201 protein-coding genes, 10 tRNA genes, 5 rRNA genes and 1 riboswitch (2 of these 217 cut by a window edge) are annotated in these 230,686 nt (G+C 55.9%); of the genes, 83 read left to right on the top strand and 133 right to left on the bottom strand.

The genetic code is table 11. The features are described from left to right. The 3 genes from L384_RS13400 to L384_RS13410 all read right to left on the bottom strand — a co-directional run. Positions 1-2,388 (bottom strand): 23S ribosomal RNA (locus L384_RS13400); it reaches 517 nt to the left of the window's first position. Positions 2,389-2,570: 182 nt separating this feature from the next. Then, positions 2,571-2,646, bottom strand: a tRNA-Glu gene (locus tag L384_RS13405). Positions 2,647-2,730: 84 nt separating this feature from the next. After that, a 16S ribosomal RNA gene (locus L384_RS13410) occupies positions 2,731-4,272 on the bottom strand. The 16S and 23S rRNA genes sit together here with 1 tRNA gene alongside, the layout of an rRNA operon. A 485-nt stretch (positions 4,273-4,757) precedes the next feature. Between L384_RS13410 and L384_RS13415 the strand changes: the two genes are divergently transcribed. Beyond that, positions 4,758-5,711 carry a nickel/cobalt transporter gene (locus L384_RS13415; RefSeq protein WP_023324028.1) on the top strand — a complete coding sequence of 318 codons (954 nt, stop codon included), beginning with the start codon at positions 4,758-4,760 and terminating at the stop codon, positions 5,709-5,711. Positions 5,712-5,744: 33 nt separating this feature from the next. On the opposite strand, the gene proP is transcribed toward L384_RS13415, so the two are convergent. Further along, positions 5,745-7,247 carry a glycine betaine/L-proline transporter ProP gene (gene proP, locus L384_RS13420; protein WP_003860199.1) on the bottom strand — a complete coding sequence of 501 codons (1,503 nt, stop codon included), beginning with the start codon at positions 7,245-7,247 and terminating at the stop codon, positions 5,745-5,747. 645 nt (positions 7,248-7,892) lie between these two features. On the opposite strand from proP, the gene kdgT reads away from it, so the two are divergent. Beyond that, the gene (gene kdgT / locus L384_RS13425; RefSeq protein WP_003860201.1) at positions 7,893-8,885 is read left to right on the top strand and encodes a 2-keto-3-deoxygluconate transporter; all 993 of its coding nucleotides are present in this window, start codon (positions 7,893-7,895) and stop codon (positions 8,883-8,885) included. A 36-nt stretch (positions 8,886-8,921) separates the two neighbouring features. On the opposite strand, the gene L384_RS13430 is transcribed toward kdgT, so the two are convergent. Together L384_RS13430 and crfC are read right to left on the bottom strand one after the other, a co-directional pair. Then, positions 8,922-9,800 carry a diguanylate cyclase regulator RdcB family protein gene (locus tag L384_RS13430; RefSeq protein WP_003860203.1) on the bottom strand — a complete coding sequence of 293 codons (879 nt, stop codon included), beginning with the start codon at positions 9,798-9,800 and terminating at the stop codon, positions 8,922-8,924. Further along, complete coding sequence (gene crfC / locus L384_RS13435; protein ID WP_023324027.1) at positions 9,797-12,151, bottom strand: clamp-binding protein CrfC; 2,355 nt, start codon at positions 12,149-12,151, stop codon at positions 9,797-9,799. Before crfC ends, L384_RS13430 begins: the two co-directional genes overlap by 4 nt. A gap of 591 nt (positions 12,152-12,742) precedes the next feature. Here crfC and L384_RS13440 point away from each other — a divergent pair. The 16 genes from L384_RS13440 to phnP all read left to right on the top strand — a co-directional run bounded on the left by L384_RS13440 (position 12,743) and on the right by phnP (position 24,424). Next, positions 12,743-13,078 (top strand): zinc ribbon domain-containing protein YjdM, encoded by a 336-nt coding sequence (locus L384_RS13440; RefSeq protein ID WP_003860206.1) that lies wholly within the window; start codon positions 12,743-12,745, stop codon positions 13,076-13,078. An 80-nt stretch (positions 13,079-13,158) separates the two neighbouring features. Then, positions 13,159-13,590: a VOC family metalloprotein YjdN gene (gene yjdN, locus L384_RS13445; protein WP_003860208.1), complete on the top strand. Its 432-nt coding sequence runs from the start codon at positions 13,159-13,161 to the stop codon at positions 13,588-13,590. Positions 13,591-13,763: 173 nt separating this feature from the next. Further along, on the top strand, positions 13,764-14,552 hold the full coding sequence (gene phnC, locus L384_RS13450; protein WP_003860210.1) for a phosphonate ABC transporter ATP-binding protein: 789 nt from the start codon (positions 13,764-13,766) through the stop codon (positions 14,550-14,552). A gap of 22 nt (positions 14,553-14,574) precedes the next feature. Continuing rightward, on the top strand, positions 14,575-15,591 hold the full coding sequence (phnD, locus tag L384_RS13455; RefSeq protein WP_023324026.1) for a phosphonate ABC transporter substrate-binding protein: 1,017 nt from the start codon (positions 14,575-14,577) through the stop codon (positions 15,589-15,591). A gap of 53 nt (positions 15,592-15,644) precedes the next feature. Beyond that, positions 15,645-16,424: a phosphonate ABC transporter, permease protein PhnE gene (gene phnE, locus L384_RS13460; RefSeq protein WP_023302942.1), complete on the top strand. Its 780-nt coding sequence runs from the start codon at positions 15,645-15,647 to the stop codon at positions 16,422-16,424. Between the two features lie 20 nt (positions 16,425-16,444). Next, the gene (gene phnF, locus L384_RS13465; protein ID WP_003860215.1) at positions 16,445-17,170 is read left to right on the top strand and encodes a phosphonate metabolism transcriptional regulator PhnF; all 726 of its coding nucleotides are present in this window, start codon (positions 16,445-16,447) and stop codon (positions 17,168-17,170) included. Further along, on the top strand, positions 17,171-17,623 hold the full coding sequence (gene phnG / locus L384_RS13470) for a phosphonate C-P lyase system protein PhnG (RefSeq protein ID WP_003860217.1): 453 nt from the start codon (positions 17,171-17,173) through the stop codon (positions 17,621-17,623). Then, entirely contained in the window at positions 17,620-18,204 is a 585-nt protein-coding gene (phnH, locus tag L384_RS13475) for a phosphonate C-P lyase system protein PhnH (RefSeq protein ID WP_003860219.1), read from the top strand. The genes phnG and phnH overlap by 4 nt, the downstream gene beginning before the upstream one ends. Beyond that, a complete protein-coding gene (locus L384_RS13480) occupies positions 18,204-19,268 on the top strand; it encodes a carbon-phosphorus lyase complex subunit (protein ID WP_023324025.1) in 1,065 nt (354 codons plus the stop codon). Before phnH ends, L384_RS13480 begins: the two co-directional genes overlap by 1 nt. Further along, positions 19,261-20,106 (top strand): alpha-D-ribose 1-methylphosphonate 5-phosphate C-P-lyase PhnJ, encoded by an 846-nt coding sequence (gene phnJ / locus L384_RS13485; RefSeq protein ID WP_023324024.1) that lies wholly within the window; start codon positions 19,261-19,263, stop codon positions 20,104-20,106. Before L384_RS13480 ends, phnJ begins: the two co-directional genes overlap by 8 nt. Beyond that, positions 20,103-20,858: a phosphonate C-P lyase system protein PhnK gene (gene phnK / locus L384_RS13490; protein ID WP_003860225.1), complete on the top strand. Its 756-nt coding sequence runs from the start codon at positions 20,103-20,105 to the stop codon at positions 20,856-20,858. The genes phnJ and phnK overlap by 4 nt, the downstream gene beginning before the upstream one ends. Before the next feature lie 9 nt (positions 20,859-20,867). After that, on the top strand, positions 20,868-21,548 hold the full coding sequence (phnL, locus tag L384_RS13495; protein ID WP_003860227.1) for a phosphonate C-P lyase system protein PhnL: 681 nt from the start codon (positions 20,868-20,870) through the stop codon (positions 21,546-21,548). Next, a complete protein-coding gene (gene phnM / locus L384_RS13500; protein WP_023324023.1) occupies positions 21,545-22,681 on the top strand; it encodes an alpha-D-ribose 1-methylphosphonate 5-triphosphate diphosphatase in 1,137 nt (378 codons plus the stop codon). The genes phnL and phnM overlap by 4 nt, the downstream gene beginning before the upstream one ends. Next, complete coding sequence (phnN, locus tag L384_RS13505) at positions 22,678-23,229, top strand: ribose 1,5-bisphosphokinase (protein ID WP_086531977.1); 552 nt, start codon at positions 22,678-22,680, stop codon at positions 23,227-23,229. The genes phnM and phnN overlap by 4 nt, the downstream gene beginning before the upstream one ends. After that, positions 23,222-23,656 (top strand): aminoalkylphosphonate N-acetyltransferase, encoded by a 435-nt coding sequence (phnO, locus tag L384_RS13510; protein WP_015570217.1) that lies wholly within the window; start codon positions 23,222-23,224, stop codon positions 23,654-23,656. The genes phnN and phnO overlap by 8 nt, the downstream gene beginning before the upstream one ends. 9 nt (positions 23,657-23,665) lie before the next feature. Continuing rightward, entirely contained in the window at positions 23,666-24,424 is a 759-nt protein-coding gene (gene phnP, locus L384_RS13515) for a phosphonate metabolism protein PhnP (protein ID WP_023324021.1), read from the top strand. Positions 24,425-24,476: 52 nt separating this feature from the next. Here the strand turns inward: phnP and yjdP are convergent, their stop codons facing one another. Next, positions 24,477-24,800, bottom strand: a complete 324-nt coding sequence (yjdP, locus tag L384_RS13520) for a DDRRRQL repeat protein YjdP (RefSeq protein ID WP_023324020.1) — start codon at positions 24,798-24,800, stop codon at positions 24,477-24,479. Between the two features lie 69 nt (positions 24,801-24,869). After that, a complete protein-coding gene (locus tag L384_RS13525; RefSeq protein ID WP_023315235.1) occupies positions 24,870-27,149 on the bottom strand; it encodes a hybrid sensor histidine kinase/response regulator in 2,280 nt (759 codons plus the stop codon). A gap of 180 nt (positions 27,150-27,329) precedes the next feature. Between L384_RS13525 and L384_RS13530 the strand changes: the two genes are divergently transcribed. Genes L384_RS13530 through L384_RS13555 form a run of 6 tightly spaced genes read left to right on the top strand, consistent with a single transcriptional unit; the run spans position 27,330 to position 33,438 of the window. Next, the gene (locus tag L384_RS13530; RefSeq protein WP_003860238.1) at positions 27,330-28,844 is read left to right on the top strand and encodes a sugar ABC transporter ATP-binding protein; all 1,515 of its coding nucleotides are present in this window, start codon (positions 27,330-27,332) and stop codon (positions 28,842-28,844) included. A 2-nt stretch (positions 28,845-28,846) separates the two neighbouring features. Further along, positions 28,847-29,842 carry an ABC transporter permease subunit gene (locus L384_RS13535; protein WP_003860239.1) on the top strand — a complete coding sequence of 332 codons (996 nt, stop codon included), beginning with the start codon at positions 28,847-28,849 and terminating at the stop codon, positions 29,840-29,842. 28 nt (positions 29,843-29,870) lie between these two features. Beyond that, positions 29,871-30,812: an ABC transporter substrate-binding protein gene (locus tag L384_RS13540; RefSeq protein ID WP_003860240.1), complete on the top strand. Its 942-nt coding sequence runs from the start codon at positions 29,871-29,873 to the stop codon at positions 30,810-30,812. A 49-nt stretch (positions 30,813-30,861) separates the two neighbouring features. Then, the gene (locus L384_RS13545) at positions 30,862-31,548 is read left to right on the top strand and encodes a D-lyxose/D-mannose isomerase (RefSeq protein ID WP_023324019.1); all 687 of its coding nucleotides are present in this window, start codon (positions 30,862-30,864) and stop codon (positions 31,546-31,548) included. Between the two features lie 10 nt (positions 31,549-31,558). After that, positions 31,559-32,419 (top strand): ketose 1,6-bisphosphate aldolase, encoded by an 861-nt coding sequence (locus L384_RS13550; protein ID WP_003860242.1) that lies wholly within the window; start codon positions 31,559-31,561, stop codon positions 32,417-32,419. Continuing rightward, positions 32,419-33,438, top strand: coding sequence for a carbohydrate kinase family protein (locus L384_RS13555; protein ID WP_003860244.1), 1,020 nt, complete (start codon positions 32,419-32,421; stop codon positions 33,436-33,438). Before L384_RS13550 ends, L384_RS13555 begins: the two co-directional genes overlap by 1 nt. Here the strand turns inward: L384_RS13555 and L384_RS13560 are convergent. Continuing rightward, positions 33,420-34,151, bottom strand: coding sequence for a response regulator (locus tag L384_RS13560; RefSeq protein ID WP_003860246.1), 732 nt, complete (start codon positions 34,149-34,151; stop codon positions 33,420-33,422). The two genes, L384_RS13555 and L384_RS13560, sit on opposite strands and share 19 nt — an antisense overlap. Positions 34,152-34,407: 256 nt before the next feature. On the opposite strand from L384_RS13560, the gene fdhF reads away from it, so the two are divergent. The 3 genes from fdhF to L384_RS13580 all read left to right on the top strand — a co-directional run bounded on the left by fdhF (position 34,408) and on the right by L384_RS13580 (position 37,825). Beyond that, positions 34,408-36,555: a formate dehydrogenase subunit alpha gene (gene fdhF / locus L384_RS13570; RefSeq protein WP_080338189.1), complete on the top strand. Its 2,148-nt coding sequence runs from the start codon at positions 34,408-34,410 to the stop codon at positions 36,553-36,555. Between the two features lie 321 nt (positions 36,556-36,876). Next, positions 36,877-37,029 carry a Hok/Gef family protein gene (locus L384_RS13575; protein WP_003860252.1) on the top strand — a complete coding sequence of 51 codons (153 nt, stop codon included), beginning with the start codon at positions 36,877-36,879 and terminating at the stop codon, positions 37,027-37,029. Between the two features lie 121 nt (positions 37,030-37,150). After that, positions 37,151-37,825, top strand: coding sequence for a tetratricopeptide repeat protein (locus tag L384_RS13580; protein ID WP_003860254.1), 675 nt, complete (start codon positions 37,151-37,153; stop codon positions 37,823-37,825). 83 nt (positions 37,826-37,908) lie between these two features. On the opposite strand, the gene gltP is transcribed toward L384_RS13580, so the two are convergent. Further along, positions 37,909-39,222, bottom strand: coding sequence for a glutamate/aspartate:proton symporter GltP (gltP, locus tag L384_RS13585; protein ID WP_003860256.1), 1,314 nt, complete (start codon positions 39,220-39,222; stop codon positions 37,909-37,911). 423 nt (positions 39,223-39,645) lie between these two features. Between gltP and acs the strand changes: the two genes are divergently transcribed. From acs to actP, 3 genes are all read left to right on the top strand, one after another. Beyond that, a complete protein-coding gene (gene acs / locus L384_RS13590) occupies positions 39,646-41,604 on the top strand; it encodes an acetate--CoA ligase (protein ID WP_022650235.1) in 1,959 nt (652 codons plus the stop codon). An 89-nt stretch (positions 41,605-41,693) separates the two neighbouring features. Then, positions 41,694-42,008 (top strand): DUF485 domain-containing protein, encoded by a 315-nt coding sequence (locus L384_RS13595; protein WP_017382635.1) that lies wholly within the window; start codon positions 41,694-41,696, stop codon positions 42,006-42,008. Next, positions 42,005-43,654: a cation/acetate symporter ActP gene (gene actP, locus L384_RS13600; RefSeq protein ID WP_023324016.1), complete on the top strand. Its 1,650-nt coding sequence runs from the start codon at positions 42,005-42,007 to the stop codon at positions 43,652-43,654. The genes L384_RS13595 and actP overlap by 4 nt, the downstream gene beginning before the upstream one ends. Positions 43,655-43,686: 32 nt before the next feature. Here the strand turns inward: actP and L384_RS13605 are convergent, their stop codons facing one another. Both L384_RS13605 and L384_RS13610 read right to left on the bottom strand, forming a co-directional pair. Then, positions 43,687-44,376: an LrgB family protein gene (locus L384_RS13605; protein ID WP_022650232.1), complete on the bottom strand. Its 690-nt coding sequence runs from the start codon at positions 44,374-44,376 to the stop codon at positions 43,687-43,689. Continuing rightward, entirely contained in the window at positions 44,369-44,779 is a 411-nt protein-coding gene (locus tag L384_RS13610; protein WP_022650231.1) for a CidA/LrgA family protein, read from the bottom strand. Before L384_RS13610 ends, L384_RS13605 begins: the two co-directional genes overlap by 8 nt. Positions 44,780-44,881: 102 nt before the next feature. On the opposite strand from L384_RS13610, the gene L384_RS13615 reads away from it, so the two are divergent. Beyond that, a complete protein-coding gene (locus L384_RS13615) occupies positions 44,882-45,763 on the top strand; it encodes a LysR family transcriptional regulator (RefSeq protein ID WP_023324015.1) in 882 nt (293 codons plus the stop codon). Between the two features lie 59 nt (positions 45,764-45,822). Here L384_RS13615 and L384_RS13620 read toward each other — a convergent pair whose 3' ends face one another. The 4 genes from L384_RS13620 to soxR form a co-directional block, all read right to left on the bottom strand. Beyond that, positions 45,823-47,469 carry a Na+/H+ antiporter gene (locus L384_RS13620; protein ID WP_003860270.1) on the bottom strand — a complete coding sequence of 549 codons (1,647 nt, stop codon included), beginning with the start codon at positions 47,467-47,469 and terminating at the stop codon, positions 45,823-45,825. 152 nt (positions 47,470-47,621) lie between these two features. After that, entirely contained in the window at positions 47,622-48,971 is a 1,350-nt protein-coding gene (gene ghxP / locus L384_RS13625; RefSeq protein WP_023315228.1) for a guanine/hypoxanthine transporter GhxP, read from the bottom strand. Positions 48,972-49,265: 294 nt separating this feature from the next. Next, positions 49,266-49,937, bottom strand: coding sequence for a glutathione S-transferase family protein (locus tag L384_RS13630; protein WP_023324014.1), 672 nt, complete (start codon positions 49,935-49,937; stop codon positions 49,266-49,268). A 310-nt stretch (positions 49,938-50,247) separates the two neighbouring features. Beyond that, on the bottom strand, positions 50,248-50,706 hold the full coding sequence (soxR, locus tag L384_RS13635; RefSeq protein WP_003860275.1) for a redox-sensitive transcriptional activator SoxR: 459 nt from the start codon (positions 50,704-50,706) through the stop codon (positions 50,248-50,250). A 98-nt stretch (positions 50,707-50,804) separates the two neighbouring features. Here soxR and soxS point away from each other — a divergent pair, with 98 nt between their 5' ends. Then, positions 50,805-51,131 carry a superoxide response transcriptional regulator SoxS gene (gene soxS / locus L384_RS13640; RefSeq protein WP_003860277.1) on the top strand — a complete coding sequence of 109 codons (327 nt, stop codon included), beginning with the start codon at positions 50,805-50,807 and terminating at the stop codon, positions 51,129-51,131. 6 nt (positions 51,132-51,137) lie between these two features. On the opposite strand, the gene L384_RS13645 is transcribed toward soxS, so the two are convergent. Next, on the bottom strand, positions 51,138-52,703 hold the full coding sequence (locus L384_RS13645; RefSeq protein ID WP_003860279.1) for an EAL domain-containing protein: 1,566 nt from the start codon (positions 52,701-52,703) through the stop codon (positions 51,138-51,140). Between the two features lie 265 nt (positions 52,704-52,968). Further along, positions 52,969-54,369: a sensor domain-containing diguanylate cyclase gene (locus tag L384_RS13650; RefSeq protein WP_032628008.1), complete on the bottom strand. Its 1,401-nt coding sequence runs from the start codon at positions 54,367-54,369 to the stop codon at positions 52,969-52,971. A gap of 443 nt (positions 54,370-54,812) precedes the next feature. Between L384_RS13650 and L384_RS13655 the strand changes: the two genes are divergently transcribed. After that, complete coding sequence (locus L384_RS13655) at positions 54,813-55,094, top strand: YjcB family protein (protein ID WP_003860282.1); 282 nt, start codon at positions 54,813-54,815, stop codon at positions 55,092-55,094. 61 nt (positions 55,095-55,155) lie between these two features. Here L384_RS13655 and ssb1 read toward each other — a convergent pair whose 3' ends face one another. Beyond that, a complete protein-coding gene (ssb1, locus tag L384_RS13660; RefSeq protein WP_003860284.1) occupies positions 55,156-55,680 on the bottom strand; it encodes a single-stranded DNA-binding protein SSB1 in 525 nt (174 codons plus the stop codon). A 251-nt stretch (positions 55,681-55,931) separates the two neighbouring features. Here ssb1 and uvrA point away from each other — a divergent pair, with 251 nt between their 5' ends. Further along, on the top strand, positions 55,932-58,754 hold the full coding sequence (uvrA, locus tag L384_RS13665; protein WP_023324012.1) for an excinuclease ABC subunit UvrA: 2,823 nt from the start codon (positions 55,932-55,934) through the stop codon (positions 58,752-58,754). A 3-nt stretch (positions 58,755-58,757) separates the two neighbouring features. Here uvrA and L384_RS13670 read toward each other — a convergent pair whose 3' ends face one another. From L384_RS13670 to dnaB, 6 genes are all read right to left on the bottom strand, one after another. After that, entirely contained in the window at positions 58,758-59,111 is a 354-nt protein-coding gene (locus tag L384_RS13670) for an MmcQ/YjbR family DNA-binding protein (RefSeq protein WP_017382628.1), read from the bottom strand. 2 nt (positions 59,112-59,113) lie between these two features. Continuing rightward, positions 59,114-59,530 carry a secondary thiamine-phosphate synthase enzyme YjbQ gene (locus L384_RS13675; RefSeq protein WP_003860290.1) on the bottom strand — a complete coding sequence of 139 codons (417 nt, stop codon included), beginning with the start codon at positions 59,528-59,530 and terminating at the stop codon, positions 59,114-59,116. 112 nt (positions 59,531-59,642) lie between these two features. Beyond that, positions 59,643-60,356 carry an acid phosphatase AphA gene (gene aphA, locus L384_RS13680; RefSeq protein ID WP_022650226.1) on the bottom strand — a complete coding sequence of 238 codons (714 nt, stop codon included), beginning with the start codon at positions 60,354-60,356 and terminating at the stop codon, positions 59,643-59,645. 259 nt (positions 60,357-60,615) lie between these two features. Then, entirely contained in the window at positions 60,616-61,809 is a 1,194-nt protein-coding gene (gene tyrB, locus L384_RS13685) for an aromatic amino acid transaminase (protein ID WP_022650225.1), read from the bottom strand. A gap of 109 nt (positions 61,810-61,918) precedes the next feature. Beyond that, complete coding sequence (alr, locus tag L384_RS13690; protein WP_023324011.1) at positions 61,919-62,998, bottom strand: alanine racemase; 1,080 nt, start codon at positions 62,996-62,998, stop codon at positions 61,919-61,921. Between the two features lie 16 nt (positions 62,999-63,014). Continuing rightward, entirely contained in the window at positions 63,015-64,427 is a 1,413-nt protein-coding gene (gene dnaB, locus L384_RS13695) for a replicative DNA helicase (RefSeq protein ID WP_003860298.1), read from the bottom strand. Positions 64,428-64,487: 60 nt separating this feature from the next. On the opposite strand from dnaB, the gene L384_RS13700 reads away from it, so the two are divergent. Further along, positions 64,488-65,471, top strand: a complete 984-nt coding sequence (locus tag L384_RS13700; protein ID WP_003860300.1) for a quinone oxidoreductase — start codon at positions 64,488-64,490, stop codon at positions 65,469-65,471. Positions 65,472-65,655: 184 nt separating this feature from the next. On the opposite strand, the gene pspG is transcribed toward L384_RS13700, so the two are convergent. From pspG to L384_RS13720, 4 genes are all read right to left on the bottom strand, one after another. Continuing rightward, on the bottom strand, positions 65,656-65,898 hold the full coding sequence (gene pspG, locus L384_RS13705; protein ID WP_003860302.1) for an envelope stress response protein PspG: 243 nt from the start codon (positions 65,896-65,898) through the stop codon (positions 65,656-65,658). Positions 65,899-66,033: 135 nt separating this feature from the next. Beyond that, entirely contained in the window at positions 66,034-67,029 is a 996-nt protein-coding gene (gene dusA / locus L384_RS13710; protein WP_003860304.1) for a tRNA dihydrouridine(20/20a) synthase DusA, read from the bottom strand. Between the two features lie 82 nt (positions 67,030-67,111). Continuing rightward, positions 67,112-68,398, bottom strand: coding sequence for a conjugal transfer protein TraF (traF, locus tag L384_RS13715; protein WP_153647855.1), 1,287 nt, complete (start codon positions 68,396-68,398; stop codon positions 67,112-67,114). Positions 68,399-68,590: 192 nt separating this feature from the next. Continuing rightward, positions 68,591-69,079 carry a cupin domain-containing protein gene (locus L384_RS13720; RefSeq protein WP_003860307.1) on the bottom strand — a complete coding sequence of 163 codons (489 nt, stop codon included), beginning with the start codon at positions 69,077-69,079 and terminating at the stop codon, positions 68,591-68,593. 117 nt (positions 69,080-69,196) lie between these two features. Here L384_RS13720 and zur point away from each other — a divergent pair, with 117 nt between their 5' ends. After that, positions 69,197-69,709, top strand: a complete 513-nt coding sequence (zur, locus tag L384_RS13725; protein WP_003860309.1) for a zinc uptake transcriptional repressor Zur — start codon at positions 69,197-69,199, stop codon at positions 69,707-69,709. 47 nt (positions 69,710-69,756) lie between these two features. Here zur and L384_RS13730 read toward each other — a convergent pair whose 3' ends face one another. The 4 genes from L384_RS13730 to L384_RS0121025 form a co-directional block, all read right to left on the bottom strand. Next, positions 69,757-69,966 carry a CsbD family protein gene (locus L384_RS13730; protein ID WP_003860314.1) on the bottom strand — a complete coding sequence of 70 codons (210 nt, stop codon included), beginning with the start codon at positions 69,964-69,966 and terminating at the stop codon, positions 69,757-69,759. A 119-nt stretch (positions 69,967-70,085) separates the two neighbouring features. Beyond that, on the bottom strand, positions 70,086-71,423 hold the full coding sequence (dinF, locus tag L384_RS13735) for an MATE family efflux transporter DinF (RefSeq protein WP_023324010.1): 1,338 nt from the start codon (positions 71,421-71,423) through the stop codon (positions 70,086-70,088). Between the two features lie 63 nt (positions 71,424-71,486). Continuing rightward, entirely contained in the window at positions 71,487-72,095 is a 609-nt protein-coding gene (gene lexA / locus L384_RS13740; protein WP_003860318.1) for a transcriptional repressor LexA, read from the bottom strand. 108 nt (positions 72,096-72,203) lie between these two features. Next, positions 72,204-72,572 carry a diacylglycerol kinase gene (locus tag L384_RS0121025; protein ID WP_003860321.1) on the bottom strand — a complete coding sequence of 123 codons (369 nt, stop codon included), beginning with the start codon at positions 72,570-72,572 and terminating at the stop codon, positions 72,204-72,206. 154 nt (positions 72,573-72,726) lie between these two features. Here L384_RS0121025 and plsB point away from each other — a divergent pair, with 154 nt between their 5' ends. Then, positions 72,727-75,147 carry a glycerol-3-phosphate 1-O-acyltransferase PlsB gene (gene plsB, locus L384_RS13745; protein WP_023324009.1) on the top strand — a complete coding sequence of 807 codons (2,421 nt, stop codon included), beginning with the start codon at positions 72,727-72,729 and terminating at the stop codon, positions 75,145-75,147. An 89-nt stretch (positions 75,148-75,236) separates the two neighbouring features. Here the strand turns inward: plsB and ubiA are convergent, their stop codons facing one another. The 5 genes from ubiA to malK form a co-directional block, all read right to left on the bottom strand. Beyond that, complete coding sequence (gene ubiA / locus L384_RS13750) at positions 75,237-76,106, bottom strand: 4-hydroxybenzoate octaprenyltransferase (protein WP_023315219.1); 870 nt, start codon at positions 76,104-76,106, stop codon at positions 75,237-75,239. A gap of 12 nt (positions 76,107-76,118) precedes the next feature. Beyond that, the gene (ubiC, locus tag L384_RS13755) at positions 76,119-76,616 is read right to left on the bottom strand and encodes a chorismate lyase (protein ID WP_022646736.1); all 498 of its coding nucleotides are present in this window, start codon (positions 76,614-76,616) and stop codon (positions 76,119-76,121) included. A gap of 172 nt (positions 76,617-76,788) precedes the next feature. Next, entirely contained in the window at positions 76,789-77,727 is a 939-nt protein-coding gene (gene malM / locus L384_RS13760; RefSeq protein ID WP_023324008.1) for a maltose operon protein MalM, read from the bottom strand. A gap of 114 nt (positions 77,728-77,841) precedes the next feature. Further along, positions 77,842-79,152: a maltoporin gene (locus L384_RS13765; protein WP_026080558.1), complete on the bottom strand. Its 1,311-nt coding sequence runs from the start codon at positions 79,150-79,152 to the stop codon at positions 77,842-77,844. Between the two features lie 42 nt (positions 79,153-79,194). Then, positions 79,195-80,304 carry a maltose/maltodextrin ABC transporter ATP-binding protein MalK gene (malK, locus tag L384_RS13770; protein ID WP_023324007.1) on the bottom strand — a complete coding sequence of 370 codons (1,110 nt, stop codon included), beginning with the start codon at positions 80,302-80,304 and terminating at the stop codon, positions 79,195-79,197. Positions 80,305-80,675: 371 nt separating this feature from the next. Between malK and malE the strand changes: the two genes are divergently transcribed. From malE to malG, 3 genes are all read left to right on the top strand, one after another. Then, positions 80,676-81,866, top strand: a complete 1,191-nt coding sequence (gene malE / locus L384_RS13775) for a maltose/maltodextrin ABC transporter substrate-binding protein MalE (protein ID WP_003860330.1) — start codon at positions 80,676-80,678, stop codon at positions 81,864-81,866. Between the two features lie 121 nt (positions 81,867-81,987). After that, positions 81,988-83,532 (top strand): maltose ABC transporter permease MalF, encoded by a 1,545-nt coding sequence (malF, locus tag L384_RS13780; protein WP_003860331.1) that lies wholly within the window; start codon positions 81,988-81,990, stop codon positions 83,530-83,532. Between the two features lie 14 nt (positions 83,533-83,546). Then, positions 83,547-84,437 carry a maltose ABC transporter permease MalG gene (gene malG, locus L384_RS13785; RefSeq protein WP_023324006.1) on the top strand — a complete coding sequence of 297 codons (891 nt, stop codon included), beginning with the start codon at positions 83,547-83,549 and terminating at the stop codon, positions 84,435-84,437. A 96-nt stretch (positions 84,438-84,533) separates the two neighbouring features. Here malG and psiE read toward each other — a convergent pair whose 3' ends face one another. From psiE to pgi, 6 genes are all read right to left on the bottom strand, one after another. After that, positions 84,534-84,944: a phosphate-starvation-inducible protein PsiE gene (gene psiE, locus L384_RS13790; protein ID WP_000202963.1), complete on the bottom strand. Its 411-nt coding sequence runs from the start codon at positions 84,942-84,944 to the stop codon at positions 84,534-84,536. Positions 84,945-85,106: 162 nt separating this feature from the next. Further along, entirely contained in the window at positions 85,107-87,203 is a 2,097-nt protein-coding gene (locus L384_RS13795; RefSeq protein WP_003860333.1) for a YjbH domain-containing protein, read from the bottom strand. Beyond that, positions 87,203-87,940 carry a capsule biosynthesis GfcC family protein gene (locus L384_RS13800; protein ID WP_023315215.1) on the bottom strand — a complete coding sequence of 246 codons (738 nt, stop codon included), beginning with the start codon at positions 87,938-87,940 and terminating at the stop codon, positions 87,203-87,205. The genes L384_RS13795 and L384_RS13800 overlap by 1 nt, the downstream gene beginning before the upstream one ends. Beyond that, positions 87,937-88,575: a YjbF family lipoprotein gene (locus L384_RS13805; RefSeq protein WP_003860339.1), complete on the bottom strand. Its 639-nt coding sequence runs from the start codon at positions 88,573-88,575 to the stop codon at positions 87,937-87,939. The genes L384_RS13800 and L384_RS13805 overlap by 4 nt, the downstream gene beginning before the upstream one ends. 63 nt (positions 88,576-88,638) lie before the next feature. Then, positions 88,639-88,881 (bottom strand): exopolysaccharide production protein YjbE, encoded by a 243-nt coding sequence (gene yjbE, locus L384_RS13810; protein WP_003860341.1) that lies wholly within the window; start codon positions 88,879-88,881, stop codon positions 88,639-88,641. Positions 88,882-89,247: 366 nt separating this feature from the next. Further along, positions 89,248-90,897 carry a glucose-6-phosphate isomerase gene (gene pgi / locus L384_RS13815; RefSeq protein WP_003860343.1) on the bottom strand — a complete coding sequence of 550 codons (1,650 nt, stop codon included), beginning with the start codon at positions 90,895-90,897 and terminating at the stop codon, positions 89,248-89,250. Positions 90,898-91,271: 374 nt separating this feature from the next. Here pgi and lysC point away from each other — a divergent pair, with 374 nt between their 5' ends. The 3 genes from lysC (at position 91,272) to L384_RS13830 (ending at position 93,982) form a co-directional block, all read left to right on the top strand. Further along, entirely contained in the window at positions 91,272-92,621 is a 1,350-nt protein-coding gene (lysC, locus tag L384_RS13820) for a lysine-sensitive aspartokinase 3 (protein WP_003860344.1), read from the top strand. Positions 92,622-92,714: 93 nt separating this feature from the next. After that, positions 92,715-93,659: a ketopantoate/pantoate/pantothenate transporter PanS gene (gene panS, locus L384_RS13825; protein ID WP_022650218.1), complete on the top strand. Its 945-nt coding sequence runs from the start codon at positions 92,715-92,717 to the stop codon at positions 93,657-93,659. A gap of 50 nt (positions 93,660-93,709) precedes the next feature. Then, positions 93,710-93,982, top strand: coding sequence for a YjbD family protein (locus tag L384_RS13830; RefSeq protein WP_003860346.1), 273 nt, complete (start codon positions 93,710-93,712; stop codon positions 93,980-93,982). Here L384_RS13830 and rluF read toward each other — a convergent pair whose 3' ends face one another. Further along, positions 93,983-94,855 carry a 23S rRNA pseudouridine(2604) synthase RluF gene (gene rluF / locus L384_RS13835; protein WP_022646725.1) on the bottom strand — a complete coding sequence of 291 codons (873 nt, stop codon included), beginning with the start codon at positions 94,853-94,855 and terminating at the stop codon, positions 93,983-93,985. It abuts the gene before it with no gap. 197 nt (positions 94,856-95,052) lie between these two features. On the opposite strand from rluF, the gene L384_RS13840 reads away from it, so the two are divergent. Both L384_RS13840 and L384_RS13845 read left to right on the top strand, forming a co-directional pair. Further along, positions 95,053-95,355, top strand: a complete 303-nt coding sequence (locus tag L384_RS13840; RefSeq protein ID WP_023315213.1) for a type II toxin-antitoxin system RelE/ParE family toxin — start codon at positions 95,053-95,055, stop codon at positions 95,353-95,355. Positions 95,356-95,361: 6 nt separating this feature from the next. Continuing rightward, positions 95,362-95,649 (top strand): addiction module antidote protein, encoded by a 288-nt coding sequence (locus L384_RS13845; RefSeq protein ID WP_022650216.1) that lies wholly within the window; start codon positions 95,362-95,364, stop codon positions 95,647-95,649. On the opposite strand, the gene L384_RS13850 is transcribed toward L384_RS13845, so the two are convergent. Continuing rightward, on the bottom strand, positions 95,646-97,277 hold the full coding sequence (locus tag L384_RS13850; RefSeq protein ID WP_003860350.1) for a Na/Pi cotransporter family protein: 1,632 nt from the start codon (positions 97,275-97,277) through the stop codon (positions 95,646-95,648). The genes L384_RS13845 and L384_RS13850 overlap by 4 nt on opposite strands. Positions 97,278-97,393: 116 nt before the next feature. After that, positions 97,394-101,077 (bottom strand): methionine synthase, encoded by a 3,684-nt coding sequence (gene metH, locus L384_RS13855; protein ID WP_023324005.1) that lies wholly within the window; start codon positions 101,075-101,077, stop codon positions 97,394-97,396. Between the two features lie 193 nt (positions 101,078-101,270). Between metH and iclR the strand changes: the two genes are divergently transcribed. Continuing rightward, positions 101,271-102,098: a glyoxylate bypass operon transcriptional repressor IclR gene (gene iclR / locus L384_RS13860; RefSeq protein ID WP_003860353.1), complete on the top strand. Its 828-nt coding sequence runs from the start codon at positions 101,271-101,273 to the stop codon at positions 102,096-102,098. Positions 102,099-102,121: 23 nt separating this feature from the next. Here iclR and aceK read toward each other — a convergent pair whose 3' ends face one another. From aceK to L384_RS13895, 7 genes are all read right to left on the bottom strand, one after another. Beyond that, the gene (aceK, locus tag L384_RS13865; RefSeq protein ID WP_003860354.1) at positions 102,122-103,873 is read right to left on the bottom strand and encodes a bifunctional isocitrate dehydrogenase kinase/phosphatase; all 1,752 of its coding nucleotides are present in this window, start codon (positions 103,871-103,873) and stop codon (positions 102,122-102,124) included. A 51-nt stretch (positions 103,874-103,924) separates the two neighbouring features. Next, positions 103,925-105,229 carry an isocitrate lyase gene (aceA, locus tag L384_RS13870; RefSeq protein WP_003860356.1) on the bottom strand — a complete coding sequence of 435 codons (1,305 nt, stop codon included), beginning with the start codon at positions 105,227-105,229 and terminating at the stop codon, positions 103,925-103,927. A 31-nt stretch (positions 105,230-105,260) separates the two neighbouring features. Next, positions 105,261-106,862, bottom strand: coding sequence for a malate synthase A (aceB, locus tag L384_RS13875; protein ID WP_003860359.1), 1,602 nt, complete (start codon positions 106,860-106,862; stop codon positions 105,261-105,263). 269 nt (positions 106,863-107,131) lie between these two features. Next, positions 107,132-108,061 carry a homoserine O-acetyltransferase MetA gene (metA, locus tag L384_RS13880; protein WP_003860360.1) on the bottom strand — a complete coding sequence of 310 codons (930 nt, stop codon included), beginning with the start codon at positions 108,059-108,061 and terminating at the stop codon, positions 107,132-107,134. A gap of 224 nt (positions 108,062-108,285) precedes the next feature. After that, positions 108,286-108,401 (bottom strand): 5S ribosomal RNA (gene rrf / locus L384_RS13885). Positions 108,402-108,470: 69 nt separating this feature from the next. Then, positions 108,471-111,375 (bottom strand): 23S ribosomal RNA (locus L384_RS13890). 199 nt (positions 111,376-111,574) lie between these two features. Beyond that, positions 111,575-113,116: ribosomal RNA gene (locus L384_RS13895) — 16S ribosomal RNA — on the bottom strand. A gap of 563 nt (positions 113,117-113,679) precedes the next feature. On the opposite strand from L384_RS13895, the gene purH reads away from it, so the two are divergent. Continuing rightward, on the top strand, positions 113,680-115,269 hold the full coding sequence (gene purH / locus L384_RS13900; protein ID WP_023324004.1) for a bifunctional phosphoribosylaminoimidazolecarboxamide formyltransferase/IMP cyclohydrolase: 1,590 nt from the start codon (positions 113,680-113,682) through the stop codon (positions 115,267-115,269). 15 nt (positions 115,270-115,284) lie between these two features. Further along, the gene (gene purD / locus L384_RS13905; protein ID WP_023324003.1) at positions 115,285-116,577 is read left to right on the top strand and encodes a phosphoribosylamine--glycine ligase; all 1,293 of its coding nucleotides are present in this window, start codon (positions 115,285-115,287) and stop codon (positions 116,575-116,577) included. Positions 116,578-116,624: 47 nt separating this feature from the next. Here the strand turns inward: purD and L384_RS13910 are convergent, their stop codons facing one another. From L384_RS13910 to nudC, 6 genes are all read right to left on the bottom strand, one after another. After that, entirely contained in the window at positions 116,625-117,317 is a 693-nt protein-coding gene (locus tag L384_RS13910) for a DUF1481 domain-containing protein (protein WP_017384076.1), read from the bottom strand. 11 nt (positions 117,318-117,328) lie between these two features. After that, on the bottom strand, positions 117,329-117,601 hold the full coding sequence (gene hupA / locus L384_RS13915) for a nucleoid-associated protein HU-alpha (RefSeq protein WP_002445246.1): 273 nt from the start codon (positions 117,599-117,601) through the stop codon (positions 117,329-117,331). A 186-nt stretch (positions 117,602-117,787) separates the two neighbouring features. Beyond that, the gene (locus L384_RS13920) at positions 117,788-118,378 is read right to left on the bottom strand and encodes a YjaG family protein (protein ID WP_003862310.1); all 591 of its coding nucleotides are present in this window, start codon (positions 118,376-118,378) and stop codon (positions 117,788-117,790) included. Between the two features lie 41 nt (positions 118,379-118,419). After that, positions 118,420-119,091: a deoxyribonuclease V gene (gene nfi, locus L384_RS13925; RefSeq protein WP_023324002.1), complete on the bottom strand. Its 672-nt coding sequence runs from the start codon at positions 119,089-119,091 to the stop codon at positions 118,420-118,422. Between the two features lie 9 nt (positions 119,092-119,100). After that, a complete protein-coding gene (gene hemE / locus L384_RS13930) occupies positions 119,101-120,165 on the bottom strand; it encodes a uroporphyrinogen decarboxylase (RefSeq protein ID WP_022650209.1) in 1,065 nt (354 codons plus the stop codon). 38 nt (positions 120,166-120,203) lie between these two features. Next, positions 120,204-120,977, bottom strand: a complete 774-nt coding sequence (nudC, locus tag L384_RS13935) for an NAD(+) diphosphatase (RefSeq protein WP_023324001.1) — start codon at positions 120,975-120,977, stop codon at positions 120,204-120,206. A gap of 95 nt (positions 120,978-121,072) precedes the next feature. Here nudC and L384_RS13940 point away from each other — a divergent pair, with 95 nt between their 5' ends. From L384_RS13940 to L384_RS13985, 10 genes are all read left to right on the top strand, one after another. Further along, on the top strand, positions 121,073-121,570 hold the full coding sequence (locus L384_RS13940; RefSeq protein ID WP_022650207.1) for an Rsd/AlgQ family anti-sigma factor: 498 nt from the start codon (positions 121,073-121,075) through the stop codon (positions 121,568-121,570). Between the two features lie 54 nt (positions 121,571-121,624). Continuing rightward, positions 121,625-121,734, top strand: a riboswitch (TPP riboswitch). 79 nt (positions 121,735-121,813) lie between these two features. After that, on the top strand, positions 121,814-123,709 hold the full coding sequence (gene thiC, locus L384_RS13945; RefSeq protein ID WP_023324000.1) for a phosphomethylpyrimidine synthase ThiC: 1,896 nt from the start codon (positions 121,814-121,816) through the stop codon (positions 123,707-123,709). Further along, positions 123,709-124,350 (top strand): thiamine phosphate synthase, encoded by a 642-nt coding sequence (thiE, locus tag L384_RS13950; protein ID WP_003862319.1) that lies wholly within the window; start codon positions 123,709-123,711, stop codon positions 124,348-124,350. Before thiC ends, thiE begins: the two co-directional genes overlap by 1 nt. Then, entirely contained in the window at positions 124,337-125,092 is a 756-nt protein-coding gene (thiF, locus tag L384_RS13955; protein WP_022650204.1) for a thiazole biosynthesis adenylyltransferase ThiF, read from the top strand. The genes thiE and thiF overlap by 14 nt, the downstream gene beginning before the upstream one ends. After that, on the top strand, positions 125,076-125,276 hold the full coding sequence (thiS, locus tag L384_RS13960) for a sulfur carrier protein ThiS (protein ID WP_003862324.1): 201 nt from the start codon (positions 125,076-125,078) through the stop codon (positions 125,274-125,276). The genes thiF and thiS overlap by 17 nt, the downstream gene beginning before the upstream one ends. Before the next feature lies 1 nt (position 125,277). After that, positions 125,278-126,045 carry a thiazole synthase gene (gene thiG, locus L384_RS13965; RefSeq protein WP_022650203.1) on the top strand — a complete coding sequence of 256 codons (768 nt, stop codon included), beginning with the start codon at positions 125,278-125,280 and terminating at the stop codon, positions 126,043-126,045. Further along, positions 126,045-127,172 carry a 2-iminoacetate synthase ThiH gene (gene thiH / locus L384_RS13970; RefSeq protein ID WP_022650202.1) on the top strand — a complete coding sequence of 376 codons (1,128 nt, stop codon included), beginning with the start codon at positions 126,045-126,047 and terminating at the stop codon, positions 127,170-127,172. The genes thiG and thiH overlap by 1 nt, the downstream gene beginning before the upstream one ends. Before the next feature lie 339 nt (positions 127,173-127,511). Beyond that, positions 127,512-129,053, top strand: coding sequence for a sensor domain-containing diguanylate cyclase (locus L384_RS13975; protein ID WP_023315203.1), 1,542 nt, complete (start codon positions 127,512-127,514; stop codon positions 129,051-129,053). 180 nt (positions 129,054-129,233) lie between these two features. After that, entirely contained in the window at positions 129,234-129,542 is a 309-nt protein-coding gene (locus L384_RS13980; protein ID WP_010425948.1) for a PTS sugar transporter subunit IIB, read from the top strand. Further along, positions 129,542-129,859: a PTS lactose/cellobiose transporter subunit IIA gene (locus L384_RS13985; RefSeq protein WP_003862327.1), complete on the top strand. Its 318-nt coding sequence runs from the start codon at positions 129,542-129,544 to the stop codon at positions 129,857-129,859. Before L384_RS13980 ends, L384_RS13985 begins: the two co-directional genes overlap by 1 nt. Positions 129,860-129,915: 56 nt before the next feature. Here L384_RS13985 and rpoC read toward each other — a convergent pair whose 3' ends face one another. The 13 genes from rpoC to L384_RS14050 all read right to left on the bottom strand — a co-directional run bounded on the left by rpoC (position 129,916) and on the right by L384_RS14050 (position 143,978). Then, the gene (rpoC, locus tag L384_RS13990; RefSeq protein WP_022650200.1) at positions 129,916-134,139 is read right to left on the bottom strand and encodes a DNA-directed RNA polymerase subunit beta'; all 4,224 of its coding nucleotides are present in this window, start codon (positions 134,137-134,139) and stop codon (positions 129,916-129,918) included. A gap of 76 nt (positions 134,140-134,215) precedes the next feature. Then, positions 134,216-138,244: a DNA-directed RNA polymerase subunit beta gene (gene rpoB, locus L384_RS13995; RefSeq protein ID WP_015569976.1), complete on the bottom strand. Its 4,029-nt coding sequence runs from the start codon at positions 138,242-138,244 to the stop codon at positions 134,216-134,218. 319 nt (positions 138,245-138,563) lie between these two features. Beyond that, complete coding sequence (gene rplL / locus L384_RS14000; protein ID WP_002445276.1) at positions 138,564-138,929, bottom strand: 50S ribosomal protein L7/L12; 366 nt, start codon at positions 138,927-138,929, stop codon at positions 138,564-138,566. A gap of 66 nt (positions 138,930-138,995) precedes the next feature. Then, positions 138,996-139,493: a 50S ribosomal protein L10 gene (gene rplJ, locus L384_RS14005; protein WP_003862338.1), complete on the bottom strand. Its 498-nt coding sequence runs from the start codon at positions 139,491-139,493 to the stop codon at positions 138,996-138,998. 289 nt (positions 139,494-139,782) lie between these two features. Then, the gene (rplA, locus tag L384_RS14010; RefSeq protein ID WP_006810530.1) at positions 139,783-140,487 is read right to left on the bottom strand and encodes a 50S ribosomal protein L1; all 705 of its coding nucleotides are present in this window, start codon (positions 140,485-140,487) and stop codon (positions 139,783-139,785) included. A 3-nt stretch (positions 140,488-140,490) separates the two neighbouring features. After that, positions 140,491-140,919: a 50S ribosomal protein L11 gene (rplK, locus tag L384_RS14015; protein ID WP_003862340.1), complete on the bottom strand. Its 429-nt coding sequence runs from the start codon at positions 140,917-140,919 to the stop codon at positions 140,491-140,493. Between the two features lie 156 nt (positions 140,920-141,075). Continuing rightward, positions 141,076-141,621 (bottom strand): transcription termination/antitermination protein NusG, encoded by a 546-nt coding sequence (gene nusG / locus L384_RS14020; protein WP_003862341.1) that lies wholly within the window; start codon positions 141,619-141,621, stop codon positions 141,076-141,078. A 1-nt stretch (position 141,622) separates the two neighbouring features. Then, complete coding sequence (secE, locus tag L384_RS14025) at positions 141,623-142,006, bottom strand: preprotein translocase subunit SecE (RefSeq protein WP_003862342.1); 384 nt, start codon at positions 142,004-142,006, stop codon at positions 141,623-141,625. Positions 142,007-142,233: 227 nt separating this feature from the next. Then, complete coding sequence (tuf, locus tag L384_RS14030) at positions 142,234-143,418, bottom strand: elongation factor Tu (RefSeq protein WP_023323999.1); 1,185 nt, start codon at positions 143,416-143,418, stop codon at positions 142,234-142,236. A gap of 118 nt (positions 143,419-143,536) precedes the next feature. After that, positions 143,537-143,612 (bottom strand) — tRNA-Thr (locus tag L384_RS14035). A gap of 6 nt (positions 143,613-143,618) precedes the next feature. Continuing rightward, positions 143,619-143,693: transfer RNA gene (locus L384_RS14040), tRNA-Gly, on the bottom strand. A 116-nt stretch (positions 143,694-143,809) separates the two neighbouring features. After that, a tRNA-Tyr gene (locus L384_RS14045) sits at positions 143,810-143,894 on the bottom strand. A gap of 8 nt (positions 143,895-143,902) precedes the next feature. Further along, positions 143,903-143,978: transfer RNA gene (locus tag L384_RS14050), tRNA-Thr, on the bottom strand. 317 nt (positions 143,979-144,295) lie between these two features. Here L384_RS14050 and coaA point away from each other — a divergent pair. Continuing rightward, positions 144,296-145,246, top strand: a complete 951-nt coding sequence (coaA, locus tag L384_RS14055; protein WP_015569977.1) for a type I pantothenate kinase — start codon at positions 144,296-144,298, stop codon at positions 145,244-145,246. Between the two features lie 42 nt (positions 145,247-145,288). Here coaA and dppF read toward each other — a convergent pair whose 3' ends face one another. From dppF to L384_RS14100, 9 genes are all read right to left on the bottom strand, one after another. Further along, entirely contained in the window at positions 145,289-146,302 is a 1,014-nt protein-coding gene (gene dppF, locus L384_RS14060; protein WP_022650198.1) for a dipeptide ABC transporter ATP-binding subunit DppF, read from the bottom strand. Further along, positions 146,299-147,282, bottom strand: a complete 984-nt coding sequence (dppD, locus tag L384_RS14065) for a dipeptide ABC transporter ATP-binding protein (RefSeq protein ID WP_022650197.1) — start codon at positions 147,280-147,282, stop codon at positions 146,299-146,301. The genes dppF and dppD overlap by 4 nt, the downstream gene beginning before the upstream one ends. A 10-nt stretch (positions 147,283-147,292) precedes the next feature. Then, positions 147,293-148,195, bottom strand: coding sequence for a dipeptide ABC transporter permease DppC (dppC, locus tag L384_RS14070; RefSeq protein ID WP_003862349.1), 903 nt, complete (start codon positions 148,193-148,195; stop codon positions 147,293-147,295). A 9-nt stretch (positions 148,196-148,204) separates the two neighbouring features. Continuing rightward, complete coding sequence (gene dppB / locus L384_RS14075; protein ID WP_006810536.1) at positions 148,205-149,224, bottom strand: dipeptide ABC transporter permease DppB; 1,020 nt, start codon at positions 149,222-149,224, stop codon at positions 148,205-148,207. 161 nt (positions 149,225-149,385) lie between these two features. Then, positions 149,386-150,993: a dipeptide ABC transporter periplasmic-binding protein DppA gene (gene dppA / locus L384_RS14080; protein WP_003860756.1), complete on the bottom strand. Its 1,608-nt coding sequence runs from the start codon at positions 150,991-150,993 to the stop codon at positions 149,386-149,388. Positions 150,994-151,614: 621 nt separating this feature from the next. Then, positions 151,615-151,691: transfer RNA gene (locus L384_RS14085), tRNA-Pro, on the bottom strand. A gap of 91 nt (positions 151,692-151,782) precedes the next feature. Continuing rightward, positions 151,783-153,477: a kdo(2)-lipid A phosphoethanolamine 7''-transferase gene (gene eptB / locus L384_RS14090; RefSeq protein WP_023323998.1), complete on the bottom strand. Its 1,695-nt coding sequence runs from the start codon at positions 153,475-153,477 to the stop codon at positions 151,783-151,785. Positions 153,478-153,716: 239 nt separating this feature from the next. After that, a complete protein-coding gene (locus L384_RS14095; RefSeq protein WP_022650195.1) occupies positions 153,717-154,919 on the bottom strand; it encodes an L-lactate MFS transporter in 1,203 nt (400 codons plus the stop codon). Between the two features lie 238 nt (positions 154,920-155,157). Continuing rightward, entirely contained in the window at positions 155,158-155,700 is a 543-nt protein-coding gene (locus L384_RS14100) for a lipase (RefSeq protein ID WP_023323997.1), read from the bottom strand. Between the two features lie 160 nt (positions 155,701-155,860). On the opposite strand from L384_RS14100, the gene tag reads away from it, so the two are divergent. Beyond that, the gene (gene tag, locus L384_RS14105; protein ID WP_022650193.1) at positions 155,861-156,442 is read left to right on the top strand and encodes a DNA-3-methyladenine glycosylase I; all 582 of its coding nucleotides are present in this window, start codon (positions 155,861-155,863) and stop codon (positions 156,440-156,442) included. Beyond that, positions 156,420-156,860 carry an N-acetyltransferase gene (locus L384_RS14110; RefSeq protein ID WP_022650192.1) on the top strand — a complete coding sequence of 147 codons (441 nt, stop codon included), beginning with the start codon at positions 156,420-156,422 and terminating at the stop codon, positions 156,858-156,860. The genes tag and L384_RS14110 overlap by 23 nt, the downstream gene beginning before the upstream one ends. Here L384_RS14110 and L384_RS14115 read toward each other — a convergent pair. Continuing rightward, positions 156,829-159,198, bottom strand: a complete 2,370-nt coding sequence (locus L384_RS14115; RefSeq protein ID WP_044704522.1) for a molybdopterin guanine dinucleotide-containing S/N-oxide reductase — start codon at positions 159,196-159,198, stop codon at positions 156,829-156,831. The two genes, L384_RS14110 and L384_RS14115, sit on opposite strands and share 32 nt — an antisense overlap. A 122-nt stretch (positions 159,199-159,320) precedes the next feature. Between L384_RS14115 and L384_RS14120 the strand changes: the two genes are divergently transcribed. From L384_RS14120 to ghrB, 6 genes are all read left to right on the top strand, one after another. Next, a complete protein-coding gene (locus tag L384_RS14120) occupies positions 159,321-159,983 on the top strand; it encodes an OmpA family lipoprotein (protein WP_022650190.1) in 663 nt (220 codons plus the stop codon). A 157-nt stretch (positions 159,984-160,140) separates the two neighbouring features. Further along, entirely contained in the window at positions 160,141-161,157 is a 1,017-nt protein-coding gene (locus L384_RS14125) for a LacI family DNA-binding transcriptional regulator (protein WP_023323995.1), read from the top strand. A gap of 102 nt (positions 161,158-161,259) precedes the next feature. Further along, a complete protein-coding gene (locus L384_RS14130) occupies positions 161,260-162,009 on the top strand; it encodes a sugar phosphate isomerase/epimerase family protein (protein ID WP_032608229.1) in 750 nt (249 codons plus the stop codon). A gap of 3 nt (positions 162,010-162,012) precedes the next feature. Beyond that, positions 162,013-162,951 carry a sugar kinase gene (locus L384_RS14135; RefSeq protein WP_023323994.1) on the top strand — a complete coding sequence of 313 codons (939 nt, stop codon included), beginning with the start codon at positions 162,013-162,015 and terminating at the stop codon, positions 162,949-162,951. Between the two features lie 116 nt (positions 162,952-163,067). Next, positions 163,068-164,348 (top strand): MFS transporter, encoded by a 1,281-nt coding sequence (locus tag L384_RS14140; RefSeq protein ID WP_017694735.1) that lies wholly within the window; start codon positions 163,068-163,070, stop codon positions 164,346-164,348. A 27-nt stretch (positions 164,349-164,375) separates the two neighbouring features. Further along, positions 164,376-165,350, top strand: a complete 975-nt coding sequence (gene ghrB, locus L384_RS14145) for a glyoxylate/hydroxypyruvate reductase GhrB (protein WP_023315194.1) — start codon at positions 164,376-164,378, stop codon at positions 165,348-165,350. Between the two features lie 58 nt (positions 165,351-165,408). Here the strand turns inward: ghrB and cspA are convergent, their stop codons facing one another. Then, the gene (gene cspA, locus L384_RS14150) at positions 165,409-165,621 is read right to left on the bottom strand and encodes a transcription antiterminator/RNA stability regulator CspE (RefSeq protein WP_003860775.1); all 213 of its coding nucleotides are present in this window, start codon (positions 165,619-165,621) and stop codon (positions 165,409-165,411) included. Positions 165,622-165,865: 244 nt separating this feature from the next. Continuing rightward, positions 165,866-166,576 (bottom strand): DUF3053 domain-containing protein, encoded by a 711-nt coding sequence (locus L384_RS14155; RefSeq protein ID WP_023323993.1) that lies wholly within the window; start codon positions 166,574-166,576, stop codon positions 165,866-165,868. A gap of 330 nt (positions 166,577-166,906) precedes the next feature. Between L384_RS14155 and L384_RS14160 the strand changes: the two genes are divergently transcribed. Then, positions 166,907-167,194 (top strand): HTH-type transcriptional regulator, encoded by a 288-nt coding sequence (locus L384_RS14160; protein WP_003860776.1) that lies wholly within the window; start codon positions 166,907-166,909, stop codon positions 167,192-167,194. Positions 167,195-167,232: 38 nt separating this feature from the next. On the opposite strand, the gene L384_RS14165 is transcribed toward L384_RS14160, so the two are convergent. From L384_RS14165 to ubiD, 3 genes are all read right to left on the bottom strand, one after another. Beyond that, the gene (locus L384_RS14165; protein ID WP_023323992.1) at positions 167,233-168,852 is read right to left on the bottom strand and encodes an ABC-F family ATP-binding cassette domain-containing protein; all 1,620 of its coding nucleotides are present in this window, start codon (positions 168,850-168,852) and stop codon (positions 167,233-167,235) included. Positions 168,853-169,068: 216 nt separating this feature from the next. Beyond that, complete coding sequence (gene fre, locus L384_RS14170; protein ID WP_003860778.1) at positions 169,069-169,770, bottom strand: NAD(P)H-flavin reductase; 702 nt, start codon at positions 169,768-169,770, stop codon at positions 169,069-169,071. Between the two features lie 39 nt (positions 169,771-169,809). Continuing rightward, positions 169,810-171,306 carry a 4-hydroxy-3-polyprenylbenzoate decarboxylase gene (gene ubiD / locus L384_RS14175; protein ID WP_023323991.1) on the bottom strand — a complete coding sequence of 499 codons (1,497 nt, stop codon included), beginning with the start codon at positions 171,304-171,306 and terminating at the stop codon, positions 169,810-169,812. Positions 171,307-171,475: 169 nt separating this feature from the next. Here ubiD and rfaH point away from each other — a divergent pair, with 169 nt between their 5' ends. Further along, a complete protein-coding gene (gene rfaH, locus L384_RS14180; protein WP_003860779.1) occupies positions 171,476-171,967 on the top strand; it encodes a transcription/translation regulatory transformer protein RfaH in 492 nt (163 codons plus the stop codon). On the opposite strand, the gene tatD is transcribed toward rfaH, so the two are convergent. The 9 genes from tatD to udp form a co-directional block, all read right to left on the bottom strand. Then, the gene (tatD, locus tag L384_RS14185; RefSeq protein ID WP_023323990.1) at positions 171,964-172,746 is read right to left on the bottom strand and encodes a 3'-5' ssDNA/RNA exonuclease TatD; all 783 of its coding nucleotides are present in this window, start codon (positions 172,744-172,746) and stop codon (positions 171,964-171,966) included. The two genes, rfaH and tatD, sit on opposite strands and share 4 nt — an antisense overlap. A 41-nt stretch (positions 172,747-172,787) precedes the next feature. Further along, positions 172,788-173,558, bottom strand: a complete 771-nt coding sequence (gene tatC, locus L384_RS14190) for a Sec-independent protein translocase subunit TatC (protein WP_023315191.1) — start codon at positions 173,556-173,558, stop codon at positions 172,788-172,790. A 2-nt stretch (positions 173,559-173,560) separates the two neighbouring features. Continuing rightward, complete coding sequence (gene tatB, locus L384_RS14195; protein ID WP_003860783.1) at positions 173,561-174,103, bottom strand: Sec-independent protein translocase protein TatB; 543 nt, start codon at positions 174,101-174,103, stop codon at positions 173,561-173,563. A 3-nt stretch (positions 174,104-174,106) separates the two neighbouring features. Further along, a complete protein-coding gene (tatA, locus tag L384_RS14200; protein WP_003860787.1) occupies positions 174,107-174,361 on the bottom strand; it encodes a Sec-independent protein translocase subunit TatA in 255 nt (84 codons plus the stop codon). Positions 174,362-174,437: 76 nt separating this feature from the next. Next, a complete protein-coding gene (ubiB, locus tag L384_RS14205) occupies positions 174,438-176,078 on the bottom strand; it encodes a ubiquinone biosynthesis regulatory protein kinase UbiB (RefSeq protein WP_022650180.1) in 1,641 nt (546 codons plus the stop codon). Further along, a complete protein-coding gene (ubiJ, locus tag L384_RS14210) occupies positions 176,075-176,680 on the bottom strand; it encodes a ubiquinone biosynthesis protein UbiJ (protein WP_003860788.1) in 606 nt (201 codons plus the stop codon). Before ubiJ ends, ubiB begins: the two co-directional genes overlap by 4 nt. A 13-nt stretch (positions 176,681-176,693) precedes the next feature. Continuing rightward, positions 176,694-177,449 carry a bifunctional demethylmenaquinone methyltransferase/2-methoxy-6-polyprenyl-1,4-benzoquinol methylase UbiE gene (ubiE, locus tag L384_RS14215; protein ID WP_003860790.1) on the bottom strand — a complete coding sequence of 252 codons (756 nt, stop codon included), beginning with the start codon at positions 177,447-177,449 and terminating at the stop codon, positions 176,694-176,696. A 66-nt stretch (positions 177,450-177,515) separates the two neighbouring features. Beyond that, positions 177,516-178,973: a DNA recombination protein RmuC gene (rmuC, locus tag L384_RS14220; protein ID WP_023323989.1), complete on the bottom strand. Its 1,458-nt coding sequence runs from the start codon at positions 178,971-178,973 to the stop codon at positions 177,516-177,518. 139 nt (positions 178,974-179,112) lie between these two features. Next, positions 179,113-179,874, bottom strand: coding sequence for a uridine phosphorylase (gene udp, locus L384_RS14225; RefSeq protein ID WP_003860792.1), 762 nt, complete (start codon positions 179,872-179,874; stop codon positions 179,113-179,115). 259 nt (positions 179,875-180,133) lie between these two features. Here udp and L384_RS14230 point away from each other — a divergent pair, with 259 nt between their 5' ends. Continuing rightward, positions 180,134-180,940 carry a dienelactone hydrolase family protein gene (locus L384_RS14230; RefSeq protein ID WP_003860793.1) on the top strand — a complete coding sequence of 269 codons (807 nt, stop codon included), beginning with the start codon at positions 180,134-180,136 and terminating at the stop codon, positions 180,938-180,940. Positions 180,941-180,987: 47 nt separating this feature from the next. Here the strand turns inward: L384_RS14230 and metE are convergent, their stop codons facing one another. After that, positions 180,988-183,249 (bottom strand): 5-methyltetrahydropteroyltriglutamate--homocysteine S-methyltransferase, encoded by a 2,262-nt coding sequence (metE, locus tag L384_RS14235; protein WP_023315188.1) that lies wholly within the window; start codon positions 183,247-183,249, stop codon positions 180,988-180,990. A 117-nt stretch (positions 183,250-183,366) separates the two neighbouring features. On the opposite strand from metE, the gene metR reads away from it, so the two are divergent. After that, a complete protein-coding gene (gene metR, locus L384_RS14240; protein ID WP_015570000.1) occupies positions 183,367-184,320 on the top strand; it encodes an HTH-type transcriptional regulator MetR in 954 nt (317 codons plus the stop codon). Here the strand turns inward: metR and L384_RS14245 are convergent. The 3 genes from L384_RS14245 to pldB all read right to left on the bottom strand — a co-directional run bounded on the left by L384_RS14245 (position 184,208) and on the right by pldB (position 187,014). Then, the gene (locus tag L384_RS14245) at positions 184,208-185,107 is read right to left on the bottom strand and encodes a carboxylate/amino acid/amine transporter (RefSeq protein ID WP_003860795.1); all 900 of its coding nucleotides are present in this window, start codon (positions 185,105-185,107) and stop codon (positions 184,208-184,210) included. The two genes, metR and L384_RS14245, sit on opposite strands and share 113 nt — an antisense overlap. Before the next feature lie 82 nt (positions 185,108-185,189). After that, a complete protein-coding gene (yigL, locus tag L384_RS14250) occupies positions 185,190-185,990 on the bottom strand; it encodes a sugar/pyridoxal phosphate phosphatase YigL (RefSeq protein ID WP_023299050.1) in 801 nt (266 codons plus the stop codon). A 31-nt stretch (positions 185,991-186,021) separates the two neighbouring features. After that, complete coding sequence (gene pldB / locus L384_RS14255; protein WP_015570002.1) at positions 186,022-187,014, bottom strand: lysophospholipase L2; 993 nt, start codon at positions 187,012-187,014, stop codon at positions 186,022-186,024. A gap of 111 nt (positions 187,015-187,125) precedes the next feature. Here pldB and rhtB point away from each other — a divergent pair, with 111 nt between their 5' ends. Beyond that, positions 187,126-187,746 carry a homoserine/homoserine lactone efflux protein gene (gene rhtB / locus L384_RS14260; RefSeq protein WP_003860798.1) on the top strand — a complete coding sequence of 207 codons (621 nt, stop codon included), beginning with the start codon at positions 187,126-187,128 and terminating at the stop codon, positions 187,744-187,746. Here rhtB and rhtC read toward each other — a convergent pair. The 3 genes from rhtC to pldA form a co-directional block, all read right to left on the bottom strand. Next, complete coding sequence (gene rhtC / locus L384_RS14265; RefSeq protein WP_023323988.1) at positions 187,743-188,363, bottom strand: threonine export protein RhtC; 621 nt, start codon at positions 188,361-188,363, stop codon at positions 187,743-187,745. The two genes, rhtB and rhtC, sit on opposite strands and share 4 nt — an antisense overlap. A gap of 61 nt (positions 188,364-188,424) precedes the next feature. After that, positions 188,425-190,254, bottom strand: coding sequence for an ATP-dependent DNA helicase RecQ (recQ, locus tag L384_RS14270; protein ID WP_003860800.1), 1,830 nt, complete (start codon positions 190,252-190,254; stop codon positions 188,425-188,427). 90 nt (positions 190,255-190,344) lie between these two features. Continuing rightward, positions 190,345-191,214, bottom strand: a complete 870-nt coding sequence (gene pldA / locus L384_RS14275) for a phospholipase A (RefSeq protein WP_003860803.1) — start codon at positions 191,212-191,214, stop codon at positions 190,345-190,347. A 160-nt stretch (positions 191,215-191,374) separates the two neighbouring features. Here pldA and yigI point away from each other — a divergent pair, with 160 nt between their 5' ends. Further along, positions 191,375-191,842 carry an acyl-CoA thioesterase YigI gene (gene yigI, locus L384_RS14280; RefSeq protein ID WP_006812366.1) on the top strand — a complete coding sequence of 156 codons (468 nt, stop codon included), beginning with the start codon at positions 191,375-191,377 and terminating at the stop codon, positions 191,840-191,842. A 51-nt stretch (positions 191,843-191,893) separates the two neighbouring features. Next, entirely contained in the window at positions 191,894-192,790 is an 897-nt protein-coding gene (rarD, locus tag L384_RS14285) for an EamA family transporter RarD (RefSeq protein WP_023323987.1), read from the top strand. Between the two features lie 83 nt (positions 192,791-192,873). On the opposite strand, the gene corA is transcribed toward rarD, so the two are convergent. The 8 genes from corA to L384_RS14320 form a co-directional block, all read right to left on the bottom strand. Beyond that, on the bottom strand, positions 192,874-193,824 hold the full coding sequence (corA, locus tag L384_RS14290; protein WP_003860807.1) for a magnesium/cobalt transporter CorA: 951 nt from the start codon (positions 193,822-193,824) through the stop codon (positions 192,874-192,876). A 150-nt stretch (positions 193,825-193,974) separates the two neighbouring features. Beyond that, positions 193,975-194,031: a YsgD/CorL family protein gene (gene ysgD / locus L384_RS22700; RefSeq protein WP_212743980.1), complete on the bottom strand. Its 57-nt coding sequence runs from the start codon at positions 194,029-194,031 to the stop codon at positions 193,975-193,977. Between the two features lie 149 nt (positions 194,032-194,180). Next, on the bottom strand, positions 194,181-196,343 hold the full coding sequence (gene uvrD, locus L384_RS14295; RefSeq protein ID WP_017383586.1) for a DNA helicase II: 2,163 nt from the start codon (positions 196,341-196,343) through the stop codon (positions 194,181-194,183). Between the two features lie 79 nt (positions 196,344-196,422). Further along, complete coding sequence (gene yigB / locus L384_RS14300; protein WP_003860811.1) at positions 196,423-197,139, bottom strand: 5-amino-6-(5-phospho-D-ribitylamino)uracil phosphatase YigB; 717 nt, start codon at positions 197,137-197,139, stop codon at positions 196,423-196,425. Further along, a complete protein-coding gene (xerC, locus tag L384_RS14305; RefSeq protein WP_015570006.1) occupies positions 197,139-198,041 on the bottom strand; it encodes a tyrosine recombinase XerC in 903 nt (300 codons plus the stop codon). Before xerC ends, yigB begins: the two co-directional genes overlap by 1 nt. Further along, positions 198,038-198,745, bottom strand: coding sequence for a DUF484 domain-containing protein (locus L384_RS14310; RefSeq protein WP_003860814.1), 708 nt, complete (start codon positions 198,743-198,745; stop codon positions 198,038-198,040). Before L384_RS14310 ends, xerC begins: the two co-directional genes overlap by 4 nt. Next, positions 198,742-199,566 carry a diaminopimelate epimerase gene (gene dapF / locus L384_RS14315; protein ID WP_022646661.1) on the bottom strand — a complete coding sequence of 275 codons (825 nt, stop codon included), beginning with the start codon at positions 199,564-199,566 and terminating at the stop codon, positions 198,742-198,744. The genes L384_RS14310 and dapF overlap by 4 nt, the downstream gene beginning before the upstream one ends. Before the next feature lie 35 nt (positions 199,567-199,601). Further along, complete coding sequence (locus L384_RS14320) at positions 199,602-199,805, bottom strand: LPS translocon maturation chaperone LptM (RefSeq protein ID WP_003860815.1); 204 nt, start codon at positions 199,803-199,805, stop codon at positions 199,602-199,604. A 135-nt stretch (positions 199,806-199,940) separates the two neighbouring features. Between L384_RS14320 and cyaY the strand changes: the two genes are divergently transcribed. Then, entirely contained in the window at positions 199,941-200,261 is a 321-nt protein-coding gene (cyaY, locus tag L384_RS14325; RefSeq protein ID WP_003860816.1) for an iron donor protein CyaY, read from the top strand. A 91-nt stretch (positions 200,262-200,352) separates the two neighbouring features. Here cyaY and cyaA read toward each other — a convergent pair whose 3' ends face one another. Then, complete coding sequence (gene cyaA, locus L384_RS14330) at positions 200,353-202,896, bottom strand: class I adenylate cyclase (RefSeq protein ID WP_022650172.1); 2,544 nt, start codon at positions 202,894-202,896, stop codon at positions 200,353-200,355. A gap of 350 nt (positions 202,897-203,246) precedes the next feature. On the opposite strand from cyaA, the gene hemC reads away from it, so the two are divergent. The 5 genes from hemC to L384_RS14355 all read left to right on the top strand — a co-directional run bounded on the left by hemC (position 203,247) and on the right by L384_RS14355 (position 208,720). After that, positions 203,247-204,188, top strand: a complete 942-nt coding sequence (gene hemC, locus L384_RS14335; protein ID WP_032628002.1) for a hydroxymethylbilane synthase — start codon at positions 203,247-203,249, stop codon at positions 204,186-204,188. Continuing rightward, a complete protein-coding gene (gene hemD / locus L384_RS14340; protein ID WP_023323985.1) occupies positions 204,185-204,925 on the top strand; it encodes a uroporphyrinogen-III synthase in 741 nt (246 codons plus the stop codon). The genes hemC and hemD overlap by 4 nt, the downstream gene beginning before the upstream one ends. Before the next feature lie 20 nt (positions 204,926-204,945). Then, positions 204,946-206,139: a uroporphyrinogen-III C-methyltransferase gene (gene hemX, locus L384_RS14345; protein WP_006812379.1), complete on the top strand. Its 1,194-nt coding sequence runs from the start codon at positions 204,946-204,948 to the stop codon at positions 206,137-206,139. Between the two features lie 2 nt (positions 206,140-206,141). Next, positions 206,142-207,341 (top strand): protoheme IX biogenesis protein HemY, encoded by a 1,200-nt coding sequence (gene hemY / locus L384_RS14350; protein WP_026080629.1) that lies wholly within the window; start codon positions 206,142-206,144, stop codon positions 207,339-207,341. Positions 207,342-207,508: 167 nt separating this feature from the next. Next, entirely contained in the window at positions 207,509-208,720 is a 1,212-nt protein-coding gene (locus L384_RS14355; protein WP_023323984.1) for an MFS transporter, read from the top strand. A 505-nt stretch (positions 208,721-209,225) separates the two neighbouring features. On the opposite strand, the gene L384_RS14360 is transcribed toward L384_RS14355, so the two are convergent. The 17 genes from L384_RS14360 to trxA all read right to left on the bottom strand — a co-directional run bounded on the left by L384_RS14360 (position 209,226) and on the right by trxA (position 224,382). Beyond that, positions 209,226-209,302: transfer RNA gene (locus L384_RS14360), tRNA-Pro, on the bottom strand. Positions 209,303-209,346: 44 nt separating this feature from the next. Beyond that, positions 209,347-209,433 (bottom strand) — tRNA-Leu (locus L384_RS14365). A 21-nt stretch (positions 209,434-209,454) separates the two neighbouring features. Continuing rightward, positions 209,455-209,530: transfer RNA gene (locus L384_RS14370), tRNA-His, on the bottom strand. Positions 209,531-209,597: 67 nt separating this feature from the next. Then, a tRNA-Arg gene (locus tag L384_RS14375) sits at positions 209,598-209,674 on the bottom strand. Positions 209,675-209,776: 102 nt separating this feature from the next. Beyond that, on the bottom strand, positions 209,777-211,162 hold the full coding sequence (locus L384_RS14380) for a bifunctional threonine/serine APC transporter ThrP (RefSeq protein WP_017693946.1): 1,386 nt from the start codon (positions 211,160-211,162) through the stop codon (positions 209,777-209,779). A 198-nt stretch (positions 211,163-211,360) separates the two neighbouring features. Then, positions 211,361-212,101 carry a lipopolysaccharide N-acetylmannosaminouronosyltransferase gene (gene wecG, locus L384_RS14385; RefSeq protein WP_022646653.1) on the bottom strand — a complete coding sequence of 247 codons (741 nt, stop codon included), beginning with the start codon at positions 212,099-212,101 and terminating at the stop codon, positions 211,361-211,363. A 12-nt stretch (positions 212,102-212,113) separates the two neighbouring features. Then, a complete protein-coding gene (gene wzyE / locus L384_RS14390; RefSeq protein ID WP_023323983.1) occupies positions 212,114-213,466 on the bottom strand; it encodes an ECA oligosaccharide polymerase in 1,353 nt (450 codons plus the stop codon). Beyond that, the gene (locus tag L384_RS14395; protein WP_022650167.1) at positions 213,463-214,542 is read right to left on the bottom strand and encodes a TDP-N-acetylfucosamine:lipid II N-acetylfucosaminyltransferase; all 1,080 of its coding nucleotides are present in this window, start codon (positions 214,540-214,542) and stop codon (positions 213,463-213,465) included. The genes wzyE and L384_RS14395 overlap by 4 nt, the downstream gene beginning before the upstream one ends. Next, the gene (gene wzxE / locus L384_RS14400) at positions 214,539-215,789 is read right to left on the bottom strand and encodes a lipid III flippase WzxE (protein ID WP_003860821.1); all 1,251 of its coding nucleotides are present in this window, start codon (positions 215,787-215,789) and stop codon (positions 214,539-214,541) included. The genes L384_RS14395 and wzxE overlap by 4 nt, the downstream gene beginning before the upstream one ends. A gap of 1 nt (position 215,790) precedes the next feature. Further along, entirely contained in the window at positions 215,791-216,921 is a 1,131-nt protein-coding gene (gene rffA / locus L384_RS14405; protein ID WP_023323982.1) for a dTDP-4-amino-4,6-dideoxygalactose transaminase, read from the bottom strand. 4 nt (positions 216,922-216,925) lie between these two features. Beyond that, positions 216,926-217,603, bottom strand: a complete 678-nt coding sequence (rffC, locus tag L384_RS14410) for a dTDP-4-amino-4,6-dideoxy-D-galactose acyltransferase (protein ID WP_022650165.1) — start codon at positions 217,601-217,603, stop codon at positions 216,926-216,928. Beyond that, positions 217,600-218,862, bottom strand: coding sequence for a UDP-N-acetyl-D-mannosamine dehydrogenase (gene wecC / locus L384_RS14415; RefSeq protein ID WP_023323981.1), 1,263 nt, complete (start codon positions 218,860-218,862; stop codon positions 217,600-217,602). The genes rffC and wecC overlap by 4 nt, the downstream gene beginning before the upstream one ends. Further along, entirely contained in the window at positions 218,859-219,989 is a 1,131-nt protein-coding gene (wecB, locus tag L384_RS14420) for a non-hydrolyzing UDP-N-acetylglucosamine 2-epimerase (RefSeq protein WP_006812390.1), read from the bottom strand. Before wecB ends, wecC begins: the two co-directional genes overlap by 4 nt. 56 nt (positions 219,990-220,045) lie before the next feature. Continuing rightward, positions 220,046-221,092 (bottom strand): ECA polysaccharide chain length modulation protein, encoded by a 1,047-nt coding sequence (gene wzzE, locus L384_RS14425; protein ID WP_017383601.1) that lies wholly within the window; start codon positions 221,090-221,092, stop codon positions 220,046-220,048. 13 nt (positions 221,093-221,105) lie between these two features. Beyond that, positions 221,106-222,209, bottom strand: coding sequence for a UDP-N-acetylglucosamine--undecaprenyl-phosphate N-acetylglucosaminephosphotransferase (wecA, locus tag L384_RS14430; protein ID WP_001050933.1), 1,104 nt, complete (start codon positions 222,207-222,209; stop codon positions 221,106-221,108). A 242-nt stretch (positions 222,210-222,451) separates the two neighbouring features. Beyond that, on the bottom strand, positions 222,452-223,711 hold the full coding sequence (gene rho / locus L384_RS14435) for a transcription termination factor Rho (protein WP_001054528.1): 1,260 nt from the start codon (positions 223,709-223,711) through the stop codon (positions 222,452-222,454). 341 nt (positions 223,712-224,052) lie between these two features. Continuing rightward, positions 224,053-224,382, bottom strand: a complete 330-nt coding sequence (trxA, locus tag L384_RS14440; RefSeq protein ID WP_006812392.1) for a thioredoxin TrxA — start codon at positions 224,380-224,382, stop codon at positions 224,053-224,055. A gap of 144 nt (positions 224,383-224,526) precedes the next feature. Between trxA and rhlB the strand changes: the two genes are divergently transcribed. Together rhlB and gppA are read left to right on the top strand one after the other, a co-directional pair. Further along, on the top strand, positions 224,527-225,795 hold the full coding sequence (rhlB, locus tag L384_RS14445; RefSeq protein WP_003860827.1) for an ATP-dependent RNA helicase RhlB: 1,269 nt from the start codon (positions 224,527-224,529) through the stop codon (positions 225,793-225,795). A gap of 6 nt (positions 225,796-225,801) precedes the next feature. Continuing rightward, a complete protein-coding gene (gene gppA / locus L384_RS14450) occupies positions 225,802-227,286 on the top strand; it encodes a guanosine-5'-triphosphate,3'-diphosphate diphosphatase (RefSeq protein WP_003860828.1) in 1,485 nt (494 codons plus the stop codon). Positions 227,287-227,336: 50 nt separating this feature from the next. On the opposite strand, the gene rep is transcribed toward gppA, so the two are convergent. After that, positions 227,337-229,361 carry a DNA helicase Rep gene (gene rep / locus L384_RS14455; protein ID WP_003860830.1) on the bottom strand — a complete coding sequence of 675 codons (2,025 nt, stop codon included), beginning with the start codon at positions 229,359-229,361 and terminating at the stop codon, positions 227,337-227,339. An 85-nt stretch (positions 229,362-229,446) separates the two neighbouring features. Between rep and ppiC the strand changes: the two genes are divergently transcribed. After that, positions 229,447-229,728, top strand: a complete 282-nt coding sequence (gene ppiC, locus L384_RS14460; protein ID WP_006812396.1) for a peptidylprolyl isomerase PpiC — start codon at positions 229,447-229,449, stop codon at positions 229,726-229,728. Positions 229,729-229,782: 54 nt separating this feature from the next. Here the strand turns inward: ppiC and cysE are convergent, their stop codons facing one another. Beyond that, a complete protein-coding gene (gene cysE / locus L384_RS14465) occupies positions 229,783-230,604 on the bottom strand; it encodes a serine O-acetyltransferase (RefSeq protein ID WP_022646641.1) in 822 nt (273 codons plus the stop codon). 75 nt (positions 230,605-230,679) lie between these two features. Further along, positions 230,680-230,686: the final stretch of an NAD(P)H-dependent glycerol-3-phosphate dehydrogenase gene (gene gpsA, locus L384_RS14470; RefSeq protein ID WP_006812398.1), read on the bottom strand. The gene runs 1,013 nt beyond the window's last position; only the last 7 of its 1,020 coding nucleotides appear in the window; its start codon lies beyond the right edge, outside the window; its stop codon occupies positions 230,680-230,682.

The following is a 230,686-nucleotide window of genomic DNA, read 5'->3' as shown; positions in this document are numbered from 1 at the left end:
ATGACCTGCTTTCGCACCTGCTCGCGCCGTCACGCTCGCAGTCAAGCTGGCTTATGCCATTGCACTAACCTCCTGATGTCCGACCAGGATTAGCCAACCTTCGTGCTCCTCCGTTACTCTTTGGGAGGAGACCGCCCCAGTCAAACTACCCACCAGACACTGTCCGCAACCCGGATCACGGGTCTACGTTAGAACACCAGCCATTAAAGGGTGGTATTTCAAGGACGGCTCCACGCAGACTGGCGTCCACGCTTCAAAGCCTCCCACCTATCCTACACATCAAGGACCAGTGTTCAGTGTCAAGCTATAGTAAAGGTTCACGGGGTCTTTCCGTCTTGCCGCGGGTACACTGCATCTTCACAGCGAGTTCAATTTCACTGAGTCTCGGGTGGAGACAGCCTGGCCATCATTACGCCATTCGTGCAGGTCGGAACTTACCCGACAAGGAATTTCGCTACCTTAGGACCGTTATAGTTACGGCCGCCGTTTACCGGGGCTTCGATCAAGAGCTTCGCGTTGCCGCTAACCCCATCAATTAACCTTCCGGCACCGGGCAGGCGTCACACCGTATACGTCCACTTTCGTGTTTGCACAGTGCTGTGTTTTTAATAAACAGTTGCAGCCAGCTGGTATCTTCGACTGATTTCAGCTCCGCCCGCAGGGGCTTCACCTACCTATCAGCGTGCCTTCTCCCGAAGTTACGGCACCATTTTGCCTAGTTCCTTCACCCGAGTTCTCTCAAGCGCCTTGGTATTCTCTACCTGACCACCTGTGTCGGTTTGGGGTACGATTTCGTGTTACCTGATGCTTAGAGGCTTTTCCTGGAAGCAGGGCATTTATCACTTCAGCACCGTAGTGCCTCGTCATCACACCTCAGCGTTAAAAGGTACCGGATTTACCTGGAACCTCCGCCTACATGCTTAAACCGGGACAACCGTCGCCCGGCTGACATAGCCTTCTCCGTCCCCCCTTCGCAGTAACACCAAGTACAGGAATATTAACCTGTTTCCCATCGACTACGCCTTTCGGCCTCGCCTTAGGGGTCGACTCACCCTGCCCCGATTAACGTTGGACAGGAACCCTTGGTCTTCCGGCGAGCGGGCTTTTCACCCGCTTTATCGTTACTTATGTCAGCATTCGCACTTCTGATACCTCCAGCATGCCTCACAGCACACCTTCAACGGCTTACAGAACGCTCCCCTACCCAACAACACATAAGTGTCGCTGCCGCAGCTTCGGTGCATGGTTTAGCCCCGTTACATCTTCCGCGCAGGCCGACTCGACCAGTGAGCTATTACGCTTTCTTTAAATGATGGCTGCTTCTAAGCCAACATCCTGGCTGTCTGTGCCTTCCCACATCGTTTCCCACTTAACCATGACTTTGGGACCTTAGCTGGCGGTCTGGGTTGTTTCCCTCTTCACGACGGACGTTAGCACCCGCCGTGTGTCTCCCGTGATAACATTCTTCGGTATTCGTAGTTTGCATCGGGTTGGTAAGCCGGGATGGCCCCCTAGCCGAAACAGTGCTCTACCCCCGAAGATGAGTTCACGAGGCGCTACCTAAATAGCTTTCGGGGAGAACCAGCTATCTCCCGGTTTGATTGGCCTTTCACCCCCAGCCACAGGTCATCCGCTAATTTTTCAACATTAGTCGGTTCGGTCCTCCAGTTAGTGTTACCCAACCTTCAACCTGCCCATGGCTAGATCACCGGGTTTCGGGTCTATACCCTGCAACTTAACGCCCAGTTAAGACTCGGTTTCCCTTCGGCTCCCCTATACGGTTAACCTTGCTACAGAATATAAGTCGCTGACCCATTATACAAAAGGTACGCAGTCACCCCATAAAGAGGCTCCCACTGCTTGTACGTACACGGTTTCAGGTTCTTTTTCACTCCCCTCGCCGGGGTTCTTTTCGCCTTTCCCTCACGGTACTGGTTCACTATCGGTCAGTCAGGAGTATTTAGCCTTGGAGGATGGTCCCCCCATATTCAGACAGGATACCACGTGTCCCGCCCTACTCTTCGAGTTCACAGCAAGTGTGCTTTCGTGTACGGGACTATCACCCTGTACCGTCGGACTTTCCAGACCGTTCCACTAACACACAAGCTGATTCAGACTCCGGGCTGCTCCCCGTTCGCTCGCCGCTACTGGGGGAATCTCGGTTGATTTCTTTTCCTCGGGGTACTTAGATGTTTCAGTTCCCCCGGTTCGCCTCGTTAACCTATGTATTCAGTTAACGATAGTGTGTCGGAACACACTGGGTTTCCCCATTCGGACATCGCCGGGTCAAGGGTTCATATCACCTCGCCGGCGCTTTTCGCAGATTAGCACGTCCTTCATCGCCTCTGACTGCCAGGGCATCCACCGTGTACGCTTAGTCGCTTAACCTCACAACCCGAAGATGTTTCACTTCTGATTGCGAAAATTTGAGAGACTCGAACACACATGAGCTGTGTGTCGTTTCAATTTTCAGCTTGATCCAGATTTTTAAAGAGCAAATATCTCAAACGTGACTCGCAAGTCAGTTTTGAGATATGACGGCAGGTGACTTTCACTCACGAACCAGCAAGTGGCGTCCCCTAGGGGATTCGAACCCCTGTTACCGCCGTGAAAGGGCGGTGTCCTGGGCCTCTAGACGAAGGGGACGTACAGTCTCAATCGCAAGACGCCTTGCTATTTACTTTTCATCAGACAATCTGTGTGAGCACTGCAAAGGCAGGTTCTTTAAGGTAAGGAGGTGATCCAACCGCAGGTTCCCCTACGGTTACCTTGTTACGACTTCACCCCAGTCATGAATCACAAAGTGGTAAGCGCCCTCCCGAAGGTTAAGCTACCTACTTCTTTTGCAACCCACTCCCATGGTGTGACGGGCGGTGTGTACAAGGCCCGGGAACGTATTCACCGTGGCATTCTGATCCACGATTACTAGCGATTCCGACTTCATGGAGTCGAGTTGCAGACTCCAATCCGGACTACGACGCACTTTATGAGGTCCGCTTGCTCTCGCGAGGTCGCTTCTCTTTGTATGCGCCATTGTAGCACGTGTGTAGCCCTACTCGTAAGGGCCATGATGACTTGACGTCATCCCCACCTTCCTCCAGTTTATCACTGGCAGTCTCCTTTGAGTTCCCGGCCTAACCGCTGGCAACAAAGGATAAGGGTTGCGCTCGTTGCGGGACTTAACCCAACATTTCACAACACGAGCTGACGACAGCCATGCAGCACCTGTCTCAGAGTTCCCGAAGGCACCAATCCATCTCTGGAAAGTTCTCTGGATGTCAAGAGTAGGTAAGGTTCTTCGCGTTGCATCGAATTAAACCACATGCTCCACCGCTTGTGCGGGCCCCCGTCAATTCATTTGAGTTTTAACCTTGCGGCCGTACTCCCCAGGCGGTCGACTTAACGCGTTAGCTCCGGAAGCCACGCCTCAAGGGCACAACCTCCAAGTCGACATCGTTTACGGCGTGGACTACCAGGGTATCTAATCCTGTTTGCTCCCCACGCTTTCGCACCTGAGCGTCAGTCTTTGTCCAGGGGGCCGCCTTCGCCACCGGTATTCCTCCAGATCTCTACGCATTTCACCGCTACACCTGGAATTCTACCCCCCTCTACAAGACTCTAGCCTGCCAGTTTCGAATGCAGTTCCCAGGTTGAGCCCGGGGATTTCACATCCGACTTGACAGACCGCCTGCGTGCGCTTTACGCCCAGTAATTCCGATTAACGCTTGCACCCTCCGTATTACCGCGGCTGCTGGCACGGAGTTAGCCGGTGCTTCTTCTGCGGGTAACGTCAATCGATGAGGTTATTAACCTTATCGCCTTCCTCCCCGCTGAAAGTACTTTACAACCCGAAGGCCTTCTTCATACACGCGGCATGGCTGCATCAGGCTTGCGCCCATTGTGCAATATTCCCCACTGCTGCCTCCCGTAGGAGTCTGGACCGTGTCTCAGTTCCAGTGTGGCTGGTCATCCTCTCAGACCAGCTAGGGATCGTCGCCTAGGTGAGCCGTTACCCCACCTACTAGCTAATCCCATCTGGGCACATCCGATGGCAAGAGGCCCGAAGGTCCCCCTCTTTGGTCTTGCGACGTTATGCGGTATTAGCTACCGTTTCCAGTAGTTATCCCCCTCCATCAGGCAGTTTCCCAGACATTACTCACCCGTCCGCCACTCGTCAGCAAAGCAGCAAGCTGCTTCCTGTTACCGTTCGACTTGCATGTGTTAGGCCTGCCGCCAGCGTTCAATCTGAGCCATGATCAAACTCTTCAATTTAAAAGTTTGATGCTCAATGAATTAAACTTCGTAATGAATTACGTGTTCACTCGTTGAGACTTGGTATTCATTTTTCGTCCGAGGACGTTAAGAATCCATGTCACTTTGAGTGCCCACACAGATTGTCTGATAAATTGTTAAAGAGCAGTTGCGACGCGCTTCAGCGCTCTGTCGCGAGGTGGCGTATATTACGCTTTCCTCTTTCAGAGTCAACCCTGATTTTCAGGATTTTTTCTCTTCAGCCGACCGGGTTGTTTGTGAAGTGATTCACATCCGCCGTGTCGATGGAGGCGCATTATAGGGAGTTCCCGAGCGACCGCAACAGAAAAGTTGCAAAAAAATGACTGATTGCTGTATTCCCCAGCAAAACCCCGCCTTATACCTTTTTACGCACAGACTTATCCACAATCCATTGAAGATCCCGGTGTGATCCAGCGATTTGAACACTATACTAGCGGCAAATATTTCTCTCGCGGGTCAACCTCATGACGACACAACGACTTCAACGTGACTGGCGTCTCCCAACCGCCGGGCTCGCCGTGCTGGTGTTACTTATGGCAGGTTTTGCACTGCATGGGCACTGGAATGCTTTTATTCAGTGGTGCCTCGCCACCCAGATCACCCTGCACCGTTATCTGGTGATGTATTTGCTGCAACTTAATAATCATCAGTACAGCGGTGGGCTGTGGTTGTTAACCGGTGCGTTTCTTTATGGTGTACTCCATGCCGTTGGACCGGGACACGGCAAATTCATCGTCACCACGTATCTCACCACCAATAAAGAGAGCCAGCTCGCGGCGCGCGTCGTACCGTTTATCGGTAGCCTGATGCAGGGCGTCAGCGCAATCGCCTTTGTCTTTATCCTGGCGGTTGGATTGAACTTCGCGTCAGGGGATATCAGCACCAGCCGTTGGTACGTCGAGAAAATCAGCGCCCTACTGATTGCCGCCTTCGGTGCATTTATCATTTATCAGGCGCTCAGCAGCCTGCGTCCGCGCAAAATGGCGATTAGCGCCATCAAGCCGCTTCACCAGCATAATGAACATTGTGGCTGCGGCCATCACGGCGTAGGGGTGGATCTGGCTAAAAGCGACTGGAAAACCCGTCTGGGCGTGGTGCTGGCCATAGGCGCACGCCCGTGCAGCGGGGCAATTATGATCCTGATGTTCTCGAATGCGCTCGGCATTATTAGCTGGGGGATTGCTGCTGTGATGACAATGTCGCTGGGCACGGCGCTGTCGATTATGGGGCTGTCGCTGGCAGTACGTTACGCACGTGAACGCACAGTAGCCTGGTTTGGTGGCGGCACGTCCCTGAACTGGATAATGCCGATGGTCAAAATTGCCGGAGGGGTTGTTCTGATACTGTTCGCGACGGTCCTGTTTCTGACGGTGATCCCCGTCAGCGCTGGCGGCGACTACATCGCCGCAGGATGCTAATAAAAGAAAACCCGCCAGCGGCGGGTTTTTTTATCACTCGTTAATTCTCGGATGCTGGTCAACCAGGCGAGAACGTTTTTTCTGGAGCGCCTCGATCTCTGCGTCAATATCTTCAATCTTCTGCTCTACATTATCGTAGTGCTCACGCAGGATCTCTTTCGCTTCCTGAATATCAGACGCCGCAGGCGTTGCCCCTTTCAGGGGACGATTCGCCGTCTCCTTCATGGTAATACCGGTAATCAGGCCGACCACCGCAATGACCATCAGATAGTAAGCAGGCATCATCAGGTTCTGCGTGCTCTCCACCAGTGAAGCAGCAAGTGTCGGCGTCAGGCCCGCAATCAGAACGGAGATATTAAAGGCTGCCGCCAGCGCACTGTAGCGAATATGCGTCGGGAACATTGCCGGCAGCGTAGAAGCCATCACCCCGATGAAGCAGTTGAGGATCACCGCCAGCATCAGCAGACCGGCGAAAATCAGCCCCAGCACATTGCTGTTAATCAGAATAAAGGCCGGAATTGCCAGTGCGAACAAGGCGACGCTGCCGAGAATAATGAATGGCTTACGGCCAAAGCGGTCGCTCAACAGACCCATAATCGGCTGCACAAACAGCATACCTACCATGATGGCGATAATAATCAGCACACCGTGGTCTTCCGAGTAGTGCAGGTTATGCGACAGGTAGCTCGGCATGTAGGTCAGCAGCATGTAATAGGTGACGTTGGTGGAAATCACCAGACCAATACAGGTCAGCAGGCTGCGCCAGTGTTTGGTCGCAATCTCCTTGAACGACACTTTCGGGCCATCCTGTAACCCTTCACGGTCACCCTGCTCCAGCTTTTCAACGTGCTGCTGGAACGCAGGTGTCTCTTCCAGGGCGTGACGCAGGTAAAGCCCAATGATGCCCAGCGGCAGCGCCAGGAAGAACGGAATACGCCAGCCCCAGTCAAGGAAGTTCTCTTCACCCACTACGGTTGAGATCAGAACGACAACCCCCGCGCCCATGACGAATCCGGCAATCGAACCAAAGTCCAGCCAGCTGCCCATAAAGCCGCGTTTACGGTCCGGAGAATATTCGGCGACAAAAATCGATGCACCGGTATATTCGCCGCCAACGGAGAAGCCCTGCGCCATCTTACAGATCAACAGCAGAATCGGCGCCCATATACCAATAGTCGCATACGACGGAATAAGGCCGATACAGAATGTACTTATCGACATGATGACAATGGTAATAGCCAGGATTTTCTGGCGACCATATTTATCACCCAGCATGCCGAAGAAAAGACCACCAAGAGGGCGAATCAGGAAGGGAACGGAGAACGTACCCAGCGCGGCAATCATCTGCAAGCTGGGATCGGCACCGGGGAAGAACACTTTACCAAGTGCATAGGCCACAAAGCCGTAAACACCAAAATCGAACCACTCCATCGCATTACCGAGCGAGGCCGCTGTAATCGCTTTGCGCAGTTTCGCGTCATCAATAATGGTGACATCGCGCAGCGTGATGGGTTTTACTTTTTTCCTTCTAAGCATAGCTTTCCTCGTAGACTCAGCCCCGTCCGTTTCACAGCGCATTTTGCAAGCTGTGAACCAGAGATCCGCTCCATGCGAATCTCCTTATTCAAGCGTAGCAGGTTTACTTACATTGACGTTTTACCTCAATACAACCGAACCTGTTGACGCCTGTCTGGGCAGTTAAAGACCTTTTTACCCTACCAGCGTTTATATATGTGATCAACTTCACATATATTTTTCCTGTTCGTAAGATGCCTTCAGCTTTTGTCAATTCACGATAAGTAAGGTCATTCTCAACCCCCTTATCAAACAGATCTTAACGCCCGTTATTATTCATTCCCAAACAAAATACAATCACATTTCTTCACAGCGAATTTACACAAAATTTAATTATTAATCGTGGGCAATCCTGTTTCCATTCAATATGTGACGGAGATAACTAAAACAGTGTTTCGTTTTGATTGAATCGCAATTCCAAAGATCGCATGATAAATCCGAACACGATATCTCAGCGGCTTTCAAATGAAGGAATACTGAACGCCTTAATTTCACTTTACAGCATAAGTAACGAATCGATTGGCCTCCAAAAAGGCAATCATTTGAATTTGTTGATCTATTTTTGAGATTTCCGCCAGCCACGCGGGCGAGATGTGAGGGTTAATGATGAAGATTAAAGCAACTATAGAACGCATCCCGGGCGGGATGATGCTGGTCCCGCTGGTACTTGGCGCGATATTAAATACGCTGGCCCCGAATACCGGTGCTTATTTTGGCGGTTTTACAAAAGGTATGATCACCGGAACGGTACCGATTCTGGCAGTCTGGTTCTTTTGCATCGGCGCATCTATTAACTTGCGTGCAACAGGTACGGTATTACGTAAATCAGGGACGTTGGTCATTACTAAAATTGCGGTCGCCTGGGTTGTTGCCATGATCTGTGCGATGTTCATTCCGGAGAATGGAATTCAGACTGGCTTCTTCGCCGGATTATCCGTTCTGGCCATTGTCTCAGCAATGGATATGACCAACGGCGGTCTCTATGCCAGCCTGATGAATCAATATGGCACCAAAGAAGAATCGGGCGCGTTCGTGCTGATGTCCCTGGAGTCGGGTCCACTGATGACGATGTTGATTCTGGGTTCTGCTGGCCTTGCCTCCTTTGAACTACACCATTTTGTCGGGGCGATCCTGCCGTTCCTGATTGGTTTTGCGCTGGGTAACCTCGATCACGATCTGCGCGATTTCTTCAGCAAAGCCACCCCGGTACTGATCCCGTTCTTCGGCTTCGCGTTGGGCAATACCATCAACCTGAACGTAATTCTGGAAACCGGCCTGCTGGGTATTGTGCTGGGTGTTGCCGTCATCGTCATCACGGGTATTCCGCTGATTATTGCAGACCGCGTCATCGGGGGCGGCAACGGAACCGCGGGTGTGGCCGCCTCTTCGGCCGCAGGCGCTGCGGTAGCCAACCCGGTGATTATCGCCCAGATTAACCCGGCCTTTGAACCCGTAGCCGCTTCCGCCACGGCTCTGGTTGCCGCCAGCGTGATTGTGACGGCAATTCTGGTCCCTATCATCACGGCACTGTACGCCAGACGCTTTGGGCATGTGCCTGAGTCCCGGACAGAACATGAAGCGGTAGAAATGCACCACTAACCCTTTCGCCCCCCTCTTTAAAAAGAGGGGGGGCAATCACGTACCAAATATCTCTTCCACCATGCCATCCACAAGCCGTTTTGCCGAACAGAGTCTTGGCATCCCCAGCGCGACCGTTTGCCAGCTCTGCGTCACTGACCAGCTCACCGGATGTTTTTCCGCCTGACACCAGTCCCCCAGCCAGCCCAGCATATCTTTATAATCAATCAGACCGGGAGAAGCGGGCGTCGTCAGCCACTGATGGTAAAAATGCCGGGTGGTGGGAGAAGCATTAATCTCCTGTGCCAGATAATTTGCGGCCATGCTGCGCAGGTTATCTTTCAGCATGGCCGCCACATCACTATTCGCCAGACGACAGGCATCGCCAAACGCCCCCCAGCGCAACTCTTCCAGCACGATAAAGCAGCGGCCAGCCAGCGACCAGCCGTCATACTGCCCGGCTCGCCAGCGGGTAAAAATTTGCTCGCTGTGCTCACCCGCCTGAACCGTAAGACCGCGCTGCGCGAGCGCTTTCTCTTTATAGGCGGCACGCTGGTTGAAATGTGCGGAGAGCTCCTCGTACTGTTGCAACAATCCGGGAGGTTGAGGGAGGCGTGGATTCACCTGCTGGCGCAGGGCTACCAGCCTGTCGGACATACGGGTCAGCGCAAGGTGTCCGGGGTCGAGCATACCGGCAAGTTTCTCCGCCAGACCCAGCCGCAGTGCTGCATTTTCGTTGAGCATTCCCGCCATTGCCCACGGCCGCAGCCGGGTCTGCGTAATGATCTCCTGCGTCAAACGCTCACGAAATTGTAGTTGCTGTGGCCCCAGGAGGGCGTGACGTGCAGCATCCGCCCCCTGGACCAAATCGACCATAAATTTTGGATGAATACACTCCAGCGTCCGCCCGGGACCGTCCAGTAGCTGTGTTGTCATGGTTGCTCTGCCGCGAATAAGGTTTGAATATCATCGCGTAACAGTCGGGTATCTTCCTGAATCCACGCCGCAGTGGTCATACTTTGCTTCAACAACTGGCTAAGCGCCCGGGTTGAATGCTCATTCTGCTGCCGAACGGCAAGGCTATCACGCAAGCTTTCCTGTAACCCGGTCAGGCACAACGAAAACTCTGCAAAGAACGTTGCCATACCTGCCGTAACAGAGACATCGACCTGCGCGGCCAAAGCTTTACGAATTTGATCGCAAAACTGATCGGTATGTTGCGTAAATTTGCCATGAAGCTGAGCGATGTCGATGACATAGCGTGTGCGCGTCACGACATACTCCTCCCAGCCCCAGCCGGGATTATTGAGCCAGCGCGAGACGGTATTACGTACGCTGCCTGCCCCTGCTGGCTGACTGGCGGGAGGGGTGTCCTGCACAATGGCATCATTAAATAACCCGCGCGTATTGAAATTAAGCTGGTTTGCCTGAAACGCCGGGAAGCTAATCCGCGCCCGAAATCCGGCATGACTGAGCTGTTCCTTAATTCGCGTCTCGATGGGTCGCATCGCCTCATTCAACGATCGGGCGAGCGTAGACTCCAGCTGATCGAAGCGTAACGCCAGCTCCCGGCCAATTCTGCTCTGCGCATTCAGCATAATCTGCTCGCATGACGATCGGATCTTGCTCAGGACAATCTGCGCCTGCCCTTCATCGTCAAGCACCAGCTGCTGGATCGCATCCGCGTCGTCTTCACGCAAACTGGATGGCTCGCGGCCTGCTAAGTCAAGAATAGACGGGCGGCTAAAAATGTCGCCCAGCGCCTGGTGAAGTTCATCTTTCTGGCGAAGCAGAAAAGCATCCGTTGCGTTGAGCGCCTCTTCAACTTCATGCTGGACCTCATCGCTCACCACGCTCTGCCGCTGACGCAGCATCGTCATATCCTCTTCCAGGCGCGCAATATTCAGCTCCAGCTCATCAAAAGCGACCGTCAGTCCCTGATGGCGAAAGTCCAGGTATTCTCTGGCATTTTGCGCATAGTTCAGCAGCTTATGCGATGCCGACCGTAAAGCGAACAGTGAGGCGTTGGCGTAAGCCGCGTAAATCAGTTTGCGGATGGGCTGTTCGAACAGCGAATCCTCCCACAGCAGATCCGCCGCATGGCGAATATGGCCAATATCGTCCAGGTCGGCCGTTCGCCAGCGGCGGCCCAGCGCGGCCTCGGCAAAATCCTGTACCCAACGCTGATCCTGATGATCGGGAAGGCGCCCATGGACGTTCATCTCATAGCGGGCGCGGTTTGCCAGATAGGCCCACATGGAAGAGACCGGATAAATTTGCCCCGGAGAAATATTCCCTTTCATCAGCGTGCCGGAAATCATCGCCCGCACCTGCTCTTCATCGTCGCTATTACGATCTTTCTGATCGAATTTGTTGACCAGGGCGTAAAGCGGCACGGATTTCCCGGCAGCCGAAATTGCCTGACGAACCTCAGCATCAGAAATGGATTTAAGCTGGGTGTAGTCCATCACCGCCAGAACGGCGGAGGCGCGCGCCAACTGCTCATTGAGCATTTTTTGCAGGTGCGGCTGACCGGCCTCGTTCGGCCCCGGCGTGTCGAGCAGCGTCAGTTGCCCCAGGTGCGCATCCAGACCGGCGAGATGCACAAACTCCACCTCAATCACCGGAATATGTTCAATCGCGGCATACTCAGAGAACGGAAACTCCACGCCCAGCGCCTGAGAAAGCCGCACCAGATCGTTCAGGCTTTTCAGACAATGAAAGATGGGCTCCGCGCCCAGGTGATGTTTTTCAAACGCCTCACCTCTTTCTATGCGCTCCAGCAGCGTATTCATGTCCTTGTCGATTTCCAGACGCCGCGCCAGCTTGCCGCGATCTTTATCGCACAGTTTTTTCTGCAACTGGGTAATCAGGGTATCGATGGGCGAAACGTGCAAAAAATGCAGCACCGGCTCCTTCTGGCCCGGCGTATGGCGGATCAGCGTGGGAAGCGCCGTCATCGGACGATTGCGGTTCGGCAGCACTTCCGTGCCCACAATCGCATTAATGGTGGTCGATTTTCCCGCTTTCATGGTACCCACAATCGCCAGTACCATTTCGAGGCGGGTTATTTTGCGTAATTCATTATTCAGCATCGCCTGCTGAGCGTCGACACCTCGTGCGCTAAAATGCAATGGCAAAACGTTGTTATTAACGCCGCTCATGGCAGCGGTTGTGCTATCCAGCTTTGCAATCGGCATAGATTTTAATGAATCAAGATTGTTCAGAGCGAGCTGTAACAAACGTTCAGCTTCCTGGCTTAATTCAAATATGGTCTGTGTGTGCATGATAAAAGCCTTCCCTTAACGCAAATTTATTACTTTTATTAAGCCACGATGTTTTAATTATACTTTTCAGGCTTATATGATCACGTATGGAAAACATGTTCATTTAATACAACTAACTGAAGATAATGAGAATTTAAAACCCACCCTCGTAATACGTGTAAAACATCCCCTGGCCAGAAAGCCAAAAGTGAATAGACAAAACGCATTTTCAGGAAACATCAGGATATATCATCGTTATTTACCCACCAAAAAAGAGAGGTATTCCCTGACGCCAAAAGATGTATGTCGTCAGAGGAGGGTAGATAAATAACGGCTTGTTCCTTCACCTTATCCGAAATGGCACAGCGTAGCAATTTGCTGTAATAAAATATTCGATACATTTAGCATGATTACGATCTCTGCCGTTCAGGGCATACGCTTCCCTTAATTCACTGACAGTTCGTGTCATCGCTTGCGCATTTATGCGCTATTTTTATAAAACAATATCACCGACAAAAGTGGGGATTTGCGTTATACTCGCTGCCTTTTTCGGCACACTGCCGTCATTTAGCTGGCGTTTTCCAGCGTGTTAACACTTTTGAGGATACCCACATGCAACTTCCACACTGCCCGAAATGCAATTCTGAATACACCTATGAAGACAATGGCATGTTCGTTTGCCCAGAATGCGCCCATGAATGGAACGATGCGGAGCCTGCGCAGGACAGCGATGCGCTGATCGTGAAAGACGCGAATGGCAACCTGCTGGCAGACGGCGACAGCGTTACCGTTGTGAAAGATCTTAAGGTAAAAGGCAGCTCCTCCATGCTGAAGATCGGCACTAAAGTTAAAAATATCCGTCTGGTTGAAGGCGATCATAATATCGACTGCAAAATTGACGGCTTCGGTCCGATGAAACTGAAATCTGAGTTCGTGAAAAAGAACTGATTGTCCCGCCCGGTGACGCTTCGCTTACCGGGCGTTCGGGAACTACACTTAACGGGCTTTTCTTACGTGAGGTAAAGATTATGCCGTTAAGTCCCTACATCTCTTTCGCCGGCAACTGTGCGGAGGCGACCGCCTTCTATCAGCAGGCCGTCGGCGCAGAACTCCTCTACAAAATCACCTTCGGCGAAATGCCCAAAGACGAAAACAGCGAAGAAGGCTGTCCGTCAGGCATGAACTTCCCGGATACCGCCATCGCCCACTCTAATGTCCGCATTGCCGGAAGCGATATCATGATGAGCGATGGTCTGCCACCCGGTAGCAGCACGCAGTACGCCGGATTTACGCTGGTGCTCGACACGCAGGACGTGGATGAAGGCAAACGCTGGTTCGACAACCTCTCTGATGGCGGCAATGTCGAAATGGCCTGGCAGGAGACTTTCTGGGCGCACGGATTCGGGAAAGTCACCGATAAATACGGCGTGCCGTGGATGATTAACGTCGTTAAATCGTAGGCCGCATAAGCGCAGCGCATCCGGCAACAGCGCCCGGTGGCGCTGCGCTGGCCGGGCCTAGGGTGATTGTCATCAAACTCCCCTCAACTCTTCAAACTCCCGCAACCAACACTTAACCTGAATGTCATATTGATGCGCCAGCATGAGGCCACATTTATCGTGAGGCCGGGCACATGCAAACTGTCATTCGCGTCGAGAAACTGAGCAAAACCTTCCATCACAACAAGGCGCTGCATGCCGTTGATCTGACCGTCCAGCAGGGCGAAATGGTGGCGCTGTTGGGGCCGTCTGGTTCAGGTAAATCCACCCTTCTTCGTCACTTGAGCGGCCTGATTACCTGTGACAAAACGCCGGAAAGCCGCGTCGAACTGCTGGGGAACACCGTGCAACATGCGGGGCGTCTGGCGAGCGATATTCGCAAAAGCCGCGCTCAGACGGGCTATATCTTTCAGCAGTTCAACCTGGTGAACCGCCTGACCGTGCTCGAGAACGTGCTGATTGGCGCGCTCGGCAGCACCCCGTTCTGGCGCACCTGCCTGCGCTGGTTCTCCCCATCCCAGAAGCAAGAAGCCTTACAGGCGCTGACCCGCGTCGGCATGGCGCATTTCGCCCACCAGCGCGTCTCCACGCTCTCCGGCGGACAGCAGCAGCGCGTCGCCATTGCCCGCGCCCTGATGCAGAAAGCCAAAATTATCCTGGCCGATGAACCTATCGCCTCGCTGGATCCGGAGTCCGCCCGCATCGTGATGGAAACCCTGCGCGACATCAATCAGAACGACGGCATCACCGTGGTGGTGACGCTGCATCAGGTGGATTACGCCCTGCGCTACTGCGAGCGCATCGTCGCCCTGCGTCAGGGACATGTGTTCTTTGATGGCGCAAGCCACCAGTTTGATAACGAACGTTTTGACCATCTCTACCGCAGCGTAAACCGCGTCGAAGAGCGCGCGCAGGCTGCATAACGACCCATAACGAGGAATGGAAATGAGCTATAAAACGGTTGCCGCGCTGGCCTTCACCAGCATGTTCAGCATCAGCACCCTGTTAAGCCCGGCCCACGCCGAGGAGCAGGAAAAAGCACTGAACTTTGGCATCATTTCGACAGAATCACAGCAGAACCTGAAACCCCAGTGGGAACCGTTCCTGAAAGATATGGAAACCAAACTGGGGATCAAAGTGAACGCGTTCTTCGCCCCGGATTACGCGGGCATCATTCAGGGAATGCGCTTCAACAAAGTCGACATCGCCTGGTATGGCAACCTCTCTGCTATGGAAGCGGTAGATCGCGCGAACGGCCAGGTGTTCGCCCAGACCGTTGCGGCAGACGGCTCTCCGGGCTACTGGAGCGTGCTGATCGTTAACAAAGACAGCCCGATCAACAACCTCAACGACATGCTCGCCAAACGCAAAGAGCTGACCTTTGGTAACGGCGACCCGAACTCTACCTCCGGCTTCCTCGTCCCTGGCTACTACGTCTTCGCGAAAAACAACGTCTCCGCCAGCGACTTTAAGCGCACGGTTAACGCCAGCCACGAAACCAATGCCCTGGCCGTGGCGAATAAGCAGGTTGACGTTGCTACCAACAACACTGAAAACCTCGACAAGCTGAAGACCTCCGCGCCGGAAAAGCTGAAGGAAATCAAGGTTATCTGGAAATCACCGCTGATCCCGGGCGACCCGATCGTGTGGCGCAAAAACCTCTCCGAGAACACCAAGGACAAGGTCTACGACTTCTTTATGAACTACGGCAAAACGCCGGAAGAGAAAGCGGTTCTGGCACGTCTGGGCTGGGCACCGTTCCGCGCGTCCAGCGATTTGCAACTGGTGCCGATTCGCCAGCTGGCGCTGTTCAAGCAGATGCAGGGCGTGAAGGACAACAAAGGCCTGAAGGACGAAGAGAAGAACAGCAAAGTGTCGGAAATTCAGGCGCAGCTGGACGATCTTGACCGCCTGACCGCCGCGCTCGGCGCCATGACCAGCGTGAATAAAGCGGTGCAGTAACGCCTTTCTCCCTCTCCCTCAAGGGAGAGGGGACTAAACCCAAAGGAGCCAACATGCAAACCATCACCCTCCCGCCGCCAAAACGCAGCTGGTTCTCGCTCATAAGCTGGGCTGTTCTGCTGGCGGTGCTCGTTATCTCCTGGAAGGGCGCGGAGATGGATCCGCTGCTGCTCTTCAGGGACTCAGGCAACATGGCGACCTTCGCCGCCGACTTCTTCCCACCGGACTTCAGCCAGTGGCAGGACTACCTCGGTGAAATGGCGATCACCCTGCAAATTGCCGTCTGGGGCACCGCCCTCGCCGTGATCCTCTCCATTCCGTTTGGCCTGATGAGCGCCGAAAACATCGTGCCATGGTGGGTTTACCAGCCGATGCGCCGCCTGATGGACGCCTGTCGCGCCATCAACGAAATGGTCTTTGCGATGCTATTCGTGGTCGCCGTCGGCCTGGGTCCGTTCGCGGGCGTGATGGCGCTGTTCATCCACACCACCGGCGTGCTCTCCAAGCTGCTCTCCGAAGCGGTTGAAGCCATCGAGCCCGGCCCGGTGGAAGGCATCCGGGCAACCGGAGCGAACAAAATCGAAGAGATCCTGTACGGCGTCCTGCCGCAGGTGATGCCGTTGCTCATCTCCTATTCCCTGTACCGCTTCGAGTCCAACGTTCGCTCCGCCACTGTGGTCGGCATGGTGGGCGCAGGCGGCATTGGCGTCACCCTGTGGGAAGCGATTCGTGGTTTCCAGTTCCAGCAAACCTGCGCCCTGATGGTGCTCATCATCGTCACCGTCAGCCTGCTGGATTTCCTCTCTCAACGTTTGCGTAAGCACTTCATCTGAGAAGCGAGGCTTTGATTGGTATGCACTTATCCAGACATCCGACCAGTTACCCCACCCGCTGGCAAGAGATTGCGGCAAAGCTCGAAGTGGAGCTGCGCACGCACTATCGCTGCGGAGACTACCTGCCTGCCGAGCAGCAGCTTGCCGACCGCTACGAAGTGAATCGTCACACCCTGCGTCGTGCCATCGATCAACTGGTGGAGCGCGGCTGGGTCCAGCGTCGTCAGGGCGTCGGCGTGCTGGTGCTGATGCGTCCGTTTGACTACCCGCTTAATGCCCAGGCGCGTTTTAGCCAGAACCTTCTCGATCAGGGCAGCCACCCCACCAGCGAAAAGCTGCTGTCTGTCCTGCGCCCGGCCTCCCGCCACGTGGCGGACGCGCTGGGGATTCAGGAGGGCGACAACGTCGTTCACCTGCGCACGTTGCGCCGGGTGAACGGCGTGGCGGTCTGTCAGATCGACCACTACTTCGCGGACCTCACCCTCTGGCCCGTTCTGCAACATTTCGCCAGCGGTTCCCTGCATGATTTTCTTCAGGACGCGACGGGTATCGTGCTCAAACGCACCCAGACGCGCATCAGCGCCCGCCGCGCGCAGGCGAAAGAGAGCAAGGTGCTGGAGATCCCCAACATGGCCCCGCTGCTCTGCGTGCGCACCCTCAACCACCGTGACGGCGACGTCAACGCAACGGAATACTCCGTCAGCCTGACCCGCGCCGACATGATTGAATTTACCATGGAGCACTGAATGCACTTCGACACCTCCACTCGTCAGCGCTGGATGCGCGTGCTGGCCCACAGCCAGCCTGCTGCGCTGGCTGCCCGCATGAACGCGCTCGGCCTGACGCCGGATTACGACACGATCCGCGCGCCGGAGATCGGCCTGGTGCAGATCCAGGCACGCATGGGCGGCACCGGCGAGCGCTTCTTCGCCGGCGATGCCACCCTCACCCGCGCGGTGATCCGCCTGAAAAGCGGCACGCTGGGCTACGGCTACGTACTTGGCCGCGACAAAACGCACGCCGAGCGCTGCGCAGCGATCGACGCGCTTTTACAGGAACAGCCGCATTTTCAGACGTTAATGGAAACCCTTATTGCCCCGCTGGAAGCTGACCGCGCCGCACGCCTTGCCGCGCGTCAGGCCGAAGTAAATACCAGCCGGGTCGACTTCTTTACGCTCGTTCGCGGAGACAACGCATGACGCTTCAACCTGCTTTTACCCTGGCCGTCCAGGATGCCCAACAGAGTTTCCGTCGACTGCTGAAAGCCATGAGCGAGCCGGGCGTCATTGTCTCGCTGCACCAGCTCTCCCAGGGCTGGCTGCCGCTGAACCTCGCCTCTACCAGCGTGCTGCTGACGCTGGCGGACAACGACACCCCGGTATGGCTATCAGGGGCATTGCTGAACGATATCGCCAGCCAGAACCTGCGCTTTCACACCAACGCGCCGCTGGTCGAGCAGCCCCAGCAGGCGGTCTTCGCCGTGGCCGACGAGCAAATCAGCCATGAACAACTTAATGCCCTGAGCGAAGGCAGCGCCGTCGCACCGGAAACCAGCGCTACGCTGATTTTGCAGGTCTCCAGCCTGAGCGGTGGCCGCATGCTACGCCTGACGGGGGCAGGGATCGCCGACGAGCGGATGGTCGCCCCCCAGCTGCCGGAGTGCATCATTCATGAGCTGACCGAGCGCCCGCATCCGTTCCCGCTCGGTATCGACCTGATCCTGACCTGCGGCGAGCGCCTGCTGGCGATCCCGAGAACCACTCACGTGGAGGTGTGCTGATGTACGTTGCCGTCAAAGGGGGCGAGAAGGCGATCGCCGCCGCCCATGCCTTGCAGGAGCACAGACGCCGGGGGGATGACGCCTTACCCGAGCTGAGCGTCGCCCAGATTGAACAGCAGTTAAACCTGGCCGTCGACCGCGTGATGACCGAAGGCGGCATCGCAGACCGCGAGCTGGCGGCGCTGGCGCTGAAACAGGCCAGCGGCGATAACGTGGAAGCCATTTTCCTGCTGCGCGCTTACCGCACTACGCTTGCGAAGCTGGCGGTAAGCGAGCCGGTGAAAACGGCGGAAATGCGTTTAGAGCGCCGTATTTCTGCGGTGTACAAAGATATTCCTGGCGGCCAGCTGCTTGGTCCGACCTACGACTACACCCATCGCCTGCTGGACTTCACTCTACTGGCGAACGGTGAAACACCGCAGTTCAGCGTCTCTGACGCTGAACAAGACGCCTCTCCGCACGTCTTTAGCCTGCTGGCAAACCAGGGGCTGGCGAAGGCGGAAGAAGACACCGGCAGCACACCGGATGACATCACTCGCACGCCGCCGGTCTATCCCTGTTCGCGCTCGTCCCGCCTGCAACAGCTGATGCGCGGCGATGAAGGGTATCTGCTGGCGCTGGCCTACTCCACGCAGCGCGGCTACGGGCGCAACCACCCGTTCGCGGCAGAGATCCGCAGCGGTTATCTCGATGTCGAAATTGTGCCGGAAGAGCTGGGTTTTGCGGTGAACATCGGCGGACTGCTGATGACCGAGTGCGAAATGGTCAACGGTTTTGTCGCGCCAGAGAATGAAGATCCGCATTTTACCCGCGGCTACGGGCTGGTGTATGGCCTGAGCGAGCGCAAGGCGATGGCGATGGCGCTGGTTGACCGTGCGCTCCAGGCGCCGGACTACGGCGAGCATATTGCCGGCCCGGCACAGGACGAAGAGTTCGTGCTGGCCCACGCGGATAACGTTGAGGCCGCCGGCTTTGTCTCGCACCTCAAGCTGCCGCACTACGTCGATTTCCAGGCCGAACTGGAACTGCTGAAACGCCTGCAACGGGAGCGCGCCAATGGCTAACTTAAGCGGCTACAACTTTGCCTATCTGGACGAGCAAACTAAACGCATGATCCGCCGCGCCATCCTTAAGGCTGTGGCGATCCCCGGCTACCAGGTGCCGTTCGGCGGCCGCGAAATGCCGATGCCCTACGGCTGGGGCACCGGCGGTATTCAGATCACCGCCAGCGTGATCGGCGAAGCGGACGTGCTGAAGGTCATCGACCAGGGGGCAGACGACACCACCAACGCCGTGTCGATCCGCAACTTCTTTAAGCGCGTAACGGGCGTCAACACCACTGAAAAAACCGAAGACGCGACGCTGATCCAGACCCGTCACCGCATTCCGGAGACCCCGCTGACTGAAGATCAGATTTTGATTTTCCAGGTGCCGATCCCGGAGCCGCTGCGTTTTATCGAGCCGCGGGAAACCGAAACCCGCACCATGCACGCCCTGGAAGAGTACGGGATCATGCAGGTCAAACTGTATGAGGACATCGCCCGCTTCGGCCATATCGCCACCACCTACGCCTATCCGGTGAAGGTGAACGGCCGCTACGTGATGGACCCGTCGCCGATCCCGAAATTCGATAACCCGAAGATGGACATGATGCCCGCCCTGCAACTTTTTGGTGCCGGACGGGAAAAACGCATCTACGCCGTACCGCCGTACACCCGTGTGGAGAGCCTGGATTTTGACGATCACCCGTTTACGGTGCAGGAGTGGGACGAGCCGTGCGCCATCTGCGGCTCGAAGCATAGCTATCTGGATGAAGTGGTGCTGGACGACACGGGCAAACGGATGTTTGTCTGCTCCGACACCGAGTACTGCCGCCAACAGAGCGAGGCGAACAGCCAATGAAACCGCTGCTTTCGGTTAATAACCTGACTCACCTTTATGCGCCGGGCAAAGGCTTTAGCGACGTGTCGTTTGAGCTGTGGCCGGGCGAAGTGCTGGGCATTGTCGGCGAGTCCGGCTCCGGTAAAACCACCCTGCTGAAGTCCATCTCCGCGCGCCTGACGCCGCAGAATGGCGACATTTTGTATGAGGGCGTGTCGCTGTATGGCATGAGCGAAGCCGAGCGCCGCCGCCTGCTGCGCACCGAGTGGGGCGTGGTGCACCAGCACCCGATGGATGGCCTGCGCCGCCAGGTCTCGGCGGGGGGCAACATCGGCGAACGGCTGATGGCCACCGGCGCGCGCCACTACGGCAACATCCGCGCCACGGCGCAGCACTGGCTGGAAGAGGTTGAAATCCCCGCCTCGCGCATCGACGACCTGCCGACAACCTTCTCCGGCGGCATGCAGCAGCGTTTACAGATTGCCCGCAATCTCGTCACCCATCCGAAGCTGGTGTTTATGGATGAACCGACCGGTGGGCTGGACGTCTCCGTGCAGGCGCGCCTGCTGGATCTGCTGCGCGGCCTGGTGGTGGAGCTGAACCTGGCGGTAGTGATTGTCACCCACGATTTAGGCGTTGCGCGCCTGCTGGCGGACCGCCTGCTGGTGATGAAGCAGGGTCAGGTGGTGGAAAGTGGGCTGACCGATCGGGTGCTCGACGATCCCCATCATCCGTACACCCAACTGCTGGTGTCCTCGGTATTACAGAATTAAGAGGCCAACATGATCCACGTTGAAAATGTCAGTAAAACCTTTGTGCTCCACCAGCAAAACGGTGTCCGCCTGCCGGTACTGCAAAATGCCTCATTAGAGGTCAGCAACGGCGAATGCGTGGTGCTGCATGGCCATTCCGGCAGCGGAAAATCCACCCTGCTGCGCTCCCTGTACGCCAATTATCTGCCGGACGAAGGCCATATCCATATCCGCCATAACAATGAATGGGTTGATCTGGTCCAGGCTCCCGCGCGCAAAGTGCTGGAAGTACGCCGCTCGACGATCGGCTGGGTCAGCCAGTTCCTGCGGGTGATCCCGCGGATCTCCGCCCTGGACGTGGTCATGCAGCCTCTGCTGGATCTCGGCGTGCCGCGCGAAACCTGCGCCGCTAAAGCCGCCAGCCTGCTGACGCGTCTCAACGTACCGGAGCGTCTGTGGCACCTCGCCCCGTCGACCTTTTCCGGCGGCGAGCAGCAGCGCGTCAACATCGCCCGCGGCTTTATCGTCGATTACCCGATTTTACTCCTGGATGAACCCACCGCCTCGCTCGACAGTAAAAACAGCGCAGCGGTGATAGAACTGATCGAACAGGCCAAAGCGCGCGGCGCGGCGATCGTCGGGATCTTCCACGACGACGCCGTACGCCATCGCGTGGCGGACAGACTGCACCCGATGGGGACAAACGTATGATTATCAATAATGTCAGGCTGGTGCTGGAAAATGAGGTCGTGAACGGCTCGGTTGAGGTGCGGGACGGTGTCATCCGCGCCTTTGCCGAAACCCAGAGCCGCTCACCGGACGCGATGGACGGCGAAGGCGGCTGGCTGCTACCGGGGCTGATTGAGCTGCATACCGATAATCTCGATAAATTCTTCACCCCGCGCCCGAAGGTGGACTGGCCTGCGCATTCAGCGATGAGCAGCCACGACGCGCTGATGGTCGCCAGCGGCATCACCACGGTGCTGGACGCGGTGGCGATCGGCGACGTGCGCGACGGCGGCGATCGCCTGGAGAACCTGGAGAAGATGATCAACGCCGTGGAGGAGACGCAAAAGCGCGGCCTCAACCGCGCCGAGCACCGCCTGCACCTGCGCTGCGAGCTGCCGCACCACACCACCCTGCCGCTGTTTGAGAAGCTGGTGGGCCGCGAGCCGGTCTCGCTGGTTTCCCTGATGGATCACTCGCCGGGACAGCGCCAGTTCGCCAACATTGAAAAGTATCGCGAATACTATCAGGGCAAGTATTCTCTCAGCGACGCGGAGATGGCGCGCTACGAAGAAGAGCAGCTGGCGCTGGCGGCCCAGTGGTCGCAGCCGAATCGTCTCTCCATTGCCGCTATGTGCCGGGACCGTAATATTGCCCTGGCCAGCCATGATGACGCCACGCACGATCACGTGCGCGAATCCCACCAGCTTGGGAGCGTGATCGCCGAATTTCCCACCACGTTCGAGGCGGCAGAAGCATCGCGTAAGCATGGCATGAACGTCCTGATGGGCGCGCCGAACATCGTACGCGGCGGGTCGCACTCCGGCAACGTGGCGGCAAGCAAGCTCGCCTCGCTCGGCCTGCTGGATATCCTCTCCTCTGACTATTACCCCGCCAGCCTGCTGGACGCGGCGTTCCGGGTGGCGGACGACGAGGGCAACAGCTTCACGCTGCCACAGGCGATTCGCCTGGTGACAAAAAACCCGGCCAGCGCGCTCAACCTTCACGATCGCGGTGAGATTGCCGAAGGCAAACGGGCAGACCTGGTGCTGGCGCACCGCAAGGGCGAGCACGTTCATATCGACCACGTCTGGCATCAGGGAAAAAGGGTGTTCTGATGGGAAGACTCATCTGGTTAATGGGCCCGTCCGGCTCCGGGAAGGACAGCCTGCTGTCGGCGTTACGGCAGCGGGAACATTCACAGCTGCTGGTAGCGCACCGCTACATTACCCGCGCGGCAAACGCCGGGAGTGAAAACCATATCGCCCTGAGCGAGCAGGAGTTTTTTACCCGCGCCGGGCAAAACCTGCTGGCGCTGAGCTGGCATGCCAACGGTTACTACTATGGCGTCGGCATCGAGATCGACCTCTGGCTGCACGCGGGCTTTGACGTGCTGGTCAACGGCTCGCGGGCGCATCTCCCGCAGGCTCGCGCCCGGTACGAAGCGGCGCTGCTCCCGGTCTGTTTGCAGGTTTCCCCGGACGTTCTGCGTAGCCGGCTGCAAAAGCGGGGGCGCGAAAACGCGCGCGAGATCGACCAGCGGCTGGAACGGGCGGCGCGTTACACCCCGTCGGGTTGCCATCTCCTCAATAACGACGGAAGTTTGCTACAGTCAGTCGAGACCTTTCTATCCCTTATCCGCCAGAAGGAGAAACAGCATGCCTGACTGCCAGCTTCGCCCCGCCACCGCCGACGATGCGCCGATCGTTTACGCGCTGATCTGCGAACTTAAGCAGGCCGAGTTCGATCATCAGGCGTTTCACGCCGGGTATCTGGCCAACTTGCAGGATCACAATATGCGCTACCAGCTGGCCGAGCTGGACGGGCAGATCATCGGGATGATCGGCCTGCATATGCAGTTTCACCTGCATCACGCCCGCTGGATCGGCGAGATCCAGGAACTGGTGGTGATGCCGCAGGCGCGTGGATTAAAAGTGGGCAGCCAGCTGCTGGCCTGGGCAGAGGACGTCGCACGGCAGGCAGGCGCCGAGCTGACCGAGCTTTCCACCAGCGTGAAGCGCGTGGACGCGCACCGTTTTTATGTTCGTGAAGGGTATACGCAAAGCCATTTCCGCTTCACCAAACCGCTGTAGAGGGGCGTTATGAGTCTGACGATCACGCTGACAGGAACCGGAGGGGCGCAGCTGGTGCCGGTGTTTGGCTGCGACTGCGCGGCGTGCCGACGGGCGCGTTTACAGGAAAATTATCGCCGTCGCCCCTGTAGCGCGGCGGTGAAATTCAACGATGCGGTCACCTTGCTGGACGCGGGTATTCCACACCTGATGGACGACTGGCCTGCGGGCAGCTTCCAGCAGTTTTTGCTTACCCATTATCATATGGATCACGTTCAGGGGCTTTTCCCTCTGCGCTGGGGCGTAGGCGCCACCATTCCCGTCTACGGTCCGCCAGACGAGGCAGGCTGTGACGATCTGTTCAAACATCCGGGCATCCTGGATTTCAGCCACACGGTGGAGCCATTTGTGACGTTTGAACTTCAGGGCTTGCGGGTCACGCCGCTGCCGCTCAACCATTCAAAACTCACGTTTGGCTATCTGCTGGAGTCCGCCCACAGCCGCGTGGCGTGGCTTTCTGATACCGCCGGACTGCCGGATAAAACGGTGACGTTTCTGCTAAACAATCAGCCGCAGGCGATGATTATCGACTGTAGCCATCAACCGCGCCCGGAGACGCCGCGCAACCATTGTGATTTGAATACGGTGATTGCGCTGAACGAGGTGATTGGCTGTCCGCAGGTGATCCTGACGCATATCAGCCATCAGTTTGACGTGTGGATGATGGATAACCCGCTGCCGTCCGGCATTGAAGCGGGGTATGACGGGATGGTGCTGGTGCTGGATTAGGTTTTCTCCCTCTCCCGTGGGAGAGGGTTGGGGTGAGGGCAACAGGCCGCACTTAGCCGCGATCGTAATCGTCTTCCAACCTGCGCTCGTCCTCTTCTAACCGACGCCTGTCGTCGTCCAACTGACGCTGACGCTCGTCTAAACGCTGGCGTCGATCTTCTAACTGTCGACGACGATCGTCGTACTGTCGGCTGTCGATTTGACGGCTGCGGTCGTAACGATCGTCGTCATCGTCATTACGGCTGCTGCCGGGGTTATAGGCGTCGTTGATCGCCTGCTGAATATTGCCAATAGCATCATCAATCACATCGGCATGCGCCAGTTGGCTGGTTAAAGTCAGCAGACCCAATAACAGAGCGGTAGAGTAACGTTTCATAAGGCCAGACTCGCAGGTGAACTGGCCTTAAAGTAATGACTGGCTGTTAACGGGAGTAGCGGAGGAATCTCAAATTACCATCACCTTCCGCAGTGCCTGCGCCAGCTGCTGGCGGGTAAACGGCTTACGCAGTAACGGAACGTCCGGCAGCTGCGGGTTATGCGCCGGGCGCAAATCCTGCCCGCTGATCAGCAGCACCGGCAACTGCGGATAGTGGCTGCGTACATGGCCGATCACCTCCGCACCGCTCAGGCCGCCCGGCAGCATCAGGTCGCTGATAAACATGCCGATATCCGGTGATGCGTCCAGCATGTTCAGCGCCTGCTCGCCGTTTTCGGCTTCGAGCGTCAGGTAGCCAAGCTGGTGCAGTTGCTCACACAGGGTATGCCGCACGCCCGCCTCATCTTCCAGGACCAGCACAAGCAGCTCACTTTCTGTCGGGGCCGTGGTCGCCAGCGCGGCATCATTGGAGAACGCGGGCAGCGTCGAGCGCGGCAGCTGGAGCCGCACGGTGGTTCCCTGCCCCGGCGCGCTTTCGATCTCAACGCGCCCCCCGGACTGACGCACAAAGCCGTACACCATCGACAGCCCTAATCCGCTGCCGCTGCCGGTCTGTTTGGTGGTGAAGAACGGTTCAAAGACCTGCGATTTCACCTCCTGCGACATCCCACAGCCGTGGTCAATCACCTCCAGCGCGACCATATCCTGCCTGCGCCCGTCGCTGCGGGTCACACGCTGGTTCCAGGTGCGGATTTTAATCACACCGTTTTGCCCCTCCATTGCATCACGGGCGTTCATCACCAGGTTGATAATGGCGTTTTCCAGCTGGCTGACGTCAATCCATGCGGGCCAGGCCGGGGTTTGCGCTTCAATATCCAGCGTCAGCGTGGCGGGAAGGGAGTGCCGCATCAGCTCGCTCAGGTTCTCCAGCAGCGGCTTCATCTCTACCGCATGGGGTTGCAGGGATTGCTTGCGCGAGAAGGCCAGCAGACGCTGGGTGAGCATGGCCCCGCGTTCCGCGGCTTTGAGCGCACGAGTGATGCGCGGCGCGTCCGGTGACGCTGAATCGGTCAGCTCCAGACTGCCGATAATCACCGCCAGCAGGTTATTAAAATCATGCGCCAGACCGCCCGTCAGTTGCCCGACCGCCTTCATTTTCTGGCTGTGCAGCAGCGCCTCCTCCAGCCCCTGACGTTCGATGCGGTCGACCTCCATCTGCGAGGTCTTCTCCTTAAGCAGCCGCGTGGTGTGCTCCAGCGAAGCGGTATTGCGTGCAAAAACGTTAAACGCGCGCGCCAGTTCCCCCAGCTCATCACGCCGCTGTAGTGCGGGCACCGACACATTCTGCTCTCCGTGAGCGAGACGCGACATTGCCCTTGAGATAGCCGTCAGGTTGGAGCCCAGATTGCGATAAATATACCAGCAGGCGCAGCCGGTGATGATCAGCGCCAGCACCGCGAAAACGCTGATAAACACGCTGATGGAGCGCAGCTCCTGGTGACTTTGGGCGGTACGCAGCCGGGAGGCCTGTGCCACCTGTTCAACGTACTGATTGATGTCGCGGTTTAATATCGCTACCAGCGCCTTGATGTGGAACATGTACCAGCTGATGGACAGATCGCTCTCTTCCAGCTGCTTCGACAGTGGCGCGAGCTTGCGCAGCTCATCATTAAAATCCGGGAGCACCAGGTTGACCACCGGTTGCAGGGCGCTCGCGGGTAACATCGCGGTTACTGCATCCAACTGCTGCACCGTGGCGCGCGGTGAAGGGGTATCAATGGCGGCCACGATCAGCCTGTCCATCTCAGCAAGCTGCCGGGGGTCTGGCACATTGCTCGCGTAACGACGGTTGATATCCTGCAAATGACGCAGGTAGCTTTGGCTTTGATACAGCGCGCTGAGCAGCGCGTTACGCTCCAGATGCCGTTTTTGCCCGCGCTCCAGCATTCCCGTCACGCTCTGCTGTAACTCATTGCTCCTGCGAATAATACGCGTCACCAGCGCCGGCTCCTGCTGCGCCAGCGGCGCATCGGCAAGCTGCTCCAGCGAGTGGCGCAGCGCCATCTGCGTCTGTTTAAGCCGCTCAGCTTCGCCTTTGTACTCCAGCGCACCGACCACCTGCGACAGCCGCACCGCCGCCGTTGCCACGTTGGCCGTGTCGCGCGCGAGGTTCATGCTGCCGGTCATGTCATCCAGCGTTTGCTGCTGCACCTGCTCCTGGATCTGGCTGGCATGACGAAAGCCGAGCACCGCCACGCCGCTGACCATCAGCGTTACCGCCACCACCAGCAGGTTAAATATCAGCAGGCGACCGCGGGCGCTGGTGAAGAACGGGGGGCGTGATGGCATGGGTTTGGGCTCCTCTGCGGTTTGGTGCCCTCACCCTGGCCCTCTCCCACAGGGAGAGGGAAAAGGGAATGTGATGGCGATTAGCTATTCATAACTATGACAAATATGAACAGCTTCTGACATTTTGCATTTACGCGCCTGTGATGAAGTACAGATATCGACATTCACAGGAGATCCGCCATGAGCAGAACCCCGGTTTTAGAGATGCGCCACATTGCCAAAACCTTTGGCAATTTCCACGCGCTCAAGGGCGTGGATTTGACGGTTTTCCCCGGTGAGATCCACGCGCTGATGGGGGAAAACGGCGCCGGAAAGAGCACGCTGATGAAGATCCTCGCAGGCGCCTATACCGCCAGCAGCGGCGACATCCTCATCGACGGTCAGCCGTTTCACATCAAAGGGCCGAAGGATGCGCTGGCCGCAGGAATTACCCTGATTTATCAGGAGATGCAGCTTGCTCCTAACCTGACCGTGGCGGAAAACATTTTTCTCGGTAGCGAGCTGTCGCGCGGCGGGCTGGTCCAGCGCAAAGAGATGGCTGCCCAGGCCCAGGCGGTCATTGACCGTCTGGGCGCGCAGTTCAGCGCCACCGACCTGGTCATGAAACTGACCATCGCCGAGCAACAGCAGGTGGAGATCGCCCGCGCGCTGCACCGCAACAGCCGCATTCTGGTGATGGACGAACCTACCGCCGCCCTCTCCTCACGCGAAACCCACCGTCTGTTCGAACTGATTTTGCGCCTGCGCGATGAAGGGATGGCGATTATCTACATCAGCCACCGCATGGCGGAAGTGTATGAACTCTCTGACCGCGTCAGCGTGCTACGCGACGGGCAATACGTCGGCAGCCTGACGCGCGACAAGCTCAACGCCTCCGAGCTGGTGCGCATGATGGTGGGTCGTCCGTTAAGCGACCTGTTCAACAAAGAGCGCGATATTCCGCTCGGCAGCCCGCGTCTGAACGTGCATCACCTCACGGATGGCAAAAAAGTGCAGCCGTGCAGTTTGCAGGTTCGCTCCGGTGAAATCGTCGGGCTGGCAGGGCTGGTCGGCGCCGGGCGTTCTGAGCTGGCGCAGCTGATCTTCGGCGTGCGCAAAGCCACCGGCGGCATGATTGAGGTGGACGGCGAACCGGTGGTGATCCACTCCCCGCGCGCGGCCATTGAGAACGGCATCGGTTTTCTCACCGAGAACCGCAAGGAGCAGGGGCTATTTCTGGAGCTGGCGGCGCAGGAGAACATCACCATGGCGACGCTGGAGCGCGACGCCACCTTCGGCTGGCTGAACCGCAAAAAAGCGCAGTCGATTTCCGATGACGCCATCGCACTGCTCAATATCCGCGTGCCGCATTCTCAGGTGCGCGCAGGCGGGCTCTCCGGCGGCAACCAGCAAAAACTGCTGATCTCCCGCTGGGTGGCGATAGGCCCGCGCATTCTGATTCTGGACGAACCCACGCGCGGCGTGGACGTCGGGGCAAAAAGCGAGATCTACCGCATCATGAACCAGATGGCGCGCAAAGGGGTGGCGATCCTGATGATCTCCAGCGAGCTGCCGGAAGTAGTAGGAATGAGCGACCGGGTGTACGTGATGCGGGAAGGCAGCATTGCGGGTGAACTGCACGGGCGCGACATCTCTCAGGAAAACATCATGACGCTGGCAACCGGCGTGAACGACACACATCATCAGGCGGTGTAATTATGACAACTCCAACCCATCCGCAGCAGGTGGCGAAATCCGCCTCTGCCAAAAAAATGCTGATGAGCGATCTGATGCAAACGATCGGCATTTTGCCGATTTTAATCCTGATTGTGGCTGTATTTGGCTTTATCGCTCCGAACTTTTTCACAGAAAGTAACCTGCTCAATATTACCCGGCAGGCGTCGATCAACATTGTTCTGGCGGCCGGGATGACCTTCATCATCCTGACCGGCGGGATTGACCTCTCCGTGGGCTCGATTCTGGGCACCACGGCGGTGGCGGCGATGGTGGTCTCGCTTATCCCTGAATTTGCGATGCTCTCCATTCCGGCGGCGCTAATGCTCGGTATGGTACTGGGGCTGTTCAACGGCGCGCTGGTGGCCTTCGCCGGACTTCCGCCATTTATCGTCACGCTCGGCACCTACACGGCGCTGCGCGGCGCGGCCTACCTGCTGGCGGACGGCACGACGGTCATTAACTCCAACATCAACTTCGAGTGGATCGGCAATAACTACCTCGGCCCGATCCCCTGGCTGGTTGTGATCGCCCTGGCGGTGATTGTGGTGTGCTGGTTTATTCTGCGTCGCACAACCCTCGGCGTTCACATCTATGCGGTCGGCGGCAATATGCAGGCGGCGCGCTTAACGGGCATTAAGGTCTGGCTGGTGCTGCTGTTTGTCTACGGCATGAGCGGCCTGCTCTCCGGTCTCGGCGGCGTCATGAGCGCTTCACGTCTCTACAGCGCCAATGGCAACCTCGGCACGGGGTATGAGCTGGATGCAATTGCGGCGGTGATCCTCGGCGGCACCAGCTTCGTCGGCGGGATCGGCACGATCACCGGCACGCTGGTCGGTGCCTTGATCATCGCCACCCTCAACAACGGCATGACGCTGATGGGCGTCTCCTACTTCTGGCAGCTGGTGATCAAAGGGGCGGTGATCATCATTGCGGTGCTGATCGACAAATACCGTACCCGACACCATCAAAGTGCATAACAACAATACCCTACGTGAGGAATACAGCATGAGATTGAAGCCCTTAGTGACCGCGCTCTGTGCTGGCGCGCTGCTGGCCGCAACCCCGTTTGCGCAGGCAAAAGATCTGAAATCCATCGGCGTGACGGTGGGCGACCTGGCTAACCCGTTCTTCGTGCAGATCACCAAAGGTGCCGAGCTGGAAGCGCGCAAGCTGGCGGGGGACAACGTCAAGGTGACGCTGGTCTCCAGCGGGTACGATCTGGGCCAGCAGGTGTCGCAGATTGATAACTTCATTGCGGCGAAAGTGGACATGATCATCCTCAACGCCGCGGATTCCAAAGGGATCGGCCCGGCGGTAAAACGCGCCAAAGAGGCGGGGATCGTGGTCGTGGCGGTTGACGTGGCGGCGGAAGGAGCCGATGCGACCATCACCTCCGATAACACCCAGGCGGGTGAGATGGCCTGTAAGTACATTACCGACCGCCTGAAAGGTAAAGGCAACGTGGTGATCATCAACGGGCCGCCGGTTTCTGCGGTACAAAACCGCGTGGAGGGCTGCCAGACCGAGTTCAGGCGCCACCCGGATATCAAAGTGCTCTCGGATAACCAGAACGCCAAAGGCAGCCGTGAAGGCGGGCTGGAGGTCATGACCTCCCTGCTGGCGGCTAATCCGAAGATAGACGGCGTATTCGCGATTAACGATCCTACCGCGATCGGCGCCGATCTGGCCGCGAAGCAGGCGCAGCGCAACGAGTTCTTTATCGTTGGTGTGGATGGCAGCCCGGACGGTGAAGAAGCCCTGAAGCGCGAAAACTCCCTGTTTGTGGCGACGCCAGCGCAGGATCCGCAGGTGATGGCGGCGAAGGCGGTGGAGATCGGCTATGACATTCTTCAGGGCAAACCTGCGCCGAAAGAGCCTGTGCTGATCCCGGTGACGATGATCGATAAAAAGAACGTCGGCACGTATAAGGGGTGGACGGTTAAATGATCCTTTTCCCTCTCCCACCGGGAGAGGGAACTGTTTTCAAGGAGTCCCCATGAAACGCTCCGACATCAATGAAATCCTCGGCCATACGCGGCAGTTCTTCTCCATGCACGACGTGCATCTCCCGCCTTTTGCCAGCTTTCCGCCGACAAAATGGCAGCAGCTTGACCAGGCCGCATGGCAGGAGGTGTTTGACCTCAGGCTCGGCTGGGACGTGACGGCATTTGGTGGCAACAACTTCGCTGCACAGGGGTTAACGCTGTTCACCCTGCGCAACGGCTCCCCCAACGGCGTGCCCTATGAAAAGTGCTATGCCGAAAAAATCATGCACGTCCGCGACGGCCAGGTGACGCCGATGCATTTTCACTGGCGCAAGCGGGAGGACATCATTAACCGCGGCGGCGGGAATCTGATTATTGAGTTATGGAATGCGGGCGCGCATGAAGAGACCGAAAACACCGACGTGACCGTTACCGTCGACGGCTGTCGGCAGACGCACACGCCCGGCAGCCAGCTGCGCCTCACACCAGGGGAGAGCATCTGCCTGACGCCCGGCCTGTACCACAGTTTATGGGGTGAACGCGGCTTTGGCGACGTGCTGGTGGGCGAAGTGTCGTCGGTCAATGACGATGAACACGACAACCACTTTTTACAGCCCATTGACCGCTACAACACCATTGAAGAAGACGAACCGGCGGTGCTGGTGCTGTGCAACGAGTACAACCTGTTTCGGATATAAGGAGTGAATGATGCCATTGATTTCTCTTGCCGATGGTCTGGCCCACGCCAGGGAACACCGCTACGCCCTGGGCGCGTTCAACGTGCTCGACTCCCACTTCCTGCGCGCGCTGTTTGCCGCCGCGAAACAGGAACGCTCGCCGTTCATCATCAACATCGCCGAAGTGCATTTTAAGTACGTGTCTCTGGAGTCGCTTGTCGAAGCAGTGAAGTTCGAAGCCGCCCGTCACGATATTCCCGTGGTGCTTAACCTCGACCACGGGCTGCATTTTGAGGCCGTCGTGCGCGCCCTGCGCTTAGGGTTCAGCTCGGTGATGTTCGACGGCTCGACGCTGAGCTATGAGGAAAATATCCGCCAGACGCGGGAAGTGGTGAAGATGTGCCATGCGGTGGGCGTCTCGGTAGAGGCGGAGCTGGGCGCGGTCGGGGGTGATGAAGGGGGTGCGCTTTACGGGCATGCGGATGAAGCCTTCTTCACCGATCCGCAGCTGGCGCGCGAGTTTGTCGATTTAACCGGTATCGACGCGCTGGCGGTCGCCATTGGCAACGCGCACGGCAAATACAAGGGCGAGCCGAAGCTTGATTTCCCGCGTCTGGACGCCATTCGACAGCAGACGGGCCTGCCGCTGGTTTTACACGGCGGCTCTGGCATAAGCGATACTGATTTCCGCCGCGCCATCGAGCTGGGCATTCATAAAATCAACTTTTATACCGGCATGTCGCAGGCCGCGCTCGCCGCCGTTGAGCAGCGCATGGCAAACCGCCAGCCGCTGTACGATGAATTTGCAGAGCTGCTGCTGGGCATTGAAGAGGCCATTACCGATACGGTTGCGGAACAGATGCGCATCTTCGGCAGCGCGGGGCAGGCATAATGGAACGCAAAGGGATTATCGCCGCAGGCAACATGCTGGTGGATCACGTCCACCAGATCGTACAGTGGCCGGAGCGCGGCTGGCTGGCGGAAATCACCCACAGTGAGCGCTCAACCGGCGGTGCGCCGCTCAACGTTCTGCTGACGCTGGCGAAAATGCACGTCGGCCTGCCGTTACAGGCGGTGGGGCTGATTGGGGAAGACAGCGACGGAGACTATATTCTGGCGATGCTCGACCAGTATCACGTCAATCGCCAGCGCGTGCAGCGTACAACGTTCGCCCCAACGTCGATGTCGCAGGTGATGACCGACCCCAGCGGACAGCGCACTTTTTTCCACTCGCCGGGCGCCAACCGCCTGTTGGATCTTCCCGCCTTCGATCGTTTAGACGGATCGCTGAAGATCTTCCATCTCGGCTACCTGCTGCTGCTCGACAGCCTGGACATGCCGGACGAGGAATTTGGCACCCGCAGCGCGCGGTTACTGGCACAGATGCGCGATCAGGGGTATGAAACCTCGCTCGATCTGGTGTCCCGCAAGGGCGATCCGCGCTATCAGCCGCTGGTGCTCCCTGCCCTGCGCCATCTTGATTATCTGGTGATTAACGAGCTGGAAGCCGGTGAGTTTAGCGGGCTTGAGATCCGTGACGGCCATGATGCGCTGAACATGGCCCATATCGCCGACGCTGCCACACAACTGCTGGCGGCTGGCGTGCGACAGCGGGTGGTGATCCACTGTCCGGAAGGGGCATGGGGTGAAGCGCCGGGTGAAAAAGGGCAATGGGTTCCGTCGTGGAAGCTGACGCAGGACGAGATTATCGGCAGCGTCGGCGCGGGCGACGCGTTTTGCGCGGGCTTTTTATACGGCTGCCATGAATCCCTGCCGCTGACGGAGAGTATTTATCTGGCGCACGCCTGCGCGCGGGCCAGCCTGCTGGCGGCTAATGCAATTGACGGCGCGAAAACGCTGGCCGAGCTTCAGGCGTTTATTCAGGAGAACGGTCAGGCGGCTTTCTCATGATGGGAAACGTCCGTGGCAAAAACATAGCCCAGACCGCGAATGGTTTTGATCAGCAGAGGCTGGTGCGGATTGACCTCAATTTTTCGCCGTAGCCGCATGATCAACACGTCGATAGTGCGGTCAAAGACCTCGGCGCTTTCGCTGTGGGTCAGCTTCAGCAGCTGTTCACGACTCAGTACCCGGCGGGCGTTTTGCGTTAATGCCAGCAGCAGGCCATATTCGCCTTGTGTTAACGGCACGGTATTACGCTGCGGATCGCTCAGCTCGCAGCGGGTGGTGTCCAGCGTCCAGCCGTTAAAGGCAATACCTTCAACGCGCGGCGCGGCAGGCTCCGCGTCCAGCGCGCCGGTACGCCGCAGCACCGCCTTAACGCGGGCGACCACCACGCGCGGATTGAACGGTTTTCCGATGTAATCATCAGCGCCCATTTCCAGCCCGACGACCACATCTGATTCACTTCCCAGCCCCGTCAGCATTACCACCGGTAGCGATGGTCGCTGCTTTTGCAGTTGCAGTAAAACCTGTAATCCGTTGATATCCGGCAGCATCATGTCCAGCAGAACCAGCGCAATGCCGGAGTCCTGCTGGACACGGTTCACCGCGTCCTGCCCAGAGTGACACGTCAGTACGGTAAAGACGTGCTCGCTGAGCACATCCTGTAGCAGTTCGCAGACTGCGACATCATCGTCAACCACCAGAATCGCCGGTTTCATCGCATGCTTCCGTCAGGGAATTATGTTAAGTCTGAACCATTCTGCCGCCGGCTCCAGCCGAATTGTTTTTTACGTGACGGAAATTCAATCCATGTCACATCCCCTGCCCTTTCGACACGTCAATTTTGACGATTGGCTGTTTTTCGTCAGGGTTTTGCCACGCAAAGGGTCGTAAAGTCAGGAAATACCCATAATAAAAACATGGCATAGAAGCTGCATATTGGGCAGGTAAGAACTGTTTAACTGGAGCAAAGTGATGAAAAAAGTCGTCACGGTTTGCCCTTATTGTGCCTCAGGTTGCAAGATCCACCTGGTGGTCAATAACGGCAAAATCGTCCGGGCGGAAGCGGCGCAGGGTAAAACCAATCAGGGCACGCTGTGCCTGAAAGGATATTACGGCTGGGATTTTATTAACGATACCCAAATCCTCACCCCGCGCCTGAAAACCCCTATGATCCGCCGCGAGCGCGGCGGCAAGCTGGAAGCCGTCTCCTGGAATGAAGCGCTGGATTACGTCGCCACGGGCCTCAGCGCCATCAAGGCCAAGTATGGCCCGGATGCGATTCAGACCACCGGCTCCTCACGCGGAACCGGGAATGAAACCAACTATGTGATGCAAAAATTCGCGCGCGCCGTTATTGGTACCAATAACGTCGACTGCTGCGCTCGCGTCTGACACGGCCCATCGGTTGCAGGTCTGCACCAGTCGGTCGGTAACGGCGCAATGAGTAATGCCATCAACGAGATAGATAATACCGATCTCGTCTTCATCTTTGGTTATAACCCGGCGGATTCTCACCCTATCGTCGCGAACCACGTTATTCGCGCTAAACAGAATGGGGCGAAAATCATCGTCTGCGATCCGCGCAAAATTGAAACCGCGCGCATTGCGGATATGCACATTGCATTGAAAAACGGTTCAAACATCGCGCTGTTGAACGCAATGGGGCACGTCATTATTGAGGAGAACCTGTACGACCAGGCGTTTGTCGCGACCCGTACAGAAGGCTTTGAAGAGTATAAGAAAATAGTCGAGGGCTATACGCCTGAATCCGTCGAAGCGATAACCGGCGTCAGCGCGCAGGAGATTCGTCAGGCGGCCAGAATGTATGCCGGGGCAAAAACCGCCGCCATTCTCTGGGGCATGGGCGTGACCCAGTTCTACCAGGGCGTGGAAACCGTGCGCTCGCTCACCAGCCTCGCCATGCTGACCGGCAATCTGGGTAAAGCGCATGTGGGCGTGAACCCGGTGCGTGGTCAGAATAACGTGCAGGGTGCGTGTGATATGGGCGCGCTGCCGGACACCTATCCGGGCTACCAGTACGTCAAATTCCCGGAAAACCGCGAGAAGTTTGCGAAGGCCTGGGGCGTGGAGAGCCTGCCGGCACACACCGGGTATCGCATCAGCGAGCTGCCGCACCGCGCGGCGCACGGTGAAGTGCGTGCGGCCTACATCATGGGTGAAGATCCGCTCCAGACCGACGCCGAACTGTCCGCAGTGCGCAAAGGCTTTGAGGATCTGGAGCTGGTGATTGTTCAGGATATCTTTATGACCAAAACCGCGGCAGCGGCGGATGTGATTTTGCCGTCGACCTCCTGGGGCGAGCATGAAGGTGTCTATACGGCGGCAGACCGCGGCTTCCAGCGCTTCTTCAAGGCCGTCGAGCCGAAATGGGATCTGAAAACGGACTGGCAGATCATCAGCGAAATCGCCACCCGCATGGGCTACCCGATGCACTACAACAACACCCAGGAGATCTGGGACGAGTTGCGGCATCTGTGCCCGGACTTTTATGGGGCAACCTATGAAAAAATGGGTGAGCTGGGCTACATCCAGTGGCCGTGCCGGGATGAGTCAGAATCCGATCAGGGGACGTCATACCTCTTTAAAGAGAAGTTCGACACCCCGAACGGGCTGGCGCAGTTCTTCACCTGCGACTGGGTCGCGCCGATCGATAAGCTCACCGACGAGTATCCGATGGTGCTCTCCACCGTGCGTGAAGTGGGCCACTACTCCTGCCGTTCCATGACCGGCAACTGCGCCGCGCTGGCGGCGCTGGCGGATGAACCGGGTTACGCGCAGATCAACACCGCCGATGCCGAACGGCTCGGTATTGAAGATGAAGCGCTGGTGTGGGTGAATTCGCGTAAAGGCCGCATCATTACCCGCGCGCAGGTCAGCGACCGTCCGAACAAAGGGGCAGTCTATATGACCTACCAGTGGTGGATTGGCGCCTGCAACGAGCTGGTGACCGAGAACTTAAGCCCGATAACCAAAACGCCGGAGTATAAATACTGCGCCGTAAACGTGGAGCCCATTGCGGATCAACACGCTGCGGAACAGTATGTGATCGACGAATATAACAAGCTGAAAGCCCGACTGCGCGAAAGCGCAATGGGTTGAAGCCGTTAATTTATCGTTGAATAAAGGGAGTGATATATTCACTCCCTTTTTATTTCCGATTAATTCATAAGAAATAGAAATTATTATTCTGGAAAGCGGCTCGCAGAAATAATGTAATTTACGCAGAATAGAATTACATCTTTGCATTTTAATTCAGAGGGATAAGATGTGCGGCGGGTGCTTAAGACTTTCTGTCTTGAGCATTGTTGAGGGACAGAAAGTAGAAAGCCCCGGGAAATTTTCATTTACCCGAGGCTACTCCCTCAACTCCAACAAGTTGAGAGTAGCCTCTTATTCTTTTTTTGACAAGGAGTAAAAGGCATGACGCCATTAAAAACTGCGTTAGGCATCGTCTTTATTGTTTGCCTGACGATAGTGATCTTTACCTTTATTACTCGCGGCAGGCTCTGCGAGTTTTCAATAAAGAGTGAACATCAGGAGGTGGCGGCGAAATTAGCCTGTAACGCAGGCTAACCTCTTCGGGCGGAACGCGTGTTCCGCCCGGCTTGTGGGATGCTGAGGTCTTAACGCACCCGTTTTTTTCTTCTGTCGCCGCGATTATACTGCGCGGCGTGTACCCAGATGATAAGAATCCATGAAAATCCTTTTTCTGATGTTGTTATTTTTAACCGCGTTTGCCCATGCCGATGAGATAGGCAGCCAGTATAAAAAGCAGGCTGAAGCGGGCGATGCGCGCGCGCAGTATTATCTCGCCGATACCTGGTTCAGTTCCGGCGACAGCGCGCAGGCGGCGCTGTGGGCGGAAAAAGCGGCAAAAGGCGGTGATGTCGACGCCATGGCGCTGCTGTCGCAAATCCACTTTTCGCAGGGTGACTATGCGCAGGCTAAAGCCCTGGCCCAACAGGCAAACATTGCGGGCAGCAAACGCGGCGCGATCATGCTGGCGCGTGTGCTGGTGAACACGCAGGCGGGCAAAACCGACTACCCGCAGGCCATCGCACTGCTGCAATCGGCGACCGAAGACATCGATAGCGACTCGGCGGTAGACGCGCAACAGCTGCTGGGGCTGATCTATGCCAACGGCGTTGAAGTTCCTCAGGATGACGTGCAGGCCGCATCGTGGTTCAAGCGGAGTTCGGCTCTGTCCCGGACGGGCTATGCGGAGTACTGGGCAGGAATGCTGTTCAGGCAGGGTGAGAAAGGCTTTATCACACCGAATAAGCAGAAAGCGCTTTACTGGTTAAACCTGAGCTGTACCGAAGGGTTTGATACCGGGTGTGAAGAGTTTGATGCGTTGAGCGGGGAGTAAATTGTTGCCCGGTGGCGCTGCGCTTACCGGGCCTACGGCTTATGCAGGCCGGGTAAGACGAAGCCGCCACCCGGCTTTTTACATCACTGGTCAGCCGTTTTATCAAAACGACCCAGTACCTCGCGTTCATACGCCAGCGCTTTTTTACGGTCGAACTTGTGTTCCCACTTAGCGATTACCAGCACCGCCAGCGCATTACCCACCACGTTCAGCGCGGTACGCGCCATGTCGAGGATACGGTCCACACCGGCAATAAACGCCAGGCCTTCCAGCGGAATACCGACGCTGCCCAGCGTCGCCAGCAGCACCACGAAGGAGACGCCCGGCACGCCTGCGATCCCTTTTGAAGTCACCATCAGCGTCAGAACCAGCACGATTTCCTGCCACAGCGACAGGTCAATGCCGTACAGCTGCGCGATAAAGATCGCTGCAATACTCTGATACAGCGTTGAACCATCCAGATTGAAGGAGTAACCGGTCGGTACAACGAAGCTGGTAATGGACGCCGGCGCACCGTAGGCCTCCATCTTCTCAATGATACGCGGCAGTACGCTCTCGGAGCTTGCCGTGGAGTACGCCAGAATCAGCTCATCCTTCAGGATGCGGATCAGGATCCAGATGCTGAGCCCGCACAGGCGCGCCACAATGCCCAGCACCACCAGCGCGAAGAACAGAATCGCGAAGTGCACCAGAATCACCAGCTTCGCCAGCGGCCACAGGGAGGCAAAGCCGAAGTTCGCTACGGTCACCGCAATCAGCGCGAATACCCCGACTGGCGCATAACGCATCACCATGTGGGTGACTTTGAACATGGTTTCGGAGATAGAGCGGAACACGGTCACCAGCGGTTCACGGTGCGTCGCGGGCAGGGAAGAAAGCCCCAGGCCAAAGAGTACCGAGAAGAAGATGATCGGCAGCATCTCGCCCTTCGCCATGGACGCGATAATGTTGGTCGGTACCAGCGAGAGAATAGTCCCCATCAACCCATGCGAATGGCTCTGCACATCGGCGGTTGTGCTTTGGTATTTCGAAATATCCACCGTCGCCAGCTGCGACATATCGATCCCGGCACCAGGCTGGAACACGTTCGCCAGGGTGATGCCAAGTACGATGGCAACCGTAGTGATCACTTCGAAATAGAGAATGGTTTTAACGCCGATGCGGCCTAACTGTTTCGCATCACCAACACCCGCGATACCGACCACCAGCGTCGAGATCACAATCGGCACAACAATCATCTTGATCAGATGAATAAAGATATCGCCCGCAGGGGAGAGAAGGTTCGCAATCAGCCACTCGCGACTGTCGCTATGATAATGGAGGTAACTGCCCAGCAAGATGCCCAGCACAAGGGCCAGCAGGATCTGCCAGGCCAGGCTGACTTTCAAATTTTTCATAGAAACTGACTTCCTCAATGAAATCTCCGCACCATCAAAACTGCATGAATATGGAGACATACTGAAAGGGTATGAATTGTGTTGCGTTGGTTTATGGGATTTTTTAACGCGCCGTATGAGTATCATTTGCACGGCATGCTGCGCAAGCCTTAAAGAACAAGGCATTTCACTGCAAAAAGTGTCATTGTCGGTAATTTATAGCAATTCGCATAAATAACCGTTTGTTATACAAAATATTTTCACTTCAAAAAAGTGAATAATTCTTCAGATGAATTATTTCCCTTCAAAGTTTCATTCGCTCAATTTTCATACTCTTCAGACATTGCGTGATCTGTCGCCCAAATACTAAACAAAGCTTGTAAAGCCCCTACTATTAACGTTTTTGCGACATATTATTAACATCTTACAAGGAGAAAAAAAGCCATGAGCCAAATACACAAACACGACATTCCCGCAAACATTGCGGACCGTTGCCTGATAAGTCCGGAGCAGTACCAGGAGAAATACCAGCAGTCCGTTTCCAGCCCTGACGCGTTCTGGGGTGAGCAGGGTCACATCCTCGACTGGATCAAACCTTATCAGAAGGTAAAGAACACCTCTTTCGCGCCGGGCAACGTCTCCATTAAATGGTATGAAGACGGCACGCTGAACCTGGCGGCGAACTGCCTGGACCGCCATCTTGCCGAACGCGGCAACGAAACGGCCATCATCTGGGAAGGCGACGATGCCTCTCAGAGTAAACACATCTCGTATAAAGAACTGCATCGCGACGTGTGCCGCTTTGCCAACGTGCTGCTGGCCCAGGGCATTAAAAAAGGCGATGTAGTGGCGATCTATATGCCAATGGTGCCGGAAGCGGCGGTGGCTATGCTGGCCTGCGCGCGCATCGGCGCGATCCACTCCGTTATCTTCGGCGGCTTCTCGCCGGAGGCGGTTGCCGGGCGTATTGTCGACTCGAATTCGAAGCTGGTGATCACCGCTGACGAGGGCGTGCGCGCCGGGCGCGGTATTCCGCTGAAGAAAAACGTTGATGAAGCGCTGAAAAACCCGAACGTGAAATCCATCAGTAACGTCATTGTCTTCAAACGCACGGGCGGCAAAATCGACTGGCACGAGGGGCGTGACCTGTGGTGGAGCGATCTGATTGAAAAAGCGAGCGACCAGCATCAGCCGGAAGAGATGAACGCGGAAGATCCGCTGTTTATTCTTTATACCTCCGGCTCCACCGGTAAGCCGAAAGGCGTGCTGCATACCACCGGCGGCTATCTGGTTTACGCGGCCACCACCTTTAAATACGTTTTCGACTACCATCCGGGCGACATCTACTGGTGTACCGCCGACGTGGGCTGGGTCACCGGCCACAGCTACCTGCTGTACGGCCCGCTGGCCTGCGGCGCAACGACGCTGATGTTTGAAGGCGTACCGAACTGGCCAACGCCGGCGCGTATGTGCCAGGTGGTTGATAAGCATCAGGTCAACATTCTCTACACCGCGCCAACGGCGATCCGCGCATTAATGGCGGAAGGCGATAAAGCCATCGAAGGCACGGACCGCTCTTCCCTGCGCATCCTCGGCTCCGTGGGCGAGCCGATCAACCCGGAAGCCTGGGAGTGGTACTGGAAGAAGATCGGCAACGAGAAGTGCCCGGTGATGGACACCTGGTGGCAGACCGAAACCGGCGGCTTTATGATCACCCCGATGCCGGGCGCCACGCAGCTGAAAGCCGGTTCGGCCACCCGTCCGTTCTTCGGCGTACAGCCTGCGCTGGTGGATAACGAAGGCAATCCGCAGGAAGGCGCCACCGAGGGCAATCTGGTGATCGTCGATTCCTGGCCTGGCCAGGCGCGTACCCTGTTCGGCGACCACGAGCGCTTCGAGCAGACCTACTTCTCGACCTTCAAAAACATGTACTTCAGCGGCGACGGCGCGCGCCGGGATGAAGACGGTTATTACTGGATCACCGGACGCGTGGACGACGTGCTGAACGTCTCTGGCCACCGTCTGGGCACGGCGGAGATTGAGTCTGCGCTGGTGTCGCATCCGAAGATTGCCGAAGCGGCGGTTGTCGGCATTCCGCACAACATCAAAGGCCAGGCGATCTACGCCTACGTCACCCTGAACCACGGCGAAGAGCCGTCGCCAGAGCTGTATACCGAGGTGCGCAACTGGGTGCGTAAAGAGATCGGCCCGCTTGCCACGCCGGACGTGCTGCACTGGACCGACTCGCTGCCGAAAACCCGTTCCGGCAAGATTATGCGCCGTATCCTGCGCAAAATCGCGGCAGGCGACACCAGCAACCTCGGTGATACCTCAACGCTCGCGGATCCTGGCGTGGTGGACAAACTGCTCGAAGAGAAGCAGGCCATCGCAATGCCTTCATAATTTTTTTCTCCCTCTCCCCTCACCCTAACCCTCTCCCCATAGGGGAGAGGGGATAAAACAAACCAACCTTACCTCTGGAGACTTCTGTGATGAATAACGATATTTGTCAGCAGATAGAGAATAGTGCGCACTACAGGGAGCTCGTCGAAAAACGGCAACGGTTTGCCTTCATCCTTTCCATCATCATGCTGATTATCTACGTCGGCTTTATTCTGCTGATCGCCTTTGCGCCGCACTGGCTGGGCACCCCGCTGCATGAGGGTACCAGCGTCACGCGCGGTATTCCGATTGGGATTGGCGTTATCATCATTTCGTTTGTGCTCACGGGTGTGTACGTCTGGCGTGCGAACGGTGAATTCGATCGTCTTAACAGAGAAGTTCTGCGCGAGGTAAAAGCATCATGAAGAGAATTCTGACGGCGCTCGCCGCCACACTTCCCTTTGCTGCCCATGCAGCAGATGCCATTACCGGCGAGGTCCAGCGCCAGCCAACCAACTGGCAGGCGATTATCATGTTCCTGATTTTCGTGGTGCTGACGCTGTATATCACCTACTGGGCGTCGAAACGCGTGCGCTCCCGTAACGATTACTACACCGCGGGCGGCAACATTACCGGCTTCCAGAACGGTCTGGCGATTGCGGGAGACTTTATGTCTGCCGCCTCGTTCCTTGGGATCTCCGCGCTGGTGTATACCTCAGGGTATGACGGCCTGATCTACTCCCTCGGCTTCCTTGTCGGCTGGCCGATCATTCTGTTCCTGATTGCCGAGCGCCTGCGTAACCTGGGGCGCTATACCTTTGCTGACGTCGCCTCCTATCGCCTGAAGCAGGGGCCGATTCGTACCCTCTCCGCCTGCGGTTCGCTGGTGGTGGTGGCGCTGTACCTGATTGCGCAGATGGTGGGTGCGGGTAAGCTGATCGAGCTGCTGTTCGGCCTGAACTACCACATCGCGGTGGTGCTGGTGGGCGTGCTGATGGTGATGTATGTCCTGTTCGGCGGCATGCTGGCCACCACCTGGGTACAGATCATCAAAGCGGTACTGCTGCTGTTCGGCGCCAGCTTTATGGCCTTTATGGTGATGAAGCACGTTGGGTTCAGCTTCAATAATCTGTTTACCGAAGCCATGTCAGTGCATCCGAAAGGGGAAGCGATCATGAGCCCGGGTGGGCTGGTGAAAGATCCGATATCCGCGCTCTCGCTCGGTCTCGGCCTGATGTTCGGTACCGCAGGTCTGCCGCATATCCTGATGCGCTTCTTCACGGTGTCAGATGCGCGTGAAGCGCGTAAGAGCGTGTTCTACGCCACCGGGTTTATGGGTTACTTCTATATCCTGACCTTTATTATCGGCTTTGGCGCGATCATGCTTGTGGGGGCGAACCCGGCGTTTAAAGACGCGGCGGGCGCGCTTATCGGCGGTAACAACATGGCGGCGGTGCATCTGGCCGACGCGGTGGGCGGCAACCTGTTCCTTGGCTTTATCTCTGCCGTGGCCTTCGCCACCATCCTCGCGGTGGTTGCAGGGCTGACGCTGGCCGGCGCGTCGGCGGTCTCGCATGACCTCTACGCCAACGTTTTCCGTAAAGGCGCGAGCGAGCGCGATGAGCTAAAAGTCTCCAAAATCACCGTGCTGGTGCTGGGCGTCGTCGCCATCCTGCTGGGGATTTTGTTCGAGAAGCAGAACATCGCCTTTATGGTCGGGCTGGCCTTCTCGATTGCGGCAAGCTGTAACTTCCCGATCATTCTGCTCTCAATGTACTGGTCAAAACTGACCACCCGTGGGGCGATGATTGGCGGCTGGCTGGGGCTGCTGACGGCGGTGATCCTGATGATTCTGGGCCCAACGATTTGGGTGCAGATCCTCGGTCACGAAAGCGCTATCTTCCCGTATGAATACCCGGCGCTGTTCTCCATTGCCGTGGCGTTTGTCGGTATCTGGGTCTTCTCGGCTACCGACAATTCGCCGGAAGGTAACCTGGAGCGCGAGAAATTCCGCGCCCAGTTTATTCGTTCACAAACCGGTCTTGGCGTTGAGCAGGGCCGCGCGCACTAAACCTTTCTCCCCGGCCATTCTGGCCGGGGAGCTTAAAACATCACCCACGCCACCAGCGGTGCGATCAGCACCATCGTGACGCCCGAAAGCATCATCACCAGGCTCGCGACAACGCCCTCCTGCTGTCCCAGCTCATAGGAACGTGCCGTGCCCGCGCCGTGCGACGCCGCGCCAAATCCCGCGCCTTTGGCCATTCCTTCCCGAATAGAAAGCCGCAGAAACAGCATATCGCCCACCGCCATCCCAAAGACGCCCGTCACCACCACAAACAGCGCCACCAGATCCGGCTGGCCACCGAGCGGTTTGGCGGCTGCCAGCGCAAACGGCGTGGTCACCGAACGCACCGCCAGGCTGCGCTGGATTTCATCCGACAGGGTAAACAGGCGCGCCAGCCAGACCGAGCTGCACACCGCCACCACCGTCGCGGTGACGACGCCCGCGCTGAGCGACATCCAGTGGCGTCTGATAATAGCGAGGTTGTCATAAACGGGTACGGCGAAGGCGATGGTCGCCGGGCCGAGCAGCCACAGCAGCCAGTGGGATTCGCCAATGTAGTTCTGCCAGGAGATATGGCCGAAGACCAGCATCAGCACCAGCAGGATCGGCGTAAAGACCAACGGCATCAGCGGCAGCGCGCGAAAGCGGCGATACAGGCGCTTGTTGGCAAAGTAGATGACAACTGTCGCAATCAGGCACAGCAGGCTTATCTGAAAGTTAGTCATGCTTCTGCCTGCTGATTTCAAAGCGATACACCTTATCCACCACCCAGGCGGTGGCGCCCAGCACCATCAGCGTGCTCAGGGCGATAACCGCAAAGATGCGCCAGCCGTCGACCATCAGCAGTTGTGCATAATTCACCACCGCCACCACGGCCGGCACAAAGAACAATAGCATCTCCGCCAGCAGCCAGCGCGCCCCGGCGCGCACCCAGTTAAGGGGCAACGCGCGACAGAGGATCAGCGTCAGCATCAGCACCATCCCCACCAGGTTGGCGGGTAAAGGCAGATGCAGCCAGTCGACAAGATATTCCGCGAAAACAAACAGTCCCGCGTAGAGCAGTACCTGAACCGGTACCTGAAGTCGTTGCACAACGGCAGGCGTAACACGGCTTAACGCCACGGCCATGGGGGTTTTCCTCAGAAATGAGACGAGGCGCCAGTATAGTGAGCGTACGGTATCGACTGAAATGAATTAAAATCATCGAAGGTATAGTTTCGAGGAATAATCATGGACATAAGAACGCTGCGCTATTTTGTCGAGGTGGTTCGCCAGCAAAGTTTTACTCGCGCAGCGGAGAAGTTATTCGTAACCCAGCCGACCATCAGCAAGATGCTGAAAAACCTCGAAGATGAGCTGAACTGTACGCTGCTGATCCGCGACGGGCGCAAGCTACTGCTGACCGATACCGGTCGCGTAGTGTTCGAGCGCGGGCTGGCCATTCTGGCAGAGTTCCGCCAGCTGGAGGCCGAGCTTGGGGACATCAACCACCTGACAAAAGGGCTGCTGCGGCTCGGTATTCCGCCGATGGTCGGCATGATGATGGCCGGGCCGATAAGCCTGTTTCGTCAGCGCTATCCCGGCGTTGAGCTAAAAATTTCTGAATTTGGCGGCCTGACCGTGCAGCAGGCGGTGATGAACGGTGAACTGGACGTGGCCATGACGGCCCTTCCCGTAGAGGAGGAAAGCGGCCTGGCGACGCTGCCGCTGTTCAGCCACCCGCTGTGCGTGCTGGTGCCGCGCTCCGGCGACTGGCTGAAGATAGACGCAGTAAAACCCGAGCTGCTCGGCGAACACCCGCTGCTGATTTACAACGAAGATTTTGCCTTAAGCCGCCAGCTGATGGCACTGTTTAACCAGCACAACGTAAAGCCGCGCATTGCGGTGCGCAGCGGCCAGTGGGATTTTCTGGCGGCGATGGTACAGGCGGGCGTGGGGATTGCCATTCTGCCGCAGCCGATCTGCGAGCGGCTGGATAAAAACACGCTGCGCTGGATCCCGCTGGAGAGCGACCTGCACTGGCAGCTGGGGATGATCTGGCGTGAAGGGGTCTATCTGTCGCACAGCGCGCAGGCGTGGTTGCAATGCTGTGAGGGGTTTTGGGTGCCCTGACCCCTCACCCCAACCCCTCTCCCCATAGGGCGAGGGCTAGGGTGAGGGGGCAAAGCGCGCTACTGATTCTCTATCAACAACGCTTCCAGCAGGTCCAGATCGTGCAGCAGCTTTTGCAGCGTCTCGTTACTGATCTGCCGCGTCGCGCGCAGGTGATACAGCTCGGCACGCTCGGAGCGCAGCGCCGCCAGGCGGAAACGGCGTTCGAGGTTCTCTTCCTGCAACGAACTTTCCACGTCGTTACGTCCGTCAGCACGGCGACGCAAATTACCAATCACGCGTGAACTGACTTCCTTCAGCAGCTGGTTATCAATGTTCTCTTCGGCATCGGCGGCCAGACGCTCCTCCATCTTCTCGATGGCGACAATCGCCACTTCCGCCGTCGCCGCACGGGCAATCCGCTCTTCTTTGTGCTGTTGCGAGGAGTCCCCTGCGTCAATATGTTGCAGCAGAATCGGCAGCATAATCACGCCGACAAACAGGGAGAAGAGAATCACGCCCGCCGCCAGGAACACCAGCTCGTAGCGCGCCGGGAAGACGTCACCCGTCGGCAGCAGCAGAGGAATGGAGAGGACACCAGCAAGGGTGATCGCCCCGCGAACGCCCGCGAATGAGGCAATCAGCAGCTCGCGCGTAGTCCACGAGCCAAACTCCATCGGCTTTTTGGTCAGGAAGCGAACGCTGAATTTCTTCATCGTCCACAGCCAGCCGAAACGCACCAGCATCAGTGCAAGGTAGATGAGCACGATATCGGTAAACAGCATCCAGACTTCAACGTTTGGATCCGCTTCGGCCGCAATCAGCGAGGATTCCATAATGCCCGGCAGTTGCAGGCCCAACAGCAGGAACACCATGCCGTTAAAGACAAACTCGAGCATCGCCCAGGTACTGTTTGCACGCAGGCGCATCGCCAGCGGTGCGCGGCGCATCACGCCGGAGCGGGTGATGGTCATCCCCGCAGCTACCGCCGCCAGAATGCCCGACACGCCGATATGTTCGGCAATCAGGTAAGAGGCGAACGGCAGCAGGAACAGCAGGACGATCTGCGTCGCCGGTTCATCACCACCCCAGCGGCTAAGGAAGCGCAGCGAGCGTCCGTACAGCCAGCTCACTACGAAGCCCGCGAGGATACCGCCAATCGCCACCTTGAAGAATTCCAGGGTCGCGCCGCCTACGGTAAAGACCATGGTGCCCATGGCAACCGCCACGGCAAACTTCAGGGCGACCAGGCCAGAGGCGTCGTTCATCAGCGCCTCGCCCTGCAAAATGCCCATGATTTTCTTTGGAATGCGCCCTTCACCCACAATGCCGGACAGCGCCACGGCGTCGGTAGGCGACAGCACGGCAGCCAGCGCAAAGGCGGGGATGAGCGGGATCCCTGGTACGGCCCAGTAGATCAGGAAACCAATCCCGACCACGGTGACGACCACCAGCGCCAGCGCCAGGCCGAAGATCTCTCGCCCGTGCTCCAGAAATTCGCGCGTCGGCGTTTTCCAGCCATCGGCAAACAGCAGCGGCGGGATAAACAGCACGAGAAACAGTTCCGGATCGAACTCCACGTGCAGACCGAACGTCGGCCACGCCAGCAGCGCGCCGATAGCTATTTGCATTAAGGGCAGGGGGACCTGGAAGGGCAGTACGCGTGTAACCACCCCGGATAATGAGACCACAAGGGTCATGATGAGTATTGTGAAGAAAATTTCCATGCGTTCCCTGTTTGCTGTGTTTCTTATAAGCCAAACCTGAGGCGTCGTGCCTCTTATTCTATCCTCTCCAGAGTAACGTAAAAGGCAACAGGATGAGTCCTGAAAATAAAAACGGGCGGCCTTAGCCACCCGTTTTCGCATAAAAAGTCAATTCAGATGGCCCAGCCGCCCGCGTAGAACGCCACCAGCGCAACGGCGATGACCACGGTCCCAATGTTCAGCTTGCGCCACTCACCGGAGACCAGACGCCCAATCACCAGCGAGGCGAAGCCGATCATAATGCCGGTCACGATGTTACAGGTCAGCACGATGAATACCGCAGTGATCAGGCCGGACATGGCATCAACAAAATCCGCGAAGTCGATTTTCGCCACGTTGCTCAGCATCAGCAGGCCAACGTACATCAGCGCAGGTGCGGTCGCGTAAGCTGGCACCAGATAAGAGAGCGGAGAGAGGAACAGGATCAGCAGAAACAGTACGCCAACGGTGATGGCCGTCAGGCCGGTTTTACCGCCCGCCGCCGTACCCGCTGCGGACTCAATGTACACCGCCGCAGGCGCCGCACCCACCAGACCTGAGAAAACGCTGCTCAGGGAGTCGGTGGTCAGCGCTTTGCCGCCGTCAATAATCTGTCCGTCTTTATCCAGCAGGTTCGCCTGACCGGCCACCGCGCGGATGGTGCCGGTGGCGTCAAACACCGCGGTCATTACCAGCGCCAGCACGCTTGGCAGGATCACCGGGTTCAGCGCGCCCACAATATCCAGGCTGCCAATCAGGGAGTTGCCTTTGTCATCGCTCAGCGACGGCATGGCGAAAATCCCGGAGAAATGAACGGTCGGGTCGAAGATCAGGCCGACGATGGACACGCCGATAATGGTCAGCAGAATGCCGCCCGGCACTTTCAGTTTTTCCAGGCCAATGATCACCGCCAGACCCACCAGCGACATGATCACCGGGAAGCTCGCGAAGTTACCCAGCGCAACCGGCAGGCCGTCCAGCGGGTTCTTGATGACCAGGCCGACGCCGTTGGCAGCGATCAGCAGCAGGAACAGACCAATACCGATGCCGGTGCCGTGCGCCACGCCCTGCGGCAGGTTGCGCAAAATCCAGCTACGAATGCCGGTTGCTGAAATTACGGTGAACAGCACGCCCATCAGGAACACGGCGCCGAGCGCTACCGGGACGCTGATCTGCTGGCCCAGCACCAGGCTGAAGGCGGTAAACGCGGTCAGGGAGATGGCGCACCCGATCGCCAGAGGCAGGTTCGCCCACAGGCCCATCACAATCGAACCCACACCCGCAACCAGGCAGGTGGCAACGAAGACCGCCGCTGGCGGGAAGCCCGCTTTGCCGAGCATGCCCGGCACCACGATGACGGAGTACACCATCGCCAGAAACGTGGTCAGACCGGCAACAACTTCCTGGCGCACGGTGCTGCCGCGAGCAGAAATTTTAAACATGGCGTCAAGTGAACCGCCGGTACGCGCAGATGGCGTAGACATAGAAAACATCCCCTGAGAGTTTTTTAGGAAGTCCGTAAGCGAGGTGGAGACGCCACTGCCAGCTAAACGTCAAATCCTTGTGTTGCGTTTGCGACGAAAGGGCGTCACAGAAAAAGCAAACGTTTAGCTCCGCGCTTACAAACGGGTGGTCAAATTAAGGCAAACGATTATCTAGCCTAATACCCGCCCTTTTCAACTGAACTTTCTCGTTTTTCGCTAAAATTGCCTCATGACGATGAAGAATTAAGCAGAGGATGCGCAAACGTTATCGTCCATGCGCAATTTCGTTAAATTTCATCCCTCGCCGGGGATCGTCAGCGGGCCGCCTTTCGCAAGCGTTGTCTGCCAGCCCGGACGTGCCTCCACTCTCTGTTTCCACGCCGCTATGTGGTCGAGATTGTCGATGCCGCCTCTCGCCAGCAGGGCGAAGAGGGGAAAACTCATCTGGATATCAGCCATGGTCAGCGTGTCGCCGGCAAACCAGCTGTTTTCGGCAAGATGATCGTTAATAAAGCGCGCATGCGTTTCCAGCTGGCGGTTGAGATACGCTTTTTGCACCCCCTGCCCCAGCGCCTTACCCAGCGTGCGCAGGCCAAACGGGACGGGTGGTTTGCCGAGGCTGTTAAACACCAGCTTCATTAACAGTAGCGGCATCAAAGACCCTTCGGCGTAATGCAGCCAGAAGCGATACTGCACTTTATGGGCGGGATCTAACGGTTTGAATCGTGACGCCGAATCGTACGTTTCCTGAAGATATTCCAGAATTGCACCTGATTCGGCCAGAACCAGTCCGTTATCTTCGAGTACCGGGGATTTTCCCAGCGGATGCACTTTTTTGAGCGAGTCTGGCGCGAGCATGGTTTTTTCGCGCTGGTAGCGCACGATGTCGTACGTCAGATCCAGCTCTTCCAGCGCCCAGAGGACACGATGTGAACGAGACTGATTAAGGTGGTGGACCGTTAGCATGATGTTCTCCGATGATTCATACTTTTTAACTATAGAAAACTGAACAACTTCACGAAAAAAATTCGGCTAAAATCTCACCGTCTCCGGTGGCAAAAACGGCGGCCGGGCATAAAATTAAAGTGTCAGTACAAACCGGAACCTCCTTAACAAGCTCGACACGAGGGGTACTGATGTCGGGGGAAACCCTCCCGTGAGCCAGCGGGATAGAGAGAAAGACAAAGACCGGAAAAAACTAAAGCGCCCTTAGTGGCGCTTTAGTTCTTTATGTTTGTTGCCGGGTGGAGGCTGCGCCTTACCCGGCAAACACCTCTCAATCCTCCTCCAGCAACCGTGCCCCTGTTCCCTGCTCGCCCAGCCTGTCACCCGGGTTACGCAGCGGGCAATCGCTACGTGATAAACACCCGCAACCAATGCAGCCATCCAGTTCATCGCGCAGGGCCACCAGCGTGTGAATACGACGATCCAGTTCTTCTCGCCACTGGGACGACAGCTGCTTCCACTCTTTCGCGCTCAGCGAGTGTCCTTCCGGCAATACGCCGAACGCGTCACCAATGGTGGCCAGAGGAATGCCGATACGTTGCGCAATTTTGATAATCGCCACGTAGCGGAGCACATCGCGCGTGTAGCGCCGCTGGTTTCCGGCGTTACGGATACTTTTTATTAACCCTTTGCTTTCATAGAAGTGGAGCGCCGACACCGCCACACCGCTTCGCTTAGCCACTTCACCGGGGGTTAACAGTGCTTTGATGCGCGGTAATCTCTTTTCCATAAAACCTCTTTACCTCAAGTTAACTTGAGGAATTATACTCCCCCGCAGAGAAAATGACGAATCAACCAGGACAGATGTCTCCACAGAGGGGTAACCTTATGTCGCATCAGCAAATTATTCAGACACTTATTGAATGGATTGATGAACATATCGACCAGCCGTTGAACATTGATGTGGTCGCTAAAAAGTCGGGCTATTCGAAATGGTATTTACAGAGAATGTTCCGCACCGTAATGCATCAAACGCTGGGTGATTACATTCGCCAGCGCAGGCTCCTGCTGGCGGCGCAGGCGTTACGCTCAACGCAGCGGCCCATTTTTGATATCGCAATGGATCTGGGCTATGTGTCGCAGCAGACCTTTTCCCGCGTCTTCCGCCGCGAGTTTGACCGTACGCCGAGCGACTACCGCCATCAGCTCAATTAATGCGTGTTAACGCAAGGGTTGCTGCTGCCAGGCCATAAATGCCTGGGGCGGCATCGCTTTCGCGAAGTGCCATCCCTGGCAATACTGTACGCCACGCTTCAGCAGCCAGCTCACCTGCTCCCCCGTCTCGACCCCTTCCGCAATGGTTTTCAGCCGCAGGCTTTGCGCCATCTCAATGATGTGCTCGGCAATCAGGTGGCTGGTGCTGTTGGTGGTTAAGGTATCGATAAAGGATTTGTCGATTTTCAGGATATCGACGTTCAGCGAATAGAGGTTATGCAGGTTAGAGTAGCCGGTTCCGAAATCATCAATCGCCACTTCATACCCCGCCTGACGAAACGCCTGAATGACCGGCGTGGTTTTCGGCACGTCAATAAACCCCCGCTCCGTCACCTCAATTTTGATCTGCTGCGCGCGAACCGAGTAAAAGCGGGCTTTGTCGGAGATCAGGGCGATAAGACGCGAAGAGTGGAAATCTGACGCCGACAGGTTAATCGAGACATACAGATCGGGATGAGCGGCAAGAAAATGCCCCAGATCGCTGAACACCTCCTCCACGACGTAATCCGTAATGCGCTCAATCATCCCCTCTTTTTCTGCCAGGGGAATAAATTCCGCCGGGCTCATAACCTGACCGTTGAATCCAGGCCAGCGCAACAACGCCTCTGCCCCCACGCACTGGTTATTTTTAATATCAATAATGGGCTGATAATGGACGCACAGCTGGCGTTTATTCAGCGCCCGGTGCAGAAGTCGGCCAGGCGAATTGAATTCACGGTGTGTACGCGACCACACCAGCAGAATAATAATGCTGCAAATTATCCCTAGCGGTAGCGTCAGGGTAGCCTGATGATAAAGCGTTTTATAAAAACGGGCACTGGAGGTTGAAACGATGGCCGCAATGGGCCGCTGCTCTGATTTTACGATCGTATAAAAACGGTCATCTTTCTGAAAAGTCGTTTCCTGATGTCGAAGCATCGAATGCAATAAAGAAATATTGGCTTTCTGGCTCACAGAAAAGAATGCATTGCTGACGGTGTCATACACTCCCCACGACAGGGAACGATCGTCTGACATCACCTCACTGTACGAAAGCGGGTTGACCACTGCGACATAATTTCCGCGCTGCATATATATCATTTTATAACCATTAAAAAATGGTGTATCGCGAAAATAATAGATAGCAACGTCGGGTTTACGTGTGTAATTGGCAGCGGGGATGATGTAAGGGTGTTCCGGCGTAAAAAGGGTCGAGCAGAGAAAGTCCTGGCCATCAGCATAAATTAAATCGGCAACAAAAAGGCGACCGCGGGAAACGTTCAACATATATTGACGATGCTCCGGCGTACACACTTTGCCCTGATATTTTTCCGCGTCTTTCCGGGCCAGGTCAACCTGTTGAATAACCCGTTCAGTTTTATTTAAAGCAAGTTCAGCAAACGTGCGCAGCTGGGCGCTGATTTCCGACACTGCACTAAGCTGGGCAAACCATAGCGCAAGCATCACCGGCAGCATAACTACCATGATAATCCCGACCACTTTGAGCATTTTGCGCCGCGCGCTACGATTCATTTCCCGCTCTGTATCCCTGCATGTTGTACGCCTGTAGCAATGAAGACCGGCTGCTTTGATAAACAGGTGATTACGTTGCATGAATCATAGGAAGTTAGCAACTGACTTTTGGTATTAAAAATCCTAAAATTCGTGATGCCGATAATATTTTCCCGTAAGCCAAACTAAAAGTATTCATTTCGTTTCTGATAAGGAAAATAATTACCCGCGACAGGTGTGGAAAATTCGCTGGCTGAAATAGCCTGCTCTTTGTTCTTATGCTGATTTATAAATAATCAGACGCCAGGACCGTTTTTCCTCTTCCCGTACGCTTGGCGTCATATAATGCCTTATCGGCACGCATCAGTATGGCAGAAGTATCTCGTTGCCCCTGACAGACTTCAACCACCCCGGCGCTGAAGGAGAGTACCAGCGTTTTATCGCCCACACGCAGCGGTTTTGAGATCAGCGCGGCACGCAGGCGAGAAGAGAGCAACGTAGCGGCCATACCATCCGTACGCGCCAGCAGAAGAACAAACTCTTCGCCCCCCACCCGTCCCAGCGCTGACCCGGCCGGGCTCACCTCGCGAATACGGTCGCAAAAGTGAATCAATGCCGCATCGCCAACCTGATGTCCCCACCGATCGTTAATCTGCTTGAAATAATCGAGATCGAACATCAGGAGACAGAAGTGGCTACTGACATCCTGCGGCGAACTGGCTGCCAGCGCCATTTTGAGCTGCTGTAAGATTGTCGAGCGATTCAGACAGCCCGTCAGATCGTCCGTGGTGGCTTTGACGGTCAGCTGCTGTTCTGCTTTTTTACGTTCGGTGATATCCAGGCCAATATTGAGAATGGAGTTATCCGGCAAAAGGATGTTTGACCAGAGAATCGTTAACTGCGTCCCGTCTTTACGCACCGGGTGCCATTCGTACATATCCTTAAGTGGTGCGAAACGAACCGACTCCTGCACGCGCTGTCGCTCCTCGGGATCCGGATAAAACAGGGCCAGCGGATCGGGGTGCTCGTCGATTTCAGTCATACTCCAGCCAAAGACTTTTTCGCATTCGGCATTCCACAATACACACCGGTTATGCCTGTCAAAGGCGTTCATTAATACCGGCGCACGCTCAAATAAGGTTTTATATTGCGTGACGACGCGCTGCATTTCTTGCGCCGTTTTTTCCCGCACGATGATGTCATCAAAATAATCTTTTAGCTTCTCAACCAATACCACCACGATATTTTTCAGTATCGGCAACGAGGTAAGTTTTCCATTAAAAGCCAAAAAGAAATAACCACTGCACTGTCTGTCATGCGCTGAGAGTTTACACAGGACGCCGCTTTGCAGCCGCGCATAGCCCGGGTGCTGAGGGGAAAATACCGCCCGGCCAATATGCGCTTTCCAGTAGATAACGCGCCAGGCGCGGTGATGCCGCTGCAACAGGGTGCTGGCAAGAAAATCCGCCACGTTGAAGGCGTGACACGTCACGTCGCCGGCACAAACCACGCGCGGCCCGTCTGCGGATTCGACACTGACCCACGAGAGATTTGCCCCCAGAGCGCTGTTGATGGTTTCCAGCATTTCCACCGGCGAACACTGCGCGTTGAGTTGCGGCATCAGCTTCGCCAGGGCGTGCAGCGCCTGCATGCTGTCGTTAATAATCTCGCGTCTTTGTTCTTTCATTATCTTTTCGCAGGTCATTAATCGAGAGAGCAACCGCAATAACTCATATCTGAATAAAAGAATAAGACCACGAAATCAAAGAGCATGCTGAGTGTAAAACAAAGAATATAAAATCCAAAAAAGGCAATTAATTCAATGCGATGAATTATTTCTGCGGGTACATTTATTGTTCCACACAAGCATAATCCATAGACATACTGCTGTAAACGCTATACAGCCGAAGGTGTTTTGCAAAGGTTTTGCTATCTGAATGAATTAAAAATAAAAATTCCGACCAGACGCGGATACGAGCGACGACGATATATTTTCCCTGGTAATAAACCCACTTTTACCTCACGCGGATACTGGCTAATAAAACAGCAAATGTGATATAGTTCACACATCTTATGTAACGAGAAACATTGTTTCATTCCAGTTCGTCTGTTTTGTCGAGGATGGGTTTTATGGCAACCATTACCACCAGCATGGTGCTCCTGCGCTGGCCGTTATTGAGCGCGGTTTTGATGTTCCTGGCCAGCACGTTAAACATTCAGTTCCGAAAGTCCGACTACGCAGGTCTTGCTGTGATTAGCACCCTGTTAGGGTTAGGCGCCGCATGCTGGTTCGCAACAGGTTTGCTCGGTATTACGCTGGTGGATATAGCCGCCGTCTGGGAAAACATTAAAGTGGTGATGGTTGAAGCCATGAGCCACACCCCACCAGACTGGCCGATGGTGATTACCTGATAGCCTGTTATAAAAAAACCCAGACATTGTCTGGGTTTTTTGTGTTTCACGCGTCTGGATATCAGAACGGGATATCGTCGTCGAAATCCATTGGCGGTTCGTTAGACGGTGCCGGAGCAGACTGCTGCTGCGGACGGGACTGCGCGCCGCCGCTAAACTGATTGCCGCCCTGCGGCTGCTGAGGCTGGCCCCAACCGCCCTGCTGCTGGCCGCCACCTGCCGGTGCGCCGCCGCCCTGACGGCCACCCAGCATCTGCATGGTGCCGCCAACATTCACCACCACTTCCGTGGTGTATTTTTCCTGACCGGATTGATCAGTCCATTTGCGGGTACGCAGTTGGCCTTCAATGTAAACCTGAGAGCCTTTACGCAGATACTCACCGGCCACTTCAGCCAGTTTGCCAAACAGCACAACACGGTGCCATTCGGTCTGCTCTTTCATTTCACCGGTCGCTTTATCACGCCAGGATTCGGAAGTAGCCAGCGTAATGTTGGCAACTGCGCCACCACTCGGCATGTAGCGTACTTCCGGGTCCTGGCCCAGATTACCGACGAGAATCACCTTGTTTACGCCTCTGCTGGCCATGTTCGTGTCTCCTGAATACGTTTCTTAATAGTGTAAACGCGCGAGTGTACCATTTCCATGCGACACTTTGATAGTTGCGTAGCATGTTCCAGAGTTCTCTCGCGGACTCGACATTGTTACACAGTGAATCAGAAAATGCATTCCAATACTGTATATTCAAACAGGTCATTTTGTGTCATAATTAGCCGTTTCTGACAGCCGTTTGTCCTTCAAACAAATCAGGCAATCCGTGTTCCAACCGGGAAAGGTGAATGGATAAGATCGAAGTTCGGGGCGCCCGCACCCACAATCTCAAGAATATCAACCTCATAATCCCTCGCGACAAACTCATCGTCGTGACCGGGCTTTCGGGGTCTGGCAAATCCTCACTGGCTTTCGACACTTTGTATGCCGAAGGACAGCGTCGTTACGTTGAATCGCTCTCGGCGTACGCGCGTCAGTTCCTGTCGCTGATGGAAAAACCGGATGTCGACCACATTGAAGGGTTATCTCCTGCTATCTCCATTGAGCAGAAATCCACGTCGCATAACCCGCGATCCACGGTCGGTACCATTACCGAAATCCATGACTACCTGCGTCTGCTGTATGCGCGCGTGGGCGAGCCGCGCTGCCCGGATCACGACGTTACGCTGGCGGCCCAGACCGTCAGCCAGATGGTGGATAACGTGCTGTCGCAGCCGGAAGGCAAACGCCTGATGCTGCTGGCGCCAATCATTAAAGAGCGTAAGGGCGAACACACTAAAACGCTGGAAAATCTGGCAAGCCAGGGCTATATCCGCGCCCGTATCGACGGCGAAGTGTGTGACCTGTCCGATCCGCCAAAGCTGGAGCTGCAAAAGAAACACACCATCGAAGTGGTGATTGACCGGTTTAAGGTCCGTGAAGATCTGGCGACGCGTCTGGCGGAATCCTTTGAAACGGCGCTGGAACTGTCGGGCGGCACGGCGGTGGTGTCAGACATGGACGATGCAAAAGCGGAAGAGCTGCTCTTCTCCGCCAACTTTGCCTGCCCGATTTGCGGCTACAGCATGCGCGAGCTGGAACCGCGCCTGTTCTCGTTCAACAACCCGGCGGGCGCGTGCCCGACCTGTGACGGCTTGGGCGTTCAGCAGTATTTCGACCCTGATCGCGTGATCCAGAATCCGGAGCTGTCGCTGGCGGGTGGCGCCATTCGCGGCTGGGACAAGCGTAACTTCTATTACTTCCAGATGCTGAAGTCGCTGGCGGAGCACTACAAGTTCGACGTTGAAGCCCCGTGGGCCAGCCTGAGCGCGAACGTACATAAAGTGATCCTGTTCGGTTCCGGCAAAGAGAACATTGAGTTCAAGTACATGAACGATCGCGGTGACACTTCCGTGCGTCGCCACCCGTTCGAAGGGGTGCTGCACAACATGGAGCGCCGCTACAAAGAGACCGAATCCAGCGCGGTGCGTGAGGAGCTGGCGAAGTTCATCAGCAACCGCTCCTGCGCCACCTGCGAGGGCACGCGCCTGCGCCGCGAAGCGCGTCACGTGTTTGTCGAAAACACGGCGCTGCCGACCATCTCAGACATGAGCATCGGCCACGCGATGGACTTCTTCAACAACCTGAAGCTCTCCGGCCAGCGCGCGAAAATCGCTGAAAAAGTGCTGAAAGAGATCGGCGATCGCCTCAAGTTCCTCGTGAACGTTGGCCTGAACTACCTGACGCTTTCCCGCTCGGCTGAAACGCTCTCCGGCGGTGAAGCCCAGCGTATCCGTCTGGCGAGCCAGATTGGCGCAGGCTTAGTCGGCGTGATGTACGTGCTGGATGAGCCGTCTATCGGCCTGCACCAGCGCGACAACGAACGCCTGCTCGGCACGCTGGTTCACCTGCGTAACCTCGGCAACACGGTAATCGTGGTCGAGCACGACGAAGATGCGATCCGCGCCGCGGACCACGTGATCGACATCGGCCCGGGCGCTGGCGTGCACGGCGGACAGGTGGTGGCAGAAGGGACGCTGAAAGACATTATGGCGGTGCCCGAGTCGCTGACCGGCCAGTACATGAGCGGCAAGCGCAAAATTGAAGTACCAAAACAGCGCGTGGCGGCGAACCCGGAAAAAGTGCTGAAGCTAACCGGGGCGCGCGGCAACAACCTGAAGGACGTGACCCTGACGCTGCCTGTCGGGCTGTTCACCTGCATCACCGGCGTGTCCGGTTCCGGTAAATCGACGCTGATCAACGATACGCTGTTCCCGATTGCGCAGACGGCGCTGAACGGCGCGACGCTGGCTGAACCTGCACCGTACCGCGACATTCAGGGGCTGGAGCATTTCGACAAGGTTATCGACATCGACCAGAGCCCGATTGGCCGTACGCCGCGTTCCAACCCGGCGACCTATACCGGCGTCTTTACGCCCGTACGTGAACTCTTTGCCGGCGTGCCGGAAGCGCGTTCGCGCGGCTATACGCCAGGCCGTTTCAGCTTTAACGTGCGCGGCGGCCGCTGTGAAGCGTGCCAGGGCGACGGCGTAATCAAGGTTGAGATGCACTTCCTGCCGGATATCTACGTGCCGTGCGACCAGTGTAAAGGTAAGCGTTATAACCGCGAAACGCTGGAGATTAAGTACAAAGGCAAGACCATCCACGAAGTGCTGGATATGACCATCGAAGAGGCGCGCGAGTTCTTTGACGCCGTCCCTGCGCTGGCGCGTAAGCTGCAAACCCTCATGGATGTGGGTCTTACCTATATTCGTCTGGGGCAGTCAGCGACAACGCTGTCCGGCGGTGAAGCGCAGCGCGTGAAGCTGGCGCGTGAGCTGTCCAAACGCGGTACCGGTCAGACGCTGTATATTCTGGATGAGCCGACCACCGGCCTGCACTTTGCGGATATCCAGCAGCTGCTGGACGTGCTGCACCAGCTGCGCGATCAGGGCAACACCATCGTGGTGATTGAGCACAACCTGGACGTGATTAAAACCGCTGACTGGATTGTCGATCTCGGCCCGGAAGGCGGCAGCGGCGGCGGTGAAATCCTCGTCTCCGGTACGCCAGAGACCGTTGCAGAGTGCGAAGCCTCGCACACCGCGCGCTTCCTCAAACCGTTGCTGTAATCGTCACACGGAGAGCTGCTGTCGGATCGTTTCCGGCAGCAGTTCAACCGCCTGTAGATACGACGCATCCACCAGGTAGTAAATTTGCGAATCTGGCAGCGAGCCGTCGAGAAACACCGTACTCCAGTGCGCTTTATTCAGATGCTTACTTGGCCTGACATCATCGTGCTGCTGGCGCAGTAAGTCGGCCAGTTCCGGACTGGTTTTCAGTGATGCCGCAGGCCGCGCATCCACCTCTTTCACCATCGCGAACAGCACATCACCCACTTTGATCTGCGTGGCTTTCCAGTCGCTGTGAACGCTTTGTTCCGCGCCCGGCTTGCTCATGCAGTACTGAAGTATCTCCGAAATTGTCATCTTTATTCCCCTTGTAGCGTTGCGATAATTTTACGCGAACCACCGTGAATGCGATGTTCTCCCAGCCAGATCCCCTGCCACGTTCCCAGCAGTAACCGTCCGTTGTAGACCGGCAGCATCAGCGAGACGCCCAGCAAAGAGGATTTGATGTGCGAAGGCATATCGTCCGCCCCCTCGTAATCATGCTCATACGGGGCGTTATCCGGGACGGTTTTCAGAAAATGCCGCTCCATGTCAGACCGGACGGTGGGATCGCAATTTTCATTGAGCGTGAGAGAAGCAGACGTGTGCTGAAGCAGCAGATGCAGCAAACCCGTTTTGACGCGCGACAGGTCGCGGATTTGCCCGATGACTTCGTCCGTCACAAGGTGAAATCCGCGTGGTTTTGCGCTTAAGGTCAGGGTCTGTTGATACCACATGTGCTGCTCCATTATGAAAGGTGAATCTTTCTAAGTGTGCAGCAAGAAAGCGAAAGGTAAAACCCGCGCAGCGAGATTTGCTTAAAAAAGCATTCACCCCGCCGTTAATGCATCAGTATTCAGAGTTAACGATCACCTCTTCACCAAATTTTCCGGCCATCGGCAGCGGTCGGTAGGTGGAGTTCGAGGCGCGTAACACCCTGATGCCTCTGGCTCCCACGTCGTGCGCCGCGGTGATGTCGTTATCTGAATCCCCGTAGAACACTTTGATATTTTTCTTTTCCAGCCACTGGGTTTTGGTGTTTTGCCCTTCCTGGTCCCCGGCAAAAATGACCGGATTCATGCTGGCCGCCGGGATCAGAAAATCATCCTGTAGCGTTTTCGAGACGGTTTCGGTTTTGGTCTGGCTACGTCCGGTCACGAAGTAAATGCTGTCGCCGCGCTTTACGTGCATGGCGATCAGCGCGCGGGCAACCTCTTTCGGGATACTGAACTCATCCCAGCCGTTGTTCATCTTTTCCCAGAATTCCGGGTTTTTCAGATAGGCTTCGCTGTCCGGGGAGTACGTTTTTTTGCCGCGCCAGAAACCGGGGCTGGAGAAGAGAACGGTATCGTCAATATCGAAGCCCACGGCTATCGGCGGGCGACCCGTCAGGCTGTTTTCAATTTGTGCCACTGAAACCCAGTGAATGGGGGCCTGTTCGGCAAGAATGGCGGCGGTGGTGCCGGTGTAAAGCGGCGTGGGTGCAGAAGCCCGCGCAACAACGGTACTATTAAGCGAGAACAATAAGCAGGCGGCGCTGAGCGCCAGTGTGATCTTGCGCATATTTTCCCCTGAATATTCAGTTTGTTATCTTTTTATTTTGAGCGGATGGTCAAAAAACTATCCGACCATAACCCCAGCGGGAGGGGAAGGAAAGGAGTTTTTACTTATGAAGCGGAATAAAAAGAAGACGATCACAAAGTGTGGATGAGTGATGTAGGCCCGGTAAGGCGCAGCCGCCACCGGGCAAGATTTTCTGCGGCCTGATGCCCTCACCCCAGCCCTCTCCCACAGGGAGAGGGAGATAATAAGTAGTGAGTACTTACATCACAGCTGCAAACGCCTGCGCCACGCGCTGGACGTTGCTGGCATTCAGACCCGCCACGCACATACGGCCGCTGGCGATCAGGTAGACACCGAACTCTTCACGCAGGCGATCGACCTGCGCTGCGCTCAGTCCGGTGTAGCTGAACATCCCGCGCTGCTTGAGAAGATAATCAAAGTTATGCCCAGGCACGGCCTCTTTCAGGACGTTAACCAGCTCCTGACGCATCGACAGGATGCGCTTACGCATCGCTTCCACTTCCGCAAGCCAGGTGGCTTTCAGTGTTTCGTCACCGAGAACTGTCGCCACCACCTGCGCACCAAAGTTCGGCGGGCTGGAGTAGATACGGCGGACCGTCGCTTTAAGCTGGCCCAGCACGCGGCCCGCCGCTTCAGCGTCTTCACACACCACGGACAGACCGCCAACGCGCTCGCCGTACAGGGAGAAGATTTTTGAGAAGGAGTTGCTGACCAGAGCGGGAAGCCCCGCGCTGGCAATCGCGCGAATGGCGTAGGCGTCTTCCTCCATGCCCGCGCCAAAGCCCTGATAGGCGATGTCGAGGAACGGGATCAGGTTACGCGCCTTCAGTATCTCGATCACCGCATCCCACTGGGCATTGGTGAGGTCCGCACCCGTCGGGTTATGGCAGCACGGATGCAGCAATACGATGCTGCGCTCCGGCAGGGTGTTCAGTTTTTCCAGCAGCGCATCAACGCGCACGCCGTTCGTTTCGCTGTCGAACCACGGATAGGTTTCAACCTTAAAGCCCGCGCCCTCGAAGATCGCAACGTGGTTTTCCCACGTCGGGTCGCTGACCCACACGCCGGAATCCGGGAAGTACTTTTTCAGGAAATCTGCGCCTACCTTCAGCGCACCCGAGCCACCCAGCGTCTGGATAGTCGCTACGCGCTTTTGCGCGAGCACCGCGTGGTCCGCACCAAACAGCAGCGGCGCGATAGTGTTGCGGTAGGTGTTTAATCCTTCCATCGGCAGATAAAGCGAAGCACCGTGCGGGGTTGCGTTAAGACGCGCTTCAGCTTCAGCAACGGCTTTCAACTGAGGAATGATGCCGTCTTCGTTGTAGTAAAGACCAATGCTGAGGTTCACTTTGTCGCTGCGAGGATCTTCTTTGAAACGCTCCATCAAGGAGAGGATAGGGTCGCCGGCGTAGGCGTCTACTTTCTGAAACACGCGATGTTCTCCGGATTATTATGAGGCAGGGAATTCAACAATAAACCGGAAGCGGAAGAAGATCGAGGGGATGTTAACAGAAGCGGGATGCACCGCATCCCGCTCATGCTTAGTCGACGTATTTCATCGCGACCCTTGAGGTAAGACGCGTGATAAGTTCGTAAGCACTCACTTTTGTTATTTCAGCAATACGTTCTACCGGCAGGCCTTCGCCCCACATCACCGCATCGTCCCCCGCTTTATCCTGCGCGTCGGGCCCCAGATCAACACAAATCATGTCCATCGCCACGCGGCCGACAATCTTCACTTCACGACCGTTGACCAGCACCGGCGTGCCCGTTGGTGCGGCGCGGGGATAGCCGTCACCGTAGCCCATCGCCACCACGCCAAGACGGGTATCGCGCTCGCTGATCCAGGTGCCGCCGTAACCTACCGGCTCTCCCGCTTTGTGCTCACGCACGGCAATCAGCTTTGAAACCAGCGACATCACCGGCTTAAAGCCAAAGTCCGGCCCCCAGGGTTTGTGCTCCAGTGGCGATACGCCGTAAAGAATGATGCCCGGACGCGCCCAGTCGAAGTGCGACTGCGGCCACAGCAGAATACCGCCGGATGCCGCGATCGAGCGCATCCCCGGTTTGCCTTCGCAGAAGGTGTTGAAGATATCAAGCTGCTGTTCCGTTGCGCCGCATTCAGGCTCATCGGCGCGGGCAAAGTGGCTGACGATGTTTACCGGCTGACGCACATTTTTGCACTGACACAGACGCTGATAAAACGCCTCCGCGCTTTCCGGCCGCACGCCCAGACGGTGCATGCCCGTGTCGAGCTTCATCCAGACGGTGACCGGTTCGCTCAGTTCGGCCGTTTCCAGCGCGGCCAGCTGTTCTTCGTTATGCACCGCCGTGTGCAGGTGCTGATCGGCAATGGTCGGCAGGTCCGAGGCTTCAAAAAAGCCTTCGAGGAGCAGAATCGGTTGCGTAATTCCACCTGCGCGCAGGCGGAGAGCTTCTTCGAGACGGGCGACGCCAAAAGCGTCGGCATCGGGGAGCGTTCGCGCGGTCTCAAGAAGACCGTGTCCGTAAGCGTTCGCTTTCACGACTGCAACGAGCTTACTGGCGGGCGCCAGTTCTCGCAGACGTTGCAGGTTGTGTCGCAGAGCGCGGCGGTTAATAACAACAGTTGCCGCTTGCATTTGAATTCCTTAGAAATTACTCATCATCATATTGAGGACCGGCATAGTTGTCGAAACGCGACCACTGGCCGTTAAAGGTCAGACGTACCGTACCGATGGGGCCGTTACGTTGCTTACCAATAATAATTTCGGCGATCCCTTTCAGGTCGCTGTTCTCGTGATAAACCTCATCACGATAGATGAACATGATTAAGTCGGCATCCTGCTCGATGGAGCCGGATTCACGCAGGTCGGAGTTGACCGGGCGCTTGTCTGCACGTTGTTCCAGAGAGCGGTTAAGCTGCGACAGCGCCACCACCGGCACGTGCAGCTCTTTGGCTAACGCCTTGAGCGAGCGCGAAATCTCGGCAATCTCCAGCGTACGGTTGTCGGAAAGCGACGGAACGCGCATCAGCTGAAGGTAGTCGATCATGATGAGACCGATGCCACCGTGTTCACGGGCGATACGGCGTGCGCGGGAGCGCACTTCCGTCGGCGTCAGGCCGGAGGAGTCATCAATATAGATGTTCCGTTTTTCCAGCAAAATCCCCATGGTGCCGGAGATCCGCGCCCAGTCCTCATCGTCCAGCTGACCGGTACGGATGCGGGTCTGATCCACGCGCGACAGGGACGCCAGAGAACGCATCATGATCTGTTCAGAGGGCATCTCCAGACTGAAGATAAGCACCGGCTTATCCTGCAACATCGCCGCGTTTTCGACGAGGTTCATTGCAAATGTCGTTTTACCCATCGACGGACGTGCGGCCACGATAATCAAATCCGACGGCTGAAGACCTGCCGTTTTCTTGTTGAGATCGTCATAACCGGTGTTCACCCCCGTCACGCCATCGTGCGGCTGCTGGAAAAGCTGCTCAATACGTGCGACGGTGGCGTCGAGCACATCGGCGATGTTTTTCGGGCCTTCGTCTTTATTCGCACGGCTTTCGGCGATTTTAAAGACGCGGGATTCCGCCAGGTCGAGCAGATCTTCGCTGGTGCGCCCCTGGGGATCGAAACCTGCCTCGGCGATCTCATTTGCCACCGAGATCATCTCGCGGACAACGGCACGTTCACGAACGATATCAGCGTAAGCGCTGATGTTCGCGGCGCTTGGCGTGTTTTTTGACAGTTCTGCCAGATAGGCAAATCCGCCGACGCTGTCGAGCTGTCCCAGACGCTCCAGCGATTCTGCGAGCGTAATCAGGTCGATCGGGCTGCCCGACTCCTGCAAACGCGCCATTTCCGTAAAGATGTGGCGGTGCGGGCGGGTATAGAAGTCTTCCGCGACAACGCGCTCGGCGACGTCGTCCCAGCGTTCGTTATCCAGCATTAAACCGCCCAACACCGACTGTTCCGCTTCAATCGAGTGCGGCGGGACTTTTAACCCGGCGACCTGATAATCACGCTCACGAGGTTCAGTCTGTTTGTTGAAGGGTTTGTTTCCTGCCATAGTGAATGGAGTTACCGAGATAAAGAGTGGGTCGAAAGATTACCACATTCTGGAGGAAGCATGGCAACACGTATTGAATTTCACAAGCATGGTGGCCCTGACGTACTCAAAGCGGTGGAATTTACCCCCGCTGCGCCTGGCGAGAACGAAATCCAGGTGGAAAACAAAGCTATCGGCATTAACTACATCGATACCTATATTCGCGGCGGCCTCTATCCGCCTCCGTCGATGCCGAGCGGGCTGGGCACAGAGGCGGCCGGCATCGTCAGCAAAGTGGGCAGCGCGGTTAAGCACATTAAGGAAGGCGATCGCGTGGTGTACGCGCAGTCGGCGCTGGGCGCTTACAGCTCCATCCATAACGTTCCGGCCGAGAAAGCGGCGCTTCTGCCAAATGCGATCGGCTTCGAGCAGGCTGCCGCCTCATTCCTGAAAGGGCTGACGGTCTATTATCTGCTGCGAAAAACCTACGAAATTAAGCCTGACGAGCAATTCCTGTTTCACGCAGCCGCAGGTGGCGTGGGGCTGATTGCCTGCCAGTGGGCGAAAGCCCTGGGCGCGAAGCTGATCGGCACCACAGGCAGCGCGCAAAAAGCGCAGCGTGCGCTGGACGCGGGCGCATGGCAGGTGATCAACTACCGGGAAGAGAGCATCGTTGAGCGGCTAAAAGAAATCACTGGCGGCAAAAAGGTCCGCGTGGTGTATGACTCGGTGGGGAAAGACACCTGGGAATCTTCGCTGGACTGCCTGCAACGTCGCGGGCTGATGGTGAGCTTCGGTAACGCCTCCGGGGCTGTCACCGGGGTGAACCTGGGCATTCTGAATCAGAAAGGATCACTGTACGTCACTCGCCCTTCCCTGCAAGGTTACATCACCAACCGGGAAGAACTTGAGGAAGCCAGCAACGAGCTGTTCTCGCTGATCGCCAGCGGGGTGATTAAAGTGGATGTGGCAGAGGCGCAGAAATATCCGCTGACCGATGCGCAACGTGCGCATGAGGTGCTGGAGAGCCGGGCAACGCAGGGGTCGAGTCTGTTAATTCCCTGAGCCATAAAAAGAAATTGGGCTTCCCGTGGGAAGCCCTTTCTTTTTTTAGTTCGGCTGTATGTAGGGTACAGCTCGATGAATTCTTTAGCGGCAGCCATAGTGACAGATTCGATAAGTAAATCCTATTCTGTTCTAAGGATTGCTGCCGGAAAAGTTGCAGGTATGTGACGTACCCCTCAATACCTTAGTAACGGAAGCGGTTATTACGCTGATAACTGGGCAGTTTTGGCGATTTAATCGCCCGTATCGCCCATACCACCGCAATCGCCAGAAGTAACCACGGCAAGAGTTTAATCGTCAGGGCAAATAAACCGCCGACAAACATCACCACCGTGGCCACAACGAGCGCGGCCAGGATACCGAGCAGCGACACGCCCGTGACCATCAGCATGATAAAGAAACCAATCACAAAAAGAAGTTCAAGCATGGTGCTCTCCCACGAGTTCCCGAATGATGCTGCGATCGTTACAAGAATCATGCCAAAAATAAGTTGTTGTTCTGAAAGCAAAACGCCCGCAATGTGTTGCAGGGCGTGGCGTATTTGACCATCTTTTAGCGAAATTTAACGTTTATCCGCAACCAGACGCAGCGCGTGTTCCAGTACCTCAATATCCGCACCGGCTTTATGCGCGTTCTCGCTGAGATAACGACGCCACTGGCGCGCACCAGGAATGCCCTGGAACAGGCCAAGCATATGGCGGGTAATGTGGCCCAGATACGTACCATGACTCAGCTCGCGCTCAATGTACGGATACATGGCGCGCACTACGGCCACGGGATCGGTGTCAGCACCCTCAACGCCAAAGATTTCCCGGTCAACCGTCGCCAGAATGCCCGGATTCTGATACGCCTCGCGTCCGACCATCACGCCATCCATATGTTCGAGGTGCGCTTTGGCCTCGTCCAGCGACTTAATACCGCCATTGATCGACATGGTCAGGTGTGGGAAGTCGCGTTTCAGCTGGTACACGCGCGGGTAGTCCAGCGGCGGGATCTCGCGGTTTTCTTTCGGGCTGAGGCCTGAGAGCCAGGCTTTACGGGCGTGGATGATAAACATCTCGCATTCACCCTTCCCTGATACCGTGTTGATGAAATCACACAGAAACTCATAGCTGTCCTGGTCGTCTATGCCGATACGGGTTTTGACCGTGACCGGGATAGAGACGACGTCGCGCATCGCTTTGATGCAGTCCGCCACCAGGTGTGCATTTCCCATCAGACACGCGCCGAACATACCGTTTTGCACACGGTCGGACGGGCAACCGACGTTGAGGTTAATCTCGTCATAGCCGCGTTCTTCAGCCAGCTTCGCGCACTGCGCCAGCGCAGCCGGATCGCTGCCACCCAGTTGCAGCGCAACCGGATGCTCCTCTTCGCTGTACGCCAGATAATCGCCCTTGCCATGAATAATTGCGCCGGTAGTGACCATTTCGGTGTACAGCAGCGTATGGCGGGAGAGCTGGCGCAGGAAATAGCGGCAGTGTCTGTCCGTCCAGTCGAGCATTGGCGCAATGGAGAAACGGTGTGCAGGGAAAGCGGTCTGGAATTCTGACGACATGGCGAAGTTTTAAGCATCTGGTGGAAAAGGGGCGCTACTATAGCATAAAGAAAAGCCGGAGGCGCAGCGCCTCCGGTGGACTTTAGAACGTCATGCTCAACTGTGCCCCTGCGCCCCAGGTCTCGTCTTCGCCATAAAGCCCCATCAGGTCAACGTGGACGGCGTTGAACGGCGCGAAACCGACACCGCCGGTAAAGACGTTGCTGTCGTTCCCTTTCATATCCGCACGATAACCGGCGCGTACTGCCAGCCAGCTCAGCGGCGTGACTTCGGCACCGACGCCAACGTACTGGGAGGTGTCTTCGCTTTTAAAGCCCTTGGTTTCGGTCAGATCGCCGTCTGCGGTAAGCGTGACCAGATCGTTATGCCAGGCGGCCCCGGCAGTGACCAGCGGACGGATCTGATAGGTGTCTTTATAACTCACTACCTCTCCCGTGCGTCCGTTGCGAATGCGGATATCTTTGGTATCGATATCGCGCGACATCAGGTTTTGTCCGCTCACACCGACCGTCCAGTTTTCACCGAAATCAGCCGCAATACCGGCATCGACGTTGAAGCCAGTGTCGTCGGTACGGTAGCGGCTGTCGTTCCACTTATTACTGTCGTAATCGTAGATTGAGGTGGTGTAGTTATAGAGCCAGGTTTTTTGCAACTTCGGCGTGACGCCAACGGAAACCGGAACGCCGCCAAGATCGAACTGACGGGCCACCGCAATACCGTAGTCGGACACAATCGCCGCCCGACCAGACGCCGTAGAGTTAAGGTTTTTGGTGATCTGATCGGTACCGTTTAGCGCGGCATCCAGCGCCACACCGGCAGCCACCGCATCGCTTCGTTGTATACCGCGCAGATAATCAATGTCCTGCTGATCGATTGAAGAGCTGACCCGGCCATGGGCATAGCCTTTTGCCATAAAGGCCACGGAAAGAACATCGTTAGGGATACTGACGGCAATCCCCGCCCCTGCGGTGGCGTGTGCGGTCTTGCCTTTCAGGTAGTCCAGTTCATCAGCGAGATCTTTCGCTGCGCCCTGGAACTGATTGATCGAACCTAATGGATTGGTGATAACTTCAATGGGGGTCAGACTATCAACCACATCCTTGTAATGATTGATTTTGTCGTTAATGGTATCAATCTCGTCCTGAAGATTGTCTTCATCGGTCACCTGCACGCCAACGGACGGCAAAATAACCGTCACATCATCCTCGGGCTTAGATTTTGCCAGCAACGCGGGGTTGATTAACGCCCCGCTGCCATAGCTCCCTGCCGCGACACCCGTTCCGCCCATTGCGTCGCTACGCGCTTCCGTCCAGGTATTGGCTGCTCCCGCCTGATTTGCCATAAAAAAGGAGACAGCGATGCTAACCATCGAAAATTTAAAATGTTTTTTCACAGTGTGCTCGTAAATAGTTTGTTATTAGTTAACCCTGTCTGTTATCACCCAAACAGGAACGAACTATTGCTGTGAATAAGTGCAAAAAGACCCGCTATTTCCTTAAGTTAAATTCCATCCCGGCCTGTTGTAATATGTGACGACCATCAATATTTATAGAAGAGGAAATTATTTTCGCCCAGGTTTTCCATCGTGCGGCCCAAAAAACTGAGGCGGATGGTCGACCCAGCGGTCTTCGCGCGTCGCGGCATACACCGGATTGAGCGGATAGTAGATACGGTTATGTTTTTTATTGGCCTCACCCACCACCAGTAAGCGCACCTCTTCATCGGTATTGTTGATAAAGGTGTGACACACGCCCGTCCCGGCTGGAAATCCCACGCTGTCTCCGGGTTCGAGCTTCCATAAATAGCCATTGATCCAGGCCTCAGGGTAACCCTCCAGAACGTAAACAAACTCCTCTTCGTCGCTTTCCGCATGCGGATAAGATGTGCGGCGTCCGGGCGGCAGCCGTTCATGGTGAATACCAATGCGGCCGAGACCCAGTTTGCGGGCCAGCGGCGCGCCAATAGAAAAACGTTCGTTGCTGTCAGGATACGTTGCGTCATCAGCGCCTTCCACGTCCCGCCAGTGCCGAATACAGTCAGGTCTTTTCATTTTGCGATCTCCTGATTTGCGATGCGTCAGGTATAGCACAGCCTGGCGGATCTCGGTGTTTTTAGCAGAACATGATAAAGTGAGAGTTTTCACCCCTTACCACATCCGAGGTGCCCGATGGACAAGTCCACAAAAGAGCTGTTAGCGCAAGCTGAAAAGCTGTGCGCGCAACGCAATGTGCGCCTGACCCCGCAGCGCCTTGAAGTACTGCGTCTGATGAGCCTGCAACAGGGCGCCATCAGCGCCTACGATCTGCTCGATCTGCTGCGTGAAAGCGAGCCGCAGGCAAAACCGCCGACCGTTTATCGGGCGCTGGATTTTCTGCTGGAGCAAGGGTTTGTGCATAAAGTGGAATCAACAAATAGCTATGTGCTGTGCCATCTTTTTGACCAGCCAACTCACACGTCCGCCATGTTTATCTGCGATCGCTGTGGTGTGGTGAAGGAAGAGTGTGCGGAAGGTGTGGAAGATATTATGCATACGCTGGCAGCCAGAATGGGCTTTGCGCTGCGCCATAACGTGATTGAAGCCCACGGCTTATGTTCTGCCTGCGTGGAGGTGGAGTCATGCCGTCATCAGGATGACTGTCAGCACGATCACTCTATCCTGGTGAAGAAAAAGCCGCGTTAAAGCCAAAGAAAAAGGCGGCTCAGGGCCGCCCTTGGGGATAGTACCGGTTACCAGCGGTAGTCGTTACGGGTTTCCCAGTCTTTGACTTCGTTTTCCGCCTGATCTTTTTCGTAACCGTAGCGCTCCTGGATTTTACCTACCAGCTGATCGCGCTTACCTTCAATGACGGTCATATCGTCATCTGTCAGCTTACCCCACTGTTCTTTCGCTTTACCTTTGAATTGCTTCCAGTTGCCGCCGATTTCGTCTTTATTCATAATCGTGTCCTCGTGTTAAGCGTCTATGAGTATCGCCCGCTACGTTCTTTTCTGCTGGACGTGATTATTATTGTAGTTAAGGATTCGGCAGTTGTTTTTTTATTCGGAATCTTTAACCGTTACGATATATCGTGCGGGGCTGGAAACCAGGTATTGTTTCGCCAGTGACGATGCCAGATAACGGCCAGCGAAAGGCCACGCAGTGAGAGAAACACCGCCAGCGCCAGCCACAGGCCATGATTGCCGAGATACGGCAGGGTCAGCAGCGTCAGGCCGAACCCCGCCGCCGCGACGGCCATGCTGTTGCGCATCTCCGCCCCTCGCGTCGCACCAATAAACATGCCGTCCAGCAAATAGCACCACACGCCCACCACCGGTAATACTACCTGCCAGAGGATGTAGCGATCGGCCAGCTCACGTAGCGCGGGCAACGAGGTGAGTAGTGCGACAATATACCCACCAAAACAGGCGTATACCAGAGCAAAGGCCAGCGCCACCAGACCCGCCTGACGACAGGCAGCACGCCAGACTTCACGTAACTGGCCGCTTTCACGCGCGCCATAGGCCTGCCCTGAATGCGCCTCGACGGCGTAAGCAAAACCATCCAGCGCGTAAGCGGTAAAGGTCAGTAACGTCATGAGCACTGCGTTGACGGCAACGATCTCAGGCCCAAGACGCGCACCAAAAACGGTTAAGGCGCCAAAGCAGAGTTGCAGCAGGAGAGAACGGAGCATGATGTCGCGATTAAGCGCCAGCAGCTTACGAATGTTGCCGCGCCAGGCCGATTTCAGCAGATCCAGGGTGATACCGCGCATCGCCAGCACGCGCCAGACCATCCCCAAACCGATCAGCAGCGTACCGTACTCGGCAATTGCCGTGGCCAGCGCCGCGCCCCGAACGTTCATGTGCAGCCCCATCACCAGCCACAGATCGAGCATAATGTTAAGCAGGTTGCCTACCACCAGCAGGATCACCGGCGCGCGGGCGTACTGCACGCCCAACAGCCAGCCCAGCAGGACCAGGTTTGCCAGTGAAGCGGGCGCGCTGAGCCAGCGAATTTCGAGGAACCGCCGGGCCTGTTCCAGTACGGCATCGCTGCCGCCCACAATATGGAGCGCAAGATCAATCAGCGGCGTACGCAACAGAACAATTAACGCGCCAGCACCGAATGCCAGAATAAGCGGCTGAACCAGCGCACGCGCCAGACGCAGGGGATCTTTTGCACCATACGCCTGAGCAGTCAGGCCTGTCGTACTCATGCGCAGAAAAAGCAGCAGCATAAAGAGGAAGCTGGTCGCCGTTGCGCCGATCGCGACGCCGCCGAGATAAATCGGCGAATCGAGATGCCCGATAACCGCCGTATCCACCAGCCCCAGCAGAGGAACGGTAATATTGGAAAAAATCATCGGTAGCGCAAGACGCCACAACGCATTATCGGCAGAAGTTAGCAATGCCATGGAAATTACCGGAATCAGAAAACAGGCCAGGCTGTAGAGGAACTACAGCCTGTCAGGAAGAGATTACAGCCATTCACCGTTGCGGATAACGCCGACCGCCAGCCCTTCAATAGAGAAGCTCTGCTCGCGGAGATCCACCACAATCGGGGAGAATTCATTATTTTCAGGCAGAAGCTGCACAGTATTGCCTTGTTTTTTCAGGCGCTTAACCGTCACTTCATCATCAATGCGCGCCACCACGACTTGCCCGTTACGCACGTCCTGCGTTTTGTGTACCGCCAGCAGATCGCCATCCAAAATACCGATATCTTTCATGGACATTCCGCTAACGCGCAGCAGGAAATCGGCGCTCGGCTTGAACATGCCTGGATCAACCTGATAGTGCCCTTCGATGTGCTGCTGCGCCAGCAGAGGTTCACCTGCCGCTACGCGACCCACCAGCGGAATACCGCTCTCTTCTTCCACCAGCAGACGAATACCGCGTGAGGCGCCGGAAACAATCTCAATCACGCCCTTACGCGCCAGCGCTTTAAGGTGCTCTTCGGCAGCATTAGGAGAACGGAAGCCCAGACGCTGCGCAATTTCTGCACGCGTGGGTGGCATACCCGTCTGGCCGATATGATCCCGAATGAGATCAAACACCTCTTGCTGCCTGGTCGTTAACGCTTTCATACCGCCCCCTGGGTGTATATACAGTTATGCTGTGAGTATATACAGTCAAAGGCGATTTTGGAACCAAAAACTGCACAAAAAACCAGGGACTTAATTATTCCTCGAGGCTCATCGGAAATGCGACCAAAGCAGCGTGACCCAGGTGATCGCCGCAGTGATAATCGCCAGCAGTACGGCAGCGGAACCCATGTCTTTCGCCCGGCCAGACAATTCATGGAATTCCGACCCGATTCGGTCAACAACGGCCTCAATAGCGCTATTAAGAATTTCCACTATCATCACCAGAAAGACAGATCCGATGAGCAGTACGCGGGTGATAGCATCAACATCAAGGAAGCAGGCGATGACAACGGCAACGATTGCAGCAACCGCCTCCTGGCGGAAAGCGGCTTCATTAACCCATGCAGCGCGGAAACCTTTCCATGAATAACCGGCAGCTTTAATGATTCGAGTTAACCCAGTGGTATTATTGGCCATTAAAAGAACCTTTTATGATAAATAGCGTCTGTAACTAAAGCCGCAGCGCGTTTTGCTGCAACCTGAAGTATGACGGGTAACAACAGAAATTTTGCGCGCTTTCTGTTATCCTTGCGCCGCAATTGCATTATTAACCAGAGGCTTTACATCGTTTATGTCCGGCTGGCCACGAATTTACTACAAATTACTTAATTTACCATTAAGCGTCCTGGTAAAAAGTAAGTCTATCCCAGCAGAACCTGCGCTGGAATTAGGGCTCGATACGTCGCGCCCTATTATGTACGTTTTGCCTTATAACTCGAAGGCAGACCTGCTGACGCTTCGCGCTCAATGTCTGGCGCACGATTTACCTGACCCACTTGAACCGCTGGAAGTCGACGGTACGCTGCTGCCACGCTACGTGTTCATCCATGGCGGGCCGCGCGTGTTCACCTATTACACGCCGAAAGAAGAGTCCATTAAGCTGTTCCATGATTACCTCGATCTGCACCGCAGCAACCCCGATCTGGACGTGCAGATGGTGCCGGTGTCGGTGATGTTTGGCCGTCGTCCGGGGCGCGAAAAAGGGGAAGAGAACCCGCCGCTGCGTATGCTCAACGGCATTCAGAAGTTTTTCGCCGTCTCCTGGCTGGGACGCGACAGTTTTGTCCGCTTCTCACCTTCCGTTTCACTGCGCCGCATGGCGGATGAACACGGCACTGACAAAATCATTGCGCAAAAGCTGGCGCGCGTTGCGCGTATGCACTTTGCACGTCAGCGTCTGGCGGCCGTTGGACCACGTCTCCCGGCACGTCAGGATCTGTTCAACAAGCTGCTGGCTTCCAAAGCGATTGCCCGTGCCGTAGAAGACGAAGCGCGCAGCAAGAAAATTTCGCACGAGAAAGCGCAGCAGAACGCAATCGCGCTGATGGAAGAGATCGCCGCGAACTTCTCCTACGAGATGATTCGCTTCTCTGACCGTATCCTCGGCTTCACGTGGAACCGCCTCTATCAGGGGATTAACGTCCACAACGCCGAACGCGTGCGTCAGTTAGCGCACGACGGCCACGAGATTGTCTATGTGCCCTGCCACCGCAGCCACATGGACTACTTGTTGCTCTCTTACGTGCTCTATCACCAGGGGTTGGTGCCACCGCATATTGCTGCCGGTATCAACCTGAACTTCTGGCCAGCAGGCCCGATTTTCCGCCGTCTGGGTGCGTTCTTCATTCGTCGTACCTTTAAAGGTAACAAGCTTTACTCCACCGTCTTCAGGGAGTATCTGGGCGAGCTGTTCAGCCGCGGTTATTCTGTGGAGTACTTTGTTGAAGGCGGTCGCTCGCGTACCGGTCGTCTGCTCGATCCAAAGACCGGCACGCTGTCGATGACCATTCAGGCCATGCTGCGTGGCGGTACCCGTCCTATCACGCTGGTGCCGATTTACATCGGTTATGAACACGTGATGGAAGTGGGCACCTACGCGAAAGAGCTGCGCGGTGCGACTAAAGAGAAAGAGAGTCTGCCGCAGATGCTGCGTGGGCTGAGTAAATTGCGCAACCTCGGCCAGGGATACGTGAACTTTGGCGAGCCCCTGCCGCTGATGACATATCTGAACCATCATGTTCCGGAGTGGCGCGAGTCTATCGATCCTATCGAAGCGGTACGTCCGGCCTGGCTGACGCCAACGGTCAACGGCATTGCATCCGAGCTGATGGTACGCATCAACAATGCTGGTGCGGCAAACGCCATGAACCTGTGTTGTACTGCGCTTCTGGCCTCTCGCCAGCGTTCACTGACCCGCGAACAGCTGACCGAGCAGATTGACTGCTACCTGGATATCATGCGCAACGTGCCGTATTCCGTGGATTCGACCGTGCCGTCTGCCACCGCCAGCGAGCTGATCGATCACGCGTTGCAGATGAACAAGTTCGAAGTCGAGAAAGATACGATTGGTGACATCATCATTCTGCCGCGCGAGCAGGCCGTGCTGATGACCTACTACCGTAATAACATCACGCACATGCTGGTGCTGCCGTCGCTGATGGCGGCCATTATTACCCAGCACCGCCGTATTTCGCGTCAGGAGCTGCTGCGCCATATTCAGGCCATCTACCCGATGCTGAAAGCGGAGCTGTTCCTGCGCTGGAGTAAGGATGAACTGGCGGCAGAGCTCGATAAAATGACGGCAGAGATGCATCGTCAGGGGCTGATTACCATCAGTGATGATGAACTACATATCAATCCGTCACGTTCACGTACCTTGCAGCTCCTGGCTTCCGGTGCGCGTGAGACGTTGCAGCGCTACGCCATTACCTTCTGGTTGCTGAGTGCAAATCCGTCCATCAACCGCGGTACGCTGGAAAAAGAGAGCCGGACGCTGGCCCAGCGCCTCTCCGTTCTGCATGGCATTAACGCCCCGGAATTCTTCGACAAAGCGGTATTCAGCTCCCTGGTGCTGACGCTGCGCGACGAAGGGTACATTAGCGATACGGGCGATGCCGAGCCGGAAGAGACGATGAAGGTTTACCAGATGCTGGCAGAGCTGATTACCGCGGATGTGCGTTTAACGATTGAGAGTTCGACGCAGGGCGAATGATGCTAAAGCCGGGTGACGCTAACGCTTACCCGGCCTACATGTTCCGCTAAATCGTAGGCCGGGTAAGGCGAAGCCGCCACCCGGCTTTTTTATGACCAGTAACTCATCGCCAGGCCCAGAAACAGCACCAGCCCGACGTAGTTATTATTCAGAAACGCTTTAAAGCAGGCTTCACGCTCGCGCTTCGCGATCAGCTTCTGCTGATACGCAAACAGCAGCCCCGCCACCAGTACGGACCAGTAAAACTCCCAGTTCAGCCCGTTCAGGCGACCAATCGCCACCATCAGCGCCAGCACCGCCACCTGTAATATGCCGATGATCAGCTTGTCGTGACGACCAAACAGGATCGCCGTCGATTTGATGCCAATCTTGAGATCGTCATCGCGATCGACCATCGCGTATTGGGTATCGTACGCAACGGCCCAGAGAATATTCGCCAGGAACATCAGCCAGCAGCTGAGCGGAACGGACTCGCTGACCGCGGCAAACGCCATGGGAATCGACCAGCCAAATGCCGCACCCAATACCACCTGCGGCAGATGGGTGTATCGCTTCATGAACGGGTAAACCCAGGCCAGCGCCAGAGCCGCAACGGACAGTAGAATGGTCATGGTGTTAAGGGTTAACACCAGCATGAAAGAGAGAAGCACCAGCACCACAAACAGAATGCGCGCCTCTTTCCCGGTCACCTGACCGCTCGGCAGAGGACGATTCGCGGTGCGCTTAACATGTCCATCAAATTTCCGGTCAGCATAGTCGTTAACCACACAGCCCGCAGCGCGCATCAGCCAGACGCCCGCCACAAACACCGCCAGGATCCACAGCGGCGGCACACCCGGCGTGGCAACCCACAGCGCCCATAAGGTCGGCCACAGCAGCAGCAGCGCGCCAATGGGTTTATCAGTACGCATCAGGCGGTGATAGGCCAGCAGCTTATTCTGCGTCAGACTCCACTCCATTTTCTCTCCCTCTTAGTACAACGGCGATGCAGGCAAAAAGAGTTCCGTCAGTATTAACGGCTTGCCACTCAAACGAAGGCGGGAACGGCGCCCCCACAAATCGGCATCGCAACCAATTTCAATAAAATCACGGGTCAGTTCAGACGAGGTGAACAGATAGCGCCCCAGGGGCGTTTTGCCGAGGCGTTGCAATGCCAGCTCCGGCCCGGAAAGTGTAGACTCAGGAACCACCGTCCGCCCGGCAAGCCACGGCTCGCCATCCGCACAGAGTAAAATTTCACGCAGCCAGTAGCGTTCTTCCTGCGGCAGCAGCGGCAGCTCGCTGGCAATCTCCGCAGGCGAGACAAACCCTTCCTGAATCATCGTCACCGTGACCGTTTTACCCTGTTGCTCAAAACGTTTTGTCATGGAATCTTCCAGCAGCAGCCAGTCCAGCTGTTCCGGGTCAAGCGCAGGGATGTGGTCGAAATAGCGTAGCGCACGCAGCTGCGTGAGCGCGGGGTGTGACATGCCAGACTCTCCGATACATAACGTAAAAGCATTGTATCGCAGATTGGCAAAATGAGGACGGACAAACAGAATTTAACGATCACTATCGCAACAATGGTGCAACTTAGCCAAAAAAAGTGCGCCCGTGAAGGCGCACCAAACGACTAACAAAATCAGCACTGTGGGGAGACGGTTACCCCTTGCCTTTTACACTGCTGATAAAGGTGGAACGGGCAGTGGTTGAACCTAAACGCTCGGCTTCATCAAGCAGTTTCAGCGCTTTATCGACATCGCCGTTTTTAACTGCCTGCTTGATGGCGTTGTTAAAGTACGTTTCAGTATCGTTAAGCACCGGCTCGGCTTTTTTCGCCGGGGCCGGAGCCGCGGCCGGTGTTGCGGCTGGCGCGGCATACACAGGCGCGGCAGTATTACCCACCGTTACCGGCCCCGGGCCAGATGAGCCAAACAGCGGGCCTACGAGTACGCTGGAGGCGCTGTTGGTGGAGACTTTCAGCTTGATCAGGCCGTCGGTAGTATGGCGAGCATGCGGATCCGGGATATCCGGGACAGCGTTACCGGTGCCTTTTGCGTAGGCTTTCGCCGGATCAACCAGCTTCGTTGTCTGTTGCAGATCTTTTTCAGTCGTGAACACCAGGACATAAATCTTCTGCTGACCCAGGGCTGGCGTCAGGCGCATAACGCCTTCCAGCCGATCGGCACTCATGACGCCAGGCTCCTGATAGCTGAAATAGTCGCTTGGGAAGAATGCGGATGGCGTCATGCTCTGATCGAGGATCAGCACGTTAGGCGCGAAGACGCTGGCCTGTTTATTGACTTCACTGGTTAACGTCAGGGTCAGCTCGCCGATATTCGCCGGCACGCTGAAAGCCGCAACCGGACCGCTGATACCCGGCACGTTCAGCGACTGACCGCCAGCGGCAAGCTGGGTGGTTTGCGTTTTCGACTGATCAACTGGCGTCCACACCAGTTGCTGAAGTGCCGCAGCCGGAATAGCTGGCGCAGCACTGGTATTTTGAGGAACAAAATTCACATCTGCATAGGTGAGCGCAGGCGCACAGGCCAACAGCCCCGCAGAGAGGCACAGCGCGACGAGACTTTTCTTCATTTTCATTGTTATTACCTCTGATAGCGTGAGCACTGCGGTGGCCAGGCAATAGCGCGCAGCACCCTAAGGAGAGAGGGGCTTACGCCCCTCTTTTCAGGTCATTACGTCAGGCTCGACGAATTACCACCAGATTTCCATCTGGGCGCCGAAGGTCCACTCATCGTTGTCGCCACGGCTGAAGGTTTTCGCGGAGGTGTCGCTATACGCTACGCCAGAGGTGTAACCTGCACCTGAGTCGTTGTTTGCATAGCCCCATTTCTCATCCCACTTCGCGTAGGTTGCGAAGACACGGATAGCCGGACGGGACCAGATGCTGTCGCCTGCCTGCCATTGCTGTGCCAGGGTGATTTTGTACTGGCTGTTTTTGTCGTCAGTTTTCTGAGACTTAACGTTGTCGTAGCCCACTTCCAGCAAGGTGCTCATGATCGGCGTCCATTTGAACATTGGACGAACACCCACGGTCCACCACTCGGTACCGTTGTTGTTGTCACGATCGATGTTCTGGTACATACCGACGTACATCAGGTCCCAACGGTCTGCCAGGGTGATTGCACCGTGGTCCAGCACGCGCCACATAGAGCCGTCGTTATCGATGCTGCCACCCTGTGGAATACCTTTACCGTTAGAGGTCATGGAATCCGTACCGTATTGCAGTACGAACTTGTTGAAGCCTTTCATCATGCTCTGGGTGTGTTCAGCGGTGAACAGCCAGCCATCTTTAGAGGCGCCAGGTTGCAGATAGTAGTCGTCAGGAATGTTGGTATGACCGTAGTCAACGCCCAGCTCCAGCGTACCGCCCGGGTTGGTTTCCAGACCGGCTAAACGGACGTCGAAGACATCGTTTGGTACCACGTTGTCATAAATACGGTCGCCGTTCGCATCACGATCGGCGAAGGTTGCAGAACCGCCGGACTCAGAAGAACGGGTCGCTGCCAGAGAGAGTTTACCAAAGCCCAGATCGATGTTTTCAATACCGGCACCAGGACCAGAGATATCCCAGTAGTAGAAGTCGATCATGTGTACGTCATGACGCTGATAGAAGCGCTTACCGGCCCAGATGGTAGAGCCTGGCAGCCATTCAATCAGGTTTTTACCCTGCACGTTAGCTTCACGGAAGGCCGGGCTGGTGGATTCCCAGTCATTCTGTTGAGAAACGGAGTACGCTACGTTGGTGTCGAAATAGAAGCTCTTGTCGCCTTCTTTCCACACTTCCTGGCCCAGTTTCAGTTCGGCGTAGGTTTCACATTCGTTACCGAGACGGTATTTACTTTGTGCGCCTGTTGCCTGGAAACATTGTTGTTCACCGCCACTTCCGGTCCAGCCAATGCCGGAACGAGCATAACCTTTAAAGTCTACGGCGCCCGCCTGGGCAGACAGGATGCCTGCCGCAATGGCGACAGCCAGAGGGACTTTGCGCAGAGTAATCATTATTCTATCTCCTGAGATCATTGCTTTTCTTTGTAATTGGAATGCTTAAACGCCTGGCTCTTTGTGCAACCGACGACATGCAGTGCCATCCTCACGGAACAGATGGCAACGCTCTGGCGGCAAACCGATAGCGAATGTGGCACCCTCTTCTACCAACACCACGTCATTCTGGCGGTAGACCAGGTTCTGACGGATGGCGGGGATCTGGATATGAATCTGTGTTTCGTGACCAAGCTGTTCGACGACCTGAACTTCACCTTCCAGCGTCACATCAGCGATGTGGCTCGGCAGTAAATGCTCAGGGCGGATACCGAGGGACATATTGGCCCCCACCTGTACGTTGGCGCTGTCGACCGGCAGCCAGACTTGCTGACGGTTTGGCAGCTCCACCTGTACCTGTTCGATTGCCGTCGCGGTCACTTTTACGGGCAGGAAGTTCATCTTTGGCGAGCCAATAAAGCCCGCAACAAAGCGGTCTGCCGGGTAGTGATACAGCTCCAGCGGTTTGCCCACCTGCGCCACGCGACCGGCATCCAGCACCACGATTTTGTCGGCCAGCGTCATCGCTTCGACCTGATCGTGGGTGACGTAAATCATCGTGCGTCCAAGGCGTTTGTGCAGACGGGAGATTTCGATACGCATCTGGACGCGCAGGGCGGCATCCAGGTTAGAGAGAGGTTCATCGAGCAGGAACACGCGCGGCTCGGCCACCAGCGTACGGCCGATCGCCACACGCTGACGCTGACCGCCGGAGAGCGCCTTCGGTTTACGCTCCAGCAGATGTGCCAGCTGAAGCACTTCCGCCACCTGGGTGACGCGCTGGTTAATGGTCTCTTTTTTCGCGCCGGCCAGCTTCAGGCCAAAGGACATGTTCTCGGCAACGGAAAGATGCGGATAAAGCGCATAAGACTGGAACACCATGCCCACGCCGCGTTCAGCTGGCGGGATGTCGTTCATTCGGGTATCACCAATAAATAAATCGCCCCTGGTGATGGTTTCAAGACCGGCAATCATACGCAGCAGAGTCGATTTACCACAGCCTGATGGACCCACGAACACCACAAATTCACCTTCGTGGATGTCCAGATTGATGTCTTTTGACACCACTACGTCGCCCCAGGCTTTCGTTACATTACGCAGCTGTACGCTCGCCATGCCCTTCTCCCTTCGTTACAACCTGTCACCGACAGAAACATTCAAGATAAGTTCACTATGCGTGTTCCATTACTTTCGTGAATCCTCCACCCCCCGGCTTTTTTATGGGGGAGGAGGCGGGAGGATGAGAGAGCAGGCTCTGCGACCGCAGCTGAGGGGCCGAGGCGAAAATCGTGAAGCGGCCTGCAAAATTCAGTGGGTTTTTATGTGCGCCAGCACTCATAACTTAAATTTATGTTACAGGGATCACACAAACAGGGGGTGGGGCGTAGGGACTGGGAGGATGGAAAGAGGATGTCAAATAAGGAGACTGAGTCACGTTGAACCACCTTATGTATCCACGAGCACATCACCAATAAAGGATGGCAGATATGAAGATCAAGACTGGCGCACGCGTTTTCGCATTGTCCGCCCTCGCAGCAATGATGATTTCCGCACCGGCTCTCGCCAAAATTGAAGAAGGTAAGCTGGTTATCTGGATTAACGGCGACAAGGGCTATAACGGTCTGGCCGAAGTGGGCAAAAAATTCGAGAAAGACACCGGTATCAAAGTCACCGTAGAGCACCCGGACAAACTGGAAGAGAAGTTCCCGCAGGTTGCGGCAACGGGCGATGGTCCGGACATTATCTTCTGGGCGCATGACCGTTTCGGGGGCTACGCGCAGTCTGGCCTGCTGGCAGAAGTTACGCCAGACAAAGCCTTCCAGGACAAACTGTTCCCGTTCACCTGGGACGCCGTTCGCTATAACGGCAAGCTGATCGCTTACCCAATCGCGGTTGAAGCCCTGTCACTGATTTACAACAAAGACCTGGTGCCAAACCCACCGAAAACCTGGGAAGAGATCCCTGCTCTGGATAAAGAGCTGAAGGCGAAGGGTAAATCCGCTCTGATGTTCAACCTGCAAGAACCGTACTTCACCTGGCCGCTGATTGCTGCCGACGGCGGCTACGCGTTCAAGTTTGAAAACGGCAAATATGACGTGAAAGACGTGGGCGTGGACAGTGCGGGCGCGAAAAAAGGTCTGACCTTCCTGGTTGACCTGATTAAGAACAAACACATGAACGCGGATACTGACTACTCCATCGCGGAAGCGGCGTTCAACAAAGGCGAAACCGCGATGACCATCAACGGTCCGTGGGCCTGGACCAACATCGACAAGAGCAAAATCAACTACGGCGTGACCCTGCTGCCAACCTTCAACGGCAAACCGTCTAAACCGTTCGTGGGCGTGCTGAGCGCAGGCATCAACGCCGCCAGCCCGAACAAAGAGCTGGCGAAAGAGTTCCTCGAAAACTACCTGCTGACCGATCAGGGTCTGGATGAAGTGAACAAGGACAAACCGCTGGGCGCCGTTGCGCTGAAATCCTTCCAGGATCAGCTGGCGAAAGATCCACGTATTGCGGCCACCATGGATAACGCCCAGAAAGGCGAAATCATGCCGAACATCCCTCAGATGGCTGCATTCTGGTACGCCACCCGTACCGCCGTCATCAACGCTGCAAGCGGTCGCCAGACTGTCGATGCCGCGCTGAAAGATGCTCAGGGTCGTATTACTAAGTAAGTCTGAAAAACGGCGGGTGGCGCATGCGCTTACCCGCCCTACGACTACGGCACGATCCGTAGGTCAGGTAAGCGCAGCGCCACCTGACGATAAGTTTCCACCGTTGTAGAGGAAGAACCCCATGGATGTCATTAAAAAGAAACACTGGTGGCAAAGCGACGCACTGAAGTGGTCAGTGATAGGTCTGCTGTGTCTGCTGGTGGGTTACCTTGTTGTTTTAATGTACGTGCAAGGGGAATACCTATTCGCCATCATGACGCTGATTTTAAGCTCGGTTGGCCTGTATATTTTCGCCAACCGTAAAGCGTATGCCTGGCGCTATGTTTACCCGGGCGTTGCCGGGATGGGGCTGTTTGTCCTCTTTCCGTTGATCTGCACCATCGCGATTGCCTTTACCAACTACAGCAGCACCAACCAGCTCGCGCAGGAGCGTGCCACCCAGGTGCTTCTGGACCGTTCTTATCAGGCGGGTAAAACCTTTAACTTCGGCCTGTATCCTGCGGGTGATGAGTGGAAGTTAGCGCTCACTGACGGTGAGAGCGGCAAAACCTATCTTTCCGACGCGTTCAAATTTGGCGGTGAGCAGAAGCTGACCTTAAAAGAGGCTGCGGCCCTGCCGGAAGGTGAACGTGCCAACCTGCGTATCATCACCCAGAATCGCCAGGCACTGACCCAGCTCACCGCCGTACTGCCAGACGAAAGCAAAGTGATCATGAGCTCGCTGCGCCAGTTCTCCGGCACCCAACCGCTCTATACCCTGGCGGATGACGGCACGCTGACCAACAACCAGAGCGGCGTGAAGTACCGCCCGAACAACGATATTGGTTTCTATCAGTCGGTGAATGCCGACGGCAGTTGGGGGGATGACAAACTCAGCCCGGGCTATACCGTCACCATCGGCTGGGACAACTTTACCCGCGTATTTACCGACGAAGGCATTCAGAAACCGTTCTTCGCCATCTTCGTCTGGACGGTGGTCTTCTCGGTGCTGACCGTGATCCTGACCGTGGCCGTGGGCATGGTGCTGGCCTGCCTCGTGCAGTGGGAGTCCCTGAAGGGCAAAGCGATTTACCGCGTGCTGCTGATTCTGCCGTACGCCGTGCCGTCGTTCATCTCGATTCTGATTTTCAAAGGGCTGTTTAACCAGAGCTTCGGTGAAATCAACATGATGCTGAGCGCGCTGTTCGGCATTAAACCGGCCTGGTTCAGCGACCCGACCACCGCTCGCTCGATGATTATCATCGTGAACACCTGGCTGGGCTATCCGTACATGATGATCCTGTGCATGGGGCTGCTGAAGGCCATCCCGGACGACCTTTACGAAGCCTCGGCGATGGACGGCGCGGGTCCGTTCCAGAACTTCTTCAAAATTACCCTGCCGCTGCTCATTAAGCCGCTGACGCCGCTGATGATTGCCAGCTTCGCCTTTAACTTTAACAACTTCGTGCTGATTCAGCTGTTGACCAACGGCGGTCCGGACCGTCTCGGCACCACCACGCCGGCAGGCTATACCGACCTGCTCGTGAGCTACACCTACCGCATCGCCTTCGAGGGCGGCGGCGGTCAGGACTTCGGCCTGGCGGCGGCGATTGCCACCCTGATCTTCCTGCTGGTTGGCGCCCTGGCGATTGTGAACCTGAAAGCCACACGTATGAAATTTGACTAAGGAGGGCACTGAACATGGCAATGGTACAACCCAAATCTCAGAAACTGCGCCTCCTCGTGACGCACTTAGGCCTGCTGATTTTCATCGCGGCGATCATGTTCCCGCTGCTGATGGTTATCGCCATCTCCCTGCGTTCGGGGAACTTCGCCACCGGGAGCCTGATCCCGGATGAAATCTCCTGGGAGCACTGGAAGCTCGCGCTGGGCTTCAGCGTGGAACACGCGGATGGCCGCGTCACGCCGCCGCCGTTCCCGGTGCTGCTGTGGCTGTGGAACTCGGTGAAGGTGGCAACCATCACAGCCATCGGCATCGTGACGCTCTCCACCACCTGTGCTTACGCCTTCGCCCGTATGCGTTTTCCGGGCAAAGCGACCCTGCTGAAAGGGATGCTGATTTTCCAGATGTTCCCGGCCGTACTGTCGCTGGTGGCGTTATATGCCTTGTTTGACCGTCTGGGCCAGTACGTGCCGTTCATCGGCCTGAACACTCACGGCGGCGTGATCTTCGCCTATCTCGGCGGTATCGCCCTGCACGTGTGGACCATTAAAGGCTATTTCGAAACCATCGACGGCTCGCTGGAAGAAGCGGCGGCACTGGATGGCGCGACACCGTGGCAGGCGTTCCGCCTGGTGCTGCTGCCGTTGTCGGTGCCGATTCTGGCGGTGGTGTTTATTCTGTCGTTTATCGCGGCGATCACCGAAGTACCGGTCGCCTCTCTGTTACTGCGCGATGTAAACAGCTACACCCTGGCCGTCGGTATGCAGCAGTATCTCAACCCGCAAAACTACCTGTGGGGCGACTTTGCCGCGGCGGCCGTCCTCTCTGCCATCCCGATTACCGTGGTGTTCCTGCTGGCCCAGCGCTGGCTGGTCAACGGCCTGACGGCGGGCGGTGTGAAAGGTTAAGTTTCATCTGTTATGCCACTGCAACCCTCAACTTTAGACGTATTGTATTGAACCAACTTGTGACTGTTGTTAGGCGCTCTTCGGAGCGCCCTTTTTTTATTCGCGTTTTAGCCGCTTTGAGTTGCACAGCCAGAGGGTGATCACCAGCAGCAGGATCGCCGCCGAGTAGATCAGCACGTCGAGCGGGGATTTATGATCGACGATGATCAGCCGCACAATGGCGGTGATGCCAATGTAGACAAAATAGCGCAGCGGGAAGTGAAAGCCGGACTGAAAGTACTTCACAATCAGGGCGATAAATTCAAAGTAGAGAAAGTAGACCACCAGGCCTTCCACCAGTGCGTATTTGCTGGTTTGCTCAGGAGCGAAGAGCACATCCGCCAGATGCACCGTCTCTTTACCCAGAAAAACGACCAGGATCAGGCCAAGGCTCAGCAGACCGAGGTTCAGTACGGTCTGGAGTATCGTTGAGATAAACTCAACGCGCGGACGAGTCAGGGATGTCATACAGCACCTCATTCTCCAGGGCGAGGTTCCTGTATAACGCAAAAATGTGACGGGGATCTATATTTTTTGTTTATGTTTGGCGCATTCGCCCGGTGGCGCTGCGCTTACCGGGCCTACAAAAACCGTAGGCCGGGCAAACGCAGTGCCGCCCGGCGTGAAGCATCAGCGGAAGTTAATGTTCTTATCGCTGGTCATATCATACAGCTGGAATTTACGTCCAAGCTGCTGACCGCCGTCGCGCGTCAGCGGCGTCCAGCCCACTGCCGCACGGCTGCGGGTTGGGCCTGATGAGAACAGATCCAGCGGAATCGACACGTACACCCCTTTGGTGAAGTCCCCTTCCCCGTACTCGTCTGGCGAAACGTTGGTGATGGTGGCATAGCCGCCCACCACAACGCCGCTGTCAAAGTGTTTGGAGATATCCAGCGTGCCGCCCTTATCGCCCGCCAGATACTGGCCGACGCTGGCTTTTACCAGCACGTCCTGCGCGAACGACGGCGTCCAGTAGGCGGTCAGGTGGCCGGTTTTGACGCTGTAGTCGGTGAACTTCATCATGTCCTGCGCGCTGCGCCAGTCACGCTGTTTCACGTAGTTGGCATCAACCCCAAACGCCCAGTTGCTGTCGACAGGACGATAAAGCACTTCTGCCCCGGCGCCGCCGAACATGGTTTCCAGATAGCCACCGTAAACCTGGCCGTAGAAGCCGTTGCCGAAGTACTGGAAGTAGTTGGCCTGGAGGTTATTCACGTAGATATCGTTCTGCACATATTCGCGAACGCGGGTACGCACGCGCGGCAGTTTTGAATCGTTCGGCGGGTTGGTGTAGTTAAATTTGTCGTAGTTGTTGGCAATGTTGCCGAACAGACTACCGGTGGTCAACAGGTGGTCGGTCACCCACAGATCTGCCGTCGCCATCGCGCCCAGCTGATACATGTAGAAGTTTTCCGGCCCACCCACGGACTGGTTCAGCACCGGATCGATATGGAAATCGAAGCGCGATTTATCGATATACCAGCCCTGCTCGGTGGTTTCCGGCACCACCGGCTCAACGCGTTTTTGCACCAGCTCGGTTTCATGCCCGAGCGGTTCGCCTTCAAGATGACGCTTAAGGCTGGCAACATCGGTTTCGGTGGTGACCTGCGGCAGATTCAGGCGGTTCTCCGTCACGCGGATCGTGCGGATCCCCTCCGGCAGATCGTTCATGACGATCCGGTTGGCGCGCTCGATCCCTTCGCGGGAGTCGCGGTATTTCACCTGCTCGCCGGTAACATACAGCGTATCGCCTTTGGTCTGGATCTTCGGATCCGCCAGGCCCGCGTTATATTTCAGCAGCGTCAGCTGGTTCGCTACCACGGAGTGCTGAATGATCGCATCCTGCGGCTCCGGCTGATATTTTGGCCGCGGGTTGTCATTATAGTGCGGCCGCATGTCGTTAAAGTTAGTGCGCAGGGTAAAGCCAAACATCAGGGTATTACCGCGCTCATAGCTGAGGTTAACGTCGGCCCAGTCGGTGACGCGGTAAATGGCGCCGACGTTAAACTTGCTCTTCTGCTCAATTTTGCCGGCAAAATCTTCGCTGTAGTTATTACCTTCGTACTCCAGCTTCAGGCGCAGCGGCTGCCATGGCGTTTGATACTCTACACCACCAAACAGCGAGGCCGGGCCGTGGAACATCTGGTCGCCGTTGATGGAGCCCGCTTTCTGGTAGCTGTTATCACGGTAGCAGTATTTATCACTGTAGGAGCAGAACGGATTTTTGACGTTGCCGCTGGTACCCAGATAGCCCCATCCCAGACCAAGCGAGAAATCAAACGGTCCCCAGGCTTTGCTGGCCACGATGTATTCCGCGTCAAACAGGCCGGTCCCGCCAATGTCTTTCGCACCAACGGAGACCTGCGGCATCCAGTAGCTCTCTTCCCACAGGCGCAGCTTCACGTCGAAGGCTTTGTCTTTGTAGGTCTGATCGCCGGAGAAAGCGTCTACGCTGCTGTACTGTTTTGTACGCACGTCGGTGTAGCGCAGCGTGGTCTCCAGCCAGGGGAACAGCTGCACGGACGCAGAGTAGTAACGGTACTGATCGTTATCGCGATAGTTAAGGCTGATTTCCCCCTCGCGGGCCATACGCGCGGTTGGGGTTTGCAGTAAGCCCACGCCGCCAAAATCGGACTGCGACGGGCCGATGGGTGCCGGATACGTTTCTGCATGACAGGCGGCACTCACGCACAGTGCAAGCATGCTGTAGAGATAGGTTTTTTTCATTATTCCGGTATCCGCTGTATCAGGGAGCGAAGGATATCGGCATTAAGCCCGTCATACGCTTTCGTCCAGAAATGGTCGGCAAAACCGACAAAAATGATGCTGCCCGGCATAGGTTCGATATGGCGTTTATTCCAGTAAGCCACCGGCGCTTTCTGCGTATGCCCGTCCGGATAGACCACCCAGGCATAGCTTTTATCCGCTCCGCTGAGCAGACTTTGCTCGTCGAGATAGCTCGCCACGTCCCGGCCCGGCGTAAACGGCTTTTTGCCAGGGCTGCTGAGAAGCCCCATCACGGTGACGGTGGAAGGCTGAGCCGGAAGCCACAGGGTATAGTCCCCTTCCAGCGACGGATTGCCGTTTTCCGCGACACGCACTTCGTCGGGATCGAGATTCACCTTCTGGCGCCCCGTCACCTTAACCGCCTGAAGCTGCTGACGCAGGCTAGTAATAGCCGCGGCATCGTCGGCATCTTCCTGTTGTGCCAGCCCGCTCAGTCGGGCGAGCAGCGCCTGATGTTTTTGTTCCGCTACAATCGTCGCCTGACGCTCGCTGATAACCGCCCCGGTCCACCAGCTTTTCGCCAGCCTCGGCTGCCCCACCAGATCGAGCAGATGCCCGGCATTGGTTAAGGTTTTAGGTTTTTCGCTGTCCGGGGTGTAGACCTGTACCGTTCCCGCAGACCACGCCAGCGGCGAGGCCAGGCTGGCGAGAAGCGCAATGTGGATGAACATTTTCATGATTTCGCCGCCTTGATCAGGGTGGTCTTCACCGGGAAGAAACCGGCACCGAGATACTGCAAGGACTGGCGGATTTGCCCCTCTTCGTCCACCCAGAAGCGGTTATGCCAGGTGGCCTGATCGGTTGTCACCTCTTCATCCAGCACGCGCACCTGCGTTTCGTCGCTGCCCACTTTGACACTGTCCGTACCGTCCCAGCGGAAGGTGGAGCGGGCCGTGGCGTAGCGCACCTGTTTGTGCTCGGTCCAGCCCATCGTGCGCGTCCAGCTTGCGCCATCGACAATCTGATTCGGCTTGATGAGCGGATCTTCAGCCAGGTTGTTCACCTCAAGCAGGTTGTCGCCGCCGAGCAACGTTTTCACGATGCGGGAATGCTGCGTCACGATGGTGGCCTGATCCTGCGTCACCCATTTCTGCTGCCCGTTTTCATCGAAAGCGAGCACCACAAACAGTTGCGGACCATCGTTTAGCTGCATGTACTGGCTGGCATACGGCATGTTCTGAAGTTCGTCATCGGTCAGATGCACGCCCGGCGTGCCGAACATGCTGTCCCACAGTGAGTGGCCCAGCCCTTTGGTGGTAGCTGAGCACGCCTGCAACAGCAGGCAAATCAGGATGATTGCAGGTCGCTTCACGACTCTTCTCCGAAGGGGCGAAATAACCACACCGAAGTGTGGTTATGATTAAAACACCCGGTATTACTGGGTGCTGGTCGTCGTAGTGGTCGTGGTTCCGGTATTGGAGCCATCACCGCCACCGGTTGCCGCCAGCGCGACACCCACGGCTGAACTTACGGCGCTGGTGCTGGCTGCGGTAGAACTCCCCGCAGACGCAGACGTCGCTGCCGACCCTGCTGCTTCCCCGACCTGGACCGGAGCTGCATAGACAGACGTCGCCGCAAGCGCAGATATGGCAAAAATGCCATACAGTACTTTCTTCATAACAATTTCCCTTCAATGAATGAATGGAGATTTGCCCGAAAAGAAATTCAGGCGGATTCGAGTATACACAACTAAAGCAGTGGGTTTACCGTGGGGGTAAATAGGGATGAGGTTTTCAGACTAATGGTTAAAAATGGAAGGAAAAAAGAATCAAGGAAATATATAATCACTATAAATCAAGCATTTATAATATAAGAACATTAAAGCATCACTCCGTATTTTCTTAAAATAAACCTCAGCAATTAACGGGGTTACCGTCTTTTTCGGATTAAACTCAGATTCAGAATTTGAGATAACTAACAGACATCAGGAATTATCCGATAAAAAAATGCCGGCATATCGCCGGCATTGTTCATGACATATTTATTACGCACGCCAGGCTTTATAACGGTTAATCAGACCATTAGTGGAGCTGTCGTGGCTGTCGATCGCTTTATCGTCACCCAGCTCTGGCAGAATGCGGTTTGCCAGCTGTTTGCCCAGCTCAACGCCCCACTGGTCAAAGGTGAAGATGTTCAGAATAGCGCCCTGAGTGAAGATTTTGTGCTCGTAGAGGGCAATCAGCGCCCCCAGGCTGAACGGCGTGATTTCGCGCAGCAGGATGGAGTTAGTTGGACGGTTGCCTTCGAACACTTTAAACGGCACCACGTGCTCCAGCGTTGCCGGATCTTTACCCTGATCACGGTACTCCTGCTCAACCACCTCGCGGGATTTACCGAACGCCAGCGCTTCGGTCTGGGCGAAGAAGTTAGACAGCAGCTTCGGATGGTGGTCGGACAGTGGGTTGTGCGTAATCGCCGGGGCGATGAAATCGCACGGTACCATTTTGGTGCCCTGGTGGATCAGCTGGTAGAACGCGTGCTGACCGTTGGTGCCCGGCTCGCCCCAGATGATTGGGCCAGTCTGGTAATCCACCGCGTTGCCGTTACGGTCAACGTACTTGCCGTTGGATTCCATGTTGCCCTGCTGGAAGTAGGCCGCAAAGCGGTGCATGTACTGGTCGTACGGCAGAATCGCTTCGGTTTCAGCGCCGAAGAAGTTGTTGTACCAGATCCCGATCAGCGCCAGCAGTACCGGCAGGTTTTTCTCAGGCGCGGTGGTGGAGAAGTGTTTGTCCATCGCGTGCGCACCGGAGAGTAGCTCAACGAAATTGTCGAAGCCGACGGACAGAATGATGGACAGGCCGATTGCAGACCACAGAGAGTAGCGGCCGCCAACCCAGTCCCAGAACTCGAACATGTTCGCCGTATCAATGCCGAACTCGCCTACCGCTTTACCGTTGGTGGACAGCGCCGCAAAGTGTTTCGCCACGTGCTTTTCGTCACCCGCGGTTTTCAGGAACCAGTCGCGCGCGCTGTGGGCGTTGGTCATGGTTTCCTGAGTGGTGAAGGTTTTAGACGCCACCAGGAACAGCGTGGTTTCCGGGTTCACCTTTTTCAGCACTTCAGCGATGTGGGTCCCATCGACGTTGGACACGAAGTGCATGTTGAGGTGGTTTTTGTACGGGCGCAGCGCCTCGGTCACCATGAACGGGCCGAGGTCAGAGCCGCCGATACCGATGTTTACGACGTCGGTGATCGCTTTGCCGGTGTAGCCTTTCCAGCTACCTGAGATGATCGCTTCGGAGAAGGTTTTCATCTTTTCCAGCACCGCGTTCACTTCCGGCATCACATCTTTGCCGTCAACGATAATTGGAGTATTGCTACGGTTGCGCAGCGCCACGTGCAGCACGGCACGGTCTTCGGTGCGGTTGATCTTCTCACCGGAGAACATGGATTTGATGGCATCTGCCAGCTCAGTCTCCTTCGCCAGATCTTGCAGCTTCGCCAGCGTCTCTTCGGTGATACGGTTCTTGGAGAAATCCACCAGCATCAGGTCATCGAAGGTGGCGGAAAACTTGCTGAAACGATCGGCATCTTTCGCGAACAGATCCGCGATGGTGACGTCTTTCATTTCATCAAAATGTTTCTGTAGTGCCTGCCATGCAGCGGTCTGCGTTGGGTTGATGTTTTTCATAGCAATACTCTTCTGATTTGAGAATTGTGACTGCGGTCGATTGTAGCGCCTGCAAATAAAAATTGTGATGGTTTTTATGCCATTGCCCTGGTCTGCATCAAACGCAGGTGAAAAGACCCGAAAAGTATAGCTGCTGTCGCGCCCTTCCGGCGTGGCGAAATGTTGGTCAAAAAGGGGGAAAAAGGAGCATAAAATATGGGCCTGTTATAAGTCCTGTTTCTGAGGGGTACCCCCCCATGAAAAATCCGCATAATCCCAGCATTGACAGGACCTCCCCCGCATTTTATTTATAGGGCCGTATTTTGCGCCTGCACCTGTTCTCGCTTCATTCTTGTGCCAAGGTCGCTCTATTCATTCCCTGACACGAGGTTGTTATGACGAGTTTTGTGGTCGCCAAGTTTGGCGGCACCAGTGTGGCAGACTACGATGCCATGAACCGCAGCGCCGATGTGGTGCTGGCCGATCCGAATACCCGCCTGGTGGTACTTTCCGCCTCAGCCGGCGTGACGAACCTGCTGGTTTCTCTGTCTGAAGGACTGGAAGCGACCGAGCGTTTCGTGAAGCTGGATGCACTGCGCAAAATTCAGTTCGACATTCTCGAGCGTCTGCAAAACCCGAACGTCATTCGTGAGGAAGTGGAACGCCTGCTGGAAAATATCACCACTCTGGCCGAAGCCGCGTCGCTGGCAACCTCTACCGCCCTGACCGATGAGCTGGTCAGCCACGGTGAACTAATGTCTACCCTGCTGTTCGTTGAGATCATGCGCGAGCGCAATATTCAGGCGCAGTGGTTCGACGTGCGTAAAGTCATGCGCACCAGCGACCGCTTTGGCCGCGCCGAGCCGGACGTGGAAGTCCTGGCTGAGCTGACTAACCAGCAGCTTGCCCCGCGCCTGGATGAAGGCATAGTGATCACCCAGGGCTTTATCGGCAGCGAAGCCAAAGGGCGCACAACCACGCTGGGCCGTGGCGGTAGCGACTACACCGCCGCCCTGCTGGGTGAAGCCCTGCACGCCACTCGCGTGGATATCTGGACGGACGTGCCGGGAATCTACACCACCGACCCGCGCGTGGTCTCTGCGGCAAAACGTATTGACGTGATCGCCTTTGAAGAAGCGGCTGAAATGGCGACTTTCGGCGCGAAAGTGCTGCACCCGGCCACGCTGCTGCCCGCCGTGCGCAGCGACATTCCGGTCTTCGTTGGCTCAAGTAAAGATCCAAAGGCGGGCGGGACGCTGGTCTGCAAGAAAACCGAGAACCCGCCGCTGTTCCGCGCGCTGGCCCTGCGTCGTAAGCAGACGCTGGTTACCCTGCACAGCCATAATATGCTGCATTCCCGCGGCTTCCTGGCAGAAGTGTTTGGCATCCTGGCGCGCCACAATATCTCTGTAGATTTGATTACCACTTCTGAAGTGAGTATTGCGCTGACGCTGGACACCACCGGTTCAACCTCAACGGGTGATACCCTGCTGACGCAGTCGCTGCTGATCGAGCTTTCCGAGTTGTGCCGTGTGGAAGTGGAAGAAGACCTGGCGCTGGTGGCCATCATCGGCAACAAGCTGTCGCGCGCCTGTGGCGTGGGTAAAGAGGTGTTCGGCGTGCTCGACCCGTTCAATATCCGCATGATCTGCTACGGTGCATCCAGCTACAACCTCTGCTTCCTGGTCCCTGCCGATCAGGCCGAGCAGGTCGTGCAGAAACTTCATCAGAATTTGTTTGAATAAAATTCGTTAGCACGTTAAACAATATCGATAAGCCGGGCACAGACCCGGCTTTTTTATAACAAAACAACACGACAATACTGCAAGGAATTCACTATGCTCTCCGCTATCACCCGGCTGTTCCCGTTATGGGCGCTGCTGCTCTCTGTACTCGCGTATTACACTCCTGCCACGTTCACGGGCATTGGTCCGTGGGTCACCACGCTGCTGATGCTGATTATGTTCGGCATGGGCGTGCATCTGAAAATTGACGATTTCAAACGCGTGCTGTCTCGCCCGGCGCCGGTTGCCGCAGGGATTTTCCTGCACTACCTGGTGATGCCGCTCGCGGCCTGGCTGCTGGCGATGGCCTTTAAGATGCCGCCCGACCTTTCCGCCGGGATGGTGCTGGTGGGGAGCGTTGCCAGCGGCACGGCATCTAACGTCATGATCTATCTGGCGAAAGGCGACGTGGCGCTTTCCGTCACCATCTCGTCCGTTTCCACGCTGGTGGGCGTGATTGCCACGCCTCTGTTAACCCGCCTGTATGTCGACGCGCATATCCAGGTGGACGTGATGGGCATGCTGCTCAGCATCCTGCAAATCGTGGTGATCCCGATTGCGCTGGGGCTGGTGATCCACCATCTCTTCCCGCGGGTGGTGAAAGCGGTTGAGCCGTATCTGCCCGCGTTTTCGATGATCTGCATACTGGCCATTATCAGCGCCGTGGTAGCCGGTTCCGCATCGCACATTGCTTCGGTGGGCTTTGTGGTGATCGTCGCGGTTGTGCTGCATAACACTATTGGTCTGCTGGGCGGTTACTGGGGCGGGAAGCTGTTTGGCTTTGACGAATCCACCTGCCGCACGCTGGCGATCGAAGTGGGGATGCAGAACTCCGGCCTGGCGGCGGCGCTGGGTAAAATTTACTTCTCACCGCTGGCAGCGCTACCGGGGGCGCTGTTCTCCGTCTGGCATAACCTGTCCGGTTCGCTGTTAGCAGGGTACTGGTCCGGTAAGCCGATTGATGACCAACCGAAAAAAGATGCGGTGAAACAGGGTTAATTGTCCCGGCTTGCTTTACACTGAAGCCTCCCCATCAGGAGGCTTCAGCAATGGCTACACCACGTTTGACCCAGAAAGACATGACCGAAGCCGAGCAGCGCGAACTTAAAACGCTTCTCGACCGCGCCCGCATCGCGCATGGCCGCACGCTGACGAACGCCGAAACCAATCAGGTTAAAAAAGAGTACATCGACAAGCTGATGGCGCAACGTGAGGCTGCGGCGAAAAAAGCCCGCAAGCTGAAAAAAGAGCAGGCTTATAAGCCGGATGCAGAGGCGACCTTTTCCTGGTCCGCCAATACATCAACCCGTGGAAGGCGCTAATCAGCGCCCTTTCTTTTTGCGCCCCGGCTGGGTAAAGCGTTTTCCGTTGCCCGGCTTGCCTCGCCCTTTCTCTTCCGCCTGCGGTGCCTTCACCACCGGACGCTTAATCGCCTGCGTTTTCGGTTTGGCTTTAGCTTTCGGCTTCGCTTCGGACGAGGAGTTCTCGATAAGTTTGAACAGCTCGATCAGCTCGTCGTCAGTTAAGTCACGCCACTCGCCCAGCGGGATCCCGGACAGGCTGACGTTCATGATGCGCGTGCGTTCCAGCTTCGTCACTTCATAACCGAAGTACTCGCACATGCGGCGGATCTGGCGGTTCAGGCCCTGAACCAGCGTGATGCGGAACGCGAACGGCGCTTCTTTTTTGACTTTACACTTCTTCGTCACGGTGCCCAGAATCGGCACGCCTGCGCCCATCCCGCGAATGAACTCGTCCGTCACCGGCTTGTTCACCGTCACGATGTACTCTTTCTCGTGGTCGTTACCGGCACGCAGAATTTTGTTGACCAGATCGCCGTGGTTGGTGAGGAAAATCAGCCCCTGAGAGTCTTTATCCAGACGGCCAATCGGGAAAATGCGGCTGCTGTGGTTCACGAAATCAACAATGTTGTCCCGCTCGCCATCTTCCGTGGTGCTGACAATCCCAACCGGTTTGTTCAACGCGATAAACACCAGGTCTTCGGCATCACGCGGTTCGATGACCTGACCATTCACTTTCACCACATCGCCAGGTACCACCTGATCACCAATGGTGGCGCGTTTGCCGTTAAGAAACACGTTACCCTGTTCAATGTAACGGTCAGCCTCGCGACGTGAGCAGATCCCGCTCTCGCTAATGTATTTGTTTAATCGGGTTGATTGAGTTGGCAGCATAGTTTCTCCTGTGAAGGGCGAAATATACCTTAGGTTTGGGCTGGAAAAAAAGATTAGCCGACGGTTACTGAGACGGGTTTTTTAGTTTGCGAGACGCTTTCAGGATTTAGCGTCAGGCTATTTATCCTTGAGCTAACTCCTTTTAGCTTTACTCTCCAGAGACAATTGCTTGTAGTTTATAAATCACAGGGAGTAATATGAAGGAGATCGTTCAGACAGAATCCTTCCGACGCTGGGAGCAAAATTTAAAGGACAGGCGGGCAAAGACGATTATCGCTTCCCGCCTCTTTAGGCTGGCAAATGGCTTAGCGGGCGACATTAGACCCGTGGGGGAAGGTATCAGTGAACTGAGGATCCACTTTGGCCCGGGCTACAGAGTCTATTTTAAGGACCAGGGCAATTGCATCATCGTGCTGTTATGTGGTGGTGACAAAAGCAGCCAGGCCAGAGACATACTTATGGCAAAAATGCTGAGCAATGTATCCCAATGGCAGGAGTGAATGAGCATGCATAAATTAACACCCTACGATCCAGCCAACGCACTGGTGGATGACGAGGAAATCGCTGTGTTTATGGCTGATGCATTAGAGACGGGTGACTCAGCGTACATTGCTAAAGCGCTGGGCGTCATCGCCCGAGCGAAAGGGATGTCGACCATTTCCCAGCAAACGGGCCTGTCACGAGAACAACTGTATCGATCATTCAGTGATAAGGGGAACCCAACGCTCAAAACCACGCTGGCGGTCATGAAAGCATTGGGCCTTGGGTTAACAATCAAACCCTCTGGGGATTAATACTCATCCCGCTCGTCGTCTTCATCCGGTTGCTCCATCACGCTGTACGCCACCGCGCAGAACAACGAGTTGAGACGTTTCATATCGCCCAGCAGCCCCAGGTGGAGCGAGCTGGTTTCGATACTCTGCACGTTCTGCTGATGCAGACGCTCAACGTGGGCGTGCGAGTAGCGGCGATTAAGGATGCGGAAACGATGCTTGTTGCGGCGCAGGCGGCGCGCGCTCGGCACGTCGCTGGAGAAGAAGACCGACATCGCCAGCTTCAGGTTGCTGACCAGCTGTTCGTGCAGCGCTTCCAGCTCCTTCAGCCCTTCCACAGAAAACGCCCGACGTGCTGCCAGGGATTTGTCCGCGATTTCACTGCCCATACGCTCGACAATATCCGAAGCCTGCTCCAGGTTAAGCGACATCTCAATGATTTCCGCCCAGCGGCGGGATTCCTCTTCCGCCAGCTCGTCCTGGGGGATCCGCGCCAGATAGAGCTTGATGGCGGTATACAGCACGTTGATATCGTCCGCCAGCCTGCGCAACTCTTTTTCTTCGCGCGGCTCGCCGTGCATCACCTTTTGCAACCCTTCCAGCATGGTTTCCATCGCGTCACCCATGCGCAGCGTTTCGCGGGCGGCATTGGCGATGGCCAGCGCGGGCGTGTCCAGCACAGAGGTGTCCAGATGCTTCGGTTTAAGGCGCGCGTCCAGCTCCGGTTCATCACGAATTAGCCGCTCGCAGAAGCGGGCCATCGGCGCGGCAAACGGCACCATCGCCAGACAGCGCACCAGGTTGTAGAAGACGTGGAAGTAGATCACCAGTTCCGCTTTCGGCAGAGAGAGATTGTCCATCAGGTTCGCCAGCGGGTGTACAAACGGCAGAATGATCAGGCTGCCCACCAGCTTGAAGAGCAAACTCCCCAGCGCCACCCGGCGGGCGGCAGCGTTGGCGGCGCTGTTGTTGAGCATCGCCAGCAGGCCAGAGCCGAGGTTGGCTCCGATCACCAGGCACAGCGCCACCGGGAAGGAAATGACCCCTGCGGCGGTTAAGGTCGCCGTCAGCAGGACCGCTGCCAGGCTGGAGTAGCTGACGATGGCGAATACTGCGCCGATCAGCGCATCCAGCATAATATCGCCGGTTAACGAGGCGAAGATGACCTGTACACCGTTGGCCTGGGTGATCGGCGTGACAGCCTGCACAATCAACTCCAGCGCCAGCAGGATCAGCCCGAGGCCAATACCGACGCGGCCAAGCTGCCCGGCACGGCTTTGCTTACGGCCGAGGAAGAAAATGACGCCGATAAAAATCAGCAGCGGCGACAGCCAGGAGAGATCGAACGTCAGGATACGCGCCATCAGCGCGGTACCGACGTCGGCGCCCAGGACAATCACCAGCGCCGGGGCGAGCGCCACCAGATCCTGCGCCACGAACGAGGTGACGAGCATGGTGGTGGCGTTGCTGCTTTGCACCAGCGCCGTGACGCCAATACCCGCGCAGAAGGCGAGCGGCTTCTTCTCAACGCTGCCGCTGAGAACGGTACGTAAACGTGCGCCAAACACGCGCATCACGCCGGTACGAACGATATGGGTGCCCCATACCAGCAGTGCGACTGCGGAGAGCAGGTGTAACAACGTCAACACGGTAGGCATTCCTCCTTATCGTTATTCGTTTTCCTGAGGTTCAGTATAAGGGTTTAAACGTAAGAAAGAGACAAGGCACCATAGCGGTGCCCTGTTTGTTGTAAGGAAAAGTGACGTTAGTCTGCGTCGTAGCCTAAATTCGGCGCCAGCCAGCGTTCCACCTCTGACACGCTCATGCCTTTACGCAGAGCGTAATCCTCAATCTGATCGCGCTGAAGCTGTGCCACGGCGAAGTACTTGCTGTCCGGATGGCTGAAGTACCAGCCGGAAACGGACGCGCCCGGCCACATGGCAAATGACTCGGTGAGCTTCATGCCCGTATGCGCTTCTACGTCCAGCAGTTTCCAGATAGTGCCCTTCTCGGTATGTTCCGGACACGCCGGATACCCCGGTGCCGGACGAATGCCCTGGTAGTTTTCGCGGATCAGCTCCTCGTTGCTGAGGTTCTCATTCGCCGCGTAGCCCCAGTGCACCTTACGTACGCGCTCGTGCAGATACTCGGCAAAGGCTTCCGCCAGGCGATCGGCAATCGCTTTCACCATGATTTTGTTGTAATCATCGTGCTGCGCGTCGTACGCATCCGCCAGCGCGTCTTCTTCCAGACCGCCGGTTACGGCAAAGGCGCCGATATAGTCGGCTTTACCGGAGAGTTTCGGTGCGACGAAATCCGCCAGGCAGTAGTTGGCAAAGCCCACTTTCTCGGTTTGCTGGCGCAGATGGTGGCTCACGGCCAGCACATGGGTGCGGGTTTCATCGCGGTAGATTTCCACGTCGTCGCCCACGCGGTTCGCCGGGAACAGCCCCACCACGCCGCGCGGGTTGAGGGCTTTCTCTGCGCTCAGCCTGTCGAGCATGTCGTTAGCATCTTTAAACAGGCGCTTCGCCTCTTCGCCCACCACCTCATCTTCAAGAATGCGCGGATATTTGCCCGCCAGCGACCAGGTCATGAAGAACGGCGTCCAGTCGATGTAGTTACGCAGCGTTTCGATGCTGGCCGTCACGTCCTGCACGCCCAGACGGTGTGCGACCGGCGGCGTATAGCTGGACCAGTCGAACGCCAGATCGTTTTCGCGCGCCGCCTGAAGCGAAACCGGCGGCGTGCGCGGTTTCTTACGTCCATGCTGAATGCGGACGGTTTCATACTCTTTGCGGGTGCGGGCGACAAAGTCATCGCGCTGGGTGTCGGACAGCAGCGCGGAGACCACGCCCACGGTGCGCGAGGCGTTTTGGACATACACCGTCGGCCCGCTGTAGTTCTGCTCGATTTTCACCGCCGTGTGGGCTTTCGAGGTGGTTGCCCCGCCAATCAGCAGTGGAATGGTGAAGCCCTGGCGCTCCATCTCTTTTGCCACGTTGACCATTTCGTCCAGCGACGGCGTAATCAGCCCGGAAAGACCAATCAAATCCGCATTCACTTCGCGCGCGGTCCTGAGGATTTTATCCGCCGGGACCATCACGCCAAGATCGATAATTTCGTAGTTATTACACTGCAACACCACGCCAACGATGTTTTTGCCGATGTCGTGTACGTCGCCCTTCACGGTGGCGATGACCATTTTACCGTTACTGGAGCCCTTCTCTTTGCTGGCTTCGATAAAGGGTTCCAGATACGCCACCGCCTGTTTCATGACGCGGGCGGATTTCACCACCTGCGGCAGGAACATTTTGCCCTCGCCAAACAGATCGCCGACCACGTTCATGCCGTCCATCAGCGGCCCTTCGATCACTTCAATCGGACGGGCGGCCTGCTGACGCGCTTCCTCAGTATCCTGCTCGATAAACTCGGTAATGCCTTTTACCAGCGAGTATTCCAGACGCTTATTCACATCCCAGGAGCGCCATTCGGCCTGTTGAACGTTGGCTGATTCGTCAGATTTACTGCCGCGGTATTTTTCCGCCAGATCCAGCATGCGTTCGGTGGCGTCGTCACGACGATTGAGGATCACGTCTTCTACGGCGTCGCGCAGCTCGGCTGGCAGATCGTCGTAAATTGCCAGCTGGCCGGCGTTGACGATCCCCATGTCCATCCCGTTGCGGATGGCATAGTAGAGGAACACGGCGTGGATCGCCTCACGAACCGGGTCGTTGCCGCGGAACGAGAACGAGACGTTTGACACGCCGCCGGAGATCAGCGCATGCGGCAGTTCGCGTTTAATGTCTTCACACGCGCCGATGAAGTCCTGGGCGTAGTTGTTGTGCTCTTCGATGCCGGTCGCGACGGCGAAGATGTTCGGGTCGAAGATGATGTCTTCCGGCGGGAAGCCCACCTCTTCGGTCAAAATTTTGTACGCGCGGCGGCAAATCTCAATCTTGCGCTCGCGGGTATCGGCCTGACCCACTTCATCGAAGGCCATCACCACCACGGCGGCCCCGTAGCGACGCACCAGCTTCGCGTGGTGGATAAAGGTATCGACCCCCTCTTTCATCGAGATGGAGTTAACGATGCCTTTGCCCTGAATGCACTTCAGCCCTTTTTCGATGACGTCCCATTTAGAAGAGTCAATCATGATCGGCACGCGGGCGATATCCGGCTCACCGGCAATCAGGTTGAGGAAACGCACCATCGCCGCTTCGGCGTCGAGCATCCCCTCGTCCATGTTGATATCGATAATTTGCGCGCCGCTTTCCACCTGCTGGCGGGCAACGTCCAGCGCTTCGCTGTACTTCTCTTCTTTGATCAGACGCTTGAACTTCGCGGAGCCGGTAACGTTAGTACGTTCACCCACGTTCACAAACAGGCTGTCGTCGCCGATGGTCAACGGCTCCAGGCCGGACAGACGACAGGCTACCGGAAGCTCGGGTAGCTTGCGCGGTGGAAGCCCGGCGACGGCGCGGCTCATGGCGGCGATATGCTCAGGCGTGGTGCCGCAGCAGCCGCCGACGATGTTGAGGAAGCCAGATTCGGCCCACTCGCGGATTTGCGCCGCCATGGTGTCGGCATCCAGATCGTACTCACCAAACGCGTTCGGCAGACCGGCGTTCGGGTGGGCGGTGACGTAGCATTCCGCGATACGGGAAAGCTCCTGCACGTACTGGCGCAGCTCGTCCGGCCCCAGCGCGCAGTTCAGGCCGAAGGAGAGCGCTTCGGCATGGCGCAGAGAGTTATAAAACGCTTCGGTTGTCTGGCCGGAAAGCGTGCGCCCCGAGGCATCGGTGATGGTACCGGAAATCATGATCGGCAGGTCGACGCCCAGCGACTCGAACTCCTCTTTTACCGCGTAAATTGCCGCTTTGGCGTTGAGGGTGTCGAATACGGTTTCAATCAGGATCAGGTCGGAGCCGCCTTCCACCAGCGCTTTAGTGGACTCCCGATACGCGGCCACCAGCTGGTCAAACGTGATGTTCCGAAACGCCGGGTCGTTCACGTCCGGAGAAATCGACGCGGTGCGGTTGGTCGGGCCCAGCACCCCGGCTACGTAGCGCGGCTTGTCCGGCGTACGGGCCGTCCATTCGTCGGCGCAGGCGCGCGCCAGCTTCGCCGCTTCAAAGTTGATCTCCGCCGACAGGGACTCCATCTGGTAATCCGCCATGGCGATGGTTGTCGAGTTGAAGGTGTTGGTTTCTACAATATCCGCACCCGCTTCGAAGTAAGCGTTGTGGATATCTCTGATGACTGACGGTTTACTCAACACCAGCAGGTCATTGTTCCCTTTCAGGTCACAAGGCCAGTCGGCAAAGCGCTCTCCGCGGAAATCGTCTTCACACAGACGATAGCCCTGGATCATGGTGCCCATGCCGCCGTCCAGCACCAGAATTCGTTCATTTAACTGCGCACGCAGTTGCTCTACTTTGCTGCTCACACTTGCTCCCGACAACGCTCAACATGGCCAAAAGGCTGCGTTCCATACTGGCATAATCTCGCAGGGTCGAAAAGTCACACAGCGGTAACATGAGACATGTTCACTATCACTCCTCCGATCAGTCAGGAAAGCGGTTGCAAAACCACCAAATAAAACGAAAATGATTTCCACGATACAGAAAAAGGAGTTCGTGATGGTTACGACCGTTCCCGCTAAACGCGGCAGAAAACCTGCTGCAACCACCGCTGCACAACCTGGCGGACAGGTTCAATCCCTGACGCGCGGCCTGAAGCTGCTGGAATGGATAGCCGAATCGCACGGCAGCGTGGCCCTGACGGAGCTGGCGCAGCAGGCTGGCCTGCCGAACTCCACCACGCACCGTCTGCTGACCACCATGCAGCAGCTGGGATTCGTGCGTCAGGTGGGCGAGCTGGGACACTGGGCGGTGGGGGCGCATGCGTTTATTGTCGGCAGCAGCTTCCTGCAAAGCCGCAACCTGCTGGCGATTGTCCACCCGATTCTGCGCAAGCTGATGGAGGAGTCCGGCGAGACGGTAAACCTGGCCGTACTGGATCAGAGCGATCACCAGGCGATTATTATCGACCAGGTGCAGTGTACGCAGCTGATGCGCATGTCCGCACCGATTGGCGGCAAGCTGCCGATGCACGCCTCTGGCGCAGGGAAAGCGTTTCTCTCGCAGCTGAGCGAAGAGCAGGTAACGGGGCTGCTGCACCGTAAAGGGCTGCACGCCTATACCCACGCCACGCTGGTGTCGCCCGTGCATCTGAAAGAAGATCTGGCTCTGACCCGCAAGCGCGGCTATTCGTTTGATGACGAAGAACATGCCCTCGGGCTGCGCTGCCTCGCGTCCTGCATTTTTGACGAGCACCGCGAGCCGTTTGCCGCCATCTCCATCTCCGGGCCGATTTCACGCATGACCGACGACCGCGTCACCGAGCTGGGCGCGATGGTGATTAAGGCCGCGAAAGAGGTGACGCTGGCGTATGGTGGGATTCGTTAAACGTGCATTGCCGCCTGATGCCCTCACTCCGGCCCTCTCCCACAGGGAGAGGGAGAAAAGCGGATGCAAAACCGCTGCTTGCGGCGGTAAGCGTAGACATCTTCCACGTGTCCGTTTTTGATCCGCGTTTGCAGCCCGCGCCAGTAGCTGGCGCGGAACAGATCGGCATGCATCTCTTCAAATAACGGCCCGATGCGCGGGTCGGCACACAGCCAGTGGCGAAACTCCTCCGGAAACACATCGCCCGGCGATACGCTGTACCACGGCTCGCTGGACAGTTCATCTTCCGGGTAGCGCGGCGCCGGGATATCGCGGAAGTTCACCTCGGTCATGTAGCAAATTTCATCGTAATCGTAGAACACCACCCGCCCGTGACGGGTGACGCCGAAGTTTTTAAACAGCATGTCGCCGGGGAAAATATTGGCGGCGGCGAGCTGGCGAATCGCATTGCCGTACTCTTCAATGGCGTCTCGTAAAGCCTGGCCTTCGGACTGCTCCAGCCAGATATTTAACGGCACCATCCGGCGTTCGATATAGAGATGGCTAATCGCAATCTTATCGCCAAGATCGGTAATTTTCGTCGGCGCTTCCTGCATTAGCAGCGACATCAGCGACGGATCGATCTGCTGCTTATCCAGCACAAAGTTTTCAAACTCCTGGGTATCGGCCATTCGCCCGACACGATCGTGCTCTTTAACCAGCTGATAGCAGGCGCGAACGTGCGCGGCGCTCATCTCCTTCTGCGGGGCGAATTTATCCTTAATCACCTTAAACACGCGGTCGAAGCCCGGCAGTGTGAAAACCAGCATCACCATGCCGCGGATCCCCGGCGCTTCGATAAACTGCTCATCAGCCGTGGTGACATAACGCAGGTATTCCCGATAACTTTCCGTTTTGGCATGCTTCTGACAGCCAATCGCCATGTACAGCTCGGCGGTGGTTTTGCCCGGCAGGATCTCGCGCAGCCACTCCACCAGGGCGGCAGGCAGTGGGGCATAGACCATGAAATAGGAACGGGCGAAGCCAAATACGATACTGGCCTCAGCGCTGGTAGTCAGGCAGGTATCGACAAACAGTTGGCCGTCGTCGGTACGGTGAATGGGCAGCAGAAACGGCACGATGGCTGTCGGCGTAACCAGTTTGCCCACCAGCCAGGCGGCCTTATTCCGGTAGAAAAGCTCGTTGGCAACCTGCAAATGGCTGCGGCTGAGCACCTCCTCGCCGAAGGTTTCATTGAGATACGCATGGATATAGCCGATATCCCGGGGTTTATTCTCCCACGGCAGGCGCAGCGGCAAATCCGTTAAGACGCGGTGCAAAAGCTTTTCCCAGCCGCGATCGGGAAAGAAATCTTTCGCCAACGGACGCGGAATGGTACGGAAGCGGCGCTCCGGCTGGGAGCTGAAGATAAATAACCGCTCAGGAGATAATGAGCGGTGGTCAAATAACCGGCAATAGACGGAGTTGAAAAAGCTCTCCGCAATCTCGAAGCGCGGGTAGTCGGGTAACAGATGGGTGTAATGCTCTTTCACGCGCAGTAAAAAATCCGCATCCGGGCTTTTACCGTCGGTGATACAGCGCAGTTGCTCCACCACCAGACCTACATGGTGATCATAAAGATGGATACGCTGCTTCATGGCCTGCTGAACCGCATGCCAGTCGGCGTGCTCAAAACGCTGTTGCGCGCCGGAGGTGACTTCCAGAAAGCGGCCATATTGGGCATCGAAGCCCTGCAAAATAGTTTGGGCAATCAGTAATTCCAGACCACGCGACATATATTCCCCCTCACCCCAACCCTCTCCCCGAGGGGGGAGAGGGGGAAAAGATTAGAACTGTGCTTCTTCCGTTGAGCCCGTTAATGCCGTGACGGAGGAGGCCCCGCCCTGAATAATCGTGGTCACATTATCGAAGTAGCCGGTTCCCACTTCCTGCTGGTGCGAAACGAAGGTATATCCCTCTTTGCCTGCCGCAAATTCTGGCTGCTGCACCTTCTCAACATAGTGCTTCATGCCTTCGCCCTGCGCGTAGGCGTGCGCCAGGTCGAACATGTTGAACCACATGCTGTGGATACCCGCCAGGGTGATGAACTGGTACTTGTAGCCCATATCCGACAGCTGCTGCTGGAAGCTGGCGATGGTGGTATCGTCCAGATTCTTTTGCCAGTTGAAGGACGGCGAACAGTTATAGGCCAGCAGCTTGCCCGGATACTTCGCATGAATCGCATCGGCAAAACGCTTCGCCAGCGCCAGATCCGGCGTGGAGGTTTCACACCAGACCAGGTCAGCGTAAGGGGCATAGGCCAGACCGCGGCTGATGGCCTGTTCGATACCGGCATGCGTGCGATAGAACCCCTCGCTGGTGCGCTCGCCGGTAATAAATTCGCTGTCGTACGGATCGCAGTCAGAGGTGATCAGGTCCGCCGCATCAGCATCGGTACGGGCAATCACCAGCGTCGGCACGCCGAGCACGTCAGCAGCCAGACGCGCGGCAACCAGCTTTTGGATCGCTTCCTGGGTTGGTACCAGCACTTTCCCGCCCATATGCCCGCACTTCTTGACCGACGCCAGCTGATCTTCAAAGTGAACGGCCGCTGCACCGGCCTCAATCATGGATTTCATCAGCTCAAAGGCGTTCAGCACGCCGCCGAAACCGGCTTCCGCATCGGCGACGATCGGCAGGAAATAGTCTATAAAACGCGGATCGTGGGGTTCGATACCCGCGGCCCACTGGATCTGATCCGCACGGCGGAAGGTATTGTTGATCCGATCCACCACTGACGGCACCGAGTTCGCCGGATAAAGAGATTGATCCGGATACATGCTGGAGGCAAGGTTAGCATCCGCCGCGACCTGCCAGCCGGAAAGATAGATAGCTTCAATGCCGGCCTTCGCCTGCTGCAATGCCTGACCGCCAGTCAGTGCGCCGAGGCTGTTGATATAGCCTTTTTTAGCTCCCCCGTGCAGCAGATCCCACATTTTTGCCGCGCCGTTCTGCGCCAGCGTACATTCCGGGTTAACCGAGCCGCGTAACTTCACCACTTCCTCTGCGCTGTACGGGCGGCGAATGCCTTCCCAGCGCGGTTGGGTCCACTCTTTTTGTAACTCTTCGATCTGTTGGGTACGGGTTTTCATGTGCAGATGCTCCATATTGTTATGTGGTGAATTACGCCAGGAAGCGGTAGCCCGGCAGGGTCAGGAAGTCGATTAAGTCATCAGAGGTGGTGATTTGCTCCATCAGACGTGCAGCATCGTCAAAACGCCCACTGCTGAAGCGGTGCTCGCCCAGTTCGTCCTGGATGACCCGCATCTCTTCGGCCAGCATCTGACGGAACAGGGCTTTGGTTACCGGTTTGCCGTTGCTGAGCGTTTTTTGATGGTGGATCCACTGCCAGATGGAGGTACGTGAAATTTCCGCCGTGGCGGCATCTTCCATCAGGCCGTAAATCGGCACGCAGCCGTTGCCGGAGATCCATGCCTCGATGTACTGCACGGCGACGCGAATATTGGCGCGCATGCCCTCTTCCGTACGCTCGCCCGCACACGGCGCGAGCAACTGTTCTTCTGCGATGGGCGCATCATCTTCACGGGTGACAAACAGCTGGTTTTTGTTGTCGCCGAGTACGCGGTTAAAGACTTCCATCGCCGTATCGGCCAGACCGGGATGGGCAATCCACGTCCCGTCGTGGCCATTACGGGCTTCCAGCTCTTTATCGGCTTTCACCTTGTTGAGCACATGGTTGTTACGCTCAGCATCTTTGCTCGGGATAAAGGCCGCCATGCCGCCCATCGCAAAGGCGCCGCGTTTGTGACAGGTCTTAATCAGCAGGCGCGAGTAGGCGCTGAGGAACGGTTTATCCATAGTCACAACCTGACGATCCGGCAATACCCGGTCGGCATGGTTTTTCAGCGTTTTGATGTAGCTGAAGATGTAATCCCAGCGGCCGCAGTTCAGGCCCACAATATGGTCACGCAGCGCATGGAGGATCTCATGCATCTGGAATACGGCAGGCAGGGTTTCAATCAGCAGCGTGGCTTTAATGGTGCCGCGCGGCAGGCTGAAGCGGTCTTCTGCGTAGCTGAAAACTTCACTCCACCACGCCGCTTCCTGCCAGGACTGGGTTTTCGGCAGATAGAAATAGGGGCCGCTGCCTTTCGCCAGCAGGTTTTTATGGTTGTGGAAGAAGTACAGCGCAAAGTCGAACAGGCTGCCCGGAATCGCTTCTCCGCGCCAGGTGACGTGCTTTTCTGGCAAATGCAGACCGCGTACGCGACAGATCAGCACCGCCGGATTCGGTTTGAGCTGGTAAATTTTACCGGCTTCGTTGGTATAGCTGATGGTGCCATTGACGGCGTCGCGCAGGTTGATCTGCCCGTCGATAACTTTCTGCCAGTCCGGTGCCAGCGAGTCTTCAAAATCGGCCATAAAGACTTTGACGTTGGCATTCATGGCGTTGATCACCATTTTGCGCTCTACCGGGCCGGTGATCTCCACACGACGATCCTGTAAATCTTCAGGGATTCCGCGGATTTTCCAATCACCATGACGAATGGAAGCAGTTTCCGAAATAAATCCTGGCAACTTGCCGTTATCGATCCCCTGCTGTTGGTGAATGCGCGCCGCCAGCAGTTTATTACGCTGTGGCGTAAAGCGAGTCACCAGTTCAGTCAGAAACTCTACCGCTTCTGCCGTCAAAACTTGCTGTTCTTGCTCACCATTCGGCTGGGTAAAGGTCAGTTCATCGACCGTTGTTGCCTGTTGAGTCATCGTTCTGCTCCTCATCAAAGATCCAAATCACGCCCCCGACGCGAGCGAAAGATCGTTGTGTAGTTTTCGCTCAGCAGAATTAAGACTATCTATAATTTTTCCAAAATCAAAAACAATTTCCATTTTAATTTTAATTGCAACGCAACTTCATGATTACTATAGAGTTAAAGTTTCCTGGTATGTTGAACAGGATTTCGGAAATAAAAAAGGCACCCGAAGGTGCCTGATCTGAATAGCTGAAACGCTTTAGGATCGTTTAATGCAGACGATTACTCCAGCGTCGGATTCATGTGGCGAAGATCGTACGGCGTAATCTGGTAGACGTAATAGTTGAGCCAGTTGGTAAACAGCAAATTTCCATGACTACGCCAGGTTGCCCGAGGCGTGTTTTGTGGATCGTTTTTCGGGAAATAGTTGTACGGGACATCCGGATTCAGACCCGCTTCAACGTCACGAAAATACTCTGCCGCGAGGGTATGCGGATCGTACTCAGGATGGCCGGTAACGAACGCGATGCGTTTGTCTTTACTGGCGAACAGGTAGGCATCGCCGTCTTCCGTTTCGGCCAGGATTTCCAGGTCGGTGTAATCTCGGATCAGCTGTGCCGGAAAATCGGCGTAGCGAGAATGCGGGGCCAGGAAAGTGTCATCGAAACCACGCGTCAGCAGCGCATGCGGGTGAAGGATGTGGTGTTCGTATACGCCAGAAAGTTTGTCGCTGCGGGTTTGCTTGGGAATACCATACAGGATATTCAATGCGGCCTGTACCGCCCAACAGACAAACAAGGTGGACGTGACGTGATCTTTTGCCCACTCCAGCACCTGCCTGATCTGTGGCCAGTAGGCAACGTCATTAAATTCCACCAGACCCAGCGGTGCGCCGGTGACGATCAATCCATCGAAGTTCTCATCGCGAATATCTTCAAAATTACAGTAGAAGTTATTCAGATGCTCAGCAGGCGTGTTGCGTGACTCACGCGCGTCAATGCGCAGCAACTGGATATCAACCTGAAGCGGAGAGTTGGAGAGCAAACGCAAGAACTGGTTCTCTGTTTCGATCTTCTTTGGCATCAAATTAAGGATCAGCACCTTCAGCGGGCGAATTTCCTGACCAGAAGCACGCGAAGTTGTCATTACGAAGACATTCTCTTCACGCAAGAAATTGACGGCTGGTAGCTCGTCCTGCACCCGAATCGGCATAACCTTAAATCCTCACAGCATACGTATAAACGTTTAGACATCCAGACAGCTAACGATACCCAGAAACGGGGTTAATGTCGAGCCTGCAAGCGTAAGGTGAGAAAGTTTCAAGGAGGGGATGGTGCGGTTTGGTGCCCTCACCCCGGCCCTCTCCCACAGGGAGAGGGAGAAAAACAAAAGCAAAAAACCCCGCACCTTACGGTACGGGGTTCTTCTTGTTTGATGCCTGGCAGTTCCCTACTCTCACATGGGGAGACCCCACACTACCATCGGCGCTACGGCGTTTCACTTCTGAGTTCGGCATGGGGTCAGGTGGGACCACCGCGCTAAAGCCGCCAGGCAAATTCTGTTAATCTGTATCAGGCTGAAAATCGTGTCTGTCTCTTCGCCAAAACACCTTCGGCGTTGTAAGGTTAAGCCTCACGGTTCATTAGTATCGGTTAGCTCAACGCATCGCTGCGCTTACACACCCGACCTATCAACGTCGTCGTCTTCAACGTTCCTTCAGGAGACTTAAAGTCTCAGGGAGAACTCATCTCGGGGCAAGTTTCGTGCTTAGATGCTTTCAGCACTTATCTCTTCCGCATTTAGCTACCGGGCAGTGCCATTGGCATGACAACCCGAACACCAGTGATGCGTCCACTCCGGTCCTCTCGTACTAGGAGCAGCCCCCCTCAATTCTCCAGCGCCCACGGCAGATAGGGACCGAACTGTCTCACGACGTTCTAAACCCAGCTCGCGTACCACTTTAAATGGCGAACAGCCATACCCTTGGGACCTACTTCAGCCCCAGGATGTGATGAGCCGACATCGAGGTGCCAAACACCGCCGTCGATATGAACTCTTGGGCGGTATCAGCCTGTTATCCCCGGAGTACCTTTTATCCGTTGAGCGATGGCCCTTCCATTCAGAACCACCGGATCACTATGACCTGCTTTCGCACCTGCTCGCGCCGTCACGCTCGCAGTCAAGCTGGCTTATGCCATTGCACTAACCTCCTGATGTCCGACCAGGATTAGCCAACCTTCGTGCTCCTCCGTTACTCTTTGGGAGGAGACCGCCCCAGTCAAACTACCCACCAGACACTGTCCGCAACCCGGATCACGGGTCTACGTTAGAACACCAGCCATTAAAGGGTGGTATTTCAAGGACGGCTCCACGCAGACTGGCGTCCACGCTTCAAAGCCTCCCACCTATCCTACACATCAAGGACCAGTGTTCAGTGTCAAGCTATAGTAAAGGTTCACGGGGTCTTTCCGTCTTGCCGCGGGTACACTGCATCTTCACAGCGAGTTCAATTTCACTGAGTCTCGGGTGGAGACAGCCTGGCCATCATTACGCCATTCGTGCAGGTCGGAACTTACCCGACAAGGAATTTCGCTACCTTAGGACCGTTATAGTTACGGCCGCCGTTTACCGGGGCTTCGATCAAGAGCTTCGCGTTGCCGCTAACCCCATCAATTAACCTTCCGGCACCGGGCAGGCGTCACACCGTATACGTCCACTTTCGTGTTTGCACAGTGCTGTGTTTTTAATAAACAGTTGCAGCCAGCTGGTATCTTCGACTGATTTCAGCTCCGCCCGCAGGGGCTTCACCTACCTATCAGCGTGCCTTCTCCCGAAGTTACGGCACCATTTTGCCTAGTTCCTTCACCCGAGTTCTCTCAAGCGCCTTGGTATTCTCTACCTGACCACCTGTGTCGGTTTGGGGTACGATTTCGTGTTACCTGATGCTTAGAGGCTTTTCCTGGAAGCAGGGCATTTATCACTTCAGCACCGTAGTGCCTCGTCATCACACCTCAGCGTTAACAAGGTACCGGATTTACCTGGAACCTCCGCCTACATGCTTAAACCGGGACAACCGTCGCCCGGCTGACATAGCCTTCTCCGTCCCCCCTTCGCAGTAACACCAAGTACAGGAATATTAACCTGTTTCCCATCGACTACGCCTTTCGGCCTCGCCTTAGGGGTCGACTCACCCTGCCCCGATTAACGTTGGACAGGAACCCTTGGTCTTCCGGCGAGCGGGCTTTTCACCCGCTTTATCGTTACTTATGTCAGCATTCGCACTTCTGATACCTCCAGCATGCCTCACAGCACACCTTCAACGGCTTACAGAACGCTCCCCTACCCAACAACACATAGTGTCGCTGCCGCAGCTTCGGTGCATGGTTTAGCCCCGTTACATCTTCCGCGCAGGCCGACTCGACCAGTGAGCTATTACGCTTTCTTTAAATGATGGCTGCTTCTAAGCCAACATCCTGGCTGTCTGTGCCTTCCCACATCGTTTCCCACTTAACCATGACTTTGGGACCTTAGCTGGCGGTCTGGGTTGTTTCCCTCTTCACGACGGACGTTAGCACCCGCCGTGTGTCTCCCGTGATAACATTCTTCGGTATTCGTAGTTTGCATCGGGTTGGTAAGCCGGGATGGCCCCCTAGCCGAAACAGTGCTCTACCCCCGAAGATGAGTTCACGAGGCGCTACCTAAATAGCTTTCGGGGAGAACCAGCTATCTCCCGGTTTGATTGGCCTTTCACCCCCAGCCACAGGTCATCCGCTAATTTTTCAACATTAGTCGGTTCGGTCCTCCAGTTAGTGTTACCCAACCTTCAACCTGCCCATGGCTAGATCACCGGGTTTCGGGTCTATACCCTGCAACTTAACGCCCAGTTAAGACTCGGTTTCCCTTCGGCTCCCCTATACGGTTAACCTTGCTACAGAATATAAGTCGCTGACCCATTATACAAAAGGTACGCAGTCACCCCATAAAGAGGCTCCCACTGCTTGTACGTACACGGTTTCAGGTTCTTTTTCACTCCCCTCGCCGGGGTTCTTTTCGCCTTTCCCTCACGGTACTGGTTCACTATCGGTCAGTCAGGAGTATTTAGCCTTGGAGGATGGTCCCCCCATATTCAGACAGGATACCACGTGTCCCGCCCTACTCTTCGAGTTCACAGCAAGTGTGCTTTCGTGTACGGGACTATCACCCTGTACCGTCGGACTTTCCAGACCGTTCCACTAACACACAAGCTGATTCAGACTCCGGGCTGCTCCCCGTTCGCTCGCCGCTACTGGGGGAATCTCGGTTGATTTCTTTTCCTCGGGGTACTTAGATGTTTCAGTTCCCCCGGTTCGCCTCGTTAACCTATGTATTCAGTTAACGATAGTGTGTCGAAACACACTGGGTTTCCCCATTCGGACATCGCCGGGTCAAGGGTTCATATCACCTCGCCGGCGCTTTTCGCAGATTAGCACGTCCTTCATCGCCTCTGACTGCCAGGGCATCCACCGTGTACGCTTAGTCGCTTAACCTCACAACCCGAAGATGTTTCACTTCATGGTTGCGAAAATTTGAGAGACTCGAACACACATGAGCTGTGTGTCGTTTCAATTTTCAGCTTGATCCAGATTTTTAAAGAGCAAAACTTCTTAATGCACTCAAAAGTACATTCAGAAGTTCATCATTCATCAGACAATCTGTGTGAGCACTGCAAAGGCAGGTTCTTTAAGGTAAGGAGGTGATCCAACCGCAGGTTCCCCTACGGTTACCTTGTTACGACTTCACCCCAGTCATGAATCACAAAGTGGTAAGCGCCCTCCCGAAGGTTAAGCTACCTACTTCTTTTGCAACCCACTCCCATGGTGTGACGGGCGGTGTGTACAAGGCCCGGGAACGTATTCACCGTGGCATTCTGATCCACGATTACTAGCGATTCCGACTTCATGGAGTCGAGTTGCAGACTCCAATCCGGACTACGACGCACTTTATGAGGTCCGCTTGCTCTCGCGAGGTCGCTTCTCTTTGTATGCGCCATTGTAGCACGTGTGTAGCCCTACTCGTAAGGGCCATGATGACTTGACGTCATCCCCACCTTCCTCCAGTTTATCACTGGCAGTCTCCTTTGAGTTCCCGGCCTAACCGCTGGCAACAAAGGATAAGGGTTGCGCTCGTTGCGGGACTTAACCCAACATTTCACAACACGAGCTGACGACAGCCATGCAGCACCTGTCTCAGAGTTCCCGAAGGCACCAAAGCATCTCTGCTAAGTTCTCTGGATGTCAAGAGTAGGTAAGGTTCTTCGCGTTGCATCGAATTAAACCACATGCTCCACCGCTTGTGCGGGCCCCCGTCAATTCATTTGAGTTTTAACCTTGCGGCCGTACTCCCCAGGCGGTCGACTTAACGCGTTAGCTCCGGAAGCCACGCCTCAAGGGCACAACCTCCAAGTCGACATCGTTTACGGCGTGGACTACCAGGGTATCTAATCCTGTTTGCTCCCCACGCTTTCGCACCTGAGCGTCAGTCTTTGTCCAGGGGGCCGCCTTCGCCACCGGTATTCCTCCAGATCTCTACGCATTTCACCGCTACACCTGGAATTCTACCCCCCTCTACAAGACTCTAGCCTGCCAGTTTCGAATGCAGTTCCCAGGTTGAGCCCGGGGATTTCACACCCGACTTGACAGACCGCCTGCGTGCGCTTTACGCCCAGTAATTCCGATTAACGCTTGCACCCTCCGTATTACCGCGGCTGCTGGCACGGAGTTAGCCGGTGCTTCTTCTGCGGGTAACGTCAATCGACAAGGTTATTAACCTTATCGCCTTCCTCCCCGCTGAAAGTACTTTACAACCCGAAGGCCTTCTTCATACACGCGGCATGGCTGCATCAGGCTTGCGCCCATTGTGCAATATTCCCCACTGCTGCCTCCCGTAGGAGTCTGGACCGTGTCTCAGTTCCAGTGTGGCTGGTCATCCTCTCAGACCAGCTAGGGATCGTCGCCTAGGTGAGCCGTTACCCCACCTACTAGCTAATCCCATCTGGGCACATCCGATGGCAAGAGGCCCGAAGGTCCCCCTCTTTGGTCTTGCGACGTTATGCGGTATTAGCTACCGTTTCCAGTAGTTATCCCCCTCCATCAGGCAGTTTCCCAGACATTACTCACCCGTCCGCCACTCGTCAGCGAAGCAGCAAGCTGCTTCCTGTTACCGTTCGACTTGCATGTGTTAGGCCTGCCGCCAGCGTTCAATCTGAGCCATGATCAAACTCTTCAATTTAAAAGTTTGATGCTCAATGAATTAAACTTCGTAATGAATTACGTGTTCACTCGTTGAGACTTGGTATTCATTTTTCGTCCGAGGACGTTAAGAATCCATGTCACTTTGAGTGCCCACACAGATTGTCTGATAAATTGTTAAAGAGCAGTTGCGACGCGCTTCAGCGCTCTGTCGCGAGGTGGCGTATATTACGCTTTCCTCTTTCAGAGTCAACCCTGATTTTCAGGATTTTTTCTCTTCAGCCGACCGGGTTGTTTGTGAAGTGATTCACATCCGCCGTGTCGATGGAGGCGCATTATAGGGAGTTCCCGAGCGACCGCAACAGAAAAGTTGCAAAAAAATGACTGATTGCTGTATTCCCCAGCAAAACCCCGCCTTATACCTTTTTACGCACAGACTTATCCACAATGATACGAAAAAGTGAAAATGTGCGAGCGTTGCGCAAACGTTTTCGTTAAAATGCTCACGCTTCACAAGGATGCCTCGTCAGGTGTGTTAGATGAGTTTTTCACAGGAAAATTCATCTAACGCTCTCTGTAATCGTGAAATCCAGGGGATTTACCATGCAACAACGTCGTCCAGTCCGCCGCGCTCTGCTCAGTGTTTCTGATAAAGCCGGTATCGTCGAATTCGCCCAGGCACTTTCCGCACGCGGTGTGGAGCTGCTTTCTACAGGTGGCACCGCGCGCCTGTTAGCAGAGAAAGGTCTGCCGGTAACCGAAGTGTCCGATTACACCGGTTTCCCGGAAATGATGGATGGACGCGTCAAAACCCTGCATCCGAAAGTGCACGGCGGTATTCTGGGTCGTCGCGGTCAGGACGACGGTATTATGGAGCAACACAATATTGCCCCCATCGACATGGTTGTCGTTAACCTCTACCCGTTCGCCCAGACCGTCGCCCGCGAAGGCTGCTCTCTGGAAGATGCGGTTGAAAATATCGATATCGGCGGCCCGACCATGGTGCGCTCCGCAGCCAAGAACCATAAAGATGTGGCCATCGTGGTGAAGAGCAGCGACTACAACGCCATTATTAATGAGATGGATGCCAACGAAGGGTCCCTGACACTTGAAACGCGTTTCGATCTCGCCATCAAAGCCTTCGAGCATACCGCCGCCTACGACAGCATGATCGCCAACTACTTCGGTAGCCTGGTACCGGCTTACCATGGCGAAAGCAAAGATCCCTCTGGCCGCTTCCCGCGCACCCTGAACCTGAACTTCATTAAGAAGCAGGATATGCGTTACGGTGAGAACAGCCACCAGCAGGCTGCCTTCTATATAGAAGAAGAGGTAAAGGAAGCCTCCGTTGCGACCGCCCAGCAGGTTCAGGGCAAAGCCCTTTCCTATAACAACATTGCCGACACCGACGCCGCGCTGGAATGCGTGAAAGAATTCAGCGAGCCGGCCTGCGTTATCGTCAAGCACGCCAACCCATGCGGCGTTGCGGTAAGCACTTCTATTCTGGATGCCTACGATCGCGCCTACAAAACCGACCCGACCTCCGCGTTCGGCGGCATTATCGCCTTTAACCGCGAGCTGGATGCGGAAACCGCGCAGGCCATCATCTCCCGCCAGTTTGTCGAAGTGATCATCGCGCCGTCCGCATCAGAAGAAGCGCTGAAAATCACTGCGGCAAAACAGAATGTGCGCGTGCTGGTTTGCGGTCAGTGGGCGGAACGCGTGCCGGGCCTGGACTTCAAGCGCGTGAACGGCGGTCTGCTGGTTCAGGACCGCGATCTGGGGATGGTGAGCGAAGCCGATCTGCGTGTCGTCACCAAACGTCAGCCAACCGAGCAGGAACTGCGTGACGCGCTGTTCTGCTGGAAAGTGGCTAAGTTCGTGAAATCCAACGCCATCGTCTACGCCAAAGAGAACATGACCATCGGGATAGGCGCAGGCCAGATGAGCCGCGTTTACTCTGCAAAAATTGCCGGTATCAAAGCAGGCGACGAAGGCCTGGAAGTGAAAGGCTCCGCCATGGCCTCTGATGCCTTCTTCCCGTTCCGCGACGGAATCGATGCGGCCGCTGCTGTGGGTATCACCTGTGTGATCCAGCCTGGCGGTTCAATCCGTGATGACGAAGTGATTGCCGCTGCCGACGAACACGGCATCGCAATGATCTTCACCGACATGCGCCACTTCCGCCATTAATTCCCGGAGCAGAAAATGAAAGTATTAGTGATTGGTAACGGCGGGCGCGAGCACGCCCTGGCGTGGAAAGCAGCGCAGTCCCCGCAGGTTGAAACCGTCTTTGTGGCACCGGGTAATGCCGGTACGGCGCTGGAACCCGCGCTGCAAAACGTCGCCATCGGCGTGACCGATATCCCGGCACTGCTGAGCTTTGCCCAGACCGAGAACATCGATCTGACCATCGTTGGCCCGGAAGCGCCGCTGGTGATTGGCGTCGTAGACGCCTTCCGCGCAGCTGGCCTGAAAATCTTTGGCCCAACGGAGGGTGCCGCACAGCTGGAAGGCTCAAAAGCCTTCACCAAAGATTTCCTCGCGCGTCATAACATCCCGACGGCGGAATATCAGAATTTCACTGAAGTGGAGCCTGCTCTGGCCTACTTACGTGAGAAGGGCGCGCCGATTGTTATCAAGGCCGACGGTCTGGCCGCGGGTAAAGGCGTGATCGTCGCGATGACCCTCGAAGAAGCCGAAGCCGCGGTTCAGGATATGCTGGCAGGTAACGCCTTTGGCGATGCGGGCCACCGCATCGTGATTGAAGAGTTCCTCGACGGCGAAGAGGCGAGCTTTATCGTGATGGTCGATGGCGAGCACGTTCTGCCGATGGCCACCAGCCAGGATCACAAGCGTGTGGGCAATGGCGATACCGGCCCCAACACTGGGGGAATGGGCGCTTACTCTCCTGCTCCCGTTGTTACCGATGAGGTGCATCAGCGCACCATGGACCGCATCATCTGGCCAACCGTGAAAGGGATGGCGGCGGAAGGCAATACCTACACCGGTTTCCTTTATGCAGGCCTGATGATCGACAAGCAGGGTAACCCGAAGGTGATCGAATTCAACTGCCGCTTTGGCGATCCGGAAACCCAGCCGATCATGCTGCGCATGAAATCCGACCTGGTGGATCTGTGCCTTGCGGCCTGCGAAGGCAAACTGGATGAGAAAACGTCAGAGTGGGACGAGCGTGCCTCTTTAGGTGTGGTGATTGCTGCGGGTGGGTATCCGGGTAGCTACAACACTGGAGATGAGATCCACGGCCTGCCGCTGGAAGAGATTGACGGCGCGAAGGTGTTCCACGCCGGTACGAAGCTGGCTGACGATGACCGCGTGCTCACCAACGGCGGCCGCGTGCTGTGTGCGACCGCGCTGGGCCAGACCGTGGCAGAAGCGCAGAAACGCGCCTATGCGCTGATGGCGGATATTCACTGGAACGGCAGCTTCAGCCGTCAGGATATCGGTTATCGTGCTATTGCGCGGGAGCAGGGAGAGTAATTTCCCCCTCACCCTAACCCTCTCCCTCAAGGGAGAGGGGACTTAAATCAAAAACTCTTTTCTGTCGGCTGCCAGGTGCAGAAATCTTCATTCGCCACCAGCAACAGCTGAGAGCCTTCCGGCGCTTCCAGCCATGCCACACTCACCTCCACAGATGAATGCCGCTGACGACGCTGAATGTGTTCGGTTGCCCAGGATTCAAGCTCAGGCTTCACCGTCTGCCCTTCGCAGGTGGTCACCGTGCCGTCGGCATGCCAGCGCCCCTGACGCAGCACCACGCGGCCCTGACGCAGTGCATCGCTGGTCTGGCGAAGTTGTTCAGCACGGTAGCGGTAGAGGGCGACCTGATCGCTGGAAAGCTGCTGTTTCAGTCCACTGACCTCATGCTGCATAAAGCTCAGCTCGCCGTGGTCGTCGAAACGCACCTTCACGTGTTCGGGAGTCTTACTGTAGATATTCAGTTCAATGAGCGACAGGGCATCGCCCTGCCAGCGGTATTCTGCGGTCGAGGTATTGCCGTTATGCCATGGGCTGAACGCGGTGAGCATATGGACTTCATCGCTGGAATCTTTGCGCCAGATCCTGACCGCACCCTGGTTGTCAGCGTAGCCGCTGGCGGTAAACGGGGGGAGTGAGGAATCATGACTACAGGCAGACAGCAACAGTACGCCTGCCAGCGCGAGCGTTCCACGCCAGAATGACAAAAGGGGCGTTGCCGCCCCTTCGTTAAAACTGTTCACTGCCACGCGTCTTACTTAACTGCGTCTTTCAGTGCTTTACCAGAAACAAATGCCGGCACGTTAGCTGCGGCGATTTTGATTTCTTTACCGGTCTGCGGGTTGCGGCCAGTACGCTCAGCGCGGTGGTTCACTTTGAAGGTACCGAAACCAACCAGTTGTACAGCATCGCCTTCTTTCAGAGACTCAGTAATAGCAGCCAGGGTAGATTCCAGAGCAGCTTTAGCCTGCACTTTAGACAGATCAGCCTTGTCCGCAATTACATCAATCAGTTGAGTCTTGTTCATAAGTTATCCTTTCAATGTGTTTATCGCTTGCTAAGCATCGAGTGCGACGAAAATGCCAAAAAAGCACTCTCCTGCATACACGCACCGATAGCCACTTTTTTTCGCCCCCCAAATGTAGACCAGACGGGGGGCGAAAGGGAAGAGTCGAGGAGCGACAAAACAGGCGTTAAATCACGTTTTGTTGTCTCATTGGTTAAAAATTATACCAATATTGCTCTCGCCGGCCTCGCGCAGGTCCGCGCGCAGCCCTTTGATCAGCTCAATATCACGCTCTTCACACTCTGCCAGCAGGCGGAAAATCTCCCACTGAATGTCCCATTCCTGTTCTACCGCCGGGTTAGCACGCAGCTCTTCGTCGGTCATTTCACGGCCTTCCTGGGTCATTTCCAGCATCGCAACGGTGGTAATGGATGCCTTACTGACTTCAATGGCATGTTCCAGGGTTTCACCGCTCAGACGGGAGTGGATCAGCTCGCTCAACGCCACACAGGCATCAATGGCCGGGTAGACGCCATACAGGTCGAAATCATCCGCAGCCGGAATAGCCTCTTCCAGCTTTTCGAGCTGAGAGTCAAAATTCACCTTCGCGTCTTTGACCGTCAGCGTCTCCCAGATTAAATCCAGGATACGACGATAAATCTGGCCTTCGCCAAACGCTGTCTGCTTGCAGAACGCGGCATAGTTGGGATACATGCGCTCGCACAGGCAAGCCATAAACGTCACGTGCTGCCAGCTTTCCAGCTTTTCAAGGCGCAGATGAATCGGGTTTTGTAACATGATGATGTCTCGAATCGAAAATTAGCCGCAGTTTACCTGAATCACGGCTGAATTTCCTGCCAACGAATGAATGCCGGACGTGAAGAGGCCACGGCGTCAGCCCAGCGGGTTGGCTCCGGTAAACGGTAGCCCTTCATACAGCGTTGCACCCACGCCAGGGCGCTATCCATGCTGATCCGATGCCCGGTTGCGATAAACAGCGGGTTGCAGCGCGCTTTACTGCGCCAGACCCACGCCAGCTGCTCGCCTTTATGAATAAGCGGCGCCAGCGCGCCCGGTTCGGCAGAGAGCGGCTCAAACGCGCCGCACAGGCGTTTTTTCGCCACGCCGATGGTTGGCACGTCCACCAGCAGACCAAAGTGGCTGGCAACGCCTAAGCGACGCGGATGGGAGATACCATGCCCATCAACAAACAGCAGGTCAGGTTTTTGCGAGAGTTGTTCCCACGCGGCCAGCAGCGCGGGATATTCGCGGAAGGAGAGAAAGCCGGGGATATAGGGCATGGTGGTGGCGATACGCGCCACCTTGTACTCCACCAGCTCCAGCGACGGGTATTTCAGCACCACCATCGCCGCTCGCGTCACTTCACCGCCCTGCTCAAACCCGACGTCCGCCCCGCCAATGTACCGCGGAGGGTCCGTATCCAGACGATCCTCGCGGATCACCGATGAAGCCAGTTCGATTTGCTGAGCGCGTAGCGACGCGAGATCCATAACCACTCCTTACTTATGATACTGGGCAGAAAGCCGATGCACCGCCTCCACAAATACGCCTGCGTGTTCAGGCGGCACATCCTGATGAATGCCGTGGCCGAGGTTAAAGACGTGGCCTTCACCCTGGCCGAAACCAGACAGTATAGTCGACACTTCCTCTTCGATACGGGCAGGCTGTGCATAGAGCATGGACGGGTCCATGTTGCCCTGAAGCGCCACTTTGTCCCCCACGCGACGGCGCGCATCGGCAATATCGGTGGTCCAGTCGAGGCCCAGCGCGTCGCAGCCGGTGGCCGCCATCGCTTCCAGCCACTGGCCGCCGCCTTTGGTAAACAGCGTCACCGGCACGCGACGGCCTTCGTTTTCACGCAGCAGGCCATCGACAATTTTGTGCATGTAGTACAGGGAGAACTGCTGATAATCACGTCCGGTCAGCACGCCGCCCCAGGTGTCGAAAATCATCACCGACTGCGCACCTGCTTTAATCTGCGCGTTGAGGTAGAGCGTGACGCTCTTCGCGAGCTTGTCGAGCAGCGCATGCAGGGCCAGCGGCTCGGCGTACATCATCTTTTTGATGACGGTAAAGGCTTTGCTGCTGCCGCCTTCCACCATGTAGGTGGCCAGCGTCCACGGACTACCGGAGAAGCCAATCAGCGGCACATCGCCTTTGAGCTCGCGGCGAATGGTGCGCACGGCGTTCATCACATAGCCCAGCTCGCCTTCCGGATCGGGGATCGGCAACTTATCAACGTCGGCTTTGCTTTTGATCGGTGAGGTAAAACGCGGGCCCTCGCCGGTTTCGAAATAGAGCCCAAGGCCCATCGCATCCGGAATGGTGAGAATGTCCGAAAAAAGAATGGCGGCATCGAGCGGGAAGCGGCGCAGCGGCTGGAGCGTCACTTCACAGGCCAGCTCGGCGTTTTTGCACAGCGACATAAAATCGCCCGCCTGCGCGCGCGTGGCTTTGTACTCTGGCAGATAGCGTCCCGCCTGGCGCATCATCCACACCGGGGTGACATCAACGGGCTGGCGCAGCAGCGCACGCAGATAACGATCGTTCTTCAGTTCGGTCATTTTGCAGTTCCTTATTGCGTCAGTCCGTCAGTGTAACACTACTCATACTCGGCCCGACACATTGCCACGGTATCTTCTATCAGGCGACGCGCCACCGTTCCCGGCGGGGGCAGCAGCGGTAAATCGTCGTAGCGATACCAGTTCGCCTCCAGCAGCTCTTTCTTATCGATAACAATCTCGCCGCTGTCGTATTCCGCCATAAACGCGGTCATCAGGGACATCGGGAACGGCCACGGCTGCGACGTCACATAGCGCAGGTTTTTCACCTTAATGCCGCTCTCCTCCATCACCTCACGCGCCACCGCCTGTTCCAGCGTTTCGCCGACTTCCACGAACCCGGCGAGGACAGTATGAATGCCGTTGCGATGACGGGTATGCTGCGCCAGCAGGATGGAATCATCACGGCGGATGGCGACAATGATGCACGGTGCGATTTGCGGATAGTAGCGTTCACGGCAGTGGCCGCAAAGCATTGCCCACTCGGTTTTGCTCGGGTGCATGGTGTGGCCGCAGTAGCCGCAGTATTTGTGCGAGCGGTAAAACTCCGCCAGCTGCACGCCGCGCCCCGCCAGCTGGAACAGGCCGACATCCCGATCCAACACCTGACGAACGGATCCCATATCCTGACGACGAGCCTGTAGGATCAACCATACCGGATCGCCCTGCCACTCGCCGATCCGCAGCGCAGGTTGGCCGACGAGATCGAAGATTTCTGCCACACCGTAGGGTATCTCCCCACCGGGCAGCCACAACTTTTGCTCGTGACTGACGATCCACCAACCCAGATCTGATTTTTCAATAATACGATCCATATCTATTGCACTACCTTCGCTTCACTGACATGTTGTTAGCATTGTGGTTACATTTTGGATAAGCAGATCCCATTCTAAACCTTATGGAGTCGACCATGTTAAACCAGCTGGAAAGCCTGACTGAGCGCGTTGGAGGAAGTAACACCCTGGTGGATCGCTGGCTACATGTGCGCAAGCATCTCCTTGTGGCGTATTACAATCTGGTCGGTCTTAAGCCTGGCAAAGAATCCTTTATGCGGCTGAACGAAAAAGCGCTGGATGATTTTTGTCAGAGCCTTGTCGACTACCTCTCCGACGGCCATTTCAACCTTTATGAACGCATTATCCGCGAAATGGAAGGGACAACGCCGTATTTAGCGGCCAGTAAACTCTGTCCGCTGCTGGAAGCCAACACCCAGCGGATCATGGACTACTACGATTCCGCGCTGGAGAACGCTATCGATCACGATAACTATCTTGAGTTTCAGCAGGCGCTTTCCGACCTTGGCGAAGCGCTGGAAGAGCGATTCACGCTGGAAGACAAGCTCATCGCCCTCGTGCTGGACAACAACCTGAATATCAGCACCAGCGATAACGTTGCGCGCCCTGCTTGAGTTCTTAATCGTTAACGAGTAATTTACAACCATTCGCCCCTCTGCGGAGGGGGATTTTTCTTGTCGGAGTGCCCAGTGTGAAAGCACGGGCTGAGACCGTTAATTCGGGATCCGCGGAACCTGATCAGGTTAATACCTGCGAAGGGAACAAGAGTCACACTGCTGTTGTATCGCCCCCCGGGCGATCCTCTCTTGCTTCATCCGTCGTCTGACAAGCCATGTCCTTCACTTTTGGAATGAGCTATGTCTACTGCAAAACTGACCCGCCGCGAACAGCGCGAACACGCACAACGCTTCATCGACACCCTGGAAGGCACCGCTTTCCCGAACTCGAAACGCATCTACATTTCCGGCTCGCAGGCCGATATCCGCGTCCCGATGCGCGAAATCCAGCTCAGCCCGACGCTTATCGGCGGCAGCAAAGAGAATCCGCAGTATGAAGACAACGAAGCCGTGCCGGTGTATGACACCTCCGGCCCGTACGGCGATCCTGATGTGGCTATCAACGTCCAGCAGGGTCTGGCAAAGCTGCGCCAGCCGTGGATAGAGGCGCGTAACGACTGCGAAGAACTGAGCGTACGCAGTTCTGCATACACCAAAGAACGCCTGGCCGACGACGGTCTGGACGCGCTGCGCTTTACCGGCCTGCTGACGCCAAAACGCGCTAAAGCGGGCAAATGCGTAACCCAGCTGCACTACGCGCGCCAGGGTATCGTCACGCCGGAGATGGAGTTCATCGCCATCCGCGAAAACATGGGCCGCGAGCGCATCCGCAGCGAAGTGCTGCGCCACCAGCATCCGGGTGAAGGGTTTGGCACTCGCCTGCCGGAGAACATCACGCCGGAATTTGTGCGTGATGAAGTGGCCGCCGGGCGCGCCATTATCCCCGCCAACATCAACCACCCGGAATCCGAGCCGATGATTATCGGCCGCAACTTCCTGGTGAAGGTCAACGCCAACATCGGCAACTCAGCGGTGACGTCATCCATCGAAGAAGAGGTGGAAAAGCTGGTCTGGTCGACGCGCTGGGGCGCGGATACGGTGATGGACCTTTCCACCGGCCGCTATATTCACGAAACCCGCGAATGGATCCTGCGTAACAGCCCGGTGCCGATTGGCACCGTCCCGATTTATCAGGCGCTGGAGAAGGTCAACGGCATCGCCGAAAACCTCACCTGGGAAGCGTTCCGCGACACGCTGCTGGAGCAGGCGGAACAGGGCGTGGACTACTTCACCATCCACGCGGGCGTGCTGCTGCGCTACGTGCCGATGACGGCGAAACGTCTGACCGGTATCGTCTCACGCGGCGGTTCCATTATGGCGAAATGGTGCCTTTCCCATCATCAGGAAAACTTCCTCTACGAACACTTCCGCGAAATCTGCGAAATTTGCGCCGCGTACGACGTCTCCCTGTCGCTGGGCGACGGCCTGCGTCCTGGCTCCATCCGCGATGCTAACGACGAGGCGCAGTTTGCCGAGCTGCACACGCTGGGCGAGCTGACCAAAATCGCCTGGGAGTACGACGTGCAGGTGATGATTGAAGGCCCGGGCCATGTGCCGATGCAGATGATCCGTCGCAACATGACCGAAGAGCTGGAGCACTGCCACGAAGCACCGTTCTACACGCTGGGGCCACTGACAACTGACATCGCGCCGGGCTATGACCACTTCACGTCAGGCATTGGGGCGGCGATGATCGGCTGGTTCGGCTGCGCCATGCTCTGCTACGTGACACCGAAAGAGCACCTCGGCCTGCCAAACAAAGAGGACGTGAAGCAGGGACTGATTACCTACAAGATTGCCGCCCACGCGGCGGATCTGGCGAAAGGCCATCCGGGCGCGCAAATTCGCGACAACGCCATGTCCAAAGCGCGCTTTGAATTCCGCTGGGAAGACCAGTTTAACCTGGCCCTCGATCCGTTCACCGCCCGCGCCTACCACGACGAAACCCTGCCGCAGGAATCGGGCAAAGTCGCGCACTTCTGCTCCATGTGCGGACCAAAATTCTGCTCGATGAAAATCAGCCAGGAAGTACGCGATTACGCCGCCGCGCAGACCATTGAAGTCGGCATGGCGGACATGTCGGAAACCTTCCGCGCGAAAGGCGGCGAAATCTACCTCAAAAAAGAGGAGGCATAATGTACCAGCCTGATTTCCCCCCTGTCCCCTTCCGCTTAGGGCTTTACCCGGTGGTGGACAGCGTGGCGTGGATAGCGCGCCTGCTGGAGGCAGGCGTTCGCACGATCCAGCTACGCATTAAGGATAAACGCGATGAAGAGGTGGAGGCCGACGTGATCGCCGCTATCGCGCTGGGACGTCGCTACCACGCCCGCCTGTTTATCAACGACTACTGGCGGCTGGCGGTTAAACACCAGGCGTACGGCGTGCATCTGGGACAGGAAGATCTGGAAACGACCGATCTCAACGCGATCCGTGACGTCGGTCTGCGGCTGGGCGTTTCTACCCATGATGATATGGAGATCGACGTGGCGCTGGCAGCCCGCCCCTCTTACATCGCGCTCGGTCACGTTTTCCCGACGCAAACCAAACAGATGCCGTCCGCTCCACAGGGCTTGACGCAGCTGGCGGCCCACGTTAAGCGCCTTGCCGATTACCCCACCGTTGCCATCGGCGGGATCAGCCTTGAACGTGCGCCCGCCGTGCTGGAAACCGGCGTCGGCAGTATCGCCGTCGTCAGCGCTATCACCCAGGCCGCAGACTGGCAGGCCGCCACCGCACGGCTTTTACAACTGGCAGGAGCAGGCGATGAAAGATCGTGATTTTATGCGCTACAGCCGCCAGATCCTGCTGGAGGATATCGCCATTGACGGGCAGCAAAAGCTGCTCGCCAGCCGGGTACTGATTGTCGGTCTGGGTGGATTAGGCGCCCCCGCCGCGCTGTATCTGGCCGGCGCGGGCGTGGGCACGCTGGTGCTGGCCGATGACGACGAGGTACATCTCAGCAATCTGCAACGGCAAATCCTCTTCACGACAGAAGATGTTAACCAGCCTAAGGCGCAGGTTACGCGCCAGCGGCTGAACCAGCTTAACCCCGATATCGAACTGGTTGCGCTCCAGACGCGGCTTAGCGGAGACGAGCTGCAACGCGAAGTTGCCCTTGCCGACGCGGTGCTGGACTGCACGGACAACATGGCGACGCGTCAGGCCATCAACGCGGCCTGTGTTGCACAGAACACGCCGCTGATCACCGCCAGCGCGGTCGGTTTCGGCGGGCAAATAATGGTGCTTACGCCGCCGTGGGCACAGGGCTGCTACCGCTGCCTGTGGCCTGACGAGGCTGAACCGGAGCGTAACTGCCGCACGGCAGGCATTCTGGGCCCGGTGGTGGGCGTGATGGGTACTCTTCAGGCGCTGGAGGCCATCAAGTTGCTCAGCGGCATAGAGACAGAACGCAACACGCTGCGGCTGTTCGACGCCCGCTCCAGCGGATGGCGTCATCTGGTGTTAAACCGCGCCAGCCACTGCCCGGTATGCGGAGGCCGCAATGCGCATTCTGTTTAACGATGAGCCGATGACGTGCGACGACGATCTTACCGTTGCCGCCCTGCTCGACACGCTGCGCCAGCTGAAGCCGGGAACGGCGCTGGCGCTCAATCAACAGATCCTGCCGCGCGAGCGGTGGGAACATCAGCAGGTCAATGAAGGCGACCAGATCCTGCTGTTTCAGGTTATCGCAGGGGGCTGAGATGTTACGTATTGCCGACAAAGTCTTTGATTCACATCTGTTTACCGGAACCGGAAAATTCGCCTCCCCGCAGCTGATGGTGGATGCCATTCGTGAGAGCGGCAGCCAGCTGGTGACACTGGCGATGAAGCGCGTGGATTTGCGTCAGCACAACGATGCCATACTTGCGCCGTTACTGGAGGCAGGCGTGACGCTCTTACCGAATACCTCCGGTGCGAAAACGGCCGAGGAAGCAATTTTCGCTGCGCAACTGGCGCGGGAAGCGCTCGGCACCCGCTGGCTGAAGCTGGAAATTCATCCGGACGCCCGCTGGCTGTTGCCCGATCCGATCGAAACCCTGAAAGCGGCAGAGAAGCTGGTGCAGCAGGGATTTACCGTCCTGCCCTACTGCGGTGCCGACCCCGTGCTGTGCAAGCGTCTGGAAGAGGTCGGCTGCGCGGCCGTAATGCCGTTAGGGGCACCCATTGGCTCCAACCAGGGACTGGAGACCCGCGCGATGCTGGAGATCATCATCGAGCAGGCGACCGTGCCCGTGGTGGTGGATGCGGGCATCGGCGTACCCAGTCACGCCGCGCAGGCGCTGGAGATGGGGGCCGATGCGGTGCTGGTCAATACCGCGATTGCGGTGGCCGACGACCCGGTGATGATGGCGCGTGCGTTCCGCCTTGCCGTGGAGTCCGGTCTGCTGGCACGCCAGTCCGGCCCTGGCTCGCGCTGCGTTCAGGCGCAGGCCACCAGCCCGCTGACCGATTTTCTGGAGGCGCTCTGATGGCTACCTTTACCGATCGCTGGCGTCAGCTGAACTGGGACGATATTGCCTTACGCATCAACAGTAAAACCTCTGCGGACGTAGAGCGGGCATTAACAGCCAAACATTTGACCCGCGAGGATTTGATGGCGCTGCTTTCTCCGGCAGCCGGCGCGTACCTTGAACCGATGGCGCAGCGCGCGCAACGCCTCACCCGCCAGCGTTTTGGCAACACGGTGAGCTTTTACGTGCCGCTCTATCTTTCTAACCTGTGCGCCAACGACTGCACCTACTGTGGTTTCTCCATGAGCAACCGTATTAAGCGTAAAACGCTGGATGAGCATGAGATCGCCCGCGAGTGTGCGGCTATTCGTGAGATGGGTTTTGAACATCTCCTGCTGGTGACGGGTGAACATCAGGGCAAAGTGGGGATGGACTATTTTCGCCAGCATCTTCCGGCCATCCGCCGCGAATTTGCCTCGTTGCAAATGGAAGTGCAGCCTTTGTCGCAGGAGGAATATGCGGAGCTGAAAACGCTCGGGCTGGACGGCGTCATGGTCTATCAGGAAACCTACCACGAGGCGACCTATGCCCGGCATCACCTGAAAGGGAAGAAGCAGGATTTCATCTTCCGGCTGGAAACGCCGGACAGGCTGGGGCGCGCCGGTATCGATAAAATTGGGCTGGGCGCGCTTATCGGTCTGTCCGACAGCTGGCGGGTGGACTGCTATATGGTGGCGGAGCATCTGCTGTGGCTACAGCAGCGCTACTGGCAAAGCCGCTATTCCATCTCTTTCCCGCGGCTGCGTCCGTGTACGGGAGGCGTTGAACCCGCTTCGCTGATGGATGAGCGCCAGCTGGTGCAAACCCTGTGTGCATTTCGCCTGTTCGCGCCGGAAGTGGAATTGTCGCTCTCCACGCGTGAATCACCCGCGTTTCGCGACCGCGCGATCCCGCTGGCGATCAATAACGTTAGCGCCTTTTCCAAAACGCAGCCGGGCGGTTACGCGGACGATCACCCGGAACTGGAACAGTTTGCACCGCACGACGGACGACGGCCCGAAGCGGTGGCGGAAGCCCTGACTGCCCAGGGGCTACAGCCCGTGTGGAAAGACTGGGATAGCTGGCTGGGAAGAGCCTCGCATTAGCGCTGAAACCGACTGCAAAAACGCGAAAAGGTTACGAGGCGGCTCGTAAGATCAAAACCGGGCGATTGAGGCGATCTGCCTGGTTTTCTTATGCTTTACCACGTCAGCAACGGACGCTGACCAGGGTGAAAATGCTTCTTCCTCGTTTCGCCCTGCCCTCCGCCTCTTAAACAAAATTTTAATCGATACAATAAATACGTCGTTTCTTATCTACGCTTAAGATAAATCATCTCGTCGGTAATCGCCTTCTGTATAATTTACTACCAGCAACCGGACAGCGACTATGCTGAGGGTATCGACAGACGCAACGCGTCTACCATCTGGATTGATGTACAACTCATGGCACTCCACAGTAAAAAGCTCTCTTTTACGCGGCCAATTATGGTCAGCTTCGCGGGGATCCTGCTCAGTTTTGCGCTGATCGCCATCCTGGTTATCCTTTCACAGAGAAAGGATTTTCTTGAGGATTATCATAAGATTAATGGTAACTTCACCCATAATCTGGCGGTAAACTATACCGAATCCATCCTGCGAGAAAATGACTATATTCTTGGTCGTGCTGCGATGTACTTCGCCCGTAACGACAGAGTAAATCAGACAATTAATATCGACCCGACACACGGTTTGCAGATGTTGATGCATTTGCAGAACCTGATGCCGACGGTGTCGTCTATCTCTCTGGCGGACACAGTAGGGCGCCATCTGCGCGCGCCGGAAGTGCTGCCAACGGAGAAGGGTAAGTCGTTCGACGCCCGGACCCGTCCATGGTTTATCGGACAAGCGGAAGCCAGCAACTTTCCTCACTACACCCGCCCCTATCTGGACTATTTTACCCAACATCCTACGGTCACTCTCTATAAGCCGGTCATTTCACCGGAAGGCCGCCTGAAGGGCACGCTCGCTTTCCATCTTGATTTAACGTCCATGGGGTATACCCTGCGCCAGATGGTGGCGCCGGTTCAGGGTGAGTTTTTTGTTGTGGAGCGTGACGGCGCTGTTGTGCTGCATCCGGACACGGGGGCGCTCTTTAAGCAGTACGTAAGCGAAGCGCTGATGGACCAAATGACCAGCGGCGAGGGCCATCTTTTCGACCCCAAAAGTAAAACCTGGTATTACTACTACTCTTTCACCAATCCGGACTGGTTTGTGATTTATCGGGTCTCCGATGCCACGCTTACCGTCATCACCCGGCATGAAACCACCGTCGTCGGCTGGGGATTTGCGCTGGCGGCAATCATCATCATTCTGTTTGGGCTTTACCTTCGTCATGCCTCGCGTTCTGTGCTGATGAACATTATCAATGCCATCAAAACCGGCGACGTCAACCAGGCGCCACGCCTTGAAGCGATGCTCAGCCATACCATTCGAACCAATAAAGAACGCGAGCTGGCCTATGTCCGTCAGGCCACCCATGATGCGCTGACAGGCTGCAAAAACCGCCGTGCGTTCGACAACGATGTGGATGAGCTGCTGACCGCCCATCAACCCTTCGTTCTGGCGCTGATCGACATCGATAACTTCAAGTCCATTAACGACACCTGGGGCCACCTGAGCGGGGATATTGTGCTGCGCAACGTGGCACGCGAAGGTATTCAGATCATGCAGCCGCACCACGTTCCCGTTTACCGCTACGGTGGAGAAGAGTTCGGCGTGATCTTCCCGGCCGAGCTGATGAACTCCGCGCACGCGCTACTGGAAGCCTGGCGCACCGCCGTTGAAAAGCGGACCTGGCGGGAAGAGAACCTGCGAGTGACCTTCAGCGCCGGGACGGGAGAGTGGCACTTCGAACCGCTGGAACAATTTATCGGTAGCGTAGATGAAGCGCTGTATACCGCTAAACAACAGGGTAAAAACCGCATCGTAAGCACGGCCAGCCGATAATACCCTTACTCAAATTCTGCCCGATCTGACGGGCAGAATGCTCTCCGCGGTAAAATTGTAACCGGTTTCAGAAAAATGCCGATTTCTTTGTGATGCCTGACACACAATCGCGGTAAAGCGGTTGTTGAAGCAGTCTGCACGGGATAATTATCAATAAACACATGTAGATCGAGGCTGACTATGAAGAACATCGTTTTATGCTGTGCAGCGGGAATGTCAACCAGCATGCTGGTTCAACGTATGAAAGATGCCGCGCAGAAAAAAGGAGTCGAAGTAACCATTAAAGCCGTTCCGGTCGCGGAGTTCAAAGATAACATCGCGACGGCTGATATCGTATTACTGGGGCCACAGGTCAAATACGAACAGGCAAAACTCCAGGCGCAGGCCGATCCGCTCGGAAAAAAGGTCGCGGTCATCGACATGATGGATTACGGCATGATGAAAGGTGATGCCGTACTGGAAAAAGCGCTCAAACTTCTGGAGTCATAATGGAAGACTTAGAAACCACGATCATGGAACTGCTGGTCAACGCAGGCGCGGCGCGCAGTGCGGCCCTGACGGCGTTGCAGATGGCGCGAAAAGGCGACTTTGACGAAGCCGAGAAAGCGATGGAAGAGTCGCGTGAATATGTGAAACATGCGCATACGATCCAGACGCAGCTTATCGGTCTTGACGAAGGGACAGGAAAACTGCCGGTTAACCTGATCACCGTTCATTCTCAGGACCACCTGATGAACGCGATGGTAATTCAGGATCTGGCGGGCGACATGATTGAGCTTTATCGACGCATCCCGCTGGTAAACTGAAAATGCAGATATAAAAAAACCCGCCGAGGCGGGTTTTTTATTTACGGCATCAACGATTACTCGTTGTCGGAACCGCCCAGACCTGCGTTCAGCAGTTCTGCCAGGCTCGCGGATGCATCTTCGGCAGTCACCTGCGGTGCAGCTGGCAGTTCGCCCGCTGCGCGACGACGCATACGATCCTGGTGGTACGCATAACCGGTACCGGCCGGGATCAGACGACCCACGATAACGTTCTCTTTCAGACCGCGCAGTTCATCACGTTTACCTGCAACAGCCGCTTCGGTCAGGACACGCGTGGTTTCCTGGAACGATGCAGCAGAGATGAAGGACTCGGTTGCCAGAGACGCTTTGGTGATACCCAGCAGATCGCGCGAGAAGGTCGCGCCAATTTTGCCGTTCGCTTCCAGATCGCGGTTAGCGATCTTAACGCGTGAGTATTCAACCTGCTCGCCTTCCAGGAAGTCGGAGCTGCCTGCGTTTTCGATGGTCGCTTTACGCAGCATCTGACGAACGATAACTTCAATGTGTTTATCGTTAATCTTAACGCCTTGCAGACGGTATACGTCCTGTACTTCGTTAACAATGTAACGGGTAACAGCATGCACACCACGCAGACGCAGGATGTCGTGCGGCGCTTCTGGACCGTCGGAAACCACGTCACCACGTTCTACGCGTTCACCTTCGAACACGTTGAGCTGACGCCACTTAGGAATCATCTCTTCGTACGGCTCGCTGCCATCTACAGGCGTAATAACCAGACGGCGCTTACCTTTGGTCTCTTTACCGAAGGAGATGATACCGCTGATTTCAGCCAGGATTGCAGGCTCTTTCGGACGACGTGCTTCGAACAGGTCCGCAACGCGTGGCAGACCACCGGTGATGTCCTTGGTACCGCCGGATTCCTGAGGAATACGCGCCAGGGTATCACCAGAGCTGATCTGTACGCCATCTTCCAGCTGTACAATCGCTTTACCCGGCAGGAAGTACTGCGCAGGCATATCGGTACCAGGAATCAGAACGTCGTTACCCTGCGCATCAACGATTTTCAGTGCAGGACGCAGATCTTTACCACCGGTAGTACGTTCAGCAGAATCCAGAACCACCAGAGAAGACAGACCGGTCAGCTCGTCGGTCTGACGAGTAATGGTCTGGCCGTCGATCATGTCAGTAAAGCGGATGAAACCACTTACTTCGGTGATTACCGGCATGGTGTGTGGATCCCAGTTTGCAACGGTTTCACCGCCAGCAACCTGCTCGCCATCACCTTTCGCCATAACCGCACCGTAAGGCACTTTATAGCTCTCTTTGGTACGACCAAATTCGTCGATCAGCTTCAGCTCGGTGTTACGGGAAGTGATAACCAGTTTACCGCTGGAGTTCACAACCGACTTCGCGTTGCTGAGCTTGATGCTACCTTTGTTTTTCACCTGGATGCTGGATTCAGCAGCCGCACGAGATGCCGCACCACCGATGTGGAACGTACGCATCGTCAGCTGTGTACCCGGCTCACCGATGGACTGTGCCGCGATAACGCCGATAGCCTCACCTTTGTTGATGATGTGGCCACGCGCCAGGTCACGACCGTAGCAGTGCGCACACACACCAAAGTCGGTGTCACAGGATACAACGGAACGCACTTTCACGGAGTCAACAGAGTTCGCTTCCAGCAGGTCACACCACTGTTCGTGCAGCAGGGTGTTGCGTGGAACCAGAATGTCTGCGGTGCCCGGCTTCAGAATGTCTTCCGCGGTCACACGACCCAGTACGCGATCGCGCAGCGGCTCTTTAACATCACCACCCTCGATAACAGGGGTCATGGTGATACCTTCGAGGGTGCCACAATCGTCTTCGGTGACGACAAGATCCTGCGCAACGTCAACCAGACGACGCGTCAGATAACCGGAGTTCGCCGTTTTAAGTGCGGTATCCGCCAGACCTTTACGCGCACCGTGCGTGGAGATGAAGTACTGGAGTACGTTCAGACCTTCACGGAAGTTCGCGGTGATTGGCGTTTCGATGATGGAGCCATCTGGCTTCGCCATCAGACCACGCATACCTGCCAGCTGACGAATCTGTGCCGCAGAACCACGCGCACCGGAGTCGGCCATCATGTAGATGCTGTTGAAGGAGACCTGCTGCTCTTCTACGCCGTCACGGTTAATCACGGTTTCGGTTTGCAGGTTATCCATCATCGCTTTGGATACACGATCGTTCGCCGCAGCCCAGATATCGATAACTTTGTTGTAACGTTCGCCTGCGGTTACCAGACCAGACTGGAACTGCTCCTGGATTTCAGCAACTTCAGCTTCCGCTTCAGAGATGATCTCGTGTTTCTTCTCTGGGATGACCATGTCATCGATACCAACAGATGCACCTGAACGCGCTGCATAAGCAAAGCCGGTGTACATTGTCTGGTCAGCGAAGATAACGGTCGGCTTCAGACCCAGAATGCGGTAACAGGTGTTCAGCATTTTGGAGATCGCTTTCTTGCCCAGCGCCTGGTTGACGATGGAGAAAGGCAGACCTTTCGGTACGATCATCCACAGAATGGCACGGCCAACGGTCGTGTCTTTCAGGCTGGTGTGCGCAACGAATTCGCCGTTTTCATCTTTTTCGTATTCGGTGATACGCACTTTAACGCGCGCATGCAGAGAGGCCAGGCCAGCGCGATAAATACGCTCAGCTTCTTTAGGGCCAGTCAGCACCATGCCTTCGCCTTTGGCGTTAACACAGTCACGGGTCATGTAGTACAGACCCAGTACAACGTCCTGAGAAGGAACGATGATAGGTTCACCGTTCGCTGGAGACAGGATGTTGTTGGTAGACATCATCAGCGCACGCGCTTCGAGCTGGGCTTCCAGCGTCAGCGGTACGTGAACAGCCATCTGGTCACCATCGAAGTCGGCGTTATAGGCCGCACAAACCAGCGGGTGCAGCTGGATAGCTTTACCTTCGATCAGTACCGGCTCAAAGGCCTGGATACCCAGACGGTGCAGAGTTGGTGCACGGTTCAGCAGTACCGGGTGTTCGCGGATAACTTCGTCCAGGATATCCCAAACGACAGCTTCTTCACGCTCAACCATTTTCTTCGCGGCTTTGATGGTGGTGGCCAGGCCACGCAGTTCCAGCTTGCCGTAGATGAACGGTTTGAACAGCTCCAGTGCCATTTTCTTCGGCAGACCGCACTGATGCAGACGCAGGTATGGACCTACGGTGATTACAGAACGACCGGAGTAGTCAACACGCTTACCGAGCAGGTTCTGACGGAAACGACCCTGTTTACCTTTGATCATGTCGGCCAAAGATTTCAGAGGACGTTTGTTAGAACCGGTGATCGCACGACCGCGACGACCGTTATCCAGCAGGGCATCTACCGCTTCCTGCAGCATACGTTTTTCGTTGCGTACGATGATGTCCGGCGCAGCCAGATCCAGCAGACGTTTCAGACGGTTGTTACGGTTGATCACGCGACGATACAGATCGTTCAGATCTGACGTTGCGAAACGACCACCATCCAGCGGAACCAGCGGACGCAGATCTGGCGGCAGAACCGGCAGAACGGTCAGGATCATCCACTCTGGTTTGTTACCAGACTGAACGAACGCTTCCAGCAGTTTGATACGCTTGGTCAGCTTTTTACGCTTGGTCTCGGAGTTGGTTTCGTTCAGCTCTTCGCGCAGAGTTTCACACTCTTGCTCCAGATCCATGCTCTTCAGCAGGGCCTGGATAGCTTCCGCACCCATCTTCGCGTCGAATTCGTCACCGAACTCTTCCAGCGCGTCCAGATACTGTTCTTCGGTCAGGATCTGGTTACGTTCCAGATTGGTCATCCCGCCTTCGATAACCACATAAGATTCGAAGTACAGAACACGTTCGATATCGCGTAGCGGCATATCCAGCAGCAGGCCGATACGGGACGGCAGAGATTTCAGGAACCAGATGTGAGCGGTTGGAGACGCCAGCTCGATGTGGCCCATACGCTCACGGCGTACTTTGGTCTGGGTCACTTCAACGCCACACTTCTCACAGATCACACCACGGTGTTTCAGGCGCTTGTACTTACCGCACAGGCACTCGTAATCTTTTACTGGCCCGAAAATACGCGCACAGAAAAGGCCGTCACGCTCAGGTTTGAACGTACGGTAGTTAATGGTTTCCGGCTTTTTAACTTCACCGAAAGACCATGAACGGATCATGTCTGGCGAAGCCAGAGCAATTTTGATCGCATCAAACTCTTCGGTTTTAGTTTGCGCTTTCAGAAACTTTAATAAGTCTTTCACGGATTTGCTCCCGTCGGAGTTAGCACACTCTGCTGTCGGGCGTTAACCCGACAGCAGTGACCTGTTTGAGCGAGAATTACTCGTCTTCCAGTTCGATGTTGATACCCAGCGAACGAATCTCTTTCAACAGTACGTTGAAGGATTCTGGCATGCCCGGTTCCATCTGATGGTTGCCGTCTACGATGTTCTTATACATCTTAGTACGACCGTTCACGTCATCAGACTTAACGGTGAGCATTTCCTGCAAGGTGTATGCTGCGCCGTATGCTTCCAGCGCCCACACTTCCATCTCCCCGAAGCGCTGACCACCGAACTGAGCCTTACCACCCAGCGGCTGCTGAGTAACCAGGCTGTAAGAACCGGTAGAACGAGCGTGCATCTTGTCGTCGACCAGGTGGTTCAGTTTCAGCATGTACATGTAACCTACGGTTACCGGACGCTCGAACTGTTCACCGGTACGGCCGTCAAACAGCGTAATCTGACCAGACGTTGGCAGACCACCCAGTTGCAGCAGCTCTTTAATTTCAGCTTCTTTTGCACCGTCGAATACCGGCGTTGCAATTGGCATACCTTTGCGCAGGTTCTCTGCCAGACGCAGCACTTCTTCATCGCTGAAGGTGTTCAGGTCGACTTTCTGACGAACGTCGGTACCCAGATCATAGGCACGCTGGATGAACTCGCGCAGTTTCGCGACTTCCTGCTGCTGTTTCAGCATGGCGTTGATCTTATCGCCGATACCTTTCGCAGCCATACCCAGGTGGGTTTCCAGAATCTGACCGATGTTCATACGAGACGGTACGCCCAGTGGGTTCAGTACGATATCTACCGGCGTACCGTTAGCATCGTGCGGCATATCTTCGATCGGGTTGATCTTAGAGATAACACCCTTGTTACCGTGACGACCTGCCATCTTATCACCAGGCTGGATCTGACGTTTAACAGCCAGATACACCTTAACAATCTTCAGCACGCCTGGTGCCAGATCGTCGCCCTGAGTGATTTTACGGCGTTTCGCTTCGAGTTTTTTCTCGAACTCGTGTTTCAGTTCGTCATACTGCTCAGCCAGTTGTTCCAGCTGATTCTGTTTCTCTTCGTCGGTCAGGCCCAGTTCCAGCCAGCGATCGCGTGGCAGTTTGTCGAGCTTCTCAGCTTCAACGCCACCGGCAACCAGCACCGCATAGATACGGCTGAACAGACCTGCTTCGAGGATTTGCAGTTCTTCAGACAGGTCTTTCTTAGCCTGTTTGAGCTGCATCTCTTCGATTTCCAGCGCACGCTTATCTTTCTCAACGCCATCACGAGTGAAGACCTGAACGTCGATAACCGTACCGGAAACACCGTTTGGTACGCGCAGAGAAGAGTCTTTAACGTCAGACGCTTTCTCACCGAAGATAGCACGCAGCAGTTTCTCTTCTGGCGTCAGCTGGGTTTCACCTTTCGGCGTCACCTTACCTACCAGAATATCACCGCCGGTGACTTCCGCACCGATGTAAACAATACCGGATTCATCCAGTTTGGAGAGCGCAGCTTCACCCACGTTAGGGATGTCGGCAGTGATCTCTTCTGGCCCCAGCTTGGTGTCACGGGACACACATGCCAGTTCCTGAATGTGGATGGTGGTGAAACGATCTTCCTGAACCACACGCTCTGAGACGAGGATGGAGTCTTCGAAGTTGTAACCGTTCCACGGCATGAACGCTACGCGCATGTTCTGACCGAGCGCCAGTTCACCGAGGTCGGTGGACGGACCGTCTGCCAGCACGTCGCCGCGCTCAACTGGCTCACCCAGAGACACACATGGCATCTGGTTGATACAGGTGTTCTGGTTAGAACGGGTGTATTTGGTCAGGTTGTAGATGTCGATACCCGCTTCGCCCGGATACATCTCGTCTTCGTTAACTTTGATAACGATACGGGATGCGTCAACGTACTGAACGGTACCGCCACGCTTAGCAACTGCTGTAACACCAGAGTCAACGGCAACAGCACGTTCCATACCGGTACCAACCAGCGGCTTGTCAGCACGCAGAGTTGGAACGGCCTGACGTTGCATGTTCGCACCCATCAATGCACGGTTGGCGTCATCGTGTTCCAGGAACGGGATCAGGGACGCACCGACGGATACCACCTGCTGGGTGGATACGTCCATGTAGTCAACCTGGTCGCGGCTGAACAAGCTGGATTCGCCTTTGCTACGGCAGGTAACCAGATCTTCTACAAAGTGGCCTTCGTCATCCAGGTTGGAGTTCGCCTGAGCGATAACATAGTTGCCTTCTTCGATAGCAGACAGGTAATGAATTTCGTCAGTAACAACACCGTCGGTCACTTTACGATACGGGGTCTCGAGGAAACCGTATTCGTTCGTCTGTGCGTACACGGACAGGGAGTTGATCAGACCGATGTTTGGACCTTCAGGCGTTTCGATTGGACATACGCGACCGTAGTGAGTCGGGTGTACGTCTCGAACTTCAAAGCCTGCGCGTTCACGGGTCAGACCGCCTGGGCCGAGTGCGGAGATACGACGTTTGTGCGTGATCTCAGACAGCGGGTTGTTCTGGTCCATGAACTGAGACAGCTGGCTGGAACCGAAGAACTCTTTCACTGCCGCAGAAATCGGCTTCGCGTTAATCATATCCTGAGGCATCAGGGTATCCAGATCGCCCAGAGACAGACGCTCTTTCACCGCACGCTCTACACGTACCAGGCCAACGCGGAACTGGTTTTCCGCCATTTCGCCTACGGAACGGATACGACGGTTGCCGAGGTGGTCGATATCGTCCACTTCGCCTTTACCGTTACGGATATCGATGAGCTTCTTCATCACTTCAATGATGTCGTCTTTGCTCAGGATACCGGAACCTTCGATCTCGTCGCGCAGCAGAGAACGGTTGAACTTCATACGACCAACCGCGGACAGATCGTAGCGGTCTTCGGAGAAGAACAGGTTCTCGAACAGGCTTTCAGCCGCTTCGCGAGTTGGTGGCTCACCAGGACGCATCATGCGGTAGATTTCGACCAGCGCGCTCAGACGATCGTTGGTTGGGTCGACGCGTACAGTCTCAGAGATGTACGGACCGTGGTCCAGATCGTTGGTGAACAGCGTTTCGATACGTTTGTGGCCAGACTGGCTCAGCTTAGCCAGCAGATCCAGGCTCAGCTCCATGTTCGCCGGGCAGATCAGCTCGCCAGTTGATTCATCAACGTAATCTTTCGCGGCTACTTTTCCTGCAATGTATTCAACCGGAACTTCGATGTGTTTGATATCATCTTTTTCCAGCTGGCGGATGTGGCGCGCGGTGATACGGCGACCTTTTTCCACATACACTTTGCCGTCGGCTTCGATGTCGAACGACGCGGTCTCACCACGCAGACGTTCCGGCACCAACTCCATCTGCAACTTGTTGTCGCGGATTTCAAAGATCACTTTCTCAAAGAACAGGTCCAGGATCTGCTCAGTGGTATAGTTCAGTGCACGCAGAATGATGGTTGCAGGCAGCTTACGACGACGGTCGATACGGACAAACAGATTGTCTTTTGGATCGAATTCGAAGTCCAGCCATGAACCACGGTAAGGAATGATGCGTGCGTTATACAGTACTTTACCGGAAGAGTGCGTTTTACCTTTATCGCTGTCGAAGAAGACGCCCGGGCTACGGTGCAGCTGGGAAACGATAACACGCTCAGTACCGTTGATAACGAAAGTACCGTTGTCCGTCATGAGTGGAATTTCACCCATGTAGACTTCTTGTTCTTTAATGTCTTTTACGGTGCCTTCCGGCGCTTCGCGCTCGTAGATCACCAGACGCAGTTTTACGCGCAGCGGTGCGGAATAGGTCACGCCACGGATCTGACATTCCTGAACGTCAAACACCGGTTCGCCAAGGCGGTAGCTGACGTACTGCAGCTCGGAATTACCGCTGTAGCTCTGAATCGGGAACACGGAACGGAAGGCTGCTTCCAAGCCGTACTGCCCTTCAGGATCTTGCTCGATAAACTTCTGGAACGAGTCAAGCTGGATAGAAAGGAGATATGGAATGTCCAGAACTTGTGGACGTTTACCAAAATCCTTACGAATACGTTTTTTCTCGGTATAGGAGTAAACCATAGGGTTCCTCAGCTCGCTGACAAGTCGACCCATCTGTCCGACGAAGGGACAGTTTGTGCAACACCATTTTGTGGACCGGAAAATTGAATACTTTCCGCAATACCTGTTGCTATCACGCTTAAACCATTTCATTGCGATTTACACAGAGCGAGCACCCTGTCGCAGTATATTAAGTCGTCGATAGAAACAAGCATTGTCAGGACAACCAGCAGTCAAACAGTGTGAAATGCTGCTGATGCCTTACAGCGCAAAAAGGCTGGTGACTAAAAAGTCACCAGCCATCAGCCTAATTGCTTAGGCTGCAACCAGAAAAGTTGGCTTATTTAACTTCAACTTCAGCGCCAGCTTCTTCCAGAGATTTTTTCAGTGCTTCTGCGTCGTCTTTGCTCACGCCTTCTTTCAGCGCAGCTGGAGCAGATTCTACCAGGTCTTTAGCTTCTTTCAGACCCAGGCCAGTTGCGCCACGTACTGCTTTGATTACAGCAACTTTGTTCGCGCCAGCAGCTTTCAGAATTACGTCGAATTCAGTTTTTTCTTCAGCAGCTTCAGCCGGGCCCGCAGCTACAGCTACAGCAGCAGCAGCAGAAACACCGAATTTTTCTTCCATTGCAGAAACCAGCTCTACAACGTCCATTACGGACATAGCTGCTACTGCTTCAATGATTTGATCTTTAGTGATAGACATTTAAATTGTTCCTGAAAATCAGAATAAGTTTATACGTAAGCAAATGCTTTATAAAGATAACTGCGATTAAGCAGCTTCTTTCGCATCGCGTACAGCAGCCAGAGTGCGAACCAGTTTGCCAGCCGCAGCTTCTTTCATGGTTGCCATCAGGCGTGCAATTGCTTCTTCGTAGGTCGGCAGGGTTGCCAGGCGATCGATTTGCGATGCCGGGATCAACTCACCTTCAAAGGCTGCAGCTTTGACCTCAAATTTTGCATTCGCTTTCGCGAACTCTTTGAACAGACGAGCAGCAGCACCCGGGTGTTCCATAGAGTATGCAATCAGGGTCGGACCAACAAACGTGTCTTTCAGGCACTCGAACTGAGTACCTTCAACTACGCGACGCAGCAGGGTGTTACGAACAACACGCATGTATACGCCAGCTTCACGACCTGCTTTACGCAGTTCAGTCATTTTGTCTACAGTAACGCCACGGGAATCCGCAACTACTGCAGACAGCGCGCCTTTGGCTACTTCGCTGACTTCAGCAACAATCGCTTGTTTGTCTTGAAGATTTAAAGCCATTAGCTTTGCTCCTGGATGTTTGCCGGAACTCATGTTCCGGAACTCACTTCACTCGACCCAACGGGAAGAGCGTCTTAATACGGTGAGCAGAAACAAGCCAGAGTATTTAAAATAATCTTAGCGTTCTGTCACCGTCTACGCAGGGGATTAAGTTTCTTGCGAAACACCTGCGGTCTTCGACGGAGGCCTGGATAGGCCAGGCTCCAACGAACAATTCTTTTAGCCGCTAACTTTTGTTAGCAAACGTGGGGGTAAGATTGTAGACAAAATCACCGCCCACGTAAAGGCATTAGTTTGCAGCAGCGCTCAGGCCAGCCTGGTCAACTGCAACACCTGCACCCATGGTGGTGGAGATGCTAACTTTCTTGATGTACACGCCTTTCGCCTGAGTTGGTTTTGCTTTTTTCAGCGCAACCAGCAGAGCTTCCAGGTTTTCTTTCAGTTTGTCAGCGTCAAAGTCCACTTTACCGATGGTGGTGTGGATGATGCCGTTTTTGTCGTTACGATAACGAACCTGACCTGCTTTAGCGTTCTTAACCGCTTCAGCAACGTTAGGGGTTACAGTACCCACTTTCGGGTTTGGCATCAGGCCGCGTGGACCCAGAACCTGGCCCAGCTGGCCAACAACGCGCATTGCATCTGGAGAAGCAATAACAACGTCAAAGTTCATTTCGCCTTTCTTGATCTGATCAGCCAGATCTTCCATACCTACCAGTTCAGCGCCGGCAGCTTTAGCAGCTTCAGCGTTTGCACCCTGAGCAAATACAGCTACGCGTACGGAACGGCCAGTACCGTGTGGCAGTACAGTTGCGCCACGAACGTTCTGATCGGATTTACGAGCGTCGATGCCCAGGTTAACGGCAACGTCAACGCTTTCAACGAACTTAGCGGTAGCCAGTTCTTTCAGCAGAGCGATAGCTTCGTTGATGTCGTACTGTTTGGTCGCATCAACTTTGTCACGGATCACGGACATGCGCTTGGTCAGTTTAGCCATTTCTTAGTCCTCCACTACCAGGCCCATGGAACGTGCAGTACCTTCGATGGAGCGAGTCATCGCTTCAATGTCGGAACCAGTCATGTCGGCAGCTTTGGTCTGCGCGATTTCCTGCAACTGAGCGCGGGAAATTTTACCCACTTTGTCTTTGTTCGGCTTACCGGAACCAGACTTGATGCCCGCTGCTTTCTTCAGCAGAACTGCTGCTGGAGGGGTTTTGGTAACGAAAGTGAAAGAACGGTCAGCGTAAACAGTGATTACAACTGGGATTGGCAGACCTTTCTCCATGGATTCAGTTTTGGCGTTGAACGCTTTACAGAATTCCATGATGTTCACACCCTGCTGACCCAGAGCTGGACCAACTGGTGGACTTGGGTTCGCCATACCTGCTGCAACCTGCAGCTTGACGTAGGCTTGTACTTTCTTAGCCATTCTAAAATCCTCTGATTGGGTAATAACGCCTCGGAGAGGCTCCCCGTGAATAAAATTCGTTTTACGGGTCGGAACCCATAAAAACAAAAGGCGCGAAATTGTATTCCAATCTCGCGCCCTGTGCAACGATTAAATCGTCGCTTTTTTGATCGCTGCTTAGGCTTTTTCTACCTGAGCAAAGTCCAGCTCTACCGGGGTCGCACGACCAAAGATAGAAACGGAAACTTTCAGGCGGGACTTCTCGTAGTCCACTTCTTCGACGACGCCATTAAAGTCAGCAAACGGACCGTCGTTAACACGAACCATCTCACCCGGTTCAAACAGCGTTTTCGGACGCGGTTTGTCACCCACCTGCTGGAGGCGGTTCATAATCGCATCAACTTCTTTGTCGCTGATTGGCGCCGGACGGTCAGATGTGCCGCCGATAAAGCCCATCACGCGTGGTACGCTGCGCACCAGATGCCAGCTCGCGTCGTTCATCACCATCTGAACCAGCACGTAACCCGGGAAGAATTTACGTTCGCTTTTGCGACGTTGGCCGCCACGGATCTCAACCACTTCTTCGGTCGGAACCATAACTTCGCCAAATAACTCTTCCATATTGTGTAATTTGATATGCTCACGCAGCGACGTAGCTACGCGGCCTTCAAAACCGGAAAACGCCTGAACGACGTACCAGCGCTTTTTAGGGGCTTCAGACATCTCAGAACCTCAGGCCAGTGATAAAGGATACCAGGCGAACCAGAATACCATCCAGTCCCCACAGGATCAGTGACATTACAGCGGTTACCGCCGCTACAATCAGCGTGGTGTGCAATGTTTCCTGGCGAGTCGGCCAAATGACCTTGCGGACTTCGGTACGCGCTTCGCGGGCAAACGCAACGGTCGCTTTGCCTTTCGTCGTCAACAGCGCGACACCACCCGCCGCAGCAATCAGAATTACCACTGCAAGCGCGCGTAGCGGCAGCATCATGTCACGATAAAGATAGTTGCCGACAATCGCCACAATCAGCAGCACGGCTACAACTACCCATTTCATCGCTTCCAGGCCGCGCCCGCTCCCTTGAGCTTCGGTATTCGCACTCATAAACCAACCTGTCAGAAGTATTCTACAAACATTTTCACCCCGCGAGTGCGAGGCAAACCAATCGAAATGCTATTCGCTTTTCGTATTATACGCTCTCCGCAGAGCCTGTCTCAGCAATGATTATGACAAAATTAATCACTGATGAGCCAGGTTCTGATGTGAAAGCGTGCAAAAAGGGCATCAAATGATGCCCTTTTATTGCGCATTGCGTCAAATGTTATCAGCGATTAGCCGAGAACTTTAGCAACAACGCCCGCGCCAACGGTACGGCCGCCTTCACGGATTGCGAAACGCAGACCGTCGTCCATCGCGATTGGGTGGATCAGAGTCACAACCATCTTGATGTTGTCGCCTGGCATTACCATCTCTACGCCTTCTGGCAGTTCGATGGTACCGGTCACGTCAGTTGTACGGAAGTAGAACTGTGGACGGTAGCCTTTGAAGAACGGAGTATGACGGCCGCCTTCGTCTTTGGACAGAATGTACACTTCAGATTCGAACTTGGTGTGTGGCTTGATTGAGCCTGGCTTCGCCAGAACCTGACCACGTTCGATTTCTTCACGTTTGATACCACGCAGCAGAACACCAACGTTCTCACCAGCACGGCCTTCGTCCAGCAGTTTGCGGAACATTTCAACGCCAGTACAGGTAGACTTCGCAGTCTCTTTGATACCAACGATTTCAACTTCTTCACCAACTTTGATGATACCGCGCTCTACACGACCGGTAACAACGGTACCACGACCGGAGATGGAGAATACGTCTTCGATTGGCAGCAGGAATGGCTTGTCAATCGCACGCTCTGGTTCTGGGATGTAAGAATCCAGGAAGCCAGCCAGTTCGATGATTTTCGCTTCCCACTCTGCATCGCCTTCCAGCGCTTTCAGCGCGGAACCACGAACGATTGGAGTGTCGTCGCCTGGGAAATCGTACTGAGACAGCAGTTCACGAACCTCCATCTCTACCAGTTCCAGCAGCTCTTCGTCATCAACCATGTCGCACTTGTTCAGGAACACGATGATGTAAGGAACGCCTACCTGACGACCCAGCAGGATGTGCTCACGAGTCTGAGGCATAGGGCCGTCAGTCGCAGCAACAACCAGGATCGCGCCGTCCATCTGCGCAGCACCGGTGATCATGTTTTTAACATAGTCGGCGTGGCCTGGGCAGTCTACGTGTGCGTAGTGGCGAGTCGGGGTGTCATACTCAACGTGAGAAGTGTTGATGGTGATACCACGAGCTTTTTCTTCTGGTGCGTTATCGATCTGGTCGAAAGCACGAGCAGCACCGCCGTAGGTTTTAGCCAGTACGGTAGTGATTGCAGCGGTCAGCGTTGTTTTACCATGGTCAACGTGGCCGATAGTACCGACGTTAACGTGCGGTTTTGTACGTTCAAACTTTTCTTTAGACATCGATTGTCCCTCTAAGACACGGATAAATCGGTGATATCACCACATCAACCAGGCGAAAATGCCTGAACTGTTGAATACATTTACATTGAAACAGAGAGAAAGGGAGGGAGAAGTGAAGTGGTGCTGATACCCAGAGTCGAACTGGGGACCTCACCCTTACCAAGGGTGCGCTCTACCAACTGAGCCATATCAGCACGTATTGGAGCGGGCAGCGGGAATCGAACCCGCATCATCAGCTTGGAAGGCTGAGGTAATAGCCATTATACGATGCCCGCATCCTGAAACTCGGCTACCCAGTTCTTTCTGTAACAAAAAAAGAGATTTCTCTCTTTTCTGTTCGAGCTGGTCAATTTTTCCAACCAGCTCCGGCGGCGTTGACGCTGCCAGAAAGTGGTGGTGGGGGAAGGATTCGAACCTTCGAAGTCTGTGACGGCAGATTTACAGTCTGCTCCCTTTGGCCGCTCGGGAACCCCACCGGACTTGATGGTGCCGACTACCGGAATCGAACTGGTGACCTACTGATTACAAGTCAGTTGCTCTACCTACTGAGCTAAGTCGGCATCAAGTAGCGCGCATTCTATGGAGACCTGCGCAGTCATGCAACTAAAAAATTGCATAAAACGTTCTTTCGCTCACATTTTATTCGAAACCAGGGCTAACCGCTGTAAATTCATCCGCTCACGGTTAAAAATTCAACATGAACGCCTGATTTCGGCACGCTATAGCCCCACGTGATACCTGCCCGGTTAAGCATCGCTTTCCCATATTTTTTCTTATTATTCCTCTCATCTGGTGTTAACCTCCTGCCCATTGTCCAAAATTAACTATGTGATGAGCCCGCACCCGCCGTTTCGTGATGGTTCACAGAAGCATGCTTATGAGCAAAAAAGAGCAAACGTTAATGACGCCCTATCTTCAGTTTAACCGTAGCCAGTGGGCAGCCCTGCGTGACTCCGTCCCTATGACACTGACGGAAGGTGAAATCGCACGGCTAAAAGGGATAAACGAAGATCTCTCCCTGGAAGAGGTGGCAGAAATCTATCTCCCCCTCTCTCGCTTGCTTAACTTCTATATCAGCTCCAATTTGCGTCGTCAGGCCGTACTGGAACAGTTCCTCGGCACGAACGGTCAACGTATTCCTTATATCATCAGTATTGCGGGCAGCGTGGCAGTGGGTAAAAGTACCACCGCGCGTGTGCTTCAGGCGCTGCTGAGCCGCTGGCCGGAACACCGCAGCGTGGAGCTGATCACCACAGACGGCTTCCTGCATCCCAACGAGGTGTTGAAAGAACGCGGCCTGATGAAAAAGAAGGGCTTCCCGCTCTCTTATGATATGCACCGCCTGGTAAAGTTTGTTTCAGATCTAAAATCGGGCGTACCTCACGTTACCGCGCCGGTTTACTCGCATCTGATCTACGACCGCATCCCGGATGGCGACAAAACGGTTGTGCAGCCCGACATCCTGATTCTGGAAGGCTTAAACGTCCTGCAAAGCGGGATGGATTACCCTCACGATCCGCATCATGTGTTTGTCTCTGACTTTGTGGATTTCTCAATTTATGTCGATGCGCCGGAAGATTTGCTGCAACGCTGGTATATCAACCGCTTCCTGAAGTTCCGCGAAGGGGCGTTCACCGACCCGGATTCCTACTTCCACAACTACGCCCAGCTCTCTGAAGAAGAGGCTATCAGCGTGGCGACCGGGCTGTGGAATGAGATCAACTACGTCAACCTCAAAGAGAACATCCTGCCGACGCGCGAACGCGCAAGCCTGATCCTCACCAAGAGTGAGAAACACGCCGTCGACCAGATTCGTTTACGGAAGTAGACCTCAGACGTAAAAAAACCGGCTTATCGCCGGTTTTTTTATTTATGCATGCGGCTTTTCGCCGTTTTCATCCTGATCGACCGCGAAGCAGGCCACCAGCTGTCCACCATAATCCTTTAGCTGTGGCTGCAACTGCGTACACGGACCGAAGCGGCGACGGCAGCGGGCGTTAAACGCACATCCCGGCGGCGGGTTAAGCGGGCTTGGCAACTCACCGGTCAGCTTAATGCGCTCACGGCGGTCATCCGGGTTCAGCCGCGGCGTCGCAGACAGCAGTGCCTGGGTATACGGATGACGCGGGTTAGTAAAGATCTGATCTTTCGTCCCCTTCTCCACGCAGCGTCCCAGATACATCACCATCACCTCATCGGCAATGTGCTCGACCACGGACAGGTCATGGGAGATGAAGACGTACGACAGTCCCAGATCCTGCTGTAAATCCATCATCAGGTTAAGCACCTGCGCGCGAACGGACACGTCAAGCGCTGAGACCGGCTCATCGGCAATCACCACATCCGGGTCAAGCATCAGCCCACGAGCGATGGCAATACGCTGACGCTGACCACCAGAGAACATATGCGGGTAGCGATCGTAATGCTCGGTTTTAAGCCCCACCTTCGCCATCATCGCCAGCGCTTTTTCACGACGCTGCTCTTTGCTCAGATTGCTGTTAATCAGCAGCGGTTCTTCCAGAATCTGCCCCACTTTTTTACGCGGGTTTAAAGAACCGTACGGGTTCTGGAACACAATCTGGATTTTCTGGCGACGCAGCTTCTGCGCCTGCGGATCGTGCTTGAGCAGATCCTGGCCCTGATAGTAAAGCTCGCCGCCGGTTGGCGTTTCAATCATCGTCAGCAGACGGCCCAGCGTGGATTTCCCACAGCCCGACTCCCCGACGACCGCCAGCGTTTTACCGCGTTCAAGGCTGAAGGAGACGCCGTCCAGCGCTTTTACCAGGCGCTCGGGGGCAAAAATCCCCTTCTTCACCGGGTAATGTTTTTTCAGGTCGATAGCCTGCAACAGCGGCTGTTGCGTGGTGGCCTGGTGCGTACTCATAGTGTTGGCCTCCCGGCATCATCGAGTGGGTAGTGGCATTTTGACTGCCGACCATCGGCCAGCAGATTCAGCTCTGGCTCCTCGGCGCGGCATTTATCTGTCGCATACGGGCAGCGCGGATTCAGCAGGCAGCCCTGCGGACGGTCATATTTACCCGGAACCACACCCGGCAGTGACGCCAGACGCGCTTTGTCCTGGGCAAACTCCGGCAGCGCACGCAGCAACGCCTGCGTATACGGATGACGCGGCGCGCGGAAGATATCGTGCGAACTTCCGGTCTCCACCACCTGACCCGCGTACATCACGATGATTTTGTGTGCCGCTTCCGCCACCAGCGCCAGGTCGTGCGTAATCAGCACCAGCGCCATATTCTCTTTCTGCTGCAACTCCAGCAGCAGCTCGATGATTTGCGCCTGGATGGTCACGTCCAGCGCGGTAGTTGGTTCATCGGCAATCAGCAGTTTTGGTCGACAGGCAATCGCCATGGCGATCATCACGCGCTGACTCATGCCGCCGGAAAGCTGATGCGGGTAAACGTCCAGACGCGATGCTGGGTCAGGTATCCCCACCTGGTTCAGCAGATCGATAGCACGCTGGCGACGAGTTTTCTTATTCCCACCCTGATGCACCTTAATCGCTTCCATAATCTGGAAACCCACGGTGTAGCATGGGTTCAGGCTGGTCATGGGGTCCTGGAAGATCATCGCCACTTCCGCGCCCACCAGCTGGCGGCGCTGTTTTTCGGAAATACGCTTCAGATCCTGACCGTTGAACTCCAGATTTTCCGCCATCACGCGGCCGGGGTAGTCAATCAGCCCCATAATCGCCAGCGAACTCACTGACTTACCGGAGCCCGACTCTCCTACAATCCCGACCACTTCGCCCTGATTAACGCTGTAGCTGATACGGTCCACGGCGCGAAACGGTGTGCCTTCGTCGCCAAAGTGCACGGATAATTTATTTACATTTAATAACGCCATCTCGTGCCTCTTACTGCTTCAGTTTGGGATCAAGTGCATCACGCAGACCATCACCCATCAGGTTAAATGCCAGCACCGTCAGCAGAATCGCCAGACCCGGGAAGGTGACGACCCACCAGGCGCTTTGCGCGAACTGCAACACGTCGGAGAGCATGGTGCCCCACTCCGGTGTTGGCGGCTGCGCACCCATGCCAAGGAAGCCAAGAGCGGCCATATCAAGAATGGCGTTAGAGAAACCGAGCGACGCCTGAACAATCAGCGGCGCAAGGCAGTTTGGGAAGATATTGATAAACATCTGACGCATCGCACCGGCACCCGCCACGCGAGAGGCGGTAACGTAGTCGCGGTTCACTTCCACCAGCACCGCCGCACGGGTCAGACGCACATAGTGCGGTAGCGCAACAAACGTCAGCGCAAGCGCGGCGTTACCAATCGACGGACCGAAGATCGCCACCAGCACCAGCGCCAGCAGCAGGCTTGGCAATGCCAGCATAATGTCGACGACGCGCATGATGATGTTATCAACAATGCCGCCGAAGTAGCCTGCCACCAGGCCGAGTACGATCCCCATGATCAGCGACAGTACGACAACGAGGCAGCCAACCAGCAGCGACAGGCGTGCGCCGTACATCAGGCGCGAAAGCACATCGCGACCCACGTCGTCGGTGCCCAGCAGGTGCGCCAGGCTTCCGCCGTCCTGCCATGCAGGAGGTGCCAGCAGCGCATCGCGGAACTGATCAGCCGGGTTATACGGCGCAAGGACGTTCGCAAACACCGCAATCAGGATCATGATGGAAACATACACCAGCCCGACGACCGCGCCTTTGTTGCGCTTGAAGTAGTGCCAGAATTCCTGCATCGGCGTCATTGGCACCGGTGCGGTGACCACTTTATTTTGAGTAACTTGTGACATGATGGCCCCTTACTTCTTATGACGAATACGCGGGTTCACCACGCCGTACAGCAAATCGACCAGCAGGTTGACGAGAATAATCATCGTCGCGACCAGCAGTACACCGCCCTGCACAACCGGATAGTCACGGCGTTGCAGCGCATCAATCAGCCAGCGTCCAAGACCCGGCCAGGAGAAGATGGTTTCGGTCAGGATCGCCCCCGCCAGCAGCGTACCGACCTGCAAACCGATAACGGTTACCACCGGCAGCATAGCGTTTCGCAGGGCATGAATGATGATGACGCGCATACGGGTCAGGCCTTTAGCGCGGGCAGTACGAATATAATCCTCGCCCAGCACTTCCAACATGGAGGAACGGGTCATACGCACGATCACCGCCAGAGGGATGGTGCCCAGCACCATTGCAGGCAGGATCATGTGCGCAACCGCATCAATGAAGTTGCCCTCTTCGCCCCAGATCGCCGTATCAATCAGCATAAAGCCGGTTAACGGATTGGTGTCGTCAAGGAAAACCATATCGCTGACGCGTCCGGAGACCGGCGTCAGGTTCCACTGCACCGAGACCAGCATGATCAGCATCATGCCCCACCAGAAGATAGGCATGGAGTAGCCGGTCAGTGCCAGGCCAACAGCGGTGTGGTCAAAAATAGAGCCACGTTTAACGGCAGCCAGTACGCCAACGGGGATCCCTACCGCGGTCGCGAAGATCATGGCGCAGATACCGAGTTCCAGCGTCGCTTTAAAGCGAGGTACGAACTCGTCCCACACCGGAAGACGGCTTTTCAGTGAAATCCCTAAATCGCCGTGCAACACGCCCCAGATATAGTGGAGATACTGCTGCCACATCGGCTTATCAAGGCCGAGTTCAGCCAGCAGTTGCGCATGACGTTCAGGGGAGATACCACGCTCGCCCGCCATAATCATCACCGGATCACCCGGGATCATATGGACGAAGGCAAAAGTGAGAAGGGTGATACCGATAAACGTCGGGATAACCAGTCCCAGACGTCGGAGGATGAACTGCAACATAACCCGGATTCTCTCTGATGACGCACACTCAGTGGCGTGACGTCTGTATTGCTCACAAATGTAAATTCCCTCTCCCTGTGGGAGAGGGTTAGGGTGAGGGGGTGCATGCACGCCCCTCACCCCTGCCCTCTCCAGGAGGGAGAGGGAGAACACCCTACTTATTATTCAACAGACACGTTTTCGAAGTGGTGTTTGCCCAGTGGATCGACCACGTAGCCCTTCACTTCTTTACGCACTGGCTCGTACACGGTGGAGTGAGCAACAATCAGCGCCGGAGCCTGATCGTGCATGACAACCTGCGCTTGCTTGTACAGTTCGATACGTTTGTTGTGATCGTCGGTCGCACGCGCCGGCTGGATCAGATCTTCAAACGGCTTGTAGCACCAGCGAGAATAGTTAGAACCGTCTTTCGCTGCCGCACAGCTGAACAGGGTCGCGAAGAAGTTGTCCGGATCCCCGTTGTCGCCGGTCCAGCCCATCATGACCGCCTGGTGTTCACCCGCTTTGGCGCGCTTCAGGTACTCGCCCCACTCGTAGGTCACAATCTTGGCCTGCACGCCAATCTTCGCCCAGTCAGCCTGAACCATTTCCGCCATACGGCGTGCGTTCGGGTTGTAAGGACGCTGTACCGGCATCGCCCACAGCTCGACGGTAAAGCCTTTGTCCTGGCCCGCTTCTTTCAGCAGCGCTTTCGCTTTCTCAGGATCGTAGGTGTAGTCCTTTATGTCGTCGTTATAGCCCCACATGGTTGGTGGGATCAGGTTCTTGGCCGCAACGCCAGCGCCCTGGTAAACGGCTTTGATGATCGCTTCTTTGTTCACCGCGTAGGTCAGCGCCTGACGCACTTTCACGTCATCGAACGGTTTCTTCTCGGTGTTGAAGGAGAGATAACCCACGTTCAGGCCCGCCTGCTCCAGCAGGTTGATATTTTTGTCCTGCTTCATGCGCGCGATGTCAGCCGGGTTTGGATACGGCATCACCTGACATTCGTTTTTCTGCAATTTTGCGTAACGCACGGATGCGTCAGGCGTGATGGAGAAGACCAGACGGTCGATCTGCGGCTTGGTACCCCAGTAACCCGGGAAGGCTTTATACAGAATACGGGAATCTTTCTGGTACTGAAGCAGCTGGAACGGGCCGGTACCGATTGGGTTCAGGTCCACTTTTTCCGGAGTGCCGGCTTTCAGCATGTTGTCCGCATACTCTTTAGAGAGAATAGAGGCGAAGTCCATCGCCAGGTCAGCCAGGAATGGCGCTTCCGGACGCGTCAGCACAAACTGGACGGTTTTATCGTCCACTTTTTTCACTTCAGCGATCAGGTCTGGCAGACCCATCCCTTCGAAGTATTCATAGCTGCCGCCAGACACTTTATGGTACGGGTTCTGGGCATTTTTCTGACGGTCGAAGGAGAACACAACGTCGTCGGCGTTAAAGTCGCGCGTAGGTTTAAATTCTTTGCTGTCCTGCCACTTCACGCCCTGACGCAGGTGGAAGGTATAGGTTTTACCGTCTTCGCTGATATCCCACTTTTCAGCCAGGCCAGGAATCACTTCCGTGGTGCCGGTTTTAAATTCAACCAGACGGTTATAGATCGGTACAGAGCTTGCGTCGTAAGTCGTACCAGAGGTAAAGAGCTGTGGGTTAAAGCCTTCCGGAGAGCCTTCAGAACAGTAAACCAGGGTTTTTGCCTGTACGCTTGCTGCAACGGTCATGGCCACCAGGCTCAGACCAAGCTTCAGCATCCCTGACTTCTTCAAGGAAATACTCATTATTGTGCTCCAATGTGATGTTTTGCTTTGTTGTGTTACGCCGCCTGACCTTTATTTATTTTTTACCCGGTCCGGTCGGTGATGCCCGAAGGCGTTAAAAGGGATAGAGAATCCTTTCAGAAGAGCGTTTGAGTTGCAGCGCAGATCCTCCCTGAAATGCCCCTCGTGCCCTACAATCTGTCAACAGAATGTGAAAACGTCAATACAGGTGGCGGGGATTTACGTGGAGTGTGAGAAACCGCAAACAAAGATTAAAAAAACCCTGACCGTGAGTTTTCAGCAGAGAAATTTATGCTACTCGCCATGATGCAGCACAATTATCTTCATATTTCGCAACACTCAGTGATTAAGTTTTATTCAGAATGGGTAAATTTTCTTACAGGATGGTGATTATCTGAGCACTAAATACCGCGAACGTTAAAACGCACAGCGAAAAATGCTGAGGTTATCCATAAGCAACGCGAAAAAAGATCAAACTATATATAAAAAAATACAATGGATTATGTCACAAAACCGCAAGCAGGCAGGGGGAAGCAGGGCTAAGGGGTATTTTGAGGACTCGTGCGGGGTAACGCGTTAATGCAAAAAGGGCTAACCTTGCGGTTAGCCCTTTTTAGAATGTGGTCGGCGAGAGAGGATTCGAACCTCCGACCCACTGGTCCCAAACCAGTTGCGCTACCAAGCTGCGCTACTCGCCGAATGCGGAGCGCATCTTACTGCTGAGGTGCGCCCCCGTCAATCCCTTATTTTCAAAAAGCCATTCAACTGGCGATATTCTCGCCAGACCAGCTACTGCGCGGCTTTTGTGGTGTTATCAGGGAGTTTACACCAGTTGTTGTTTTCGTTAATCCCACCGTTCGGTGAGGTATAGCCGAGACAGCCCATAATGGTGTCGTACAGCTCAACGTGACGGCGCGGTACCTTGATCTCTGCCTGCTGTTTCAGATGGGCAAACATTTTGGCTTTGTCCGGATTTTCCAGGTACTTATCCGACATCCACATGATCATCGGCACGCGGAACTGCTCAGGCGGGGCCAGCTTACGCGGCGTACCGTGTAAATGCTCTTTCTCGTTGATGGACTCGCCGTGGTCGGCCGCGTAGATCACAATCGCTTTCTTATCGCGAAGCTGGTCGATCACCCGACTGAGGAAGGTATCCACATACAGAATCGAGTTATCATAGGCATTGATCAGCTCCTGCTTGCTACAGTTCTTGTTAATGCCGACGCACTCAGGCGTCCATTTGGCGAAATCGCGCGTGTAACGCTGATAGTAGCTGTAGTGTGACCCTTTGGTATGCAGAACAATAAGATGCTTACCCTGCGGATGGTTTTTCAGTGACTGTTCCATCTCAGAGAGCAGCAGCATGTCATCAACGTTCTTTCCGCGGTTACGCGGCTCGGCGCCAATCTGCTCGCGGTAGGCGATGTTATCCGCCATGGTGTTGGTGTAGAACCACATCTCACTTTGCATGGCGAACAGATCGGAGCTAAATCCAAGCTGCTTCAGAACAGCAAACACGTTTTGCTCTTTGAGAGTGCGCTGAGGATTATCACTCGCACCGCCCTCACGAACAAACATACAGCGCAACGAGAGCTTCGTGGCGGTATCGCAGGAGTAGCCGCGGTAAGCTACAAGATTCTTTTCCTGCGCCAGTTTGGGGGTGGTATCGCGGTCATAACCGAGGATACCCATATGATCCCAGCGCGTTGTTTCGCCGATAACGAAGACCACGTAAGTATCATCCAGCCCGTCAGCCGGGGCCTGGTAGGTGAACTTTTTGGTTGGGTTAATCAGCGATTTCACATCGCTGGATTCGTCCGCCTGAGCCCAGGCATAAAGACCTAACGCCGACAGCCAGTTAGACGGCAGATACGAGTTAGCCACCACGCCGCCGTAGCTTGGCATATCCACGCCTGTCGCTTTTTCGATCCGCTTTTGCTGTTTTTCCATCAGGCGAATAGGCGCCCATACCAGCAGACCCGCCAGAAGAACGACGGCGACGTTGCGGATGCGCTGTCCCCGGGTACGCAGCTGGCGTAACAGGGTGTAGCGGCAGGTGTTACTCCAGATAAAGAAGAGCGGGATCAGGCAGGTCAGAATCGTCCACAGGATGAACCCTTGACCCACCACCTCTTTCGAGAGGTCGATGTCCGTGGTCATCACCGAGGCCACAATACCGTAGCCAATGACCACATTCATGAATGTCATGTAATAGCTTGCGGCGGCGGAGATAATCACCACCAGCGAGGCCAGAACCTGCCATGTACGTCTGCCAAAAAGCGAGAGCAGACGTAGCAGGAAGAAGGTCGCCAGAATTGAGCCAAACACTTCAATCGCGGCAAAAATTCCATTTCTTACAGTGAGGTGTTCGAAATAACCTTCCACTCGTCTGAACAGCACCGCGCCATTCAGAAACAAACCGATATAGACAGCCAGCATCAGACACAATCTTTGCTGGGTAAGAGACCTAATATATTTCATGCAAACAACCCTGGGGGAAGGGGTATAAAGACCCGCCGAATCTCAGTGAGAAAGCTGACAGAGTAAGTAGATGCGAGAGAAACCGTTATCAGAAACGTCTACAAGCGCGATAAGTAGACCACAGCAGGAAAGAAAAGTGGCAGCAGAGAATGTGAATCGATGAAGATTTTTACAAAATAGCAAGTCCGGAAGCGATTTAGAAATAAATAAAAGAGGCCCTGCGGCCCCTTTTTATCGAATCATGCATGCGCTTCTTTATATACCTCGCGCTGCGGCTGACGAATCGTGGTGGACAGCGCCAGCGAAATAATCAGCAAGGCAAATATCACGCAGAATGTCACGTAGAAGCCACCAAACAGCGAGGCAATCAGTGAACCGCAAATACTGCCGATACCGAAGCCGAGATAAATCACGCCGTAGTTTTTCGCCAGGTTGTTCAGGCCGAAGAACTCGCTCACCAGCGACGGGAAGACGGTAATAGTGCCGCCAAAGTTAAAGGCTACGCAGGCTATCGCCGCAAAGAATGTCGCCTCGTTCAGCGGAGCGAACAGCAGTGCTGCCATACCCACCAGGGAGATCACCTGCCCCAGCGTAATCACGCGGATCCGGGCGATTTTGTCAGACAAGATACCCAGTACCAGACGACCCGAGAGGTTAGCGATGGAGATGACCGTTACGGCGTTCGCCGCCGTCGCCGCGTCCAGTTTTACCATTCCCTGCGCGATATCTTTCGCCACACCGATGACATACAGACCGCTCATGCAGGCCGTCAGGAACATCACCGCCAGCATCCAGTACTGCGGCTTACGCATGGACTGAGCGAGGGTGAAATCGTTCTCCACCACGCCGTTAACGGTTTTCACTTCCTGCTGCGGCGCATCTTTCATCAGCGTGGCGCCGAAGAGGATCATTACCAGCACAATCACGCCCCAGATCATAAAGGTTTTCTCAAGCCCAACCGAGGCCAGCAGATGCGCATCGATGAATTTGAAGCCGAGGCTGCCCAGGCCATATGAACCAATGGCAAATGCGGAGATAAGCCCTTTACGCTCCGGGAACCACTTCACGCAGTTAGACAGCGTCAGCAGATAACCTGCGCCGTCCGCCAGCCCCACCAGCACCCCGGCGCTCAGCCACAGCATCATCAGGTTGTTAGAATATGCCGTCAGGAAGAATCCCAAGCCCAGCAAGATCCCGGATGCCATGGTTACACGCTTCACGCCGAAACGTTCCTGAAGTTTGCCCGCCACGGAAGAGGAAATTGCTAACCCAAGACTCAGCAAGCCGAAGGAGAATGCCACCTGGCTTATCGGCGCGCCGAGCTTATCGGACAGGGCGCTGTTAAACAGGCTCCAGGTATAGACCGATCCCAGTGCGAACTGGGTAACGATGGTGCCGAATAGCGTCAGCCAACGCGTGCGGTTATAAGTTGATGTGTTCATGGCAGTGTCCTGCAAGATAAATTAAGGAATTTCGCTGAGGACAACGATAAACAAAACCTTTATAGCGTTGGGGAAAAACGGAATGAAATGCAGGAGAGAAGGAATGAAATGCCTGGGATCTGGAATGAATGACCTTGCCGGGGAATGAAGCGCTGTTCTGTTAGTGGGCACTATCGCTCCAGACCCCGTCATAATTGTATTAAATATGTTATCGTATCGTATAAAAAAATAACAACCCTTAAAATTTGGCGCTCAATCCCAGCGTATATAAATATTCTTCTTCAGTTTGCTGGTTATAGCTGATCTTCGCCCAGGGGTGTAAATCACCATACTGCGTATCAACACGCCAACCCAATGAGTTCACGCTGGCATGCCAGAGGGGATCGGTAAGCGACTGCGTGGTGGTTGTATCCTCAAACGCATTCACCGTTACAGGGGGAGCGCCATCAGTGCGCCACGCCATGACGGGCCCGGTGGTGAAATGTCCCGCCACGGGAAAATTCCAGCCAACGCTCAGAACGGTTTCCGCATCCGAACCGGAGGGATCGTTCAGGGTAAACCCCGCAGCATTCTGCGTGCGGTTAATACGCTCCGCGAGAATATCTTCATAACGAGGTTGGTGATCGGCGTCCCATGTATAACGTTCCGTCGTATTACTTTGTGCATCTGAAACGATATATTCCTGTTGCCACGCAAAAGCGGTGTGACAAAAAAGCAGGCAGACTGAAACACCCACCAGGCCAGAAGCAGCATGGCGACCACTGATTTTTTTTATCATCATCAAAGCGACTCCAGAAAGAGCCGAGTTCGGCGATATATGTCATTGTTCGAAGAGGTATTAGGGCGTATAGCCCTGTATTAACTATTGTCTCTTTAGCAGACACGTCAAGCCGGGCAGATTGAAATTTTTGCGTTTACCGTATCAGGAAGGGAGATGACCTATGCAACGTTGCGGCTGGGTAAGCCAGGATCAGCTTTATATCGATTATCACGACAAGGAATGGGGCGTACCGGAAACCGACGGTAAAAAACTGTTTGAAATGATTTGCCTTGAAGGCCAGCAGGCCGGGCTGTCGTGGATCACCGTTCTGAAAAAGCGTGAGAACTATCGCAAAGCCTTCCACCAGTTCGATCCGGCTGCGGTTGCCGCCATGACCGACGACGACGTACAAAAGCTGGTTCTGGATACCGGTATCATCCGCCATCGCGGTAAAATTCAGGCCATTATTGGTAACGCGCGTGCTTATCTGGCGATGGAGCAAAATGGCGAACCCTTTTCAGCATTTGTCTGGTCGTTTGTGGATAACGAGCCGAAGGTGACGCAGGCCGCCACGCTTGCAGAGATCCCAACGTCGACCCCCGCCTCAGATGCCCTGTCGAAAGCGCTGAAAAAACGCGGCTTTAAGTTTGTGGGCACCACCATCTGTTACTCCTTTATGCAGGCCTGCGGGCTGGTCAATGACCACATTACGGGCTGCTTCTGCCATCCGGAGGGCCACCATGATCCGCAAATGGCAAAGTGAGAACACCGCGCCGCTTTTGAGTCTGTGGCTGGAGAGCACCACCGAGGCGCATCCGTTTATCGACGCAAGTTACTGGCAAGCGAATGAAGCGGTAGTGCGGGATGAATACCTTCCCGCCGCCGAGACCTGGGTCTGGGAAGAAAACGGTACCCTGTGCGGTTTTATCAGCGTCATGCAGTTCCAGTTCGTGGGGGCGCTGTTTGTCGCCCCGGCGTTCATCGGAAAGGGGATTGGGCGTGCGCTGCTGAACCACGTTCAGCAGCACTACCCGTATTTAACCCTGGAGGTGTACCAGAAAAACGTGCGGGCGGTGAATTTCTATCATGCTCAGGGTTTTCGCATCGAAGACAGCGCCTGGCAGGATGATACCCAACACCCGACGTGGATCATGAGCTGGCAGGCGGATCAAACGCCGTAAGGGTAAGCGCCGGCCCCTCATATTTCTCCACCCATGCCAGCGCCGTATTCCCCGCGCAGCCATTCCCCAGCTTCGAGCTGGGGAGATCTTTGGTCAGCACGTTTACGGCGCCGTTCTTACAAATACCGCCCTCGTCCAGCGCCAGATCCGGCCATGCGCCCTGATGAATGCAGAAAACGCCAGGGCGGATCCCGTCACTCACCACGGCGCCTGCCAGCACCTGCCCGCGCGCGTTCCAGACCCGAACGAGATCGCCGTCGTTAATCCCCCGCGCCTTTGCATCGTCGCTATTCAGCGCGATCGGCTCACGACCCGCCACCGCATACTGCTCGCGCAGAGCCGAATAGTTGAGCTGGCTGTGCAGACGATGGGCAGGATGGGCAGACAGCAGCTGAAGCTGCCCCGGCTGCGCATTGCCATGCCATTCGTCCGGCTCCAGCCACGCCGGATGCGGCGGACAGTCCGCGTAGCCAAAGCTGGCGATGCGTTCGCTGTAGATCACAATCTTCCCGCTTTCGGTTTTTAACGGGTGATTCTCCGGATCGCGACGGAAGTCAGCAAAGCGCACAAACCGCGCGTTCTGCTCGCTTTCTGGCATTTCGAAGAGTTGATTCGCCTCCCAGAACTCAGCAAATGGCGGCAGGGACACGCCCTGCGCAGCCCCGCGCTGGCTGGCAATCTGGTAAAATGTTTCCAGCCATTGCAGATCCGTTTTGCCCTCGGTGAAACGCTCCCGCCCGCCCGCTTCCCACATTTCACTCAGGTCGGCAAAGACGTCGAAATCATCCCGCGCTTCATCCCGGGGAGCCACGACGCGCTTCATCGGCACCATATGCTGGTTGCTGTAATCCCCCGTCATGGTGAGATCGTTACGCTCGAACGAGGTCGTGGCAGGCAAAACGATATCGGCATGTTTCGCTGACGCAGTCCAGAAGCACTCCGAGATCACCACCAGCTCCGGTTTCTGCCAGGCGCGGATTAGGCGGTTGGTATCCTGGTGATGGGTGAAGTTGGCCCCACCCGCCCACCAGATAAACTTAATATCCGGGAAATGGCGATCCTGACCGTTGTGCTGATAAAACCCGCCGGGGTTCTCCAGGGCTTCAACAATGCGTGCCACCGGAATTTTATCCACAGCGTCCACGCCACCCTGCACCGAGCCCTGCATGGACGCCAGCACCGCGGCTTTACGCGTCGGGTTGCCGCCGTTGGCAAAGTGATAGGAAAGGCCAAAACCGCCGCCGGGTGTGCCAATCTGCCCAAGCATCGCGGCGAGCGTCACCAACATCCAGTGCTTTTGCTCGCCAAACTGCTGGCGCTGCATCCCCCAGCCGGACATGAGCATCGTGACATGGCTATGGAATAACGCCGCCAGTTCGCGGATTTTAACGGCATTAACGCCGCAAATCGCCGCGGCCCACTCTGCGGTTTTGGCAATACCGTCGCTTTGTCCCGTCAGATAGTCGGCAAATTTATCGAACCCCGTGGTACAACGCGCCAGAAATTCCGTGTCGTGCCAGCCGTTCTCCACCAGGGTGTGGGCGATGCCCAGCATCATCGCCACGTCGGTGCCCATATGCGGCGCGATCCACTCGGCGCTGTCGCCGAAGAAATCCAGGGTTTCAGAGCGCATCGGATCGATACAGATGATGCGCTTGCCGCTTTTGCGCAGCGCATCGAAGTAGGAAACGCCCTGCTCGTCGGACGCATTCCAGGCAATTTTCAGGGTATTGAGCGGGTTGGCGCTCCACAGCACCACCACCTCTGTATGCTCCAGCACCAGCGGCCAGCTGGTCTGCTGCTGATAAACCTCATTCCCGCCCACGACATACGGCATGATTGCCTGCGCCGCGCCGGTCGAGTAATCGCCCAGATGGCCGGTGTATCCTCCGGCCAGGCTCATATAGCGTTGCAGCAGGGTTGCAGCCTTATGCAGCACGCCGTTTGAGCGCCAGCCATAGGAGCCGGCAAAAATGGACGACGGGCCATAGCTGTCGCGGATGCGTTTATGCTGCGTATGGATCAGCGCCAGCGCATCGTCCCAGCTCACGCGCACGAACTCATCCTGCCCGCGAATACCCTGCGGTTTATCCGGTGACGCCAGAAAGCCTTTACGCACCATCGGCCAGCGGACGCGGGTCTTGCTGTGTACCTGATCGCGAACGACGGTCTGTAAAGAGTTGAGATGGCGCGAAGGCAAAGCCCCGCGAGACGACAGCACAGTGTCGCCATCGGTTTCGACCAGCATCGGCCCCCAGTGGGCGGCGGTCAGAATGGTTTTTGTTGAGGTGCTCAAAGCGTGCGCTCCTGGTTGCGTGCAGGTGTTTCGGCCTTTCATTGAGGCAATTTATCGTTTGTGACAAATTTCAGAGTTATACACTGAATTTTCTCCGTATCCGGACGTCATAATCCACTGCCACGTCCGTCGTGGCAAAGAATAAAAAGGATTAAGGAAATAAGATGAAAAAACGCGTACTCGTTATTGCCGCTCTGGTGAGCGGCGCACTGGCTGTTTCAGGCTGCACAACCAACCCTTACACCGGTGAACGCGAAGCGGGCAAATCCGGCATTGGCGCGGGTATTGGTTCCCTGGTGGGCGCTGGCGTTGGCGTACTCTCCTCCTCCAAGAAAGATCGCGGCAAAGGTGCGCTGATTGGCGCAGCGGCAGGCGCAGCCCTGGGCGGCGGCGTGGGTTATTACATGGACGTGCAGGAAGCAAAACTGCGTGACAAAATGAAAGGTACGGGCGTGAGCGTGACGCGCAGCGGTGACAACATCATCCTGAACATGCCAAACAACGTGACCTTTGACAGCAGCAGCGCGACGCTGAAACCCGCAGGCGCGAACACCCTGACCGGCGTGGCCGCAGTGCTGAAAGAGTACAATAAAACTGCCGTGAACGTGATTGGTTACACCGACAGCACCGGCAGCCAGGATCTGAACATGCGTCTGTCGCAGCAGCGCGCCGATTCCGTGGCCAGCTCGCTGATCACCCAGGGCGTAGAAGCGAACCGCATCCGCACCAGCGGCATGGGTCCGGCTAACCCGATCGCCAGCAACAGCACGGCGGAAGGCAAAGCGCAGAACCGCCGCGTTGAAATTACGTTGAGTCCTGTGCAGTAGGTAAAAGCAAAACGGCAACCCCGTTGCCGTTTTAGTATTTGCGCCCTCTCCTGTAGGAGAGGGTTGGGGTGAGGGCATCAGACCGCCACCCGGCAAATTGCTTGATTCGCCAGATTTTCCCGCTAAGGTATTCTCACTAAATTCAGGGAAATCAGCGATGATCAAACCAACCCGGGCCACCATTAGCGACGTGGCGAAAGCCGCCAAAACCGGTAAAACCAGCATTTCACGCTACCTCAACGGCGAGAAACACCTGCTGTCCGATGCGCTGCTGGCGCGGATCGAACAAGCCATTGCCGATCTCGACTACCGTCCCAGCCTGATGGCGCGCGGCCTCAAGCGGGGTCGCACCCGCCTGATTGGGCTTATCATCGCCGATATCACTAACCCCTACTCCGTTAACGTACTCAGCGGCATCGAAGCGGCGTGCCGGGAAAAAGGCTTTACCCCGCTGGTCTGTAACACCAATAACGAAGTTGATCAGGAGTTGCATTACCTCGATCTGCTGCGCAGCTATCAGGTGGAAGGGATCGTGGTCAATGCCGTCGGGATGCGCGAAGAGGGGCTAAATCGTCTGCAACAATCGTCTCTCCCGATGGTGCTTATTGACCGCAAAATCCCGGAATTTGCCTGCGATGTGGTCGGGCTGGATAACACCCAGGCGGCCACCACTGCCACCGAGCACCTGATTGAACAGGGTTTCGAAGCCATTCTGTTCCTGAGCGAACCGCTGGGTATGGTTAACACCCGCCGCGACCGCCTGGCTGCATTTCGCGCCACGCTGGCGCGTTATCCCGGTGTGATCGCCGAAAATGCTGAAATCCCCCTCCATGAAGCCGAACAGCTGGATAATACCCTGCGCCAGTTCCATACCCGCCATCGGGGAATGCGTAAGGCGGTGATCTCCGCTAACGGGGCGCTGACGCTTCAGGTTGCCCGCTCGCTTAAACGCATTGGCCTGCACTGGGGCAGCGACATCGGCTTGCTCGGCTTTGATGAACTGGAGTGGGCAGAACTTGCTGGCGTAGGCATTACCACCCTCAAACAACCCACCTGGCAGATCGGCTATGCCGCGGTTGAACAAGTGGTTCGCCGCATTGAAGGCACCCGCGACGCCGTACGCGAGCAGGTTTTTTCTGGCGAGCTGATCGTTCGCGGCTCTACTGCCCGTTAATTTCCCCTTCGTGACAGCGATCATAAATTCAGCATCCCGATCTTTTCTTTGGAACCGGTTCCATCTAGCGTAATACTATCGATTACGCTCTGGAGTCAGGAAATGAGCAGGAAAATTATGGTGGTCACCGCCGCGTATGGTGCGGATCAGGTGCGACAGGCAGGCGGTCAACGGGCAATGCTTCCCGTTATTGCCGGCGCAGGAGCTGATGGCGTTGAAATCCGCCGAGAGCTCTTCAGCCACGACGAGTTAATGGCCCTGCCTGCGCTGGGCGAGTCCATTGAACTGCTGGGTTTACTGGCGTGCTACTCCGCCCCGGCCCCCCTGTTTATGCCCGATGGAACCCTCAACCCGGATCTTCCACGCTACCTTAGCGAAGCCAGCGCACTGAACGCGCTGTGGCTTAAAGTCTCGCTGGGTCATTTCAGCGACAAACAACCGCTTGAAGCCCTGCGCGCACTGCTGGATGAAAGCGGCATGACGCTGGTGGTGGAAAACGACCAGACCGACTGCGGGCAGCTCGCGCCGATGCAGCGCTTCAAAGCCGCCTGCCGGGTAATGGCGCTGCCGGTCACACTGACGTTCGATATGGGCAACTGGCTGTGGGTTGGCGACTCCCCGGAAGAGGCTGCACGTCAGCTGGCTCCCGCCGTGAGCTATATTCATGTGAAGGCCGCAGTCCCGCATAAGGCGCAGTTCCGCGCCGTCGCGCCGGATCAGACCGATTCTCGCTGGCGGGATCTGCTTAATCAACTGCCTGCCGACGCGCCGCGCGGTATCGAATTTCCGCTCGAAGGGACGGATCTCACCGCCGTCACCCGCCATTACGTCAACCTGCTGCGCGAGGAGTAAACCATGCACAAGACGCTGGACGTTATCACTATCGGCGAGGCCATGGCGATGTTTGTCGCCACCGAAACGGGCGAGCTGAGCGCAGTGGAGCACTTTATCAAACGCGTGGCAGGCGCCGAATTGAATGTCGCTACCGGCCTTGCGCGGCTGGGGCTGAATGTCGGCTGGGTGAGCCGCGTGGGCAATGACAGCTTTGGCCATTTCGTTCTCGACTCGCTGAAAAAAGAGGGCATTGATGCCGCAGGCGTCACGCTTGACGGACGCTTCCCGACGGGCTTTCAGCTGAAATCTAAAGTTGAAAATGGAACCGATCCCATCGTGGAGTATTTCCGCAAAGGCTCAGCGGCAAGCCATCTCTCCGTGGATGATTATTACGCCGCGTATTTCTCCTCCGCGCGCCACCTGCACCTGAGCGGCGTGGCGGCGGCGCTCTCGGCCAGCTCGTACGATTTACTCGATCACGCGGCTTCGGCAATGAAAGCGCAGGGCAAAACGATCTCCTTTGATCCGAACCTGCGCCCGGTGCTGTGGAAAAGCGAAGCGGAGATGGCTGAGAAACTCAACCGACTGGCGTTTCAGGCGGACTGGGTTCTGCCGGGCATAAAAGAGGGAATGATCCTCACTGGCGAAAGCACGCCCGAAGGCATTGCTGATTTTTACCTCAACAGAGGGGTAAAAGCCGTGGTGCTGAAAACCGGTGCCGACGGCGCATGGTTTAAAACTGCCGACGGTGAGCAAGGCGCTGTCGCTGCGGTAAAAGTCGACAACGTGGTCGATACCGTGGGCGCGGGCGATGGGTTTGCCGTCGGGGTCATCAGCGCCCTGCTGGAGGGCAAACCGCTGTCGCAGGCCGTGGCGCGAGGCAACAAAATTGGTTCGCTGGCGATTCAGGTGCAGGGCGACAGCGAAGGATTACCAACACGAGCAGAGCTCGGCGTCTAAATTCCCTCTCCCCGTGGGAGAGGACCAGGGTGGGGCAGCAATCCGCACCAGATAATTAAGCCACCGTGTACCCTACAGACAACGGCGGCAACAACCTCAACAACAGAGGCAAGCCTATGAACAGTTCGACCAATGCAGTAAAACGCTGGTGGTACATCATGCCAATCGTGTTTATCACGTACAGCCTGGCGTACCTGGATCGTGCCAACTTCAGTTTCGCATCCGCCGCCGGGATCAACGAAGACCTCGGGATCACCAAAGGGGTCTCGTCCCTGCTGGGCGCCCTCTTCTTCCTGGGTTATTTCTTCTTCCAGATCCCCGGCGCGATTTACGCTGAACGCCGCAGCGTGCGAAAGCTCATTTTCATCTGCCTGATCTTATGGGGTGCCTGTGCGTCGCTTACTGGCGTGGTGAATAACATTCCTGCTCTGGCGGCTATTCGCTTTATTCTCGGCGTGGTTGAGGCGGCCGTCATGCCAGCAATGCTGATTTACATCAGCAACTGGTTCACAAAATCGGAGCGTTCACGTGCTAATACGTTCCTGATACTCGGTAACCCGGTCACCGTGCTGTGGATGTCGGTGGTTTCCGGCTATCTGATCCAGTCCTTCGGCTGGCGCGAGATGTTCATCATCGAAGGGGTTCCCGCGATTATCTGGGCCTTCTGCTGGTGGGTGTTGGTGAAAGATAAGCCAGCCCAGGCGAAATGGCTTTCTGAAGACGAAAAAGCCGCACTCCAGGCGCAGCTGGATAAAGAGCAGCAGGGGCTTAAAGCGGTGCGTAACTACGGCGAAGCCTTCCGCTCCCGGAACGTTATTCTGCTGTGTGCACAGTATTTTACCTGGAGTATTGGCGTGTACGGTTTTGTGCTGTGGCTGCCGTCGATTATCCGCAGCGGCGGTGAAAACCTTGGCATGGTGGAAGTGGGCTGGCTGTCATCGGTGCCTTACCTGGCTGCGACCATCGCGATGATTATCGTCTCCTGGGCATCGGACAAGCTGCAAAACCGTAAGCTGTTCGTCTGGCCACTGCTGCTGATCGCTGCTTTTGCCTTCATTGGCTCCTGGGCCGTAGGCGCGAACCACTTCTGGGTCTCGTACACTCTGCTGGTGATTGCGGGTGCGGCCATGTATGCCCCGTATGGTCCGTTCTTTGCCATCATCCCGGAAATGCTGCCGCGTAACGTCGCAGGGGGCGCGATGGCGTTGATCAACAGTATGGGTGCGCTGGGTTCGTTCTTTGGCTCGTGGTTTGTGGGCTATCTTAACGGTGCCACCGGCAGCCCGTCGGCCTCTTACATCTTTATGGGGGTGGCGCTTTTTGCCTCGGTATGGCTTACTCTGATTGTTAAGCCTGCTAATAATCAACAGCTACCCGTCGGCGCACGCCACGCCTGAATCCTTTTAAAATCAACGGAGATTAGCATGAAGCCGTCCGTCATTTTGTACAAAGCACTGCCTGAAGATCTGCAAAAACGCCTGGAGGAACACTTTACCGTTACCCGGGTAAAGAACCTCAGCCCGGAAACCGTGGCACAGCACGCCGACGCGTTTGCCAGCGCCGAGGGCCTGCTGGGTTCGAGCGAAAAGGTGGATGCAGCGCTGCTGGAGAAAATGCCGAAGCTTCGTGCTACCTCAACCGTTTCGGTGGGATACGACAATTTCGACGTGGATGCGCTAAACGCGCGCAACATCCTGCTGATGCACACGCCTCATGCCCTGACGGAGACCGTCGCCGACACGCTGATGGCGCTGGTGCTTAGCACCGCCCGTCGTGTAGTGGAAGTGGCCGAGCGCGTGAAAGCGGGCGAATGGACCAAAAGCATTGGCCCGGACTGGTTCGGCGTGGACGTTCATGGCAAAACGCTGGGGATTGTTGGGATGGGCCGTATCGGTCTGGCGCTGGCACAGCGCGCGCATTTTGGCTTCAACATGCCCATTCTGTATAACGCGCGCCGTCACCACAGTGAAGCTGAAGAACGTTTCAACGCCCTTTATTGCGAGCTTGATACGCTGTTGCGGGAAGCCGACTTTGTCTGCCTGATCCTGCCGCTGACGGATGAAACGCGTCATCTCATCGGCAAAGCGGCGTTTGAAAAGATGAAGAAATCGGCCATTTTCATCAACGCGGGTCGTGGTCCGGTGGTCGATGAGAAGGCGCTGATTGAGGCACTGCAAAACGGTGAGATCCACGCCGCTGGTCTGGACGTGTTTGAACAAGAGCCGCTGCCGGTGGATTCTCCGCTACTGACCATGCCGAACGTTGTCGCCCTGCCCCACATCGGCTCTGCGACTCATGAAACACGCTACAACATGGCGGCGACCGCCGTGGATAACCTGATTGCCGCGCTCGGCGGTAAAGTGGATAAGAACTGCGTTAACCCGCAGATACAACAGTAGAAACGAAAAAACCCGCCAGAAGGCGGGTTTTTGAATTTAGTGCTACTGGGCTGGAAGCTTACAGGCTTACAACGTTACCAGCTGCTGGGCCTTTAGCGCCGCTTTCGATGGTGAAGGAAACTTTCTGACCTTCATCCAGAGATTTGTAGCCATCGTTCTGGATAGCAGAGAAGTGTACGAACACGTCTTTAGAGCCATCGTCAGGAGTGATGAAGCCGAAACCTTTATCAGCGTTGAACCATTTTACCAGACCAGTCATTTTAGCAGACATAGAAATTACCTTATTAACAAATATATTGTGCCTTCCGGCTTGATGGATTGCGTTACAGATTTTTAAGCGATGAAGGAAGGGTCACTACGAAGGGTATCTATGGATAACAATCTGGACTGCTTTACTAAACTGCTTTAGGTCTGTGTAACAAACCGACGAACATAGTTATACCGATGTGGTAGATGAATGACAAGCGTTATTTTCATCAAGCATAAAAAAAACCCCGCCGAAGCGGGGGTTTTTCTTATTCCGTAGCAGCGACCGCTGCGCTCCAGGCCTGGCTAAAGGCCTGATGCTGGGACGCGAGCGGACCGATCAGCGCGTTATACTGGCTCGCCTGCTGGGAGGTCGGGAACTGGATACCGTTAGAGACAAAGCTCACCTGCGTACCTTGTTCACTAATAAAGTCACCCACCTCAACCAACTGCTGAGTAAAGACCTGAGCCGCCGGGATCAGCGGTTGCAAAGCGTTTGACGGCTTGGTCACGACTTTCTCATACACCTGGTCATAGACCGGTTTAAGATCCTCGCCCTGCTTCAACGCGGAACGCGACGCATCAGCCTGCATTTTGGCATTTTGCAGCTGCTGGCTCAGTACCCCAAGCGCGCCATTTGACTGGCGTAGCGGTTCGCGCTGGGTCATATAATCCTGTGGAACACGGATGGCATTCACGCTATCCACTACCGGGCGAAGACCGGAATCCATCGCCTGGCTTACCTGCTGTGAATAGCCATACAAAATGGCGTAATCCGACACGAATGGACCAAACTGTTTTTTCTGATCCGCAGTCAGCGTTGGTAAACGCTCGCCGCTACGCATCACTGTATTCTGTAGAAAATCGATAAACGCTTTGCGCTGATCGCCTTCTTTATCGAAACACCCACTCAGGCTAACAACCATCAATAACGCCGCAATAGGCGCAAACCAGCGAGAGCAGGACTTTCCTGTCGCCATTTTATTACTCCTTTCACCCAAAAAGCGCACACCGGCACACGCGTGCCCAACGCTGACAAGGATAGTCCAGGTCAGCCTTGCAAGATAGAGTTTTCATGCAAAACGGGTATTCCCGTTTTTGTACTGACTATTTACAAAAAAATACCTGTGCATCCCTACATATGACTAATCAGGTAATTAGCATAACTATCCATATAGCTGAAACGTGTAAAGCGATCGTTATCGCACAATTAATCACAGCCGTGACGATCCTGTGTCTGGTTTAGGGACTATTCTTAACAGGCTCTCTGATGTTCATGATCCCGATGTGTGATTTATGAGGAGTTCTCAATGGAATTAAAAGATCCTGAGTTTGAGCTGCTGAGCAGCCTGGAACAGATTATTTTTAAAGATGTACCGCCGACGGTTACCCTGAATCAAAAGTCCAATCCTTTTAGTGAATTTGAGCGTTTACGCAAAGGATCGGGCCTGAAAACAGATGAATTCGCAAGAGCGATGGGTGTCAGCGTAGCAATGGTGCTGGAGTGGGAGTCAAAACGTGAAAAACCTACCCCAGCCGAGCTAAAGCTTATGCGCCTGATCCAGGCAAACCCTGACCTTCGCAAGCAGTTAGCCTGATAAAGTTTGTTTGCCCCCGCCCTTGCGGGGGCTTGTGTTTACAGGCTTTCACATCGCCATCCCGTCTCTTCCCACACCAGTTCATGCGTCAGCTTCAGCCCTGCCAGAAAAGCTTCATCGTGCGACACCACCAGCAGCGCGCCGGGGTAATCGGCTAAGGCCGCTTCAATGGCCTGAACAGAGGCCAGATCAAGATGGTTGGTCGGCTCATCCAGAAGCAACAACTGCGTTGCCGCTTCACGCCACAATACGCAGGCCAGCGCGGCCTTCAGGCGCTCGCCGCCACTCAGTTCGGCCAGTGGTAGTGTCACTTTCTCTGCGCCCAGCTGAAGCTGCGCTAAACGGGTACGCAGCGCCCCCTCTTCGAGCGGCGTATTGCCCAGGCTAAGGTGAGTCATCACCGACTGCGACAGATCCAGCCGGGAAAGATGCTGATCGAGATAAGCACACCTGACAGAGACCTTACAGGTTCCCGTAACAGGGGCGGTTTCGCCCAACATCACTTTCAACAGCGTGGATTTTCCACAGCCGTTCGGCCCGCGTAGCGCCACGCGCATCGGGCCATCCATTCGCCAGTTTATCGGTGGGACAGGCACGTGCGGAAGCACCAGTTCTTCCAGCACCAGCACCTGTTTCCCTTCCGGGATTTCACTGCCCGGCAGGGTAAACATCACCGCATTATCCTCTTCAACCCGCTCGCGTGCCTGGTTGACCGCAGCGTTCAAAGCATGGTTTTGATCGCTATGCTGTTTTTTCCAGGAACCAATACGCTCTTTCGCCGCCCCTTTGTATTTGACCCGTTCAAACGAGGCGATGTTAAGGCTGTCGACCGTGCGAAGCGTTTTGGCTGAACGCCGCAGGCTGTCGTCATGCTCTTTATTCATACGGGCGCGGGTACGCTTGCGTTCGGTGGCAGCATGTTCCAGCGCGGCGCGGGCAGCCAGCTGTTCAGCATCACGCTGGGTTCGATAGTCAGCATAATTCCCACCGTAGCTGCGCAAGCCCAACGCGCTCAGTTCAAGGATTCGCGGTACCTGGGCCAGCAACTCACGGTCGTGAGAGGCCACCAGCACCCCGCCCTGATACCTGGAAAGCTGCTCGTAGAACCACTTGCGGCCTTGCCTGTCGAGGTGGTTGGTCGGTTCGTCCAGCAGCAGGTAGTCAGCATCCGCGGTGAATGCGCTGCACAGCAAGGCACGAATGCGCTCGCCACCGCTCAACTCTGCCGCGCGTTTACTCGGGTCAAAAGGGGGAAGTTTTGCAGCGATAAAAGCCTGGCTCAGCCGTTCAGCCAGATCCCAATAACCGTCGAGCGTGTCGAGATCGTCGGGTTCATAATGACCGCTGTCGATGCGCGTGCGCGCCGCAAAGATCGCGTCGTAACCAAGCAGTTCGGCAAGCGTGGTATCCGCAGAAATATCCTGCTGCTGCGCCACGTAGACGTGTGTACCAAAGCGTTCAATATGACCGCTGGCGGGTTCATCAACTCCTGCCAGCAACCGGAGAAGGCGTGTTTTACCGCTGCCGTTGCGGCCAACCAGCGCGCACACTGACGCATCCAGAGAAAGATTCAGTGGACCAAAAAGGATATCGCCCGTCGCAAACTGACAGGTGACCTGATGCAAAATAAAAGAGGGGGACTGCGCAAAATGAGCCATAAGCACTCCTGAATGAAATCAAAACATCCCCTGCCGACGCGATGCGTTGAGCAAGGATCGAAATTCATCAGTCGTGTTTGTTCATTTTTGGGGGGCGCTCCTGAGGGCGAAATTTAACGGGAACAAGAATAACGGCAATGCGCCGCCCATTTCAAGGTTAAATTTTCACCAGGCTATTGCCCGAGCATAAAAAACCCGCCGAAGCGGGTCTCTCAATCAGATAAACGCAAACGCATCGCCAAACAGACGATCTTCCCGCGCGTCACGCTCGTTGCAGAACAGGTCGCGGGCAATTTTTGCCATTTCAAAGCGACCGGCAATGTAGATATCGTGCCCGGCCAGCGTCCCGTGATCCTGCAATACCGCAGTCAGCACCGTACCGCTGCGCCCGCGCCAGCCCTCTTCCGGCTGCTCGACAACCGGCTCAATGCGCAGGTTTGGATGATTTACGCTCAACGCCTCCAGCTCAGACAGATCGTAAAGGTGCTTCTCTTCACGGCCGCCCCAGTAGATGGTGATATCGCGATTTGGATTACGCGCCAGCGCCGTCAGCAGAATAGAGCGGACATAGGAGAAGCCCGTGCCACCGGCAATCAGGATCAGCGGACGGTCTTCGTCTTCACGCAGCCAGGCCTCGCCATGAGGAATATCAACCACGATTTCACGCTCTTTCAGGATGCGGTCCATCACGGCCATCGCGTACAGGTTAAGCTCAGACGCACCAATATGCAGCTCAATAAATTCCTTCTCTGCTGGCGTTGAGGCCATAGAGAAAGGACGCTTATCACGCTCGTCCATCACGACCATCAGGTACTGACCGGCACGGAATGAGAATGCCGCTTCAGGAACCAAACGGACGCGATATACGGTGTCGGTAATAGCATCTACCGACGTCACTTTACAGCTTAAGGTTGTCATTCGCTCTCTCTGTCGGGAAGTCTATAGGGCTAAACGGTCTTATTCTGCCTTACCGTTATTCATTATGGCCAGCTCGTCCCAGATCGCGTCAATTCGCGCGGTCACGGCAGGATCTTTTTCGATCGGGCGACCCCATTCACGGTCGGTTTCGCCAGGCCATTTGTTCGTGGCATCCAGTCCCATTTTTGAGCCAAGTCCGGAAACCGGCGAGGCAAAATCCAGGTAATCAATCGGCGTGTTTTCCACTAACACCGTATCACGCGCCGGATCCATACGCGTGGTGATGGCCCAGATAACGTCATTCCAGTCGCGGGCATTGACGTCATCATCGCAGACAATCACAAACTTGGTATACATAAACTGGCGCAGGAAAGACCATACGCCCATCATCACGCGCTTAGCGTGACCGGCATACTGCTTCTTCATCGTCACCACCGCCAGGCGATACGAACACCCTTCCGGCGGCAGATAAAAATCAACGATTTCCGGGAACTGCTTTTGCAGGATCGGCACGAACACTTCGTTCAGCGCCACGCCCAGTACCGCCGGTTCGTCGGGTGGACGGCCGGTATAGGTGGAGTGATAGATGGCATCTTCACGCTGGGTAATGTGGGTGACGGTGAACACCGGAAAGTTATCCACTTCGTTGTAATAGCCGGTGTGGTCGCCGTACGGCCCTTCGGGTGCCAGCTCGCCCTGTTCAATGTAACCTTCCAGCACAATCTCTGCGCTGGCCGGTACTTCCAGGTCATTGGAGATGCACTTCACCACTTCGGTTTTGGTGCCGCGCAGCAGCCCTGCAAAGGCATATTCAGACAGCGTATCAGGAACAGGCGTCACCGCGCCCAGGATGGTTGCCGGATCGGCACCCAGCGCGACGGAAACCGGGAAGCGTTCGCCCGGATGGGCCGCGCACCACTCCTGGAAATCCAGCGCCCCGCCGCGATGGGACAACCAGCGCATGATGAGCTTGTTTTTGCCAATCAGCTGCTGGCGGTAAATGCCGAGGTTTTGACGCTCTTTATGCGGCCCACGCGTCACGGTGAGGCCCCAGGTGATCAGCGGTGCGGCATCGTCAGGCCAGCACTGCATGATGGGAATTTTGGTCAGATCCACCGCATCGCCTTCCAGCACTTTTTGCTGGCACGGCGCATCGCGCAGGCGTTTGGTGGGCATATTCAACACCTGCTTAAACTGCGGCAGTTTGTCGAACAGGTCGCGGAACCCTTTTGGCGGCTCCGGCTCTTTCAGAAAGGCCAGCAGTTTGCCCACTTCACGTAACGCCGTGACATCTTCCTGCCCCATCCCCAGCGCCACGCGGCGAGGTGTGCCAAACAGGTTGCACAGCACCGGCATGGTGTAGCCTTTTGGGTTTTCAAACAGCAACGCCGGGCCGCCCGCGCGCAGGGTGCGGTCAGCGATTTCTGTCATTTCCAGATACGGATCAACAGGAAGCGTAATGCGTTTGAGTTCGCCCTGCTTTTCCAGCAGCGCCAGGAAGTCGCGTAGATCGTGGTATTTCATGCAGTTAATCATGGCCTCTCTGTAAGCGCTTCATTATACGGCGTAAGACCGCGTGATGCTGTAATTTTGTTAAATTAGCGTGAACTTCCACGACTTACTCTCTTTTTCGCCATTATAATCACCTTAGCGATCCCGCCAGGGTTTTGGTATGCTTGCGCCCCGAACAATGGGAAGAGTGATTATGCAGGCCTGGTATTTACTGTATTGCAAACGCGGGCAACTTCAGCGCGCGCAGGAACATCTTGAACGTCAGTCTGTGAACTGCCTGACACCCGTGATCACGCTTGAAAAAATGCAGCGTGGAAGACGCACGACCGTCAGTGAGCCTCTGTTCCCGAATTACCTGTTCGTCGAATTCGACCCCGAAGTGATCCACACCACGACGATCAGTGCCACACGCGGCGTCAGCCATTTTGTGCGTTTTGGCGCCCATCCGGCAAGAGTACCGTCATCGGTTATTCATCAGCTTTCTGTCTACCAGCAGCCTGAAGATATTACCGATCCGGAAACCCCTTATGCCGGCGACAGCGTGGTGATCACCGAAGGCGCCTTTGAAGGCTTACAGGCCATCTTCGCTGAGCCGGACGGTGAAGCGCGCTCCATGCTGCTGCTCAACCTGCTGAACAAAGAGGTGTTGCAGAGCGTGAAAAACACCGATTTCCGCAAAGTTTAGAACTGCACGCCGAACAGACGACGCACGTTATCATCGGTTTGTGCTGCCAGCCACTGCACATCTTCTCCCCGCCAGTGCGCCACTCGCTCAGCAATATGCCCCAGGTAGGCCGGTTCATTACGTCGTGATGGCGGTTTGGGCTGCATATCCCGGGGCAACAGATACGGCGCATCCGTTTCCAGCAGCAAACGATCGGCCGGGATAACGGGTAACAGCTCACGCAGTTCCAGCCCACGACGCTCATCGCAGACCCAGCCCGTGATACCCAAATAAAGCCCGCGGTTCAGGCAATCCAGCGCTTCCTGACGGGAGCCCGTAAAGCAGTGCAACACCGCGCCCGGCAGTTTCTCCAGCCAGGGTTCCAGTAGCGCCATAAAACGTTCATGCGCATCGCGACAGTGCATAAACACCGGCATCTCCAGCTCTGCTGCCAGCGCGAGCTGGGCGGTAAATGCCTTCTCCTGCTCTTCAGGCGTCGAGAAGTTACGGTTGAAATCAAGCCCGCATTCGCCAATGGCAACCACTTCTGGCGTTTGTGCCAGACGATGAAGCGCCTCAGCGCTTTCATGCGTCCACTGGCTGCTGTCATGAGGATGCACGCCTGCGGTGGACCAGCAGTGTTGATAGCGTTGCGCCATCTGCCGTGCCTGCTCACTCTCATGCAGATTCGTTCCCGTCAGTAACAGCCCGTTCACGCCGGCGGCAAAGGCGCGCGCCACCACCTCATCGTGGTCTTTCGCAAACTGGGCGCTGGTGAGGTTAAGCCCGATATCAAACATACGTATCCCCATATGACAACCGCCCTGACGGGCGGTTGGTTTTATTCTTTAGTAGTCTCTTCAGACGGCTCGTCTTCTTCGTCCCGGGTACGCCCCTTTCCGACGTAGAAACGAGCGAAGAACACGCCGACTTCAAACAGGCAGTACATCGGTATCGCCAGTAAGGTTTGCGAGAAGACGTCCGGTGGCGTTAACAGCATACCTACGACAAATGCCCCCACCAGGATGTACGGGCGCTTCTTACGCAGATCGTCAGGCGTGGTCACCCCCACCCAGCAGAGCAGGACAATCGCTACGGGCACCTCGAAGGCGACACCAAAGGCCATAAACAGCGCCATCACGAAGCTGAGGTAGCTGGCGATGTCCGTCGACACCTGTACCCCTTCCGGTGCGGTATGCGTCAGGAAGCCGAAGGCCAGCGGGAAGACAACGAAGTAGGCGAACGCCATGCCGATGTAAAACAGCAGCGAACTGGACACCAGCAGCGGAATAACCAGCTTGCGTTCATGCCTGTACAGCGCGGGCGCCACAAATGCCCAGACCTGATACAAAATGACCGGTGCAGATGCAATCAACGATACCCAGAAGGTCAGCTTGATGGGGGTAAAGAACGGTGAAGCAACGTCCGTTGCAATCATCGTCGCGCCCAGCGGCATCTGTTTAATCAGCGGCGCGGAAACCACCTGATAGATATCGTTGGCGAAATAGACCAGACATAAAAAAATGAGGAAAACCGCAATAATGCAGTTTAACAGGCGCTTACGCAGCTCAATGAGGTGCGCAATCAGCGGTTGAGTATCATCTACTGCCATGTTTACGCTTTATCACTCGACGAGGGGGATGATTCGGAAACAGGCGCGGCGGGTTTTACCTCAGCCGTTTTGACCACGGGCTCTTCCGGCGGCACCTGCTTTTTCACTTCGGGCTCCTGCGGCGATTGCTCTGGCGAAGCGGCCTGATGCTCCGCGCTGGAAGGCGTCACACCCTCGCGCTGCTCTTCGCTGCCCTTCACCACCGGATTATGGATGGTGTTTGCTTCATCGCTCGCCTTCTCAGGATCGTTAATGCTGTATGAGCGCTTCATGGATTCAGCCGCTTCGCGTAACTCATCCATTGATGCTTTCAGCTCCGGCGTCAGGTTATCCATGCTCGCCTTTTCAACCTTTTTCAGGCTGTCCTGAAATTCCTGAAGCTTCAGCTCCTGTGCCAGCTCGTTCTGCACGGTAGTTGCCAGCGAGCGAAGTGCCCGCACCCAGCCCACGACGGTTTTCACCGCAACGGGTAAACGCTGCGGCCCCAACACAATCAGACCAATCACAAAGACCAGCAGTAACTCACCAAAACCAATGTCGAACACGAATTACACCTGCTCTTTATCGTGACGTTTAGCCTCTTCCTTTTTGGCTTCGTCCTGCTTATCGGCGATGGATTTAGCGGTAAAATCAGCATCCTGACTGGTTTTTTCCTGCTTATTCTCATCATCGCTCATGGCTTTCTTGAAGCCTTTGATTGACGCGCCCAGGTCGGAACCAATCGATCCGAGTTTTTTCGTGCCAAACAGCAGCACAACGATGACGGCAATGATCACTAACTGCCAGATACTGATACCACCCATGCGTGTTCCCCAGTGATAGATGATTAATTAGTCAGATCGCATTATACGTATGCAATCTCTCGATAGCGACGCTAATTCAGCGCGTTTTTCGCCAGCCAGCAAGCCAGACAACCACACCGGCAGCCATAATCCAGGCTGGCATCATTTCCCAGTCCGGACGATTGATCAACAGCAACGTGCCGCTTATCAGCAGCGTCGCGCCAATTCCGAAGAGATAGCGGGACTGCCCCTGACGCACGCGACTGGATTGAAGCTCGTGCGCGATTTTATCCATGCTGTGCTGAAGGTTCTTGCTCTGACGCAAACTGTCGTAAACCAGTTCAGGAATTTCAGGCATTTTTTCAATCCAGAACGGGCCTTTCTCTTTAAGCGAGCGAACCAGGGCTGGAATACCGACCTGATCCTTAATCCAGGATTCGAGGAACGGTTTCGCGGTTTTCCACAAGTCTAACTGAGGATAGAGCTGGCGGCCTACGCCCTCAACGTAAAGTAATGTTTTCTGAAGTAAAACTAATTGTGGCTGCACTTCCATATTGAAACGGCGTGCGGTGTTGAACAGGTTGAGCAGGACGTGTCCGAAAGAGATCTCCGAGAGCGGCTTTTCAAAAATCGGCTCACAGACGGTGCGGATCGCAAATTCAAACTCTTCCACGTTGGTATCTGGCGGAACCCAGCCTGAATCCACGTGCAGCTCGGCCACCTTACGGTAGTCGCGATTGAAGAAAGCGATAAAGTTCTCGGCGAGATAACGCTTATCCTCTTTATTCAGCGAGCCGACAATACCGCAGTCGATGCCGATGTATTTAGGATCTTCCGGGTGCTCATAGCTGACAAAAATGTTGCCCGGATGCATGTCAGCATGGAAGAAGCTGTCGCGGAAAACCTGAGTAAAGAAGACCTGCACGCCACGTTCGGCCAGCAACTTCATGTTGGTGCCCTGTTTTTCCAGCGCCGTCACGTCCGAGACCGGAATACCGTAGATACGTTCCATCACCATCATGTTCTGACTGCAATAGTCAGAATAGACTTCAGGAACATACAGCATCGGGCTGTCTTCAAAGTTTCGACGCAGCTGAATGGCGTTCGCCGATTCACGCAGCAGGTTAAGCTCATCAATCAGCGTTTTTTCGTATTCCCGTACCACTTCCAGCGGACGCAGACGGCGGCCATCCGGCAACAGACGCGGCACCCAGCGAGCCAGGCGATAAATCAGCTTCATGTCTGCTTTGATAACCGGCAGGATATCCGGACGAATCACTTTAATGACCACCTCTTTGCCATTTTCCTTCAGGCGCGCAGTATGAACCTGCGCAATAGAGGCAGAGGCCAGAGGCTGAATATCGAAATCATCAAACCAGGTCTCGATGGGGATATTGCCCATCGCTTCTTCGATTTGTTTCTTCGCTCTCTCTCCGTCAAACGGAGCGACGCGATCCTGCAATAGTGCGAGCTGATCGGCAATCTGCGGTGGAAAAAGGTCGCGACGTGTTGAGAGCATCTGCCCAAACTTGATCCAGACCGGTCCCAGCTCCTGCAACGCAAGACGCAGGCGTGCGCCCAGCTCCTGATCCTTATGGCGATTCGGCATCCAGAACAGCGTGCGACGCCAAAGCCGAAGCGGCAGGGTGATACGCATTCTGGGGATAAGCTCGTCGAGCCCGTAGCTCAAAAAGGTGCGAACGATAAAATAGAGGCGCCGAATTTCACCAGGCGTCATTTGCCCTCCAGTTTTTCCAGCCGTTTGGTTAACGCATCAACTGCGCGCTCAACTGCCGCGGTCTCTTCTGCAAACCAGGCGACTTCTAAAGGCCCCGGCGCCATACGCCACTCTTCGGTCAGCACCTCGGCAGCATAGCGCTGTTGACGGAGCAGACCTTTACGCAGGAAAGCGGAACCCGTGCGCAGCGTTTTGCTTATCCCTTCAGCCGCGATGTCGCCGATATAGGGCGCCAGCAGTTCCGCCGGGTCGAATTCAGCCTGATCGCTGAGTGCAACGAAGTTCTGTACCACCTGAATATCGCCTTCGACCTCCAGCTCACCGCTGCGAATAAGCGCCGTCATCTGCTGACGGTCACGCAGTTTTGGTAAGACGCTCATGTGCGTAATTACCGAGCAATCAGCTTCGCCTTCCCACTCCCCCAGAACGTCAAGCTGACGTTCGCTGAAGACCAGCACAAGCGGCGTCGAGAACTCCTTTAACACGATGCGCAGCACCTTTCCGTTAAGCCGCTGACGTGCGGTTTTCAGCGCCGGAGCGCGATACAGAAAGGCATTCAGTACATTCTCGATGCCTGCGGTGACTAAGGGTTTAATGGGCACGGGAAACCTCCACTCAGAACTTGTAACCACGATGCAGCGCGACGACACCCGCCGTCATATTGAAGTATTCCACGTTTTCAAACTCGGCATCCTGCATCATCGCTTTCAGCGTGTCCTGATCCGGGTGCATTCGGATGGATTCGGCCAGATAACGGTAACTTTCTGCATCGTTTGCCACCAGCTCGCCGATGCGCGGCAAAACGTGGAAGGAATAGGCATCGTAAGCTTTGCTCAGCGGGTCGATAATCGGTTTAGAAAACTCGAGAACCAGTAGTCGGCCGCCCGGCTTCAGCACGCGGTACATGGAGCGCAGCGCTTTATCTTTATCGGTCACGTTACGCAGACCGAAAGAGATGGTGATGCAGTCGAACGTATTATCCGGGAACGGCAGCGCTTCGGCGTTGGCCTGAACATATTCAACGTTGCCTACCACGCCGATGTTACGCAGCTTTTCGCGTCCCATTTTCAGCATGGAGTCGTTGATATCCGCCAGCACCACGCGGCCGGTTTCGCCAACCAGACGGGAGAATTTAGCGGTCAGATCCCCTGTGCCTCCGGCTAAATCCAGCACCGTTTGTCCACGGCGCACGCCGCTGCAATCAATAGTGAAGCGCTTCCACAAGCGATGAATGCCGAATGACATCAAATCATTCATCACATCGTACTTCGCCGCCACGGAATGAAATACGTGGGCCACCATGTCAGCTTTCTGCGCTTTGGCGACAGTCTGAAAGCCAAAGTGCGTTGTGTCTTGTGAATCGTCAACCATCTCAGAGCCTGCTAATCAGTCAAATGTTCGTGAAGTGTAACAGATTGGGCGCATTTGCCCTACGTTTCAACCACCGTGAAAGAAACGTGCCGGCTGCGCTTCGGTGGATAAACTCGCCGCTAAGCCGTTGTCTTCATTGCGGCTATTTTGCTCACCGTCGCCTTCACGCAGACGAAACTCTTCGTCCTGAGCGGTAGCCTGCTCCACCAGTTCCGGATTAATCTCGCGTTTAACTTCCACCCCCAGGCTGCGAAACGCCTCCGCCTGCGCCAGCAAATTGCCACGCCCGGAGGAGAGTTTTTTCATCGCCTGGCGGTAGTTATCCTGCGCGCGATCCAGGCTTTGCCCCACCGAGGACATATCGTCCACAAACAGCCGCATTTTGTCGTACAGCTTGCTGGCGCGATCGGCAATCTGCTGCGCGTTACGGCTTTGGTGCTCATAGCGCCACAGGTTGGCAATGGTACGTAACGCCACCAGTAGCGTGGTGGGGCTGACCAGCATAATGTTATTTTTCAGCGCTTCGGTGATCAGTTCGGGCTGTCTGTCGAGCGCCAGCAGGAAGGCTGGCTCAACCGGAATGAACATCAGCACATAATCCAGCGATCGCAGCCCCGGCAACTGCTGATAATCTTTTCTGCCCAGCAGACGGATATGGTTACGCACGGAGGCGATGTGCTCCTGCAACGCTGTTTCGCGGGTGTAGTCATCTTCCGCGTTGAAGTAGCGCTCATAGGCCACCAGCGTCATTTTGGCGTCGATAACCACATCTTTGCCCTGTGGCAGACGAACAATGACATCCGGCTGCATCCGCGAGCGCGCATCGTTTTCAATGCTGACCTGCGTTTCGTATTCGTATCCTTCGCGCAGGCCAGAGGCCTCCAGCACGCGCGTCATGACCACTTCGCCCCAGTTTCCCTGCGCTTTGTTATCACCTTTCAGTGCGCGCGTCAGGTTAACCGCCTCCTGCGCCATCTGCGCATTCAGCTGCTGGAGATTACGAATTTCATGCGCCAGCGTGTGGCGCTCGCGGGCCTCCTGACCAAAGCTGTCCTGTACCTGACGTCGAAAGCCGTCCAACTGCTCACGCAGGGGCGTCAGCAGGCTGTTCAGGCTCTGACGGTTCTGCTCATCCACGCGGCGATTGCTGTGCTCAAAAATGCGGTTCGCGAGGTTCTCAAACTGCTCGCTAAGACGCTGCTCGCTGTTGATCATCTGACGGATTTTGTCTTCGGCGTGCAGTTGGGTGGACTCAAGACGGGTGGTCACTTCACGGAGATCGGCCTCCAGCGAGGTATTGATATCACGCAGATTGCGCAGTTCGTTATTGAGCAGTTCGCACTCGTCGCGCCAGTGGTCACTCAGCGCAAGCTGTTGTTTCGTCGCGCTGAGTTCGGCGACGATCTCTTCGCGCTCTGCCAGCTGATCGGCTTTCTGCTGAGCATGTTGGTAGCCGCAAATGAGCCAGCCAATCCCCACGCTCACCAGCGCAACTACCGCATAAACCAGGATTGAAATATCCACAATGCCCCCTGCATCCACGTCTAACCCGCACAAAATAGAATTGTGCTGTATGAACGTCCAGTTTGAAAGGGTTTTCCTGCGAGGCGTTACGCAAAAAGAAAAGGCCGAGCATGTCGGCCTTTTAGCACTGAAGAGAGAATTAGATCAGGCGGCGCGCCGCTTCAACCACGATTTTCACCGCATGGCTTTCAGTCTGCTTCATGGTTTCAGCGTTCGGGATCTCCTGTTGGGTACGGTTGACGATAACGCCCGCCACCATACCGGCACGCAGACCCTGGCTCGCGCACATGGTCAGCAGCGTCGCAGATTCCATTTCGTAGTTCATGACGCCCATCGACTGCCACTCTTCCATGGAGCCTTTGAAACGGCTCACCACGCGACCAGAGAAGGTGTCGTAACGCTCCTGGCCCGGGTAGAAGGTATCGGAAGAGGCAGTTACGCCCACGTGGGTGGTGGCGCCCACGGATTTCGCGGCTTCAACCAGCGCGGTGGTGCATTCGAAATCGGCCACTGCCGGGAATTCCATCGGAGCAAAGTGCAGGCTTGCCCCGTCCAGCCGCACGGATGCGGTGGTAACCAGCACGTCGCCCACGTTGATGTGCGGCTGAATGGCGCCTGTGGTGCCGATGCGCAGGAAAGTACGAATGCCCAGCTGCGCCAGCTCTTCAACGGCGATAGAGGTAGACGGGCCACCAATACCGGTAGAGCACACGATCACCGCTTTACCGTCCAGCTCTGCGCGCCAGGTGGTGAATTCGCGATGCGCTGCCAGCTTAACCGGCTTATCCATCAGCGCGGCGATCTTTTCCACACGCTCTGGATCGCCAGGGACGATAGCAAGCGTAGCCCCTTGTAAATCGTTTTTAGTGAGGCCGAGATGAAAAACATCAGACTTAGACATAGGTGACTCCTCTGTGGGTCGGTTTGTCAGAAGAAGTAAAACGGTACTTTACAGAAGCAATGTGCATTATTTCGTGACACACCTCACCATGAATGAAAATGATTGCAGTTAATTTCCATAAAATAGTGATTCACATCACATTAACAAGTTATATCGCCGGGTGCTGCACAAAAGATAGACGCTATAAGGCACTGTGGGTTGTTAACCTGGTGTCTATATTTATCTTTGCGCTAATCCATTCATTGGTACGGAGAATGCCATGACTGAAAAAACCGGTTTTGCACCTGCTGCGGCCCCGCACGCTTCAACCATCGTCTCAACCCCTGAAGAAGCCATTACCGCAGGCGAGACCTCCATTCCCTCCCAGGGAGAGAACATGCCAGCGTACCACGCGCGGCCAAAATCTGCCGATGGCCCGCTGCCCATCGTGATCGTGGTGCAGGAAATATTTGGCGTTCATGAACATATTCGCGACCTCTGCCGCCGTCTGGCGCTGGAAGGTTACCTGGCCGTTGCGCCGGAACTCTATTTCCGTCAGGGCGATCCGAATGATTACAGCGACATCCCGACGCTGTTCAGCAACCTGGTCAGCAAAGTGCCGGACGCGCAGGTACTGGCCGATCTCGACCACGTTGCCAGTTGGGCGGCGCGCAACGGTGGCGACCCGCACCGTCTGATGGTGACCGGCTTCTGTTGGGGTGGACGCATTAGCTGGCTGTATGCCGCGCACAATCCGCAGTTGAAAGCGGCCGTGGCCTGGTACGGCAAACTGGTGGGCGAAAAGACGCTGAACTCGCCGAAACATCCGGTTGATATCGCCACCGATTTAAATGCCCCGGTGCTAGGGCTGTATGGCGGTCAGGATACCGGCATTCCGCTTGATACCGTCGAGACCATGCGCCACGCGCTGCGGGCGGCAAACGCGAAGGCCGAAATCGTGGTGTACCCGGATGCGGGACACGCGTTTAATGCCGATTATCGTCCGAGCTATCACGCGGAATCCGCGAAAGATGGCTGGCAGAGAATGCTGGCGTGGTTCAGCCAGTACGGCGGGAAGAAAGCGTAATACCAAAAGCCCGGTGGCGGCTACGCCAACCGGGCAATCCAGCCCCACTACGCCTGACGCAAATTCTGCGCCGCCTGCACCATGTTCGCCAGCGCCGCGCGGGTTTCAGGCCAGCCACGGGTTTTCAGGCCGCAATCCGGGTTTACCCACAGACGTTCCGCCGGGATGCGCTGGGCCGCTTTTTGCAGCAGCGATTCAATCCACTCCACGCTCGGCACGTTAGGGGAGTGAATGTCATACACGCCCGGCCCGATTTCGTTCGGGTAGTCGAACTCTTCGAACGACTCCAGCAGCTCCATGTCTGAACGCGAGGTCTCGATGGTGATCACATCGGCGTCGAGCGCGGCAATGGAGTCCATTATGTCGTTAAATTCGCAGTAACACATGTGGGTGTGGATCTGCGTGTCGTCCTTCGCGACGGCCGCGTTGAGGCGGAACGCCTCCACGCCCCACTGTAAGTAAGCATCCCAGTCGCTGCGACGCAGCGGCAAGCCTTCACGCAGCGCCGGTTCGTCGATCTGAATGATGCCAATCCCCGCCGCTTCCAGATCCGCCACTTCATCACGCAGCGCCAGGGCGATCTGTTTGGCGATGGTTTCCCGGGAAACATCTTCACGCGGGAACGACCAGCAGAGAATGGTCACCGGCCCCGTCAGCATGCCTTTTACCGGTTTGTCGGTCAGAGACTGGGCATACTTCGCCCACTCCACGGTGATCGCTTCCGGGCGGCTGACGTCACCGATCACCACCGGCGGCTTCACGCAGCGGGAGCCGTAGCTTTGCACCCAGCCGTTCTGGGTAAAGACAAAGCCGTCCAGGTGTTCACCGAAGTATTCCACCATATCGTTACGCTCGGCCTCGCCGTGCACCAGCACGTCCAGACCCAGACGTTCCTGCTCGACGATCGCCTGTTTGATGTGTTCCGCAATGCCGGTGCGGTAGTGATTCGCATCCAGATTGCCCTTTTTGAAGTCCAGGCGCAGGCCGCGGATCTCGGTAGTCTGCGGGAAGGAGCCGATGGTTGTGGTCGGCCACGCGGGCAGGTTAAAGCGCGCACGCTGGGCTTCGGCGCGCACTTCATACGGGCTCTGGCGCTGGCTGTCCCGGGCGGTGATGGCCGCCAGACGTTTTTCCACCACAGGGTTATGCACGCGCGTCGAGTGACGGCGCGCCTGGATCGGAGCGCTCCAGTCGGTAATCGCTGCCGTGTCGCCGCTGTTCAACGCGTCGCGCAGCAGAGCCAGCTCCTCACACTTTTGCAGGGCAAAGGCAAACCAGCTTTTCACCTCAGGGTCGAGTCGGGTCTCTACGCTCAGGTCGATCGGGCTGTGCAGCAGGGAACAGGAAGAGGCTACCCACAATTCACGTTTACCGACAATGTCCTTAATTTGTGCATATTTCTCGGTGAGATCGGCACGCCAGACGTTACGACCATTCACCAGACCGGCAGAGAGCAGCCACTCCGCAGGCAGACGCTTGTGCAACTCTGCCACATCGTCTTTGCCGTGAACGAGATCAACGTGCAGACCCTGAACCGGCAGCGCAGTAATGGTGTCGAGGTTAGGCGTTACGCCCTCGAAATAGGTGGTCAGCAGCAGCTTCACCTGGCCCGTGAGCGCGTCATACGCCGGTTTGAAGGCATCCAGCCACGCCTGCGGCAGCTCAAGCACCAGCGCCGGTTCATCGATTTGCACCCACTGAATACCGCGCTTACCCAGCTCAATCAGCACCTGCTTATAAACCGGCAGAATATCGTTCAGCAGGCTGAGGCGGTCGAACTGCTCACCTTTCACTTTGCCCAGCCACAGGTAGGTGACCGGCCCCAGCAGCACGGGTTTCACCTGGTGACCCAGCGCCAGCGCTTCGTCCACTTCATCCAGAAGCTGGGTCCAGGTCAGTTTGAACTGCTGGCCCTTAACGAACTCCGGCACCATATAGTGATAGTTAGTGTTAAACCACTTGGTCATTTCCGCCGCTGCCGCTGGCTCACCCGTTGGCGCGCGGCCACGGCCGATGCGGAACAGGGTATCGATATCCACCGATCCATCGTTGTTCTGATGACGAGCCGGCACGTTGCCAAGCAGCAGGCTGGTGGTCAGAACATGGTCGTACCAGGCGAAATCGCCCACCGGCAGCAGGTCTACGCCCGCCTGTTTTTGCTGATCCCAGTGACGCGCGCGCAGCTCGCGTCCCACCGCCAGCAGTTCTTCGCGGGTGGCGTTACCCGCCCAGTAGCTTTCTTGCGCTTTTTTCAGCTCGCGACGCAGACCAACGCGAGGGAAACCGAGAGTGTGAGTGCGGATTGTCATGGGCATACCCCTTGTAGAAATTCGTTATTTAGACGTCCAGATGTTTACACTTCTATAATTGGCAGGTACTGTATATTCCTCAAGCGCAAAATGTTCATGCCGAAGTGAAGGACTTTCATGATCGAGATTAAACACCTGAAAACGCTACAAGCGTTGCGGAACTGCGGTTCTCTTGCGGCGGCAGCGGCCACGCTGCACCAGACTCAGTCTGCCCTTTCTCACCAGTTCAGCGATCTGGAACAACGCCTCGGCTTTCGTCTTTTTGTGCGTAAGAGCCAGCCTTTGCGCTTTACGCCGCAGGGCGAAATTTTGCTTCAGCTGGCGAACCAGGTGCTGCCGCAGATTGCCAGCGCGTTGCAGTCCTGCAACGAGCCGCAGCAGACCACCCTGCGCATCGCCATTGAGTGTCACAGCTGTATTCAGTGGCTGACCCCCGCGCTTGAGAACTTCCGCCAGAAGTGGCCGCAGGTGGAGATGGACTTCAAATCCGGCGTCACGTTTGATCCGCAGCCGTCGCTTCAGCAGGGTGAGCTGGATCTGGTGATGACCTCAGATATTCTGCCACGCAGCGGTCTGCACTATTCGCCAATGTTTGATTTTGAGGTGCGTCTGGTGCTGGCCCCGGACCATCCGCTGGCCGCCAAAACGCGTATCACGCCGGAAGATCTGGCAACGGAGACGCTGCTGATTTACCCGGTACAGCGCAGTCGTCTGGATATCTGGCGCCATTTCCTGCAACCCGCGGGCATCAGCCCACAGCTGAAAAGCGTGGATAACACGCTGCTGTTAATTCAGATGGTGGCGGCCAGAATGGGGATTGCGGCGCTGCCGCACTGGGTGGTCGAGACGGTTGAACGCCAGGGTCTGGTGGTTACCAAAACCCTGGGTGAAGGACTGTGGAGCCGGCTGTACGCCGCCGTGCGCGATGGCGAGCAACGTCAGCCAATTACGGAAGCGTTTATTCGCTCAGCGCGGAACCACGCGTGCGACCATCTTCCGTTTGTGCGGAGCGCGGAGCGACCCAGCGGCGATGTACCCACAGCGAAGCCAGGATCACCGTTCCCCCAATAAGGAAACTCGGCCAGTGCGGCTGCTCCTGCCAGATGGCGAGGTTCACCAGTAGCCCCGCCGGCACGTGCACGTTGTTCATGATCCCCAGCGTTCCGGCGTCTACCTGCGTAGCGCCGTAGTTCCACATAAAATAGCCCAGCCCCGAGGCCACCACGCCCAGCCAGACCAGAACGCTCCACTGCACGGGGGTGGTCGGCAGCTTTTGCGGGTTGCCGAGCATAAACCATGCCGCAATCGCGACAATCGCCGCGCCCATATAGAACCACGCAAACGCGTTATGCTGCGGCATCGGGCGGGTCTCCATCAGGCGTTTGTAACCCACCATCCCGATGGCAAAGCTGATATTAGCGAGCTGGACGAACATCAGCCCGGTCCAGAAGTGATCGCTTACCTTGTCATAGCGAATAATCGCCGCGCCAATGACTGCCAGCGCAGCGCTCAGCAGATATCCCCAGCGCAGGCGGCGCCTGCTGAGCAAGTCATAAATCAGCGTGATGTAGAGCGGCGTCAGCACGGTGAAGAGCAGAAATTCCGAGACGGACAGGTAAACGTAGGCCCGGAAGCTGAACAGGTACATGATGCCGAGCTGCATCGCGCCTACCAGCATGTACAGCAGAATAGTTTTTAGCGATTGCCCGCGGGTACGCAGGAACGGCAGGAACACCAGCGCCGCCAGCCCCACGCGCATCAGCACCGAAAAGTAGCTGTCGACCGATCCGGCAAGGTATTCGCCAATCAGACTAAAGGAGAAGGCCCACAGGATAGTCGTGATAATGAGTAGCGCCACAATGCTTGTCTCTCAGAAAGAAGGAGAGGCATTGTAGCGAACTCTTTAGTTGACATCTGAACAATAAACAATCAAATGAAGATTATTCAAGGAACAGTTTGCGCAAATACTTAGGTACCGCGTTGTCTGCGTTCGTGCCAATCACTTCCAGCTCCGGGTGCAGATCTTTCAGGCGCTGATGCGCGTTCTGCATGATGCAGCCTTTACCCGCCATGGAGAGCATCTCGGCATCGTTCATGCCATCGCCAAAGGCGATACAGTCTTTCAGATCAAAGCCCAGACGCTTCGCGACCGCTTCCAGCGCGTGACCTTTGGACACCCCGCCCGCCATCACTTCCAGACAGGTCAGCGTGGAGAAGCTCACGTTCACGCGGTCGCCCCAGCGGGCGTTGATCGCCTGCTCCAGCGGAAGCAGCGCTTCGTGACTTTCGCAGGTAAAGAATACCTTGCTGATCCCTTCAGGATCCAGCAAACCCGGCTCATACAGGGAGTAGTTGAAGACGGCTTCCTTGAAGAAACGCATTTCGTCCGGGCGATGACGGTTCATAAACCACTCGTCGTCGCGGTAAACGTTAGTCACGATATCCGGGTTGTTATGCACAATGCCGAACAAATCAGTGGCGATGTCACGATCGAGATTATGGGTAAAAATCAGGTTGCCGTCCGTGTCATGTACGCGCGCACCGTTAGATGTGATCATGTACGACTTGATTTCCAGGTTATCGCGGATCTGCCCCACGTCCACGTGGTGGCGACCGGTGGCGAACACGAAGTTCACGCCACGGGCAGTCAGGAGTTTTAGGGTCTCTTTCGCATAAGGCGACAGGGTGTGGTCGGGGGAAAGCAGCGTGCCATCTAAATCAGATGCAACAACCTGGTACATAGGGATTTCAACCTCTGGTGGAAAACAATAATCAGTTATGCCTGTTGAAAAATTCAACAATGGCGTTGAGCGCGACTGAGCGCATAGCGTCCTTTTCAAAAAGGATCTCATGGTACGCACCGTTGATGACCAGCGGTTTACCCCCTTCACAGGGATGGCCCGCAGCGGCGCGAAGTTCACAATAGCGGTCATGCATGCGGTTATCCACCACACGCTCTTCTTCCGCCTGGATCAGGAGCGTCGGCGTGTCATCATCGCCTACGCCTGCCAGCACCTGTTCACCGGCATGAATACCTTCCCGCACCCAGTGCCAGGTGGGGCCGCCGACCCGCAGACGCGGTTCATCGGCATAAAAACGCAGGTTGCGCCGATAACGCTGCCGACTGTGGGTTAACACGTTGATGGCAAACGGTAACGCCCGCCAGCGTCCTGTTCCGATGGCATAGCCTTCTCGAATGCGCTGATGGCCCTCAGCCCAGTCGAGAAGATGGCGCACCATCCAGTCAGGAAAACGTATCACAATGCCGTACATCGGCGCGGTCAGCGCAATGGCGTCGCACTGGTGCTTATGGCGCTGCAAAAACAACGTCGAGATCGCGCCCCCCATGGAGTGGGCAAGAATATAACGCTTGCGCCACGGTCCGGGCTGCACTTCCTGCTGCCAGAACGCGGCCAGATCGTCGACGTAATCGCTGAAGTTATCCACGTGGCCGCGATGGGTATCCGGTAACATCCGGCCGGAAAGCCCCTGCCCGCGATGGTCGATAATTAACACATCAAAGCCCAGATGGAACAGGTCATACGCCAGCTCGGCATATTTGATATAGCTTTCGATGCGCCCGGGGCAGACCACAATCACCCGGTCATTTTTTTCATCACGGAAACGAACGAAGCGTACCGGGATTTCCCCGACGCCCATAAACTCATCTTCCTCACGCTGGCGCCAGAAATCGGTCAGCGGCCCCATGGAGAAAGCAGCAAATGCGTTTTCTCGTGTTTCCCAGTCCTTTTTCTGCTGAAACATTGGGTTTCCACCCCCCGTAATTCAGGGAATATCGTTTTTTTCGTCACCGGTCACAAAATGACTCAACAATAGCGTATTGTGGCATAAAAACAGACGATCCGGGAGTTTCAAATGACCTTCGAGTGGTGGTTCGCCTACCTGCTGACATCCATCATCCTCAGCCTTTCACCTGGCTCGGGCGCAATCAACACCATGACCACCTCAATTAATCACGGCTATCGCGGCGCGGTGGCGTCAATCGCCGGTTTACAGACCGGGCTTGGCATTCATATTGTGCTGGTGGGGATTGGTCTGGGCACGCTGTTCTCCCGTTCGGTGCTGGCCTTCGAGGTGCTGAAATGGGCTGGCGCAGCGTATCTTATCTGGCTGGGCATTCAGCAGTGGCGCGCCGCTGGCTCGATTGATCTGCATACGCTCTCCCGGACGCAAACACGCGGCCACCTGTTTAAGCGCGCGGTGTTCGTTAACCTGACCAACCCGAAAAGCATCGTGTTCCTCGCCGCCCTGTTCCCGCAGTTTATCGTGCCGCATCAGCCACAGGTGATGCAGTACGTGGTGCTGGGCGCAACCACCATTATTGTCGATATCATTGTGATGATTGGTTACGCGACGCTGGCGCAGCGAATTGCGGCGTGGATCAAAGGGCCTAAGCAGATGAAGGCCCTGAACAAAGTCTTTGGTTCGCTGTTTATGCTGGTTGGCGCGCTGCTTGCGTCAGCGCGTCATGCTTAGCGAGAAATGATGAGATGAATGCCGAAGCCGGCGAACAACGCGCCGGCGAAGCCGTCGATCCACTTCGCGATGCGCTGGTAGCCGCGACGCATCGCCGGTAAGGCAAACAGGCTTGCCACAACGGTAAACCAGGCGAACGTTTCCACAACGATCAGCAGGAAGATCCCCCAGCGCGCGCCCGCGCCGACGTTATCCCCCACAAACAGCGAGAATACCGAGCCGAAGTAAATAATTGCTTTCGGGTTCGCCAGGTTGGTCAGCAGCCCTTTCACAAAGCTACGGCCGCCCGTTGCCAGCTCAACCTTTGGCTCTTCCGGCTTGTTCTCTTCTTTCTTCAGCGCCCCGCGCAGCATCTGGTAGCCCATCCAGCACAGGTACAGACCGCCGCCAACCATAATGATGTTATGCAGCCACGCCATTTTCGCCAGGATCAGGTTCAGACCGAGCAGCGCAACCGCCGCCCAGACCATGACGCCCATGGTAATACCGAGCACACCCATCATCGCCTCTTTGCGGGAGCGGCTGACGGCCGTTTGCGACACGAAGAAAAAATCAGGGCCTGGGCTCATCAGCGCAACGATGTGCACTAACGCCACGGTGAGAAATAGCATTAACATAATTAGCTCGCGGGGAAATAATACAGTGAGTCACCATCCTGGCACTTTTTCGCCCGGCTGACTACTCCTCATCATCACCATCAGCGTGGGAACGGATGAGCGCCATAAACTCTTTACCGAAGCGCTCCAGCTTGCGCGTGCCGACGCCGTTGACGCTGAGCATCTCGCTGGCGCTGAGCGGCATTTGCTCGGCCATCTCGATCAGCGTCGCGTCGTTGAACACCACGTATGGCGGGATGTTCTCTTCATCGGCAATAGCTTTACGCAGCTTACGCAGCTTGGCGAACAGCTTGCGGTCGTAGTTACCGCCGTAGGATTTTTGCATCACGCGCGGCTTCAGGGCGACGACGCGCGGAACGGCGAGCTTCAGTTCAACCTCGCCACGCAGGACCGGTCGCGCCGCTTCGGTCAGTTGAAGCGCAGAGTGCTGGGCAATATTTTGCGTGGCAAAGCCGAGGTGGATCAACTGGCGGATAATACTCACCCAGTGCTCATGGCTCTGGTCTTTCCCGATGCCGTAAACCGGCAGCTTGTCGTGACCCATATCGCGGATACGCTGGTTGTTAGCCCCGCGCAGCACTTCAACGACGTAGCCCATCCCAAAGCGCTGGTTCACGCGTCCGATAGTCGAGAGCGCTTTGCGCGCGTCCATCAGGCCATCGTACTGCTTCGGCGGGTCGAGGCAGATATCGCAGTTGCCGCACGGCGCCTGACGCCCTTCACCAAAGTAGTTGAGCAACACCAGACGGCGGCAGGTTTGCGCTTCGGCGAAGGCCCCCATCGCGTTAAGCTTGTGGCGTTCGATATCCTGCAACTGCCCCTGCGGTTTCTCTTCCAGACAGCGGCGCAGCCACGCCATATCCGCCGGGTCGTAAAACAGCATCGCTTCCGCAGGCAGGCCGTCACGCCCGGCGCGGCCGGTCTCCTGATAGTAGGATTCGATATTGCGCGGAATGTCGAAATGCACCACAAAGCGCACGTTGGGCTTATTGATCCCCATCCCGAACGCCACCGTTGCGACCACAATTTGCAGGTCGTCGCGCTGGAATTTTTCCTGCACATCGGCGCGGATGTGGTTCTCTAACCCGGCATGGTATGCCGCCGCGCTAAAGCCGCGATTTTGCAGACGCGCAGCGGTGTCTTCCACCTTTGCGCGGCTGTTGCAGTAGATGATGCCGGACTTGCCGCGCTGCTCCTGCACGTAGCGCAGGAGCTGATCCAGCGGCTTGAACTTTTCCATCAGCATATAGCGGATGTTCGGGCGGTCGAAGCTGCTGACCTGAATATACGGGTCGTTCAGTCCCAGCAGGCGAACGATGTCCTGACGCGTGGTGTCGTCCGCCGTGGCGGTAAGCGCCATAAACGGCAGCTCGGGGAAGCGCTGACGAAGCTGGCCGAGGGCGGCGTATTCCGGGCGGAAATCGTGCCCCCACTGGGAGATACAGTGCGCTTCATCCACCGCCAGCAGCACCGGGTTCCAGTGCGCCAGGTGGTCGAGGAAGTTGTCCAGCATCAGGCGCTCTGGCGCGATATACAGCAGGCGAACCTGTCCGGTGCGGCACCCGGCCATCACCTCTTGCTGCTGCTCGCGAGTTTGCGTTGAGTTAAGACAGGCCGCCGCCACGCCGTTGGCGAGCAGCTGGTCGACCTGGTCTTTCATCAGGGAAATAAGGGGTGATACCACAACCGTCAGGCCATTAAGCACCAGCGCGGGCACCTGATAGCAGAGCGATTTACCGCCGCCGGTCGGCATGACCACCAGGCAATCGCGGCCTTCCAGAACGGTTTCAATGATGGTTTCCTGGCCAGGACGGAACTGCTGGTAGCCAAAGGTTTCATGCAAAACCTGTTTAGCCAGCGATTCCTGATTCAATACTTCCGCCTGCGCCACGTTAACCCCATATGCCAGAAATGAAACAGGCGCTATTTTCAGCGCCTGAGAGAGAAACTTCAACGTTTAACGCAAAAACATTCGAGCAGCTTAGAAAATATCGTTCAGCATGACGCCCACACCGACGCGGGTCTGGTTGAAGTTGTAGTCGATCAGCGATTCGCCGTAGCCGCTATACACCTGGGTATAGAGACGAACGTGTTTCGTTACCGGGTAGCTCAGGCCCAGCTCTGCACCGCCGTAGCCGGTATTCCAGTTGTACTGGCCTTTGGCACTCAGCACCGCGTCACCCAGCTGATAGCCCACTTTAAGCTGATAGTAGCCCATATATTTGGTGATATCCGGGTTGTCATCGGTGCTGCCTACTACGTACCACGGCTTCACTTCCACCATGAAATTGCCGTTCTGCGCCATCAGACGCGTATAGATGCGGTTCCAGCTGCGTGAGGTTGGGTCGGAACGACCGTTGGAATCGTGGTTATAGCCCACCTCCACGTCTCGCAGCGTCCAGCCTGCAAACTCATAATCGGTGGCGAAACCGAGGAACAGCTGCGGTTCATAGTTGGTTTCGCGGAACGGTGATGATTCCCCGCTGTTGGAGAGCTGCCACCATGACTTCTGCGTGTAGGACGCGCCAAGTACCGAGTTCGGCCCCAGGATGCCGCGCCAGAACGGGAAGGCGAGGCTGAGCTGGAACTTCACCTCATCTTTACGCGCATTATCAGACCAGTTATAGGAGCTTATCGCCTCTTTGTTGAGATCGCTGGTCTGGGTGTAGATCACGTAGTTTGTGTCATACGGGTACAGCGTGAACGGATTGTCATGCTCCTGAAGCATATTGGCGATGATGCTACCCTTAACGGCAGGTTTATCATGCACCTCTTTGATCGTCGCTTCCTGCGCATATGCTGTGAGGGGCAGCGCAACCGCCGCCAGTAACCAACCCAGATACGTCCGCATCGGTGGTGTTCTCCTGAAATGGTGACATTTAATGAATAGTTTTGTCCGGGCATTCTACAGACTTCTGCGATAACTTCCGCTTCCTCGTTTCTTAAAGTGGCATTCCTTTATCCTGAAGCATAAAATCAACATTTTGTTAACAACAAGGATGCCACGTCAGATGTCAGCCACACTCACCGCCGAAGAAACCTTAAAGCTCGTGGGCGAGATTTTTGTGTACCACATGCCGTTCAACCGTGCACTGGGTCTTGAGCTGGAGCGATACGAAAAAGACTTCGCTCAGCTGAGTTTCAATAATCAGCCAATGATGGTCGGTAACTGGGCGCAAAGCATTTTGCACGGCGGGGTAATTGCCTCCGCGCTGGACGTGGCGGCCGGTCTGGTGTGCGTGGGCAGCACGCTGACGCGCCACGACACCATCAACGAAGATGAATTACGCCAGCGCCTGTCGCGCATGGGCACCATCGATTTACGCGTCGACTACCTGCGCCCAGGACGCGGAAACCGCTTCACCTGTACCAGCAGCCTGCTGCGCGCCGGGAATAAAGTTGCCGTCGCCCGCGTTGAGCTGCATAACGAGGAGCAGGTTTATATCGCCAGCGCAACCGCCACTTATATGGTGGGTTGAGACGGCAAATTCGGGTAAAATTACTTCACTTTTTTGTAACGGATTTTCCCGATGGATGCTAAACAGACGCGGCAGGGCGTTTTACTCGCCCTTGCCGCTTATTTTATTTGGGGTATAGCACCGGCGTACTTCAAACTTATTGCCTATGTTCCGGCGGACGAGATCCTCACTCACCGCGTCATCTGGTCGTTTTTCTTCATGATTGCGCTGATGAGTATCAGCCGTCAGTGGTCAGGCGTCAAAACGCTGCTGAAAACCCCGAAGAAGGTCTTCCTGCTCGCCCTCTCTGCGGTGCTGATTGGCGGAAACTGGCTGCTGTTTATCTGGGCGGTGAATAACCATCACATGCTCGAAGCCAGCCTGGGCTACTTTATTAACCCGCTGGTCAATATTTTGCTGGGGATGATTTTCCTCGGCGAGCGCTTTCGCCGGATGCAGTGGGTGGCAGTGATTCTGGCCTTCTGCGGCGTGCTGGTACAGCTGTGGACCTTCGGCTCACTGCCGGTTATCGCCCTGGGGCTGGCGTTCAGCTTTGCCTTCTACGGCCTGGTGCGTAAAAAAATCGCCGTGGAAGCGCAGACGGGAATGCTGTTTGAAACCCTGTGGCTGCTGCCTGTCGCCGCGATCTACCTGTTCAGTATTGCCGACAGCGCCACCAGCCACATGGGCAGCAACCCATGGTCGCTGAACCTGATGCTGATAGCCGCGGGCGTGGTCACGACGATTCCCCTGCTGTGCTTCACCGGCGCGGCAACGCGTCTGCGCCTCTCCACGTTGGGCTTCTTCCAGTACATTGGCCCGACGCTGATGTTCCTGCTGGCGGTGGTGTTTTACGGCGAGGTGCCGGGTGCGGATAAGATGGTGACGTTCGCCTTTATCTGGGTGGCGCTGGCCATCTTTGTTGCGGATGCGATTTATACCCAGCGCAGGGTGCGCAAAGGGCTGTGATGTTGCCCTCACCCTAACCCTCTCCCACAGGGAGAGGGAATTCGATCGTAGGGCGGGTAAGCGCAGCGCCACCCGCCAGATTTTTACAGCCAGTTCTTCCGCTTAAAGTACAGATACGGCGCCAGCCCGGCGAGGATCATAAAGATAATCGCCCCCGGGTAGCCAAAGCTCCACTTCAGTTCCGGCATAAACTCGAAGTTCATCCCGTAGCTGGAGGCTACCAGCGTCGGCGGCAGGAACACCACGGACACCACCGAGAAGATCTTGATGATGCGGTTCTGCTCGATGTTGATGAAGCCCATCGCCGCCTGCATCAGGAAGTTGACCTTCTGGAACAGGGATTCGTTGTGCGGCAGCAGGGATTCGATATCGCGTAAGATCTCACGCGCCTGCTCCAGCTGACCGCCCGGCAGACGCGCCTTGCGCACCAGGAAGTTCAGCGCGCGCTGGGTATCCATCAGACACAAACGCACCTTCCAGCCGATATCTTCCAGCTCTGCCAGCGTGGACAACGCTTCGTCGTACTCATCACCCTGATGGCCTTCCATGATCACGCGGCTCAGCTTTTCCAGGTCGCTGTAGATGTTTTCGATTTCATCCGCCAGCTGTTCGATTTTGGTTTCGAACAGATCCAGCAGCAGCTCATAGGCGTTACCGTCCATCATCGCCTGGCTGCGGGCGCGCATACGGTAGAGACGAAACGCAGGCAGTTCGCGCTCGCGCAGGGTGAACAGGCGGCCATCGCGAATGGTGAACGCCACAGTGGAGTTCCCCGCGTGGTCTTCGGCATCTTCGAAGAAGAAGAAGGAGTGAATGTGCAGGCCGTCTTCGTCTTCAAAAAAACGAGCGGAGGCTTCGATGTCTTCCAGTTCCGGGCGTGTCGCCAGGCTTTGCCCCAGTTCAGATTGTACGCGAAGGCGCTCATCGTCGTCCGGCTCGACCAGATCCACCCATACGGCATCAATGAGGGGCTGTGACTCTTCGGCTTCAAGCCGAGTCAGTCGGTTATTTTCGAGTTGAAATGCGCTCAACATGACCGGGACTCCCAATGCAAAAAATATCGGACAGTTCGGTGGGCACACAGAAACAAATTGGGTTTCAGACCATTAAACAGCCTGACTCAGCGCGACGGGAATGATGCAGTCGCTGACAACCACTAAGGCCATCAGCAAGAGGAGATAGCCTTAGGAGTTGTTCCTGGATGACAGGGAATTGAGCCAGTATCTACTGGGTGTGTCCAAGGCGAATGTCCTCTTAGCGTAATCGTGCGCGCATGTTACGCCAGCAATAACTGTGGCGTCAACACGCAACGGAACGCTGAAGGGCATTAATTGACCTTCAACGTATAAGGCTAGCAGATTATTACAAAATAGTGATATTTTTCTGAAAGTTACACACTTTCCAGCTTGGCATAGGCTGCCACCAGCCATTTGATCCCCTGCCCCTGGAACGCTACCTGCAAACGGCTGTGCTCGCCGCTGCCTTCCAGGTTGACGATGGTGCCTTCGCCAAACTTCGAGTGGCGCACGCGCTGGCCCAGCTTGTAACCGGTGTCGGTTTCAGAGATCGGCGAGCCCATACGCTGATGGCTGACCGGACGGCTGATGCTGGCGCGCAGGCGCACCTCTTCCACACACTCTTCCGGCAGTTCGCCGATAAAGCGCGACGGACGGTGATACACCTCTTTCCCGTACAGGCGGCGGGTTTCCGCGTAGGTCAGAGTCAGTTTCTGCATCGCACGGGTCACGCCCACGTAGGCCAGACGACGCTCCTCTTCCAGACGCCCGCCTTCATCCAGCGACATCTGGCTCGGGAACATCCCCTCTTCCATCCCGACGATGAACACCTGCGGGAACTCCAGACCTTTCGCGGAGTGTAGGGTCATCAGCTGAACCGCATCCTGCCAGGTATCGGCCTGCCCTTCACCCGCCTCCAGCGCGGCGTGAGAGAGGAATGCCTGCAACGGCATCAGGTCTTCGTCTTCTTCGTTGTAGCTGAACTGGCGCGTTGCCGTCACCAGTTCCTCTAAGTTCTCAATACGGGTCTGGCCCTTCTCGCCTTTTTCCTGCTCGTACATGGTGCGCAGGCCGGAATCTTTGATTACCCGGTCGGTCTGGACGTGCAGCGGCATGTCGGCCGTTTCCTGCGCCAGTGCGTCGATTAACTCCAGAAAGCGTTGCAATGCGCTGGCGGCGCGCCCGGCGAGGGCTTTTTCCTGTAACAGCTCGCGGCATGCCTGCCACAACGTGAGCTGACGATCGCGCGAGGCCTGACGCACCACGTCCAGCGTACGATCGCCGATGCCGCGCGTCGGCGTGTTCACCACGCGCTCAAACGCCGCATCGTCGTTACGGTTGGCAATCAGACGCAAATACGAGAGCGCATCTTTGATCTCCTGACGTTCGAAGAAGCGCATACCGCCATAAATGCGGTACGGCATGCTCACCTGCAACAGCGCCTCTTCCAGCACGCGCGACTGGGCGTTGCTGCGATAGAGAATGGCACACTGCTCCAGCGCGCCGCCGTTCTCCTGCCAGGTTTTAATGCGGTTCACCACGAAGCGGGCTTCGTCGAGCTCGTTGAAGGCGCAGTAAATCGAAATCGGTTCGCCGTCTACGCCATCGGTCCACAGCTTTTTACCCAGGCGCCCGTTGTTGTTCTCAATCAGGGCGTTGGCCGCGCTCAGAATGTTGCTGGTAGAACGGTAGTTCTGCTCCAGACGGATGGTTTGCGCGCCGGGGAAATCGTTGAGGAAGCGCTGGATGTTCTCCACCTGCGCGCCGCGCCAGCCGTAGATAGACTGGTCGTCATCGCCTACGATCATCACCTTGCCGGTATCCCCGGCCAGCAGGCGGATCCAGGCGTACTGGATGTTGTTGGTATCCTGGAATTCGTCCACCAGGATGTTGGTAAAGCGTTCACGGTAGTGTTGCAGGATATGCGGTTTGTTCAGCCACAGCTCGTGGGCGCGCAGCAGCAGCTCGGCGAAATCCACCAGACCGGCGCGATCGCACGCTTCCTGATAGGCCTTGTAGACGTTCTGCCAGGTCTGCTCGACCGGGTTACCGAAGCTCTGAATATGATGCGGACGCAGCCCTTCGTCTTTTTGACCGTTGATGTACCACATCGCCTGACGCGGCGGCCACTGCTTCTCGTCGAGATTCATCGCCTTGATCAGGCGTTTCAGCAGGCGCAGCTGATCTTCGCTGTCGAGGATCTGGAAATCCTGCGGCAGGTTAGCGTCCATATGGTGCGCGCGCAGCAGACGGTGCGCCAGGCCGTGGAAGGTGCCAACCCACATGCCGCCCTGGCTGGTGCCCATCAGCTGTGCGATACGGTGGCGCATCTCCGCCGCTGCCTTGTTGGTGAACGTCACGGCCATAATCGAGTACGGCGAACAGTTCTCCACGCTCTGTAGCCAGGCGATACGGTGAACCAGCACGCGCGTCTTACCACTGCCCGCTCCAGCCAGTACCAGCAGGTTTGTACGCGAGGCGGCAACCGCGTCACGCTGTTTATCATTAAGGCTGTCGAGCAGGTAAGAAACGTCCATTGGCACCGTCACGTCATGGCGGGCAGGCAAATGTTTCCATTCGCCAAAACCCTGTTAATTTATACAGAACAATTGATGATTATATCAGCGTCGTGAGGGATGCCAACCGTGAAATTTCCACGTGCGGCAGAAGACGGCTATCCGGCGTAGTCATCAGATCGGCATTTTCCGGCTTGATCCAGCAGGCCTGCATGCCGCAGCGGATCGCCCCGGCGACGTCCGTGGTCAGGTCGTCGCCCACGTGCAGGATCTCACCGAGCGGCAAATCCAGTTTTTCCGCTGCCAGATGATACATATCGTTGAACGGCTTCGAGCGTCCGTGCGGGCCCGCGCGCAGAACGAACTGAAAATAGTTCCCCAGACCAAACAGTTCAGGCTGAGCGTTGCCGTTGGTGATGGCCACCAGCGGCCACTTTTCGGCGAGCTTCGCCAGCGTGTCGTGGGTCTCCTGCGGCACGTCGATCCGACTGCGCCATTTGGCAAAGTTTTCCATGGCCGCTTCGGCACCCGTGGCCGCGTCCTGCGCGCTCAGGCCGGCATTGAGCATCGCCTGCTCAACCGCACGGCGGCGCCATTCGGTCACGTCATGGTAAATTTCCGGCTCGGTTTCCCGCAGGGACTGACGCAGCTTCTGGAAGTCTTTGTTCTGCATCGTTTTCAGCGCAGGATGGTAGTTCTGCACAAACGCCAGCGACTCCTGCTCGGTACGCAGGATCACCGGACGATTGTCGTAAAGGGTGTCATCAAGATCAAACGTCAGGGCTGAGATCTGACCGAGTGGGCGGTAAAAACGCATTATTTCCCCCGTTTGGCGCGTGGATGCGCCGCGTCATACACCGAGGCAAGGTGTTGGAAGTCTAAGTGGGTATAGATTTGGGTGGTCGACAGATTCGCGTGACCAAGCAGCTCCTGTACGCCGCGCAGGTCGCCGCTTGATTCCAGCATGTGCGTCGCAAAAGAGTGGCGCAGCTTGTGGGGGTGAACGTGGCTGTTCAGCCCCTGCTTAATGCCCCACTCCGCAAAGCGCTTCTGCACGTTACGCGCCGAGATCCGCTTGCCGAGTTTCGACAGGAACAGCGCATCTTCGTCGGCGCCAAACAGCCCGCGCAGATCCAGCCAGTGCTCAATCCAGGAGACCGCATTGCGGCCGATCGGCAGGCGGCGCTCTTTGCTGCCCTTGCCCATTACCCACACCTCGCCGGATTCCAGATCGAGGTGCTTTAAGTCGAGGTTCACCAGCTCAGAGAGACGCAGGCCCGCGCCGTACATCACCTCCAGCATCGCGCGGTCGCGCACGGCCAGCGGATCGTTAAGATCGATATCCAGCAGGCGGTTTACGTCGTCGACGTCGATATTTTTCGGCAGATGACGCGGGGCTTTCGGCGTGGCGATCCCTTTTGCCGGGTTGGCTTTCAGACCGCCCTGACTGACCAGCCAGTCGAAGAAACTGCGCAGGGCAGAGAGCCGGAGCGCCAGGCTCGCCGGGCTGAGATTTTTTTTACGGCTACGCACGACGAACCCGCGTACCGTGGCGGCGTCACATTGTTGCCAGCTTTTCAGGCCGATTTCATCGGCAATCTGCATGATGGCATCAAGCTGACGCTGATAGTTGAGCAGCGTAATAGGGCTGAGCTGGCGTTCTACGCCCAGATAGCGCAGAAAGCGGTTGACGTCAGTGGCGAGCAATCCGTCCGTCATACGCGCTCAATCCAGCGCTCCAGCAGCTCAGGCAGCATCAGGGCGATCTCCTGCAACAGTTGCGTACCCTGCCCCTGTTCATAGTGATGCGCGTCGCGGCTGGTAAATAACATCACGCCCAGGTCACCATCGCGCCCCATCAGCGACATCGCCACCGAGCCGATAGCTTTGGCTTCCGGCAGCACCACCAGCAGTTCTGGCCCGTTAAGCGGCCCCAGATAGTGGTGCTCATGGCCCAGACGCTGAATGCGCAGCGGCTCAAACGCCTGACGGCTCAGCGCCAGATGGGTAAACCCGGACGGCGCGCCAATGCGCCAGCGGTCAGGGAAGAGGCGGATCGTCGCGCCTGCCAGCCCCAGCTCGCGCGCCCAGCGGTGGAAGCGGTTGAGGAACTCTTCGAGACTGTGTGCGGAAGCCAGACGCGCCTGAAGGTGCAGAAGACGGTAGAACAGGCTTTCGTTATTGCTGGCCTGCTCCATCAGCAGCGTCATGTTCTCTTCGAGCTGATTGATGTGGTTGCGCGAGCGCGCCATGTGCCATTCAACCAGCGACACGGTCTCGCGAACCGGATGCGGCACGCGCATCCGTTCGACGACGCGTGCATTGCGGATAAAAAACTCAGGATTGTGCAGCAAATAATCCACAACAGTGCTGTCGTCCAGCTCTGTTACAGGTTCCCGCAGTTCTTCCCCTGGTTGCTTCATAGATGGATAAACCCGTCATAAACATGTGTCGCCGGGCCAGTCATGTACAGTGGATGACCCGCTCCTTTCCAGGCGATATCAAGCCGACCGCCTGGTAATTCCACGCGAACCTCTTCTGCCAGTAACCCCTGTGAGATACCGACGGCCACCGCCGCACAGGCACCGCTTCCGCAGGCCTGGGTTTCGCCCGCGCCGCGCTCGTAAACCCGCAGGCGAATATGTTCACGCTTCACCACTTGCATGAAACCGATGTTCGCCCGCTCCGGGAAGCGCTCGTGGCTTTCCAGCACCGGGCCGAGCGTTTCAACCGCCGCGGTTTGCACATCATCCACCTGAATCACGCAGTGCGGGTTACCCATTGAGACGACGCCGCACAATACTGTCTGCTCGGCGGCACGCATGATATAGGTCTTTTCCGCTTTGTTGGCGCGAAACGGCACGGCAGAGGGTTCGAAGTTCGGCTCTCCCATGTTCACGCGCACCAGTTCGTCGTCGGTGACGCTGAGCACCATCCGGCCATTGGCGGTGCTGACGCGGATATCGCGCTTGTTGGTCAGCCCTTTCAGCCGAACAAAGCGGGCAAAACAGCGCGCGCCGTTGCCGCACTGGGAAACTTCGCTGCCGTCGGCGTTAAAAATGCGATAGTGAAAGTCCAGGTCAGGATCGTAAGGCGGCTCCACCACCAGCAGCTGGTCAAACCCCACGCCCACGTGTCGATCCGCCAGACGACGGATCAGTTCCGGGGAGAAAAAGACATTCTGCGTTACCGCGTCGACGACCATAAAGTCGTTGCCAAGGCCATGCATTTTAGAGAACTGCATCATTTGCTCCATTGCGCGGGTACAGAACGTAATTGTCAGAGATTGACCTGAGTCGGGCCGCCGTTATTGCCGCGATCGTTGGTATCCGGCGTAGATGACTCGATACCACTTTGCACCGGTTTTGTCGGCGGTGGTGCGTTTTTATCCTCTGGCGGGAAGTACAGTGGTCCCTTCAGTCCACAGCCGGTCAGGCTAAACAGAGTGACAAGAACGACAAGCGTTCGGAAGACGTTTTTCATGTAGAGGTTGCCCGTAAGTTCAAATCTGTTTCTATCATCGCAGGAGAAGACACAAAAGCAAGAGTTTGCCGCTTTCCTGCAACGGGAATTATTTAGCGTTATACTGCCGCCATCACGAAAAACAGGAATAAAACCATGAACGACAGTGAATTTCATCGCCTTGCCGATACCCTGTGGATGACCATCGAAGAGCGTATCGACGACTGGGACGGCGACAGCGATATCGATTGTGAAATCAACGGCGGGATCCTGACCTTAAGCTTCGAAAACGGCAGCAAGATTATTATTAACCGTCAGGAGCCGCTTCACCAGGTGTGGCTGGCGGCGAAACAGGGCGGCTATCACTTTGATCTGAAAGGTGACGAGTGGGTCTGCGACCGCAGCGGCGAAACGTTCTGGGATCTGCTGGAGCAGGCGGCGACCGCGCAGGCGGGTGAGGACGTGAGTTTCAGGTAGTTTTGTTGCCCGGTGGCGGCTACGCCTTACCGGGCCTACAGCGACTCGGACCGTAGGCCGGGTAAGCGATAGCGCCACCCGGCGAAAAGCCTCAGGAAAAATACTGCTGCAACAGCGGCGCAGTTTCCTGGTTAGCGGGCGCCGCAGGGGTAATCGCCTGCGTACGGAACGGGATCACCTGCGCTCGCCCATCCACATTCACAATCTGGTAGAACTGCGGCAGGTTGAAGTTGATAAAACTTGAGCCGTAGGTAAAGCGATCGTGCGAAGACGAATAGAAGCGGCTGACGTCGCGCACCAGCTCCTCTTTGCTGCCTTCACAGTGGTGATACACCTCGGCACGGTTGGTTTCATCCAGAATGTAGATGTTAAACCCGGCATTATCGCCCGACTCTTCGAAGAAGAACTGAATAATCCCTTCACTCGCAAAGCCATCCACCACCTGCGGCAGCTTAACGTGGTTGGTTTCCACCTGAACCGACAGGCCATGCAGTTTGTTGTGTGAAATCGCGCCGTAGAATTCAATGGCGTTCTCCAGCTTCTGCACCGACACGTTCAGGCGCTCAAAGAACAGGCCCCAGGTCTGGCCGGAGACGCGCAGCGCTTTAAAGCGCCCGGTTTCCTGACGGGTGCTGGAGAGACGCAGTTCGATGCACTCAGACACCAGCTGCTGCACGCGGGTACGAATCAGGCCGCGCAGGTGCTGGCTGTAGCAGAACACCTCCACGCTGTCCGGGGGTGCGGCGTCCTGGTGCATCTTGCCGAGGATCGTTTTCAGCGCCTCGATCATCGCCTGCTCGCCGTTAAAGTGTAAGGTACGCACTTCGTTCCACGAGTTGCGGTACAGCAGATCCACGCTACCCACCAGGCAGTTTTGCTGCTCGCCGAAGCTAAAGACGTCCAGCTTGCGGAAGTCAAAGTGAACCACCTGATTGCGGAAGGCCGCCGTCGGGTCGTATTCCAGGTTGACGATGATCGCCAGATGGCGGATCTCACACGGGCTGTAGAGCGCCTTTGGCGTCGGCGCAGGCAGACGCAGTGGGAAGTGGTGCGAGACATCCGCCACCATCTCCTGCAACTTGGCTAAATCGACCACCTCGTTACCCTTGATAAACAACCGGGTGCGTGAGGTGAGAAGGCCGTTAAACCAGGCCCAGGCCACCAGCTTGTTCAGATAGCGGTTATATTCCAGCGGCTGATGGCTGATGATCGAATCCATGCTTGGCGCACGGTTGTACAGATACCACCCGGTGCGGTTTGCGCGGCCCGGCGGCACGTAGATAAAGGTCAGATTCGGCTCAGACAGGTCAGGCGAAATCTGTGGGTTAACCAGCGTAACCTTGCCCGGCAACGCTTCAAACGCGGCGTACAGTTTACGGGTCAGCACCCCGATATCCTGTGGGCTGGCAGAAACGCTAAGGTTGTTACGGCGGGCAAAGCGGATCAGGTTGCGGTAGCTCTGCATCATCGCATCAAGCAGTTCGTTGTGCGCCTCGCGCACCTGATCGATCTTCCAGTTGGCGCGGTTGTCCAGCATGGCGAGACGCGCTTCGTCCCATCCCCACTCTTTGACTAACTGGCTGACGACTTCACGACGCCAGCCCACGCAGGCGCGTTCGCGGCTCAGTTTTTCACAAACTTTGAGATAGAAACATCGACGCACCAGGTCAAGACGCGTGGCGTCCTCAATGGCTGTCAGGTATTCGGTGACGCGTTCCAGCATCATGCAGTAGGCATCAAGCCCGTAGGAGACGATCTCCCCGTCGTGCAGACGCTGTTTAATATCTTTCGCCAGCAGGCGCGGCGTGGGGTATTCCCAGGAGTAAGCTTCCAGCAGCAGGGTTTTCAGCACCGCTTTGTATGGTGAATCAATGCTCTTATAAAGCTGCCAGAGGCTTGCGCCAAAGTACTCTTCGGCGGACAGGGAGCTCAGGCCGCCCAGATCCAGCCACTCGTTTGGCGTCAGAACGCCCTGCGAGTAAAGCGACATGACGTAGTCGTCATAATTCTCTTCTTCATCGCACGGCACCATATTCCACAGAATACGTTTCCCGGCCAGGCGAACGGCAGTACGGTAAAACTCATCCAGCAACAGGATGTGCTGAGTCGAGCCGCAGTCTTCACCACCCAGACTGCCGCTTTCGTTATGGCGGAAACGGTTTTCATCAATCAGGAAGAAGCTCACTTCCACGCCGAGCGACGCCGCCCAGCTCTCCAGCAGGCTGCATTTACGCTGCAACAGCTGGCGCTCTTCATTGTCGAGCCAGGACTGATGGCAGACCCAGATATCCAGGTCAGAAGAGCAGCTTTGCCCAACCGATGATGTGCTGCCCATGGAGTAAACCCCGGTAATCGGCAGCTCGCCTTTTGGCGAATCCTGCGGCGGCATACCACGGTAGAGTTCAAGTTCAGTCAGGTAATGCTGTTGGGTTTCATCAGGCGTGAAGAGGCAAATGCCCTGGGGAACGTTACCATCGAGGTAACCCGGCATTAGCGGATGGTGATAGTGCAACAATGTCGGCAGAAGACTGTATACCTGCTGGAAAGCAGGGCCCATGGCAGCAAGCGCGCGATCCACGCGCAATTGATTGATGGCATCCAGTCTCTGTTTCAGAGTCTCAATATAGAGGTACAAGACGTATCGCCTGATGTTTCCGGGTGTCGCATGTCAGTCAGAACAGAAAAAGCAGCGGACCCGCAGTATTTCAAAAAATAACCGTTACCCTTTTTTCGCCTTTTGCTTTTCTGGTGGTACAGACGAAAAAATGGTCTAAAACGTGATCAATTTAACACCTTGCCGGTTGACCGTAAAGAAAGATGCGCTACATACAAGTGTAGCACCGTTCTGTACGTGTAAATTCCTGAATACGGCGATGGCTGACGAATACGCCGCCCTGTCCCTCTCACTCTTCATCAACCGTAAAACTGCCATCCGAGTGTCAACAATGTTAGGATGGTTAGCGATTGATAATGACGGTAACAAGCATGTTAGACAATGTTTTGAGAATTGCCACACGCCAAAGTCCTCTTGCACTCTGGCAGGCACATTATGTTAAGCAGCGCCTGGAAGCCTGCCACACCGGATTACGCGTTGAGCTGGTGCCAATGGTTACGCGTGGCGATGTCATTCTGGATACGCCGCTGGCCAAAGTGGGCGGAAAAGGTCTGTTTGTCAAAGAGCTGGAGCTGGCATTGCTTGAGAACCGCGCCGATATCGCCGTGCATTCGATGAAGGATGTGCCCGTTGAGTTCCCGGAAGGGCTGGGGCTGGTGACCATCTGCGAGCGCGAGGATCCGCGCGATGCGTTTGTCTCTAATCGCTATGACTCGCTTGATGCGTTGCCGGCAGGCAGCGTGGTCGGCACGTCAAGTTTACGCCGCCAGTGTCAGCTGGCTGAACGTCGCCCGGATCTGGTGATCCGTTCGCTGCGCGGGAACGTCGGCACACGCCTTGGCAAGCTGGATAACGGCGACTACGATGCCATTATTCTTGCGGTTGCGGGCCTGAAACGCCTGGGGCTGGAAGAACGTATTCGCGTGGCGTTGCCGCCGGAGCTGTCGCTCCCCGCCGTCGGCCAGGGCGCCGTCGGCATTGAGTGTCGTCTGGATGATGTGCGCACTCAGGCACTGCTGGCGCCGCTGAATCATGACGATACCGCCGTTCGCGTAAAAGCCGAGCGCGCGATGAATACACGCCTCGAAGGAGGCTGTCAGGTGCCAATTGGCAGCTATGCTGAATTAACTGACGGTGAACTGTGGCTGCGTGCGCTGGTTGGCGCGCCGGACGGCTCGCATATGGTTCGCGGTGAACGTCGCGGCAAACCGCAAGATGCCGAGGCGCTTGGCGTATCGCTGGCGGAAGAGCTGCTGAATAACGGCGCACGTGAAATTCTGGCCGAGGTCTATAACGGAGAGCCCCCTGCATGAGCATACTTGTCACCCGCCCTTCTCCCGCAGGAGAGCAGTTAGTGAGCCGTCTGCGCGCACTGGGGCAGGTGGCCTGGAGTTTTCCGCTGATTGAATTCTCCCCCGGTCGCGAGCTGCCTGAGCTCGCTGACCAGATGCGTCTCTTGCAGGAAGGCGATCTGCTCTTTGCGCTGTCGCAGCATGCCGTGGAGTTTGCCCATGCGCAACTGCAACAACAGGGCGTTCGCTGGCCTCACGCCCCCCGCTATTTCGCCATCGGGCGCACTACGGCGCTGGCCTTACATACCGCGAGCGGAATCGATGTTCGTTACCCGTTAGATCGGGAAATCAGCGAAGTCTTGCTACAATTATCTGAATTACAAAACATTGCCGGAAAGCGCGCGCTTATTTTGCGCGGCAACGGTGGCCGCGAACTGCTGGGCGAGACGCTGCGCGAACGCGGCGCAGACGTGACGTTTGTGGAGTGCTATCAGCGCTGTGCAAAACACTATGATGGCGCGGAAGAAGCAATGCGCTGGCACGCCCGCGGTATTAATACGCTGGTGGTCACCAGCGGTGAAATGTTACAACAGCTTTGGTCGCTGATTCCGCTTTGGTATCGCGAAAACTGGTTACTCCGCTGTCGGCTTCTGGTCGTCAGTGAGCGTCTGGCGAACCACGCCCGGGAACTGGGCTGGCAGGATATTCGGATCGCTGAAAACGCCGACAACGATGCGCTGCTGCGCGCATTACAATAACTCTCAAATGGGAAGCCATAATGACGGAACACGAAAAATCCTCCGCCGTGGTTGAAGAGACCAGGGAGACTGTGGACACCACGTCACAGCCAGAGACGACAGACACAACCGTTGAGAAGAAAAACGGCAGCAATAAAACCAGCCTCACGCTGAGCGTGATTGCCATCGCGATTGCGCTGGCCGCAGGCGTGGGTCTCTACGGACTGGTGAAGAAACAAGGCACCAACCAGACGGCCACCAGCGACGCGCTGGTTAACCAAATCACTGCCCTACAGAAAGCGCAGGAGACGCAAAAAGCTGAGCTGGAAGGTGTGATCAAACAGCAGGCTGCCGCCCTCGCCGACGCGAACAGCAAACGTGAAGAGTTGACCAAACAGCTGAGCGAAGTGCAGGAAAAAGTCGCCACAATTTCGGGAACCGATGCCAAAACCTGGCTACTTTCACAGGCCGATTTTCTGGTGAAACTGGCCGGGCGCAAGCTCTGGAGCGATCAGGATGTCACCACCGCCGCCGCGCTGCTGAAAAGCGCCGACGCAAGCCTGGCTGATATGAACGATCCGAGCCTCATCAACGCACGCCGCGCTATTACGGAAGATATCGCCAGCCTGTCCGCGGTTTCTCAGGTCGACTACGACGGTATCATCCTTAAGGTGAATCAGCTCTCGAACCAGATTGATAACCTTCAGCTGGCCGATAACAACGACGATGACTCTCCGATGGATTCCGACGGTACCGAGCTGTCCAGTTCCCTGAGCGAATGGCGTATCAACCTGCAAAAGAGCTGGCAGAACTTTATGGACAGCTTTATTACCATTCGCCGCCGCGATGAAACTGCCGTGCCGCTGCTGGCACCGAACCAGGACGTCTATCTACGCGAAAACATTCGTTCCCGCCTGCTGGTCGCGGCGCAGGCCGTGCCGCGTCACCAGGAAGAGACCTACAAACAGGCGCTGGATAACGTTTCAACCTGGGTACGTGCTTACTACGATACCAATGATGCAACCACGACCGCGTTCCTTGAGGATATCGACAAGCTGAGCCAGCAAAACATCACCATGAACGTACCGGACAAGCTGGAAAGCCAGCCGATTCTGGAGAAGATCATGCAGACGCGCGTGCGTAACTTGCTGGCCCAGCCGGGCGTTCCGGCAGAGCGTCCGGCTGAAGCACCTGCCGCCGCGCCAGCGCCTGAAAGCGCGCCGCAAGGAGAGTAATGATGCTAAAAGTCTTCTTACTCTTCATCCTGCTGATCGCCGGGATTGTACTGGGGCCGATGCTTGCGGGTCACCAGGGTTACGTATTGATCCAGACCGATAACTACAACATCGAAACCAGCGTAACAGGGCTGGTGATTATCCTGATCCTGGGTGTGGTCGTTCTGCTGGCAGTGGAGTGGCTCCTGCGTCGTATTTTCCGTACCGGCGTACATACGCGCGGCTGGTTCGTTGGCCGTAAGCGCCGTCGCGCCCGTAAGCAGACCGAGCAGGCATTGCTGAAGCTGGCCGAAGGCGACTATCAGCAGGTTGAAAAGCTGATGTCGAAAAATGCCGACCATGCAGAACAGCCGGTTGTTAACTATCTGCTGGCCGCTGAGGCGGCGCAACAGCGAGGCGATGAGGCCCGCGCCAATCAGCATCTTGAACGCGCGTCTGAGCTCTCTACTAAGGATCCGATTCCGGTTGAGATCACCCGCGTTCGTCTGCAACTGGCGCGCAATGAAAACCATGCCGCACGTCACGGCGTTGACCGTCTGCTGGAAATTACCCCTCGTCATCCGGAAGTGCTGCGTCTTGCTGAGCAGGCATATATTCGGACCGGTGCATGGGGCTCGCTGCTGGACATTATCCCTTCCATGGCGAAAGCCGACGTGGGTGATGATGAACATCGTGATGAACTTCAGCGTCTGGCCTGGATTGGCCTGATGGATCAGGCGCGCGCCGATCTCGGCAGCGACGGCCTGAAAACCTGGTGGAAAAACCAGAGCCGCAAAACGCGCCAGCAGGTTCCTCTTCAGGTTGCGATGGCAGAACATCTGATTGAGTGTGACGACCATGACACCGCGCAGGAGATCCTCCTCGACGGTCTCAAGCGACAGTATGATGACCGCCTGGTGATGGTCATCCCGCGTCTGAAAACCAACAATCCGGAACAAATTGAAAAAGCACTGCGCCAGCAGATCAAAACCGTGGGCGATCGTCCGCTGCTGTGGAGTACGCTGGGCCAGTCTCTGATGAAACACGGCGAGTGGCAGGAGGCGAGTCTCGCCTTCCGCGCCGCGCTGAAGCAACGCCCGGACGCATTTGATTACGCCTGGCTTGCTGATTCGCTGGACAAGCAGCACAAGCCGGAAGAGGCCGCAGCTATGCGCCGTGATGGGCTGTTATTGACGTTGCAAAATAACGGAACGCAGCAGTAATTAAGAGGAGGCCAGATGGCCTCCTTTTTTTATCTCATTTCTCCTGCTACATTCTTTTAACACTCACCTGCAAACGAACCCGCCAATGTAACGATGTCTTTTCCTTAACTTTTTTTTGCACACGCGCTTACCCGCGTGGAATAAACCGTTTCTGAAAGGATATCGTCATGAACTCGCTTTTATATGCGCTTTTCGAAGCGCTGCGGTGCCATCGCTGGCTCCGCCTGCTGGCCTGCGCCTTTATCTTTAGCTCCCTGGGTAATGGCTTAACTCAGGTTGTTGTTTTCGGATTATTGTTACAGTGGTCAGCCCCGTCAGCGCTGTTAACCCTCGCCTTCCTTTTTGCTACGGTGCCCGGTTTTATCGGCAGCCTGATTGGTGAAAAGCTGTGCCAGCGGTTTTCACCTCTCTACCTGTTGATGCTGACCGAATGGCTGGGCTTGCTCGCCCTGCTCTTTCCCCTTTCAGGCGCACATTACCACAGCATACCGGCGCTGCTTGCGGTGCAATCCACAGAAGCGTTGCTGAGCGGGATGAGCTGGCCTGCGTTAACGCTTCTGTTTAAACGCGGACTGCATGAGGCAGAACTGCCTGCGGCAACGTGTCTGGAAAATGTGATTTTTGCCTCCCAGGTTTTGTTAGGAATCGGGCTGGGTGTGGTGTTGTTCCAGCGCATCCCGGTCTTCGCCTTACTGGTCATCGACGCCGCCAGTTTTATGGGATCGCTGGTCATGCTGTTTCTCGCAGAACGCCAGTATGTAGCGCGTCCAGCACCGTTGCCTGTCGGGGACCCTCAACCTGTGGCATTGCGCTGGCAAACTCTGACCCTTCGACAAAAACGCAGTTTGCTGATTTTGCCTGCCCTTGCTGCCGTAGGCTCGCCTGCAATGGCGTTGCTGCCAGCACTGGCGCAGCAGATCAACCCCGAGAATGCCGCTGGGCTTGCGCTGCCCTTGCTTTTTGCCAGAAGCCTGGGACAGCTTTGTGGCCCCTTGCTGCTCAGAAAAGAGAGTCTGACACGCTTTGCAGCAAGAACGCCTTTGCTACTTAGCTGTCTTGCTCTTTTTCTGGCAGCCTATGGGTTGCTTCCGTTTTTATCCGCATGGGTCGTGCTTGCGCTGGGGATGATCTTTATCGCGCATCTGGCGTCGAATATCGTTTTTGCGGCGGGTACGTTTGGGGTACTGAGTAATTTTCAGGCTATACAGATATCCGCTGCCAGCGGTAAGGCCTGGCGCTGGCAAACGTTGAGCGCTTCCCTTTTTACGGGCCTCGCCGCAATGACAGCGACGATATTGGGAGCGGCTCAGACGCTATATGCTGTCTCTGCTATCGCTCTGCTGTTAGTGGCGCTGGTCCTGGCCCATTATCGTGAATAAGGCATAAAAAAACGCCTGCTATAAAAGCAGGCGTTAAAACAGGTCTGTAAGACAACATATTTGGTGCTTCACTCAACGTTGTGTCCATGGTGTCTGATGAGGCCGAAGCGACATCTGTCAGTGGACGATAAGCACCGTAAACGGCTCTGCGTCATTCCTGAGTTTATGAGGCCTTAAGGCGAACATAAGAGATGGAATGAGCATCTACACGCATATTATTGCATGTAATGTGCCAGGTTTACACGCAGAACTTTTACATCGCGCAACATTTTAAGATAAAAGGAAATTATGCTGTTAAGAACCGCCTGAAGCCATACAACATCGCGCTAAAGTCGGTGAACTGTCGCCACAAGGAGACAGGTTAAGAGGTAAAATAACAAATACTTAAATATTAATGGTTTATATGTCGCTGAATCGCGACAAGGATGTGGGGTGTTGTCGGGAAATGACTACAGGATAAAAAAACGCAGAAAACAAAAAACCCCGCCGAAGCGGGGTTCAAAATTGGTCGGCGAGAGAGGATTCGAACCTCCGACCCACTGGTCCCAAACCAGTTGCGCTACCAAGCTGCGCTACTCGCCGATGTACTGCTTTTTTGAATTTTTAGTTCAACTCATTAAAAGTCGTGGTGCGAGGGGGGGGACTTGAACCCCCACGTCCGTAAGAACACTAACACCTGAAGCTAGCGCGTCTACCAATTCCGCCACCTTCGCAATTCACAACTCTTTCAATAATGGGGTGGCTAATGGGATTCGAACCCACGACAACTGGAATCACAATCCAGGGCTCTACCAACTGAGCTATAGCCACCACTGTATTCTTTCACGCGGTTCTGACTACTTCTCAGACCACCGCAGCTCTAGCGCCGGGACTAAAATGGCGCGCCCGACAGGATTCGAACCTGAGACCTCTGCCTCCGGAGGGCAGCGCTCTATCCAGCTGAGCTACGGGCGCTTAGCGCCGTTGCGGGGCTGGATATTACGTACCTCCGTCCCCGCTGTCTAGTGCTTTTTTGAAAAAAATGCGCGTTTGGTTATGGTTTGCACATTTTGCCGCTTATTCCTCCACTTTATGGGCGGAGCCACGGCGACCCAGGCCAAAAAGTTTATATGCAGCTGTGACGGCAGCCAGGAAGATCATCCCGACAAACAGCGACATGCGGGTATCTTCATTAAAGTACATTCCAATTAATACGCAAATCAGGAACGCCATCGTCAAATAGTTCGCATACGGGAACAGAATGGAGCGGAACGGATGGCTGGCGATCGCTTTTTTGTGCGCCTGCCGGAAACGCAACTGGCTAATCAAAATGACAAACCACGGTACCATCCCCGGCAGCACGCTGGCGCTATAGACGTAAACAAACACGCGCTGCGGATTTGGGATGATGTAGTTCAGGCAAGAGCCAATCAGCAAAATCACAATCGACACGGCTACGCCCGCCACCGGTACACCTACGCGGGAGACTTTGCCCATCACAGCCGGCAGCTGTTTGTTTTGCGAGAGCGCGTAAAGCATACGCCCACAGCTGTACATTCCGCTGTTACAGCCGGAAAGCGCCGCCGTCAGTACCACAAAGTTGATAATGGCGGCTGCCGCCGTGATGCCAATCTTAGCGAAAGTTAAGACAAACGGGCTGCCGGTGGTGCCGATCTCGTTCCATGGGAAAATGGTCACGATAACGAAGATAGCGCCCACATAGAAAATCAGGATACGCCACAGCACCTTGCCTACCGCGCTACGCAGTGTGACCTGCGGGTTTTTCGCCTCACCGGCGGTAATGCCGATCAGCTCAACGCCCTGATAGGAGGCGACAACGATACAGAGCGCCGTCAGAAAGCCCTTCCAGCCACCCGCAAAAAAGCCGCCGTGCCCGGTCAGGTTACCGAAACCGATAGCGTGCCCGCCGTTACCGAAGCCAAAGAAGATGACACCCAGACCCACAACAATCATCACGATGATGGTGGTAACTTTGATCATCGCAAACCAGAACTCGATTTCACCGTAAAGACGAACGGCGGCAAGGTTCGCCAGCGCCACTAGCCCTACGGCAATAAGCGCGGGTATCCACTGGGCCATCTCCGGGAACCAGAACTGCACGTAGACCCCGATGGCGGTGATCTCCGAAATCCCGACGGCCATCCACATAAACCAGTACGACCAGGCCGTGAGATAACCAAAGAACGGGCTCATATACCGGTGGGCGTAAACGGCGAAAGAGCCCGTTACCGGCTCCAGGAACAGCATTTCGCCCATTGAGCGCATGATGAAGAAGACGAACAGTCCGGCAATAATATACGCCAGCAGGACGGAAGGCCCCGCCCATTTCAGCGTGCTTGCCGAGCCCATAAACAGGCCAACGCCGATAGTCCCGCCCAGCGCGATCAATTCAATATGTCGAGCTTCCAGCCCACGCTGAAGCTCCGGTTTTTTCTCTGCCATAATTCCTCGGTTGTGTTTGCTGTTTCCCGACTTATTGCCGGGTATTGTTTTTGAGGGGTACTGAAATACGGAGCGAATGGTTTCTTAAATTCTGGCAAATGGCAAACAATGCATTAAAAAAATGAATGCATTGCACAGAAATTCAGCAGCTTTGCAGGGGGCGTTGCAGCGCGAACAGCAGATCGCGCTGCATATTGATTACATTTTACCGGTGTAGTGCCAGGCGAGGTAGCGCAGAAGACGAATCTGTCGTTTGATTCGTGTCGGTTGAGAAAGCAGGCGGTAGAGCCACTCCAGCCCCAGGTTTTGCCAGACTTTGGGCGCACGCTTAACGTGGCCGGTAAAGACGTCGTAGGTGCCGCCGACGCCCATATAGAGCGCATCCGGGCTGACCAGACGGCAATCGCGCATCAGAATTTCCTGCCGCGGCGACCCCATGGCGACAGTGACAATTTTCGCCCCGCTGTCGCGTACGCGCTCATATAACGCCTGGCGATCTTCCGGCCTGAAATAGCCATCCTGACTGCCCACGATGTTAACATTCCACTGGTTACGCAGCTTTTGTTCGGTCTGCGCCAGCACCTCTGGCTTGCCGCCGATCAAAAATACCGGTGTGCCTTCAGCGCCTGCGCGTTCCATAAGCCGCTCCCAAAGGTCAGCTCCCGCCACGCGAGACACATTAGCGTCTGGAAACTTTTTACGAATTGAACGCACCACGCTAATACCGTCTGCGTATTTAAACTCCGCGGCTTCAATCAGGCTTTTCACTTCCGCATTATCTTCAACCGCCAGCATTTTTTCTGCGTTGATGGCCACCAGCGTGCCCGATTTCATCTGCCCGTCCGCGAACAGAAAATCCAGCGCGTGCTGCATGTCTCGCCAGCCAATCAGCTGTAGCCCGCGCAGCGCATAACGCGGGGCTGAAGTTGTATCCGTCATGATAATCCCTACTCAGACTTGCGACAGCGTTGTGCTGCCCTGTGGCTCACGTCTGTGCACAAGCCCTGCACTGTCAAACAACCAGTACAGCAGTTTTGCCAGCAGCAGACAGAGTCCGAAAACGACCATAAAGAACACCACGCGTGAGACGAATGAATCCAGCCCCTCGCGCGCCAGAACGATCATATTGAAAATGGCACCGAAACAGAAACTGTGCAAAACAGCGGCTTTGTAGCGGTTGGTCTCTTCGTTACCCAGCGTATATAGCCAGTCGAACCATTTTATTATCAACCCGACCGCGATCGCGCCCGGCAGGATAAACCACGTTCCGCCCATCACTACCAGCGAGCCAATCAGGGTTGGGGAAATCGCCAGGCCCGAATGGTTGTTCAGCACTTCCCAGGTAAAGTAGTTCGCCGTGTTCAGGACAATACCGGGACGGTCAGGCCACAGCCACGTCGGTATAAAGACATAGAAATCGCGAACAATCGGCGCCAGCCCCTGGAATTCGATTTTGTCGTAGTTTTGCAGCAGCAATGCCAGGTTTTCCCACGGCGAGAAGGTGTCGCGCGTCAGATACAGGAAGGTATAAAACGCTTCGTCGCCCGCCACGTTCAGTCCGTAGCGCTTCAGCGCCAGCCAGAACATCCCCACAATGCCAAAGACGCCTGCCGCCGCCAGCATCCACAGCGAGATCCAGCCGCGAATAATGCCGATAAACAGGAAAATCGCGAAGGCGATAATGATGTTGGCGCGGGTGCCGCCGACGATCATGTAGGTCAGAATGCCAAATGCGACGGTGCTGACCAGGAAGAACAGCCAGGCTTTGCTGTCCTGACGCAGGAAAAAGACCACCAGCATCGCCGGAATGAAGAAATAGAAGAAACGCTTGAGCGCGACACCAGAGACTTCGGCGGAGAAAATCTGGCTATAGGACTGTAACTTAAACAGTAAAAAGCCGTTATGCATGAAGAAGATCGCCACGCTGACGAGGGCGATGGTCATCAGCATAACCCACGTCAGATGGGTTTCTACCCGGTTCATGGTAAACAGCGGACGACGGGGTGCGGTGTCTTTCGCCGCGCGCAGGCGCGTTTTATAGGTGACGTAATACACCGCGTAGAAGCAGGTCGCAGAGAGCAGTGCCTGCAACAAGATTTCCGGCGGAGCGACGCCAACATCAAAGCGGAACACGAGGATGCTGGTCAGCGGGAAGCCAAAGAAAAAGGTCAGCAAAAACAGCAGCGAGAAGAAAACGTTGAAGTTAAAACGTACGCGCCGGAACTCAAACCAGGTGAGCGTGGCGATAAACAGCGTGCTCAGCAGCCAGACCACCAGCAAGCCGCTAAATTGCAACTGGCTCATGCGTTGTCTCCTGAAGCAATACGCAGCGCGTGGTGCCACGGCGTGAGGTAGTTCGGGCTGAAAAAGTCGATGCTATTTTTATCCACCAGCGTGAGCTGACGCTGCGCTTCCCGTACGACCTCGACATTAAGCGTGTCAGAGGTAAACAGCACCGGAATATGCTGTTCGGCCATGTCCTGCCAGAACGGGTTTTCGCGGTTGAGCACGCACGGTACGCCCGCCTGAATCAGCAGACACAGCGTACCAATCCCCTGCTGACGGGCAAAGATGAAATAGCCCAGATCGCATTTTCGCAGGAGCGCGAGATAGTCATCAAATTCCAGCTTATCGTTGAGAATGTGCAGATTTTCCGCGCTAAACAGCGCAAGCCCCTGCTGGCGAACGTCATTGATGTAGGCGTCGTTATTGGCGGGATAGCCCATCGGCACCACTACGTTCACCGTATCGCCAAACTGCTGATGTACCGCCCGCAGCGCCGCGACATGCTCGTTACTGCGATCGCCGGAATTTCCCACCAGGATGGTCAGTTTGCCCTCACGAATCGCGTCATTCGCCAGGGTGTTCAGCGCCGGATCCATACGGGTCGGAAAATAGAGCAGCTCCCCGCGAACCTTCGGGTGCTGTTTAGCAAAATAGTTGAGATCGCCACGGGTAGCAAAAACGCAGCCCACGCGCGCCTGGGCCAGACGACGCAGCGGATAGAAAAGACGGAATTTCCAGCCACGTGAGACTTCGTAGAGATCCGCTCCCCAGATATGCCAGCTGAACTGGGAAGGTTTTATCCCGCCGCTTAACAGCGCCAGCCACAGGCCAGTATTGAACTGTCCGTGGAAGAAGAAACGCTGGCTTCGGTCCGCTTTAGCTTTCGCGACAACGGCTTTGGTCAGCGCCGCTTTGTCTGGCCAGAAGGTGATGTGCAATGCCGGACACGCCGCGCTCAGACCGTTATCGCGTCCAACGACCATAAACTCGCGCGCATCGGGCGTGCCGGATGCCAGTTCATCATTGAAGAAACGTAGAACGGTCTGGTTGTGATGCGGGATATCCGATCCCAGTATGTGTATCAGTGCAGTCATGCGCGTTTACGCCAAAGTAAAAATACGCCGCAACAGGCAGCGAAATAAACGATATAAGTTGCCATATAGGCCTGAGCCGCCCCCAGCGCACCGTGGGTGGGGATCAGCCAGTGAGAAAATGCCGTCAGCAGCGCAAACTGGCCGATCTCTGCCAGGATATACAACCGCAGCGAAGCCTTCGCAATCACCAGATAGCCGAAAACGTATGCCCCCACTTTCAGCACATCGCCGACCAGTTGCCAGGCAAACAGATCGCGCATGGCGGTAAACTTCGCCGAAAACAGCAGCCAGATGGCGAAATCACGCAGTAACCAGACGGTAAAGCTGGCGATCGCAACCGCCGGTAACACAAAACGCAGGGAGCGAAAAATCTCGCGGGTAATATCCTGCCTGGAAGTCAGGCGCGATAAGGTTGGCAGCAAATAGACGCTAAAGGAAGCCGTAATAAATTGGAGGTAAGCATCTGAAATACTGCTCACGCCCTGCCAGATCCCCACTTCATCCCAGCTGTAATGCGCTGCCAGCAGGTTTCGCATCATCACGTAGGCAACGGGAAGCGTTACCGAAGTGATGAGCGCCATCAGGGTAAACTTACCGAGCTGCCCCGCCAGTATCTTGTCCCACTGCGGTTTCAGGTAACTCAGCGGGACATTGCCTCTGCGCATCAGCATAAACGCAGCCGGAATGACAACGAGCGCAGGCACCAGCGCCAGCCCCAGCAGCGCGCCTTCATAGCCGCCCAGCCGATAGCAAAAGTAGTAGGCGATAACGCCGATGATGCTGCCGAGGATCAGCGCCAGCGCATTCCCGGCGGCATCACGGAAGCCTTTCATCAGCGCCAGCAGCAGGTTTGCCCAGGCGATCCCCATCTGAACGAGCGCCACCAGGCGCACCAGCCCCTGATAATGCGTGTGTCCGAACAGCCCCTGGCTGATGGGTGCCGCCGCCAGCAAAAAGACGACGGCCAGCAACGTAGAGAAGCCCAGCACCATAGCCGAGGAGGTGCCCACCACCGTGCGGAGCTTTTCGGCATCGTCATGATGCTGCGCGACGTATTTGGTGACGCCATTGAATATCCCGGCTCCCGCCAGCACGCCAAGCACCGTGACCAGCTGGCGGAAGTTCCCTGCCAGCCCAACGCCTGACGGACCAAATGAGACGGCCAGCAGCTTGACGACCAGTAACCCGGCGCCAATTTTTACTAGCGTGGACGCTGCCGTCCACACCGACGCTTTTGCCAGAGACATATCAGGCGAAATAACTCAGAAGCGAATTGATCACCGTACGCTGGTTCACCGGCGCGAGGTTGTAGAACAGGGGCAGGCGGAGCAGACGTTCGCTCTCTTTGGTGGTGTAGCGGTCTTCACCGGCAAACATCCCGAAGGCTTCGCCAGCCGGGCTGGAGTGCAGCGGAATATAGTGGAATACCGCCATAATTTCCGCCTCTTTCAGCCAGGCAATCAGCTTGCTGCGATCGTCGTTATCGCGCAGCTTGATGTAGAACATGTGAGCGTTGTGGATACAGTCTGCCGGAATAGTCGGCAGTTCAATACGTCCGGCTTTTGCCAGCGGCTCCAGCGCGTCGTAGTAGGTTTGCCACAGGGAGAGGCGTTGCAGATTGATTCGCTCTGCCGCTTCCAGCTGCGCCCAGAGATACGCGGCCTGCAAATCCGCCATCAGGTAGCTTGAGCCGATATCGCGCCAGGTGTACTTATCCACCTGACCGCGGAAGAACTGGCTGCGGTTGGTCCCTTTTTCACGGATCACTTCCGCACGCTCCACCAGGGCACGATCGTTAATCAGCGTCGCGCCGCCTTCGCCGCCTGCGGTGTAGTTTTTGGTTTCGTGGAAGCTAAAGCAGCCGATATGACCGATGGTGCCCAGCGCGCGACCTTTGTAGGTGGACATCACGCCCTGCGCGGCGTCTTCCACCACAAGCAGGTTGTGCTTTTTGGCGATGGCCATGATGGTGTCCATCTCACAGGCCACGCCCGCGTAATGCACCGGCACAATCGCCCGCGTTTTGTCAGTGATCGCCGCTTCAATCAGCGTTTCGTCGATGTTCATGGTATCCGGACGGATATCCACAAACACGATTTTCGCCCCGCGCAGGACAAACGCGTTCGCCGTGGAGACGAAGGTGTAGCTCGGCATGATCACTTCATCGCCAGGCTGGATATCCAGCAGCAGCGCCGCCATCTCGAGCGATGCGGTACAGGACGGCGTCAGCAGCACCTTGGCACTGTGAAAACGTTGCTCCATCCACTGCTGGCAGCGGCGGGTAAAACCGCCGTCGCCACAGAGCTTGCCGCTGCCCATAGCCGACTGCATGTAATCAAGTTCAGTGCCCACAACGGGAGGCGCGTTAAATGGAATCATCTTGTCACCTGTATAACCAGTAGGCGGTGGCGTCGATGCTGGCACCACTCGCAATATAACGTTTAAGCGCAGCGGTGTTGCCCATCTGGGTTGCGACCCGCAGCGTCGATACCTGTTGTTGCTCCGCCCAGTGCAGCGCCGCCTGCATGAGTTTCTCGCCCATGCCGCGCCCGGCTAACAATCCGATGCGCGCCTCGTGCTCGGTGAGCCTGCGAAGCGAAACAAAACCCTGAATCTGTCCCCCGTCAGTACGGAACACCAGACAGACGTGGTCAAACGTGCCTTTGACCGCATTCTCTATCCACTGAGCATAAAAGCGACCGCTGTCATCGGGCGCATACCAGGGCGCCCGGAAACGGCTCTGAGCGAAGGCCAGCGCCGCCATCTTGCGCAGCGTGGGGATATCCTGCTCCGTTGCAATTTCCGCGCCCGGTGAGGCGTAGCGAGCCACGGTAACAGAGAGATCAACCTCGCCCTCGACCAGCCGGAATCCGTGCTGCTGGAGGGCGTCCAGCAGATCGGCGCGGTCCGCCGGGATCTTAGCCTGTACGCGCTGCCAGGCGCTGAAGTCTGCGTCCTGCAACGCAGGGGCATTGTCGCGCAGACGCACTATCGCTGAGGGACGCGCAAAAAATGCGCTTTCCCACTCAAGGGACTCCAGCACGCCGTTGAGGATACTCAACGCCACACGCCTTTGGTATCAACAACATACTGCTGACGTACGGCATCACCGGAGACCGTTTTAAACGCATTGTGATCCACCAGCAGCACCAGCACATCCGCCGTCGCCAGCGCGTCATCCAGGGCGGTAAGGGTGCAGTGACCGGCAAGTTTTGCCGGCAACGCATGAATATTCGGCTCAACCACCAGCGTTTCACCGCTGTGCCAGGCAGCGATCATTTCGGCAATTTCCATCGCCGGGCTTTCGCGCAGATCGTCAATATTCGGTTTGAATGCCAGACCAAAGCAGGCAATTTTCAGCTCACTGGCGCGTTTGCCGCTGTCGGCCAGGCAATCCGCGACCGTGGCTTTGACCTGGTTGATAACCCAGTGCGGTTTATGGTCGTTTACTTCGCGCGCGGTGCGAATCAGGCGTGCCTGTTCCGGATTTTGCGCCACGATAAACCACGGATCGACCGCGATGCAGTGCCCACCCACGCCCGGCCCCGGCTGAAGGATGTTCACGCGGGGGTGACGGTTGGCAAGACGAATAAGTTCCCAGACGTTAATCCCCTGATCGGCGCAAATCAACGACAGTTCATTCGCAAACGCGATGTTAACGTCGCGGAAACTGTTTTCGGTCAGTTTGCACATCTCGGCGGTGCGGGAGTTGGTCACCACACATTCGCCTTCAAGGAAAATTTTATACAGCTCGCTGGCGCGCGCGGAGCAGACTGGCGTCATGCCGCCAATCACGCGGTCATTTTTAATCAGTTCCACCATCACCTGGCCTGGCAGTACGCGCTCAGGGCAGTAGGCGATATTGATATCGGCCTGGTCGCCCACCTGCTGGGGGAAGCTAAGATCGGGACGCGCCTCGGCCAGCCACTGTGCCATCTGCTCGGTTGCCCCAACAGGTGAAGTGGACTCAAGGATAACCAGCGCCCCTTTCTTCAGCACAGGCGCAATGGATTTTGCCGCCGCCTCGACGTAAACCATGTCAGGCTCATGATCGCCTTTAAAGGGCGTTGGAACCGCAATCAGGTACGCATCGGCTTCTACCGGCGTGGTGCTGGCGCGCAGGAAGCCACCGTCCACCGCCTTTTTCACCACGCGATCGAGATCGGGCTCCACGATATGAATTTCGCCACGGTTGATGGTTTCCACCGCGTGCGCGTTGATATCTACGCCAACGACCTGCTTTTGACGAGAGGCAAAGGCCGCCGCAGTAGGCAGCCCGATATAGCCAAGACCAACAACAGAGATGGTAGTAAAACTCATAGCGTTACCCGATTGTGTTTAAGTGCGTGCAAAATACGACCACAAGCCTGCCCGTCACCGTACGGATTGTGGGCCCGGCTCATCGCCTGATACTCTTCATCGTCATGCAGTAAGCGCGTGACCTCTTCGACAATACGACGCGGATCCGTTCCCACCAGACGCACGGTACCGGCAGTAACCGCTTCCGGGCGTTCGGTGGTTTCACGCATCACCAGTACCGGCTTACCGAGGGAGGGCGCCTCTTCCTGAATGCCGCCAGAATCGGTCAGGATCAGCCAGGCGTGGTTCATCAGCCAGACAAATGGCAGATAGTCCTGCGGCTCGATCAGGAGCACGTTTTCCACGTGACCCAGGATACGGTTGACCGGTTCGCTGACGTTCGGGTTGAGGTGCACCGGATAGACAATCTGCACATCCTCGTTCTGCGCGGCGATTTCAGCCAGCGCGTGGCAGATTTGCTCAAAGCCACGGCCAAAGCTTTCGCGGCGGTGGCCCGTCACCAGAATCGTTTTCTTGCCGTTGTTCAGGAACGGATAGCGCGCAGCAAGTTCTGCCTGAAGCTCGCTGTTAGCCAGCACGCGGTCACGCACCCAAATCAGCGCATCAATGACCGTATTGCCGGTGACGAAGATCTTGCTGTCGCTGATATTTTCGCGCAGCAGGTTTTGGCGTGAGTTCTCGGTTGGCGCAAAATGGTACATCGCCAGGTGACCGGTGAGCGTACGGTTGGCCTCTTCCGGCCACGGGGAATAGAGATTGCCGGTACGCAGACCCGCTTCAATATGACCAACGGGGATACGCTGATAGAACGCGGCCAGGCTGGTTGCCACGGTAGTAGTGGTGTCGCCGTGCACCAGCACTACATCCGGCTTGAACGACTCCAGAATAGGCTTTAATTCTTGCAGAATACGGCAGGTTATTTCCGTCAGTCCCTGTCCCGGTTTCATTATATTGAGATCGTAATCCGGGACGATAGAAAAGAGGGTTAAGACCTGATCGAGCATCTCACGGTGCTGGGCAGTCACGCACACTTTCGCTTCAATATCAGGATCTCTGGCCAGCGCATGAACCAGAGGCGCCATCTTGATGGCCTCCGGCCTGGTGCCAAATACGGTTAGTACTTTCACATCGATTCTCTTCGATTAGACGATGAAGGTCACAGCCTTCATCGTAGACGGCGTTCTTAGTTTGTGCGGCGACGCAATAACGCTACGCCAGCGCCAGTCAGTGCGCCCACAATCCCCCACATGATCATCAGGAATGCGCGACGCGGACTATCGCGTTTTACAGGCTCTTCAGGCGTTCTTAAATAACGATAGGTCTGAAAACGCGGGTCCAGCGTTGGACCGACGTTGAGCGTATTGAGCATGGCGCGGTTTTGGTCGTAATCAAGGTCAAAGTCAGGGCCAACGGCCTGGATATTTTCCAGACGAGCCTGAAGCATTGGGCGACCAAGAAGGAACATTTCTGAATCCGGGAGTTCGTCCGCCGGAACATCCGTTTCGCTACGGGAAATATTGTGCTGTTCCGCAATCTTCAGCGCCTGCTCAAGATTATGCACGCGACGGGCGAAGATGGCCTTAGCGACCTCTTCCTGGCGTTTGACCTGCGCTTTCATCTGGATAGTGCGCGCAGCCCAGGCGCCTTTCAGCTCGTCATTCAAATGGCTGGCCGCGCGCTGGCTGGCAAAAGCAACGTACTGACGCAACAGGTTATTGGCGTCCGGCGCCGTTTCCGCAATCAGCTTCACGCTGTCGCTAACGTTACGAAGCACATCGCCAGGCATAAACTGAATGTTATTAATCAGATCATCCAGCAGCGCGGCATCCGCTTTGCTGTTACCGACCATGCGCTGCTTGTAGTAGTCCGTCTGGGACCAGAAATCGCGACGTGTATCCCACGACGCCAGCTGCATCACAAACTCTTTGTAGGATTCATCCATCACCGAGGCCTGATCCGGGGTCGCCAGATTGGCCTTGATATCAAGATTACGCAGGAATTGCTGCTGGGAGTAGTAGCCTCCAAGCATATTCACCGTTGGTCGGTCTGTGATCGCCGTGGCGCTCCACTCTTGTTTTGCAAAGAAGGTGTAAGCAAGCGCTAACAGCGCGAACCCCAGGGCAATCCCTACAATCCACAGTTTGCCCTGCCATAACACGCGAAACAAACCACGAATATCCAGCTCGTTCTCAGTGCCCACTGATTTCGCTCCCGCCAACGGTTGAGTCATCATAGTCCCGGTTTTACTTAGTTAATGTTGTGTTTTTGCCACTGTTCCGACGCATCCTGCGTTTTAAACGTTTAATAAAACGCGCGACTTTCCATGCACGCTTGATGCAGTAACCGTACATGAAAAATGCTAGCAAGAATAATACCAACATTACCCATTCAGGAATGAAATGTGCGTATTCTGCGGCAACGCCAATCGCAGCCAGAATAGCAGCCGCAAGCGTAATCAACACAAATGCCTGACGAGACGTGAAGCCGGCGCGCATAATCAGGTGGTGAATATGCTGCCGATCGGGAGAAAACGGGCTCATTCCTTTACGCAGACGGCGGTACATAATAGCGACCATGTCCATCAGCGGGATGGCGATAATCCAGAGAGCCGTTACCGGGCTGATAGGGTGCGTTTTACCCTGCGTGGTTTCCAGCAGGACCCAGATAACCGTAAAGCCAATCAGGGTACTGCCCGCATCGCCCATAAAGACTTTATAGCGACGCCCTAACACACCCAGGTTCAGGCAGATGTATGGCAGGATGGCGGCAATCATAGCAAAGCACCACATTGACAGGCTGTACTGGCCGTCAAACCATAAGATGATGCCGATCGCGCCAAACGAAACAGAGGACAGCCCACCAAGCAGACCGTCTATACCGTCAACCATGTTAAAGGCGTTGATAGCCGCCCACACGGCAAACAGCGTCAGGAAGAAGCCGAATGGCCCAAGCACCAGCTCCCAGGGACCAAACACGTAGCCCAGGCTTCTGAGATAGAGGCCGCCTACCACCATCATAATGATGCCAATGGCCGCCTGTACCGTCGCGCGGAACTTCACGCTGATATCAAAACGATCATCAAGGGCGCCGACCAGTACCAGCACACCGGCACATGCCAGATAGAGTGCGGCATGGGGGATATAATAATCCGCGATCCCGAATGTGAAACAGATGCCTGCGTATACCGAAATGCCGCCCACCAGCGGAATAAGCCCCTGATGACGTTTACGGAAGTTCGGTTTGTCCACTAACCCAATTCTTTTTGCTACCTTGCGCGCAATGAACAAAAAACAGGTTGTGAATAAAAAAATACTGATCAGCTCAGTTACTGCAGTGAGTAGATTCACAATGGATTGCTCTCAACAAATGTTAGTCCCGGAAGTATAACCATGAAGCCACTGCCTCAGAAGGATTAAAGATGGCTTCTCACAACTCCCTTTGTATGTTTTTCAATCAATTATTTCTTTGACTGTGCAAACATTCTTATTGTCGCACCGACAGGTCAAAATTGGGAGTGTGTGGTAATAGCGTATAGTCCATAAATAAAAAACGCCACGTAAAAACGTGGCGTTTACTGGGATTATTTGCGTTACGAGCGTTTCATCATGTCGAAGAAATCGTCGTTCGTTTTGGTCATCGCCAGTTTGTTGATGAGGAATTCCATTGCGTCGATTTCGCCCATTGGATGGATGATTTTGCGCAGGATCCACATTTTCTGAAGCTCTTCCTGAGTGGTAAGCAGCTCTTCTTTACGGGTACCGGAACGGTTGTAGTCGATCGCCGGGAAGACGCGTTTTTCTGCGATTTTACGAGAAAGGTGCAGTTCCATGTTGCCTGTACCTTTGAACTCTTCGTAGATAACTTCGTCCATTTTGGAGCCGGTATCGATCAGCGCCGTCGCGATAATGGTCAGGCTACCGCCCTCTTCCACGTTACGCGCCGCACCGAAGAAACGCTTCGGACGATGCAGGGCGTTGGCATCCACACCACCGGTCAGTACTTTACCGGAAGCCGGCACCACGGTGTTGTAGGCACGCGCCAGACGGGTGATGGAGTCGAGCAGGATGATCACATCTTTCTTGTGCTCAACCAGGCGTTTCGCCTTCTCGATAACCATTTCCGCAACCTGAACGTGGCGGGAAGCAGGCTCGTCGAAGGTAGACGCAACCACTTCCCCTTTCACCAGACGCTGCATCTCGGTCACTTCTTCCGGACGTTCGTCAATCAGCAGCACCATCAGCACACAGTCTGGGTGATTGTAAGCAATGCTCTGCGCGATGTTTTGCAGCAGCATGGTTTTACCGGCTTTTGGCGGCGCTACAATCAGACCACGCTGGCCACGACCAATTGGCGATGCCAGATCCAGCACACGCGCGGTTAAGTCTTCAGTAGACCCGTTACCACGCTCCATGCGCAGGCGAGAGTTCGCGTGCAGCGGCGTTAAGTTCTCGAACAGGATCTTATTGCGGGAGTTTTCCGGTTTGTCGTAGTTGACTTCGTTAACCTTCAACAGCGCAAAGTAGCGTTCACCCTCTTTTGGAGGACGAATCTTACCTGAAATGGTGTCACCAGTGCGGAGGTTGAAACGGCGGATTTGGCTAGGGGATACGTAGATGTCGTCAGGGCCGGCGAGGTAGGAGCTGTCTGCGGAGCGGAGGAAACCAAATCCGTCTTGCAGTATCTCCAGCACACCGTCGCCAAAGATATCTTCGCCACTCTTAGCGTGCTGCTTCAGGATGGCGAAAATGATGTCCTGCTTGCGCATACGAGCCTGGTTTTCCAGTCCCATATTTTCGCCGAGAGTGATCAGCTCAGAAACCGGCGTATTCTTTAATTCGGTAAGATTCATAATGGTGTGGGTTCTTAAACTCGGGGTGATTCTCGAACTTAATGTTGTGAATGGTATGGCAGGGTCATCCATGCCTGTTTAGCGGCCATCACCTCATGTCTGTTCGCTGTCTGGTCACAGGGAAAGAACGCAGAACTGAAACGACAAGACGGATTGAGTGACAAGCCCGGAATCTAGCAACTTCACGCACTGTTTATGTTAACAACGGGAAGTATCGGGTAAAACAAGATTCAAACAACAAGATATGTTTAAAACGTAGTCATAGCTAACTTAGCACGACTAAAGCCGGGCGTCCAGATCTCGCCGTTAATTAGGCGCTCTGGACGCTCAGCTGAGAAACCTTACGCCAGGTTAGCGTCCAGGAACTCTTTCAGTTGACCTTTGGACAGTGCGCCCACTTTGGTCGCTGCCACGTCACCGTTCTTGAACAGCAGCAGGGTCGGGATGCCACGGATACCGTATTTTGGCGCGGTGCCCGGGTTCTGGTCGATGTTCAGCTTGGCAACGGTCAGTTTGCCCTGATATTCGTCAGCGATTTCATCCAGAATCGGAGCGATCATTTTGCAAGGACCACACCATTCAGCCCAGAAATCAACGAGGATCAGCCCGTCAGCTTTAAGTACGTCCGTGTCAAAACTGTCGTCAGTCAGGTGAATAATTTTATCGCTCATATATAACTCCACAGGAATAAGCCTGGTACGTTGGTTTTGTCTCCACCAACGACGTGTTGATGTCGCATTAACCAACTAAAGGTTGACTTTATTTCACCGGATACGCTTTCGTAAAGCAATAGTAAGCTGATATTCTACCACACTATGAGCAAAACACATTTAACAGAACAGAAGTTTTCCGACTTCGCCCTGCACCCAAAGGTGATCGAAGCCCTTGAAACTAAAGGGTTTCATAACTGCACGCCCATTCAGGCTCTCGCCCTGCCGCTGACGCTGGCCGGTCGCGATGTTGCAGGGCAGGCGCAAACCGGTACTGGCAAAACGATGGCGTTTTTAACGTCAACGTTTCATTATTTACTTTCTCACCCAGCGATTGCAGACCGCAAAGTTAACCAGCCGCGCGCGCTAATTATGGCCCCGACGCGAGAACTGGCGGTACAGATCCACGCAGACGCTGAGCCCCTGGCGCAAGCCACCGGCCTGAAACTTGGCCTGGCCTACGGCGGCGACGGCTACGATAAACAGCTGAAAGTGCTGGAAAGCGGCGTCGATATCCTGATTGGGACCACCGGCCGTCTTATCGACTACGCCAAACAGAACCATATCAACCTCGGCGCAATCCAGGTCGTGGTGCTGGATGAAGCAGACCGCATGTACGATCTGGGCTTCATTAAAGACATCCGCTGGCTGTTCCGCCGTATGCCTGCGGCAAACCAGCGTCTGAACATGCTGTTTTCCGCAACCCTGTCATACCGCGTACGTGAACTCGCATTCGAGCAGATGAACAATGCGGAATATGTGGAAGTAGAACCGGAGCAGAAAACCGGGCACCGCATTAAAGAAGAGCTTTTTTATCCTTCTAATGAAGAGAAAATGCGCCTGTTGCAAACCCTGATCGAAGAAGAGTGGCCGGATCGCGCGATTATCTTCGCGAACACCAAACACCGCTGTGAAGATATCTGGGGACACCTGGCGGCAGATGGTCACCGTGTGGGTCTGCTGACCGGCGACGTGGCGCAGAAAAAACGCCTGCGCATTCTCGACGAATTTACTCGTGGCGACCTTGATATTCTGGTCGCGACCGACGTGGCGGCCCGTGGCCTGCACATTCCAGCCGTGACGCACGTCTTTAACTATGACCTGCCAGATGACTGTGAAGACTATGTACACCGTATCGGTCGTACTGGTCGTGCAGGCGCAAGCGGTCACTCCATCAGCCTTGCGTGTGAAGAGTATGCGCTGAACCTTCCGGCCATTGAGACCTACATCGGTCACTCTATTCCACAGAGCAAATACAATCCGGAAGCGCTGTTAAGCGAGTTGCCGCCACCTAAGCGCCTTACACGTCCACGCTCCGGCAATGGCCCGCGTCGTTCCGGCGGTGCACCGCGTAATCGTCGTCGTTCAGGTTAAGAAAATATGCTCAGCTCCACCTCGCTTTATGCGGCAATTGATCTCGGTTCGAATAGTTTTCATATGCTGGTTGTGCGCGAGGTGGCGGGAAGCATACAAACGCTGACGCGCATTAAGCGCAAGGTCCGCCTCGCGGCGGGCCTGAGCAGCGATAATCATCTCTCCCCGGAAGCCATGGAACGTGGCTGGCAGTGTCTGCGTCTGTTTGCAGAACGTTTACAGGATATCCCGCTCAGTCAAATTCGCGTTGTTGCCACGGCGACCCTTCGTCTGGCGGTTAACGCTGGCGATTTCATTGCCAGAGCACAGGAAATTCTGGGCTGTCCGGTGCAGGTCATCAGCGGTGAAGAAGAAGCGCGTCTGATTTATCAGGGTGTGGCGCATACGACCGGCGGCGACGATCGTCGTCTGGTGGTCGATATCGGTGGCGCCAGTACCGAACTGGTCACGGGCACAGGCGCGCAGGCGACGTCGCTCTTCAGCCTGTCAATGGGCTGTGTGACCTGGCTGGAACGCTACTTTACCGATCGAAACCTTGCCAAAGAGAATTTTGACGAGGCGGAAAACGCGGCGCGTGCGGTCCTGCGCCCGGTCATGGACGAACTGCGCTATCACGGCTGGAAAGTGTGTGTCGGCGCGTCCGGAACCGTGCAGGCGTTGCAGGAAATCATGATGGCACAGGGGATGGACGAGCGGATCACGCTTGCCAAACTCCAGCAGCTTAAACAGCGCGCCATCCAGTGTGGTCGTCTGGAAGAGCTTGAAATAGAAGGGCTGACGCTTGAACGCGCGCTGGTTTTCCCCAGTGGGCTCGCCATACTGATTGCCATTTTCACCGAGCTTAATATCCAGTGTATGACCCTGGCAGGCGGTGCGCTGCGTGAAGGTCTGGTCTACGGAATGCTGCACCAGTCGGTCGATCAGGACATCCGTAGCCGTACGCTGCGTAACGTTCAACGCCGCTTTATTGTGGATACCGACCAGGCGCAGAGAGTGAGTCAACTGGCGTCACAGTTTGCCGATCAGGTGAAAAAAAGCTGGGATATTGAACCGTTAAGCCGCGATCTGTTGCTAAGCGCCTGTGCGCTACATGAAATTGGTCTCAGCGTGGAGTACAAGCAGGCACCGCTGCACGCGGCCTGGCTGGTGCGTAATCTCGATTTGCCGGGTTATACGCCCGCCCAGAAGAAGCTGCTGGCCACCCTGCTGCTGAATCAGACTAACGCCGTCGATCTCTCTTCCCTTCACCAGCAGAACGCTGTGCCGCCGCGCGTGGCGGAGCATCTGTGTCGTCTGCTTCGGCTGGCGATCCTGTTTGCCAGTCGGCGTCGAGATGATTTGCTGCCAGCGATTACGCTGGCGGCAGACGATGAGAAACTGACGCTGACGCTACCGGAAAACTGGCTTGAGGATCATCCCCTTGGGGCGGAACTGATTGAGCAGGAGTACCAGTGGCAGAGCTATGTGCACTGGGCGCTTGATGTGAAGTGACCCTTGAAGCGTGCCGGGTGGCGGCTTCGCCTTACCCGGCCTACAAATAGTTATCCCTTCTCTTTGGCTTTTGCCAGCATCGCGCGAATGTTTGCCACGTTTGCCTGCCCTTTATGCATACGCTCTTCAGCGGTAATGACTTTACGCTCCTGCTCCCAGATAAGATCGTCCTGAGGCAACTCCAGCAGAAAACGGCTCGGCTCCGGGCGCACCAGCTCACCATACTGACGGCGCTCTTTGCACAGCGTAAACGTCAGCTCTTTCTGCGCACGGGTGATCCCAACGTAGGCCAGACGGCGCTCTTCGTCGACGTTATCTTCATCAATGCTGCTCTGGTGCGGCAATAGGCCCTCTTCCATCCCCACCAGATAGACATAAGGGAACTCCAGCCCTTTCGAGGCATGTAACGTCATCAGCTGAACCTGATCGGCTTCTTCTTCGCTTTCCCCGCGCTCCATCATATCGCGCAGCGTGAAGCGGGTGACCACCTGCGTCAGGGTCATGGGCTCGTCAATCTCAGATCCTTCAAGCATTTCGGTCATCCAGCTGAAGAGCTGGTTAACGTTTTTCATGCGCATCTCTGCCGCTTTCGGGCTGGCGGAGGTTTCATACAACCAGGATTCGTAATCAATGCCGTGGATCAGATCGCGTACTGCCGCCACAGGCTCGCGCTCAGCCAGACGCTGCACCTCACCCAGCCAGTGGGTAAAGCGGGTTAAGGCCTCATAGCCGCGCCCGGTCAGGGTCTGGCTCAGCCCCATATCGAAGCTGGCGGTGAACAGGCTTTTGTTGCGGGTCATCGCCCATTCACCCAGCTTTTGCAGCGTCGCAGAGCCAATCTCGCGTTTCGGCGTGTTCACTATGCGCAGGAAAGCGCTGTCGTCATCCGGGTTGGTCAGCACGCGCAGATAGGCCAGCAGATCCTTGATTTCCGGACGCGAAAAGAACGACGTACCGCCGGAGATTTTGTAGGGGATGCGGTTCTGCATCAGCATCTTTTCAAAGACGCGCGACTGGTGGTTACCGCGATAGAGGATCGCGTAATCCTTGTATTCAGTTTTGTTGACGAAATGATGGGCAATCAGCTCGCCCGTTACGCGCTCCGCTTCGTGCTCTTCGTTATTGGCGCTGAGCACTTTCAGCTCGGTGCCGTAACCCAGTTCGGAGAACAGGCGCTTCTCAAAGACGTGCGGGTTATTGGCAATCAGGATATTCGCCGCCTTCAGGATACGCCCGGAGGAACGGTAGTTCTGCTCCAGTTTAATCACCTGCAACGCCGGGAAGTCTTTGCTCAGCAGCACCAGGTTCTGCGGACGTGCGCCACGCCAGGAGTAAATCGACTGATCGTCATCGCCTACAACGGTAAAGCGCGCACGCTGCCCTACCAGCAGCTTTACCAGCTCGTACTGGCTGGTGTTGGTATCCTGGTATTCATCCACCAGCAGGTAACGAATTTTGTTCTGCCAGCGCTCGCGCACCTCTTCATTCCGCTGAAGCAGCAGCGTCGGCAGCAGGATCAGATCGTCGAAATCCAGGACGTTACAGGCTTTCATATGCGCGTCGTAAAGACCGTAGCAGTGGGCAAAGATGCGGTCGCGCTCGCCTTTGGCACTTGCCGCTGCCTGGGCCGGCGTCATCAGATCGTTTTTCCAGTTCGAGATCGTCGAGATCAGCTGTTGCAACAGCACTTTGTCATCTTCGATCAGCCCTTCCGTTAGCTCTTTAAGCAGCGCCACCTGGTCGGTGTCATCAAAGAGAGAAAAGTTGGACTTCATGCCCAGCGCCGCGTATTCGCGCTTGATAATATCCAGACCCAGCGTGTGGAAGGTGGAGATCATCAGCCCGCGCGCCTCTTTACGGCCCAGCGTCTGGCCGACGCGCTCTTTCATCTCACGCGCCGCTTTGTTGGTAAAGGTGACCGCCGCGATATGGCGCGCCTGGTATCCACAACCCCGAATTAAATGGGCGATTTTGTTGGTGATCACGCGTGTTTTACCGGATCCCGCTCCCGCCAGCACCAGGCAGGGTCCGGTGACGAATTCGACAGCTTGTTGTTGTCCGGGGTTTAAACGCATAAATGATCACTCAATGAAAGTCGGGAGAGGAGGAAAAACGCGTGGTAGTATACCGACCGTAAACTAGTCGACTCAAGGCACGATCATGGCAAAAACAGCAGCAGCACTGCATATCCTTGTTAAAGAAGAGAAACTGGCACAGGATCTGCTCGAACAGATTAAAAACGGCGCCGACTTCGGCAAACTGGCGAAGAAACACTCGATTTGCCCGTCAGGCAAACGCGGTGGTGACTTAGGCGAGTTCCGCCAGGGCCAGATGGTCCCGGCGTTTGATAAAGTGGTTTTCTCCTGCCCGGTGCTGGAGCCAACCGGCCCACTGCATACGCAGTTCGGCTATCACATTATCAAAGTGTTATACCGCAACTAATCAAAAGCCCGGTGCATTGACTCACCGGGCTTTTTTATTTGGCTGTTCCGGCGTTCAGATGCCGTCGCCGTATTCGAAGGTGTGGTGAATACCGTTGAAGTGCTGATCCATATCCATCGACGGCTTATCGCTGTCTGGCTTACCGACGATGCGCGCCGGGACGCCAGCGGCGGTGGTGTGCGGCGGTACAGGCTGGAGCACAACCGACCCCGCGCCAATCTTCGCGCCGCGTCCGACTTCAATATTGCCGAGGATTTTAGCACCCGCGCCAATCATCACCCCTTCACGAATTTTCGGATGGCGATCGCCGCTGGTTTTACCGGTACCGCCCAGCGTAACGGATTGCAGGATCGACACGTCATCTTCGATCACCGCCGTTTCACCGACAACAATGCCGGTGGCGTGGTCGAGCATGATCCCACGGCCAATTTTCGCCGCCGGGTGAATATCGACCTGGAAGGTTACGGACACCTGGTTTTGCAGGAAGATGGCCAGCGCGCGGCGTCCCTCATTCCATAACCAGTGGCCGATGCGGTACGCCTGTAAGGCGTGGAATCCTTTGAGATACAGTAGCGGCGTGGAGTATTTATCCACCGCCGGGTCACGCGTACGCACGGCCTGAATGTCGCAGGCGGCAGAAGCAATCATCTCCGGATCTGCGGCGTAGGCCTCTTCCACCACCTCGCGAATGGCAATAGCAGGCATGATAGGGGAAGCCAGTTTATTGGCGAGCATATAGCTCAGGGCGCTGCCGAGATTTTCGTGCTTAAGTAGCGTCGCGTGATAGAAACTGGCCAGCATGGGCTCACAGTCGGCCAAAGCTCGGGCTTCGGCTTTAATATTATTCCAGACGATATCCAGTTCTTCACACGGCATTGCTTGCTCCAGACGATAGTTAATGACCAGCCAGTTCTGCGCTGGCTGGGTCATTCAGGTGACGATACTTCCCGGCTAATTG

This window comes from Enterobacter sp. MGH 38, assembly GCF_000492855.1.
Lineage (GTDB): Bacteria > Pseudomonadota > Gammaproteobacteria > Enterobacterales > Enterobacteriaceae > Enterobacter > Enterobacter hormaechei_C.
Note: the sequence above shows the minus strand (reverse complement) of the source record. Positions and strands in the feature narration are given on the sequence as shown.

What these genes read in the sequence shown, in the direction of transcription:
- L384_RS13415 (WP_023324028.1), top strand. Translation starts at nt 4,758, where the DNA reads ATGACGACACAACGACTTCAACGTGACTGGCGTCTCCCAACCGCCGGG.
- proP (WP_003860199.1), bottom strand. Translation starts at nt 7,247, where the DNA reads ATGCTTAGAAGGAAAAAAGTAAAACCCATCACGCTGCGCGATGTCACC.
- kdgT (WP_003860201.1), top strand. Translation starts at nt 7,893, where the DNA reads ATGAAGATTAAAGCAACTATAGAACGCATCCCGGGCGGGATGATGCTG.
- L384_RS13430 (WP_003860203.1), bottom strand. Translation starts at nt 9,800, where the DNA reads ATGACAACACAGCTACTGGACGGTCCCGGGCGGACGCTGGAGTGTATT.
- crfC (WP_023324027.1), bottom strand. Translation starts at nt 12,151, where the DNA reads ATGCACACACAGACCATATTTGAATTAAGCCAGGAAGCTGAACGTTTG.
- L384_RS13440 (WP_003860206.1), top strand. Translation starts at nt 12,743, where the DNA reads ATGCAACTTCCACACTGCCCGAAATGCAATTCTGAATACACCTATGAA.
- yjdN (WP_003860208.1), top strand. Translation starts at nt 13,159, where the DNA reads ATGCCGTTAAGTCCCTACATCTCTTTCGCCGGCAACTGTGCGGAGGCG.
- phnC (WP_003860210.1), top strand. Translation starts at nt 13,764, where the DNA reads ATGCAAACTGTCATTCGCGTCGAGAAACTGAGCAAAACCTTCCATCAC.
- phnD (WP_023324026.1), top strand. Translation starts at nt 14,575, where the DNA reads ATGAGCTATAAAACGGTTGCCGCGCTGGCCTTCACCAGCATGTTCAGC.
- phnE (WP_023302942.1), top strand. Translation starts at nt 15,645, where the DNA reads ATGCAAACCATCACCCTCCCGCCGCCAAAACGCAGCTGGTTCTCGCTC.
- phnF (WP_003860215.1), top strand. Translation starts at nt 16,445, where the DNA reads ATGCACTTATCCAGACATCCGACCAGTTACCCCACCCGCTGGCAAGAG.
- phnG (WP_003860217.1), top strand. Translation starts at nt 17,171, where the DNA reads ATGCACTTCGACACCTCCACTCGTCAGCGCTGGATGCGCGTGCTGGCC.
- phnH (WP_003860219.1), top strand. Translation starts at nt 17,620, where the DNA reads ATGACGCTTCAACCTGCTTTTACCCTGGCCGTCCAGGATGCCCAACAG.
- L384_RS13480 (WP_023324025.1), top strand. Translation starts at nt 18,204, where the DNA reads ATGTACGTTGCCGTCAAAGGGGGCGAGAAGGCGATCGCCGCCGCCCAT.
- phnJ (WP_023324024.1), top strand. Translation starts at nt 19,261, where the DNA reads ATGGCTAACTTAAGCGGCTACAACTTTGCCTATCTGGACGAGCAAACT.
- phnK (WP_003860225.1), top strand. Translation starts at nt 20,103, where the DNA reads ATGAAACCGCTGCTTTCGGTTAATAACCTGACTCACCTTTATGCGCCG.
- phnL (WP_003860227.1), top strand. Translation starts at nt 20,868, where the DNA reads ATGATCCACGTTGAAAATGTCAGTAAAACCTTTGTGCTCCACCAGCAA.
- phnM (WP_023324023.1), top strand. Translation starts at nt 21,545, where the DNA reads ATGATTATCAATAATGTCAGGCTGGTGCTGGAAAATGAGGTCGTGAAC.
- phnO (WP_015570217.1), top strand. Translation starts at nt 23,222, where the DNA reads ATGCCTGACTGCCAGCTTCGCCCCGCCACCGCCGACGATGCGCCGATC.
- phnP (WP_023324021.1), top strand. Translation starts at nt 23,666, where the DNA reads ATGAGTCTGACGATCACGCTGACAGGAACCGGAGGGGCGCAGCTGGTG.
- yjdP (WP_023324020.1), bottom strand. Translation starts at nt 24,800, where the DNA reads ATGAAACGTTACTCTACCGCTCTGTTATTGGGTCTGCTGACTTTAACC.
- L384_RS13525 (WP_023315235.1), bottom strand. Translation starts at nt 27,149, where the DNA reads ATGCCATCACGCCCCCCGTTCTTCACCAGCGCCCGCGGTCGCCTGCTG.
- L384_RS13530 (WP_003860238.1), top strand. Translation starts at nt 27,330, where the DNA reads ATGAGCAGAACCCCGGTTTTAGAGATGCGCCACATTGCCAAAACCTTT.
- L384_RS13535 (WP_003860239.1), top strand. Translation starts at nt 28,847, where the DNA reads ATGACAACTCCAACCCATCCGCAGCAGGTGGCGAAATCCGCCTCTGCC.
- L384_RS13540 (WP_003860240.1), top strand. Translation starts at nt 29,871, where the DNA reads ATGAGATTGAAGCCCTTAGTGACCGCGCTCTGTGCTGGCGCGCTGCTG.
- L384_RS13545 (WP_023324019.1), top strand. Translation starts at nt 30,862, where the DNA reads ATGAAACGCTCCGACATCAATGAAATCCTCGGCCATACGCGGCAGTTC.
- L384_RS13550 (WP_003860242.1), top strand. Translation starts at nt 31,559, where the DNA reads ATGCCATTGATTTCTCTTGCCGATGGTCTGGCCCACGCCAGGGAACAC.
- L384_RS13555 (WP_003860244.1), top strand. Translation starts at nt 32,419, where the DNA reads ATGGAACGCAAAGGGATTATCGCCGCAGGCAACATGCTGGTGGATCAC.
- L384_RS13560 (WP_003860246.1), bottom strand. Translation starts at nt 34,151, where the DNA reads ATGAAACCGGCGATTCTGGTGGTTGACGATGATGTCGCAGTCTGCGAA.
- L384_RS13575 (WP_003860252.1), top strand. Translation starts at nt 36,877, where the DNA reads ATGACGCCATTAAAAACTGCGTTAGGCATCGTCTTTATTGTTTGCCTG.
- L384_RS13580 (WP_003860254.1), top strand. Translation starts at nt 37,151, where the DNA reads ATGAAAATCCTTTTTCTGATGTTGTTATTTTTAACCGCGTTTGCCCAT.
- gltP (WP_003860256.1), bottom strand. Translation starts at nt 39,222, where the DNA reads ATGAAAAATTTGAAAGTCAGCCTGGCCTGGCAGATCCTGCTGGCCCTT.
- acs (WP_022650235.1), top strand. Translation starts at nt 39,646, where the DNA reads ATGAGCCAAATACACAAACACGACATTCCCGCAAACATTGCGGACCGT.
- L384_RS13595 (WP_017382635.1), top strand. Translation starts at nt 41,694, where the DNA reads ATGAATAACGATATTTGTCAGCAGATAGAGAATAGTGCGCACTACAGG.
- actP (WP_023324016.1), top strand. Translation starts at nt 42,005, where the DNA reads ATGAAGAGAATTCTGACGGCGCTCGCCGCCACACTTCCCTTTGCTGCC.
- L384_RS13605 (WP_022650232.1), bottom strand. Translation starts at nt 44,376, where the DNA reads ATGACTAACTTTCAGATAAGCCTGCTGTGCCTGATTGCGACAGTTGTC.
- L384_RS13610 (WP_022650231.1), bottom strand. Translation starts at nt 44,779, where the DNA reads ATGGCCGTGGCGTTAAGCCGTGTTACGCCTGCCGTTGTGCAACGACTT.
- L384_RS13615 (WP_023324015.1), top strand. Translation starts at nt 44,882, where the DNA reads ATGGACATAAGAACGCTGCGCTATTTTGTCGAGGTGGTTCGCCAGCAA.
- L384_RS13620 (WP_003860270.1), bottom strand. Translation starts at nt 47,469, where the DNA reads ATGGAAATTTTCTTCACAATACTCATCATGACCCTTGTGGTCTCATTA.
- ghxP (WP_023315228.1), bottom strand. Translation starts at nt 48,971, where the DNA reads ATGTCTACGCCATCTGCGCGTACCGGCGGTTCACTTGACGCCATGTTT.
- L384_RS13630 (WP_023324014.1), bottom strand. Translation starts at nt 49,937, where the DNA reads ATGCTAACGGTCCACCACCTTAATCAGTCTCGTTCACATCGTGTCCTC.
- soxR (WP_003860275.1), bottom strand. Translation starts at nt 50,706, where the DNA reads ATGGAAAAGAGATTACCGCGCATCAAAGCACTGTTAACCCCCGGTGAA.
- soxS (WP_003860277.1), top strand. Translation starts at nt 50,805, where the DNA reads ATGTCGCATCAGCAAATTATTCAGACACTTATTGAATGGATTGATGAA.
- L384_RS13645 (WP_003860279.1), bottom strand. Translation starts at nt 52,703, where the DNA reads ATGAATCGTAGCGCGCGGCGCAAAATGCTCAAAGTGGTCGGGATTATC.
- L384_RS13650 (WP_032628008.1), bottom strand. Translation starts at nt 54,369, where the DNA reads ATGAAAGAACAAAGACGCGAGATTATTAACGACAGCATGCAGGCGCTG.
- L384_RS13655 (WP_003860282.1), top strand. Translation starts at nt 54,813, where the DNA reads ATGGCAACCATTACCACCAGCATGGTGCTCCTGCGCTGGCCGTTATTG.
- ssb1 (WP_003860284.1), bottom strand. Translation starts at nt 55,680, where the DNA reads ATGGCCAGCAGAGGCGTAAACAAGGTGATTCTCGTCGGTAATCTGGGC.
- uvrA (WP_023324012.1), top strand. Translation starts at nt 55,932, where the DNA reads ATGGATAAGATCGAAGTTCGGGGCGCCCGCACCCACAATCTCAAGAAT.
- L384_RS13670 (WP_017382628.1), bottom strand. Translation starts at nt 59,111, where the DNA reads ATGACAATTTCGGAGATACTTCAGTACTGCATGAGCAAGCCGGGCGCG.
- L384_RS13675 (WP_003860290.1), bottom strand. Translation starts at nt 59,530, where the DNA reads ATGTGGTATCAACAGACCCTGACCTTAAGCGCAAAACCACGCGGATTT.
- aphA (WP_022650226.1), bottom strand. Translation starts at nt 60,356, where the DNA reads ATGCGCAAGATCACACTGGCGCTCAGCGCCGCCTGCTTATTGTTCTCG.
- alr (WP_023324011.1), bottom strand. Translation starts at nt 62,998, where the DNA reads ATGCAAGCGGCAACTGTTGTTATTAACCGCCGCGCTCTGCGACACAAC.
- dnaB (WP_003860298.1), bottom strand. Translation starts at nt 64,427, where the DNA reads ATGGCAGGAAACAAACCCTTCAACAAACAGACTGAACCTCGTGAGCGT.
- L384_RS13700 (WP_003860300.1), top strand. Translation starts at nt 64,488, where the DNA reads ATGGCAACACGTATTGAATTTCACAAGCATGGTGGCCCTGACGTACTC.
- pspG (WP_003860302.1), bottom strand. Translation starts at nt 65,898, where the DNA reads ATGCTTGAACTTCTTTTTGTGATTGGTTTCTTTATCATGCTGATGGTC.
- dusA (WP_003860304.1), bottom strand. Translation starts at nt 67,029, where the DNA reads ATGTCGTCAGAATTCCAGACCGCTTTCCCTGCACACCGTTTCTCCATT.
- traF (WP_153647855.1), bottom strand. Translation starts at nt 68,398, where the DNA reads ATGGTTAGCATCGCTGTCTCCTTTTTTATGGCAAATCAGGCGGGAGCA.
- L384_RS13720 (WP_003860307.1), bottom strand. Translation starts at nt 69,079, where the DNA reads ATGAAAAGACCTGACTGTATTCGGCACTGGCGGGACGTGGAAGGCGCT.
- zur (WP_003860309.1), top strand. Translation starts at nt 69,197, where the DNA reads ATGGACAAGTCCACAAAAGAGCTGTTAGCGCAAGCTGAAAAGCTGTGC.
- L384_RS13730 (WP_003860314.1), bottom strand. Translation starts at nt 69,966, where the DNA reads ATGAATAAAGACGAAATCGGCGGCAACTGGAAGCAATTCAAAGGTAAA.
- dinF (WP_023324010.1), bottom strand. Translation starts at nt 71,423, where the DNA reads ATGGCATTGCTAACTTCTGCCGATAATGCGTTGTGGCGTCTTGCGCTA.
- lexA (WP_003860318.1), bottom strand. Translation starts at nt 72,095, where the DNA reads ATGAAAGCGTTAACGACCAGGCAGCAAGAGGTGTTTGATCTCATTCGG.
- L384_RS0121025 (WP_003860321.1), bottom strand. Translation starts at nt 72,572, where the DNA reads ATGGCCAATAATACCACTGGGTTAACTCGAATCATTAAAGCTGCCGGT.
- plsB (WP_023324009.1), top strand. Translation starts at nt 72,727, where the DNA reads ATGTCCGGCTGGCCACGAATTTACTACAAATTACTTAATTTACCATTA.
- ubiA (WP_023315219.1), bottom strand. Translation starts at nt 76,106, where the DNA reads ATGGAGTGGAGTCTGACGCAGAATAAGCTGCTGGCCTATCACCGCCTG.
- ubiC (WP_022646736.1), bottom strand. Translation starts at nt 76,616, where the DNA reads ATGTCACACCCCGCGCTCACGCAGCTGCGTGCGCTACGCTATTTCGAC.
- malM (WP_023324008.1), bottom strand. Translation starts at nt 77,727, where the DNA reads ATGAAAATGAAGAAAAGTCTCGTCGCGCTGTGCCTCTCTGCGGGGCTG.
- malK (WP_023324007.1), bottom strand. Translation starts at nt 80,304, where the DNA reads ATGGCGAGCGTACAGCTGCGTAATGTAACGAAAGCCTGGGGCGACGTA.
- malE (WP_003860330.1), top strand. Translation starts at nt 80,676, where the DNA reads ATGAAGATCAAGACTGGCGCACGCGTTTTCGCATTGTCCGCCCTCGCA.
- malF (WP_003860331.1), top strand. Translation starts at nt 81,988, where the DNA reads ATGGATGTCATTAAAAAGAAACACTGGTGGCAAAGCGACGCACTGAAG.
- malG (WP_023324006.1), top strand. Translation starts at nt 83,547, where the DNA reads ATGGCAATGGTACAACCCAAATCTCAGAAACTGCGCCTCCTCGTGACG.
- psiE (WP_000202963.1), bottom strand. Translation starts at nt 84,944, where the DNA reads ATGACATCCCTGACTCGTCCGCGCGTTGAGTTTATCTCAACGATACTC.
- L384_RS13795 (WP_003860333.1), bottom strand. Translation starts at nt 87,203, where the DNA reads ATGAAAAAAACCTATCTCTACAGCATGCTTGCACTGTGCGTGAGTGCC.
- L384_RS13800 (WP_023315215.1), bottom strand. Translation starts at nt 87,940, where the DNA reads ATGAAAATGTTCATCCACATTGCGCTTCTCGCCAGCCTGGCCTCGCCG.
- yjbE (WP_003860341.1), bottom strand. Translation starts at nt 88,881, where the DNA reads ATGAAGAAAGTACTGTATGGCATTTTTGCCATATCTGCGCTTGCGGCG.
- pgi (WP_003860343.1), bottom strand. Translation starts at nt 90,897, where the DNA reads ATGAAAAACATCAACCCAACGCAGACCGCTGCATGGCAGGCACTACAG.
- lysC (WP_003860344.1), top strand. Translation starts at nt 91,272, where the DNA reads ATGACGAGTTTTGTGGTCGCCAAGTTTGGCGGCACCAGTGTGGCAGAC.
- panS (WP_022650218.1), top strand. Translation starts at nt 92,715, where the DNA reads ATGCTCTCCGCTATCACCCGGCTGTTCCCGTTATGGGCGCTGCTGCTC.
- L384_RS13830 (WP_003860346.1), top strand. Translation starts at nt 93,710, where the DNA reads ATGGCTACACCACGTTTGACCCAGAAAGACATGACCGAAGCCGAGCAG.
- rluF (WP_022646725.1), bottom strand. Translation starts at nt 94,855, where the DNA reads ATGCTGCCAACTCAATCAACCCGATTAAACAAATACATTAGCGAGAGC.
- L384_RS13840 (WP_023315213.1), top strand. Translation starts at nt 95,053, where the DNA reads ATGAAGGAGATCGTTCAGACAGAATCCTTCCGACGCTGGGAGCAAAAT.
- L384_RS13845 (WP_022650216.1), top strand. Translation starts at nt 95,362, where the DNA reads ATGCATAAATTAACACCCTACGATCCAGCCAACGCACTGGTGGATGAC.
- iclR (WP_003860353.1), top strand. Translation starts at nt 101,271, where the DNA reads ATGGTTACGACCGTTCCCGCTAAACGCGGCAGAAAACCTGCTGCAACC.
- aceK (WP_003860354.1), bottom strand. Translation starts at nt 103,873, where the DNA reads ATGTCGCGTGGTCTGGAATTACTGATTGCCCAAACTATTTTGCAGGGC.
- aceA (WP_003860356.1), bottom strand. Translation starts at nt 105,229, where the DNA reads ATGAAAACCCGTACCCAACAGATCGAAGAGTTACAAAAAGAGTGGACC.
- aceB (WP_003860359.1), bottom strand. Translation starts at nt 106,862, where the DNA reads ATGACTCAACAGGCAACAACGGTCGATGAACTGACCTTTACCCAGCCG.
- metA (WP_003860360.1), bottom strand. Translation starts at nt 108,061, where the DNA reads ATGCCGATTCGGGTGCAGGACGAGCTACCAGCCGTCAATTTCTTGCGT.
- purH (WP_023324004.1), top strand. Translation starts at nt 113,680, where the DNA reads ATGCAACAACGTCGTCCAGTCCGCCGCGCTCTGCTCAGTGTTTCTGAT.
- purD (WP_023324003.1), top strand. Translation starts at nt 115,285, where the DNA reads ATGAAAGTATTAGTGATTGGTAACGGCGGGCGCGAGCACGCCCTGGCG.
- hupA (WP_002445246.1), bottom strand. Translation starts at nt 117,601, where the DNA reads ATGAACAAGACTCAACTGATTGATGTAATTGCGGACAAGGCTGATCTG.
- L384_RS13920 (WP_003862310.1), bottom strand. Translation starts at nt 118,378, where the DNA reads ATGTTACAAAACCCGATTCATCTGCGCCTTGAAAAGCTGGAAAGCTGG.
- nfi (WP_023324002.1), bottom strand. Translation starts at nt 119,091, where the DNA reads ATGGATCTCGCGTCGCTACGCGCTCAGCAAATCGAACTGGCTTCATCG.
- hemE (WP_022650209.1), bottom strand. Translation starts at nt 120,165, where the DNA reads ATGACCGAACTGAAGAACGATCGTTATCTGCGTGCGCTGCTGCGCCAG.
- nudC (WP_023324001.1), bottom strand. Translation starts at nt 120,977, where the DNA reads ATGGATCGTATTATTGAAAAATCAGATCTGGGTTGGTGGATCGTCAGT.
- L384_RS13940 (WP_022650207.1), top strand. Translation starts at nt 121,073, where the DNA reads ATGTTAAACCAGCTGGAAAGCCTGACTGAGCGCGTTGGAGGAAGTAAC.
- thiC (WP_023324000.1), top strand. Translation starts at nt 121,814, where the DNA reads ATGTCTACTGCAAAACTGACCCGCCGCGAACAGCGCGAACACGCACAA.
- thiE (WP_003862319.1), top strand. Translation starts at nt 123,709, where the DNA reads ATGTACCAGCCTGATTTCCCCCCTGTCCCCTTCCGCTTAGGGCTTTAC.
- thiF (WP_022650204.1), top strand. Translation starts at nt 124,337, where the DNA reads ATGAAAGATCGTGATTTTATGCGCTACAGCCGCCAGATCCTGCTGGAG.
- thiS (WP_003862324.1), top strand. Translation starts at nt 125,076, where the DNA reads ATGCGCATTCTGTTTAACGATGAGCCGATGACGTGCGACGACGATCTT.
- thiG (WP_022650203.1), top strand. Translation starts at nt 125,278, where the DNA reads ATGTTACGTATTGCCGACAAAGTCTTTGATTCACATCTGTTTACCGGA.
- thiH (WP_022650202.1), top strand. Translation starts at nt 126,045, where the DNA reads ATGGCTACCTTTACCGATCGCTGGCGTCAGCTGAACTGGGACGATATT.
- L384_RS13975 (WP_023315203.1), top strand. Translation starts at nt 127,512, where the DNA reads ATGGCACTCCACAGTAAAAAGCTCTCTTTTACGCGGCCAATTATGGTC.
- L384_RS13980 (WP_010425948.1), top strand. Translation starts at nt 129,234, where the DNA reads ATGAAGAACATCGTTTTATGCTGTGCAGCGGGAATGTCAACCAGCATG.
- L384_RS13985 (WP_003862327.1), top strand. Translation starts at nt 129,542, where the DNA reads ATGGAAGACTTAGAAACCACGATCATGGAACTGCTGGTCAACGCAGGC.
- rpoB (WP_015569976.1), bottom strand. Translation starts at nt 138,244, where the DNA reads ATGGTTTACTCCTATACCGAGAAAAAACGTATTCGTAAGGATTTTGGT.
- rplL (WP_002445276.1), bottom strand. Translation starts at nt 138,929, where the DNA reads ATGTCTATCACTAAAGATCAAATCATTGAAGCAGTAGCAGCTATGTCC.
- rplJ (WP_003862338.1), bottom strand. Translation starts at nt 139,493, where the DNA reads ATGGCTTTAAATCTTCAAGACAAACAAGCGATTGTTGCTGAAGTCAGC.
- rplA (WP_006810530.1), bottom strand. Translation starts at nt 140,487, where the DNA reads ATGGCTAAACTGACCAAGCGCATGTCCGTGATCCGTGACAAAGTTGAT.
- rplK (WP_003862340.1), bottom strand. Translation starts at nt 140,919, where the DNA reads ATGGCTAAGAAAGTACAAGCCTACGTCAAGCTGCAGGTTGCAGCAGGT.
- nusG (WP_003862341.1), bottom strand. Translation starts at nt 141,621, where the DNA reads ATGTCTGAAGCCCCTAAAAAGCGCTGGTACGTCGTTCAGGCGTTTTCC.
- secE (WP_003862342.1), bottom strand. Translation starts at nt 142,006, where the DNA reads ATGAGTGCGAATACCGAAGCTCAAGGGAGCGGGCGCGGCCTGGAAGCG.
- tuf (WP_023323999.1), bottom strand. Translation starts at nt 143,418, where the DNA reads ATGTCTAAAGAAAAGTTTGAACGTACAAAACCGCACGTTAACGTCGGT.
- coaA (WP_015569977.1), top strand. Translation starts at nt 144,296, where the DNA reads ATGAGCAAAAAAGAGCAAACGTTAATGACGCCCTATCTTCAGTTTAAC.
- dppF (WP_022650198.1), bottom strand. Translation starts at nt 146,302, where the DNA reads ATGAGTACGCACCAGGCCACCACGCAACAGCCGCTGTTGCAGGCTATC.
- dppD (WP_022650197.1), bottom strand. Translation starts at nt 147,282, where the DNA reads ATGGCGTTATTAAATGTAAATAAATTATCCGTGCACTTTGGCGACGAA.
- dppC (WP_003862349.1), bottom strand. Translation starts at nt 148,195, where the DNA reads ATGTCACAAGTTACTCAAAATAAAGTGGTCACCGCACCGGTGCCAATG.
- dppB (WP_006810536.1), bottom strand. Translation starts at nt 149,224, where the DNA reads ATGTTGCAGTTCATCCTCCGACGTCTGGGACTGGTTATCCCGACGTTT.
- dppA (WP_003860756.1), bottom strand. Translation starts at nt 150,993, where the DNA reads ATGAGTATTTCCTTGAAGAAGTCAGGGATGCTGAAGCTTGGTCTGAGC.
- eptB (WP_023323998.1), bottom strand. Translation starts at nt 153,477, where the DNA reads ATGAAATATATTAGGTCTCTTACCCAGCAAAGATTGTGTCTGATGCTG.
- L384_RS14095 (WP_022650195.1), bottom strand. Translation starts at nt 154,919, where the DNA reads ATGAACACATCAACTTATAACCGCACGCGTTGGCTGACGCTATTCGGC.
- L384_RS14100 (WP_023323997.1), bottom strand. Translation starts at nt 155,700, where the DNA reads ATGATGATAAAAAAAATCAGTGGTCGCCATGCTGCTTCTGGCCTGGTG.
- tag (WP_022650193.1), top strand. Translation starts at nt 155,861, where the DNA reads ATGCAACGTTGCGGCTGGGTAAGCCAGGATCAGCTTTATATCGATTAT.
- L384_RS14110 (WP_022650192.1), top strand. Translation starts at nt 156,420, where the DNA reads ATGATCCGCAAATGGCAAAGTGAGAACACCGCGCCGCTTTTGAGTCTG.
- L384_RS14115 (WP_044704522.1), bottom strand. Translation starts at nt 159,198, where the DNA reads ATGAAAGGCCGAAACACCTGCACGCAACCAGGAGCGCACGCTTTGAGC.
- L384_RS14120 (WP_022650190.1), top strand. Translation starts at nt 159,321, where the DNA reads ATGAAAAAACGCGTACTCGTTATTGCCGCTCTGGTGAGCGGCGCACTG.
- L384_RS14125 (WP_023323995.1), top strand. Translation starts at nt 160,141, where the DNA reads ATGATCAAACCAACCCGGGCCACCATTAGCGACGTGGCGAAAGCCGCC.
- L384_RS14130 (WP_032608229.1), top strand. Translation starts at nt 161,260, where the DNA reads ATGAGCAGGAAAATTATGGTGGTCACCGCCGCGTATGGTGCGGATCAG.
- L384_RS14135 (WP_023323994.1), top strand. Translation starts at nt 162,013, where the DNA reads ATGCACAAGACGCTGGACGTTATCACTATCGGCGAGGCCATGGCGATG.
- L384_RS14140 (WP_017694735.1), top strand. Translation starts at nt 163,068, where the DNA reads ATGAACAGTTCGACCAATGCAGTAAAACGCTGGTGGTACATCATGCCA.
- ghrB (WP_023315194.1), top strand. Translation starts at nt 164,376, where the DNA reads ATGAAGCCGTCCGTCATTTTGTACAAAGCACTGCCTGAAGATCTGCAA.
- cspA (WP_003860775.1), bottom strand. Translation starts at nt 165,621, where the DNA reads ATGTCTGCTAAAATGACTGGTCTGGTAAAATGGTTCAACGCTGATAAA.
- L384_RS14155 (WP_023323993.1), bottom strand. Translation starts at nt 166,576, where the DNA reads ATGGCGACAGGAAAGTCCTGCTCTCGCTGGTTTGCGCCTATTGCGGCG.
- L384_RS14160 (WP_003860776.1), top strand. Translation starts at nt 166,907, where the DNA reads ATGGAATTAAAAGATCCTGAGTTTGAGCTGCTGAGCAGCCTGGAACAG.
- L384_RS14165 (WP_023323992.1), bottom strand. Translation starts at nt 168,852, where the DNA reads ATGGCTCATTTTGCGCAGTCCCCCTCTTTTATTTTGCATCAGGTCACC.
- fre (WP_003860778.1), bottom strand. Translation starts at nt 169,770, where the DNA reads ATGACAACCTTAAGCTGTAAAGTGACGTCGGTAGATGCTATTACCGAC.
- ubiD (WP_023323991.1), bottom strand. Translation starts at nt 171,306, where the DNA reads ATGATTAACTGCATGAAATACCACGATCTACGCGACTTCCTGGCGCTG.
- rfaH (WP_003860779.1), top strand. Translation starts at nt 171,476, where the DNA reads ATGCAGGCCTGGTATTTACTGTATTGCAAACGCGGGCAACTTCAGCGC.
- tatD (WP_023323990.1), bottom strand. Translation starts at nt 172,746, where the DNA reads ATGTTTGATATCGGGCTTAACCTCACCAGCGCCCAGTTTGCGAAAGAC.
- tatC (WP_023315191.1), bottom strand. Translation starts at nt 173,558, where the DNA reads ATGGCAGTAGATGATACTCAACCGCTGATTGCGCACCTCATTGAGCTG.
- tatA (WP_003860787.1), bottom strand. Translation starts at nt 174,361, where the DNA reads ATGGGTGGTATCAGTATCTGGCAGTTAGTGATCATTGCCGTCATCGTT.
- ubiB (WP_022650180.1), bottom strand. Translation starts at nt 176,078, where the DNA reads ATGACGCCTGGTGAAATTCGGCGCCTCTATTTTATCGTTCGCACCTTT.
- ubiE (WP_003860790.1), bottom strand. Translation starts at nt 177,449, where the DNA reads ATGGTTGACGATTCACAAGACACAACGCACTTTGGCTTTCAGACTGTC.
- udp (WP_003860792.1), bottom strand. Translation starts at nt 179,874, where the DNA reads ATGTCTAAGTCTGATGTTTTTCATCTCGGCCTCACTAAAAACGATTTA.
- L384_RS14230 (WP_003860793.1), top strand. Translation starts at nt 180,134, where the DNA reads ATGACTGAAAAAACCGGTTTTGCACCTGCTGCGGCCCCGCACGCTTCA.
- metE (WP_023315188.1), bottom strand. Translation starts at nt 183,249, where the DNA reads ATGACAATCCGCACTCACACTCTCGGTTTCCCTCGCGTTGGTCTGCGT.
- metR (WP_015570000.1), top strand. Translation starts at nt 183,367, where the DNA reads ATGATCGAGATTAAACACCTGAAAACGCTACAAGCGTTGCGGAACTGC.
- yigL (WP_023299050.1), bottom strand. Translation starts at nt 185,990, where the DNA reads ATGTACCAGGTTGTTGCATCTGATTTAGATGGCACGCTGCTTTCCCCC.
- pldB (WP_015570002.1), bottom strand. Translation starts at nt 187,014, where the DNA reads ATGTTTCAGCAGAAAAAGGACTGGGAAACACGAGAAAACGCATTTGCT.
- rhtB (WP_003860798.1), top strand. Translation starts at nt 187,126, where the DNA reads ATGACCTTCGAGTGGTGGTTCGCCTACCTGCTGACATCCATCATCCTC.
- rhtC (WP_023323988.1), bottom strand. Translation starts at nt 188,363, where the DNA reads ATGTTAATGCTATTTCTCACCGTGGCGTTAGTGCACATCGTTGCGCTG.
- pldA (WP_003860803.1), bottom strand. Translation starts at nt 191,214, where the DNA reads ATGCGGACGTATCTGGGTTGGTTACTGGCGGCGGTTGCGCTGCCCCTC.
- yigI (WP_006812366.1), top strand. Translation starts at nt 191,375, where the DNA reads ATGTCAGCCACACTCACCGCCGAAGAAACCTTAAAGCTCGTGGGCGAG.
- rarD (WP_023323987.1), top strand. Translation starts at nt 191,894, where the DNA reads ATGGATGCTAAACAGACGCGGCAGGGCGTTTTACTCGCCCTTGCCGCT.
- corA (WP_003860807.1), bottom strand. Translation starts at nt 193,824, where the DNA reads ATGTTGAGCGCATTTCAACTCGAAAATAACCGACTGACTCGGCTTGAA.
- uvrD (WP_017383586.1), bottom strand. Translation starts at nt 196,343, where the DNA reads ATGGACGTTTCTTACCTGCTCGACAGCCTTAATGATAAACAGCGTGAC.
- yigB (WP_003860811.1), bottom strand. Translation starts at nt 197,139, where the DNA reads ATGCGTTTTTACCGCCCACTCGGTCAGATCTCAGCCCTGACGTTTGAT.
- xerC (WP_015570006.1), bottom strand. Translation starts at nt 198,041, where the DNA reads ATGACGGACGGATTGCTCGCCACTGACGTCAACCGCTTTCTGCGCTAT.
- L384_RS14310 (WP_003860814.1), bottom strand. Translation starts at nt 198,745, where the DNA reads ATGAAGCAACCAGGGGAAGAACTGCGGGAACCTGTAACAGAGCTGGAC.
- dapF (WP_022646661.1), bottom strand. Translation starts at nt 199,566, where the DNA reads ATGCAGTTCTCTAAAATGCATGGCCTTGGCAACGACTTTATGGTCGTC.
- L384_RS14320 (WP_003860815.1), bottom strand. Translation starts at nt 199,805, where the DNA reads ATGAAAAACGTCTTCCGAACGCTTGTCGTTCTTGTCACTCTGTTTAGC.
- cyaY (WP_003860816.1), top strand. Translation starts at nt 199,941, where the DNA reads ATGAACGACAGTGAATTTCATCGCCTTGCCGATACCCTGTGGATGACC.
- hemC (WP_032628002.1), top strand. Translation starts at nt 203,247, where the DNA reads ATGTTAGACAATGTTTTGAGAATTGCCACACGCCAAAGTCCTCTTGCA.
- hemD (WP_023323985.1), top strand. Translation starts at nt 204,185, where the DNA reads ATGAGCATACTTGTCACCCGCCCTTCTCCCGCAGGAGAGCAGTTAGTG.
- hemX (WP_006812379.1), top strand. Translation starts at nt 204,946, where the DNA reads ATGACGGAACACGAAAAATCCTCCGCCGTGGTTGAAGAGACCAGGGAG.
- hemY (WP_026080629.1), top strand. Translation starts at nt 206,142, where the DNA reads ATGCTAAAAGTCTTCTTACTCTTCATCCTGCTGATCGCCGGGATTGTA.
- L384_RS14355 (WP_023323984.1), top strand. Translation starts at nt 207,509, where the DNA reads ATGAACTCGCTTTTATATGCGCTTTTCGAAGCGCTGCGGTGCCATCGC.
- L384_RS14380 (WP_017693946.1), bottom strand. Translation starts at nt 211,162, where the DNA reads ATGGCAGAGAAAAAACCGGAGCTTCAGCGTGGGCTGGAAGCTCGACAT.
- wecG (WP_022646653.1), bottom strand. Translation starts at nt 212,101, where the DNA reads ATGACGGATACAACTTCAGCCCCGCGTTATGCGCTGCGCGGGCTACAG.
- wzyE (WP_023323983.1), bottom strand. Translation starts at nt 213,466, where the DNA reads ATGAGCCAGTTGCAATTTAGCGGCTTGCTGGTGGTCTGGCTGCTGAGC.
- L384_RS14395 (WP_022650167.1), bottom strand. Translation starts at nt 214,542, where the DNA reads ATGACTGCACTGATACACATACTGGGATCGGATATCCCGCATCACAAC.
- wzxE (WP_003860821.1), bottom strand. Translation starts at nt 215,789, where the DNA reads ATGTCTCTGGCAAAAGCGTCGGTGTGGACGGCAGCGTCCACGCTAGTA.
- rffA (WP_023323982.1), bottom strand. Translation starts at nt 216,921, where the DNA reads ATGATTCCATTTAACGCGCCTCCCGTTGTGGGCACTGAACTTGATTAC.
- wecC (WP_023323981.1), bottom strand. Translation starts at nt 218,862, where the DNA reads ATGAGTTTTACTACCATCTCTGTTGTTGGTCTTGGCTATATCGGGCTG.
- wzzE (WP_017383601.1), bottom strand. Translation starts at nt 221,092, where the DNA reads ATGACTCAACCGTTGGCGGGAGCGAAATCAGTGGGCACTGAGAACGAG.
- rho (WP_001054528.1), bottom strand. Translation starts at nt 223,711, where the DNA reads ATGAATCTTACCGAATTAAAGAATACGCCGGTTTCTGAGCTGATCACT.
- trxA (WP_006812392.1), bottom strand. Translation starts at nt 224,382, where the DNA reads ATGAGCGATAAAATTATTCACCTGACTGACGACAGTTTTGACACGGAC.
- rhlB (WP_003860827.1), top strand. Translation starts at nt 224,527, where the DNA reads ATGAGCAAAACACATTTAACAGAACAGAAGTTTTCCGACTTCGCCCTG.
- gppA (WP_003860828.1), top strand. Translation starts at nt 225,802, where the DNA reads ATGCTCAGCTCCACCTCGCTTTATGCGGCAATTGATCTCGGTTCGAAT.
- rep (WP_003860830.1), bottom strand. Translation starts at nt 229,361, where the DNA reads ATGCGTTTAAACCCCGGACAACAACAAGCTGTCGAATTCGTCACCGGA.
- ppiC (WP_006812396.1), top strand. Translation starts at nt 229,447, where the DNA reads ATGGCAAAAACAGCAGCAGCACTGCATATCCTTGTTAAAGAAGAGAAA.
- cysE (WP_022646641.1), bottom strand. Translation starts at nt 230,604, where the DNA reads ATGCCGTGTGAAGAACTGGATATCGTCTGGAATAATATTAAAGCCGAA.